The sequence below is a fragment of the Rahnella aquatilis CIP 78.65 = ATCC 33071 genome, assembly GCF_000241955.1.
Classification (GTDB): domain Bacteria; phylum Pseudomonadota; class Gammaproteobacteria; order Enterobacterales; family Enterobacteriaceae; genus Rahnella; species Rahnella aquatilis.
Window position 1 is genome coordinate 4,370,019 of record NC_016818.1, and the last position, 230,686, is coordinate 4,600,704.

194 protein-coding genes, 6 tRNA genes, 6 rRNA genes, 2 pseudogenes and 2 riboswitches (2 of these 210 only partly in view) are annotated in these 230,686 nt (G+C 52.9%); of the genes and pseudogenes, 76 read left to right on the forward strand and 132 right to left on the reverse strand.

Annotated features, from left to right (window positions below; all coding sequences use genetic code 11):
• From tldD to csrD, 8 genes are all read right to left on the reverse strand, one after another.
• Positions 1-599, reverse strand: the start of a protein-coding gene (gene tldD / locus RAHAQ2_RS19775; RefSeq protein ID WP_015698921.1) for a metalloprotease TldD. 847 nt of this gene lie to the left of the window's left edge; 599 of the gene's 1,446 nt are visible here — the first part of the coding sequence; its start codon is at positions 597-599; its stop codon lies off the left edge, out of view.
• Between the two features lie 142 nt (positions 600-741).
• Entirely contained in the window at positions 742-4,569 is a 3,828-nt protein-coding gene (gene yhdP, locus RAHAQ2_RS19780; protein ID WP_015698922.1) for an AsmA2 domain-containing protein YhdP, read from the reverse strand.
• Between the two features lie 98 nt (positions 4,570-4,667).
• On the reverse strand, positions 4,668-6,137 hold the full coding sequence (gene rng / locus RAHAQ2_RS19785; RefSeq protein WP_013577287.1) for a ribonuclease G: 1,470 nt from the start codon (positions 6,135-6,137) through the stop codon (positions 4,668-4,670).
• Entirely contained in the window at positions 6,127-6,720 is a 594-nt protein-coding gene (locus RAHAQ2_RS19790; RefSeq protein WP_015698923.1) for a Maf family protein, read from the reverse strand. Before RAHAQ2_RS19790 ends, rng begins: the two co-directional genes overlap by 11 nt.
• A 7-nt stretch (positions 6,721-6,727) precedes the next feature.
• Positions 6,728-7,216: a rod shape-determining protein MreD gene (gene mreD / locus RAHAQ2_RS19795; protein WP_013577289.1), complete on the reverse strand. Its 489-nt coding sequence runs from the start codon at positions 7,214-7,216 to the stop codon at positions 6,728-6,730.
• A complete protein-coding gene (gene mreC / locus RAHAQ2_RS19800) occupies positions 7,213-8,220 on the reverse strand; it encodes a rod shape-determining protein MreC (protein ID WP_015698924.1) in 1,008 nt (335 codons plus the stop codon). Before mreC ends, mreD begins: the two co-directional genes overlap by 4 nt.
• Positions 8,221-8,475: 255 nt before the next feature.
• Positions 8,476-9,519 (reverse strand): rod shape-determining protein MreB, encoded by a 1,044-nt coding sequence (mreB, locus tag RAHAQ2_RS19805; protein WP_013577291.1) that lies wholly within the window; start codon positions 9,517-9,519, stop codon positions 8,476-8,478.
• 355 nt (positions 9,520-9,874) lie between these two features.
• The gene (gene csrD / locus RAHAQ2_RS19810; protein ID WP_015698925.1) at positions 9,875-11,809 is read right to left on the reverse strand and encodes an RNase E specificity factor CsrD; all 1,935 of its coding nucleotides are present in this window, start codon (positions 11,807-11,809) and stop codon (positions 9,875-9,877) included.
• Between the two features lie 316 nt (positions 11,810-12,125).
• Here csrD and msrP point away from each other — a divergent pair, with 316 nt between their 5' ends.
• From msrP to RAHAQ2_RS19905, 19 genes are all read left to right on the forward strand, one after another.
• Positions 12,126-13,127: a protein-methionine-sulfoxide reductase catalytic subunit MsrP gene (msrP, locus tag RAHAQ2_RS19815; protein WP_015698926.1), complete on the forward strand. Its 1,002-nt coding sequence runs from the start codon at positions 12,126-12,128 to the stop codon at positions 13,125-13,127.
• Positions 13,128-13,145: 18 nt separating this feature from the next.
• Positions 13,146-13,748 carry a protein-methionine-sulfoxide reductase heme-binding subunit MsrQ gene (gene msrQ, locus RAHAQ2_RS19820; RefSeq protein WP_015698927.1) on the forward strand — a complete coding sequence of 201 codons (603 nt, stop codon included), beginning with the start codon at positions 13,146-13,148 and terminating at the stop codon, positions 13,746-13,748.
• Between the two features lie 241 nt (positions 13,749-13,989).
• On the forward strand, positions 13,990-14,442 hold the full coding sequence (aroQ, locus tag RAHAQ2_RS19825) for a type II 3-dehydroquinate dehydratase (protein WP_015698928.1): 453 nt from the start codon (positions 13,990-13,992) through the stop codon (positions 14,440-14,442).
• Between the two features lie 32 nt (positions 14,443-14,474).
• On the forward strand, positions 14,475-14,939 hold the full coding sequence (gene accB / locus RAHAQ2_RS19830; RefSeq protein ID WP_015698929.1) for an acetyl-CoA carboxylase biotin carboxyl carrier protein: 465 nt from the start codon (positions 14,475-14,477) through the stop codon (positions 14,937-14,939).
• Between the two features lie 11 nt (positions 14,940-14,950).
• Positions 14,951-16,300 (forward strand): acetyl-CoA carboxylase biotin carboxylase subunit, encoded by a 1,350-nt coding sequence (accC, locus tag RAHAQ2_RS19835; protein ID WP_015698930.1) that lies wholly within the window; start codon positions 14,951-14,953, stop codon positions 16,298-16,300.
• A 164-nt stretch (positions 16,301-16,464) separates the two neighbouring features.
• Entirely contained in the window at positions 16,465-18,408 is a 1,944-nt protein-coding gene (locus RAHAQ2_RS19840) for a M60 family metallopeptidase (RefSeq protein ID WP_015698931.1), read from the forward strand.
• 97 nt (positions 18,409-18,505) lie between these two features.
• Entirely contained in the window at positions 18,506-18,748 is a 243-nt protein-coding gene (locus tag RAHAQ2_RS19845) for a YhdT family protein (protein WP_015698932.1), read from the forward strand.
• Positions 18,738-20,183 carry a sodium/pantothenate symporter gene (panF, locus tag RAHAQ2_RS19850; RefSeq protein WP_015698933.1) on the forward strand — a complete coding sequence of 482 codons (1,446 nt, stop codon included), beginning with the start codon at positions 18,738-18,740 and terminating at the stop codon, positions 20,181-20,183. Before RAHAQ2_RS19845 ends, panF begins: the two co-directional genes overlap by 11 nt.
• Before the next feature lie 43 nt (positions 20,184-20,226).
• Positions 20,227-21,111 carry a 50S ribosomal protein L11 methyltransferase gene (gene prmA, locus RAHAQ2_RS19855; RefSeq protein WP_015698934.1) on the forward strand — a complete coding sequence of 295 codons (885 nt, stop codon included), beginning with the start codon at positions 20,227-20,229 and terminating at the stop codon, positions 21,109-21,111.
• Positions 21,112-21,258: 147 nt separating this feature from the next.
• Complete coding sequence (locus RAHAQ2_RS19860) at positions 21,259-22,014, forward strand: carbonic anhydrase (RefSeq protein WP_015698935.1); 756 nt, start codon at positions 21,259-21,261, stop codon at positions 22,012-22,014.
• A gap of 388 nt (positions 22,015-22,402) precedes the next feature.
• Positions 22,403-23,368: a tRNA dihydrouridine synthase DusB gene (dusB, locus tag RAHAQ2_RS19865; RefSeq protein WP_015698936.1), complete on the forward strand. Its 966-nt coding sequence runs from the start codon at positions 22,403-22,405 to the stop codon at positions 23,366-23,368.
• A gap of 21 nt (positions 23,369-23,389) precedes the next feature.
• Positions 23,390-23,686 (forward strand): DNA-binding transcriptional regulator Fis, encoded by a 297-nt coding sequence (gene fis / locus RAHAQ2_RS19870; protein WP_004097144.1) that lies wholly within the window; start codon positions 23,390-23,392, stop codon positions 23,684-23,686.
• A gap of 197 nt (positions 23,687-23,883) precedes the next feature.
• Complete coding sequence (locus RAHAQ2_RS19875) at positions 23,884-24,315, forward strand: DoxX family protein (protein WP_377431590.1); 432 nt, start codon at positions 23,884-23,886, stop codon at positions 24,313-24,315.
• A gap of 420 nt (positions 24,316-24,735) precedes the next feature.
• Complete coding sequence (lpxP, locus tag RAHAQ2_RS19880; RefSeq protein ID WP_015698938.1) at positions 24,736-25,656, forward strand: kdo(2)-lipid IV(A) palmitoleoyltransferase; 921 nt, start codon at positions 24,736-24,738, stop codon at positions 25,654-25,656.
• Positions 25,657-25,743: 87 nt separating this feature from the next.
• Positions 25,744-25,929, forward strand: coding sequence for a hypothetical protein (locus RAHAQ2_RS19885; protein ID WP_015698939.1), 186 nt, complete (start codon positions 25,744-25,746; stop codon positions 25,927-25,929).
• 407 nt (positions 25,930-26,336) lie between these two features.
• A complete protein-coding gene (locus RAHAQ2_RS19890) occupies positions 26,337-27,362 on the forward strand; it encodes an amino acid ABC transporter substrate-binding protein (RefSeq protein WP_015698940.1) in 1,026 nt (341 codons plus the stop codon).
• A gap of 104 nt (positions 27,363-27,466) precedes the next feature.
• Complete coding sequence (locus RAHAQ2_RS19895) at positions 27,467-28,645, forward strand: amino acid ABC transporter permease (RefSeq protein ID WP_015698941.1); 1,179 nt, start codon at positions 27,467-27,469, stop codon at positions 28,643-28,645.
• A gap of 9 nt (positions 28,646-28,654) precedes the next feature.
• Entirely contained in the window at positions 28,655-29,764 is a 1,110-nt protein-coding gene (locus tag RAHAQ2_RS19900; protein WP_037040448.1) for an amino acid ABC transporter permease, read from the forward strand.
• An 8-nt stretch (positions 29,765-29,772) separates the two neighbouring features.
• Entirely contained in the window at positions 29,773-30,534 is a 762-nt protein-coding gene (locus RAHAQ2_RS19905) for an amino acid ABC transporter ATP-binding protein (RefSeq protein WP_015698943.1), read from the forward strand.
• 186 nt (positions 30,535-30,720) lie between these two features.
• Here the strand turns inward: RAHAQ2_RS19905 and RAHAQ2_RS19910 are convergent, their stop codons facing one another.
• Positions 30,721-31,410, reverse strand: a complete 690-nt coding sequence (locus tag RAHAQ2_RS19910; protein WP_015698944.1) for an LrgB family protein — start codon at positions 31,408-31,410, stop codon at positions 30,721-30,723.
• A complete protein-coding gene (locus RAHAQ2_RS19915) occupies positions 31,403-31,825 on the reverse strand; it encodes a CidA/LrgA family protein (protein WP_015698945.1) in 423 nt (140 codons plus the stop codon). Before RAHAQ2_RS19915 ends, RAHAQ2_RS19910 begins: the two co-directional genes overlap by 8 nt.
• Before the next feature lie 144 nt (positions 31,826-31,969).
• On the opposite strand from RAHAQ2_RS19915, the gene RAHAQ2_RS19920 reads away from it, so the two are divergent.
• On the forward strand, positions 31,970-32,848 hold the full coding sequence (locus tag RAHAQ2_RS19920; protein ID WP_015698946.1) for a LysR family transcriptional regulator: 879 nt from the start codon (positions 31,970-31,972) through the stop codon (positions 32,846-32,848).
• A 72-nt stretch (positions 32,849-32,920) separates the two neighbouring features.
• Here RAHAQ2_RS19920 and RAHAQ2_RS19925 read toward each other — a convergent pair whose 3' ends face one another.
• The 3 genes from RAHAQ2_RS19925 to RAHAQ2_RS19935 all read right to left on the reverse strand — a co-directional run bounded on the left by RAHAQ2_RS19925 (position 32,921) and on the right by RAHAQ2_RS19935 (position 37,331).
• Positions 32,921-34,570: a Na+/H+ antiporter gene (locus RAHAQ2_RS19925; RefSeq protein WP_015698947.1), complete on the reverse strand. Its 1,650-nt coding sequence runs from the start codon at positions 34,568-34,570 to the stop codon at positions 32,921-32,923.
• A gap of 315 nt (positions 34,571-34,885) precedes the next feature.
• Entirely contained in the window at positions 34,886-36,253 is a 1,368-nt protein-coding gene (locus RAHAQ2_RS19930) for an NCS2 family permease (protein WP_015698948.1), read from the reverse strand.
• A 409-nt stretch (positions 36,254-36,662) separates the two neighbouring features.
• Positions 36,663-37,331 carry a glutathione S-transferase family protein gene (locus RAHAQ2_RS19935; RefSeq protein WP_015698949.1) on the reverse strand — a complete coding sequence of 223 codons (669 nt, stop codon included), beginning with the start codon at positions 37,329-37,331 and terminating at the stop codon, positions 36,663-36,665.
• A 269-nt stretch (positions 37,332-37,600) separates the two neighbouring features.
• Here RAHAQ2_RS19935 and RAHAQ2_RS19940 point away from each other — a divergent pair, with 269 nt between their 5' ends.
• A complete protein-coding gene (locus RAHAQ2_RS19940) occupies positions 37,601-39,694 on the forward strand; it encodes a putative bifunctional diguanylate cyclase/phosphodiesterase (protein ID WP_015698950.1) in 2,094 nt (697 codons plus the stop codon).
• Between the two features lie 10 nt (positions 39,695-39,704).
• On the opposite strand, the gene RAHAQ2_RS19945 is transcribed toward RAHAQ2_RS19940, so the two are convergent.
• Together RAHAQ2_RS19945 and RAHAQ2_RS19950 are read right to left on the reverse strand one after the other, a co-directional pair.
• Entirely contained in the window at positions 39,705-41,267 is a 1,563-nt protein-coding gene (locus tag RAHAQ2_RS19945; RefSeq protein WP_015698951.1) for a methyl-accepting chemotaxis protein, read from the reverse strand.
• A gap of 235 nt (positions 41,268-41,502) precedes the next feature.
• Positions 41,503-42,306, reverse strand: coding sequence for an inositol monophosphatase family protein (locus RAHAQ2_RS19950; RefSeq protein ID WP_015698952.1), 804 nt, complete (start codon positions 42,304-42,306; stop codon positions 41,503-41,505).
• Positions 42,307-42,460: 154 nt separating this feature from the next.
• Between RAHAQ2_RS19950 and RAHAQ2_RS19955 the strand changes: the two genes are divergently transcribed.
• From RAHAQ2_RS19955 to modA, 3 genes are all read left to right on the forward strand, one after another.
• Positions 42,461-43,093, forward strand: coding sequence for a LysE family translocator (locus RAHAQ2_RS19955; RefSeq protein ID WP_015698953.1), 633 nt, complete (start codon positions 42,461-42,463; stop codon positions 43,091-43,093).
• Between the two features lie 81 nt (positions 43,094-43,174).
• Complete coding sequence (locus RAHAQ2_RS19960; protein ID WP_015698954.1) at positions 43,175-44,263, forward strand: ABC transporter substrate-binding protein; 1,089 nt, start codon at positions 43,175-43,177, stop codon at positions 44,261-44,263.
• 47 nt (positions 44,264-44,310) lie between these two features.
• Positions 44,311-45,051, forward strand: a complete 741-nt coding sequence (modA, locus tag RAHAQ2_RS19965; RefSeq protein WP_015698955.1) for a molybdate ABC transporter substrate-binding protein — start codon at positions 44,311-44,313, stop codon at positions 45,049-45,051.
• 18 nt (positions 45,052-45,069) lie between these two features.
• Here the strand turns inward: modA and RAHAQ2_RS19970 are convergent, their stop codons facing one another.
• Positions 45,070-45,927: a PA4780 family RIO1-like protein kinase gene (locus RAHAQ2_RS19970; protein ID WP_015698956.1), complete on the reverse strand. Its 858-nt coding sequence runs from the start codon at positions 45,925-45,927 to the stop codon at positions 45,070-45,072.
• A gap of 450 nt (positions 45,928-46,377) precedes the next feature.
• Between RAHAQ2_RS19970 and RAHAQ2_RS19975 the strand changes: the two genes are divergently transcribed.
• Positions 46,378-47,493, forward strand: a complete 1,116-nt coding sequence (locus tag RAHAQ2_RS19975) for an SDR family oxidoreductase (RefSeq protein ID WP_015698957.1) — start codon at positions 46,378-46,380, stop codon at positions 47,491-47,493.
• An 88-nt stretch (positions 47,494-47,581) separates the two neighbouring features.
• Here the strand turns inward: RAHAQ2_RS19975 and RAHAQ2_RS19980 are convergent, their stop codons facing one another.
• Together RAHAQ2_RS19980 and RAHAQ2_RS19985 are read right to left on the reverse strand one after the other, a co-directional pair.
• On the reverse strand, positions 47,582-48,205 hold the full coding sequence (locus RAHAQ2_RS19980; protein ID WP_015698958.1) for a glutathione S-transferase family protein: 624 nt from the start codon (positions 48,203-48,205) through the stop codon (positions 47,582-47,584).
• 119 nt (positions 48,206-48,324) lie between these two features.
• On the reverse strand, positions 48,325-49,203 hold the full coding sequence (locus tag RAHAQ2_RS19985; protein ID WP_037040453.1) for an AraC family transcriptional regulator: 879 nt from the start codon (positions 49,201-49,203) through the stop codon (positions 48,325-48,327).
• Between the two features lie 186 nt (positions 49,204-49,389).
• Between RAHAQ2_RS19985 and RAHAQ2_RS19990 the strand changes: the two genes are divergently transcribed.
• Both RAHAQ2_RS19990 and RAHAQ2_RS19995 read left to right on the forward strand, forming a co-directional pair.
• Positions 49,390-50,295: a DMT family transporter gene (locus tag RAHAQ2_RS19990; RefSeq protein ID WP_015698960.1), complete on the forward strand. Its 906-nt coding sequence runs from the start codon at positions 49,390-49,392 to the stop codon at positions 50,293-50,295.
• A 116-nt stretch (positions 50,296-50,411) separates the two neighbouring features.
• Entirely contained in the window at positions 50,412-50,792 is a 381-nt protein-coding gene (locus tag RAHAQ2_RS19995) for a tautomerase family protein (RefSeq protein WP_015698961.1), read from the forward strand.
• A 21-nt stretch (positions 50,793-50,813) separates the two neighbouring features.
• On the opposite strand, the gene RAHAQ2_RS20000 is transcribed toward RAHAQ2_RS19995, so the two are convergent.
• The 3 genes from RAHAQ2_RS20000 to RAHAQ2_RS20010 all read right to left on the reverse strand — a co-directional run bounded on the left by RAHAQ2_RS20000 (position 50,814) and on the right by RAHAQ2_RS20010 (position 52,269).
• Entirely contained in the window at positions 50,814-51,158 is a 345-nt protein-coding gene (locus RAHAQ2_RS20000) for a type II toxin-antitoxin system PemK/MazF family toxin (RefSeq protein ID WP_015698962.1), read from the reverse strand.
• Positions 51,158-51,412 carry an AbrB/MazE/SpoVT family DNA-binding domain-containing protein gene (locus tag RAHAQ2_RS20005; protein ID WP_231572370.1) on the reverse strand — a complete coding sequence of 85 codons (255 nt, stop codon included), beginning with the start codon at positions 51,410-51,412 and terminating at the stop codon, positions 51,158-51,160. Before RAHAQ2_RS20005 ends, RAHAQ2_RS20000 begins: the two co-directional genes overlap by 1 nt.
• A 116-nt stretch (positions 51,413-51,528) precedes the next feature.
• Positions 51,529-52,269, reverse strand: coding sequence for an SDR family oxidoreductase (locus RAHAQ2_RS20010; protein WP_015698964.1), 741 nt, complete (start codon positions 52,267-52,269; stop codon positions 51,529-51,531).
• Positions 52,270-52,390: 121 nt separating this feature from the next.
• Between RAHAQ2_RS20010 and RAHAQ2_RS20015 the strand changes: the two genes are divergently transcribed.
• Both RAHAQ2_RS20015 and RAHAQ2_RS20020 read left to right on the forward strand, forming a co-directional pair.
• Positions 52,391-53,293: a LysR family transcriptional regulator gene (locus tag RAHAQ2_RS20015; RefSeq protein WP_015698965.1), complete on the forward strand. Its 903-nt coding sequence runs from the start codon at positions 52,391-52,393 to the stop codon at positions 53,291-53,293.
• 55 nt (positions 53,294-53,348) lie between these two features.
• On the forward strand, positions 53,349-53,840 hold the full coding sequence (locus RAHAQ2_RS20020; protein WP_015698966.1) for a hypothetical protein: 492 nt from the start codon (positions 53,349-53,351) through the stop codon (positions 53,838-53,840).
• Between the two features lie 61 nt (positions 53,841-53,901).
• On the opposite strand, the gene RAHAQ2_RS20025 is transcribed toward RAHAQ2_RS20020, so the two are convergent.
• The 3 genes from RAHAQ2_RS20025 to RAHAQ2_RS20035 form a co-directional block, all read right to left on the reverse strand.
• Positions 53,902-55,488, reverse strand: coding sequence for a hypothetical protein (locus tag RAHAQ2_RS20025; protein ID WP_015698967.1), 1,587 nt, complete (start codon positions 55,486-55,488; stop codon positions 53,902-53,904).
• A 127-nt stretch (positions 55,489-55,615) separates the two neighbouring features.
• Positions 55,616-56,773 (reverse strand): FAD-dependent urate hydroxylase HpxO, encoded by a 1,158-nt coding sequence (hpxO, locus tag RAHAQ2_RS20030; protein WP_015698968.1) that lies wholly within the window; start codon positions 56,771-56,773, stop codon positions 55,616-55,618.
• A gap of 189 nt (positions 56,774-56,962) precedes the next feature.
• Entirely contained in the window at positions 56,963-57,643 is a 681-nt protein-coding gene (locus RAHAQ2_RS20035; RefSeq protein WP_015698969.1) for a YopT-type cysteine protease domain-containing protein, read from the reverse strand.
• Positions 57,644-57,847: 204 nt separating this feature from the next.
• Here RAHAQ2_RS20035 and RAHAQ2_RS20040 point away from each other — a divergent pair, with 204 nt between their 5' ends.
• On the forward strand, positions 57,848-58,702 hold the full coding sequence (locus RAHAQ2_RS20040) for a LysR family transcriptional regulator (protein ID WP_015698970.1): 855 nt from the start codon (positions 57,848-57,850) through the stop codon (positions 58,700-58,702).
• 113 nt (positions 58,703-58,815) lie between these two features.
• The gene (locus RAHAQ2_RS20045) at positions 58,816-60,216 is read left to right on the forward strand and encodes an amidohydrolase family protein (protein ID WP_015698971.1); all 1,401 of its coding nucleotides are present in this window, start codon (positions 58,816-58,818) and stop codon (positions 60,214-60,216) included.
• Between the two features lie 88 nt (positions 60,217-60,304).
• Here the strand turns inward: RAHAQ2_RS20045 and RAHAQ2_RS20050 are convergent, their stop codons facing one another.
• Positions 60,305-60,847, reverse strand: a complete 543-nt coding sequence (locus RAHAQ2_RS20050; RefSeq protein WP_015698972.1) for a single-stranded DNA-binding protein — start codon at positions 60,845-60,847, stop codon at positions 60,305-60,307.
• Between the two features lie 327 nt (positions 60,848-61,174).
• Between RAHAQ2_RS20050 and uvrA the strand changes: the two genes are divergently transcribed.
• Positions 61,175-64,030, forward strand: a complete 2,856-nt coding sequence (gene uvrA, locus RAHAQ2_RS20055) for an excinuclease ABC subunit UvrA (RefSeq protein WP_015698973.1) — start codon at positions 61,175-61,177, stop codon at positions 64,028-64,030.
• A 50-nt stretch (positions 64,031-64,080) separates the two neighbouring features.
• Here the strand turns inward: uvrA and RAHAQ2_RS20060 are convergent, their stop codons facing one another.
• The 4 genes from RAHAQ2_RS20060 to RAHAQ2_RS20075 form a co-directional block, all read right to left on the reverse strand.
• Complete coding sequence (locus tag RAHAQ2_RS20060) at positions 64,081-64,836, reverse strand: hypothetical protein (RefSeq protein ID WP_015698974.1); 756 nt, start codon at positions 64,834-64,836, stop codon at positions 64,081-64,083.
• Positions 64,815-65,855, reverse strand: coding sequence for a hypothetical protein (locus RAHAQ2_RS20065; protein WP_015698975.1), 1,041 nt, complete (start codon positions 65,853-65,855; stop codon positions 64,815-64,817). The genes RAHAQ2_RS20060 and RAHAQ2_RS20065 overlap by 22 nt, the downstream gene beginning before the upstream one ends.
• Before the next feature lie 79 nt (positions 65,856-65,934).
• A complete protein-coding gene (locus tag RAHAQ2_RS20070) occupies positions 65,935-67,116 on the reverse strand; it encodes an esterase (protein ID WP_015698976.1) in 1,182 nt (393 codons plus the stop codon).
• Between the two features lie 115 nt (positions 67,117-67,231).
• The gene (locus tag RAHAQ2_RS20075; protein ID WP_015698977.1) at positions 67,232-68,149 is read right to left on the reverse strand and encodes a LysR family transcriptional regulator; all 918 of its coding nucleotides are present in this window, start codon (positions 68,147-68,149) and stop codon (positions 67,232-67,234) included.
• A 101-nt stretch (positions 68,150-68,250) separates the two neighbouring features.
• Here RAHAQ2_RS20075 and RAHAQ2_RS20080 point away from each other — a divergent pair, with 101 nt between their 5' ends.
• Positions 68,251-68,871: a glutathione S-transferase gene (locus RAHAQ2_RS20080; protein ID WP_015698978.1), complete on the forward strand. Its 621-nt coding sequence runs from the start codon at positions 68,251-68,253 to the stop codon at positions 68,869-68,871.
• A 6-nt stretch (positions 68,872-68,877) separates the two neighbouring features.
• Positions 68,878-69,798 carry a pyridoxamine 5'-phosphate oxidase family protein gene (locus RAHAQ2_RS20085; RefSeq protein WP_015698979.1) on the forward strand — a complete coding sequence of 307 codons (921 nt, stop codon included), beginning with the start codon at positions 68,878-68,880 and terminating at the stop codon, positions 69,796-69,798.
• Here RAHAQ2_RS20085 and RAHAQ2_RS20090 read toward each other — a convergent pair.
• The 8 genes and pseudogenes from RAHAQ2_RS20090 to yihU form a co-directional block, all read right to left on the reverse strand.
• Positions 69,780-70,133 (reverse strand): MmcQ/YjbR family DNA-binding protein, encoded by a 354-nt coding sequence (locus tag RAHAQ2_RS20090; protein WP_015698980.1) that lies wholly within the window; start codon positions 70,131-70,133, stop codon positions 69,780-69,782. The genes RAHAQ2_RS20085 and RAHAQ2_RS20090 overlap by 19 nt on opposite strands.
• A complete protein-coding gene (locus RAHAQ2_RS20095) occupies positions 70,130-70,555 on the reverse strand; it encodes a secondary thiamine-phosphate synthase enzyme YjbQ (protein WP_015698981.1) in 426 nt (141 codons plus the stop codon). The genes RAHAQ2_RS20090 and RAHAQ2_RS20095 overlap by 4 nt, the downstream gene beginning before the upstream one ends.
• Positions 70,556-70,672: 117 nt before the next feature.
• Positions 70,673-72,113, reverse strand: a pseudogene (locus RAHAQ2_RS20100) (MFS transporter); the annotation flags it as partial.
• A 46-nt stretch (positions 72,114-72,159) separates the two neighbouring features.
• Positions 72,160-73,545 (reverse strand): MFS transporter, encoded by a 1,386-nt coding sequence (locus tag RAHAQ2_RS20105; RefSeq protein WP_015698983.1) that lies wholly within the window; start codon positions 73,543-73,545, stop codon positions 72,160-72,162.
• Positions 73,546-73,601: 56 nt separating this feature from the next.
• On the reverse strand, positions 73,602-75,638 hold the full coding sequence (locus tag RAHAQ2_RS20110) for an alpha-glucosidase (protein WP_015698984.1): 2,037 nt from the start codon (positions 75,636-75,638) through the stop codon (positions 73,602-73,604).
• 17 nt (positions 75,639-75,655) lie between these two features.
• A complete protein-coding gene (gene yihS, locus RAHAQ2_RS20115) occupies positions 75,656-76,897 on the reverse strand; it encodes a sulfoquinovose isomerase (RefSeq protein ID WP_015698985.1) in 1,242 nt (413 codons plus the stop codon).
• A 15-nt stretch (positions 76,898-76,912) separates the two neighbouring features.
• Positions 76,913-77,791 (reverse strand): sulfofructosephosphate aldolase, encoded by an 879-nt coding sequence (gene yihT / locus RAHAQ2_RS20120; RefSeq protein ID WP_015698986.1) that lies wholly within the window; start codon positions 77,789-77,791, stop codon positions 76,913-76,915.
• A gap of 22 nt (positions 77,792-77,813) precedes the next feature.
• On the reverse strand, positions 77,814-78,710 hold the full coding sequence (yihU, locus tag RAHAQ2_RS20125) for a sulfolactaldehyde 3-reductase (protein WP_015698987.1): 897 nt from the start codon (positions 78,708-78,710) through the stop codon (positions 77,814-77,816).
• A 172-nt stretch (positions 78,711-78,882) separates the two neighbouring features.
• On the opposite strand from yihU, the gene RAHAQ2_RS20130 reads away from it, so the two are divergent.
• Positions 78,883-79,779, forward strand: a complete 897-nt coding sequence (locus tag RAHAQ2_RS20130) for a sugar kinase (protein WP_015698988.1) — start codon at positions 78,883-78,885, stop codon at positions 79,777-79,779.
• Positions 79,780-79,815: 36 nt separating this feature from the next.
• Positions 79,816-80,601, forward strand: a complete 786-nt coding sequence (locus RAHAQ2_RS20135) for a DeoR/GlpR family DNA-binding transcription regulator (protein ID WP_015698989.1) — start codon at positions 79,816-79,818, stop codon at positions 80,599-80,601.
• A 164-nt stretch (positions 80,602-80,765) separates the two neighbouring features.
• Here RAHAQ2_RS20135 and RAHAQ2_RS20140 read toward each other — a convergent pair whose 3' ends face one another.
• Complete coding sequence (locus RAHAQ2_RS20140) at positions 80,766-81,959, reverse strand: amino acid aminotransferase (protein WP_015698990.1); 1,194 nt, start codon at positions 81,957-81,959, stop codon at positions 80,766-80,768.
• A gap of 226 nt (positions 81,960-82,185) precedes the next feature.
• Here RAHAQ2_RS20140 and RAHAQ2_RS20145 point away from each other — a divergent pair, with 226 nt between their 5' ends.
• A complete protein-coding gene (locus RAHAQ2_RS20145; protein ID WP_015698991.1) occupies positions 82,186-82,935 on the forward strand; it encodes a 3-oxoacyl-ACP reductase family protein in 750 nt (249 codons plus the stop codon).
• A gap of 78 nt (positions 82,936-83,013) precedes the next feature.
• Here RAHAQ2_RS20145 and RAHAQ2_RS20150 read toward each other — a convergent pair whose 3' ends face one another.
• Both RAHAQ2_RS20150 and RAHAQ2_RS20155 read right to left on the reverse strand, forming a co-directional pair.
• The gene (locus RAHAQ2_RS20150; protein ID WP_015698992.1) at positions 83,014-83,646 is read right to left on the reverse strand and encodes a YitT family protein; all 633 of its coding nucleotides are present in this window, start codon (positions 83,644-83,646) and stop codon (positions 83,014-83,016) included.
• A 245-nt stretch (positions 83,647-83,891) separates the two neighbouring features.
• On the reverse strand, positions 83,892-84,356 hold the full coding sequence (locus tag RAHAQ2_RS20155) for an Lrp/AsnC family transcriptional regulator (protein ID WP_015698993.1): 465 nt from the start codon (positions 84,354-84,356) through the stop codon (positions 83,892-83,894).
• Positions 84,357-84,503: 147 nt separating this feature from the next.
• On the opposite strand from RAHAQ2_RS20155, the gene RAHAQ2_RS20160 reads away from it, so the two are divergent.
• On the forward strand, positions 84,504-85,283 hold the full coding sequence (locus tag RAHAQ2_RS20160; RefSeq protein ID WP_015698994.1) for a transporter substrate-binding domain-containing protein: 780 nt from the start codon (positions 84,504-84,506) through the stop codon (positions 85,281-85,283).
• A 3-nt stretch (positions 85,284-85,286) separates the two neighbouring features.
• Here RAHAQ2_RS20160 and alr read toward each other — a convergent pair whose 3' ends face one another.
• The gene (gene alr, locus RAHAQ2_RS20165; RefSeq protein WP_015698995.1) at positions 85,287-86,366 is read right to left on the reverse strand and encodes an alanine racemase; all 1,080 of its coding nucleotides are present in this window, start codon (positions 86,364-86,366) and stop codon (positions 85,287-85,289) included.
• A 178-nt stretch (positions 86,367-86,544) separates the two neighbouring features.
• Positions 86,545-87,951, reverse strand: coding sequence for a replicative DNA helicase (gene dnaB / locus RAHAQ2_RS20170; protein ID WP_013577363.1), 1,407 nt, complete (start codon positions 87,949-87,951; stop codon positions 86,545-86,547).
• Positions 87,952-88,133: 182 nt separating this feature from the next.
• On the opposite strand from dnaB, the gene RAHAQ2_RS20175 reads away from it, so the two are divergent.
• Positions 88,134-89,117 (forward strand): quinone oxidoreductase, encoded by a 984-nt coding sequence (locus RAHAQ2_RS20175; RefSeq protein ID WP_015698996.1) that lies wholly within the window; start codon positions 88,134-88,136, stop codon positions 89,115-89,117.
• A 403-nt stretch (positions 89,118-89,520) separates the two neighbouring features.
• On the opposite strand, the gene pspG is transcribed toward RAHAQ2_RS20175, so the two are convergent.
• Positions 89,521-89,757 (reverse strand): envelope stress response protein PspG, encoded by a 237-nt coding sequence (pspG, locus tag RAHAQ2_RS20180; protein WP_015698997.1) that lies wholly within the window; start codon positions 89,755-89,757, stop codon positions 89,521-89,523.
• A 193-nt stretch (positions 89,758-89,950) separates the two neighbouring features.
• Positions 89,951-90,958 carry a tRNA dihydrouridine(20/20a) synthase DusA gene (gene dusA / locus RAHAQ2_RS20185; RefSeq protein WP_037040457.1) on the reverse strand — a complete coding sequence of 336 codons (1,008 nt, stop codon included), beginning with the start codon at positions 90,956-90,958 and terminating at the stop codon, positions 89,951-89,953.
• A gap of 264 nt (positions 90,959-91,222) precedes the next feature.
• Here dusA and zur point away from each other — a divergent pair, with 264 nt between their 5' ends.
• Positions 91,223-91,732: a zinc uptake transcriptional repressor Zur gene (zur, locus tag RAHAQ2_RS20190; RefSeq protein ID WP_015698999.1), complete on the forward strand. Its 510-nt coding sequence runs from the start codon at positions 91,223-91,225 to the stop codon at positions 91,730-91,732.
• 135 nt (positions 91,733-91,867) lie between these two features.
• On the opposite strand, the gene RAHAQ2_RS20195 is transcribed toward zur, so the two are convergent.
• The 3 genes from RAHAQ2_RS20195 to RAHAQ2_RS20205 form a co-directional block, all read right to left on the reverse strand.
• Positions 91,868-92,077 (reverse strand): CsbD family protein, encoded by a 210-nt coding sequence (locus RAHAQ2_RS20195; protein ID WP_015699000.1) that lies wholly within the window; start codon positions 92,075-92,077, stop codon positions 91,868-91,870.
• A gap of 397 nt (positions 92,078-92,474) precedes the next feature.
• Positions 92,475-93,083 carry a transcriptional repressor LexA gene (gene lexA / locus RAHAQ2_RS20200; RefSeq protein WP_015699001.1) on the reverse strand — a complete coding sequence of 203 codons (609 nt, stop codon included), beginning with the start codon at positions 93,081-93,083 and terminating at the stop codon, positions 92,475-92,477.
• Positions 93,084-93,202: 119 nt separating this feature from the next.
• Complete coding sequence (locus RAHAQ2_RS20205) at positions 93,203-93,571, reverse strand: diacylglycerol kinase (protein WP_015699002.1); 369 nt, start codon at positions 93,569-93,571, stop codon at positions 93,203-93,205.
• A 117-nt stretch (positions 93,572-93,688) separates the two neighbouring features.
• Here RAHAQ2_RS20205 and plsB point away from each other — a divergent pair, with 117 nt between their 5' ends.
• The gene (gene plsB, locus RAHAQ2_RS20210; RefSeq protein WP_015699003.1) at positions 93,689-96,172 is read left to right on the forward strand and encodes a glycerol-3-phosphate 1-O-acyltransferase PlsB; all 2,484 of its coding nucleotides are present in this window, start codon (positions 93,689-93,691) and stop codon (positions 96,170-96,172) included.
• 103 nt (positions 96,173-96,275) lie between these two features.
• Here the strand turns inward: plsB and ubiA are convergent, their stop codons facing one another.
• From ubiA to pgi, 4 genes are all read right to left on the reverse strand, one after another.
• Entirely contained in the window at positions 96,276-97,142 is an 867-nt protein-coding gene (ubiA, locus tag RAHAQ2_RS20215) for a 4-hydroxybenzoate octaprenyltransferase (RefSeq protein WP_086935285.1), read from the reverse strand.
• Positions 97,143-97,183: 41 nt separating this feature from the next.
• Positions 97,184-97,723, reverse strand: a complete 540-nt coding sequence (ubiC, locus tag RAHAQ2_RS20220) for a chorismate lyase (protein WP_015699005.1) — start codon at positions 97,721-97,723, stop codon at positions 97,184-97,186.
• A gap of 89 nt (positions 97,724-97,812) precedes the next feature.
• Entirely contained in the window at positions 97,813-98,220 is a 408-nt protein-coding gene (gene psiE / locus RAHAQ2_RS20225; protein ID WP_037040462.1) for a phosphate-starvation-inducible protein PsiE, read from the reverse strand.
• Positions 98,221-98,471: 251 nt separating this feature from the next.
• Complete coding sequence (gene pgi / locus RAHAQ2_RS20230; protein WP_015699007.1) at positions 98,472-100,118, reverse strand: glucose-6-phosphate isomerase; 1,647 nt, start codon at positions 100,116-100,118, stop codon at positions 98,472-98,474.
• A gap of 228 nt (positions 100,119-100,346) precedes the next feature.
• A riboswitch (Lysine riboswitch) is annotated at positions 100,347-100,536 on the forward strand.
• 106 nt (positions 100,537-100,642) lie between these two features.
• Between pgi and lysC the strand changes: the two genes are divergently transcribed.
• Positions 100,643-102,031 (forward strand): lysine-sensitive aspartokinase 3, encoded by a 1,389-nt coding sequence (gene lysC / locus RAHAQ2_RS20235; protein WP_015699008.1) that lies wholly within the window; start codon positions 100,643-100,645, stop codon positions 102,029-102,031.
• Positions 102,032-102,122: 91 nt separating this feature from the next.
• Positions 102,123-103,040, forward strand: a complete 918-nt coding sequence (gene panS, locus RAHAQ2_RS20240) for a ketopantoate/pantoate/pantothenate transporter PanS (RefSeq protein WP_015699009.1) — start codon at positions 102,123-102,125, stop codon at positions 103,038-103,040.
• A gap of 67 nt (positions 103,041-103,107) precedes the next feature.
• On the opposite strand, the gene RAHAQ2_RS20245 is transcribed toward panS, so the two are convergent.
• From RAHAQ2_RS20245 to RAHAQ2_RS20275, 7 genes are all read right to left on the reverse strand, one after another.
• Positions 103,108-104,760, reverse strand: a complete 1,653-nt coding sequence (locus RAHAQ2_RS20245; protein WP_015699010.1) for a Na/Pi cotransporter family protein — start codon at positions 104,758-104,760, stop codon at positions 103,108-103,110.
• 15 nt (positions 104,761-104,775) lie between these two features.
• Positions 104,776-105,432, reverse strand: a complete 657-nt coding sequence (locus tag RAHAQ2_RS20250) for an HAD family hydrolase (RefSeq protein WP_015699011.1) — start codon at positions 105,430-105,432, stop codon at positions 104,776-104,778.
• Complete coding sequence (locus RAHAQ2_RS20255) at positions 105,429-106,421, reverse strand: ABC transporter ATP-binding protein (protein WP_015699012.1); 993 nt, start codon at positions 106,419-106,421, stop codon at positions 105,429-105,431. Before RAHAQ2_RS20255 ends, RAHAQ2_RS20250 begins: the two co-directional genes overlap by 4 nt.
• 2 nt (positions 106,422-106,423) lie before the next feature.
• On the reverse strand, positions 106,424-107,209 hold the full coding sequence (locus RAHAQ2_RS20260) for an ABC transporter permease (RefSeq protein ID WP_015699013.1): 786 nt from the start codon (positions 107,207-107,209) through the stop codon (positions 106,424-106,426).
• Between the two features lie 22 nt (positions 107,210-107,231).
• On the reverse strand, positions 107,232-108,074 hold the full coding sequence (locus RAHAQ2_RS20265; protein ID WP_015699014.1) for an ABC transporter permease: 843 nt from the start codon (positions 108,072-108,074) through the stop codon (positions 107,232-107,234).
• A 26-nt stretch (positions 108,075-108,100) separates the two neighbouring features.
• Entirely contained in the window at positions 108,101-108,898 is a 798-nt protein-coding gene (locus RAHAQ2_RS20270) for an alkaline phosphatase family protein (protein WP_015699015.1), read from the reverse strand.
• Positions 108,899-108,973: 75 nt separating this feature from the next.
• Positions 108,974-110,032 (reverse strand): ABC transporter substrate-binding protein, encoded by a 1,059-nt coding sequence (locus tag RAHAQ2_RS20275; RefSeq protein ID WP_015699016.1) that lies wholly within the window; start codon positions 110,030-110,032, stop codon positions 108,974-108,976.
• Between the two features lie 202 nt (positions 110,033-110,234).
• Here RAHAQ2_RS20275 and RAHAQ2_RS20280 point away from each other — a divergent pair, with 202 nt between their 5' ends.
• A complete protein-coding gene (locus RAHAQ2_RS20280) occupies positions 110,235-110,945 on the forward strand; it encodes a UTRA domain-containing protein (RefSeq protein ID WP_015699017.1) in 711 nt (236 codons plus the stop codon).
• Between the two features lie 235 nt (positions 110,946-111,180).
• Here the strand turns inward: RAHAQ2_RS20280 and metH are convergent, their stop codons facing one another.
• The gene (gene metH / locus RAHAQ2_RS20285; protein WP_015699018.1) at positions 111,181-114,882 is read right to left on the reverse strand and encodes a methionine synthase; all 3,702 of its coding nucleotides are present in this window, start codon (positions 114,880-114,882) and stop codon (positions 111,181-111,183) included.
• A 247-nt stretch (positions 114,883-115,129) separates the two neighbouring features.
• Between metH and iclR the strand changes: the two genes are divergently transcribed.
• Positions 115,130-115,972, forward strand: coding sequence for a glyoxylate bypass operon transcriptional repressor IclR (gene iclR, locus RAHAQ2_RS20290; RefSeq protein WP_015699019.1), 843 nt, complete (start codon positions 115,130-115,132; stop codon positions 115,970-115,972).
• Positions 115,973-116,017: 45 nt separating this feature from the next.
• Here the strand turns inward: iclR and aceK are convergent, their stop codons facing one another.
• From aceK to RAHAQ2_RS20330, 8 genes are all read right to left on the reverse strand, one after another.
• Entirely contained in the window at positions 116,018-117,730 is a 1,713-nt protein-coding gene (aceK, locus tag RAHAQ2_RS20295) for a bifunctional isocitrate dehydrogenase kinase/phosphatase (protein ID WP_015699020.1), read from the reverse strand.
• A 52-nt stretch (positions 117,731-117,782) separates the two neighbouring features.
• Positions 117,783-119,105, reverse strand: a complete 1,323-nt coding sequence (gene aceA, locus RAHAQ2_RS20300; protein WP_015699021.1) for an isocitrate lyase — start codon at positions 119,103-119,105, stop codon at positions 117,783-117,785.
• A gap of 40 nt (positions 119,106-119,145) precedes the next feature.
• The gene (gene aceB / locus RAHAQ2_RS20305) at positions 119,146-120,744 is read right to left on the reverse strand and encodes a malate synthase A (protein ID WP_015699022.1); all 1,599 of its coding nucleotides are present in this window, start codon (positions 120,742-120,744) and stop codon (positions 119,146-119,148) included.
• 372 nt (positions 120,745-121,116) lie between these two features.
• Entirely contained in the window at positions 121,117-122,046 is a 930-nt protein-coding gene (gene metA, locus RAHAQ2_RS20310; RefSeq protein WP_015699023.1) for a homoserine O-acetyltransferase MetA, read from the reverse strand.
• Positions 122,047-122,338: 292 nt separating this feature from the next.
• Positions 122,339-122,454, reverse strand: a 5S ribosomal RNA gene (gene rrf / locus RAHAQ2_RS20315).
• A 137-nt stretch (positions 122,455-122,591) separates the two neighbouring features.
• Positions 122,592-125,500, reverse strand: a 23S ribosomal RNA gene (locus RAHAQ2_RS20320).
• 235 nt (positions 125,501-125,735) lie between these two features.
• Positions 125,736-125,811: transfer RNA gene (locus RAHAQ2_RS20325), tRNA-Glu, on the reverse strand.
• Positions 125,812-125,954: 143 nt separating this feature from the next.
• A 16S ribosomal RNA gene (locus tag RAHAQ2_RS20330) occupies positions 125,955-127,497 on the reverse strand.
• Together the 16S, 23S and 5S rRNA genes with 1 tRNA gene alongside form the textbook arrangement of a ribosomal RNA operon.
• A 679-nt stretch (positions 127,498-128,176) precedes the next feature.
• On the opposite strand from RAHAQ2_RS20330, the gene purH reads away from it, so the two are divergent.
• On the forward strand, positions 128,177-129,766 hold the full coding sequence (gene purH, locus RAHAQ2_RS20335) for a bifunctional phosphoribosylaminoimidazolecarboxamide formyltransferase/IMP cyclohydrolase (protein WP_015699024.1): 1,590 nt from the start codon (positions 128,177-128,179) through the stop codon (positions 129,764-129,766).
• A gap of 46 nt (positions 129,767-129,812) precedes the next feature.
• On the forward strand, positions 129,813-131,102 hold the full coding sequence (gene purD / locus RAHAQ2_RS20340) for a phosphoribosylamine--glycine ligase (RefSeq protein WP_015699025.1): 1,290 nt from the start codon (positions 129,813-129,815) through the stop codon (positions 131,100-131,102).
• A gap of 64 nt (positions 131,103-131,166) precedes the next feature.
• Here the strand turns inward: purD and RAHAQ2_RS20345 are convergent, their stop codons facing one another.
• From RAHAQ2_RS20345 to nudC, 6 genes are all read right to left on the reverse strand, one after another.
• On the reverse strand, positions 131,167-131,853 hold the full coding sequence (locus tag RAHAQ2_RS20345; protein ID WP_231572452.1) for a DUF1481 domain-containing protein: 687 nt from the start codon (positions 131,851-131,853) through the stop codon (positions 131,167-131,169).
• 18 nt (positions 131,854-131,871) lie between these two features.
• Complete coding sequence (gene hupA / locus RAHAQ2_RS20350; protein ID WP_013577396.1) at positions 131,872-132,144, reverse strand: nucleoid-associated protein HU-alpha; 273 nt, start codon at positions 132,142-132,144, stop codon at positions 131,872-131,874.
• Positions 132,145-132,334: 190 nt separating this feature from the next.
• Entirely contained in the window at positions 132,335-132,925 is a 591-nt protein-coding gene (locus RAHAQ2_RS20355; RefSeq protein WP_015699027.1) for a YjaG family protein, read from the reverse strand.
• 70 nt (positions 132,926-132,995) lie between these two features.
• Positions 132,996-133,676 (reverse strand): deoxyribonuclease V, encoded by a 681-nt coding sequence (gene nfi / locus RAHAQ2_RS20360; protein ID WP_015699028.1) that lies wholly within the window; start codon positions 133,674-133,676, stop codon positions 132,996-132,998.
• A 9-nt stretch (positions 133,677-133,685) separates the two neighbouring features.
• On the reverse strand, positions 133,686-134,750 hold the full coding sequence (gene hemE / locus RAHAQ2_RS20365) for a uroporphyrinogen decarboxylase (RefSeq protein ID WP_015699029.1): 1,065 nt from the start codon (positions 134,748-134,750) through the stop codon (positions 133,686-133,688).
• Positions 134,751-134,821: 71 nt separating this feature from the next.
• On the reverse strand, positions 134,822-135,598 hold the full coding sequence (gene nudC, locus RAHAQ2_RS20370; protein ID WP_015699030.1) for an NAD(+) diphosphatase: 777 nt from the start codon (positions 135,596-135,598) through the stop codon (positions 134,822-134,824).
• A 99-nt stretch (positions 135,599-135,697) separates the two neighbouring features.
• Here nudC and RAHAQ2_RS20375 point away from each other — a divergent pair, with 99 nt between their 5' ends.
• The 7 genes from RAHAQ2_RS20375 (at position 135,698) to thiH (ending at position 142,045) form a co-directional block, all read left to right on the forward strand.
• On the forward strand, positions 135,698-136,213 hold the full coding sequence (locus RAHAQ2_RS20375; protein ID WP_015699031.1) for an Rsd/AlgQ family anti-sigma factor: 516 nt from the start codon (positions 135,698-135,700) through the stop codon (positions 136,211-136,213).
• A gap of 73 nt (positions 136,214-136,286) precedes the next feature.
• A riboswitch (TPP riboswitch) is annotated at positions 136,287-136,413 on the forward strand.
• Between the two features lie 122 nt (positions 136,414-136,535).
• Positions 136,536-138,500, forward strand: coding sequence for a phosphomethylpyrimidine synthase ThiC (gene thiC, locus RAHAQ2_RS20380; RefSeq protein ID WP_015699033.1), 1,965 nt, complete (start codon positions 136,536-136,538; stop codon positions 138,498-138,500).
• Positions 138,497-139,150 carry a thiamine phosphate synthase gene (gene thiE, locus RAHAQ2_RS20385; RefSeq protein WP_015699034.1) on the forward strand — a complete coding sequence of 218 codons (654 nt, stop codon included), beginning with the start codon at positions 138,497-138,499 and terminating at the stop codon, positions 139,148-139,150. The genes thiC and thiE overlap by 4 nt, the downstream gene beginning before the upstream one ends.
• Positions 139,143-139,892 carry a HesA/MoeB/ThiF family protein gene (locus RAHAQ2_RS20390; RefSeq protein ID WP_015699035.1) on the forward strand — a complete coding sequence of 250 codons (750 nt, stop codon included), beginning with the start codon at positions 139,143-139,145 and terminating at the stop codon, positions 139,890-139,892. Before thiE ends, RAHAQ2_RS20390 begins: the two co-directional genes overlap by 8 nt.
• Positions 139,889-140,089 (forward strand): sulfur carrier protein ThiS, encoded by a 201-nt coding sequence (gene thiS, locus RAHAQ2_RS20395; protein WP_015699036.1) that lies wholly within the window; start codon positions 139,889-139,891, stop codon positions 140,087-140,089. The genes RAHAQ2_RS20390 and thiS overlap by 4 nt, the downstream gene beginning before the upstream one ends.
• Position 140,090: 1 nt before the next feature.
• Positions 140,091-140,870 carry a thiazole synthase gene (locus tag RAHAQ2_RS20400; RefSeq protein ID WP_015699037.1) on the forward strand — a complete coding sequence of 260 codons (780 nt, stop codon included), beginning with the start codon at positions 140,091-140,093 and terminating at the stop codon, positions 140,868-140,870.
• Entirely contained in the window at positions 140,867-142,045 is a 1,179-nt protein-coding gene (gene thiH / locus RAHAQ2_RS20405; protein ID WP_015699038.1) for a 2-iminoacetate synthase ThiH, read from the forward strand. The genes RAHAQ2_RS20400 and thiH overlap by 4 nt, the downstream gene beginning before the upstream one ends.
• A gap of 230 nt (positions 142,046-142,275) precedes the next feature.
• Here thiH and rpoC read toward each other — a convergent pair whose 3' ends face one another.
• The 13 genes from rpoC to RAHAQ2_RS20470 all read right to left on the reverse strand — a co-directional run bounded on the left by rpoC (position 142,276) and on the right by RAHAQ2_RS20470 (position 156,474).
• Entirely contained in the window at positions 142,276-146,496 is a 4,221-nt protein-coding gene (gene rpoC, locus RAHAQ2_RS20410) for a DNA-directed RNA polymerase subunit beta' (RefSeq protein ID WP_013577408.1), read from the reverse strand.
• Positions 146,497-146,587: 91 nt separating this feature from the next.
• Positions 146,588-150,616, reverse strand: a complete 4,029-nt coding sequence (rpoB, locus tag RAHAQ2_RS20415) for a DNA-directed RNA polymerase subunit beta (protein WP_015699039.1) — start codon at positions 150,614-150,616, stop codon at positions 146,588-146,590.
• Positions 150,617-150,948: 332 nt separating this feature from the next.
• Entirely contained in the window at positions 150,949-151,314 is a 366-nt protein-coding gene (rplL, locus tag RAHAQ2_RS20420) for a 50S ribosomal protein L7/L12 (RefSeq protein ID WP_013577410.1), read from the reverse strand.
• 66 nt (positions 151,315-151,380) lie between these two features.
• The gene (gene rplJ / locus RAHAQ2_RS20425; protein WP_013577411.1) at positions 151,381-151,878 is read right to left on the reverse strand and encodes a 50S ribosomal protein L10; all 498 of its coding nucleotides are present in this window, start codon (positions 151,876-151,878) and stop codon (positions 151,381-151,383) included.
• A gap of 337 nt (positions 151,879-152,215) precedes the next feature.
• The gene (gene rplA, locus RAHAQ2_RS20430) at positions 152,216-152,920 is read right to left on the reverse strand and encodes a 50S ribosomal protein L1 (protein ID WP_015699040.1); all 705 of its coding nucleotides are present in this window, start codon (positions 152,918-152,920) and stop codon (positions 152,216-152,218) included.
• 3 nt (positions 152,921-152,923) lie between these two features.
• Entirely contained in the window at positions 152,924-153,352 is a 429-nt protein-coding gene (gene rplK / locus RAHAQ2_RS20435; protein WP_015699041.1) for a 50S ribosomal protein L11, read from the reverse strand.
• Between the two features lie 178 nt (positions 153,353-153,530).
• Positions 153,531-154,076: a transcription termination/antitermination protein NusG gene (gene nusG / locus RAHAQ2_RS20440; RefSeq protein WP_013577414.1), complete on the reverse strand. Its 546-nt coding sequence runs from the start codon at positions 154,074-154,076 to the stop codon at positions 153,531-153,533.
• Complete coding sequence (secE, locus tag RAHAQ2_RS20445) at positions 154,077-154,460, reverse strand: preprotein translocase subunit SecE (RefSeq protein WP_013577415.1); 384 nt, start codon at positions 154,458-154,460, stop codon at positions 154,077-154,079.
• A 253-nt stretch (positions 154,461-154,713) separates the two neighbouring features.
• The gene (gene tuf / locus RAHAQ2_RS20450; RefSeq protein WP_013573670.1) at positions 154,714-155,898 is read right to left on the reverse strand and encodes an elongation factor Tu; all 1,185 of its coding nucleotides are present in this window, start codon (positions 155,896-155,898) and stop codon (positions 154,714-154,716) included.
• Between the two features lie 108 nt (positions 155,899-156,006).
• Positions 156,007-156,082 (reverse strand) — tRNA-Thr (locus RAHAQ2_RS20455).
• A 7-nt stretch (positions 156,083-156,089) separates the two neighbouring features.
• Positions 156,090-156,164: transfer RNA gene (locus RAHAQ2_RS20460), tRNA-Gly, on the reverse strand.
• 130 nt (positions 156,165-156,294) lie between these two features.
• Positions 156,295-156,379: transfer RNA gene (locus RAHAQ2_RS20465), tRNA-Tyr, on the reverse strand.
• A 19-nt stretch (positions 156,380-156,398) separates the two neighbouring features.
• Positions 156,399-156,474, reverse strand: a tRNA-Thr gene (locus tag RAHAQ2_RS20470).
• A gap of 387 nt (positions 156,475-156,861) precedes the next feature.
• Here RAHAQ2_RS20470 and RAHAQ2_RS20480 point away from each other — a divergent pair.
• Both RAHAQ2_RS20480 and coaA read left to right on the forward strand, forming a co-directional pair.
• Positions 156,862-157,398, forward strand: coding sequence for a GNAT family N-acetyltransferase (locus tag RAHAQ2_RS20480; protein ID WP_015699042.1), 537 nt, complete (start codon positions 156,862-156,864; stop codon positions 157,396-157,398).
• Between the two features lie 220 nt (positions 157,399-157,618).
• A complete protein-coding gene (gene coaA, locus RAHAQ2_RS20485; protein ID WP_015699043.1) occupies positions 157,619-158,569 on the forward strand; it encodes a type I pantothenate kinase in 951 nt (316 codons plus the stop codon).
• A gap of 53 nt (positions 158,570-158,622) precedes the next feature.
• Here the strand turns inward: coaA and birA are convergent, their stop codons facing one another.
• The 10 genes from birA to pepQ all read right to left on the reverse strand — a co-directional run bounded on the left by birA (position 158,623) and on the right by pepQ (position 170,391).
• Positions 158,623-159,582, reverse strand: coding sequence for a bifunctional biotin--[acetyl-CoA-carboxylase] ligase/biotin operon repressor BirA (gene birA, locus RAHAQ2_RS20490; protein ID WP_015699044.1), 960 nt, complete (start codon positions 159,580-159,582; stop codon positions 158,623-158,625).
• A complete protein-coding gene (gene murB / locus RAHAQ2_RS20495; RefSeq protein WP_015699045.1) occupies positions 159,579-160,616 on the reverse strand; it encodes a UDP-N-acetylmuramate dehydrogenase in 1,038 nt (345 codons plus the stop codon). Before murB ends, birA begins: the two co-directional genes overlap by 4 nt.
• A 191-nt stretch (positions 160,617-160,807) precedes the next feature.
• A 5S ribosomal RNA gene (gene rrf / locus RAHAQ2_RS20500) occupies positions 160,808-160,923 on the reverse strand.
• Positions 160,924-161,060: 137 nt separating this feature from the next.
• Positions 161,061-163,968 (reverse strand): 23S ribosomal RNA (locus tag RAHAQ2_RS20505).
• A gap of 235 nt (positions 163,969-164,203) precedes the next feature.
• A tRNA-Glu gene (locus tag RAHAQ2_RS20510) sits at positions 164,204-164,279 on the reverse strand.
• A 143-nt stretch (positions 164,280-164,422) separates the two neighbouring features.
• A 16S ribosomal RNA gene (locus RAHAQ2_RS20515) occupies positions 164,423-165,965 on the reverse strand.
• A 432-nt stretch (positions 165,966-166,397) separates the two neighbouring features.
• Positions 166,398-166,937: a menaquinone-dependent protoporphyrinogen IX dehydrogenase gene (gene hemG, locus RAHAQ2_RS20520; RefSeq protein WP_015699046.1), complete on the reverse strand. Its 540-nt coding sequence runs from the start codon at positions 166,935-166,937 to the stop codon at positions 166,398-166,400.
• 22 nt (positions 166,938-166,959) lie between these two features.
• Positions 166,960-168,411: a Trk system potassium transporter TrkH gene (gene trkH / locus RAHAQ2_RS20525; protein ID WP_015699047.1), complete on the reverse strand. Its 1,452-nt coding sequence runs from the start codon at positions 168,409-168,411 to the stop codon at positions 166,960-166,962.
• 37 nt (positions 168,412-168,448) lie between these two features.
• Positions 168,449-169,060, reverse strand: a complete 612-nt coding sequence (locus tag RAHAQ2_RS20530; RefSeq protein ID WP_015699048.1) for an IMPACT family protein — start codon at positions 169,058-169,060, stop codon at positions 168,449-168,451.
• A complete protein-coding gene (pepQ, locus tag RAHAQ2_RS20535) occupies positions 169,060-170,391 on the reverse strand; it encodes a Xaa-Pro dipeptidase (RefSeq protein ID WP_015699049.1) in 1,332 nt (443 codons plus the stop codon). Before pepQ ends, RAHAQ2_RS20530 begins: the two co-directional genes overlap by 1 nt.
• 189 nt (positions 170,392-170,580) lie before the next feature.
• On the opposite strand from pepQ, the gene fadB reads away from it, so the two are divergent.
• Together fadB and fadA are read left to right on the forward strand one after the other, a co-directional pair.
• Entirely contained in the window at positions 170,581-172,773 is a 2,193-nt protein-coding gene (gene fadB / locus RAHAQ2_RS20540) for a fatty acid oxidation complex subunit alpha FadB (protein ID WP_015699050.1), read from the forward strand.
• An 11-nt stretch (positions 172,774-172,784) separates the two neighbouring features.
• Positions 172,785-173,948 carry an acetyl-CoA C-acyltransferase FadA gene (gene fadA, locus RAHAQ2_RS20545; RefSeq protein ID WP_015699051.1) on the forward strand — a complete coding sequence of 388 codons (1,164 nt, stop codon included), beginning with the start codon at positions 172,785-172,787 and terminating at the stop codon, positions 173,946-173,948.
• A gap of 117 nt (positions 173,949-174,065) precedes the next feature.
• Here fadA and fre read toward each other — a convergent pair whose 3' ends face one another.
• From fre to pepE, 3 genes are all read right to left on the reverse strand, one after another.
• Positions 174,066-174,767, reverse strand: a complete 702-nt coding sequence (gene fre / locus RAHAQ2_RS20550; RefSeq protein WP_015699052.1) for an NAD(P)H-flavin reductase — start codon at positions 174,765-174,767, stop codon at positions 174,066-174,068.
• A 48-nt stretch (positions 174,768-174,815) separates the two neighbouring features.
• Positions 174,816-176,306, reverse strand: coding sequence for a 4-hydroxy-3-polyprenylbenzoate decarboxylase (gene ubiD / locus RAHAQ2_RS20555; RefSeq protein ID WP_015699053.1), 1,491 nt, complete (start codon positions 176,304-176,306; stop codon positions 174,816-174,818).
• 194 nt (positions 176,307-176,500) lie between these two features.
• On the reverse strand, positions 176,501-177,226 hold the full coding sequence (pepE, locus tag RAHAQ2_RS20560; RefSeq protein ID WP_015699054.1) for a dipeptidase PepE: 726 nt from the start codon (positions 177,224-177,226) through the stop codon (positions 176,501-176,503).
• 172 nt (positions 177,227-177,398) lie between these two features.
• Between pepE and rfaH the strand changes: the two genes are divergently transcribed.
• Positions 177,399-177,887: a transcription/translation regulatory transformer protein RfaH gene (gene rfaH, locus RAHAQ2_RS20565; protein ID WP_193785488.1), complete on the forward strand. Its 489-nt coding sequence runs from the start codon at positions 177,399-177,401 to the stop codon at positions 177,885-177,887.
• 75 nt (positions 177,888-177,962) lie between these two features.
• Here the strand turns inward: rfaH and tatD are convergent, their stop codons facing one another.
• From tatD to katE, 11 genes are all read right to left on the reverse strand, one after another.
• On the reverse strand, positions 177,963-178,754 hold the full coding sequence (gene tatD / locus RAHAQ2_RS20570; protein WP_015699056.1) for a 3'-5' ssDNA/RNA exonuclease TatD: 792 nt from the start codon (positions 178,752-178,754) through the stop codon (positions 177,963-177,965).
• Positions 178,755-178,813: 59 nt separating this feature from the next.
• On the reverse strand, positions 178,814-179,581 hold the full coding sequence (gene tatC / locus RAHAQ2_RS20575) for a Sec-independent protein translocase subunit TatC (RefSeq protein ID WP_013577431.1): 768 nt from the start codon (positions 179,579-179,581) through the stop codon (positions 178,814-178,816).
• Between the two features lie 2 nt (positions 179,582-179,583).
• Positions 179,584-180,234: a Sec-independent protein translocase protein TatB gene (tatB, locus tag RAHAQ2_RS20580; RefSeq protein ID WP_015699057.1), complete on the reverse strand. Its 651-nt coding sequence runs from the start codon at positions 180,232-180,234 to the stop codon at positions 179,584-179,586.
• Positions 180,235-180,237: 3 nt separating this feature from the next.
• Positions 180,238-180,504 carry a twin-arginine translocase subunit TatE gene (gene tatE, locus RAHAQ2_RS20585; protein WP_013577433.1) on the reverse strand — a complete coding sequence of 89 codons (267 nt, stop codon included), beginning with the start codon at positions 180,502-180,504 and terminating at the stop codon, positions 180,238-180,240.
• Between the two features lie 73 nt (positions 180,505-180,577).
• A complete protein-coding gene (gene ubiB, locus RAHAQ2_RS20590; protein WP_015699058.1) occupies positions 180,578-182,209 on the reverse strand; it encodes a ubiquinone biosynthesis regulatory protein kinase UbiB in 1,632 nt (543 codons plus the stop codon).
• Entirely contained in the window at positions 182,206-182,814 is a 609-nt protein-coding gene (gene ubiJ, locus RAHAQ2_RS20595) for a ubiquinone biosynthesis protein UbiJ (protein WP_015699059.1), read from the reverse strand. Before ubiJ ends, ubiB begins: the two co-directional genes overlap by 4 nt.
• 13 nt (positions 182,815-182,827) lie before the next feature.
• Entirely contained in the window at positions 182,828-183,583 is a 756-nt protein-coding gene (gene ubiE / locus RAHAQ2_RS20600) for a bifunctional demethylmenaquinone methyltransferase/2-methoxy-6-polyprenyl-1,4-benzoquinol methylase UbiE (protein ID WP_013577436.1), read from the reverse strand.
• 131 nt (positions 183,584-183,714) lie between these two features.
• Complete coding sequence (gene rmuC, locus RAHAQ2_RS20605; RefSeq protein WP_015699060.1) at positions 183,715-185,256, reverse strand: DNA recombination protein RmuC; 1,542 nt, start codon at positions 185,254-185,256, stop codon at positions 183,715-183,717.
• Between the two features lie 156 nt (positions 185,257-185,412).
• The gene (locus tag RAHAQ2_RS20610; RefSeq protein ID WP_015699061.1) at positions 185,413-185,940 is read right to left on the reverse strand and encodes a DedA family protein; all 528 of its coding nucleotides are present in this window, start codon (positions 185,938-185,940) and stop codon (positions 185,413-185,415) included.
• A gap of 160 nt (positions 185,941-186,100) precedes the next feature.
• Positions 186,101-186,865: a uridine phosphorylase gene (udp, locus tag RAHAQ2_RS20615; protein ID WP_015699062.1), complete on the reverse strand. Its 765-nt coding sequence runs from the start codon at positions 186,863-186,865 to the stop codon at positions 186,101-186,103.
• A gap of 224 nt (positions 186,866-187,089) precedes the next feature.
• The gene (gene katE, locus RAHAQ2_RS20620; protein WP_037040889.1) at positions 187,090-189,372 is read right to left on the reverse strand and encodes a catalase HPII; all 2,283 of its coding nucleotides are present in this window, start codon (positions 189,370-189,372) and stop codon (positions 187,090-187,092) included.
• Positions 189,373-189,556: 184 nt separating this feature from the next.
• Here katE and RAHAQ2_RS20625 point away from each other — a divergent pair, with 184 nt between their 5' ends.
• Positions 189,557-190,384, forward strand: a complete 828-nt coding sequence (locus tag RAHAQ2_RS20625; RefSeq protein WP_015699064.1) for a dienelactone hydrolase family protein — start codon at positions 189,557-189,559, stop codon at positions 190,382-190,384.
• Between the two features lie 87 nt (positions 190,385-190,471).
• Here the strand turns inward: RAHAQ2_RS20625 and fsa are convergent, their stop codons facing one another.
• Both fsa and ptsP read right to left on the reverse strand, forming a co-directional pair.
• Positions 190,472-191,134: a fructose-6-phosphate aldolase gene (fsa, locus tag RAHAQ2_RS20630; RefSeq protein WP_015699065.1), complete on the reverse strand. Its 663-nt coding sequence runs from the start codon at positions 191,132-191,134 to the stop codon at positions 190,472-190,474.
• Between the two features lie 11 nt (positions 191,135-191,145).
• Positions 191,146-193,650 carry a phosphoenolpyruvate--protein phosphotransferase gene (gene ptsP / locus RAHAQ2_RS20635; RefSeq protein WP_015699066.1) on the reverse strand — a complete coding sequence of 835 codons (2,505 nt, stop codon included), beginning with the start codon at positions 193,648-193,650 and terminating at the stop codon, positions 191,146-191,148.
• A gap of 366 nt (positions 193,651-194,016) precedes the next feature.
• Between ptsP and RAHAQ2_RS20640 the strand changes: the two genes are divergently transcribed.
• Genes RAHAQ2_RS20640 through RAHAQ2_RS20660 form a run of 5 tightly spaced genes read left to right on the forward strand, consistent with a single transcriptional unit; the run spans position 194,017 to position 198,992 of the window.
• Complete coding sequence (locus RAHAQ2_RS20640; protein WP_015699067.1) at positions 194,017-195,096, forward strand: PTS fructose transporter subunit EIIC; 1,080 nt, start codon at positions 194,017-194,019, stop codon at positions 195,094-195,096.
• Between the two features lie 29 nt (positions 195,097-195,125).
• Positions 195,126-195,455 (forward strand): PTS fructose-like transporter subunit IIB, encoded by a 330-nt coding sequence (locus RAHAQ2_RS20645; RefSeq protein WP_015699068.1) that lies wholly within the window; start codon positions 195,126-195,128, stop codon positions 195,453-195,455.
• 16 nt (positions 195,456-195,471) lie between these two features.
• The gene (locus tag RAHAQ2_RS20650; RefSeq protein WP_015699069.1) at positions 195,472-197,769 is read left to right on the forward strand and encodes a formate C-acetyltransferase; all 2,298 of its coding nucleotides are present in this window, start codon (positions 195,472-195,474) and stop codon (positions 197,767-197,769) included.
• The gene (locus RAHAQ2_RS20655; protein WP_015699070.1) at positions 197,735-198,622 is read left to right on the forward strand and encodes a [formate-C-acetyltransferase]-activating enzyme; all 888 of its coding nucleotides are present in this window, start codon (positions 197,735-197,737) and stop codon (positions 198,620-198,622) included. Before RAHAQ2_RS20650 ends, RAHAQ2_RS20655 begins: the two co-directional genes overlap by 35 nt.
• A gap of 25 nt (positions 198,623-198,647) precedes the next feature.
• Positions 198,648-198,992 (forward strand): PTS fructose-like transporter subunit IIB, encoded by a 345-nt coding sequence (locus RAHAQ2_RS20660; protein WP_015699071.1) that lies wholly within the window; start codon positions 198,648-198,650, stop codon positions 198,990-198,992.
• A 3-nt stretch (positions 198,993-198,995) separates the two neighbouring features.
• Here RAHAQ2_RS20660 and RAHAQ2_RS26250 read toward each other — a convergent pair.
• Together RAHAQ2_RS26250 and metE are read right to left on the reverse strand one after the other, a co-directional pair.
• Positions 198,996-199,094: pseudogene (locus RAHAQ2_RS26250) on the reverse strand (AraC family transcriptional regulator); the annotation flags it as partial.
• Positions 199,095-199,177: 83 nt separating this feature from the next.
• On the reverse strand, positions 199,178-201,457 hold the full coding sequence (metE, locus tag RAHAQ2_RS20665) for a 5-methyltetrahydropteroyltriglutamate--homocysteine S-methyltransferase (protein ID WP_015699072.1): 2,280 nt from the start codon (positions 201,455-201,457) through the stop codon (positions 199,178-199,180).
• A gap of 104 nt (positions 201,458-201,561) precedes the next feature.
• Here metE and metR point away from each other — a divergent pair, with 104 nt between their 5' ends.
• Positions 201,562-202,497: an HTH-type transcriptional regulator MetR gene (metR, locus tag RAHAQ2_RS25200; protein WP_015699073.1), complete on the forward strand. Its 936-nt coding sequence runs from the start codon at positions 201,562-201,564 to the stop codon at positions 202,495-202,497.
• Here the strand turns inward: metR and RAHAQ2_RS20680 are convergent.
• Positions 202,403-203,302 (reverse strand): carboxylate/amino acid/amine transporter, encoded by a 900-nt coding sequence (locus tag RAHAQ2_RS20680; RefSeq protein ID WP_015699074.1) that lies wholly within the window; start codon positions 203,300-203,302, stop codon positions 202,403-202,405. The genes metR and RAHAQ2_RS20680 overlap by 95 nt on opposite strands.
• Positions 203,303-203,515: 213 nt before the next feature.
• Between RAHAQ2_RS20680 and RAHAQ2_RS20685 the strand changes: the two genes are divergently transcribed.
• Positions 203,516-203,818, forward strand: coding sequence for a DUF2756 domain-containing protein (locus tag RAHAQ2_RS20685; RefSeq protein WP_015699075.1), 303 nt, complete (start codon positions 203,516-203,518; stop codon positions 203,816-203,818).
• Positions 203,819-203,878: 60 nt separating this feature from the next.
• Here the strand turns inward: RAHAQ2_RS20685 and ugpQ are convergent, their stop codons facing one another.
• The 11 genes from ugpQ to RAHAQ2_RS20740 form a co-directional block, all read right to left on the reverse strand.
• Complete coding sequence (ugpQ, locus tag RAHAQ2_RS20690) at positions 203,879-204,619, reverse strand: glycerophosphodiester phosphodiesterase (protein WP_015699076.1); 741 nt, start codon at positions 204,617-204,619, stop codon at positions 203,879-203,881.
• 2 nt (positions 204,620-204,621) lie between these two features.
• Positions 204,622-205,695, reverse strand: a complete 1,074-nt coding sequence (locus tag RAHAQ2_RS20695; RefSeq protein ID WP_015699077.1) for a sn-glycerol-3-phosphate import ATP-binding protein UgpC — start codon at positions 205,693-205,695, stop codon at positions 204,622-204,624.
• 6 nt (positions 205,696-205,701) lie between these two features.
• Positions 205,702-206,547 carry a sn-glycerol-3-phosphate ABC transporter permease UgpE gene (gene ugpE / locus RAHAQ2_RS20700; protein WP_015699078.1) on the reverse strand — a complete coding sequence of 282 codons (846 nt, stop codon included), beginning with the start codon at positions 206,545-206,547 and terminating at the stop codon, positions 205,702-205,704.
• Positions 206,544-207,431, reverse strand: a complete 888-nt coding sequence (gene ugpA, locus RAHAQ2_RS20705; RefSeq protein WP_015699079.1) for a sn-glycerol-3-phosphate ABC transporter permease UgpA — start codon at positions 207,429-207,431, stop codon at positions 206,544-206,546. Before ugpA ends, ugpE begins: the two co-directional genes overlap by 4 nt.
• Positions 207,432-207,574: 143 nt before the next feature.
• Positions 207,575-208,888, reverse strand: coding sequence for a sn-glycerol-3-phosphate ABC transporter substrate-binding protein UgpB (gene ugpB, locus RAHAQ2_RS20710; protein ID WP_015699080.1), 1,314 nt, complete (start codon positions 208,886-208,888; stop codon positions 207,575-207,577).
• 212 nt (positions 208,889-209,100) lie between these two features.
• Positions 209,101-210,288: an aminotransferase-like domain-containing protein gene (locus RAHAQ2_RS20715; RefSeq protein ID WP_015699081.1), complete on the reverse strand. Its 1,188-nt coding sequence runs from the start codon at positions 210,286-210,288 to the stop codon at positions 209,101-209,103.
• Between the two features lie 131 nt (positions 210,289-210,419).
• Entirely contained in the window at positions 210,420-211,121 is a 702-nt protein-coding gene (livF, locus tag RAHAQ2_RS20720; RefSeq protein ID WP_015699082.1) for a high-affinity branched-chain amino acid ABC transporter ATP-binding protein LivF, read from the reverse strand.
• Positions 211,122-211,148: 27 nt separating this feature from the next.
• On the reverse strand, positions 211,149-211,919 hold the full coding sequence (livG, locus tag RAHAQ2_RS20725; RefSeq protein WP_013577465.1) for a high-affinity branched-chain amino acid ABC transporter ATP-binding protein LivG: 771 nt from the start codon (positions 211,917-211,919) through the stop codon (positions 211,149-211,151).
• On the reverse strand, positions 211,916-213,205 hold the full coding sequence (locus tag RAHAQ2_RS20730; RefSeq protein ID WP_015699083.1) for a high-affinity branched-chain amino acid ABC transporter permease LivM: 1,290 nt from the start codon (positions 213,203-213,205) through the stop codon (positions 211,916-211,918). Before RAHAQ2_RS20730 ends, livG begins: the two co-directional genes overlap by 4 nt.
• Positions 213,202-214,128, reverse strand: coding sequence for a high-affinity branched-chain amino acid ABC transporter permease LivH (gene livH, locus RAHAQ2_RS20735; protein WP_013577467.1), 927 nt, complete (start codon positions 214,126-214,128; stop codon positions 213,202-213,204). Before livH ends, RAHAQ2_RS20730 begins: the two co-directional genes overlap by 4 nt.
• Positions 214,129-214,342: 214 nt before the next feature.
• On the reverse strand, positions 214,343-215,455 hold the full coding sequence (locus tag RAHAQ2_RS20740; RefSeq protein WP_015699084.1) for a branched-chain amino acid ABC transporter substrate-binding protein: 1,113 nt from the start codon (positions 215,453-215,455) through the stop codon (positions 214,343-214,345).
• A 403-nt stretch (positions 215,456-215,858) separates the two neighbouring features.
• Here RAHAQ2_RS20740 and panM point away from each other — a divergent pair, with 403 nt between their 5' ends.
• On the forward strand, positions 215,859-216,239 hold the full coding sequence (panM, locus tag RAHAQ2_RS20745) for an aspartate 1-decarboxylase autocleavage activator PanM (protein WP_015699085.1): 381 nt from the start codon (positions 215,859-215,861) through the stop codon (positions 216,237-216,239).
• A gap of 81 nt (positions 216,240-216,320) precedes the next feature.
• On the opposite strand, the gene rpoH is transcribed toward panM, so the two are convergent.
• The 4 genes from rpoH to ftsY all read right to left on the reverse strand — a co-directional run bounded on the left by rpoH (position 216,321) and on the right by ftsY (position 220,619).
• Entirely contained in the window at positions 216,321-217,178 is an 858-nt protein-coding gene (gene rpoH, locus RAHAQ2_RS20750; RefSeq protein WP_015699086.1) for an RNA polymerase sigma factor RpoH, read from the reverse strand.
• Positions 217,179-217,498: 320 nt separating this feature from the next.
• On the reverse strand, positions 217,499-218,479 hold the full coding sequence (gene ftsX, locus RAHAQ2_RS20755; RefSeq protein WP_015699087.1) for a permease-like cell division protein FtsX: 981 nt from the start codon (positions 218,477-218,479) through the stop codon (positions 217,499-217,501).
• Complete coding sequence (gene ftsE / locus RAHAQ2_RS20760) at positions 218,479-219,141, reverse strand: cell division ATP-binding protein FtsE (protein WP_015699088.1); 663 nt, start codon at positions 219,139-219,141, stop codon at positions 218,479-218,481. Before ftsE ends, ftsX begins: the two co-directional genes overlap by 1 nt.
• Before the next feature lie 5 nt (positions 219,142-219,146).
• Positions 219,147-220,619: a signal recognition particle-docking protein FtsY gene (gene ftsY / locus RAHAQ2_RS20765; protein WP_015699089.1), complete on the reverse strand. Its 1,473-nt coding sequence runs from the start codon at positions 220,617-220,619 to the stop codon at positions 219,147-219,149.
• 226 nt (positions 220,620-220,845) lie between these two features.
• Between ftsY and rsmD the strand changes: the two genes are divergently transcribed.
• The 4 genes from rsmD to RAHAQ2_RS20785 all read left to right on the forward strand — a co-directional run bounded on the left by rsmD (position 220,846) and on the right by RAHAQ2_RS20785 (position 225,041).
• A complete protein-coding gene (gene rsmD / locus RAHAQ2_RS20770; protein ID WP_015699090.1) occupies positions 220,846-221,457 on the forward strand; it encodes a 16S rRNA (guanine(966)-N(2))-methyltransferase in 612 nt (203 codons plus the stop codon).
• Position 221,458: 1 nt separating this feature from the next.
• A complete protein-coding gene (locus RAHAQ2_RS20775) occupies positions 221,459-221,737 on the forward strand; it encodes a DUF1145 family protein (protein ID WP_015699091.1) in 279 nt (92 codons plus the stop codon).
• 210 nt (positions 221,738-221,947) lie between these two features.
• A complete protein-coding gene (locus tag RAHAQ2_RS20780; protein ID WP_013577476.1) occupies positions 221,948-222,574 on the forward strand; it encodes a lysoplasmalogenase in 627 nt (208 codons plus the stop codon).
• A gap of 112 nt (positions 222,575-222,686) precedes the next feature.
• The gene (locus tag RAHAQ2_RS20785) at positions 222,687-225,041 is read left to right on the forward strand and encodes a zinc/cadmium/mercury/lead-transporting ATPase (protein ID WP_015699092.1); all 2,355 of its coding nucleotides are present in this window, start codon (positions 222,687-222,689) and stop codon (positions 225,039-225,041) included.
• 18 nt (positions 225,042-225,059) lie between these two features.
• On the opposite strand, the gene tusA is transcribed toward RAHAQ2_RS20785, so the two are convergent.
• Positions 225,060-225,320 (reverse strand): sulfurtransferase TusA, encoded by a 261-nt coding sequence (gene tusA / locus RAHAQ2_RS20790; protein ID WP_015699093.1) that lies wholly within the window; start codon positions 225,318-225,320, stop codon positions 225,060-225,062.
• Positions 225,321-225,579: 259 nt separating this feature from the next.
• Between tusA and RAHAQ2_RS20795 the strand changes: the two genes are divergently transcribed.
• From RAHAQ2_RS20795 to glpT, 4 genes are all read left to right on the forward strand, one after another.
• The gene (locus RAHAQ2_RS20795) at positions 225,580-226,251 is read left to right on the forward strand and encodes a 7-cyano-7-deazaguanine/7-aminomethyl-7-deazaguanine transporter (protein WP_015699094.1); all 672 of its coding nucleotides are present in this window, start codon (positions 225,580-225,582) and stop codon (positions 226,249-226,251) included.
• A 125-nt stretch (positions 226,252-226,376) separates the two neighbouring features.
• Positions 226,377-226,943: a DcrB family lipoprotein gene (locus RAHAQ2_RS20800; protein ID WP_015699095.1), complete on the forward strand. Its 567-nt coding sequence runs from the start codon at positions 226,377-226,379 to the stop codon at positions 226,941-226,943.
• A gap of 224 nt (positions 226,944-227,167) precedes the next feature.
• A complete protein-coding gene (locus RAHAQ2_RS20805; protein WP_015699096.1) occupies positions 227,168-227,860 on the forward strand; it encodes a hypothetical protein in 693 nt (230 codons plus the stop codon).
• Positions 227,861-228,431: 571 nt separating this feature from the next.
• Positions 228,432-229,784 (forward strand): glycerol-3-phosphate transporter, encoded by a 1,353-nt coding sequence (gene glpT / locus RAHAQ2_RS20810; protein WP_015699097.1) that lies wholly within the window; start codon positions 228,432-228,434, stop codon positions 229,782-229,784.
• 49 nt (positions 229,785-229,833) lie between these two features.
• Here the strand turns inward: glpT and RAHAQ2_RS20815 are convergent, their stop codons facing one another.
• A protein-coding gene (locus RAHAQ2_RS20815; protein WP_015699098.1) for an ABC transporter ATP-binding protein crosses the window boundary here: on the reverse strand, positions 229,834-230,686 show its 3' portion. 224 nt of this gene lie beyond the right edge of the window; 853 of the gene's 1,077 nt are visible here — the last part of the coding sequence; its start codon lies beyond the right edge, outside the window; its stop codon occupies positions 229,834-229,836.

Consider the following 230,686-nt stretch of genomic DNA (forward strand, 5'->3'; position numbering starts at 1 on the left):
CCACGCTCACGACGTCCGTCCTGTTCAACCAGAACGCTCACGGACAGGCGCACCAGCGGGCGAATATCTGCCGCCAGCGTGCCGTCAGTGGCAGCCACCAGGATGTTTTCATACACGCCGGTGATGCTGGCACTGACTTCCTGCACACGCTTATCGGCCGCTCGGGCAATTTTGTCGACGCGGTGCAGCAGTTCGATTTTTGCTTCGCGTGGCAGGCTTTGCAGCGGATCCAGTGGCGAATAAAGAGATTTGTAGGCGATTTCGCCCAGCGTGTGTGCTTTGCCATTGCCCTGCTCGCGGACAATACTGCGGGCAGCCGTTGCACTCAGGTTCAGGGCATTCAGGGTGATTTGGTCAGCGTAAGCAAAACCGGTTTTTTCACCGCTGACTGCGCGGACACCGACGCCCTGATCGATATTGTAAGAACCGTCTTTGATGATGCTGTCTTCGATCACCCAGGCTTCATGGAAACTGGACTGGAAAAAGAGATCGGCATAATCGAGACGACGTTCAGACAACTGGCCCAAAATGGAAAACAGATCCTGATGACTCAGATTATTGGCAGTTAGTAACTGCTCACTGACTAAGGCCAGACTCATAGATGTTCACTCTCTTTTAGACGACAATCCGGCGGGCTGACCGTGATAAAAACGGTCAACCTGCCAGACAATCCATTGTTACAAGGTTATTAACAGCCTAACACAGCACGAACGAGGTTTCCTGCCACCTTCGCCGGTGAGATTACTGTGCAGCGGCGGCTTTCGGATGTTCAACCGGCTTACGCAGAATTTCGTTGATGCGCGGTTCTGCAATAGTGCCGTCAATCTGATAGCGGATAAGCGAAATTTTATTCCACAGCGGTGCCAGTACTTTGCTGGCAGCGAAGACCGCAACGCCCGCCACCGGATTGATGACGAACGCCGTCGCCACGCCCACGGTGGCGGAAATTTCCGGTGCAATCACGGCTTCGAGATCCAGTTGCTGATTCACGAAATTGACCTTCCCGGTGATGGCGATATCTGCTTCCAGACCATCAATCAGCAGATCGTCGGTATGAAGTACGCCGTCTTTAATCCAGGCAGTGGATTTGATCGAGTCAAAATAGAAGCCCTGACCAAAGGTATCGCTGAAATCGAGACGCAGTTTGCGCAGCAACGCATCGAAGCTGACCAGTCGCAGCAGTTGTCCGGCGCGGCCCGTTCCCACATCTGCAATTTCACCTTTCCCCAGCGTATTTTTCAAGGTGCCATTCAGCGTGCTGATATCCGGTTTCCACGGCACGGATTTCCAGTGCAGATCGAAGTTAACGTCAAACGGCGCGCCTTTCAGCGGCGTGGTCACACCAAAGAATGACATGGCCTGCTCAATATTTTTACCGGTCAGCTTGCCTTTCAGGCCAGTGTTTTCGCCCTGCCCGTCCTGCTTCCAGTCGCCCTGTACGTCGAGACGCGCCACACCGGTATCTATCAGACCGTTACGCAACATCAGCTGATCGCCTTGCGGTGTCAGGTCGGCGTTCACTTTGCGGAAGTTCTGGCCGAGGAACCAGCAGGCCTCGCAGCGCAGTTGTAATGACGGCCAGCTGGCAAACGAAACCTTATCGTTAGCAGACGGATTACCGCCCGGTGGTGCGCTGGTGGCCACGTCTTCCGGCGTCCATTGCGGATTAAAATAGAGGTATTTAATATTCGCCAGCCACGGGCCGTTGTCATTCATGTTCAGCATGCCATCGATTTCCTTACCTTTGGCAGTGACCTCCATGCCCTGATGTCCCTGCACCGAGGTAAGGGTCAGGTCATTCCAGACCTGTCCGGCCAACGTTAGCGCAGGCGTTGTCAGGATAATCTGGTGCGGGAAGCTGAAACCGGCCAGTTTGGTATTAGTGTCCTGCGTCGCTTTATCCGGCGACAGCAAACCCAGCCAGCTTTCGCCGTCAAGCGCGGGCAGATGCAGCGTCAGGCTGCTGTCATCCGGCAAGGGTGGCGTTTTTTTGCTGTTTGCCTGCCACGATGCGCGATCGAGTTTCAGCTGTTTGCCCAGCAGCCAGCGGCTGTTGAAATGGTCTTTGCCCGCCAGCACGCCTTGCAGATTAAAGCTGTGAAGGTCACCTTTAACGTTCACTACCAGCGGCATCGGCTGCCCGGCTTTCTTATTCAACGGGTCGGGTAAGTGACTGCTCACATCTTTCAGATCGGCGTTAACATCCACGGTATACGTTGGCGTACCTTTGTGAGGCAGCGTGATATTAACGTCACCTTTCCATGGCGTCCCGCCAGAAATTTTACTGGCTGCTGCCGCTGGCAAGCCGGGGATCTTCGACATTTGCCAGTTCGCGTCCAGCCCTACCTGCACGTTGAAATGGTCTTGCAGTTCCTGGGTGCTGAACATCACATTGACCGGTTGCCCGAACCAGTTGCCGGTCAGCCGGTTACTTTGCAGGTTGCCGTTGTCATAACTGAACTGACCGCTGAGCTGGCTGATTTTGCTGTTCAGCGGTTTGATAAACAGGCTGTTGTTATTGAGCGTGACGCCACCGGATGCGCGCACAGGTTCACCATCCAGCGGAATATCCAGATGTAAGCGACCATTCACTTCACCGCCAATCTGCAATTCCTGTAGCGCCGAGCCCAGCGAGTCATGCAGCGGTGTATCCATGAAATAGTCGCCGATATCTTTACCCTGCCCGCGAAGGTCAGCATCAATAAACAGCTTTTCTTTCAGATAATCAGGAATATTGGCAACGACATTGTTGCCGTCCACGTTGCCCAGTTTGGTGTGCGCGGCCTTCATAAACAGGCCGTCATTGAGGAAATCAAGATCGATATCCAGATCGGTCAGCGCTGGCCAGCCTGGCTGGAACGCAAAGGTCGAGTGGCGTAGCGGAACCCAGACTTCAAACTGTCCTTCGTTCTTTTTGAACGGGAAATGCTGGGGATTGCCGTTGAAAGTCAGCGTGGCATTATCAACCTGACCGGCCCGGATCGCGCCGCTCAGATAATCCACCAGATGTTTACCCATCAGCGGCTCAGGGAAATAGCGCCAGGCCTGACTGGCGTCATACAGGCGAATACCGGCCAGAATATTCAGCCACGGCTCGCCTTTGACAGGCTGGTTATAGCGAAAATCGCCTTTCGCCCACAACGCGCTGGCTTTGACATCCACGTCTTTACCTGACAATGACCAACCTTCTTTACCGTCCGTCCAGTTAAAGGTCCCGGTCGCCGCACTGACGTCCAGCGGTGCACGGAACATTTCACCGAACGGCAGCAGGCTGTCTTGTAATTTCACCGTCATCTGCCCGCCCGCCACGCTCCCTTTCAGGCCACCGCTGAAATGGTTAACGCCCGGCAGCAGTTCCCAGCGCTGCCAGCTGACATCGCGCCAGTTCACATCAAAACGGGTCTGATCCGGCTGCCTGAGCGGAATATCCAGCGCGAGGCGGTCGACATAACCCGCAGGCTTCAGATCCTGCCAGCGCTCCAGTAAAGCCGGGGTCAGGAAAGAGATGGTCGGGATTACCGGGCCTAAGCGTTCCAGTTGCAGATGGGTGCCACGGATGCGCAGCTCTTCGCCCTGCGAAGGCCCGAGAAACTGGTTATTTTCCGGCAGATAAAGTGCCTCAAGCCGGCCTTTCGGCCAGGCCACACCATCGGTTTTCAGATTCAACTGCTTCGTGCCAATCTGCCAGCCGTTACCCTGACGGTTGCCGTGCAATGTCAGATTATCAACATCGAGCTGGTGTTTGTCGGTGCCATTTTTCCAGGTGGCAGAGCCATTTTTCAGCAATGCGTCACCGGCATAAATATCGCCATTACGCACCGTCAGCCACGCCGCGAGGCTAAAGTTAGCACTTTCCACACCGGTATTATTGCGCAACCACCGGCTGAACCACGGCTTCATGTCGATATCGTCGGCCTGAAGATAAATTTTCCCGTTATTGAGCAGACCATTGGTATCGTGCAGATCCATACGTAACTGCACAATGCCGTGCTGCCCGTTAAAACTCGACAGGCTAAGCTGCCCTTCGGCGCGATGGCGGTTGTGGCTGTTCAGCCAGGTCATCTGAGGAATGTCGAATTCCGCACGTGGGCCGGAAGGGGTCAGGAAGGAAATGCGGCTGTTACGCAGATCGAAATGGTCGACCTGTCTGAGGAAGATATCGCTGACGCGGTTTGGCTGGATAGCATTGCCTTTATTGCTTTCCCCCCCCAGCGTGCTGTTTAAATCCAGCTGTAAATTGTAGAAAGTGAGGTCGCGGAACTGCCAGCGGAAATGCAGCAAGGATTGCCAGACGTCCAGCGCCAGGGTAATGCGCTGAACCTGCCACTTTGAATCAGGCAATGTCACCTGAAGGCCGCGGATCTCCATAATCGGCCCAAAGGTTTTCCAGCTGGCACTGACTTGCGATAATTCGATCGGTACGCCCGTGACCGCCTCGACTTTCCCGACCAGTTGATCCTGAAAGCGGGTCAACTGAGGCAATGCCAGACGCAAGCCACTGATCACCAAAGCCACTATCACGACAAGGGTTGCGCTGGTGGTTAATAAAATACCGGGCAGTCGCCTCAAACCTCTCTCCTTGTTTTCCATTCCATGCAGGGTTTCACCCGCACAGACGGCAATGGAAACCTTTAACTTCCTGATGCTTCAGACGAATAGCCATCGGATCACATCATGACGACATCGAACTGTTCCTGACTGTACAGCGGCTCGATCTGCACTTTCACCTGCTTGCCGACGAAAATTTCCACTTCGGCCAGTGCATGGGATTCTTCTCCCTTGAGCGCTTCCCCTACTGCGGCAGACGCGTAAACCAGGAAACGATCAGAATCGTAGGCATGATGTACACGCACGATTTCACGCAGAATTTCATAGCAGACGGTTTCCACGGTTTTCACCGTGCCGCGTGCATGACAGGTCGGACAATCGCTGCACAGCACATGTTCGACGCTTTCGCGGGTACGTTTGCGGGTCATTTCCACCAGACCGAGCGCGGAGAAACCGTGAATGCCGGTTTTCACGCGGTCTTTCGACAGCGCCTGCTCAAGACTGTGCAACACGCGACGGCGGTGATCTTCATTGGACATATCAATGAAGTCGATGATGATAATGCCGCCGAGATTGCGCAATCGCAGCTGACGGGCAATGGCCTGCGTCGCTTCGGTGTTGGTGTTAAAAATAGTGTCTTCCAGATTGCGATGACCAACAAACGCACCGGTATTAATATCCACGGTGGTCATGGCTTCGGTCTGGTCGATAATCAGATAACCGCCGGACTTGAGTTCCACCTTGCGCTCAAGGGCACGCTGGATTTCGTTCTCCACATCGAACAGATCGAAAATAGGCTGCTTGCCGCTGTAATGCTCCAGCTTACTGGTCATTTCAGGCATGTATTCGCTGGTAAATTCGACCAGCAATTCATACGTCAGACGGGAGTCAACGCGGATACGGTCCAGTGCTTCACCGGCAAAATCACGCAGTACGCGGTGCGCCAGCGCCAGCTCACCATACAGCTTGCACTTGGTTTTGTTGCGACGCTTGCGCTCCATCACCTTGGTCCACAAGCGTTTCAGGTAGGCCGCATCTTGTTTGAGTTCTTCTTCGCCCACACCTTCGGCTGCGGTACGAATAATATAGCCACCATGCTCATCACAATATTCAGAAACGATACGTTTGAGACGATCACGCTCAGCTTCGCTTTCGATACGCTGCGAAACACCCACGTGTGACGCACCGGGCATGAACACCAGATAGCGGGAAGGCAACGTAATGTCTGTCGTCAGGCGTGCGCCCTTGGTGCCAAGCGGATCTTTCACCACCTGCACCATCAGATCCTGGCCCTGATGCACCAGTTCTGCGATGTCACGCACGTGGAAATTTTTCTGTTCGTCACGCGCCACACATTCAGTGTGCGGCATGATGTCTGAAGCATGTAAAAACGCGGCTTTTTCAAGACCGATATCAACAAATGCGGCCTGCATACCCGGCAGAACACGGCTGATACGCCCTTTATAAATGTTGCCGGCAATCCCGCGCTTGGTCTCGCGCTCAATATGGATTTCCTGCAGAATGCCACCGTCAATGTAAGCCACGCGGGTTTCAGACGGGGTGACATTGACCAGTAATTCAGCTGTCATGTTTTCTCCTAAGCTCGCGTAAGGCAGAAAATTCATTAAACAGTTCCTGAGTTTCCACTAAAGGAAGGCCCACAACTGCATAGTAACTGCCACGAATTTCACGGACGAAACAACCGCCCTTTCCCTGAATACCATAAGCGCCCGCTTTATCCATGGGCTCACCGCTCAGAATATAATGTGCAATATCGTCGCAGGATAGTGAACGGAAGGTGACATCGGTCACAACCAACGTATTGAGGCATTCCTGCCTGTCAGCAAACGCAATGGCGGTCATCACCTGATGCTGTTTTCCAGACAATGCCTTCAGCATAACAGCGGCTTGCGCTTGGTCACGTGGCTTTTCCAACACTTTACCGTCGAGGACCACAATCGTATCTGCGCCAAGCACCGGCAAATCCTCTGCCGCGACCGCCACACCGGCCTGCGCTTTATCTTTCGCCAGCCGTAAAACATAATCTTGCGGGGCTTCGTCAGGCTGACGCTCTTCTGCAACTTCAGTCACCAGACGCTCGAAAGGCAGTTCCAGCAAGGCCAGTAATTCACGGCGACGTGGTGACCCGGAAGCCAGATAAAGTGCGGTCATAACATCCTCATTGCACAGCAAACTGACGACGAATTTTACGCATCAGCAGAAACAGCCATGGCCACAGCACACCGTCGACCACACTGCTCCAGAAAACTTCAGGCCGGAACGACACGTTGACGACCAGGAATTCCCCCCAGAACACCATCACGTCCACGGCCAGCGAAAGCACCATGACAATCAGCGCTTGTTGCCACAGAGCCAGATTACGGAATAACTGGAATTTGAACGCGACCAGGTAGGCGGTAATGGCAAAGGCCAGCGCGCGGATACCCAGGGTCGATCCCAGGATCAGGTCCATGATAAACCCGACAACAAAACCGGTACCCACATTGACGCGATGCGGTAATGCCATCACCCAGTAAATCAGGATCAGCATCAGCCATGACGGCCTGAACATATAAATCTGTTCAGGCCACGGCATCACCTGCAATAACATGGCTATTAAGAAGGATAGCCAAATAATCCAGCGTCCGTGGCTCCGGTAGCTGTTCATTGCGTCGCTCCCTGAACAGCAGGCGTGCTGACGGGTGCAGTCACTGTTCCGGTTGCCGGAGGAGGGACAGGGGCCGGTGGCCCCATATCTCCCGGAGGTGGCAACACTTGCGGCATCATTTGCATCAGGCGTTCATTGGCCACGCGATGCACTTCATCCGGGGGTAAAGGATGCTCGCCATTACGGTCAGAACCCCACAACAATAGCAGGTAACGCAGACGTTGAAGACCGGCGGTCGGACGCGCCTGAATCACGGTATACGCACGCTGATTATCGACTTTTACCGAAGATACAACGCCGACCGGATAACCTTCAGGGAAACGCCCTCCCAGACCTGACGTCACCAATACATCACCGACACGAATATCGGTGTTGCTTGGCAGATGCTCAAGCTGCAAGTCATCAGCACAGCCGCTGCCGGCAGCGATAACGCGGATATCATTACGCAGCACCTGGATCGGCAATGCATGAGAAGCATCACAAATCAGCAGCACACGACTGGTCAGCGCGGCAACGGCAACAACCTGGCCGACGACCCCTTTATCGCTGATGACGGGTTGCCCGATATACACACCGTTGTTGCTGCCTTTGTCGATGACGATCTGATCGCTGTAAGGGTCATTGCTGGTGGAGAGAACCTGCGTCACCATTTTGTGCTCGTCCTGACGCAACGGTGATCCCAGCAGTTCGCGCAAGCGAGCATTTTCTTGTTTGTATTGGCCAAGCAGCATCAGGTCGCTGTTTTTCAGTAACAATTCCTGACGCAAAGCGCGGTTTTCAAGTTCCAGCTGGCCACGGGTGGCAAAAGTAGAGGAGACCTGATCTAAGAATTCACGCGGGGCATTGGACAAAAAATAGAAGGGACTGACGGCAGTATCCATATAGGTGCGGATTTTAACAAACGTACCTATTTTACTGTCGGCAACAATCAGGACAATGGCCGTGAGAATAGCCAAAAAAAGTCGCAGTTGCAGGGAAGGTCCCCTGCTAAAAATTGGCTTCATAAAATGTGCGAGTTCCTCGGCAACAGAAGGTTTCAGCCAGTCGAAGTAAAGACTTCACCTGACAGAAAAGGCGGCAATCTCATGGGATAGCCAAAACACTGGCAGAGCTTTATCGCTCAGCCAGTGTTTGCGCGGATCCACATTGAACACTGCACACTTCACGTTGCAGGTTTTACCTGACGGACAACCACCTTCCCGGGCAGACTATTCTTGCTTGCAACAAGACGTGCTTCAATCAGCAAGTCTTCGCTGAGATTACTCTTCGCTGAATAAGTCGCCGCCGTGCATGTCGATCATTTCTAATGCTTTACCACCGCCACGGGCGACGCAGGTCAGTGGATCTTCTGCGACAACAACAGGAATACCCGTTTCTTCCATCAGCAGACGATCAAGGTTACGCAGTAATGCGCCACCGCCGGTCAGCACCATGCCGCGCTCGGAGATGTCGGAAGCCAGTTCTGGCGGACACTGTTCCAGTGCAACCATCACCGCGCTTACGATACCGGTTAGCGGCTCTTGCAACGCTTCCAGAATTTCGTTGGAGTTCAGCGTGAAACCACGTGGAACACCTTCAGCCAGATTACGACCGCGCACTTCGATTTCATGCACTTCATCACCCGGATAGGCGGAACCGATGCTGTGTTTAATACGCTCAGCAGTGGCTTCACCGATCAGTGAGCCATAATTACGGCGTACGTAATTAATGATAGCTTCGTCGAAACGATCGCCACCAATACGCACAGAAGAGGAATACACCACGCCGTTCAGGGAGATCACGGCAACTTCTGTAGTCCCCCCACCGATATCCACCACCATTGAACCGGTCGCTTCGGATACCGGCAGGCCTGCACCGATTGCCGCAGCCATCGGTTCTTCAATCAGGAACACTTCACGCGCGCCTGCACCTTGTGCAGATTCACGAATAGCACGGCGTTCAACCTGAGTTGCACCGACGGGTACACATACCAGCACACGCGGGCTTGGGCGCATGAAGCTGTTGCTGTGAACTTGCTTGATGAAGTGTTGCAGCATTTTCTCCGTCACGAAGAAGTCAGCAATAACGCCGTCTTTCATTGGACGAATAGCAGCAATATTGCCAGGAGTACGACCCAGCATCTGTTTCGCGTCGTGACCAACAGCAGCAACGCTTTTAGGTGAACCAGCACGATCCTGACGAATAGCCACAACTGATGGCTCATTCAGCACGATGCCTTGTCCTTTTACATAAATGAGGGTATTGGCGGTACCCAGGTCGATGGACAAGTCGTTGGAAAACATGCCACGAAATTTCTTAAACATAACGAAGGGATAATCCTGCTAGCTGGGGGCGGAAAATAAAATCCGCCTACTTTACCAACCACGCGAAGCAGCGACAAGGCGCAAAAACGTCCTGCTTCCGTGAAAATTGTCCGTGATGTCGCTATTCACTTGCTGTGACTTTTTGAGGCTGATGGCACTGCGAAATAATTGTGTCTCGCAGGCTCGGTTTACCTCGGGCAGGCACCCAGGCGAAGTAGCAACACCACACATAAATTCTTACACTTTTACCAACATCTTCCATCCATCTGCGGTCTGAGCACAAACACCGGATACCAGACAAGGGCGTAGGTCAAAAGCTGGCTCATTCTACGTTAAATAATGCATTAACGGTCACTTAAACATCGCGGTTGTGTGAATATTTTTTACCGACCGGTTCAACAGGCTCCGGACCGGCAAAAAAATCGCCCTGCCCGCCGTGGATCCCGCTTTTCAGCAGAACGGTCCACTCCTCTTTTGTCCGCACACCGGAGGCAAATACCAGTGCCTGAGTCCCTTCACATGCACTGAGTAAACTTTGAACAAAGAGTTGATTCTCAACCCTTTTATTAATATCACGCACTAACCCCGGATGAAGCTTAACTCTCTCCACGGGGAAAGTTTTCAGGTAAGAGGTGCTGACCACCGTCAGCCCGGCCTGTGAAACTGCCAGGCGACAGCCCAAACCCTGCAACAATCTGATGGCCGGGCGCAGACGGTCGGTATGTTGACAGAGGTCTGCCTCCGCAAGTTCAATCAAAATTCGATTTCGTTGTGCTCTTTCGCATTGCAGCAAGGTATCGCGTAACCAGCGAACAAATGAGCGCTGCAATAATGAATCAACCGTCAGGTGAAATGCCAACGTTTCGTCCGGCCAGCGGTTAAGTAACGGAATAATCTGACTTAACATCACCCGGTCGAAGCTTTGTGATAATCCGAACTGAACCACCAGCGGAATAAACTCTGCAGCCAGCAATTCCTGTTCACCGTCGAAGACACGCCGCTGCAATTCACGATGATCCGGTTTGTTGTCCCTTGTAAACGCCGGTTTCTGATAAAGACGCGGGCCGCCGCGCGCCAGCGTATTCTCAAGCAATGTCCGCCAGCGCACACTGCCACGCCCTTTTTCCGGCACATTTTTATCGTAGATAAACCAGCTGTTGCTTCCCTGGAATGCCGCATGACGCGTCGCCTGCCCGGCCATGTCCATCACCTGATCCGGCGTCTGACCGAAACGGTAGGCGCTGATGCCGATGTACATCAGCGCATCGCGGTCGATCAGCGACGAGGTTGGCAGGACGCCGAGCGCATTGACTAACTGTGAGGCCATCACCTCCGCTTCCTTTAAGGTGCGGTGTGGCAACAGCACGGCAAAATCACTGTGGAAATAACGTGCCAGCAGTGCATCAACATGGCGCATCACGAACGTCGATAACAAATTCACCATCGCCGAACGCAGTTCTTCGACCACTGCCTGACCATGCGTTTCGCGCATGGTGTCGAAATCCGGCAAGCGCAGTAACATCAGCACGCCGTGCGCGCCCTTTTCTTCCAGTTGCGTCGCAAGCTGATTGTCAAAGAACAGGCGGTTACTGAGGCCGGTTTGCGCATCCTGTTGAGCATAAGCGCGGATCAGGGTATCCACGCGACTGCGCTGCTCGCGTGCTTCATTGAGATCCGTCAGCAGACGATCTATTGCACTGCTGGCAGAATGAGGCCATTCGCCCACATTACCGGCCAGTCCTTCGCGTTCGCCACGCAATATTCTGATCGCGCGGTCTTCCAGCTTTTCCACGCCGTCCGTTTCCTGACGTAACCAGCGAAAACTCAGCAGCAGCATAGCGAGCATGACCAGAATGGCGATCCCAATCGTGAACGTCGAACGCAGGGAACGAATGTAACTGCTGACCGGATCAACATAGGAAATGTGCAGCGACATGGCGTGGTTTTGCATCAGCGGAATAACAGCAGTGTCATATTCCGGCATCACGCTGTCCCACGAACGGTGTAAATCCGGACGCTCGTGGTATTCAAAAACAGTGGTGTCATTCAGTTTAACGTCGATATCCGTGATATCGAGCATACGCATGGCCTGAGGCATCCAGCGCTGGGCTTCTGCGGGGGTGTGCGTCAGTAACGCCTGATCATAGGTCGTGGCAAGCGCCTGAAGATGTTGTTCGGTATCTTGTTTGTTCAGATAGATAAAGCTGAAAGTGACGCCAAGCAACATCAGTAACATTGCCAGCGCGACTAACATCGTCATCAGTGCCGATAGTCTGGTAGTAAATCGCATCCCTGTGCCTTACTCGCTACGGTGAGGGGGAAACAAACCCGTTCTCTGAGCCTGCTATGAAAAAACGCCGCTACTATAAAACAGAAAAACACGATGAAAGGAGAAATTTACCAAAGAGACCTTTGCTTACATTCATAGCATAGCAACCCAACGCCCCATCAATTCATAATTCTTATACAAACGATAAACGCGGCCGCCTTTCTCTGCCACAAAACGCGGAATTTTAGGACGACGTCTCGCAAAGCGGTCAGTTTCACGCCATGCTCTGTCTATAACCATAATAATGAATCATAAAATGAGAATGCCGGAGAATGCTATGTTCAAACCCCGCAAACTGACCGAAGCAGACGTCACACCCGAAAGTATTTTTTATGACCGCCGCAAAGTTTTACAGGCACTGGGGATCAGTGCTGCGGCACTCGCTGTCCCCCAAAACGCACGTGCAGATATCCTTTCCTGGTTCAAAGGTCATGACCGCCCTGCCGCGCCCGCCGGTAAACCACTGGATTTCACCAAACCTGCGGCGTATCAAAATGACCTGACGCTGACACCCGAGGACAAAGTTTCCGGCTACAACAATTTTTATGAATTCGGGCTGGATAAAGCCGATCCGGCCGCCAATGCAGGGCAACTGGTCACGTCACCGTGGACGTTAAAAATAGAAGGCGAAGTCGCTAAACCGATGACGCTGGATATGGACGACATCATGAAGCGCTTCCCGCTTGAGCAACGTATCTACCGGATGCGCTGCGTCGAAGCCTGGTCGATGGTGGTGCCGTGGGTGGGTTTCCAACTGAGTGAAATTCTCAAACTTGCCGAACCGACCAGCAACGCGCGTTATGTCGCGTTCACGACCTTATATGATCCGCAACATATGCCGGGGCAGAAAGACCGCTTTATCGGCGGCGGGCTGGATTACCCTTATGTAGAAGGGCTACGTATAGATGAAGCGATGAATCCGCTGGCCATGCTGACTGTGGGTGTTTACGGCAAAGCGCTTCCGCCACAAAACGGCGCGCCAATCCGTCTGACCATTCCGTGGAAATATGGCTTCAAAGGCATTAAATCCATCGTAAACATCAAATTCACCAAAGATGAGCCGCCGACAACCTGGAACCAGATTGCCTCCAACGAATACGGGTTTTATGCCAACGTGAACCCACATGTGGATCACCCGCGCTGGTCGCAGGCGACGGAACGTTTTATCGGTTCCGGCGGGTTACTCGACGTGCAGCGCCAGCCGACCCTGCTGTTCAATGGTTATGCCGACCAGGTGGCATCGATGTATCACGGTATGGATTTACGTAAGTTCTATTAAGGAAGAGGCCGTTCAGCTATGCGTCGTTTAAGCCCTGCCCATATTATCTGGCTGAAGGTGATCATTTACCTGGCCGCCATTTTGCCCTTTTTCTGGCTGATACTTTCCATCAATCAGGGCTGGTTCAGCGCCGATCCGGCAAAAGATATTCAGCATTTTACCGGTAGGATGACTCTGAAATTTTTGCTGGTAACGTTACTGGTCACACCCGTCGCGCGCTATGGCAAACAACCGTTGCTGATCCGCACCCGTCGTTTGCTGGGGTTATGGTGTTTTGCGTGGGGAACCCTGCATCTTCTCAGCTATTCATTCCTCGAACTGGGGATCAACAATATCCGCCTGCTGGGGAGTGAACTGATATCGCGCCCGTATCTCACACTTGGCATTATCTGCTGGATCCTGCTGTTAGCACTGGCCTGCACGTCAACACTGTGGGCGCAACGCAAAATGGGATCAACGTGGCAGAAGTTGCATAACGCCATTTATCTCATCGCCATACTTGCGCCGATCCACTACCTTTGGTCGGTAAAAGTGTTGTCGCCACAACCGATCATCTACGCAACACTTGCCATCATCTTGCTGGCATTCCGCTATAAAAAATTCCGCCAGTGGCTGCGATAAGCTGTGGAACTATTATGGGTACTGCCCCTCATAATATCGACAATCGCACGCCCGCTGACCAGCCGAGGGTTGATTATCTTCGCTGATAAGACCAGTATTTAGCTGCGAATTGCCACGATATCATTATAATGCCCGACCTCATGCCGAAGAGACGGGCCAATTTGCCGCGAAACAGGTGACAAATCGGTGACATCAGGGTATTTTCTACAATCTTTGTCTAATTGCCGGAGATAGGCTCACAATGGCGCATAAGTTTGACATTTTGCTACTGAACGGTCCTAACCTGAATCTGTTAGGTACCCGTGAGCCTGAAACGTACGGACACACCACGCTCAACGATATTGTTAAAGGTTTGGAAGTTCAGGCTGCCGCTGCCGATGTGGCACTGAGCCATCTGCAATCCAACGCAGAACATGTCCTGATTGAACGTATTCATCAGGCACGCGGAAACATCGATTTTATTCTGATCAACCCCGCGGCCTTTACCCATACCAGCGTGGCGCTGCGCGATGCATTACTGGGGGTGTCGATTCCGTTTATCGAGATCCATCTGTCGAATGTACATGCCCGCGAAGCGTTCCGGCATCATTCCTATCTTTCCGACATCGCAGTGGGCGTTATTTGCGGACTTGGCGCAGATGGCTACCACTTTGCATTACAGGCAGCGGTTAACCGCTTGTCAAAAACCCACTAATTTCTACGCAAAAAGAGTACGGAATCACACCCATGGATATTCGTAAAATTAAAAAACTGATCGAACTGGTTGAAGAATCAGGTATTTCTGAACTGGAAATTTCTGAAGGTGAAGAGTCAGTTCGTATCAGCCGTGCTGCACCTGCGCAGGCTTATCCTATGATGCAACAGGCTTATGCTATGCCTGTCCAACAACAGCCAGGCCTGGCTGCTGCGGTTGCGCCAGTGGCTGCACCAGCAGAAGCAGCTCCTGCTGCAATCAGCGGCCATATCGTTCGCTCACCGATGGTAGGCACCTTCTACCGTACGCCAAGCCCGGACGCTAAAGCCTTCATCGAAGTGGGTCAGAAAGTGAACGCCGGCGATACCCTGTGTATCGTTGAAGCGATGAAAATGATGAACCAAATCGAAGCAGACAAATCCGGCGTTGTTAAAGCAATTCTGGTAGAAAGCGGCCAACCGGTTGAATTCGACGAGCCGCTGGTCGTCATCGAATAACGAGGCGTACCATGGTAGATAAAATTGTTATCGCGAACCGCGGCGAGATTGCTCTGCGTATTTTGCGTGCCTGTAAAGAAATGGGCATCAAAACCGTTGCTGTACACTCCACCGCTGACCGTGACCTGAAACACGTGCTGCTGGCAGACGAAACCGTCTGTATCGGTCCTGCACCTTCAGTAAAAAGCTATCTGAACATCCCTGCCATCATCGCTGCGGCGGAAATCACGGGCGCGGTGGCTATCCACCCGGGCTACGGTTTCCTGTCCGAGAATGCCGATTTTGCAGAACAGGTTGAGCGTTCTGGTTTTATCTTCATCGGCCCGAAAGCTGAAACTATCCGCCTGATGGGTGACAAAGTTTCTGCGATCCACGCGATGAAAGCAGCGGGCGTACCTTGTGTACCCGGCTCTGACGGCCCGCTGGGCGATGATATGGATCAAAACCGTGCTTTCGCAAAACGCATCGGCTATCCGGTCATTATCAAAGCTTCTGGCGGCGGCGGCGGTCGTGGTATGCGTGTTGTACGCAGCGACAAAGACCTCGAGCAGTCCATCAACATGACCCGTGCGGAAGCCAAAGCGGCTTTCAACAACGACATGGTTTACATGGAAAAATACCTGGAAAATCCACGTCACGTGGAAATTCAGGTACTGGCTGATGGTCAGGGTAACGCGGTTTATCTGGCTGAACGTGACTGCTCCATGCAGCGTCGTCACCAGAAAGTCGTCGAAGAAGCGCCAGCACCGGGCATTACGGAAGATCTTCGTCGTTTCATCGGCGAACGTTGCGCCAAAGCCTGTGTGGATATCGGCTACCGTGGTGCAGGTACTTTCGAGTTCCTGTACGAAAACGGCGAGTTCTTCTTCATCGAAATGAACACCCGTATCCAGGTTGAGCATCCGGTTACCGAGATGATCACCGGCGTGGATTTGATCAAAGAGCAGTTGCGCATTGCCTCCGGCCAGCCACTGTCGATCAAACAAAGCGAAGTGAAAGTCAAAGGCCATGCGGTGGAATGCCGTATTAACGCGGAAGACCCAAACACCTTCCTGCCAAGCCCGGGCAAAATCACCCGCTTCCACGCACCTGGCGGCTTCGGTGTTCGTTGGGAATCACATATTTACGCGGGCTATACAGTGCCTCCGTACTACGATTCCATGATCGGTAAACTGATCACTTACGGTGAAACCCGTGAAGTGGCGATTGCCCGCATGAAAAATGCGCTGGCAGAGTTGATCATCGACGGCATCAAAACCAACATTGAACTGCAAATGCGCATTATGAACGACGAGAATTTCGAGCACGGTGGAACTAACATCCACTATCTGGAGAAAAAACTCGGTTTGCAGGAAAAATAAAATCTATGACAACCTCAGCCAATATTGGCTGAGGTTTTTTATACAGAATTATTGATTTAAATAATACATAACGCCAATTCCCTCACCTGAATCTATAATTATATTAGCCGATTTTTTTGTTATTCTTCTTCCGGTTTTTTACATCACAAGGAAGATTAACCTCTATGAAACCATTATTCTATAAAGCCATATTATCTTTGGCTATTGGCTTAAGTTTTTCCACCACTGCAAACGAAATAACGCATTATGACATATCGCCAGACGGAGCAAAGGTAGAAATCATATATCCAAAATATGCCTGGTGGAATGAGTATAAAAACAACGAAGGATTTGAAGAAGCACTCATTGAAATAGGCACCAGCATCGATGATTTAAATCATAACATAGATAAGTCAGTAGCCAGGGGGGAGAATGTTAACGACGCATTATTCTGGCTAAAAAGAAGCTTCGAGATATACCCTGTTCAAAATAAGAATAAATACAACATTCCTGTAACAGAAATTCATGAACAGGGAAGAAACAGAACGGGTGCACATGGGAGAAATAGCTATTTCCTGACCCGAGATTTCGTGGCCAAAGGCCAAAGCATTAAACTTATGGTAGGTGAGATACCGGCGGGCGTGGCATGTTCTATTGCAACCGGAGTAAACTTTGACCAAAAAGATCTGATGCCTGATGCTCAGACCCTCATAGGTTCTTCTGTTAATACTTATCAATCCAATGAGGAAGGTACTATATTAATAGGGTGCACTGATGAAGATATTCAGATGCCAAACGTTGACAAGTTCATTAATATTGAAATCCTTGAAGGTGGCACAAAACAATCCTTCTTTATTTTTGGACAAAGTTCACAAGCGGACTGGAGAACATTAAGTCAGAGTAATGCAAAATCAGGTCAGATATTTATGTTCACGGGCCGTTCCCGAATGAATGTAAAAATGGCGACGGCAAAAAAATCGACGGATACGAATATGGTTCATTCAATGAGCCAATATCTGACAATGACCATTAATGATGACATCATTAATGGTTTTGACGGCTCAGGGGCATTGAATCAACCATCACGTGGCCTCATCGTTGCAACCTATAATGATTGTTGTTTTGCCGATGGCGGCCAGGGCTTTACCGCGATAGGTTTCAACAGCACACTTAAAGATAATACTGACTGGGGCGACTGGCATGAATTTGGTCATCACAACCAGCAAGGCTGGTCGTGGTCAGCGTTAACTGAAGTGACCGTAAATCTCTACTCAATCGCTAACTGCACGCTTTTCCGCGGAGAGACTCCAGACCCGGTATGCCATACAAACAGTAATATTAAGGCATTAGACTGGAGCGCTTACTCGGTCGGAAACTTTATCACCTCCGGTGAGCATTATAATTTTGATAGTTCAGGTTCCAACACCGAATTTAAAAGAGCAACACTGTTCGCCCAGTTACTCTTCAGCTACCCTGAACTTTATCCGCAATTAGGTAAAGCTTTCCGTGAAGAATACAACTACGCCAAAAACCGCTCCAAATTCGATTCTTCTCAGGAGTTGAAAGATTGGTTTGTAGTCAATACCAGTAAATATTCTAAAAACGATCTGCGTGAGTTTTATGATCACTGGGGGCTCACCTATTCTTCGCAAGCCAGCGATACGGTGAATGCAATGAAACTGCCAAAACCTTATCAACCTGCACAAACACAGGAAATTACGCTAAACAGCGATTACTCATCAGCTTTTACTGACACATCAATGGTCGACCCGATTGCCAAAAACATGGGGTATGTTCTGCCCACGGCGGATCAAGGTCCGGCCTCATTAGTCTGGGTAGAAGCGGGCGACTCTCAATTTTACGTTGATGTGACTGATAACCAACAACGTGCGTTTAGAGTAAAACTTCACGGTAAGAAATCAGTCGGCATGTGTGGAAATAATACTTTAAACAGCGCGGCAAACTGCGTATCGGGTTCGACTAATTTCATCCGAATAGATTACAGAAAAGAAGATAATACAGCTCTTCCGGTTGGGACTTATCATGGCACAGCGCATATCCTGGGTCGGGACTGGCATCAGGCTAATTGGGCATCTGAAATAAAACTCAATCTTAATATCGTTAAATAACCTCCCTGCCAGGCGAATTCATCGCCTGGCAAATAATTACTGCGAAAAATGCCATAATCCGTAAAATCACCCCTTATTTTCGTTATACGGTGAACCTATGGATCAACGTTTCTTACAAGCTAACCGCGAAGCCCGCTGGGCCTTCGGGCTGACGATCGCCTATCTGCTGGCATGGGGCTGTGCGGCTTATATTCCTGACGATAAACAGGGCATCACCGGTCTGCCGCACTGGTTTGAAATGGCCTGTCTGCTGGTACCGCTGATTTTCGTTCTTTTAAGCTGGCTGATGGTCCGCGTGATTTATCGCGATATTCCGCTGGAGGACAGTGATGCAGACTGAAGTTTTATTACCGCTGATCGCCTATCTGCTGCTGGTGTTCGGGCTGTCAGTTTATGCTTACACCCGCCGCAAACAGGGCAACTTCCTGACCGAATATTTCCTCGGCAACCGCTCAATGGGCGGCTTCGTGCTGGCCATGACTCTCACCGCCACCTACATCAGCGCCAGCTCGTTTATCGGCGGTCCCGGTGCGGCGTACAAATTTGGCCTCGGCTGGGTATTACTGGCGATGATCCAGTTGCCTGCGGTCTGGCTTTCCCTGGGCGTACTGGGCAAGAAATTCGCCATTCTGGCGCGCCGTTATAACGCCGTCACGCTCAACGATATGCTGTTTGCGCGCTACCAGAGCCGTCTGCTGGTCTGGCTGGCAAGCCTGAGCCTGCTGGTGGCGTTTCTGGGCGCGATGACGGTTCAGTTCATCGGCGGCGCACGCCTGCTGGAAACGGCAGCGGGCATTCCTTACGACACCGGACTGCTGATTTTCGGCATCAGCATCGCGCTGTATACCGCATTTGGCGGCTTTCGTGCCAGCGTGCTCAATGACGCCATGCAGGGGCTGGTAATGCTGCTCGGCACCATTTTACTGCTGATCGCTGTCATTCATGCGGCGGGTGGCCTGCACAGCGCGGTGGATAAGCTCCAGCAAATCGACCCGAAACTGGTGTCCGTACATGGCGGAGATGACGTCCTTTCGCTGCCGTTTATGGCTTCTTTCTGGATTTTAGTGTGCTTTGGCGTGATTGGCCTGCCGCATACCGCCGTGCGTTGTATTTCCTACAAAGACAGCAAAGCGGTACACCATGGCATTGTGCTCGGCACGATTGTGGTCGCCGTGTTGATGCTGGGTATGCATCTGGCGGGTGCACTGGGACGTGCCGTATTGCCTGATCTGAAAATTCCCGATCAGGTGATCCCGACGCTGATGATCACCGTGCTGCCACCTTATGCCGCCGGTATCTTTCTTGCCGCGCCGATGGCCGCCATCATGTCGACTATCAACGCGCAGCTTTTGCAGTCATCTGCGACGATCGTTAAAGACTTATACCTCGGCATCAAGCCGGAACAACTGACCAACGAGCGCAAGTTAAAACGCTTCTCAAGCTGGGCCACCTTTGTACTGGGATTACTGGTTTTACTGGCCGCATGGCGTCCGCCGGAAATGATTATCTGGCTGAATCTGCTGGCGTTTGGCGGGCTGGAAGCGGTGTTCCTGTGGCCGCTGGTGCTCGGTTTGTACTGGGAGCGGGCGAACGCCACGGGCGCACTGAGCTCAATGATTGTTGGCGCAGTTTGTTATACCCTGCTTGCCAGTATTGACCTGCATATTGCCGGTCTGCATCCGATTGTGCCGTCGCTGCTGCTGAGCCTGCTGGCGTTTTATGTCGGCAATCAATTTGGCAAACCGCCACGCGAAACCGTACTCAAGCCGTCCTGACCGGGCGGCACTGATTTTACAGATTGTTAAGAAGAGAATGGCTATGCCTTGGATCCAACTGAAAATTAATACCACCGGTAACGACGCGGAAACGCTGAGCGACGCGCTTATCGAAAGTGGCGCCGTGTCTGTGACTTTCCAGGACACCCACGATAATCCGGTGTTCGAACCCCTGCCGGGCGAAACCTTGTTGTGGGGCGACACCGATGCCATCGGCTTGTACGATGCGGAAACCGACATGGCAGAAGTGATCGCCATGCTGGAGAACGAACCGTTGCTGGGCAAAGGTTTCGTGCACAAAATCGAGCAACTGGAAGATAAAGACTGGGAACGCGAATGGATGGATAACTTCCACCCGATGCGTTTTGGCGAGCGTTTGTGGATCTGTCCAAGCTGGCGCGATGTGCCGGATCCCAATGCCGTGAACGTGATGCTGGATCCGGGCCTGGCGTTTGGTACCGGCACGCATCCGACCACCGCGATGTGTCTGCAATGGCTCGACAGTCTGGATCTGACCGATAAGACGGTGATCGACTTCGGTTGCGGCTCCGGCATTCTGGCGATCGCCGCGCTGAAGCTGGGCGCAAAGCATGTGGTCGGGATCGACATCGATCCGCAGGCGATTCAGGCCAGCCGTGATAACGCCGAACGTAACGGTGTTTCAGAGCGTCTGTCGCTGTATCTGCCGCAAGACCAGCCTGAGAACCTGACAGCCGACGTGGTGGTCGCCAATATTCTGGCGGGTCCTTTGCGCGAACTGGCGCCACTGATCAGCGTGCTGCCGGTAACAGGTGGACATCTGGGGCTTTCCGGCGTACTGGCCAGTCAGGCACAGAGCGTGGCGGATGCCTATAAAGACAAGTTTGAACTGGATGCAGTGGCCGAGAAAGAAGAGTGGTGCCGCATTACCGGCGTTAAAAAAGCCTGATTTATGTTTCCCGCTTTTTCTGTTTGTGCAGAAAGAGCGGGTTTTCCCGCAAAATCCTTTTCCAGGCTTTTCTCATATTTCTCCTGCCGCACAAAACCCTTACACTTTGCGAGGTTTTTATTACTCAAAAAATGAAAGGGATAAATTTTGAAAGGAACAATACTGTCTGCCGCGCTGGCCGCACTGACATTGTCAGTTTTTGCACAACCCGCCTGCGCAAATGAAGCGCCACACTGGTCATATGATGGCGACGCCGCCCCGCAAAACTGGTCTAAACTCAGCCCTGACTTCCATCTGTGCGAACAGGGTAAAGCACAGTCGCCTATCGATATCAAAGATGCCTTACAGGTGCACCCCCGCCCGCTTAAGCTCAGCTACCAGTTACCGCCGGTGAGTGTCATTAATAACGGCCACAGCGTGCAGGTGAATGTGCAACAGGGTGATTTTGCTACGCTCGACGGGGAAAGATTCGTCCTGCAACAATTCCATTTCCATTCCCCGAGTGAAAATACCCTCAACGGTAAATCCTTCCCGATGGAAGCGCACTTTGTGCATATGGATGCGGACGGTGAGATTGCGGTGATCGCCGTGATGTTTGAAACCGGTCAGGCTAATCCCGAACTGGAAAAGATCTGGCAGCAAATGCCAGAAAAAGCAGGCGGCGAACCTGTCGCGCTAAAAGAGAAAGTCAGTCTTGACGGCCTGTTGCCAAAAAATCTGACCCATTACCGCTTCAGCGGTTCGCTGACTACGCCGCCTTGTACAGAAGGCGTTCGCTGGCTGGTCGTTAAACAGCCTCAGACGCTGTCTGCCGCCCAGTTGCAGAAATTCCAGCATGTCATGCATCATGCGAACAACCGTCCGGTACAAGGGTTGCATGGTCGCGTGGTAGTGGCAGAGTAATTCCGTCTTGCACATAAGGTGCAGAACCTGTTTCTGCATCTCTTTCTCTTGTTTGTTCACTTTTCTGAAAATGAGTCACTTTTTAACCAAAAGACGATCTGCATCACAGAATTTTGTGGTTGTTGCTGCTTAAAACGTCAGATCTCCCCTTAGAATCAACTGGTATAACCGGATGATTCAGAGAGTTATTAGGAATTTGCTCAAGCGCACAATTTGACCGAAGTCACATAACTCAATGTAAAACCAAGATAAAAAAACAAATCATCATGCACTTCAGCGCTGACAAGACATTTTCTTATCAAATTGCTCAAAGTTTGGCCTTTCATATCGCAGCGAAAATGCGTAATATACGCGCCCTTGCGGACATCAGTATGGTCATTCCTAGTTCATGCGCATCGGACACCACCAGCTTACAAATTGCCTGATTGCGGCCCCGATGGCCGGTATCACTGACCGACCATTTCGTGCCTTATGTCATGCGATGGGGGCTGGAATGGCAGTATCTGAAATGCTCTCCTCCAATCCGGAGGTGTGGCGGACGGATAAGTCACGTTTGCGCATGGTACATAACGATGAACCGGGGATCCGCGCCGTGCAAATTGCCGGTTGCGACCCCGAAGATATGGCGGCGGCTGCACGAATTAACGTGGAAAGCGGTGCGCAAATCATTGATATCAATATGGGCTGCCCGGCCAAGAAAGTGAACCGCAAACTGGCAGGTTCTGCATTACTGCAGTATCCGGATTTGGTTAAACAAATCCTCACTGCCGTTGTGAATGCGGTAGATGTGCCAGTCACGTTGAAAATTCGTACTGGTTGGGCACCGGAACACCGTAACTGTGTACAAATTGCCCAATTGGCTGAAGACTGTGGAATTCAGGCCCTGACTATTCATGGCCGAACCCGTGCCTGTCTCTTCAATGGAGAAGCAGAGTACGACAGTATTCGGACAGTTAAGCAGAGTGTTTCCATTCCGATTATCGCGAATGGGGACATAACTGACCCGCATAAAGCCAGAGCGGTGCTCGACTACACCGGAGCTGATGCTCTGATGATAGGACGTGCCGCTCAGGGGAGACCCTGGATCTTCCGGGAAATCCAGCATTATCTGGACACAGGGGAGCTGTTACCTCCACCTCCTATGGGTGAGGTTCAGCGCTTGTTAATAGGGCACGTACGGGAATTGCACGACTTTTACGGTCAAGGCAAGGGATTCCGTATCGCCCGTAAGCATGTTTCCTGGTATCTCCAGGAGCATGCCCCAAATGACCAGTTTCGGCGCTCCTTCAACGCCATAGAGGATGCCAGCGAACAGCTGGAGGCGTTGGAAGCATATTTCGAAAATCTTGCGTAACAAAAAAGAGCTGACAGAACTATGTTCGAACAACGCGTGAATTCTGACGTACTGACCGTTTCTACCGTTAATTCTCAGGATCAGGTAACCCAAAAACCCCTGCGTGACTCGGTAAAACAAGCACTTAAGGGCTATTTTGCTCAATTGAATGGTCAGGACGTGAATGACCTGTATGAGTTGGTATTGGCTGAAGTTGAACAGCCACTGTTAGACATGGTGATGCAGTACACCCGTGGCAACCAGACTCGTGCGGCCCTGATGATGGGTATCAACCGCGGTACGCTGCGTAAGAAATTGAAAAAATACGGCATGAACTGATACTAATCAGTCAATGTCTTAAAAAGGCGCTTTTCCGCAAGGGGAGCGCCTTTTTGTTTTCTGTTTTATCAGAAAACCTTTAGCCCAAAATCTGCGCAAAACCTAACCCAGATCAACCCAAATGAGAATAATTATCCGCCGCATTCAGTGATTAAGAATTACCTTATAGAGACAATAAAACGTCTCCTGGAGTCACACTGATGAAGCAACTTTATCTCCGTTTTACCGCTGCACTGAACAAACCTGATCTGGCGATTCTGCTGTTGCGGATCACCTACGGCCTGCTGATTTTTCACGGCTGGCATAAACTGCATGACGGGCTGGGTGGTATTCAGGGCATGCTGGCAGGTTATGGTATTCCGGCGTTTGTCGCTTACGGCGTGATCATCGGCGAAGTGATCGCCCCGATCATGATGATGCTGGGCATTTTCACCCGTCTCGCCGCACTCTCAGCGGCAGCCACCATGATCGTCGCCTGGCTGATGGTCGGCATTCACCACACCTTCGCACTGACGCCGGTCGGGGCATGGGCGATTGAAGATATCATCTACTATTTCATGGCTGCCCTGGTGATTGCCCTGTATGGCAGTGGCCGTTATTCCGTAATGCGCAATCCGTTATATCGCTGATATTCCCTTTCAGCATGTTTCCCCAAAGGAGCATGCTGAAATATCATCCGGTTGATGCTGCGACGTCTGAAAGATAATTCCATCTTTCCGTAGGGTTATCATTTTATTGTCTGAATGCGCACATAAATAAACAGTAAATAGTGCATTTATCGGACGATTACCCTCTGCGGTTAGATCACACGGCATGGTATACTCACCGCAAGAGTCGTATTCGCCCCGCTCAACGCCTACGGACAGCCCTTCAGCTTCGCGATCCCGCCTTTTAATTGTGTCTTGGTTAAGTAAAAGTGAGTCAATGTATGTGCTTTCGGAAACGTTTACACCCGCATGTTGTCCCACTCTTTAACTGACAATCCGTATCGCGACTGAGTTAACCCCTGACGCGTTACCCCGGTTTTTTATGCAGATGATTGGGCTTTTATGAATTCTCCTCGCTTTCGCGCATCATTTTTACAACCACGTTACTGGCTGACCTGGTTTGGCCTTGGCGTCCTGTTCCTGCTGGTTCAACTCCCTTATCCGGTGTTAAACCGCCTCGGTATCTGGCTGGGCCGGACGTCCATGCGTTTCCTGAAACGTCGTGTGTCGATTACGCGCCGTAACCTGCAATTATGCTTTCCGGATCTCCCTTCTGATCAGGTCGAAGCGCGCATTATCAGCAACTTTGAATCCCTCGGCATGGGCTTGCTGGAAACCGGCATGGCCTGGTTCTGGTCGGATGCCCGCGTAAAACGCTGGTTTGACGTCAGCGGCCTGCACAACCTGAAAAAGGCGCAGGAAAACAAGCAGGGCGTGCTGGTGATCGGTGTGCATTTTATGTCGCTGGAATTGGGCGGCCGTGCGATGGGTTTATGTCAGCCGATGATGGCGATGTACCGTCCGCACAACAATAAAGCGATGGAATTTGTGCAAACCTGGGGCCGCATGCGGTCTAACAAGGCGATGCTCGATCGCAAAGATTTACGCGGTATGGTTCACGCGCTGAAAAAAGGCGAAGCCGTCTGGTTCGCGCCGGATCAGGATTATGGCCCGCGCGGCAGCGTATTTGCGCCCCTGTTTGCGGTCGATCAGGCCGCGACTACCAGCGGAACCTTTATGCTGGCGCGTCTGGCAAAACCTGCGCTGGTAACGGTCGTACTGGTGCGTAAAGCCGGTGGAACCGGTTACGAACTGGTTATCCAGCCACAATTGCAGGATTACCCGATCGACGATGAAATGGCGGCAGCAGCCTACATGAACCGCGTGATCGAAAAAGAAATTATGCGTGCGCCGGATCAGTATCTCTGGCTGCACCGCCGCTTTAAAACCCGCCCGGCGGGTGCGCCTTCGCTTTACCGATAAGTGCAAGCGTTGATAAAACAGTCAGCCCGATGCCACCGCGTCGGGCTTTTTTCATTCATCACATCCCACAAGAGATCTGTAATCTTCATGGCTAAAAAACCCGCCCCGACACCTTCTGTCTTTGACCATCTCAAAGATGATGACAGCTTTGATCTTTGGGGACGCTCAGGCCTCAGCACTGCGCTCAACAAAGCCAAACCTAAAACACCGGACAATGACCAGATTGCGGCAGCGCGTAAACTGATCCAGGGCAGTAAAGACCAGACCAAATAAGTCGCCCCGCTGCACTGATAACGTCCCTGCTCCCGATCCCGTCATACCGATATCTCTCTCAGACCCGCCGGTCTGAGAGATTTACTCATCGTTTCGCCTCATTTTTTTTCTAAATATGACCGTACATTTCACTTCGCTGCAAACTGCGCGATCTGCACTCCAATATTGAAATATTCCGCACTCATTTAAAGCAGCCACATTGACCGCGCACCGAAACAGAGCAATAAATTTTATACACCTCGTCAATGTTACTGTGCAATTCCTCTACGTGACTTGATTGATGGGGCGTTTTTCATGTTGGCACTCCCTTTGCAAAGAGAGGTGCAGAGGGCGTTGCCCCATAAACAGACAGGGTGCTCCGGCACTTACACAATAATAATTTTCAATTTTGTCTCACAGGACGCTTTATGAAAAAAATATTGCTCTCAACACTGATTGCCGCAGCAAGCTTCGTGACCCTGGCTGGTCAGGCTCATGCAGGTACCACTCTGGATGCCGTTAAAAAGAAAGGGTTTGTTCAATGCGGTATCAGCGACGGCCTGCCAGGCTTTTCTTACGCTGACTCCAAAGGCAAATTCACGGGTATCGACGTTGACGTCTGTCGCGCAGTGGCTGCTGCCGTGTTTGGTGATTCTGAGAAAGTGAAATATACCCCGCTGACCGCCAAAGAGCGTTTCACCGCCCTGCAATCTGGCGAAGTGGACATCCTGTCACGTAACACCACCTGGACCTCTTCCCGCGACGCGGGCATGGGCATGATTTTCGCCGGCGTAAACTACTACGACGGCATCGGCTTCCTGACTCACCAGAAAGCAGGTCTGAAAAGCGCGAAAGAACTTGATGGCGCAACAGTCTGTCTGCAGGCCGGTACGGATACCGAGCTGAATGTGGCTGACTACTTCAAAGCCAACAAAATGACTTACACCCCGGTGACCTTCGACCGTTCAGACGAAAGTGCGAAAGCGCTGGACTCAGGCCGTTGCGACACTCTGGCATCTGACCAGTCTCAGTTGTACGCACTGCGTATCAAACTGGGTAAACCAAACGAATTTATCGTTCTGCCAGAAGTGATTTCTAAAGAGCCGCTGGGCCCTGTCGTTCGCCGTGGCGACGAAGACTGGCTGGCGATCGTTCGCTGGTCACTGTTCGCGATGCTGAACGCTGAAGAAATGGGCGTGACCTCTCAGAACGTCGATAAACTGGCGGCCAACCCGACTACGCCTGATATGAGCAACCTGCTGGGCAAAACCGGTACTTACGGTGCTGACCTGAAAGTGCCTAACGACTGGGTGGTGAAAATCGTTAAACAAGTCGGCAACTACGGCGAAAGCTTCGAACGCAACGTCGGTCAGGGCAGTGAGCTGAAAATCAAACGTGGCCAGAACGCATTATGGAATAAAGGCGGGATCCAATACGCTCCTCCGGTTCGCTAAATATCCTTTCTTCATGAAGTTGAAAAGTGTTTAAGGAAATTGATGCACCGGTCGTTCCCCGGTGCATTAACTTCCCGGTGAAAGATTGCTAAAGGCCATTCACTATGTCGCAACGCCCAACCGGAAAAGTCTCGTTATCGCTGACCAACCCAGCGGTACGAGCCTGGATTTATCAAATTTTCGCGGTGGTGTTGCTGGTAGCCTGCCTCGGTTACCTGCTCCACAACACCATTACCAATCTGACTACACGAGGGATCACCTCGGGATTTGCGTTTCTCGAAAAAGGTGCCGGTTTCGGCATTGTTCAGCATCTTATTGACTACCAGGAAGGCGACACCTACGCACGCGTGTTTGTTATCGGTCTGCTGAATACGTTGCTGGTTTCTGCGCTGTGTATCATTTTCGCCTCGATTCTCGGGTTCATTATCGGCTTAGGACGCCTTTCCGATAACTGGCTGATTCGTAAAGTCTCAACGGTATATATTGAGACATTCCGTAACATTCCACCGCTGCTGCAAATCTTCTTCTGGTATTTCGCCGTACTGCGTAACCTGCCGGGACCGCGTCAGAGCCTGAATGCGTTTGATCTGGCTTTCGTCAGCAACCGCGGCCTGTATCTGCCGTCACCGGAACTGTCACCGGGCAGTCTGGCGGGCTTTATCGCTGTGCTGCTGGCCATTTTTGGCATCATCGCGCTGCAACGCTACAACCATTTCCGCCAAATCCATACCGGCCGTGTCTGGCATATCTGGCCATGGGCGATTGTGATGCTGGTGGTCTTTCCGGCGCTGGCGCACCTGATTTTCGGGCCTGCGCTGCACTGGGATGTGCCTGCGCTGCGCGGTTTCAACTTCCGTGGCGGCATGGTGCTGATCCCGGAACTGGCGGCGTTAACGCTGGCGTTATCGGTCTATACCTCGACCTTTATCGCCGAAGTGATCCGCTCAGGCATTCAGTCTGTTTCTCACGGTCAGCATGAAGCCGCCCGTTCGTTAGGTCTGCCGAATCCTGTCACCCTGCGTCAGGTGATTTTGCCACAGGCGATGCGGGTGATCATTCCGCCGCTGACCAGCCAGTATCTGAACATCGTGAAAAACTCCTCTCTGGCGGCTGCAATTGGTTACCCGGATATGGTGTCGCTGTTCGCCGGTACCGTGCTGAATCAGACCGGTCAGGCGATTGAAACCATTGCTATTACGATGTCGGTGTACCTGATCATCAGCCTGGCAATTTCCTTCCTGATGAACATTTACAACCGGCGTATCGCGCTGGTGGAGCGTTAAGGGGATCCCATGACAATGACCACACTCCCTCCGGGAGTCAGAGCCGTGAAGCCCGGTACGCCACTCGGAACTGCCGTGCTCTGGGCGCGTAAAAATCTGTTCTCCAGCTGGTTTAACAGCCTGCTGACGCTGTTCTGTTTATGGCTGATGTGGCTGGTGATCCCTCCGCTGCTGAACTGGGTGATTTTCCAGGCCAACTGGGTTGGCACGGCGCGCACTGACTGCACCAAAGCCGGCGCGTGCTGGGTCTTTATCCACGCACGTTTCGGCCAGTTCATGTACGGGCTGTATCCGTTCGATCAACGCTGGCGCATCAACGTCACCCTGATCGTTGGTCTGCTGACCCTTGCGCCGATCTTCTTTAAAGCCATGCCACGGCGCGGACGTTATATCGCGTGCTGGATGGTGCTCTTCCCGATTTTCACCTGGATCATGCTGTACGGCGGTTTCCTGGGTCTGAGCCGTGTCGAAACCCGTCAGTGGGGCGGCCTGACGCTGACGCTGATCATTGCCGCTGTCGGCATTGCCGGGGCGTTACCGCTGGGCATTATGCTGGCGCTGGCACGGCGTTCAAGCTTGCCTGTTGTGCGCATTCTGTCGGTAATTTTCATTGAGTTCTGGCGGGGTGTGCCGCTTATCACCGTGTTGTTCATGTCCTCGGTGATGTTGCCGCTGTTTATGACCGAAGGGACAAGTATCGACAAACTGGTGCGTGCGCTGGTGGGGGTGGTGCTGTTCCAGTCGGCGTATGTCGCGGAAGTGGTGCGCGGGGGATTGCAGGCGCTGCCGCGAGGCCAGACCGAGGCCGCCGAATCTCTGGCACTTGGCTACTGGAAAACCCAGGGCTTAGTCATTCTGCCACAGGCGCTGAAAATGGTGATACCGGGTCTGGTCAACACCATCATCGCGCTGTTCAAGGACACCAGTCTGGTGATCATTATTGGCCTGTTCGACCTGTTCAGCAGCGTTCAGCAAGCCACCGTTGATCCTGAATGGCTCGGCATGTCGACCGAAGGCTACGTCTTCGCCGCTGCCGTCTACTGGATTTTCTGTTTTAGCATGTCGCGTTATAGCCAGCATTTGGAAAGACGCTTTCACACCGGACGTTCCGCACACTGAGGTAAACCATGAGCGACCATCACGTCACTGAAAACCAAAATATGATGATCACGCTGGAAAACGTGAATAAGTGGTACGGACAGTTCCACGTATTGAAAGACATCAACCTGAGCGTGAAACCGCGTGAACGTATCGTGTTGTGCGGCCCTTCAGGCTCGGGTAAATCAACGACTATCCGTTGCATTAACCATCTGGAAGAGCACCAGCAAGGGCGCATCGTGGTGGACGGCACCGAACTGAACGACGATTTGCGTAATATCGAACGCGTGCGCACCGAAGTCGGTATGGTGTTCCAGCATTTCAACCTGTTCCCGCATCTGACGGTGTTGCAAAACTGCACCCTGGCACCGTGCTGGGTGCGTAAGATGCCGAAGAAAGAAGCCGAAGAGCTGGCGATGCATTATCTGAAACGCGTGCGTATCGCCGAACATGCGCATAAATTCCCCGGCCAGCTTTCCGGTGGTCAGCAACAGCGTGTGGCCATCGCCCGCTCGCTGTGTATGAAGCCGAAAATCATGTTGTTCGACGAACCGACTTCTGCGCTGGATCCGGAAATGGTGAAAGAGGTGCTGGACACCATGATCACCCTGGCGGAAGAAGGCATGACCATGTTGTGTGTAACGCATGAAATGGGTTTTGCAAGAACCGTCGCCGACCGGGTGATCTTTATGGATCGCGGGGAGATCGTCGAACAGGCGCCGCCGCTGGAGTTCTTTGCCAATCCGAAATCCGCGAGGACGCGGGAGTTCTTATCGCAGGTGATTCATTGAGCTTGCTCCTCCCCTTCATAAAAGGGGAACCATTAAAGGTTTGGCTTTTTCTCCTCCCCCTGCGAAGGGGGAGGTTGGGGGGGGTTTTAAATACAAAACAATAAGTTAAAGCACACTTTGAATTTAGTTTTTGACCTTAATACCCCACCCCAGCCCTCCCCTTCGCAGGGGAGGGAGTCTTAATCATCACCACATCAGCACCCCGATCACCGGTGCAATCACCACGGTGACAACCCCCGCCAGCATCATCACCAGGCTCGATACTACGCCCTCTTCCGCACCCAGTTCATAAGCTCTCGCCGTACCCGCACCGTGGGACGCGGCACCGAAACCGGCACCTTTTGCGAGGCCGCTTTTTACCGCCAGACGCAGAAACAGCATATCCCCGACCGCCATGCCGAATACGCCGGTGATCACCACAAACAGCGCCACCAGATCCGGCTGGCCGCCCATTTGTTTCGCCGCTGCCAGCGCGAACGGCGTAGTGATGGAGCGTACCGCCAGACTGCGCTGGATTTCCTCCGGCAGGGTCAGCATGCGTGCCAGCCAGACGGAACTGCCGACGGCAACCACTATCGCCGTCAGCACGCCCGCACTCAGCGACATCCAGTGACGGCGGATCACCGCCATATTCTCGTAAACCGGCACCGCGAACGCGATAGTTGACGGCCCGAGCAGCCATAACAACCAGTGCGTCTCACCGATGTAATCCTGATACGACGTGTGCGTCACCACCAGCAAAATCACCAGCACGATAGGCGTGAACACCAGAGGCATCAGCAGCAGTGTGCGTTTCTGACGGTACAGTTTTTTGTTGCCGTAATACAATCCGAGCGTGATGACAAAACACAGAATGCTGATAAGAAGATCAGTCACGGCTCGCCTTCCTCGCCGCCAGTCGCTGCTCCAGACGATACATTTTATCGACAACCACCGCCGTCGCCCCGAGCGTCAGCATCGTGCTGAGCCCAATCACCAGAAAGATTTTCCAGCCCTCGATCATCAGCAACTGGGCGTAATTCACCACAGCCACCACGGCCGGTACGAAGAACAGCAGCATTTCAGCCAGCAACCAGCGGGAACCGGCTTTCACCCATTTCACAGGCAAAATACGCAACATAATCAGCAGCAAAAGCATCAGCATCCCGACAATATTGGCGGGTAACGGCAGATGTAACGCCGTGACCAGACGATCAGCGATAACGAATAACACCGCGTACAACACCACCTGAACAGGGATCTGGCAACGGATCAGCAGGGACGGCGCTTTAGTGCGCAACGCCAGCAACATGGGGACGACCTCGAAAGAGGGAAAAGTGTGAAAATGAAGTATACGCTGGCAGGAAACCGGTAAAGAAATGAATTAAAATCATAAAAATGATTCCAGTCTGGAATACTTTGCAACTCGCCTATTTGATCCGGGAAACATCCGCCCATGGACGTCCGTACCTTACGCTATTTTGTCGAAGTGGTTCGCCAGCAGAGCTTTACCCGCGCGGCGGAAAAGTTGTTCGTCACCCAGCCGACGATCAGCAAAATGCTGCGTCATCTGGAAGAAGAACTGGAATGCACGCTGATTGTGCGCGAAGGACGGCGTTTACACCTGACCGACAGCGGTCAGGCGTTGTATCAGCGTGGCCTGAATATCCTCGAGGAATTCCGCCAGCTTGAAGCGGAACTGGAAGACATTAACTCGCTGAAATCCGGTCATCTGCGGCTGGGGATCCCGCCGATGGTTGGTACGCAAATCGCGCCGCTTATCGGCAGTTTCCGCCAGCAATATCCCGGCATTGAACTGATTATTTCCGAATTTGGCGGACTGACCGTACAACAGGCGGTGATTTCCGGCGAGCTGGATCTGGCGCTCACTGCCCTGCCCGCCGACGCCGTGCCTTCTATCGCCTCACTGCTGCTGTTCAGTCATCCGTTGTGTGTCGTGGTGCCACGCACGCCGCACTGGCTGAACCGCACGCGCATCGGCTTCAGTGATCTGGCTGAAGAAAGCATCCTGATTTATAACGAAGACTTTGCCCTGTACCGCCAGCTGATGGATGCCTTTGCCTCACACGGCTTTACGCCAAAAATCGCGGCGCGCAGCGGGCAGTGGGATTTCCTGGCGGCGATGGTACAAACCGGTATGGGTGTGGCGATTTTGCCGGAACCTGTCTGTCAGCGGCTGGATAAGAATGCGCTGATGTGGCTGCCGCTGGATCCGCTGATGCCGTGGCAGCTCGGGCTGATCTGGCATCAGGGCAGCTATCTCTCGCACAGTGCGCAGGCGTGGATCACGCTGTGCAGGGATTACTGGAAATAGCGGGAAGTTATGGGAAATAAAAAACCGCGTGAACTTTGCAGCACACGCGGTTCCTGATGTTGCTTGTAACTTTTACACTTCTTTTTCGACTAACAATGCTTCGAGTAAATCCAGATCATGCAGTAACTTTTGCAGCGTCTCGTTACTGATTTTCTGCGTGGCGCGCAGATGATAAAGCTCGCCACGTTCCGCACGCAGCGCAGTCAGACGGAAACGACGCTCGAGGTTTTCCAGCTTCAGCGCGGTTTCCATATCATCACGATTAGCCGTGCGTCGCCGTAACGTCCCGATCACCCGCGAGCTGATTTCCTTCAGCGTCTGTTCATCGATATTTTCTTCGGTATCCGCCGCCAGACGTTCTTCCATCTTATGCAGGCTTTCGATCGCCACTTCTGCCGCGATCGATTTCGCCATGCGTTCTTCCTCGCGATAAGCCGTGCCGTCAGCCACCACTACGCCTCTGAGCAGGAACGGCAAGGCAATCACGCCTGCAATCAGTGAGAACAGAATGACACCGGTCGCCAGAAATACCAGCTGATAACGCGACGGAAACGCCGAACCATCGGCGAGGAATAATGGAATCGACAACACACCGGCCAGCGTAATGGCACCGCGCACACCGGCAAAAGACGCCACCCACAGCTCACGCGTACTGTAGCTGCCAAACAGCAGCGGTTTCTTTTTCAGGAAACGGTTGCTGAAATTCTTCATCACCCACAGCCAGACAAAACGCAGGATCAGCAGCGCAAAATAGATGATGCCGACATCGGCAAACAGGTGCCACGTCACGATAGACGGATCATGTGTCGCCTGATCGATAGAGTTCTCAAGAATACCCGGCAATTGCAGGCCCAGCATGATGAACACCATGCCGTTGAACACAAACTCAAGCATCGCCCAGACACTGTTAGCGCGCAGGCGCATCGCCAGCGGCGCGTTACGAATAATGCCGGACTGGCTGATGGTCATCCCCGCCGCCACGGCGGCCAGAATGCCCGACACACCGATGTGTTCGGCAATCAGATAAGAGGCGAACGGCAGCAGCAACAGGAAGACGATTTGCGTGGCCGGATCATCACCGCTCCAGCGGCTCATGATGCGCAGGGATTTACTGTATAACCACGTCACCGCCACACCGGCCATCAGGCCGCCGATCGCGACTTTGAGGAATTCGACCGTTGCACCGCCGACGGTAAAAATCATCGTGCCCATCGCCACGGCGATAGCAAATTTCAGGGACACCAGGCCGGACGCGTCATTCATCAAGGCTTCGCCTTCCAGCACGCCCATGATCGACTTCGGAATACGGCCCTTGCCGACAATGCCGCCCAGTGCCACGGCATCGGTTGGCGAGAGCACTGCCGCCAGCGCAAACGCAGCCACCAGCGGGATATTCGGCACCATCATATAAATCAGATAGCCAATGCCGACGACGGTGAGCAGCACCAGCACCAGCGCCAGCCCGAGAATTTCGCGCCCGTGGTGGAGGAATTCACGGGTCGGCGTTTTCCAGCCATCGGCGAACAGCAACGGCGGGATAAAGAGGACGAGAAACAGCTCAGGATCGAAATCTACGTGCAAACCAAAATTCGGCCAGGCCAGCAAGGCACCGACGGCAATCTGCATTAATGGAAGAGGAACCTGAAACGGCAACATTCTGGTGACGACACCGGAGAGCGACACCACCAGAATCAAAATCAGAATGGTAAAGAAGATTTCCATGCTTTCCTTAGACTCTTGTTTTTATGAATTTCAGCCAGACGCAGGTGAGTGAGTCCGGAGCGAACTAAGGAATAGTAGATCAAAAGGGGATGTGATTTAAATCAGTGCGTGCGGTTACATCAGAGAGGGTTTGCTCCTTACCCGTATCAGGAGCCGGAATGAAGGCTTTTTCGTGCTCCTCCCCCTGCGAAGGGGGAGGCGGGAGGGGGTTTTAATGACAAAACTCATGCCAAAGCACACTTCAACCTGCTGATTCGTCATTAATACCCCACCCCAACCCTCCCCTTCGCAGGGGAGGGAGAAAGGCAGTTGGCATCAGATCGCCCATCCGCCCGCATAAAACGCCACCAGCGCCACAGCGATAATCACCGTGCCGATGTTCAGTTTGCGCCATTCGCCGGAGAAAATACGGCCGATAACCAATGCGCTGAAACCGAGCATGATGCCGGTGACAATGTTGCAGGTCAGAACGATAAATACCGCGCACAGCAGCCCGGACATCGCATCAACAAAATCGCTGAAATCCAGTTTGGTGACATTGCTGAGCATCAGTAAACCCACATACATCAGCGCGGGTGCGGTGGCGTAAGCCGGTACCAGATAAGACAACGGAGACAGGAACAACATCAGCAGGAACAGCACGCCGACGACAGTTGCCGTCAGGCCGGTTTTGCCGCCAGCCGCCGTACCGGCTGCTGATTCAATGTAAACCGCTGCCGGAGATGCGCCAACCAGAGAGGCGAAAATACTGCTCACAGAGTCAGCCGTCAGGGCTTTGCCACCGCTAATGATCTGGCCGTTTTCATCCAGTAAGTTTGCCTGTCCGGCGACGGCGCGGATGGTGCCGGTGGCATCAAATACCGCCGTCATCACCAGTGCCAGCACGCTGGGCAATACGGCGGCTTTCAGTGCGCCTATGATGTCGAGATCGAAAATGACGGATTTACCGTCCGCGCCCGCCAGAGAAGGCATGGCGAATAAACCCTGATATTTCACGGCAGGATCGAAAATCAGGCCGATAATGGAAATGGCAATAATCACCAGTAAGATGCCGCCCGGAACGCGCAATTTCTCAAGGCCGAAAATCACCGCCAGACCGAGCAACGTCATCACGACCGGGAAAGAGGTGAATGCGCCGAGCGCCACCGGTAAGCCGTCCAGCGGATTTTTCACCACCAGACCGACGCCGTTGGCAGCGATCAGTAACAGAAACAGACCGATACCGATACCGGTGCCGTGCGCAACGCCTGCTGGCAGGTTGCGCAAAATCCATGAGCGGATGCCGGTCACCGAGATAATAGTGAACAACACGCCCATCAGAAATACCGCACCGAGCGCCACCGGTACGCTGATGTGCTGACCCAGAACCAGACTAAACGCGGTAAAGGCCGTCAGAGAAATGGCGCAACCAATCGCCAGCGGTAAATTCGCCCACAGGCCCATCAGCAGAGAGCCGAAACCGGCGACCAGACAGGTCGCAACAAACACCGCACTTGGCGAGAAGCCCGCTTTGCCGAGCATCGACGGCACGACAATCACCGAATATACCATCGCCAGAAAGGTGGTTAAGCCAGCGATCACTTCCTGACGGACGTTACTGCCACGCGCACTCATTTTGAAAAAAGCATCAAGCGGGCCTTTTGGCGCAACGGCGCTGCCCGCTTGAGGTTGTTGACTCGACATGGAAAATCCTCTGAATATCTTTACTGATTAGCCGGCGTGGTCATTATGAAACCGTTTCTGCACGTTCACTTCCTTATTTGTCGCCCGAAATCGCCGAAAACAGCGTCAGAACGGCAAGGCAAACGTTTAACTCGCATCGCGTATGGCGGGACAAAAATTAACGCAAACGATTATCCGGGCTTTGGTACTCCCATTTCAACTCCGTTCGCCGACAATTTACCGTTGTCTGGTCAATAAAAACGCGGTTGTGGTGGAAATTTACCCGTTGAAGAAAAGTGAAACGCAAAAAGCAAAAAAGACCGGAAGATAAAAATAACAGGAGACTTATTAAGGTTTATTTTTCCATACGTTCATTGCATAAAATACTGCCTGCAATGAACGTATCGAAATATAAAAATGCAGAACAGGATTAACGCAAGAGAGTAAACGGTCCGCCGTTTTCCAGTGCCTTCTGACAGGCCGGACGCGCAGTCACATTTGCCAGCCAGGCATTCAGTCGCGGATATTTCCCGAGACCGGAACGGGCACTGATCGCTTCTATCGGGAAACTCATCTGAATATCTGCTGCGCTGAACTGATGACCAGCAAAATAAGGATGCGTCGTCAGATGTTGTTCGAGATAATCCATATGAGTATAAATCTGCTTATCCAGATAATTTTTCTGCACGCCCTGCCCGATCGCGCCGGCAATCGGGCGGATCAGCCACGGCATTGGCGGTTTACCCAGACGGCTAAAAATCAACTTCATCACCAGCAAAGGCATCAGAGAACCTTCAGCGTAGTGCATCCAGTAGCGATACTGCTGACGCTCCGCAAATGCAGCGGGTTTCAGCGTGCCCGCCTCATCATACACTTCCTGCAGGTATTCAATGATGGCACCGGATTCCGCAAGGATCAGCCCGTTGTCTTCCAGCACCGGGGACTTACCCAGAGGATGGATTTTTTTCAGCGATGCCGGTGCCAGCATGGAATTTTTATCCCGCTGATAACATTTGATTTCATAAGCGACGCCCAGTTCTTCGAGCATCCATAAGATTCGCTGTGAACGGGAATTATCCAAATGATGCACTGTTAACATAAATTTCTTCTGTCCTGTTTCATTTAATTATTTGTTAACTATAGACAACGCTTTCAGGGCGCGTAGCGGATTTATTTTAATAACCCTGATTTCATTCAGGTTTAATTTATCAAAAATCTTTTTATTTGATTAAAACTACTGACGGATTAATCTTAATTACGCGAAAAAAATTATCGCAACTTCGTTCGCCTTTAATAATTCTTAATGCCATTATCCCCGGGTAAAAAAATCAGCCCGTCGCTTTCGACTCTCTGTTGGTGGAGCCTCACATGTTTTCCAGTAATTACAACAATGTGCTTGTGATGTTTTCGTTCGTTGTTGCAATGCTTGCCTCTTATACCGCACTCGATATGGCGGGCCGGGTTGCTACCACTGAGGGAAAGGCTTCCCGGCTTTGGTTAACAGGTGGCGCTATTGCAATGGGTATCGGCATCTGGTCGATGCATTTTATCGGCATGCTGGCCTTTAATGCTTCGATGCCAATGGGTTATGACCCTTTCATCACCCTGCTTTCCATGGTGATCGCCATCATTTCCTCCGCCTTCGCGCTGTGGCTGGTCTGTCTGCAGGAATTACCCACCAGACGATTACTTGCCGGTGCCTTGCTGATGGGCGGCGGTATTGCCGCCATGCATTACACCGGAATGGCGGCGATGCTGATGATGCCGCCAATTGTCTACGATTACCGTTGGGTCGCATTATCCGTTGCCGTGGCGATTATCGCCTCCGGCGCGGCGCTGTGGATGGCGTTCAATCTGCGTCATCAGTCGCCCAATGTCCGCCTGCTGCGCATCAGTGCGGCGGTAATCATGGGTGCCGCCATTGTCGGTATGCATTACATCGGCATGGCCGCAGCACAATTCCCGATGGACAGCCAAAGTATGGCGGCGTTCAGCGGCGTGGATAATAACTGGCTGGCGCTGCTGGTGATTGTGGTCACGCTGGCGATTCTGGCGATCACCCTGATTATTTCTATTCTCGATGGCCGGATGCAGGCGCGCACCTCCATTCTGGCGTCTTCGCTGGCACAGGCGAACCGCGAGCTGACACAACTGGCGCTGCATGACAATCTGACCCGCTTGCCCAATCGTCTGTTGCTGGAAGACCGCCTGAGTCAGGCGGTTCAGAAAGCATCGCGTGGCGAATCGCAGTTTGCGGTGCTGTTTTTCGATCTCGACGGATTCAAAGCCGTTAACGATGCCTTCGGCCATCACATCGGCGATCAGCTGTTAATTTCCGTCACCGAACGCCTGCAATCACAACTGCGGGCGACGGATACGCTGGCGCGTCTTGGCGGCGATGAGTTTGTGCTGCTGGTTGAAATCACCGATCCGACCGATGCCTCGCAACTGGCCGATAAACTGGTACATCTGATTGCGCGGCCGTTTTACGTTTCCCGCTATGAACTGCTGGTCTCTGCCAGCGTGGGGATCGCGGTGTATCCGGGCGATGGCGAGAATGAGCGCGAGCTGATGCTCAATGCCGACGCCGCGATGTATCACACCAAAAACTCCGGCCGTAACGGCCACAGTTTCTTCCAGCCATCGATGAACGCCAACGCGCAAAACCAGTTGCAGATGCTCAATGATTTGCGTCTGGCGATTGAACACCATGAGCTGCGCCTGCATTATCAGCCGAAATTTATTGCGCCTTACGGACCGGTATGCGGCTTCGAAGCACTGTTGCGCTGGGAGCGTGACGGTAACACCCTCAGCCCGGACGTGTTTCTGCCGCTGGCGGAAAAAACCGGTTTGATTATCCCGATTGGCGAATGGGTGCTCAATGAAGCCTGCCGCCAGTTGCGGGAATGGCATCTGGCCGGACATACGCAATGGACGGTGGCGGTGAATCTTTCTACGCTGCAATTTGAGCAGGCAAATCTGGTCGAAATGGTAATTGAAACCATTGAACGCCATCAGATCCCGCCTGAAATGCTGACACTGGAAGTGACAGAAACCACCGCGATGCGTAACCCGGACGCCAGCGTAGAAATTCTGGAGCGCCTGACACAGTACGGCGTAAAAGCCTCAATTGATGATTTCGGTACCGGCTATTCCAGCCTGCTCTATCTGAAACGTCTGCCGGCCAGCGAGCTGAAAATCGACGGTGCCTTTATTAATGACCTCATTGCCGGCAGTGAAGATGCCAGTATCGTGTCGGCGATCATTGCCCTCGGCCAGACGCTGAATCTGAAAGTGGTGGCCGAAGGCGTTGAAACGACCCAGCAGCAGGAATTTCTGACACAACTGGGCTGCGACACCTTGCAGGGTTACCTTCTGGGACGTCCGATGACGCCGCAACAGATTGCCCAACACCCCGATGCAGACTGGGAGTCGCAGAACCCCCTCACGCACAAAATCTGACGCGCCCTGCTCAGGCTGTCGCTGTGCGGAAAAACCGCACGGCGTTACGCAGCTCAACGCTTTGTTCCGTCAGTGATTGCGCCGCTGCCGCTGCCTGTTCTACCAGCGCGGCATTCTGCTGCGTCACTCTGTCCATCTGGTCAACGGCAATCCCCACTTCATGAATGCCGGTGTGCTGCTCAGTACTTGCCGTCGAGATTTCGCTGACAATTTCTGCCACCTTATTCACCGAGCTGACAATCTCATTCATGGCTTTACTGGCGCGGTCGGCCTGCAGTGACCCTTCGGCAATTTTGCTGACGGTGCCCTGGATCAGGTCTTTAATCTCTTTCGCTGCCTGCCCGCTTTTTTGCGCCAGCACCCGCACTTCACTCGCCACCACCGCAAATCCTTTGCCCTGCGTACCGGCACGTGCCGCTTCCACGGCGGCGTTCAGCGCCAGCAGGTTGGTCTGGAAGGCAATGCCTTCAATCACGCTGATAATATTGATAATTTCATTCGAACTGCCGGAAACATCACGCATATGCGCCTGCATCCCCGTGACAATCGCGCCGCCCTGAGACGCCGTTTTCGAGGTTTCCAGCGCAAGCTGACTGGCCTGCCGGGCGTTCTCGGCGTTCTGGCTGACGGTGGTGGTCAGGTTTTGCATATTGGAACTGGTCTGCACCAGCGAGGCTGCCTGTTCTTCGGTGCGCTGAGATAAATCCACGTTGCCCTGTTCAATTTCACTGGCGGCATGATTGATGGATTCACTGCCTTCCATAATCTGATGAATGGTTTTATTCAGTTGCTGGTTCATGCCGTTCAGGGAAGCCAGCAAACTGCCGTCATCACCCGGTTTCAGCGTGATTTTTGCCGCCAGATTACCGGCAGCAATTTCACGCATAATAGAGGCGGCATAAGCCGGTTCACCGCCCAGTTGTTTCACCAGATTGCGCGCCAGCAGCAGCGCCATCGCCAGCGAAAGAATAAAGGCCACACACACCAGCACTAAAAACATCGCACTGGCCGTGTGATAACGGCTACGGGCATCCGCTGCCGCTTTCTCACTGTTGGTCAGCTCGTTTTTGACCAGCATCGCCAGATCCGCCATCAGCTGTGTGCGATATTTTCGTGAGTTATCGCCACTGATTTTCGTGGCCTGCGCAATATCGTTGCGCTCAACCGCCGCAATAACCTCATCATTCGCCAGCGAAAACTGCTCAAAATTAGCGACGATCTGCTTAAACAAGGCGGACTGACTGCCGCCACTGTTCAGCTTCAGGTACGCATTTTCGGCGTCTTTAAAGGTAGCAACCGCCTGAAGGATTTCACCCCGGTGGCCGTCGCGCGGCGCACCCTGTGGCGAGGCGATGTATTGCACCTGTTGCAGCCGTAATTCCGCCAGCGTGCCGCGCATCACCAGCGGATACTGCACACCGGGAAGCCGGAAGGCGCGGTAATTTTCAATCTGCTGATTACTGCTGTTGAGCAGCCAGGCCGACATCGCCGCCAGAATTAACAGCAGGCTCAGAACGAGTGCGAATGCACCCAGCAAACGGGCAAGTATGGAAAGGTTGATGATCTTTTTCATCTGGGCACATCGGAAAGTCAGAGACAGGAAACACTCATAACGGCAGGAATGAAGGAAACTTTAGGGAAAATGAAACTATATTTCATTTTGTTAAACACTGACTTTCGAAATGTAATTCCAGGGTTACCGGACGAATTTTTCATGTTACCGCAAAGCGATAAAAACATGATCTGCCAAGCATTTACCGGTTTTGCCCTCTCAGGGCGAGAGAGCAATCACCGCGACTCACTTTGGCTCACTGAGGTTCAAAAGCAGGCCATAACGGGACGACTGCCGATAGCAGATTCGCCGTGCCGGCCGCCACTGACATATGGCGATAGTTGTCGATGCCGTCCGCTGTCCTGGCAAATTTCACCACAGTTTCCAGCCCGGCCTCCTGACACAGCACCGCGCCGCCTGCAATGTCCCACAGCGTCGTGCGGCGTTGCAGATGCCCGCCGATAATGCCTTTTGCCGCAAACACCATACCGACGGTCGTACAGCGATAGCAATGCACTGACCAGTCTGCCGCACGGATGCCCTGATAAAATGCCGAGGCGTCGTCCAGTTTGTCGTCCGCACTGTCACCCAGCGACACAATCTGCACATCCTCAAAACGATCATCACGCCGAAACGGTTTGCCATTGAGGAAGATTCCCTTCCCTGATTCTGCCGCAAACAGGTCATTTAAGACCGGCAGCGCCACAATGCCCATCACCGGCTGTTTATTTTCCACCAGCCCGAGCGACACGCCCCACAGCGGCGAACCGCGCAGGAAATTCGACGTACCGTCGATAGGATCAATCACCCAGCAAGGGGCCTGCGTCAGCACGCCGCCCATCTCTTCGCCGATCACCGCGTCCTGCGGGAAATGCTCTGCCAGCCGGGTGCAGATAAACTGCTCTACCGCCACATCAGCCTCAGAAACGAAATCCTGAGTACGCTTACTGCTGACTTCGATGGCGTCCCGGCGGTTAAAAAAGCCCAGCGCCAGTTCAGCCGCCTGCGCCGCAATCTCACTGGCGATCGCCAGACGTGCTGACATTGTCGTGTTCGTCATCATAAATCCTGATTTTTCAGTCTGAAGGAATAAAGTCATCTCATAGCATGCACCGGAAACGATGAATAAAAAATGACAACCTGTCGCTTGCCAAAAGATCGTAAAACACTCTATATCTGTGTAATTCACTTTCTGAATTCTGCCGGAGATTGTCATGCCCGATGCCGCTCATTGGTTCCCCTTTCTGCTGATTTGCCTCGGGCTGGTATTAACGCCCGGCCCGAACATGATTTACCTGATTTCGCGCTCACTGTGTCAGGGACCGAAAGCCGGGCTGATTTCCCTCGGGGGCGTAGTGCTGGGTTTCCTGTTTTACATGCTGTTTGCTGCGCTCGGCATTACCGCGCTGGTGATGGCGGTGCCCTTCGCTTATGACGCCCTGCGCATCGGCGGCGCAGCGTATCTGCTGTATATGGCGTGGCAGGCGGTGAAACCCGGTGGCCGCTCGCCGTTTCAGGTCAGGGACTTACCGCGCGACAGCAACAAAAAACTGTTCACCATGGGGCTGGTCACGAATCTGCTAAACCCGAAAGCGGCGGTGTTATATCTGACGCTGCTGCCGCAATTTATCGTGCCGGAACAGGGGCATGTGCTGACGCAGTCGCTGATGTTGGGCAGCTCGCAAATTTTGCTCAGTGCGACGGTTAACGCGCTCATTGCCCTCTCGGCCGGTTACATTGCGGTTTTTCTGGCCGGACGGCCGTTGTGGATGGTTATCCAGCGCTGGTTTATGGGCGCGGTGTTGGGAGGACTGGCAGTGCGTATGTTGCTGGATGGGCGTAAATAACCGGCCCTTTGTCACCGGACATATTCAGTTCCGCATTCTCGCTATATAATCCTCTGCATAACGAAACCAGAGGATTTTTCCGTGCACGTATTTTCATCCCGCTTTTTGACTCCGGCAACCCTGCTCGGCCTGGCCCTGAGCCTGGCTTCCCCTTCCGCGTTGGCTACACGTCAGATAACCGATCAGCTTGGCCGTCAGGTCACTCTTCCCGATCAGGTGGATCGCGTCGTCGTTTTGCAACACCAGACCCTTAACCTGCTGGTTCAGCTGGATGCCACACAAGATATTGTCGGCGTGCTGAACAACTGGCAGCAACAACTGGGCAGCGGTTATGTACGCCTCGCGCCGGAGCTGGCAAAAACGCCGGTGGTCGGTGACCTGACCAGCGTCAATCTGGAAAGCGTGGTGGCACTGCATCCGCAGGTAGTGTTCGTCACCAACTACGCGCCGCAGGAAATGATCGACCAGATCAGCCAGACCGGCATCGCCGTGGTGGCGGTGTCGCTGCGTGATGATCCGAAAGGCGAAGAACATAAGATGAATCCGGTGCTGCCGGATGAGGACAAGGCGTACTCCGAAGGGCTGAAGAAAGGCATCGCGCTGATCGGTGAGGTGGTGAATCACCAGAAACAGGCACAGGCGTTGATCGACTATACTTTTTCTCAGCGCCAGTTGACTGGCGAGCGGCTGAAAGATATTCCGGCCGGTCAGCGGATCCGCACGTACATGGCAAATCCCGATCTGACCACCTACGGTTCCGGCAAATATACCGGCCTGATGATGGCGCATGCCGGTGCCATGAACGTCGCGGCGGCCACGGTGAAAGGGTTTAAGCAGGTCGCGCTGGAACAGGTGATCGCCTGGAACCCGCAGGTGATCTTCGTGCAGGACCGGTATCCGGAAGTGGTCGGGCAGATCACGCAGGATCCGAAATGGCAGGGTATCGATGCGGTGAAAAATCACCGCGTTTATCTGATGCCGGAATATGCCAAAGCCTGGGGCTATCCGATGCCTGAAGCGATGGCCATAGGCGAACTGTGGATGGCGAAAAAACTCTATCCGCAAAAATTCGCCGACATCGATATGCAAAAACAGGCTGATGACTATTATCAGCGCTTCTACCGGACGGATTTTAAACCCGCGGCAGACGCGGCGCGCGCGGGGAAATAGCCTCGTCTCCGGCGCTTTACGTTGAGGCAATGCGACAAGGAGACCTGATGACAAATACGATTAAAGTGCTGGCGGCAGGGAGTTTGCGCCGCGCATGGGCGCCGCTGTGTGATGCCTTTACGGAAGAAACGGGCAATAAAATTGACGTGGAATTCGGCCCTGCCGGGTTGTTGCGCGAGCGTATCGAACACGGTGAAAAGGTTGACCTGTTTGCCTCGGCCAATACCGCGCATCCGCTGACGTTGCAGCAGCACGGTAAAGCGCTGGAAGTGGAAGCATTTTGCGGCAACAGCCTGTGCGTCACCGCCCGCAAAGGGCCGGAACTGGACAAACTTAACTGGCTGAGCGTGTTGCTGGATCCCCGTTTTCGTCTGGCGACGTCTACACCGCAAAGCGATCCTTCCGGTGATTACACCTGGCAAATGTTCGAACTGATCGAAAGGCGGCATCCCGATGCCGGGGCGATTTTACGCAACAAAGCGCTGCGCCTGGTAGGCGGTGAAAAATCGGCAAAAATCCCGGCAGGCAAACTCGCGGCAGAATGGCTGATTTGCAGCGGTCAGGCCGATGTTTTTATCGGCTACACCAGTTATGCCACGCTGTTACGGGAAAACGACGCGCTGGAAGTCTTCAACATTCCGGCGGATTACAACGTGCGGGCCAGATACGCGCTCGCGACCTGCACGGAGAAAGGGAAACCGCTGGCAGACTTTATTCTTTCAGAAACCGGCCAGCATATCTTGCAGAACGCCGGTTTTTGCGGAAGACATGCCGTGATGCCGGAATAGAGAAAAAACAAAGATGCCTTAGTGATCGAGGTCTCTTTCCTTCATTGCCCGCTGACGGTCGTAATACTCATCTTCAGCGGCAGTGATTTCATCGAGCAGCGAATCCACATCGGCTTTATGCGTATCTTCGGTGAACAGCCCGGTCAGAATAGTTTCCGGCGTCAGTTTGCCGTCTTCGTACAATGCCCAGATTTCTTTGCCGAAGCGCGTTTCCAGCAACTGCGGTGCGAACCGGCCATAGTACTCCGTCATGTTATTCACATCGCGTTCGAACATCGATTCGGCGTGATTATTGGCAGCGGCATCGACGGCCTGCGGCAGGTCGATAATCACCGGCCCTTCGGCATCCATCAGCACGTTAAACTCCGATAAGTCACCGTGAACGATACCGGCGCACAGCATGCGCACGATGTTGCGGATCATGGTTTCAAAATCGGCTATCGCTTCTTCTTCCGTCAGGATGACGTCACTGAGGCGCGGCGCGACCACGCCGTCAGCGTCGGTGATAAGCTCCATCAGCAGCACACCGTCCAGACAAATGTAAGGCTGCGGCACGCGCACACCGGCATTCGCCAGACGGAACAGCGCATCCACTTCGGCTGTCTGCCAGGATTCTTCCTGCTGTTTACGCCCGAACTTTGACCCCTTTTGCATCGCACGCGCGTTGCGGGTGTTACGGACTTTACGGCCTTCCTGATACTGCACGGCCTGTTTGAAGCTACGTTGTGTCGCTTCTTTATACACTTTGGCGCAACGGATCTCTTCACCGCATAACACGGTGTAAACGTCGGCCTCTTTGCCACTTTTCAGTCGACGGACCACATCATCAATCAGGCCGTCATCCACCAGAGGTTGGATTCTATTTGGGATTTTCATGCAGCCTTGTACCTTATTTCAGCGCATGAGGGAATGACCTGCGCAATATTCCCTGCATTACACACCAGACACGCCGTTCGCGTCATCCTTTCTGATCCTTATCGCTCACTGTTCTCAGGGGTACAGTTTAACGTAGTGGCGATGGAGTGGATACTTTATGCACATACGTTATCACTTTTTACCGGTGATTTTCACCGGTAACGTCCCCCTCTGGGGTTGATGGCTGCCTGATGAAATTTTGACTTAAATAATTAGTTTATGCCCGCTAATTATTTCTTCCTGTAAATAAAGTCTGTCCGATAATAAATTTTTATGTCTTCGGAACTTTCGCCTGAGTTTAAGCTTTTCGTGCTGTTGACTCTTCGTTTATTCAAGGCAAAAAACGGTATACGTTCCGTTTAGAATAGAGGTGATACTGTGCCGGTAATTTCCCGTTGCAGGTCTTCTGATATGAATACTATTTTAATTACCGGTGCCACTGGTTTTGTTGGCGGAGCTGTCGTTGAGTATTTTCTTCGCCAGCAACTCACCCCCAATAATGCATTATTACTCTTAGTCAGGGCTGACGATAATGCGACGGGACTCGCCAGGATTATCGATAATTTGAGGAAGTTTGAATTAAATGATGTTCATCTTTCTCTGCTCAATGAACAGTCAATATTGACCGGCGATCTGGCCGAACCGGAAAGTTTTATTCATGACGCGCGTTTAGATAATGTCACGCACGTGATTAACTGCGCCGCCATCGCCTCGTTTGGTAATAATCCGGCCATGTGGCGTGTGAATGTCGAAGGTTCACTGGCCTTCGCCAAACGCATGGCACAGGTAAAAGGTTTGCAGCGATTTGTGCATGTCGGCACGGCAATGGCATCGATGCCGGATAAAAACAGCGTCTTCTACGAGGGCATGCCGGACAACGAACAGAACGAAGATCTGGTGCAATACACGGCTTCCAAGCGGGCAATTGAGAATCTCGTCCGCGCCGAATGCCCGTCGCTGCCGTTCGTGGTTGCACGGCCGTCGATCATCGTCGGCCACACGCAGCATGGCTGTCAGCCTTCAAGCAGCATCTTCTGGGTGTTCATGATGGCGATTAAACTGAAGAAATTCACCTGCACGCTCGACGATCAGGTCGATGTCATTCCGGTGGACTATTGCGCGATGGTGCTGGTAAAACTGTGTCTCGCCAAAGACCTCAGCCATAATTTTTATCATATTTCTTCCGGCGAAGAGATGTGTACGCCATTTCATGAAATAGATACCTCGGTGGCAAAAGCCAATAATGCGCCGCGGATTATCAATGAATATGAGCAGATCAGTTATCAGGAATTTACCGGCATCCGCAAACAATTTAAAGATGTGCTCGGCCCGTGTAATGATAAAATCATTTTACGCGCCATTAAACTTTACGGCGGTTTTGCTCAGTTAAACGTAAAATTTGATAATTCCCGCTTGCTCGACATGGGTATTCCCAAACCTGCCGCCTTCAACAGCTATATTGATAAATGTGTTTCCTCAACCCGCGGACAATCTATCAGTGAACTGATGCAGGTGGATTTTAAATAAATCCTGTGTCTGTTTGAAATAATAGAAGATGTTTAGATAAAATGACGCAGCCTGGGACATTGCTGCGTCATATTTTTACTACCGGAATTTAAACCAATCCGTTACGACCATACAGGCGAAAGCCTTCGCGCTGATTGAGCCGGTCATAATACGCCGTCACAGCCGGTAACGCCGGGCGCGACATCGGTGTCATCGACCAGCGGTTCACCGACAACCCGATGGGAATATCCGCCAGCGTAAAATTATCGCCCAGAATGTAATCGCCGCTGTGCTGAAGCTGCTCTTCCAGCATCTGCATATGGCGGTTCCACTCGCTGACACCGGCGTCAATCAGTGCCGGATCCTGATGCTGCGCGCTGTTGCGCGCCAGTGCCGGAAAGGCATAGCGCCAGGAATTATTCAGCTCACCGGATTGCCAGTCCATCCATTGTTCGGTCAGCGCACGACGTTTCGGGTCAGATGACAGTAAATCTTCGCGCCCTTCGCGCGCCGCCAGATACCGGCAAATCACGTTGGATTCCCACAGCACAAACTCGCCGTCGAGCACCACCGGCACCATTGCATTCGGGTTCAGCGCTCTAAATTCCGCAGTCTGGACAGACTGAAAACCCGAACCATACTGCGCCTGTTCGAAATCCAGCCCCAGCTCATGACAGGTCCACAATACTTTACGCACATTAATCGACGGTGATTTACCCAGAATCTTTAGCATGATTTCTCCTGTTAACGTGGTACACGAATAGCCGGTCACGATGGACAAACGAAGGCCTGATGCTCCGGCGCAATAATGCAGCATAGCTGACGACCGACGTGTATAGCGGGAAATAAAAATCAGACGATCATGCCGCCGCGCAGCGCCGTCGGCGTTATGCCACGCACAGATTTGAACCGGTTACTGAAATGACTGGCAGAGCTGAAACCGCATTCCAGCGCGATGGATGTCATATCCATACGGCTGGTTTTCAGCAAGTTTTCCGCGCGGATCAGCCGGGCATTCATCACGTACTGATGTGGCGCCATCCCCATGCTTTGTTTAAACATGCGGGCAAAATGGAACTCGCTGAGTTCTGCCAGCGCGGAAAGTTCAGGCAGTAATAAAGGCTCCGCAAGATGCGTGTGAATGTAATCTTTTACGCGGTTGAGCATATGCGGTGCCAGACCGCCGCGCACCGTGGGCAGCGCCCATTGCAGACGGGTGTAATGTTTCACCAGATGCGCCATCAGCAGGTTGGCGGCGCTGCTCAGCATCAGCTGATTACTGTTTTCCTGCCACTGACTGCTCAGCAAAAAGTGGCGATATAACAGCGTAATTTGCGGATCTTCTTCGAATGTGCGTTCTTCCAGCTCAATCGCCGCCGGGCTGCGATCCCAGGTCTGTTCCACCAGATGCCGTAAATGTTCGTCGGAGCAATACAGATGCACAAACGATAAATCGTCGCGCACATCCCAGCTCGACATACTGCCTTTGGGCATCAGACAAAAACGATCCGGCCCGCCGCCGTTACGCCAGCCACTGCGGGTTTTGTGATAACACTCGTAGCCGTCGGCCACGTACAGGCTCAGCGTATGGTGATCGGCGCTTTCCTGATTCACGATGTCATTTTTATTCGACCACGCCGCCAGCTGAATGCCGGAACCCAGTTCCACACTGTCATGCAGAACCGCTTTGTGCTGACGCAGCGTTTCGAAAGCCTGATAAACCTTAGTCATGACATGCCCGTGTGGAAGAAAGATGACGCTCATTTTACGGTTTTCCCCCGCCCCGGTGCCAGATCTTGCTGTGCGGAGGACTGTAAAAATGCGCAAGAATATGCAACTGAGCGCAAGCCGTTGCAAGCCCGCAGCCTGCCGTTACCGCAGAATTCCCGCATTGATTATTTTTAGCGAGAGAATTCGATGAACGCACTGCTTTATATTTCGGTGATCCTGATCTGGGGCACCACCTGGTTTGCGATTTACCTGCAACAGGGCGACGTACCGGTGACGGTGTCGGTTTTCTACCGTTTCCTGCTGGCTGCGGTGATCATGCTGGTGGCATTGCTGGCGACACGCCGGTTGCGCCGTCTGGCGCTGAAAGATCACTTATTCTGCATGGTTCAGGGTTGCTGCGTTTTTTGCTTCAATTTTTACTGTTTCTATCACGCCGCAGCCTATATCACCAGCGGGCTGGAATCGGTGATTTTCTCGATGGCCGTGCTGTTTAACGCCTTCAACGGCATGCTGTTTTTCCGCCAGAAACTGGCTCCGGCGGTGATCCCGGCGTCGGTTCTCGGGCTGGCGGGCATTATCACGTTGTTCTGGCATGATCTGAGTGCGGCTCATATTGCGCCGGAGCTGCTGAAAGGGATCGGCCTCAGCCTGCTCGGCACCTATGGTTTCTCGCTGGGGAATATGATCAGTTCACGCCATCAGCGTCACGGCCTGGATGTGCTTTCCACTAACACATACGCAATGTTTTACGGCACAGCCGTCATGGGCGCGCTGAGTCTGGTGCAGGACGCTTCCTTTGCCATCGACCTGACGCCGCAATATCTCGGTTCGCTGGTCTATCTTTCCGTGTTTGGTTCGGTGCTGGCCTTCGGCATTTACTTCACACTGGTGGGCCGTATCGGTGCCAGTCAGGCGGCCTACAGCACGCTGCTGTTCCCGCTGGTCGCGCTGACGGTTTCGACGTTTTATGAAGGTTATCAGTGGCACGCCAATGCGGTTATCGGTCTGGCGCTGATCCTGCTGGGGAATCTGGTGATGTTCTGCCGCCCGGACTGGCGGGGGATGTTCTGTCGCAAAAACGCTGCGGCGTAAGGCAGGTTACCGGTACGTACAAAAAATCGCTCGACAACTCTGCTCCTCGTGTTGCATACCTTAACGACCGCATCCTCAGAGATGTGCGCCCTACAGAAAATAATGAGGAGAATAAAATGCCTTTTGTACGTATTGATATGGTTGAAGGGAAACCTGAAACCTACCGCAAAACTGTCGGCGATACGGTCTATGACGCGCTGCGCTCAGCCCTTAATGCGCCGGAAAACGACAAGTTTATTGTCATCTCCGAACACTCTCCGGCAGAAATGATGATTTCCCCTGATTATCTCAATATCCAGCGCAGCCCGAACTGCATTGTGATTCAGGTAACGCTCAACACCGGCCGTACACTGGAAATGAAAAAGGCGTTCTATCACGCCGTAGCTTACGGGCTGCATGAAAAAGTCGGATTACGTCTGGAAGATGTGTTCATCAGCCTGGTGGAAGTGCCGAAAGAAAACTGGTCCTTCGGCAACGGCGAAGCGCAATACGCGTGAGACGAGGTCTGAAGGTAAACTTCAGGCCAACAAGTTCTCACCGCCAATCAGCGGAATGATCCGGGCAAGCACGTCGTTAAAGACGCCACTTTCCGCAACAGCAATAAACTTTGCCTGACGGTGCCGCCAGTCCAATGTGTGGATCAATGTTGTGGCGACCACGCCAGGTACACTCAGATTGTTTACCGGCACTTCGGTCGGTGCGCAGCGAATACGGGTGCTGACCGGCATACAAATCACCAATCCGGTAACCTGATTGTAGGTTTCATGGGACAGGATCAGCGCAGGGCCATATTTGCCTGTTTCCTTTCCTTTGGTTGGCTCAAAATCCAGCCAGCAAATATCCCCACGCTTTGGTAAATACATTAATAATCAAGCTCCCTGTCAGTCGGTTCTGCCAATTCATCAGCATGAGCATTATACGCGCTCAGCCCCGATAACAAGCTGGCCTCAGTGACCTTCTGCTTTTCGGCTTTACGAATTTGCAGCCCGTCTTCAGAAATCTCAATATCAACGACATCACCTTCCTCGAATTGTGGAATTGACTTCAAACTTCCTGACAACCGTAACGCGATGCTGTTACCCCATTTCTGTAATGTAGCCTGAGTACGCATGTTCATTTTTCCACCGTTGTATCTACAAAGAGTATACAACCAAAAACCCGTAACCGTATTCCTGAGACGGGCCTTTGCGAGTTGCATTCAGAATATTTATCTTCCTGGCTTAAACAGGCGTGTTAAATAATCCCACCATTCGCCTTCAGCGTCTGGCCGTTCACCCAGGCACCGTCGGGTCCGGCGAGGAACGCGACCACAGAGGCGATATCTTCCGGCTGCCCGAGGCGCTCGAGCGGTGAGGTTTTGGCGATGGTTGCCACCAGCTGATCAGATTTACCGTTGAGGAATAAATCCGTTGCCGTCGGGCCAGGCGCCACAGTATTGACGGTTATCTGGCGGCCGCGCATTTCTTTGGTCAGCACACGGCTCAGCGCCTCGACAGCGGCTTTGGTCGCGGCATACACGCCATAAGTCGGCTGATATAAACCGACAACCGTCGATGAGAAATTGATGATGCGCCCGCCGTCGTGCAGATGTTTCGCCGCTTCACGCAGCGTGTTAAAAGTGCCTTTCAGATTGATGTCGATAAGGCGATCGAACGCCGCATCGTCGGTGTCGGCAATAGCCGAAAGCGTCATAATTCCCGCGTTATTCACCAGTATATCCACGCCGCCAAACGCCTGTTCCGCGCTGGCAAACATCCGGCCGACCGCCGCCGCGTCGCTGACATCCGCCTGCGCGCTGATGGCCCTCCCGCCTGCCTGTTCAATTTTGCTGACCACCGCGTCGGCTTCTGCCGCACCGCGTGAGTAGTTCACAATCACGGTAAAACCGTCGCGCGCCAGACGCTCTGCGATGGCGGCGCCAATACCGCGTGATGCGCCGGTGACCAGCGCGACTTTCTGTTTTGATGAAGTCATGATGCGTTCCCTTTTTTCAGTAATTCGGATCTGTTGTCGGTGAGGAAAGCGTAGCCGATTGACGCTGCCGGATAATTACCTGATATTCGTTATTACTATCCGGAAAAGGCGAACAATCATCATGGATAAACTCGACAGCATGCAGTTATTCACCCGCGTGGTGGAACTGCGCAGTTTTACCCAGGCCGCACAGGCGCTGAACCTGAAACGCTCGACGGTGACCGATGCCATTAAGCAACTGGAGACGCGGCTCAACATCCGGCTTCTGCAACGCACCACCCGTCACGTCAGCCCGACACTGGACGGCGAAGCCTATTATCAGCGCTGTCTGCGTATCCTGGCGGATGTGGAAGATGCCGAAATGGCCTTTGCCGGTGCGCAGCCGAAAGGGTTATTGCGGGTGGATGTACACGGGTCGATGGCGCGACATTTTCTGCTGCCCGGCCTGCCGGATTTTCTGGCGCAGTATCCCGACATTGAGTTTTACATGAGCGAAGGCGACCGGCTGGTGGATCTGGTGCGGGAAGGCATCGATTGTGTGATCCGCGCCGGAGAGCTGAAAGACAGCGATATGGTGGCACGGCCGCTCGGTACGTTGCCGGAAATTACCTGCGCCAGCCCGGACTATCTGCAACGTTTTGGCATACCGGAAACACCGGACGATCTGGCCGGTCACCGGATGATTGGTTTTCGTTCCAGTGCGACCGGCGGGCTGCTGCCGCTGGTTTTTCAGCAGCAAGGCAAAACACGCGAAATCCTGCTGCCAACCAGTTTGTCGGTCAACGGCGCGGAAAGCATGAAAGAAGCCGCACGGCGCGGGATGGGAATTATTCAGGTGCCGCATTACGGCCTGCTGGAGGATCTGGCACAGGGAAGCCTGGTGCAAATTCTGGCGGATTTCCCGGCCGGTTCGCTGCCGGTTTCCCTGCTTTACCCGCGTAACCGCCAGCTTTCGCCCCGTGTGCGGGTGTTTATCGACTGGATGGTGAAAGAGTTTGCGCGGCGTGATCCGCATCTGACATGATAGTTTTTCTGCTCAGAAGGCATGACGTCACAACGTTAACGATTGGGAGAAGCCGATGATCACACCTGCTGTATTGCTGCATATCGGCAGCGAAGAAACGCAAGTTATCGTCCGTAATGATGATAGCGAAGATAAAAGTTTGCTCCTGACACTGGGCTCTCAACTCACCTCCGTCGGCTATTTCCGCCATTCACCGCCGACGCCGGATGAAATGGAAACCGCCATTATGGTGGTCGAAGATGAAGTGACGCGCATCCGGCACGACATTCCTCCGGGCGCTAAATTATTCAGCACGGACAACGATATCCGTGTGCTGGCCCGCATTGCCGGTGAAGCGGAAAACGAAGTGATGACGTTGTCGCTGGATGCAGTGGAACGCACGTTTGACCGGCTGGCGCTGGTGATTAATGGCCGTCCTGCGCATTTCGAAGGCATTCCTGACGGCAATGATTTCGCCGCCACGCTGCTGATTTTGCGCGAGTTTATGCATCATCTGCAATTTGATGAAATTGTGGTGAAAGGGACGAAGTTTGAGATATCCAGGTAAGCATTAAAGAGAAAAGAACAGCCCCGGACGGGGCCGTTTTGCTTCATTTACACCACTTCAGCTATGCGAATGAAGAACCGTTTATTAGCTGCGCAGGATCCGATTCCATCAGTACCATCCCGCTGAGATCCGGCAGGGTCTGATGATTCAGATAATCCCGGAACGACATGCGCGGGGCGTCATTTTCCCAGGCCGATTGCAGCTTACCGAGCAGGTCAGTGGTTTTCGACGTGATTTCCGGCGTGGTGATGTCGGATTCCAGCGCGCCTTTGACGTATTTCTGAATATGTGCTGAGTTGCTGGCGGACTGAGCCACTGTGGCACTCATCAGCGCACCTTTGTGATATTGCACGGACGTCGTGCTTTCTGCCGTGTCATCAATCTGATAGTAAAGGTAATTCTGCGAGTTGCGGTCGCTGGTCAGATTCAGTTTCAGCCCCGGTGTCAGCGACTCATGGTAGCTGGCAACCAGATGTGACTGCTGCTTTTGTGTGATGTTGCGATCCTGCGTACTGGTGCCGGTGATCGTGCTGGTTTGAGAAACCTGATAAGAGAACGTATCGGTTTCGTCCGGGCGCAACGGATTAGTGGAATCAACCGGTGTCTGCGAGACTGACGCTGTGAAATCCGCCAGCCCGGTCATCATGTTTTTATCGGTTTTGGTCAGCGAGAAATAGACCGGCTCAGAGCCCCGGCTTTTATAGGTCGTCGCTGTCTCGCCATAATGACTGTTCAGCGCCGTAAAGGCATCTTTGAACATGTTCATCAGCGATTCATCAGCATTACCACGATTGCCTGCACTGTTGATTTGTTTCAGATAACTGTTCAGCGCCTGCTTCTGCTGGCTTTCTGTGCCGAGTAATGCGCGTTTACTCATATCGACGCTGATATCCACCGTACCGGCAATACCCGTCGACTTCACCGAGCGTGTACTGGCATCGGCGTGGAAATCCAGCGTCTGAGGATGGGTCGTGCCCAGCGTGGCGTGTAAGTCCACCGACGACAGCACCGAGGTATCAAACTTCGTCAGCCCGCTCAGATTCAGCTTTGGCGGTTGCGCCGTCAGGCCATCAATCGCTTTCTGAAAACCTTCCGCCAGCCCGGCCAGCGCTTTACGATCCGTATCGCTGAGAGTGCCTTTGCTGACATTCACCTGCACGCCGAGTCCGTCATCATCACTGCCCAGCGTGATATCCACCCGCGCACCGCTGGCGGTTTTAATGCTCAGGCTTATCTGGTTATCGGCTTTGGTATGAAGTTGAGTTTGGGCGGCGACGTTGCCCGCCGAACGGGTCGACTGAGCGGAAGTCTGCTTCATCACCGATTGCGAATAGCTGCTGCTGTCGCTAGTGAAACGCTCAAGCAGCGCCGCACCGAGTCCGGTAAAACGCGCCGCATTCCCGGAATGGCTGAAGTTCGATGCAAGCTTTGAAGACATCAGATCGCTGGAAGAACGTTCCCAGACCAGTGCCGGTCTGGTGATGTTGTAGACCGGCGAAGCGGTGTCCGCCTGGCCGATCATTACCGTGGTGGATTGCGCCGTCGAAGCCTGCTGCTGGCTGGCTGCAGTAGTGACTGCCGTCAGTGATTTTGTTGACGTAACCAGCGTATTGAGCGCCTGATTACCTGTCGCAGAGATAACTGTCATCCCGATAAATCCCTATGTTTTTGCGCCATAGCGCCAGTGGATACCCTGATCCTTCTGATGCTATTTTCGGCAAAAAAACAGGAAACTTTAAGGACATGTAAAAAGTTATTTCCTGCACGTCGCGGCGTTATTCCAGCGGGCCGCCCAGAATGGTTTCGCACATGCCGGAAAGAATGCGTTCACCGGTTTCACTTTTCAGATCCTCGTACCATTGTTCGGTGACAGCCATTTCTTTGCCATGGGTGACATCGCAGCGTTTACGTGCTTTCAGTACCAGATCCTTCACGCGATATGCGCGTTTTTCCTGATAACGCAGCAGTGCATCTTCAATGCCTAACGAATTGGTCTGCAACATATTGGCCAGCACGACCGCATCCTCCATCGCCGCGCAACCGCCCTGCCCGATATCCGGCGTAGTGCTGTGGCCGGAATCGCCAAGCAGCGCAATCCGGCCTTTAACCAGTTGCATAAAGGGTTCGATATCATGGATTTCGACGCGGTTGGTGGTCTCGGGATTAATCTGACTGATCAGTTTCTGCACCGGTTCCGCCCAGCCCGCAAAGTAGCCCTGCAAATCCTCGCGTACCGTGGTGCGATCCTGCGGCAAGCCTTTCGGCAAAGGTACGTCAAAGAAGAAGTAGAAACGGTTGCCGCTCACCGGCATCAGTGAAACGCGCTTGCCTTCGCCGACAAATGTCGTCCATTGATCGGCGGGCGCGATACTCTCATCGATTTCCACCAGACCGTTCCAGTTGACGTAACCGGCATAGCGGCGCTCCGTCGCATAACCCAGAACATGCTGGCGGATAATGGAATGGGTGCCGTCGGCCGCGATCAACAAGTCACCGGTCGCGGAGGTGCCGTCTTCAAACCAGGCTGTGACGCTGTCGGCGGATTCTTCGACGTGCGTCACGCGCTTGCCGAATTGCACCCGATCGCGGCCATAGGTATCGAGCAGCATCGACTGAAGTTCAGCGCGCGCCACCGGATAGGGCTGTTCGCCGACGCTCTGGATCAGCGGATCCATACTAAAACGCGTCATGGTCTTACCCTGCTGGTAGTCTTTGTAGGCCATGAAGCGCATATTGCCGCCGAGTTTGCGTAGCGCCTCTTTCATACCGAGATAATTCAGGCATTTGACGCCGTTCGGCCAGATGGAAATCGCCGCGCCTACCGGTTTGATCTCTTTCACCGCCTCGTATACAGCCGTGTCGATGCCAAAACGCTTCAGCGCAATTGCCGCACATGCACCGCCAATACCGCCACCAATCACGATCGCTTTCATATTTTTCTCCCCTGAGTCTCTTAAGGGAAAAGCAATTTCTGTACCAGAAAAGCGATTTGCCGCCAAAGCCTTGTATACAATCTTAAGGGAAATTGCACCGTGCCTTTTGTAGCACCGGTTGCGCTAAAGCGAGGCGTAATCGCGGTGCGGTGGGTCATCTTGGTGCGTTGTCCCTGTCACTGCCGGTCCTCAGTGAACGGAATAGTGCTCAATCGTTAACATAAAGTACTGGCTGTAGTATTCCGAAAAAACATGCGTCAGAAATCTTTCCATTTCATCACTCATGCCATTCTTATAAGCAAAAATAATTTCGCCATAATTGGGGTCAAAAAATTTGATTTGACTGGCGTCAGCCCTGATGCCCAAAGAATGCCCACCGGACGCTTTCTTAATGGATATATGGAAGCCGTTACCCTGAGTGATATTCTTTAATATTGCCTGAGACATTTTTATTGGCGTATTTTCTGTCAGCCGGATCTCTTCCCGAATGAAATTAACGCGATGCGGTTTAAGGATGCCATGAAAAACGTTTTTCATTTCTTTCATATTCCCGCTGGCGCTCAGGTGTTCCTGAAAATTCATAATCCCACGCACCACTGCCTTACCCCGCTCACTGCTGATATACGCACTGAACTGGGGCCAGTTTTGACCTGATATCAGGTAAGCACCAATCAATCCCTGACACACACCGCTTTCAAAACCATATTCCACCACCCGTCCTGCACGGTCATAACTATTCCCGGTCCATGCTCCCTTACGTTTTAGTGAATCACAACTATCCCATTTGTTTTTCTTAATATATTCACCCTGCCGGAATTTATTGTATATCCCATTAGAACCCTGTATTAGTCTGACTGAATCCATTCGCATAAAATTACTTCACTCAATTATCAACAAAATATTTGCAAACTATAAAGAAAGGAGATTTTTAATGCTGGAAATTATTAATTCAGAAAAAGGAAAGATATCTTGTCTGGTGAAGTGATCCTGACACCCATCTGGTGCAGGAGGGCGAAGGTTGATACTCTGCCGGGTATTGATATTTCGAATACCTAAACCATAAGTATTTATAAAATGAATCGCTATCCGATGTTCAGCCCGCAGCAGTTACTCAGTTTTGTCGCCGTCTGCGAAACCGGCAGTTTTACCCGCGCTGCTGACCGCGTATACCTGTCGCAATCGACGGTCAGCCAGCAAATCCGCCGGCTGGAAGACGCGCTGGGCAAACCGTTGCTGGAGCGCACATCTCATCAGGTGCAACTGACGGAAGAAGGCGAACGGTTGCTCGGTTATGCACGGCGGATTATCGCGCTGAACGGTGAAGCGCACGACGCGCTGAGCGACCAGTGGCCGGACGGCGTGGTGCGTCTCGGCGTGCCGGAGGATTTTGCCGCAGCGACCACTTCCCTTCTGGCGCAGTTCAGCCGCGCCCATCCGCATATCCGCCTCGATGTCACCAGCGGCCTGAGCCATGAACTACGCCGCGCCTGGCAGCAGGAGATGCTGGACATCATTCTGGTGAAACAACTGACCGGTGAGAAGGCAAACGCCGCGCGCCCAGAGCCGATGTTGTGGCTCGACAGCGCCGCGTTTCCGGCATTTGAACGGGATCCGATCCCGCTGGTGCTGTTTCCGCTCAACGGGCTATACCGCGAGGAACTCTGTCAGGCACTGGATGCTCTCGGGCGCAGTTGGCGTATCAGTTACAGCAGCGCCAGCCTCGCCGCGCTGGTTGCGGCCAGTGCAGCCGGATTAGGCGTCACTTTATTGCCCGCCAGTTGCCGCCAGCCGGAGCACCGGATTTTAGGAGCAGAAAGCGGATTGCCGCCGGTGGATAACGTCGAACTGGCGCTGTTTTACCGCCCCGACGCGACGCCTGCACAAATCGCACTGGCCGGAAAACTAAAGGATTTTTGCCAGCTCAGCTAGCTATTGTGTTTTCCACTGACAGGCAGTGGGAAACATCACAGCCGGAACCGGCGTCATCTTTTAAGGTGAAGGGAAAGCCAGCATCCTCCCGCATCATGATTAAGGAATTCGACGTGCAAAATCCTCAGCAACAAAGCCGCAGACATTTTCTCTCGCACAGCGCCAAAATCACCGCCACCGGCGCGCTGCTCACGGCAGGCATGGCATCGGCCTCCCCGTTCAAACCGGGCGCCATGAACGAAAAATGTGACGATGCCAGCCAGATCAACGCGATTTCTGCGCCGCATTACCAGTTGCGCAATGTGCGGCTGGAAGAGGGTTTTGAGCGCGAAGGCGATATCGTTATTGCCACCCAAACCGGGCTGTACAACCTGGAAATCAACAACGGCAAAATCGTGGCGATCCAGCCGGCAAAAGGCGCCCCCGCCAGCACCTTGCCGGCTTTTGATGCCAGAGGATTACTCCTGCTTCCCGCCACGCGCGACATGCACATTCACCTCGACAAAACCTTCTACGGCGGCAAATGGGAAGCGCCGCGTCCGCGCAGAGGCAAAACCATCATGGACATGATTGCCCGCGAACAGGTGCTGATCCCCCAACTGTTGCCGACGTCGGTGGAACACGCCGAAGCGGTCATCGGCCTGCTGCATTCCAAAGGCACCACGGTGGCACGCAGCCACTGCAATATCGATCCGGTCAGCGGCCTGAAAAGTCTTGAGCATCTGAAGCGTGCGCTGGAAAAACATCAGCAGGATTTCAGCTGTGAAATCGTGGCGTTTCCGCAGCACGGTTTGCTGCATTCGAAAGTCGATGGGTTGATGCGAGAAGCCATGCAAATGGGCGTGCAGTACGTCGGCGGGCTGGACCCGACTAACGTGGACGGTGCGATGGAAAAATCCCTCGATGCGATGTTCCAGATTGCGCTGGATACCCACAAAGGCGTAGATATTCATCTGCATGAAACCACGCCCGCCGGGATTGCGGCGGTGAAATACATGATTCAGACCGTGGAGAAAAACCCGCAGCTAAAAGGCAAAGTGACGCTCAGCCACGGTTTTGCCCTGGCGATGATGCAGGGCGCGGAACTCGATGAAGTGATCGCCGGGCTTGCCGAACAGCAGTTCACCGTCGCCTCGACTATTCCGCTCGGCAAACTGAACATGCCGCTGCCGCAGCTCAGTCAGAACGGCGTATTTGTCATGACCGGCACCGACAGCGTGATCGACCACTGGTCGCCGTTCGGCACCGGCAGCATGCTGGAAAAAGCCAGCCTCTACGCTCAGCTCTACGGCAACTCCGACGAATTCGGCCTGACCCGCTCTCTCGCCATCGCCACCGGCAACGTCCTGCCGCTCGATGACAGCGGCAAACGCCAGTGGCCTGCGGTCAACGATAACGCCGACATGATCCTGGTCGACGCCAGTTGCTCCGCCGAAGCGGTCGCGCGGGTGTCAGATGTGAAGGCCACGTTCCATCAGGGACGGCTGGTGTTCGGGGCGGTTGGGAAAGTGTGAGGGATTAAAGATCCCTGAATGCCAGACAACAAAAAGCCCCTTTCGGGGCTTTTTGTTGTTCTGTACGTTGATGCCCGAAGGCAAACAATCAGAACGGGATATCGTCATCGAAATCCATTGGCGGTTCGTTGTTCTGCGCTGGCGCGTTGTTTTGCGCAGCCGGACGAGCCTGCTGGCCGCCGCTGAACTGGTTGCCGCCTTGTGGCTGCTGAGGCTGACCCCAACCGCCCTGCTGGCCGCCTGCGGATGGCTGACCGCCACCGGCTGGTGCGCCGCCGCTTGCACGGCCGCCGAGCATCTGCATGGTGCCGCCCACGTTAACCACGACTTCGGTGGTGTATTTTTCAACGCCAGCCTGATCGGTCCATTTACGGGTTTGCAGTGCGCCTTCGATGTAAACCTGAGAACCTTTCTTCAGGTATTCGCCTGCGACTTCCGCTAATTTGCCGAACAACACCACACGGTGCCATTCGGTTTTTTCTTTCTGCTCGCCGGTGGCTTTGTCACGCCAGCTTTCAGACGTTGCCAGAGTGATGTTGGCAACCGCGCCGCCGTTAGGCATGTAGCGGACTTCCGGGTCTTGCCCCAGATTACCGACGAGAATAACTTTGTTTACGCCTCTGCTGGCCATGTGGATTCTCCTGATGATGTATGTCGTGGCTGAAACCACAGTTTGAGATGTGAGTGACTCACTATGGCGTCATTATAAACACAAAATGCAGCAATCCCACCACGTAAGTATTTACGTGCGAGAAACATCGATAAATCGTTTAGCAAAACAACACCCGTTACATCGAGTACTGGATATACATTCAGGTTTTGGGGTGGCACAGGCTGTGATTTGTGTCATAATTGCGCGTTACGTTCTTCTCTGTGCCCGATTCGATGGCTGCCGCGAAACAGGTTTTCACGGCGGTCACCGGCACGGTGAGCTATCAAGTTAATCCGGGAATGATGAATGGATAAGATCGAAGTTCGGGGCGCACGCACCCATAATCTCAAGAATATCAACCTGATTATCCCGCGCGACAAACTGATTGTTGTCACCGGCTTATCCGGTTCAGGCAAGTCCTCTCTGGCGTTCGATACGCTGTACGCCGAAGGCCAGCGCCGCTACGTCGAGTCGCTGTCAGCCTATGCACGCCAATTTTTATCCTTAATGGAAAAACCGGACGTCGACCATATTGAAGGTCTGTCTCCGGCGATTTCGATTGAGCAAAAATCAACGTCGCACAACCCGCGTTCTACCGTCGGGACCATCACGGAAATTCATGACTACCTGCGTCTGCTGTTTGCCCGCGTGGGCGAGCCGCGCTGCCCGGATCATAATATTCCGCTGTCAGCCCAGACCGTCAGCCAGATGGTGGATAACGTGCTGGCGCAGCCGGAAGGCCAGCGCCTGATGTTACTGGCAACCATCATTAAAGACCGCAAAGGTGAGCATACCAAAACGCTGGAAAACCTGGCGTCGCAGGGCTATATCCGTGCGCGTATTGATGGTGAAGTCTGTGATTTGTCCGATCCGCCGACGTTAGAATTGCAGAAAAAACACACCATTGAAGTGGTCGTTGACCGCTTTAAAGTACGTGAAGATCTGGCGCAACGTCTGGCGGAATCGTTTGAAACCGCGCTCGAGCTTTCCGGCGGTACCGCCGTGGTCGCCGATATGGATGACCCGAAAGCCGAAGAGATGCTGTTCTCGGCCAACTTTGCCTGTCCGGTGTGCGGCTACAGCATGCGCGAGCTGGAACCGCGCATGTTCTCATTCAACAACCCGGCCGGTGCCTGCCCGACCTGTGACGGGCTGGGCGTGCAGCAGTTCTTCGATCCTGATCGCGTGGTGCAAAACCCTGAGCTTTCGCTGGCGGGTGGCGCGATACGCGGCTGGGATCGCCGTAACTTCTATTACTTCCAGATGCTGCGCTCTCTTGGCGAGCATTATGATTTCGACGTCGAAGCGCCGTTTAACGAACTGGGCAGCGATGTGCAACACGCGATCCTGCACGGTTCCGGCAAAACCACCATTGAATTCAAATACATTAACGATCGCGGTGATACGTCGATTCGTCGCCATCCGTTTGAAGGCGTGCTGCACAATATGGAGCGCCGTTATAAAGAAACGGAATCCAGCGCGGTACGTGAAGAGCTGTCGAAATATATCAGCAACCGTCCGTGTACGTCCTGCCGTGGCACCCGCCTGCGTGAAGAAGCCCGTAACGTGTTCGTGGAAGAAACCACGCTGCCGGAAATCTCCGATTTCAGCATCGGCCATGCGATGGATTTCTTCCGCAATATGAAACTCAGCGGTCAGCGCGCCAAAATTGCGGAAAAAGTGCTGAAAGAGATCGGCGATCGCCTGAAATTCCTGGTGAATGTCGGGTTGAATTACCTCTCGCTGTCACGTTCTGCAGAAACACTGTCCGGCGGCGAAGCCCAGCGTATCCGTCTGGCAAGCCAGATTGGTGCCGGTCTGGTGGGCGTGATGTACGTGCTGGATGAGCCGTCTATCGGCCTGCATCAGCGCGATAACGAACGTCTGCTGGAAACCCTGATCCACCTGCGCGACCTCGGTAACACAGTGATTGTGGTTGAACATGACGAAGACGCGATCCGCGCCGCTGACCATATTATTGATATCGGACCGGGCGCGGGCGTGCACGGCGGCGAAGTGGTGGCTGAAGGCACCGCTGAAGACATTATGGCGACCGAGAATTCACTGACCGGCCAGTTCCTCAGCGGTAAACGTGAAATCTCTGTACCGGCGCAGCGTGTTCCGGCAGATGCAGCTAAAGTGCTGAAACTGTCCGGCGCCAAAGGCAACAACCTGAAAGACGTCACGCTGACGCTGCCGGTAGGCCTGTTTACCTGCATCACCGGCGTGTCCGGTTCCGGTAAATCGACGCTGATCAACGACACGCTGTTCCCGCTGGCGCAGCGCGAACTGAATGGTGCGACCATTGCCGAAGCGGCACCGTATCGCGAAATCGAAGGTCTGGGGCATTTCGATAAAGTCATCGACATCGATCAAAGCCCGATTGGCCGTACACCGCGTTCCAACCCGGCGACCTACACCGGTATTTTCACGCCGGTGCGCGAGCTGTTTGCTGGTGTGCCAGAATCGCGTTCACGCGGCTATACGCCGGGGCGTTTCAGTTTCAACGTTAAAGGCGGTCGCTGCGAAGCCTGTCAGGGCGACGGCGTGATCAAAGTCGAGATGCACTTCCTGCCGGATATTTATGTGCCGTGCGACCAGTGCAAAGGCAAACGCTATAACCGCGAAACGCTGGAAATTAAATACAAAGGCAAGAGCATCCACGAAGTGCTGGAGATGACCATTGAAGAAGCGCGTGATTTCTTCGATGCCGTCCCTGCCCTTGCGCGTAAATTGCAGACGCTGATCGACGTCGGTCTGACTTACATCAGCCTCGGCCAGTCAGCGACCACGCTGTCCGGCGGTGAAGCGCAGCGCGTGAAACTGGCGCGTGAGCTGTCAAAACGCGGCACCGGTCAGACGTTGTATATTCTCGACGAACCGACCACCGGCCTGCACTTTGCCGATATTCAGCAACTGCTGGAAGTGCTGCATCAGTTACGCGATCAGGGCAACACCATCGTGGTGATTGAACACAATCTGGACGTGATTAAAACTGCGGACTGGATTGTCGATCTCGGGCCGGAAGGCGGTGCGGGTGGCGGACAGATTCTGGTCGCCGGTACACCGGAAACCGTCGCACAATGCAAAGAATCGCATACCGCACGCTTCCTGAAACCACTGCTGGAACGCCACAGCCAGCAGGCGAAGAAAAGCGCGTAAAGCCATAGCAAAAGGCCTTCCCAAACGGAAGGCCTTTTTGTTTGCCATGATTACAGACCAAATCCTTCTCTGATCCTTTTGATGACATCTTCTACAGAACCCCGCTCATTCAGTGATCTGAGATCAATACTCTCATCTGGCAGTTTTGTGAGAAACATCTTCATGTCAGCCCGAATCTTCTCGGAAATGGCGACTGCCTTTCCTGTCAATTGACCTGATAATCGGATCACATCATTTCTGTGCTTATTAACAACACGGGAATCCACAGTTTCTCCTGCGGCCTTGCGGGTTGACAGATCCAGCCACGCATTCATTTTTAAAGGGATTAACCTGTCTGCTCCGATATACGAGAATAATTCCGTGCGCAGGAGGCCATCCCTGAGAAAGGCATAATAATCTTCATCGAGGAGGATGGCTGAGAGACTGGAAACACCTTCATCTTTTGGGATCGGGATAATCTGAGCATCTTCCGGGTGTTCCATTCCTTGTGGAGAACGCGAGAAAAGTTCAATCTGAAAGGGGTAAGTGGTGTCTTCTGGTTTCAGAAACCGGTAAAAAATGGGCTTTCCCTCACCAGTCTGGCGGATCTCGTAGCTGCCTGACTTAATAAATTCCCAAAACAGGCTGACAAAATCAGGGCTCAGAGCCTCAATAATGAGTACTATATCCAGATCTTTGGTGGCCCGAAATTCCTCTCCGGCTTCATCCATGGTGATCCAGGATGCAACACCACCGATGAGTACGTATTGATCCTGATATTTTTTGAAATATTCGCCAAACAGTTTTAATCCCCGAATTTCATCCATGGGTATTGCTCCTTAAGTTCACCGAGTGCCAGTTGGACCCGTTCGTCCTGATTATCTTTCTGTGTCAGATACAGAGATATTTCATCAACGATATGTGTTGAAGCTTTGGGACTCCGATAACTCCAGATTTCAACTGAAGCTACGGCGCTGTCGATATGAGTGACTTCATCAAATTCCCCACTCTTCAGGAATGAAGTGAATACTTTCTGAGTCATCGCAAATACGGGCTTAGCGCGACGGGCCAACATCGTGTATTCCGCTAAGGCACTGTCTCCGGCATAGCAGACCCCCTCATTCAAAGGTGGGATCTTATTAATCCAAACGAATTTTTTAATGGGATTGCGCATCATCAACAATGCTTTTTCAAAAGTTTTTGAACGTGAAAATCTGAGCGAATAGTATCTGGTCGAAAAATCTCGCTTATGCGTTGAGGAAAGGAGCCCGGATTTTGTCAGTTCAGAAATTGCTTTGGAGAGCGTCACGCGGCTGTACTTGTACGACCCCATTAGCTGATCTGCCGTGTAAACCACGTCAGGTTTAGAGGCTGACTCGTCAAACAATAGCTGGATTAGCATGGCCTGAGTGGCCGGTGAAAAATCAATCTCTTCGTTTTTTACTGTGCTGTTTTTCCTGATTCTGAAAACCTCACGCAAATCCATGGCTAATTCAGGAATAAAGAATTGCTTTTTAATCGCAATAAAATTTATGTGATGCTCAATCAGGCTACGGCGTTCCGCCAGGTTCATATTTTCGCAGACGTAAACAACAACTTTATTTGTCACCTTTTCAATCAGTGACAAACGTTTCCTTAGCGCGACAATGCCAGGATATTCGTCATCATGCTGTAAGGCGGCCAGTAAAATAAGAGAGGCTTCACCTGGCACGCGGATCTCCAATTCAAAGAAACTAAAAGCCTCCTGAATACTGAATGAAACAGGTAATTTTACCTCGGTAGCTCGGGTGCTAAAGCCTAAGACCGATTCGAGATATTCGCCCAGTTCTGCTATTTTCCGAGTCATTTGCGGATCCGTGTAAAGCCATTTTCTAGAGTGTAAACTGCACTGCTTTTCATGTCAAAAATGACTTTACACGCGTAGATCACTTAAATATCTTCTGCACAAACTCCGCATAGGCCGGGCGCCAGACGTCCATTTCGTGGCCGAGATTCGGATATTCGTGATAGTCGAATTTAATCTTTTTCTCTTCCAGCTCGGTTTTCAGTCCGGCAATATCCTTGCCCGTCACCACATCTTTTTCCCCGACAACCACGGTGAAGTTTTTCAGCTGGGCGTTGATTTTTTCCGGCTCGGCGAAGCGTTTCGCCACGTCGGCATTCGGCACGGTCGTAGTGCTGACGCCGCTGAGTGTCGCCAGCCAGCCAAACTGATCAAGGTGCGTCATGCCGCTGACCAGCGTCTGATAGCCGCCCTGTGAAAGCCCGGCCAAAGCGCGACCGGCGGCGTCATCACGTACGCGGAAGGTTTTGGAAATCAGCGGGATAATGTCGCCGGTCAGCTCTTTATCTGCGGCGGCAGCATTGCGCGGGTAAAACTCTTTGCGGCGATCTTTGGTGACGTAATCTTCCGGCACCACGCCTTTGGCGTCGGTTTCGGTATCCGGAATGACTACCAGCATCGGCACGATTTTTTTCTCCGCCAGCAGGTTATCCATGATTTGCGGAATGCGCCCCTGATCCAGCGCCGAGCGACCAGTGTCGCCAAAGCCGTGATAGAAATACAGCACCGGCAGCGGCTTTGAGGCATCGCTGTAACCAGGCGGCGTCCATACCGCGACCTGACGCTCGGAATTCAGCGCGGCGGAATGATAGGTCAGGGTGCGCACTTCTCCGTGCGGCACGTTTTTCACATCAAGAATACTGCCGGGCACCAGGATTAAACTGGTATTCACCTGACGCTGTGGTTTGGGCATTGCACTGCCCGGATCGGCAATCCGCAAACCATCCACGTTGAAGAAATATTCATAGAGATCAGGCTTCTGTGCACCGGATGTCCAGCTCCAGATGCCCTTATCATCCTTGGTCATCTGATGCGGAATGTACGTCACCGGCGTGGCGCCGGTCACCACATCGACATGTTCAGCCGTCGGCGCATACAACCGGTAAGTGATGGTCAAATCAGGATTCACCGCCGTGATGTAATTCTTCGCAGGCACCGACGCATCAGGATCCTGCGGCAGACTTTGCGCAGAGACGATCAGGGGGAACGGCGCACTGAGCGCCAGAATCAAAAGCGTGGCGAGATTCAGCCGGTTACGGGTCATCATCCTTTCCTTCTGGGTTGGCGTGAGCAAATGGACAACCTGTCCTCAAGTAACTCACTGTTTTTGCACAACTCTCAGAGTAGGTTATTTTTGCCGTCCGCGAGCGTGATCGGCGTCACTGTTCAGAAGATGCGTCTAACGCATGAAGCTGCGGCAGCGCACTCAGCCGCTGATAAGCAAAGTCCCAGAAAGTCCGCACCTTGCGCGGCATTTGCTGGACCTGCTGCGCCACCAGTTGTACCGGCAACGGCAAAGGTTCGAAATCCGCCAGGATCCGCACCATATTGCCCGCCTGCACATCATCCTTCACCTGATACGACAGTAACCGTGCTATCCCCTGCCCGCTGCGCACCGCCAGCAACTGCGATTCCACATCATTAGAAAGCAGACGCGGCGACAGCCGGACGCGCAAATCATCCTCATGCGGCCCGAAACGCCATTCCCGGATTTGCGTGCGCAGCGTGCCCATCACCGTCTGATGCGCGGCCAGTTCCGAAGGATGCTGCGGTTCGCCATGCTGCGCCAGATACGCCGGGCTGGCGACCAGCACGCGGGTCACTTCGGCGACCTTACGCGCGACTTTGCCTGAATCTTCCTGATGACCGATGCGTACTGCCAGATCTAACCCTTCGTCAATCAGATCCAGATTACGGTCATTTAACATCATTTCGATTTGCATATCAGGATGTTGCGCCAGAAATTCCATCACCAGTGGCGCGACGTGTTTGCGACCGAACTGTACCGGCGCGGTGATGCGCAGCAGGCCGCTGAGCTGGGTTTCAGCGGTATCTTCTACCGCATTCTGATACTGGCTGAGCAGCAGCCGGGCTTTTTCCGCCAGCCTTGCGCCCGCTTCTGTCGGCGCCAGACTGCGGGTGGTGCGCTCCACCAGCCTTGCGCCGAACCGGTGTTCCAGCGAAGCAATGGCGCGGGTGATGGCCGGTGGAGAACGGTGAAGTTTACGGGCAGCTTCCGCCAGGCTGCCATACTGAAGTACAGCGACAAAAATCGCCATTTCGTCCAAACGATCCATAGATTCTTCCACGAAGTGAAACGCTCAATTTCAATCTTCGTGGATCACAATCATCTGATGCAAGAGTAATCTTTGATTCATACCTCAAAAGGAGACAGCCAATGCCCGCCATTCAACTTTACAGTACGCCGCTTTCCGGCCACTGCCACCGTGTCATCCTGCTGCTGAACATGCTCAGTCTGCCCTTTGAAACCAAAGACGGCGGCAAAGATGTTCGCCAGACCGCAGCGTTCGCGCAGTTAAATCCGCTGCAACAGGTGCCGGTGCTGACCGACGGCGAACACGTTGTCACCGACAGTAATGCGATTCTGGTGTATCTGGTGAAACGCTACGCGCCCGACAGCCACTGGTTGCCGGAAGATCCGCTGCAGGCCGCTGAAGTGCAAAAATGGTTGTCCCGCGCCGCCGGTGAAGTGCGTTACGGCCCGGCATCTGCCCGTATGGTGAAACAGTTTTCTGCACCGGAATCTTATGAAAGCGCGCTGACCGTGTCGGCAAAATTTCTGCCGCAGCTTGAACAACATCTGGAAAACAGCGAGTTTCTGGCGACGGAGCGGGCAACAATTGCCGATCTGGCCTGTTACAGCTATGTGGCGGCGGCACCGGAAGGCGGCGTTTCGCTGGCGGATTATCCGGCGATTCACCGCTGGCTGAAACGGGTGGAAAGCCTGCCGGGCTTTACGCCACTGCCTGCGTTGCCACTGCCTGAGATTGCGGGGTAAAAGACGATGAATAACCCTTTCCATGCAGACGAAATCCTGGCGCAGGACATGGCGGGGTTTGATGTTTCCGCACACGGCATCCGCGATGCGATGCCGGAACAACACCGGCTGTTTTTCGCCGCGTTACCGTATTTGTTTATCTCGACGCTGGATGACCACGGCTGGCCAGTGGCGACTCTGCTGACCGGCCCCGCCGGTTTTATCCGCACGCCGGATGACACCCATTTGCGGGTGAACGCGCCAAGGCGGGCGGACGATCCGGCGCTGGCCGCCTTACAACCGGGGAAACAGATCGGCGGACTGGGGATCGATTTTTCCAACCGGCGGCGTAACCGCGTGAACGGCAGGATCGGGCGCATGGATAAAAACCGCATTGAGATCGTCGTCGATCAGAGTTTTGGTAATTGTCCGCAGTATATTCAGGTTCGCAAACTTGCCGATGTGCCCGTCAGTTTGCCGCTGCCTGCGCGGGAGGATATGTCCGAACCGGATGCTGACGCCCGCGCACTGATTGCCCGTGCCGATACGTTTTTTATCGCCAGCCACGCGCACGGCGGTGCCGATGTGTCGCATCGCGGCGGTCAGCCGGGGTTTGCGCATCTGGTGGGAAACCGTTTGTGGGTGCCTGATTTTCGCGGTAACCGTTATATGAATACGCTGGGGAATTTACTGGCAGAACCGCGTGCGGCGCTGCTATTTATCGATTTTGAGAACGGTGATGTGTTGCATCTTCAGGGACACACGCAGATCCACTGGCAACCGGAAGATATTCCCGGTCCGGCGGGCGCAGAACGTTACTGGAGTCTGGACATCACCCGCGCGTGGCGCTTTCGTGGCGCACTGCCGTGGCGGGCAGAGACGGCGGACTTCTCCTCTGCAACGCTCAGCAGCGGCAACTGGCCGGACAATCAGCGGCCAATTTCCTGACGCACCGCCTCCGGCAGCCCGGATACCACCAGTTGGTAGGAGCCGTCGATCAAATAATAAAACTGAGAATCGGGCAGCGAGCCGTCGAGGAACACCGTATTCCAGTGCGCTTTGTTGAGATGATCGCCCGGCACAATATCCGGATGTGTTGCCCGTAATTGCTCTGCCAGCTCCGGGCTGGTTTTCAGCGAAATCGCCTCGCGGCCGTCAATTTCACACACCATGGCAAACATCGCGTCGCCCACTTTTACCTGATTAGCACCGCGCTGATTTTCAACACTTTGCTCCGCGCCGGGTTTTCCCATGCAATAGGTCAGCAATTCCGAACTGGTCATGTTTGGATTTCTCCTTGTAATGTGATGACGATCCGGCGTTGTCCGCCGTCGATCCGATGTTCGCCCAGCCAGATCCCCTGCCAGGTGCCAAGCAGCAATCTTCCCCGGGAAACGGGCAGCACTAATGATGCGCCTAACAGCGACGACTTAATGTGACCCGGCATGTCATCGCGGCCTTCGTAATCATGCTCGTAAGGCGCGTTTTCCGGCACGGTGCGCATGAAATGTTGTTCCATGTCGTAGCGCACGGTCGGGTCACAATTCTCATTGAGCGTCAGCGACGCAGAAGTGTGCTGGATAAATAAATGCACCAGCCCGGTTTGTACTTCATGCAGACGGTCAATTTTGCTGACCACTTCATCGGTGATCAGATGAAAGCCCCGCGCTTTTGCGCCGAGCGTAATAGTTTGCTGATGCCACATATGTCTTTCCATATCCTTTCAGCCGTAAATTCAACTGTAGTAAGTGTGCAGCAACATGACGAAAAATAAAGGCGGAAGACGTAAAGAGCCGTAAAGGCGGGAAAGGTCGCCACACGACCGGTTCACCGTGGCGACCTGTTTTTTATTGTGTGGCGGCGGAAAGATTGCTTTTTTCGGCCCGCGTTTCAGATGCGGGGGCTTTTTTGCGCCGGGCGATTTCTTCAATAATTTTCGCGAAACGTGCTTCGTTCAGCTGATAAAAGAGACCCATGATGATGGCGGCGCTCACAGCCAGTAAACAGGGCCAGATAAAAATCAGCTGGCGCAAACCGAGTAAGGTCGCGCTCCCCTGCACCGCATTCGGGATATAACCGATTTGCGTCAGCATAATTCCCGGCAGGAAACCGGCGAGCGCGGCAGATATTTTTCGTGAAAAGGTATAACCGGTATACACCGAGCCTTCGGCACGAATACCGGTTTTCCATTCGCCGTAATCCACGGTATCCGGCACCAGCGCCCAGTTCAGGCTGTTGACAAAGGCGGTGCCAAAGAATGCCATGCAGGAAAACAGCACAAAGGTTAACGAGCTGTTTCCCCAGAGGAAATTAAGCATATCGCCTGTCGCCCACAGCAGTAATCCGCCCAGATACACCTGCTTTTTGCCAAACCGTTTCACGCAGCCCGGCACCAGAAAGACACCGACCAGAATACAGCCCATGCTGAAAAAACCCATCCACGACAGCAGATGAATATCGTTGAGGACGTACTGCGTGTAATACACCTGGATCGCCAGTTTGATGTTAAACGCCGCCAGCGTACACAGGTTAGCGAGGCACAGCACCAGCAACGGCGGATTGCGAAAAATGGCGCGAAACGACCGCAGGATGCCGGATTTATGCCCCGCTGGCGTGAGTTCAACGTAACGTTCCCGCACGCCGCGATAGCACCAGCCCATACACAAAATGCCGCAGGTAGCGAAAATCAGCGCGGCGGAGAAATACCCCACCGACGGTGAAGCGCCGAACAACGCCTGTACCGGCATAAACCCGACGGTACACAACAATAATCCGAACGTAGCACCGCCCTGCCGCCAGGCTGCCAGCTGTGCCCGTTCGTGCGGATTTTTGGTGATAGCGGGCACCATCGCGCCGTACGAACAGTTCATCAGGCTGTAGAACAAGCCGAACAACATAAACAGTACGGTGGCGAGCGCCGTTTTCACCGGCAGACCGAAATCATTGGCCATAAACTGCGCCGTCGCCACCAGCCCGACCGGCACGGAGGCATACAAAATGAACGGTCTGAACTTACCCCGCGTACCAATATGACGACGGGAATCAAGTAACACGCCGGTCAGCATATCGGTGAACGCGGTGAAAAACTTCGCCACCAGGAAGATGATGCCGCCATAAAACGCCGGCATGCCCAGCTCATCGGTATAAAACTTCAGGAGATACAGCGTCCCGATACATAACATCAGGTTCGAGCCAAAATCGCCCATTCCATAGGCGCACTTCTCACGCAACGTCAGCGGATCAGGGTGATGAAAATCCTTCATAGGCGATCCTCAAAACGCCCCGCAGGGCGCTGTTACAGTGAATGCATTAGGCCGTCTGCTTACGCTGCTCAATTTCCGCAACGATGCGCACGTACATTTTCTCGTTGAGGTTATAGAAACAGCCCATCGCCACGATGGTGATTGCCGCCAGCGCGCAGGGATAAATGAAGATCAACTGACGCAGCCCTTCCTGCGTATCCGCTGACTGCACCACGTTAGGCACATAGCCGATTTGCGTCAGCATCAGACCGGGGAAGAACCCCGCCAGGGCCTGCGACACTTTGCGAAAGAAGGTGAAACCGGTGTAAACCGTGCCTTCCGAACGCACACCAGTACGCCACTCGCCGTATTCCACCGTGTCGGACACCAGCGCCCAGTTGAGGCTGTTGACGAACGCCGATCCGAAGAACGCCAGACAGGAGAACCCGACGAAGCTGACCGAGCCGCTGCCATAGAAGTAGTTGAGGATGTCGCCGACAATCCACAGTGCCAGACCGCCGATATACACTTTTTTCTTGCCGAATCGCCGCACGGCAGCGGGCATCAGGAACACGCCGATGAAAATGCACCCCATGCTGAAAAAGCCCATGCAGGAGAGCAGGATCGGATCGTTGAGCACGTACTGCGTGTAATACACCTGGATCGCCAGTTTGACGTTGAACGCCCCCAGCGTGCAGAGATTGGCGATGCACAGAATGAACAGCGGACGGTTACCGGCAATCGCCCGGAATGACTGCAACAGCCCCGGTTTTTGCGTGTGACTGACAGGCTGCGCGTCCACATAACGCTCTTTTACCCCGGCATAACACAGCCACATAAACAGCAACCCCACCAGCGAGAACAGCGTCGCGGCAAAAATATAACTGCGCTGCGAACTGCCTTCCAGCAGATTCATCACGGGCACAAAACCGACAGTGCACAGCAGTAATCCCAGCGTGGCACCGCCCTGCCGCCACGCTGCGAGTGATGCCCGCTCGTCCGGATTTTTAGTGATGGCAGGCACCATCGCGCCATAAGAACAATTCATCATGCTGAAAAATAATCCATACAGCATGAAGAGCAGCGTTGCCACCACGGTTTTACCGGTGATCTCCAGCGGCGTGCCGACGAAATTGGCGACCGCCAGCAAAGTGACCGGAAACGCGGCGTATAACACGAAGGGGCGGAATTTGCCCTTTGGCCCGATTTTACGGCGTGAATCCAGCATGATGCCGGTGCCCATATCGGTAAATGCAGTGAAGAATTTGGCGATCAGAAAAATAATGCCGCCGTAGGTGCCCGGCAGACCGAGCACGTCAGTGTAAAATTTCAGCAGGTACAGCGTGCCGATATCAAGCAAGATATTGGAGCCTAAATCGCCCATCCCGTAGGCCAGTTTTTCCCTGAACGGCAGGCGCAGGGTCGCAGGGTTTTCCGGTGTTGTCTGACTCATTATTATTCTCCTTCAGCCACCGGGGCGATGTCTTCAACCCCGGTGGCTGAGCCTGATCAGAGGTGACGTAATTCGCCGAACAACGCTGCCCACTCGCTGTCTGCACGATAAAAGACCGGCGGCTGACCCAGCGGCGCGGTCACCGTGATATCCCCGCCGTGATACGTTTCGCCGGTCCAGGCATGGATCCACGTATCCTGCGGCAGATACAGCGACCACTCGCTGCGCCCCTCTTCATGCACCGGTGCCACCAGCAGATCGCGGCCAAACAGGTACTGGTATTTCAGCGTGTAGGTGCGGGCATCGTCTTCGTAATGCAGGAATAACGGACGCATCACCGGTAAACCGCTCTGGCTGTTTTGCCTGACGGCCTGCCGGATATACGGCTTGAGATGGGTGAACACGCCAGTCATGCGGGCGAAATGCGCAATGGTTTCGGCATCGCCGTCAAACTGCCAGTTATCCCCCGGACGGTTGCCTTCGTGGGTGCGCATCATCGGCGTGAAAGCGCTGAAATCGCACCAGTGCAGCAGCAGTTCTTTGCTGCGTTTCATGTCGAACAGCGTGGTATAACCGCCGATGTCGCTGTGATGCAGACCGTGGCCGCTCATCGCCAGCGACAACGCCGCCGGGATCACCGAGGCCAGCCCGTCGTCCAGGCTCCAGTCAACGTTCTGATCGCCCGCCCACATCATCGTCGAATACTTCTGGCTGCCGGTGTATCCGGCGCGCATAAAGAACAGCACCTCGCCGAGTTTGCCGGTTTCCTGCAAGGCTTCGTAGTTACACTTCGCCCACAGTGCAGGCCAGGCGTTATGCATAATTTCCGCGCTGACGCCGTTATGCAGGAAAGTGTCAGTCGGCAGATATTCGCCAAAATCCGCCATCCAGCCGCCACATCCCAGCTCAATCAGGTTCTTTTTGATGACGTTTTTGAACCAGTCATAGGCAGCGGGATTTGTCAGATCGACCACGCCTGCGTAGAACTCGCCGAACTCAACGTGATAATCACCACCGCAGACATCTTTGGTCAGATAACCTTTTTCTGAGGCTTCGGCACACAAATCCCGATCACTGGCGACGTAAGGATTGATGTAAGAAAGGAACTGCACGCCCTCTTCTTTCCACTGAGGAATACGCTGGTCGAGTTGCGGATACAGCTCACTGTTCCACTTCCAGTTCCACATCACGCGTTTGCCGAATGAGGTCATGCGGATACCGGACCAGTCCTGCGCCCAGATGCCGTTGACCCTCACGCCGCCTTCGCGCATCACGTCGAGTTTTTGCTGGCAAGCTTCCGTGCCGCCCTGAATACCCAGCGTCACGCCGTCGTACACCCAGTCCGGCAATTCCGGCTGGCGGCCTAACAGCGCGGTAAGTTTTTCCAGCAGGCTGATATAGTCGTCGGCGCATTCAAAACGCAGCGTGGCGTTATCTTCCCGCAAGGCCAGTTCGTGGTATTCCGGCGCGCTGAAATCGAAATTCATATAGCCGCTGTTTTCAACATGGCAGTAGAACTTCTGCGTGCTGACAAAGGTCGGCTGCGGGAAGAAGGTCCAGTAATAGTCGCCGCCTGCATTCTCTTTACAGTCGGCCTGCCAGGTGACATAGGTCTGTTTGTTGCGCCCGACGCCCTGTTCGCTGGTCCACAGCGGGAAAGGTTTGCCGCGCAAATCAAAGTAAGAGAACTGTTCGCCGCAGCCGTATATATGATCTTCTGGCTGTGCCGCCAGCCGCAGCCAGATGCGGTTATGAGCGCGGTTATCGTTGTGCAATGTCAGTTGCAAACGCCCGCTGTCATCGGTGCCGACCACCAGCGTCGCGCTGAACGTATCGCTCCGGCTGAAATGCACTTTCCACCCTGCAGGCTGCGCGGTGATACTGACATCCGTCAGCGCGACCTTTTCATTCAGGCGATCTTTAATACTGAAATTGCCGCGGAACATCTCGATATCCGCCTCGCCGCCGCCAATCCATAAACACGGCGCTTGCGCGGTATGGCGTAAAATCAGGCGCTGCTGATAAATCAGCGAAAATTCATTGTTACCGGTGATAAATTCAATCTGAGTATTTTTATTTTGTAGGGTACTCATGATGGTCTCCGTTATTTTTATTTTGCATTGATGTCCAGCAGACCGGCGGCCACGGCCGGTGCCAGCCCCGGCGCCAGCGGCAGGCGCGGGATCACCAGACAATGCAGGAGATGATAAATATCCTGTTTGCCATCCCAGACTTTGGTGGTGACTTTATTGTTGGTATCCAGCTCCTGCCACCAGGAGCCATTTTCATAGTCCATCAGATATTTCACGCAGTAATCCCACCAGGTCTGATACCAGGTTTCGTATTGCGCCTCGCCGGTCACGCAGTGCAGCGCATACGCGGTGCCCATCGCCTCAACAATGGGCCAGCGCACCCGCTCACGCACAATAGGTTTACCGTCCCAGTCAACGGAATAGACAAAACCGTCCGCGCCGTCCGCTGCCCAGGCATCGCGGATTGTGGCGTGGAACAACCCTTTGGCATCTTCCAGCAGCCAGGCCGGAGGCGTTTCAAAACGGGCCTCCAGCGCGGCATGAAGATGCAACATCAGGCGTCCCCATTCGATCCAATGCCCCGGCGTGCCACCGTAAGCGCGGAAACGGTGCGCCGGATTATCTTTGTTGTAATCGCGGATCGGGTTCCACTGCGTATCAAAATGCTCATTGACCCGGTATTCACCGCGCCGGGCGACGTCATGAATAATCACCGAGGCAATTCTCAGTGCGCGATCCAGCCATTTGCGCTCGTGCGTGACATCGTAGACGATCAGGAAAGCTTCGACGGCGTGCATGTTGGCATTGCCGCCGCGATAGGCTTCGGTTTCGCTGAACGCTTCATCCCACGACTCCAGACACATCTGTTCGTCTTCACTCCAGAAGTATTTTTCGATCACGCCGATGGCCTGATCGAGTAACGCTCTGGCCTCAGGATGGCCGGTGGTGACGGCGCTGGCCGCGCCCAGCAAAACGAAGAAATGCTGATAGCCTTGTTTCGAGGCATCCACCACGCCTTCGTCGTTTACGCAGGCATACCAGCCGCCGTGCTGTTTATCCGCCAGTGCGCCGTTAAGGGCGCAGATGCCGTGATCCACCAGCGCATAAGCGCCGGGGCGCCCCATGCCTGCGGCAACGGAATAGACGTGCAGCATGCGGGCAGTGATCCACAAATGGGTGCCCATATCGGCCCGCACTTGTCCGTTATTGCCCAGCCAGCCAAAGCCGGTGGGCACAGCAGCATTTTTGCCAAAATCGAAGATCCGGTCGGTTTCCTGTTCAAGCCAGCGGTGGTGGCTCATCGTGTTAAACCATTTCATTTTCCACTCCTTTTGTTAGCGGCGGCGGGCCATCATCTCGTCCACAATGTCGCCCAGACGCTGCAATTTTGGCGCGGAGACATCCCTGAGCATGAGTCCGGTATCAGGTAAACCAACCACGGATGACCAGACCGCGCGGCCCGCAAGGAAGCCGGACGCGCCCGCTGTCATGGCGACGCTGACCGCACGCGGGAAGAGTTTTTCATCAACGCCGGAGGAGAGGATCACCCACGGCATATGAATGTGTTCATTGAGGTGTTGTGATGCCTTCAGCAATTCAGCCTGCGTCCCGCGTCCGCTGAGGGGCATTTCGACTTTATAAAGATCAGCGCCGCTGTCGCCGAGCTCTTTCGCGGCGTCGACAATCGCCTGTTCACGGTCAAATTTATCGCCACGACGCGGCGGCCTGACCACTGGCTCGATAATGCTCAGTAATCCGTGCGCATGGCAGCGCTGATTAAATTCTTTCACCATTTCCAGACGCTGTTGCGGGTCTTCATCGCTGCGCCACAGCACCAGTAATTTCAGCGCCTTGCCGCCGTTTTCCCGCACCTGTTGCGGATCCACATTTTTATCGATCACCACGCTGTCCACCGGAATGCCGTTGCCGGGGATAAATTCGTCAGCCGCGACAATCATGGCGCAGTTTTGCGCAATGGCCTGCTGGTCAACAATCTGGCGATAACAGAACTGCTGATCGACCAGAATCGCCGAGGCGTACGGCGATAAAATCCGCGCAGCATTGATTTTAAAATCGGTCAGCACCTGATCGGCGACCGGGGCTTTCGCGCCCGCGGCCACGAACATTAAGCGCATCGCTTCACGCTGATCGACCGCCAGCATGGCGAAGCCGCCGGACGGACGGGTGATATCGTTAAGGCTGTAATGAGTCATTCAACTTTCCTTGGTTAAGGCGTTACGGATGTGTTTTCTGAGCCAGACCGGCGCTGGTGCGCACCTGCTCGAGAATGGCGGTCCAGTCCTGACGCCCGCGCCCGGCGGCACGCGCCTGGTTGTACACTTCGCGGGAAGCCGCACCGAGCGGCATCGGCACATGCAACTGGTTGGCGACGTCCAGCGCGATACCGAGATCTTTATGGGCGAGGTCAATCATGAAGGCCGGTGACAGATCGCCTTTCAGCACTTTGTTCGGCCATGACGTCGTGAAGTGGCCTTTTCCGGCCGGTGTGCCGCTCATCACCTGCAGCGCCACATCGAAAGAGAGATCCAGTGCCTCGCACAGCACGGCGGCTTCGGCGGAGAGCGCATTCAGGGCAATGCTCATGTAGTTATTGATCAGTTTGACGCGGATCCCTTTGCCCGGCCCGCCCGCATTGATCAGCTCTGACCCCATCGCCATCAGCACCGGCGTCGCACGCTCAACCTGTTCCTGCGTACCGCCAGCCAGCAGCAGTAATGTCCCCGCTTCGGCGTGATCGGAGGTTCTGCCCACCGGCACATCCATCAGGCTGAAGCCTTTTTCGTGCATCTGTGCGATCAGCGAGTCGGTTTGTAACGGGTGAATGGTCGACATATCGATCACCAGTGCCGACGGATTCAGGGTTTCGCAAATGCCGTCGCGGCCAAAAAGCACATCGCGCACCAGATCACCGTTGGGCAGCATGGTGATGACAAATTCTGCGCCCTCCGCCGCCTCTGCCGCGCTCCTGCTGCCTGCTGCGCCCTGACGTACAAGCGATGCCACCGCCTGCGGATTAAGATCGAACACCGCTAACCGGTGCCCCTGTTTAATCAGATTGGTCGCCATCGGCGCGCCCATTTGCCCCAGGCCAATAAATGCCACGTTTGCCATGCGTCTCTCCTTTGTGCTGATCAGGCATGTCACTTTGTGATAATCAGTGGTGTCTTTGTTTGTCGTTTTTTGATCGTATTTGTAATTTAAGGTCAAAAAATTGACAGCCATCACTTTTTTAACAATTCGCTAAATTAAAATAACCTCATCAAAATACGCTTAAGGAATAGCCATGATTCGCATTGCCTGTGTCGGAATTACCGTGATGGACAGGATCTATTACGTTGAAGAACTGCCTGCGGAAGGGGGAAAATATGTCGCTGAAAAATATCATGAAGTGGGCGGTGGTCCGGCGGCCACGGCAGCGGTCGCGGCGGCCAGATTGGGCGCGCAGGTGGATTTTATTGGTCGTGTGGGTGATGACGATACCGGCAACCGGCTGCTCGCGGAGCTGGGATCCCTGGGGGTAAACACCCGCTATGTCCGCCGCGTTGAACAGGCCAGTTCGTCGCAATCGGCCGTGCTGGTGGACAAAAACGGTGAGCGAATCATTATCAATTATCCCGGCCCGGATTTGCCCGCTTCCGCCACGTGGTTACAGGCGATCGATTTTTCCCAGTGGGATGTGGTGCTGGCCGATGTACGCTGGCATGACGGTGCGAAACAGGCGTTTACGCTGGCGCGCCAGGCCGGTGTGATGACGGTGCTGGACGCCGATGTGACGCCCCAGGATATCGCTGAACTGGTGACGTTAAGCGATCACACCGCGTTTTCCGCCCCCGGTTTACAGCGGCTGACCGGAAAATCTGACGCCGGTTCTGCGTTAGTTAACGCCCAAACGCTCACAAAGGGTCATGTGTATGTCACGCAGGGCAGGCAAGGTTGTCTCTGGCTGGAACATGACAAGCTGCATCATCAGCCGGGCTTTGCCGTCAACGTGGTGGACACCACCGGCGCGGGGGATGTGTTTCATGGTGCGCTGGCAGTCAGTCTGGCTCAGGGCTGTCCGCCTGCCGGTGCAGTGCGCTTTGCCAGCGGCGTGGCTGCCCTAAAATGTACACAGCCCGGTGGTCGTGCGGGGATACCTGATTGTGATCAGGCCCGGTCTTTTTTGTCACTTTCTGTATAGAATACGACTCAGACGCTCATTTTGAAGGATGTATCCATGAGTCTTACTGAACTGACCGGCAATCCGCGTCACGATCAACTGCTCGGGCTGATTGCCGAACGCGGTTACATGAACATTGAAGAACTGGCGGCGCTGCTGGATGTCTCGACCCAAACCGCCCGCCGCGATATCCGCAAACTCAGCGATCAGGGGCTGATCACCCGCCATCACGGCGGCGCGGGGCGGGCGTCGAGTGTGGTCAATACCGCCTTTGAGCAGCGTGAGATTTCCTGGACGGAAGAGAAAAAAGCCATTGCGCAAGCCATTGCCGATTACATCCCCGACGGTTCCACGGTGTTCATCACCATCGGCACCACCGTCGAGCAGGTGGCGCACTCGCTGCTCAATCACAACCGGTTGCGGATTATCACCAACTGTCTGCGCGTCGCGCATATCTTATATAAGAATCCGCGCTTTGAAGTGATGGTGCCCGGCGGCACGTTGCGCCCGCACAACGGCGGGATTATCGGCCCGGCGGCCACGGCGTTTGTCGCCGGATTCCGTGCCGATTATCTGGTGACCAGCGTCGGCGCGATTGAAGGTGACGGTGCTCTGCTGGAATTTGACGTCAACGAGGCCAGCGTGGTGAAAACCATGATGGCGCATTCACGCCATATTCTGCTGGCGGCCGACCATACCAAATATCATGCCTCGGCAGCGGTCGAAATCGGCAACATCTCGCAAGCCACGGCGTTGTTCACCGATGAACTTCCGCCCGCCGGATTGCTCAAGGTACTGAAAAATCATCAGGTCGAAGTAATAAAAGTCAGCACGGCGGAATAAAAAAAGCCGACATGTCTGTCGGCCTTAATCAACATCTTATCCCCTAAATAATTTGGGTTACGGGAAGGCGGTAAGTTCAGGAAGCCCCGGGAGCAGGGACGTACCCTGTGACCGGGGTGAGTGAACGCAACCAACGCAGCAGCAGCCCGAAGTATGACGGGGATTTACTGGACCGCGGCGAAAGCTTCAGCCACCTGTTTCACATTGTGGTGATTCAGACCGGCCATACAGACGCGTCCGCTGAGGATCAGGTAAACGCCGAACTCTTCACGCAGACGGACAACCTGCGCTTCGCTGAAGCCGGTGTAGCTGAACATCCCGCGTTGTTGCAGCAGGTAGTCAAAATTACGGCCCGGCAAGGCGGTTTTCAGGCTATCGACCAGCGTGTGGCGCATTTCCAGAATACGGGTGCGCATCTTCTCGACTTCCGCTTTCCACTGAGCATTCAGCGCGCTGTCGCTCAGGACTTTCGCCACCACTTTCGCGCCGAAGCCTGGCGGGCTGGAGTAGTTACGGCGCACGGTGGCTTTCAGCTGACCGAGTACACGCCCCGCCGCGTCGCTGTCTTCGCAAACCACAGACAGCCCACCGACACGTTCGCCATACAGGGAGAAAATTTTCGAGAAGGAGTTGCTGACGAAGCAGTTGACGCCCGCAGCGGCCATCGCGCGGATGGCGTAAGCGTCGTCGTCAATGCCCGCGCCAAAGCCCTGATAAGCGATGTCGAGGAACGGGATCAGTTCGCGCTGTTTGGCGATCTCAATCACCTGATCCCACTGCGCTGGCGTCAGGTCAGAACCGGTCGGGTTATGGCAGCACGGGTGCAGCAGAACGATGCTTTGCGCCGGTAAGGTTTTCAGGCGTTCAGTCATCGCGGTGAAATTCACACCCAACGTTTCAGGGTCAAAGTACGGATAGGTATGCACTTTGAAACCTGCGCCACTAAAGATGGCCACGTGGTTTTCCCAGGTCGGGTCGCTCACGTAAACTTCTGAATTCGGGAAGTAAAACTTCAGGAAATCCGCGCCAACTTTCAGTGCGCCGGAACCGCCGACGGTCTGAATGGTCGCGATACGCTGTTGTTTCAATGCCGGATGATCCGCACCAAACAGCAGTTCCTGAATGCCTGCGCGGTACGCCGGCAGACCTTCCATTGGCAGATATACTGACGCGGCCTGTGGCCCGGCGTTCAGTTGTTGTTCTGCATTTTCCACCGCAGCCAGTTGCGGAATAATACCCTGCTCGTCGTAATAAAGACCGATGCTCAGGTTTACCTTATCTTGTCTCGGGTCGGTCTTGAAACTTTCCATCAGCGACAAAATCGGGTCACCGGCATAGGCATCGACATGTTGGAACACGGTATACATCTCCTTGGTTTGGTTGAGTGGCGCTGCGATCCACGTCCGGCAGCCCGGCGCATCGCAACTGTTTCACAGACTATCAAAGTTCGTTAAAAAAGATGACAACTATGTTGTCGATTTTCGGGCACTCATTGCGTATCAAACCATCCGTTCGCCTGAGATGCTGATCCGCTCACATGAACTACGATCAAACCATCAACTCATCCATCCGGAGCACCGCAATATGACAACTCAACATTCACTGCAAGGCAAAGCAGCTTTCGTTCAGGGCGGTTCACGCGGCATCGGCGCCGCTATCGTTCAGCGCCTGGCTCGCGAAGGTGCCAGCGTGGCCTTCACTTACGTTTCTTCTGAAGAAAAAGCGCAGGCACTGGTGAAAAGCATTGAGGCCAGCGGCGGTAAAGCGCTGGCTATCAAAGCCGACAGCGCCGATGAAAGCAGCGTCCGCACGGCAATCGACAACGCGGCGAAAACGTTCGGTAAAATCGATATTCTGGTGAATAACGCCGGTGTGCTGGCATTCGGCGAAATCGATGCGCTGACGATGGATGATTTTGACCGCACCATCGCCGTCAACGTGCGCAGCGTGTTTGTCGCCAGCCAGCAGGCGGCACGCCATATGCCTGACGGCGGCCGTATCATCACCATCGGCAGCGTCAACGCTGACCGTATGCCGTTCCAGGGCGGCGCGGTGTACGCCATGAGCAAATCCGCCATCGTCGGCCTGACCAAAGGCCTGGCACGGGATTTGGGCCCGCGCGGCATTACCGTGAACAACGTGCAACCCGGCCCGGTCGATACCGATATGAACCCGGCGGACGGCGAAATGGCTGACGGTATGCGTTCTTACATGGCGCTCAACCGCTACGGCAAAGACAGCGAAATCGCCAGCTTCGTAGCTTATCTTTCCGGTCCGGAAGCGGGGTATATCACCGGTGCGAACCTGACCATTGACGGGGGTTTCGGCGCGTAATTCCGGGCACTGTAGGTATAAAAATGGCGCACACGTTGTTAATTAACTAACGCGTTGCGCCATTTTTTATCCGTTTCATCAGACGCTGTAACGTCCCGGACGGTGATTCATCGCAATAATCAGGTTGACGATCACCGCGCCCAGCACCGAAGCAATCAGCATTTCAAGGCTGACAACAAACAGTGACGCCAGCACGATGCAGCAGTCCACGCCCATTTGCAGTTTACCGGCGCGGATACCGTATTTGTCCTGCAGAAACAGGGCGAGAATGTTCATGCCGCCCAGACTGGCTTTGTGACGGAACAGCACAATAAAGCCGATGCCCATAATTACGTTGGCAAACAGCGTGGCGTAAAACGGCTGAAGATGATCGAAATGAACAAATAGCGGATGCAAATCGGAAAACACGGAAACCAGCGCGACGGCGGCGAAGGTTTTCAGGGTGAACGGCAAACCCATACGGCGGAAAGAGAGATAATAGAAAGGTAAGTTAATGATAAAAAACGCGGTACCGAACGATACCTGCGTCACGTAATGCGCCAGAAATGCCATTCCCGCCGTGCCGCCGGTCAGCGCGCCGACCTGACGCAACATTACCACGCCAAAAGAGACCATCAGCGTACCAATAATGATCGCCAGCGCATCTTCAACCAGCGTGTGCCCGATGCGCGGCTGCTCAACCGGCGGTTTGATGTCGTCAATACTTGCCATAATTCCCGGTGCCTCAAAATAATAATACTAAAGACTGATTTTGAGATAATTAATGAGATAGAGAATTAAGGCAATATTCACGCACGGAATTTGCATTAAAAATCGAAAATAAGATTTTATGACGCGTTAATTATTCTTTACATGCACAAAGAGCGCATATTCATTCATAATAATGCACCATTAAAGTGAGACTGCACCAAAATAAATCACCTTAATAGTGCGCGTGAAATAAGGCGCGACTTTCCTCAACCCAGCGTCAATAAACCGTTTTCTTTTAAACGGTTAAGCACTACCGATGTTTTTACATGGGCGACACTTTTATGTACTGACAGGATTTGGCTTATCAACGCGCTTAAACCGGCTAAATCTTTCACCGCAACTTTCAGCAGATAATCCGCATCGCCGGTGGTTTTATAGGCATCAATAATGGCGTCGACATCGCCGAGCATACTGTGGAATGCCTCAACCTGAGCAGGTAAGTGATTGATAAGTCTGACTTCGATCAAACCGATCATGCCCAACCCCAGCGCTTCCGGTGCCAGACGGGCATGATAGCCGAGGATCATCTGCGCCTGCTCCAGACCAATCCGGCGGCGTGAGCATTGTGAGGCAGACAGCCCTACCAGTTCGCTTAACTCCTGGTTGGTCAGTCTTCCGTTGGCTTGTAATAAGGTCAGAATTTTCAGATCGTAATCATCAATACTGTACATAGCATTGTTCCTGTCGTTTTAATTTTTATGTGTCGGATTTGTATTGCAAATAACATTGCAAAAAACATTCCCACTATAGCGAGTTATAAATACTTATCGGCTGTTTTTTCTTATACTTGCGCACATTGATACCGCAAGGAAAGAATAATGAAAAAAGTACTCTGTTCTCTCGTTTTACTGTCAGCGTTGCCCGGTTTCGCAAAAGCGGATGCCACCTCTTCCCGCCTTGAGCGTGTATTACAGAAAGGCTCGCTGAATGTCTGCACCACCGGCGACTATAAGCCGTACACCTTTTTGAAAGAAAACGGTGAGTATGAAGGCATTGATATTGCAATGGCGCAATCACTGGCGGCAAGTCTCGACGTGAAAGTGAACTGGGTGCCGGTCACCTGGAAAACGCTGCCTGACGAAATGAGCGCCGGGCATTGTGATATCGCGATGGGCGGAATTTCAGTGACGCTTAAGCGCCAGCAGAAAGCCTGGTTCGCTAACGTATTGGATCAGGACGGGAAAATCCCGCTGGTGCGCTGCGAAAATGTGCGTCAGTACCAGACCGTTGAGCAGCTAAACCGCGCGTCCGTGCGCCTGATTGAACCGGCGGGTGGTACCAATGAAGCCTTCGTGCACAGCCATCTGCCAAAAGGCACGCTGACCCTGAGCGATAACGTGACCATCTTCCAGAAGCTGGTGGATAAAAAAGCGGACGTGATGATCACTGATGCGTCAGAAGCACTGTATCAGCAGAAACATTACCCCAAACTGTGTGCGGTGAACCCGAAGAAGCCACTGCAATATGGCGAAAAGGCTTACATGCTGCCGCGTGATGACGTGAGCTGGAAGATGTATGTCGACCAGTGGCTGCACCTGAGTAAAGCCACCGGCGAATATCAGAAGATCGTCAGCCAGTGGCTGGCGGTGAAAAAGTAAGATTTAGTCGCCAATATAAACGCGGGCGACACGCTCGCTGAGTTGGGTAATCAGCTCATAAGCACTGATACCGGTTGCCTGCGCAATGCGCTCAACCGGTAATTCCCCGCCCCAGAAAATCACTTCATCGCCAACGCTATCTTTCGCATCCGGCCCTAAATCGACGGTGATCATGTCCATCGAAACACGTCCGGCAACCGGCACTTCGCGGCCATTGACCCATACAGGCGTGCCATTTGGCGCACTGCGCGGATAACCGTCGCCGTACCCCATCGCCACCACGCCCAGCCGGGTATCGCGGTCACTGACCCAGGTACTGCCGTAACCGACAGGATCACCGGCGAAATGCTCACGGACGGCAATCAGGCTGGAAGTCAGCGTCATCGCCGGTTGCAGACCAAAATCGCTGGCCGAACCGGTTTCCATGGGTGACACTCCGTACAAAATAATGCCAGGGCGAACCAGATTCATGTGCGATTCCGGCCACAGCAAAATACCGCCGGAAGCTGCGATAGATTTCAGCCCCGGCTTGCCTTCTGCAAAAGTATTAAAGCAGTTCAGCTGTTTCGGCGTGGCGTCGCTTTCCGGTTCATCCGCACGACAGAAATGGCTCATCATATTGACCGGCTGAACCACGTTTTTGCAGGCACTCAGACGCTGATAAAAGGCATCGGCCTGCGCCGGATGGACACCTAAACGGTGCATACCGGTGTCGATTTTCAGCCAGACATTCAGCGGACGCGCGAGATCAGCACTTTCCAGCGCCTCAAGTTGTTCGATGCTGTGAACAGCGGTATCCAGCTGATGCCCGACCAGCAGCGGTAATTCGCTGGCAGAGAAAAAACCTTCGAGCAGGAGAACGGGTTTCACCACACCGGCCTTGCGCAAGGTGAGTGCCTCACTGAGCCGGGAAACGCCGTAATAATCGGCATCCTGCAGGCTGTGCACCGTCTCCAGCAGACCATGCCCATAAGCGTTTGCTTTCACCACCGCAACCAGACGACTTTGTGGCGCCAGATGGCGCACCCGTTGCAGATTGTGTCGCAGAGCGCGGCGATCAATGACAGCCGTAGCCGCTTTCATTTTAAGTCCTTTGCATGAAATTATTGAGGTTTTAGCAGCCTAAAGGGGCGTTATTGGCGCAGCCAGTTTGCGTTCGGCCAGCGCGGAAAAACCGGAGCGTACACAAAGTACGTGAGCCAATCTTTCCAAAAAAGTGAGCACTGCCCGGGTTCAAAATGGCAAGTAAGCTAGCCCCGCACTAATCTTCGTCGTATTGCGGGCCGCCATAGTTATCAAATCGCGACCACTGACCGTTAAAGGTCAGGCGGACGGTACCGATCGGGCCGTTACGTTGCTTACCGAGGATGATTTGCGCGATGCCTTTTTCTTCACTGTTATCGTGATAGACCTCGTCACGATAGATGAACATGATTAAGTCGGCATCCTGCTCGATGGAACCGGATTCACGTAAATCGGAGTTAACCGGACGTTTATCCGCACGTTGCTCCAGGCTTCGGTTCAGCTGCGACAGCGCCACCACCGGCACCTGTAACTCTTTCGCCAGCGCTTTGAGCGAGCGGGAGATTTCAGCAATTTCCAGCGTACGGTTGTCAGACAGCGCCGGAACGCGCATCAGTTGCAGGTAGTCGATCATGATCAGGCTCAGGCCGCCGTGCTCACGAAAGATGCGTCGCGCACGCGAACGGACTTCGGTTGGCGTCAGGCCGGAGGAGTCATCAATATACATGTTACGTTTTTCGAGCAGAATTCCCATGGTGCTGGAAATACGTGCCCAGTCTTCATCGTCGAGCTGACCGGTACGGATTTTGGTCTGATCGACACGGGAAAGCGACGCCAGCATACGCATCATGATCTGGTCGCCGGGCATCTCAAGGCTGAAGATTAACACCGGTTTATCCTGCATCATCGCGGCATTTTCGGCGAGGTTCATCGCAAAAGTGGTTTTACCCATCGACGGACGCGCCGCCACGATGATCAGGTCGGATTTTTGCAGGCCTGCGGTTTTCTTGTCGAGGTCAGCATAGCCGGTTGAAACGCCGGTTACGCCGTCATGCGGGCGCTGGAACAGTTCTTCGATACGGGAAACGGTGCTTTCCAGAATGCGGTCGATGCTTTTCGGGCCTTCGTCTTTACTGGCGCGGCTTTCGGCTATCTGGAATACGCGGGATTCAGCTAAATCCAGCAGGTCTTCGCTGCTGCGGCCTTGCGGATCATAGCCCGCGTCGGCAATTTCATTGGCGACGGAAATCATTTCACGCACAACAGCACGTTCGCGCACAATGTCGGCATAAGCGCCGATGTTCGCCGCACTGGGGGTATTCTTAGAGAGTTCTGCCAGATACGCAAAACCGCCGACAGAATCCAGATCGCCTTTCTGTTCCAGAGATTCAGAAAGCGTGATCAGATCGATCGGTTTGCTCATTTCCAGCAAACGCTGCATTTCGGTAAAAATCAGGCGGTGCGGGCGACTGAAGAAGTCATTGCTGACCACCCGCTCGGCCACGTTATCCCAGCGTTCGTTGTCCAGCATCAGCCCGCCCAGAACGGATTGTTCAGCTTCCAGCGAGTGCGGCGGAAGTTTCAACCCTTCCATCTGGCGATCGCGGTTTTCGTTCTGTTGATTGGTCGGTTTTTTTGCTGCCATCTGTGGATTATTTCCTGCTCTAAGCGCCTGTTTTATGAGCGTCGGGTTTCCAAAAATCGGAGCCTGACTCGCGCGACAGTATAAACCATTTCAAAAGGGTATTAACCCTTCGTGCCGAAAATCTGGATTGTCCCGGACATTTAGCCTAGGGTTGAAATCAGTCCCCATCACGAGGAAAAAACATGGCAAAGCGCATCCAGTTTTCTGAAACAGGTACCCCGGACGTTCTGCAATACGTGGATTATCAGCCGCAGGATCCGCAGGCAGGCGAGGTTCAGGTCGAGAATAAAGCCATCGGAATCAACTATATCGATACTTACGTGCGCAGCGGTCTTTACGCACCGGCCAGTCTTCCGGCAGGTTTAGGCACGGAAGCGGCAGGCGTAGTCAGCAAAGTCGGCAGCAGCGTCACTGACATCAAACCTGGCGATCGCGTGGTGTACGCACAATCCGCGCCCGGCGCTTACAGCGAATTCCACAACGTACCGCAGGAAAAAATCTCCCTTTTGCCGGACGCGATCAGCTTTGAACAGGCGGCGGCATCCTTCCTTAAAGGGCTGACAGTTTATTATTTACTGCGCAAAACGCATGAAGTGCAGGCCGGTGAAACCATTCTTTTCCATGCCGCTGCCGGTGGCGTAGGCCTGATAGCCTGCCAGTGGGCAAAAGCGCTGGGTGTAAAACTGATCGGCACCGTGGGCTCTGATGAAAAAGCCGAACGCGCCAGACAGGCGGGCGCCTGGGAAACCATTAACTACCAGAAAGAAGATATCGCGACCCGCGTGGCCGAACTGACAAACGGCGAAAAAGTCGGTGTGGTTTACGATTCTGTCGGCAAAGACACCTTTGAAAAATCGTTAAACAGCCTGAAACGCCGTGGTTTGCTGGTCAGTTTCGGCAATGCATCCGGTCCGGTAAAAGGCGTGGATCTGGCGATACTCAATCAGAAAGGTTCGTTGTTTGTGACGCGCCCTTCCCTGAACGGCTACGTCACTAACCGTGAAGAACTGGCGGAAGCCAGCAGCGAGCTGTTCTCACTGATCGCCAGTGGCGCAATAAAAGTAGATGTCAGCGACGCACAGAAATTTCCGCTTTCCGGGGCAAAACGCGCGCATGAAACGCTGGAAAGCCGCGTGACGCAAGGTTCGAGTTTACTCATCCCATAACTCATAACTGTTCTCCTAAGCCAATGCAAAAAAGGCTTTCACGGATGTGAAAGCCTTTCTTACTGTCTGACTCAGACGACCTCTGATTTCAGACGGGTACTGCTGTAGGGTACTGCCAGGTAAACCCACAGGGCGATGTCACTTAAGCGACTATTGTGTGCCTCAGCGGACTTGATGAATTCGGTTTACAGCCTGCTGGCTGCCAATGAATTCCATCCTAACAGTCACCCATGTTAAAAAATATGATTAATGCATTTCGACCGCACATTCTGACCCAGCTTGTGATCGCTAGCACATAAGCAAAAGTTATCGCTGCAACAGTTACATTTTTTTGCGCTCAAAACACAGCCAGCAATCGTCATAATTTCATGCGGTTACGGGAACAGATAAATTGAAGCGGTTATTACGGCAAGCGACGGCGACGGTATTTTGGCTCATCAGGCCGGAAAAATGCCCGGTAAATCCAGACCGCAACCACGGCTAAAACCAGCCAAGGCAACATTTTTATAACAATCGCCAAAAACCCACCCACCATCATCAGCGCAAAGGCCACGACCAGCGCCGCCACCATACCCAATAAAGAAATGCCGGTCAGCATCAGCATAAAGAAAAAACCAAGCACGAAGAGAATTTCCAGCATCGGGTGCTCCTTAATAAGCCATGTGCGATAAGACGTAGCGTCCAGACACGTATTCGCTATTACAAGAAACGTGCCAGTGTGAAGGGATAAATAATTGATTGAATATTAAGGAAAAAATAATTCGCAGGCACGAACGACCTGCGAAAATGTAGTAAATTTGACTAACAGATAGCGTTTTTACTCACCCTGATTTTCAGAGTTGCGTCGCCACTTCCTGCTGCTGAGCGACCATTTGCAACGCCTGCTCGACCACCTCGATGCCCGCGCCCGCTTTATGCGCATTCTCGCTGAGATGGCGACGGAACTGACGCGCACCCGGCACACCCTGGAACAGACCGAGAATATGGCGGGTGATGTGGCCAAGGTAAGTGCCTTTGCCCAGCTCCGCTTCGATATACGGATACAGCGCGCGAATAACGTCCGGCCCGGTTTTCAGCGGCGCATCGGAGCCGAACAGCTCACGATCAACGTTCAGTAAAATGCCCGGATTCTGGTAAGCCTCGCGCCCCACCATCACGCCATCCATATATTGCAGATGGGTTTTGGCTTCTTCGAGCGTTTTAATGCCGCCGTTAATGGCCATCGTCAGATGCGGGAAATCACGTTTAAGCTGATACACGCGCGGGTAATCCAGCGGCGGGATTTCACGGTTTTCTTTCGGACTGAGGCCGGAAAGCCAGGCTTTACGCGCATGAATAATGAAGGTATCGCAGCCGCCGTTTTCAGACACCTGACGAATGAAATCACACAGGAATTCGTAGCTGTCCTGATCGTCGATACCAATGCGGGTTTTGACCGTGACCGGAATGGAAACCACATCGCGCATCGCTTTAATGCAGTCGGCAACCAGCGACGCCTGCCCCATCAGACAGGCACCAAACATGCCGTTTTGTACGCGATCTGACGGACAACCGACATTCAGGTTAATTTCGTCATAGCCGCGTTCTTCCGCCAGCTTCGCGCAATGCGCCAGATCAGCTGGATTGCTGCCACCCAGTTGCAATGACACCGGATGTTCTTCATCGCCAAAGCCCAGATAATCCCCTTTGCCGTGAATAATGGCCCCGGTGGTCACCATTTCGGTATACAACAAGGTCTGACCGGTCATCAGCCGGTGAAAATGGCGGCAATGGCGATCGGTCCAGTCGAGCATAGGCGCAACGGAAAAACGCTGAGCGGAAAACGGGGTGGTCTGGGGCATTGCGTGTTGAGTTTCTGACATCGGCCTGACATTCGCTGAAGGGGTTCGTGGCGCTCCCGCCAGCGTAGCCGCCGGAGGGAATGTAATCGTTGATTATATCACAGAACAAAGATTCGGCATCTTGTGCCGTTGAGCAGGCGACTGCCGACGTTGCATCACCTCTGAATGGCGCATAATTCGTCGTTTTGGTGCAAGCATGATAAAATAATCAGTGGTCGCATGATGTGGCCTATCCATTCCAATCTGCGCTCAGAGACCGTTGCCATGACCCTGAATAATCCGGAAAAATTACTTTCACAAGCTGAAGAACTTTGCCAGCAGCGCAATGTTCGCCTGACTCCGCAGCGGCTGGAAGTACTGCGTCTGATGACGCAACAACCCGGTGCGATCAGCGCCTATGATTTGCTGGATCTGCTGCGTGTGAGTGAACCGCAGGCGAAACCACCGACCGTTTACCGGGCGCTGGATTTTCTGTTAGAACAGGGGTTTATTCATCGCGTTGAATCCGCAAACAGCTATGTTCTCTGCCATCATTTTGAGGAACCGAGCCATACTTCTGCCCTGTTTATCTGCGACCGCTGCGGGCTGGTCACAGAAAAAACTACCGACGGCATTGAAGAACGTCTGGCAAAACTGGCATTGGAATCCGGCTTTGAACTTCGCCATTCGGTAGTAGAAGCGCATGGATTGTGTGCGGAATGCAACGTCGTGGAGACCTGTGACAGTCATGAACATTGCGATCACGACCACAGTATTGTGGTTAAAAAACGCTGAGGGATGAACGCGTTACGACGAAGAGTCTGAAGAAGTAAAAGGTTGGGTACTTCCGTGTACCCGTATCCTGAATTGTTCCGGGTAGAAGCAACTGCTGCCAGGATACGTCACTGATACGCGAGGGGGAATCGCGTATTACCAGTGATATTTATTTTTGGTTTCCCATTCATGGAGCTCTTTTTCGGCCTGATCTTTCTGATAGCCGTAACGCTCCTGAATTTTACCGACTAACTGATCACGTTTACCTTCGACCACTGTCAGGTCGTCATCAGTCAGTTTGCCCCATTGTTCTTTCACTTTCCCTTTGAACTGTTTCCAGTTACCGTCGGCTTGATCCTTATTCATACAATATCTCCTGTTACCTTGGGTTTGGTGAACTGCATTTCTCGTTTGCAGCTCGTCCTTAACACTTTAAAGGTTAGTAGAGAATCTCGATTAATCCTCTTAAAGCAGGGATAAAACCCGTTATTAGGATTAATCCAAAGCAGGAAATAACGACAATCCAGCGTTTATTTCTTTGAAAACAGTAATAATCAGTCCGCATGAGGCGAAAACCAGGTGTCATGCCGCCAGTAACAGTAACGACACCATATCCAGCCCGGTGAAATCTGACTCAGCAATATCTGACCGAGTAATTCGAGTTATATCAAGGCGGCAACTAAGCGAACGCCGGGAGCATACACGAGTATGTGACCGGGGTTCGCGAAGGCAGCCAACACAGAGATAGCTCGAAGTACGAAGGTCAGATCCAGTCGCCGTTGCGGATGACGCCTACGGCCAGCCCTTCAATGCTGAAATTCTGTTCGCGCAAATCCACTACGATCGGCTGGAATTCGCTGTTCTCAGGCAATAACTGCACCATACTGCCCTGTTTTTTCAGGCGTTTCACCGTGACTTCATCATCAATGCGGGCCACGACAACCTGACCATTACGCACATCTTGCGTTTTATGTACGGCCAGCAGATCGCCGTCAAGGATACCGATATCACGCATCGACATACCGCTGACACGCAGCAGGAAATCGGCGCTTGGCTTAAACATCGCCGGATCAACCTGATAGTGCCCTTCGATATGTTGCTGGGCCAGCAGCGGCTCACCGGCGGCAACGCGGCCAATCAGCGGTAAACCTTCTTCTTCTTCCATCAGCAGGCGAATGCCACGTGATGCACCGGAAACAATCTCAATAACACCCTTGCGCGCCAGCGCCTTAAGATGCTCTTCCGCCGCATTGGGAGAACGGAATCCCAGTCGTGATGCAATCTCTGCGCGGGTTGGTGGCATACCGGTGGTGGAGATATGATCGCGAATAAGGTCGTAGACCTCTTGTTGTCTGGTCGTTAAAGCTTTCATTCCGCCCCCTGGTTGTTTATACAGTCTTGCTGTGAGTATATACAGCTAAACGGTCAATGAAAACCTAAGATTGAATAAAAACAGGGCATAACGTTGATTCCTGGAATACAGATTCCAAATCAGAACCATCGCGGCCAAAAGATGCTGACCCAGACAAAAATCGCCAATATGATGGTCAGAAGTACGGCTGCAGAGCCAATATCTTTTGCACGACCTGAAAGCACGTGAAACTCAGGCCCGATGCGGTCTATCGCACATTCCACCGCACTGTTGAGCAGCTCGGTGACACAGACCAGAACGACAGATCCCACCAGCAGAATGCGTTCTACGGTGCTGACATCAAACCAGAAAGATAACAAAATTAACGGGATAGCGACGCTTGCTTCCTGGCGAAATGCCGCTTCGTTTTGCCATGCTGCTTTGAATCCTTTCCAGGAATAGCCGGCTGCTTTATAAATTCGGGTAAATCCAGTGACTTGGTTCGCCATTTCGGGTACTGATCCTTAGAGTGTTTGCCGCATTTTAGCTTTTATATGACCACAGATCTCCACGGATCTTTCTGGTATCCTTGCGGCGAAATGGCTAACAAGAGGCTTCACGTTTTTATGTCAGGTTGGCGTAGACTTTATTACACATTATTGAATTTACCACTGTCATTGCTGGTAAAGAGCAAGGTCATACCTTCAGATCCGGTTACCGAGTTGCATTTAGACCCGACGCGGCCGATTTTGTATGTATTGCCTTATAACTCCAAAGCCGATTTGCTGACGTTGCGTACGCAATGTCTGGCGCAGAATCTGCCGGACCCCCTTATTCCGCTGGAAATTGACGGAACTCTGCTGCCAAGCCATGTCTTTATTGCTGAAGGCCCGCGCGTATTCTCTTATTACACGCCGCAGCAGGAATCCGTAAAACTGTTCCACGACTACCTCGATTTGCACCGCAATAACCCAGATTTAGACATTCAGATGTTGCCGGTGTCGGTGATGTTTGGCCGGGCACCGGGCCGTGAAGGTCAGGACGACACGCCACATCTGCGCGTGCTGAATGGTATCCAGAAATTCTTCGCTGTGCTGTGGCTGGGACGGGACAGTTTTGTCCGTTTCTCCAATACCGTTTCCCTGCGTTATATGGCGACAGAACACGGCACAGATAAAACAATTGCGCAAAAACTGGCACGTGTGGCGCGGATGCATTTCTCCCGTCAGCGTCTGGCTGCGGTGGGTCCACGTCTTCCGGCACGTCAGGATTTATTCAATAAATTGCTGGCCTCAAAAGCCATTGAAAAAGCGATTGAAGACGAAGCCCGCAGCAAGAAAATTTCCCACGAAAAAGCCCAACAAAACGCCATCGCCCTGATGGAAGAGATTGCCGCTGACTTTTCTTATGAAGCCGTGCGCCTCTCTGACCGCGTGCTGAGCTGGACCTGGAACCGATTGTACAAAGGCATCAACGTTAACAATGCCGAACGTGTACGCCAGTTAGCGCTGGACGGTCAGGAAATTGTGTATGTGCCCTGCCACCGCAGCCACATGGATTATCTGCTGTTGTCTTACGTGCTCTATCATCAGGGGCTGGTACCACCGCATATTGCCGCGGGTATCAATCTGAATTTCTGGCCGGCTGGCCCGATTTTCCGCCGTCTGGGCGCGTTCTTTATTCGTCGAACCTTCAAAGGCAACAAGCTCTATTCAACGGTGTTCCGTGAATATCTGGGCGAACTGTTCAGCCGTGGTTATTCGGTGGAATACTTTGTGGAAGGGGGGCGTTCGCGAACCGGACGCCTGCTGGAGCCGAAAACCGGTACGCTGGCCATGACCATTCAGGCCATGCTGAGAGGCGGTTCACGCCCGATTACACTGGTGCCAATTTACATCGGTTATGAGCACGTCATGGAAGTGGGTACGTACGCCAAAGAATTGCGCGGTGCGACCAAAGAGAAAGAAAGCCTGACGCAAATGCTTAACGGCCTGCGTAAGCTGCGCAACCTTGGCCAGGGTTATGTGAACTTTGGTGAGCCGCTGCATCTGACCACTTACCTGAACCAGAATGTACCCACCTGGCGTGAAGCCATCGACCCGATCGAAGCACAACGTCCGAGCTGGCTGACGCCAACGGTGCAGGATTTAGCAGAACAGATCATGGTGCGTATCAACAATTCAGCGGCTGCCAATGCTATGAACTTGTGTTGTACCGCGCTGCTGGCGTCCCGTCAGCGTTCGCTGACCCGCGAACAACTGACCGAGCAAATCGACTGCTACCTGCAATTATTGCGTAATGTGCCTTACAACGCGGATTCAACGGTGCCGGATCTGACTGCCGATCAGTTGCTCGATCACGCGCTGAACATGAATAAGTTCCAGGTTGAGAAAGACAACATTGGCGACATCATTGTTCTGCCTCGCGAACAGGCAGTGCTGATGACGTATTACCGCAACAACATCCATCATATGCTGGTGTTGCCGTCACTGATTTCAAGCATTGTGATGCATCACCGCCAGGTCAGCCGTGCGGAATTGCTGCGTCAGGTCGAACTGATTTATCCGATGCTGAAAGCCGAACTGTTTATGCATTTCGGGACATCTGAGCTGCCGCACGTGCTGGATGTTCTGACGCTGGAACTGGCGCGTCAGCAAATCATTCATCTTGAAGATGATGAGCTGACACTTAATCCGGCGCGGATCCGCACCCTGCAACTGCTGGCGGCCGGCGTACGTGAAACGCTGCAACGTTATGCCATTACCTTCTCCCTGCTCACCAATAACCCAAGCATCAACCGTGGTGCGCTGGAAAAAGAGAGCCGGATTATGGCACAGCGTTTATCCGTGCTGCACGGTATCAATGCCCCTGAGTTCTTCGATAAAGCCGTATTTTCGACCCTGGTCGGCACACTTCGCGCCGAAGGTTATATCAGTGACAGCGGCGATGCCATTCAGGAACAAACGCGTGAGATTTACCTCATGCTCAGTGATCTGATGACGTCTGATATCAAGCTGACTATCGAAAGCGCGGGTATGCCTTCTGAGCTACCACAACCGACGGCACCACCGGCTGAGCCGAAGATGGATGTGCGCGATACCGATCATTAACCGGCATTAGCGCCCGCCAGCGCAGGCTGCAAAAAATAAAACGCCCGGACTTTTTTACTGAGTCCGGGCGTTTTTTTAGGACGTTGAGTCAGTTCAGAAACCGTTACAACGTGAAGCCTGACAGGCTCATCAGAATGCCGAGGAACAGCACCAGCCCGACATAGTTGTTCTGGCGGAAAGCCAGGAAACAGGCATCACGTTCACGTTTGGCAATCAGCTTCTGCTGATGCACAAACAGCGCAGCAGCCAGCAGCAGCGACCAGTAAAACGGTGCGCTGAGCTGGGAAAGATGACCGACAATCCCCATCAGGACCAGCGTTGCCAGTTGCAGCAGGCCGATGATCAATGTGTCAAAACGTCCGAATAAAATCGCTGTCGACTTCACGCCGATCTTCAAATCATCGTCACGATCGACCATCGCGTATTGCGTATCGTAAGCCACCGTCCAGCAGATATTTGCCACGAACATTAACCAGCAACTGAGCGGTACACTTTCGCTCACAGCGGCATAGGCCATCGGGATCGCCCAGCCAAACGCCGCGCCCAAAACCACCTGCGGCAAATGACTGACACGCTTCATAAACGGGTAAATCCATGCCAGCGCCAGCCCGGCCAGAGACAGCCAAATCGTCATGCGGTTAAGCAGCAGAACCAGCAAGAATGACACCAGCACCAGTCCGGCGAATAATATTTTCGCCTGCTTACCGGTGATCGCCCCGCTCGGCAATGGTCGTTGAGCGGTGCGTTTTACGTGACCATCAAATTTACGATCGGCGTAGTCATTGACCACACACCCGGCGGCACGCATGAAAAACACGCCCAGCACGAAAACCAGCAAAATCTTAGCAGACGGCATTCCGCCACCTGCAACCCACAATGCCCATAACGTTGGCCACAGCAGCAGCAGTGAGCCGATCGGCTTATCAATACGCATCAGGCGGCAGTAATCACGCCATGTGCCCTGAGTCATACTTCCTGACACTCTCTGTTCTCCTTGTTGATTAGCCTGACTCATTCCTGCTCCGCCTTATTTTGCGGACGGTGAACCGGCGAGTCGGGGAGGAAAATTTCGGTCAGCAGCAACGGCTTGTCAGACAAGCGCAGGCGGGAACGGCGCGCCCATAACGCCCCCTGCTCACTGTGTAATTGTCCCAGATGAATGTAATCACGGGACAAATTATTTCCGCTGAACAGATAACGGCCCAGCGGCACAGTGCCTAAATCGACCAGCGCCAGATCCGGCCCGGTCAGCGTTTCTTCAGGAATAACTGTGCGCCCGAGCAGCCATGGCTGCGCGTCACCAAACAGCACGATTTCGCGGATCCAGTAACGGGCACTTTCCGGCAACTGCTGCGCTTCGCTTTCACCCAGTTCTTCGCGGCTGACAAAACATTCGTTTTGCGGTTTCACGGTGACGGTAACACCCTGCTTTTCAAACCGGCGGGTCATGGATCCCATTTCCATCAGCCAGTCAGCCACATCCGCAGGCACCTGCGAAGGATCGTCAAACCAGTGGATCGGGGATTTTTCGGGGGAACGGGAATCAGACATCAATGGCTCCGTAATGAAGGTGTTCATACCTCCAATGAATTATCTGCCTCGCATTCTAGCGTATGATTGCGAGGCAGTAATCGCCTCATTTATTCCCGGCGCAGACGTTCGCTGTTGGCGAGGAAAAGCGTTACGACCAGCACCAGGATCGCGCAGGCGTAAACTAATGTGTCATAAGGACTTTTGTGATCGACGATGATCAAACGGATAATCGCAGTGATCCCGATGTAAATAAAATAGCGTAAAGGGAAGTGATAGCCCGAAGAAAAATACTTAATTATCAGGGCAATAAACTCGAAATAGAGGAAGTAAATCACAATCCCCTCAATGAGCAAATACGATGACGACTGATCGTTATTCACGAACAGCACCATTGCTAAATGATAGGTTTCGCGCCCGATAAAAATCATCAGTATCGCGGCCAGTCCTAATAAAAATATATTCAAAATTCGCTGCATAATGACGGATATCATCATTGCCCGCTTTGATCCTGCCATGTGATCTACATCCCACTTTTGTTATTAATCCCCGCAGAATACCACAGAGTCAGTACAGGAAAAGCGCCATTAAAAAAGGGCCAGCCGGTGAAGGCTAACCCTTTTATTTAGAAATATTGCGACCTGTCCCTCTAAATCATTCGGGCTGGATCAAGGCGGCAAGGGAACGAAGCCCCGGGAGCTTACATAAGTAAGTGACCGGGGTGAGTTCACGCAGCCAACGCTGAAACAGTCTGAAGGATGACGAGGGATTAGCGCCAGTTTTTAAAGCGGTTAATCAAACCGTTAGTCGAACTGTCATGGCCGGTCACATCTTTGTCATCTTCCAGTTCTGGCAGAATACGGTTTGCCAGCTGTTTGCCCAGTTCTACGCCCCATTGGTCGAAGGTGTAGATGTTGAGGATCACGCCCTGAGTGAAGATTTTGTGTTCATACATCGCGATCAACGCACCCAGGCTGTAAGGCGTGATTTCACGCAGCAGGATGGAGTTGGTCGGACGGTTCCCTTCGAACACTTTGAATGGTGCAACGTGTTTAACGTCTTCGGGTTTTTTACCCTGATCGGCGAATTCTTTCTCGACAACATCCAGAGATTTACCGAATGCCAGCGCTTCAGTCTGGGCGAAGAAGTTAGACAGCAGTTTCGCGTGGTGATCGCTCAGCGGGTTATGGCTGATGGCCGGTGCGATGAAGTCACAAGGGATGATTTTAGTCCCCTGGTGAATCAGCTGATAGAACGCGTGCTGACCGTTAGTGCCCGGTTCGCCCCAGATGATCGGGCCAGTCTGGTAATCCACCGGGTTGCCGTTACGGTCAACGAACTTACCGTTAGATTCCATGTTGCCTTGCTGGAAGTAAGCGGCAAAACGGTGCATGTACTGGTCGTATGGCAGGATAGCTTCGGTTTCAGTGCCGTAGAAATCATTGTACCAGATGCCGATCAGCGCCAGCAGTACCGGCAGGTTTTTCTCAGCCGGCGTATTCGCGAAGTGTTTATCCATCGCGTGAGCACCGCTCAGCAACTGTTCGAAGTTATCGAAACCTACAGACAGCGCGATAGACAGACCGATGGCTGACCACAGCGAGTAACGGCCGCCGACCCAGTCCCAGAATTCGAACATGTTGTCGGTATCGATACCGAACTCGCTCACCGCTTTACCGTTGGTCGACAGCGCCGCGAAGTGTTTCGCCACGTGTTGGTTGTCGCCAGCCGTTTTCAGGAACCAGTCACGCGCGCTGTGGGCGTTGGTCATGGTTTCCTGGGTGGTGAAGGTTTTTGAGGCAACCAGGAACAGCGTGGTTTCCGGCGACAGGTCTTTCAGCGTTTCAGCGATGTGCGTGCCATCCACGTTGGAGACGAAATGCATATTCAGGTGGTTTTTGTACGGACGCAGGGCTTCAGTCACCATGAACGGGCCGAGGTCTGAACCGCCGATCCCGATGTTCACGACATCAGTGATGGCTTTGCCGGTATAACCTTTCCACTCGCCACCGATAACGCGCTCAGTGAAACCTTTAATTTTCGCCAGAACCGCATTCACTTCCGGCATCACATCTTTGCCGTCCACGACGATTGGCGTGTTGCTGCGGTTACGCAGTGCAACATGCAGAACAGCACGGTCTTCGGTGCGGTTGATCTTCTCGCCAGAGAACATCGATTTGATGGCACCCTGAAGGTCAGTCTCTTTCGCCAGTGCCTGCAGTTTATCCAGAGTCTCTGTCGTAATGCGGTTTTTGGAGAAATCGACCAGCATCTGGTCTTCAAACGTGGCAGAGAATTTGGAGAAACGATCACCATCTTCAGCAAACAGATGGCTAATCTGCACATCTTTCATCTTGTCGAAATGCTGCTGCAGGGCTTGCCAGGCAGCGGTCTGAGTTGGATTGATATTTTTCATAGCAATGCTCTTAGGCTGAGAATAAATATGAGATAACTGACCCGATTGTAGCCTGAACTTCCCGGGAAGAGATGCCTTTTCTTGCGATAGGTCAGATCTGCTTAATCACAATGACAGAGAACAATATTAGATGAGAATCGCTCAAAATGTAGCGCATGCGCTGCCTGACCGTTGACAGACGGGCGATAAACGGCTATTCCTAAGCGCCTAACTCGCGCGCTCGATGCGCGAGCCAGAAGAGGCGCGTCGCCCAGGCAGTGTATCGGAGGAGCCGAAATCCTACGAAGATACATCAGGGGGAGCGGCGCCGAGATCATCAGCCCGCGGCAGGCAAATGATCGACTACAGGGGCTGAATCCCCTGGGTTGTCACCGGAACACCCCAAAGGGTGTCGGCCAGGTGGGGCGCTTCTGGGTGTATCGTAGTATCTCTACGCCTGCTCCCGTTTCCCGCTCTTCCCTTTGTGCCAATTCTTATGGAATCGATGGCCGTCATCCTATGACGCCCCGGACACGAGGTTTTACATGAATCACGCAGTATCCCGCAACGCCAGTCAGCAGCCCTTAGGCAATGTCATCGTCGCCAAATTCGGTGGTACCAGCGTGGCGGATTTCGACGCAATGAACCGCAGCGCGGACATCGTGTTGTCGCGCCCTGAAGTGCGTCTGGTTGTTCTCTCCGCCTCTGCGGGTGTCACCAATTTATTAGTTGAGCTGGCAGAAGGTAAAGAAACCGAACGCCGGGTGTTCCTGCTTGATGAAATTCGCCGCATTCAGAGTGCCATTATCGATCGCCTCGATAATCCGACAGTGATCCGCGAAGAAATCGGCCGCATGCTGGAAAATATCGCCATGCTGTCCGAAGCCGCGAGCCTTGCGACATCCACCGCGCTGACCGACGAACTGGTGAGCCATGGCGAGCTGATGTCTACCCTGCTGTTTGTTGAAATCATCCGCCAGCGCAACGTGCCGGTGGAATGGTTCGACGTGCGTAAAATCATGCGCACCAACGATCGCTTTGGTCGCGCGGAGCCGGATACGCAGGCATTAAGTGAGTTAACCGTTCAGCAGTTGCAACCGCGTTTGCAGGACGCTCTGGTGATCACACAAGGTTTTATCGGTTCGGAAGGCAAAGGTCGCACCACGACGCTTGGCCGTGGCGGCAGCGATTACACCGCCGCATTGCTTGGCGAAGCGTTGAGCGTTTCCCGTGTGGATATCTGGACGGACGTCCCGGGGATTTATACCACCGACCCGCGTCTGGTGCCGGCGGCAAAACGTATTGACCGCATTGCGTTTGAAGAAGCCGCTGAAATGGCGACATTTGGTGCAAAAGTGCTGCATCCGGCCACTCTGCTGCCCGCGGTACGTCGCGGTATTCCGGTGTTTGTCGGCTCGAGCAAAGACCCGTCGGGCGGCGGCACCTTAGTGTGTGATACCAGCGATAATCCGCCGCTGTTCCGCGCGATAGCCCTGCGCCGCAGACAAACGCTGGTCACGCTGCACAGCCTGAGCATGCTCCATTCACGCGGTTTCCTCGCCGAAGTGTTTGGCATTCTGGCACGCCACAGCATCTCTGTTGACCTGATTACAACGTCCGAAGTCAGCGTCGCACTGACGCTGGATACCACCGGTTCCACATCCTCAGGCGACAGCCTGCTGACCACCTCGCTGCTGACAGAACTATCCTCACTGTGCCGCGTGGAAGTGGAAGAGAATCTGGCACTGATTGCGATTATCGGTAACAAACTGTCCCAGGCCTGTGGCGTCGGCAAAGAAGTCTTCGGCGTGCTGGATCCGTTCAATATCCGCATGATTTGCTACGGCGCAAGCAGTTACAACCTGTGCTTCCTGGTGCCGGGCAACGATGCCGATCAGGTCGTCAAAACTCTACACCGTAACCTGTTCGAATAATGACGGGCGCGGTATCTGAGAAGACCGGGCCCTGTGCCCGGTCTTTTTTTGTCTGTACTTTTGCAAAACAACAAAGACAAGGATCACCTCAATGTTAGCCAAAATAACCCGCCTGTTCCCGTTGTGGGCCGTGCTGTTATCCGTCGCGGCCTATTACTCGCCCGGCACATTCACGCCGATCGGTCCGCACGTTTCTACCCTGCTGATGCTGATCATGTTCGCGATGGGTGTCACTCTCGAATTCGGTGATTTCAAACGCGTGCTTTCCCGCCCCGGTCCGGTTGCTGCCGCCACGTTCCTGCATTATCTGGTCATGCCACTGGCGGCGTGGGTGCTGGCAAAACTGTTCCATATGCCTGCTGATTTATCGGCGGGAATGATTCTGGTGGGCAGCGTTGCCAGCGGAACAGCCTCTAACGTCATGATTTACCTTGCGAAAGGCGACGTCGCACTTTCCGTGACGATTTCAGCGGTTTCCACGCTGGTGGGCGTTTTCGCCACGCCATTGCTGACGCGTCTGTATGTCGATACACACATTAAAGTGGATGTGGAAGGCATGCTGTTAAGCATTTTGCAGATCGTCGTCATCCCGATTTTAGCCGGTCTGATTATTCATCATCTGTTCACGAAAACCGTGAAACGTATCGAACCACTGCTGCCGCTTTTTTCGATGGTGTGTATTATCGCCATTATCAGCGCCGTCGTGGCGGGCAGTCAGGGCTTTATCGGTTCTGTGGGGTTGATCGTGATTGTGGCGGTTATTCTGCACAACGGCATTGGCCTGCTGAGCGGTTACTGGGGCGGGAAACTGTTTGGCTTTGACGAAACCACCTGCCGCACGCTGGCGATGGAAGTCGGGATGCAGAACTCAGGCTTAGCCGCGACACTGGGGAAAATCTATTTCACCCCGCTGGCCGCACTGCCGGGTGCATTGTTCTCGGTCTGGCATAATCTTTCAGGTTCTTTACTGGCCGGTTACTGGTCCGGCAAACCGGTCAAAAAAGACTAATTTCCAGACCGTAAAAAGAACATGAAAAAGAAACGGGCGCCTTCCTCAGCGCCCGTTTTTATTCGTACTACACCCGTTGCGCATCATCATTCGGTTCGCGCTGCTCGTCTTCCTGCTCATCCTGATCCAGCACGTTATACGCAACCGCACAGAACAGCGAGTTCAGACGCTTCATATCCCCCAGCAACCCGAGATGGAGTGAACTGGTTTCGATACTCTGCACATTATGCTGATGCAGGCGATCAACGTGTGCATGCGCGTAACGGCGATCGAGAATGCGGAAACGGTGTTTGGAGCGGCGCAGACGACGCGCACTGGTCAGATCGTTTGACAGGAAGACACCCAGACTCAGGCGCAGGTTATCCTGCAATTTTTCATGTAAGGCATCCAGTTCTACCAACCCTTCAGGCGAGAACGCCCGGCGCGTAGCGTGGGATTTAGCGGTGATATCGCCGGTCATACGTTCGATAATGTCACCGGCCTGTTCGAGGTTCAGCGCCATTTCGATAATTTCTGCCCAGCGGCGGGAATCGTCTTCGCCCAACCCTTCTTTATTGATTTGCGCCAGATACAGTTTGATGGCGGTATAGAGCACATCAACGTCATCGTCGAGACGCCGCACTTCGCGATCCTGTGCCAGTTTACCGTGCATCACTTCCCGGTTGAGGATCAGCATATGTTCGACCACGTCGCCCATGCGCAGGGTTTCGCGGGCAGCATTGGCCAGCGCCAGCGTCGGTGTATCTATCGCGCTGACATCCAGATGACGCGGACGCAAACGCGGATCATCTTCCGGCACATCAGCAATCATCATCTGGCAAATTTTCGCCATCGGCGCAGTCAGCGGCACCATCGCCAGACAACGGATCAGGTTGTAGAACATATGAAAATAAATCACCAGTTCTTCATCCGGAATGCCAAGCCGTGCCAGTTGCGTCGACAACGGTCCGACAAACGGCAGCACAATCACTAAACCAATCAGTTTAAACAGCGTGCTGCCGAGTGCCACGCGGCGACCGGCAGCGTTCATTTTACTGGCGTTAATCATCGCCAGCAGCCCGCTGCCAAGATTGGCACCGATGACCAGACACAGCGACACTTTAAGCGAAATCACGCCAGTCGCCGCAAGGGTTGCCGTCAGCAAAACGGCAGCCAGACTGGAATAGCTGATGATGGCAAACACGGCACCGGTCAGGGCATCGAGCAACACATCACCGGTCAGGGACGAGAATAAAACTTTAACGCCGGAGGCCTGCATGATCGGCGTCGCCGCACCCACAATCAGTTCCAGCGCCAGTAAAATCAGACCCAGTCCGATACCGACACGGCCCATTTGCCCCGCGCGGGTTTGTTTACGGCTGAGGAAGAATGCAACACCAACGAAAATCAGCAGCGGAGAAAGCCAGGAGAGATCGAACGTCAGGATACGCGCCATCACAGCGGTCCCGACATCTGCACCGAGAATAATCACCAGTGCAGGAGCCAGTGCCACCAGCCCCTGCGATACAAACGACGTGACCAGCAGCGCGGTAGCATTACTGCTTTGCACCAGCGCAGTTACGCCAATCCCCGCCACAAACGCCAGGGGTTTTTTCTCGACACTGTTACTCAGAACACGGCGCAGATTGGCGCCAAAGACGCGCATGATGCCGGTACGCACGATGTGCGTACCCCATACGAGCAGAGAAATAGCAGACAACAGATGCAAAAGGGTTAACACGAAAGAACAGCTCCATTAACGCCAGGCATAGACCGGCCATCCTGCCTGCCGGGCGTGCTGGAGCAGGATGGCGTCCGGATTCACCACCACAGGCTGTCCAACGCGGGTCAGCAACGGCAGATCATTATGGGAATCCGAATAAAAACTGGCTGACTGCAACAGGGATTCGTCCTGATTGATGAGTTCAAGCAACCGCGAAACTTTGCCTTCGCGGTAGGTCATCGTCCCCTGCGTGGCGCCGGTAAAGCGCCCGTCTTTGATTTCAACACCAATCGCCAGCGTTTCATCAACACCGAGGAAACGGGCAATCGGCTGCACCAGATGTTCACCGGACGCGGAAATAATCACCGTCCGGTCGCCCTGTGCGCGGTGAGCAGCCAGACACTCACGCGCCTGCGCGTAAACACGCGGGGCAATCACATCCTGAATATAATTCGCGACCATTGCCGCGACATCACGTTGACGGCGGCCGGACAGCGGCACCAACGTACAACGCATGTACTCCTGCATATCCATCTGACCGACAGCATATTGCTGCATCAGTGCGGCGTCTTGTTGCAGGAAAGCCTGCTCATCGGCCACCCAGCCATTTTCCACCATGTAGGCTGACCACAAACTCGAACAGTCGCCGCTAATCAGGGTTTCATCGAGATCAAACAGCGCCAGTTTCATGCAACTTCCCGTAACGTAACAAGATCTAACTGTAGACCAATATCGCTGCCATCGGCGCGAAGTGAGGCCACAGAACGGTTTAAGACATCCACAGAAAGCTCAACACCGTGCGCTAAAACACGATAACGCACAACGTTGCCGAGCAGGCTGTGGCTGATAATTTTAGCCGGAATGCCTTCAGTCAGCTCGCATATTGTCACCGACTCCGGACGGATGGCGACGCGGCCCGTGTAAGTCATGCCGGTCAGCGCCATCGCCTGTTCAGGGCTCAGCAGGTTGTAGCTGCCGATAAAGCCTGCAGCAAATGCATCCACCGGTTCAGTATACAGGGTTTCGGCATCGGCATTTTGGACGATTTGTCCTTTGTTCATCAGCACAATCCGGTCGGACATAGTCAGCGCTTCTTCCTGATCGTGCGTCACGAAAATCGCCGTCAGGTTCATTTCACGCTGAATACGGCGGATTTGCTCACGCAAATGCTTACGGATACGGGCATCAAGCGCGGAAAGCGGCTCATCAAGCAGCAACAGACGCGGCTGCGTGACCAGTGAGCGCGCCAGCGCCACTCGCTGACACTGACCGCCGGAAAGCTGATGTGGATAGCGTCTGGCATAATCGTTCATTTCCACCAGTTCCAGCACTTCACCGACGCGGCGATGCAACTCGGAAGCGGGTATCTTTTGCATTTTCAGGCCGAACGCGACATTGGCTTCAACCGTCATATTCGGAAACAATGCATAGCTCTGGAAGACCATACCAATACCGCGCTGTTGCGGCGGCAACGGCACGATATCCTGTCCCTGTATCAGAATTTTTCCGCTGTCGACGGAGGTCAGACCGGCCAGACAGCGCAGCAGCGTGGATTTCCCGCAGCCGCTGGGTCCCAGCAGCGTGACGAATTCTCCCTCTCTTGCTGAGAAATCGATGTTGTTGAAAATCTGCGTCGGACCGTAAGACTTATTGAGTTGAGTAACCTGCAAATACGACATAATCAGCGCTTTCCTTTGTTCAGTATGTTCGCCACCCAGGTGAAAATCAGGACGACCATGAAATAGGAGATGACCAATGCGCTGGTGAAATGACCGCTGCCATTGCGCATGTTATAGAGGTAAACCTGAACCGTTTCATAACGGCTGCCCGCCAGCAGGTTGGCGAACACAAATTCCCCGATCAGGAAGGAAAACGACAGCAGGACGGCAATCATTCCGCCTTTACGTAAGTTCGGCAAAACAACCAGCAGTGCCGCTTTCCAGGTGCTGGCCCCGAGCAGATGCGCGGCATCCATCAGATCACGCAGGTTGATCGCCTGCATGTTGTTAGAAATGGCGCGATAGATAAACGGCAGCGCGATGGTGAAGTAACAGCCAATCAGGATCCACGGCGTGCCGGTCAGCGCCAGCGGTTCAGCGGAATAGAGTTGCATCAGGCCGACCGATGACACCACCGGCGGCACGGCGAACGGCAGCAGGATCAGGATGTTCATCAGCGCATCGAGCTTCGGGAAATAGTAAGCAATCACAAACATTAGTGGCAAGATCAGCACCAGCGAGAGGAACAAGGTACCGAAACACACCAGCAGCGAGTGCCAGAGCGCAATCAGGAAACGCGGATCACTCCACAACGCCACCACCCATTTGAGCGTAAAGCCGCTCGGCAATATAGTGGCGCCCCATTCCAGCACCAGCGCATAGACCAGCGTCGCCAGCAGCGGCAACATCAGGACAATCAGTAAAATCCAGATCACCACACGGTGGTAAATCGCTTCAGAGCGCGACATTTTACGTTCCTTTTTCTGCCCGTCAGCTGCGCTGACTGAGATAACTTTTACGCAATAACCACTGATGGATCAGCGTGATAAAGGCCATCAGCACCACCAGCAACATCGCCAGCGCGCTGCCCATATTCGGATCGAGAGAAATATCCCCCGAGACCAACGCCGCGATACGTACCGGCACTACGTTAAAGTTACCGGTGGTCAGCGCATACACCGTGGCATACGCGCCAAGGGCATTGGCGAGCAAAATCACGAAGGTACCGAGCAAGGCCGGGAACAGCACCGGAATACCGATATGACGCCAGTAACGCCAGCGTCCCGCGCCCAGCAAGGCTGCTGACTCGCGCCAGTCCTCCCGAAGCGCATCAAATGCCGGATACATCAGCAACACGCCGAGCGGGATCTGAAAATAGGTATAGAGAACAATCAGCCCGTCTTTCGAATAGAGGTCGAAGTGTTCCATCAGGCCATATTTTTTCAGCAACAGTGTCAGGCAACCATTCAGGCCAAGCAGGATCACGAAGGCGAAGGCCAGCGGCACACCCGCAAAGTTGCTGGTCATGTTAGTAAACGACATCACAAAGTCGTGCAGCTTTGTCGGGCCAAGCTGGCGAAGTGAGTAACTCCCCACTAACGCGATAAGCAAACCGTACAAACTCGACCAGATGGAAATATCCAGCGAGAAGCGCATGGCCTGCAAATAGAACGGTGATGTCAGAATGTCGGTGTAATTGCCCAGTCCCCAGGCTTCATAGGTTTCGCTGTAAAAGCTGCTCACCGCAATCCATGCCAGCGGTGCCAGTTGAAAAGCGATGAAAAACACCAGAAACGGCAGCATAAACAACGCCGCAAGCCACTTCGCTTTCATCGGGTATCCTCTATAAGTGACAGGATTCAGGCCAGTAATGCCGCGCAATGTGGCTTGTCGTGGGCAATATTGAGGATCTGACAAACGGTTCCGCATAACTCAGTCTGCAACGGTGCGGCCTGTTTGAAGCTGAACGCACTGCCAAAAACAAACAGCGGTACCTGACGCTCCTCCGGCAAAATACCGCCGTGGCTGCGGTCATCATTCATGCCGTGATCCGCCGTCACGATCACCTGATAACCGGCATCAAGCCAGTCGCCCAGATAGCGCGACAGGATGCCGTCTGCAGTCCGCGCTTTGTTGCGGTATTGCGGCGTCGACAGGCCAAATTTATGTCCGGCATCATCAATATTCATCGGGTGGATCAGCAGGAAGTCGGGATCGTGACGACGACGCAGGCTTTCGGCGTCATCGAACAGATGCGAATCAGGGTAGCTGTCGTCGTAATAAAAATGGCCGTGCTGGATAGTCAGCGATTCATCACTGGTGTGGCGATCACGCGGCGGATCAAAAGGCGTGCGATTATACAACTCACTGACCCAGTGATAGGCCGCCGCAGCCGTCGTCAGACCGGCGTCGCGGGCATAGTGAAAAATACTGCGTTGTGTTGATAACCGGTCAACGTGGTTATGAACGATGCCACTCACCACCGGCGTGATGCCGGTGAGAATGCATTCATAAAGCGGCCGGGACAGCGAAGGCAATTCGCATTCCAGTTGATACAAGCGGCCGCGTCCTGCGGCACACTGCGCCTGTAAATAGCCCATTGCGTCGCGGCCGACCTGATAATTCAGGCCGTCCAGTACTACCAGAATGCTCTTCATCCACGTATGCCTTTCGTACAGGTGTTGTGATTAATCAATGCGTTCGCTGCCCGGTTTTCTTATTTTTTTAGGTCATTACTGCTGCATATTGATCATGACGTTTTCCTGCCACAGTCGCGGCAAGGTTTTCGCGCTCTTATCCCAGGCAGCCGGATCGGCAATAGGATGCGCATTTTTGTATTCGCTGGAAGGCAGCAGTTTGGCTTTTGCATCGTCCGGCAGCGTGATGTGATCGGCACGGATTGGACGGGCATAACCCTGTGCTAAGTTAATCTGGCCTGCGTCAGAGAAGATGTATTCACGCGCCAGTTTGGCGGCGTTAGGGTGTTTGGCGAATTTGTTGATGATCGTGGTGTAACCGGACGTGATAGTGCCATCAGAAGGGATCACCACGTCGAAGCGGGTTTTGTCGATTTTGTCGCGATAGCTCAGACCGTTGAAGTCCCAGACTACCCCAACCTGCACCTCACCTTTTTCCAGAGAAGCGATCACCGGGTTAGTCAGGCTCAGACGCCCTGCTTTCGCCAGTTTGCCAAAATATTCCAGGCCTGGTTTCAAATCCTTTTCATTGCCACCCATCGCGTAAGTTGCCGCCAGCACACCGTTTGCGGCCTGCGCTGCAGTGCTCACGTCACCGATAGTCACTTTGTATTTGCTGTTCAGCAGATCAGCCCAGCTGTGCGGTGCGTCTTTAACCTGCGATTTATCAATGATGAAGGCGATAGTCCCGGTGTAAGCGAGTGCCCACATACCCTCTTTATCTTTTGCCCAGTCCGGCACCTGATCCCAGGTGGTCGGTTTATAAGGCTGAGTCACACCTTTTTGCACGGCAACCGGTCCAAAAGCGGCCCCTACGTCGCCAATATCAGCACTGGCGTTGTCCTTTTCGGCCAGGAATTTCGCGATTTCCTGCGCGGAGCTCATGTCGGTATCGCTGTGTTTCAGGCCATATTTAGTGCTCAGATCACTCCAGGTTCCTTTCCAGTTCGCCCAGTCATCAGGCATACCGACACTGTTTACGGTTCCTTCGGCTTGTGCCGCTTTCAGGAGTTCAGCAGGAGGCTCAGCGGCAAATGCCGTTGAAGCGGAGAGGACAAGCGCGCTGGTTAACACAGAAGCGAACAACTGTTTCATAACGGATGCTCCAGATGATAGTGTGTGAAGTGCTGGTCTAGTCCAGCAAGAACCAAGCCAATCTAACGCTCAATTGTGATAATTATATGTCAGCGCGAAAAAGCAGCAGTTTTAAGCTTATCGATGTTAACAAGCGCACATTATTGACACGACGCAGAGTCAGATTGGTGCAAAAACGCACTGAAATGAGGCTTGCAGACCGATGAGTGAATCGCAGACCACCCTTGCCGTTATCTGCAAGGTATTAAGCGAAAGTATTGCGGCCGGGGCATTTTCTGCCGAGGGAAGGCTGCCTTCTGAGCGCGCATTGAGTGAACAGTTTTCCACGACCCGCATCACATTACGGGAAGCATTAAGCCAGCTTGAGGCCCAGGGTCTGATTTACCGGGAAGTACGCCGGGGCTGGTTTGTTTCCCCGCCACGCATTGTCTATAACCCGCTGCAAAGAAGTCACTTTCATGCGATGGCGAAAGATCAGGGGCGCAGCGCAAAGACCACAGTGATTGATGCGAAGCACTGTGTTGCCAGTGATACGGTGTGTCTAAAGTTATTGTTGCCGCCAGAGAGTGAGGTGATTTGCATCCGGCGGTTACGTTATATCGACAACCGCGCAGTGCTGTATGTCGAACACTATCTCAATCCACTGTATTTTCAGGGAATTCTTGATGAGGATCTCACGACATCTCTGACTGATTTATACGCCTCCCGCTATGACATCCATTACGGACGCGTGCGTTTCGACATGGTGCCTACGCTGCTGACCGAAGAAGCGTCGCATGCGCTGAGAGTGGCTTCCGGCAGTCCGGCACTGTTTATCACACGCATCAACCGCGACCAGCATGACCGGATCATCGACTGCGATTTAGAATACTGGCGCTATGACGCGCTGCACATTGATGTGGAAGTGAATTGATTTAAAGAAGCAGGAAAATGGCAAGTGAGAACAGGACAAGGGCTCTGGAATGAATATCAGAATCAGTGAAAACAGGCAGATCGTAAAGACGCCGTAAAATCATCCCTGATGGCTCGAACCGCGCCATCCATGGCGCGGACGCTTTACTCTTCTGCCTGTCTTCACCTCCGGAGAGCAGGAGTAGTAAGGTTTTATGTCACCGGAAATGCCCTTGAATTCACGGGCATTTATAGGGCTAATCGGCGTCGTACCCTAAGTTTGGCGCCAGCCAGCGCTCGACTTCAGCGACCGGCATATTTTTACGTGCCGCGTAATCCTCCACCTGATCACGCTGAATCTGCGCCACGGCGAAGTATTTGCTGTCAGGGTGACTGAAATACCAGCCTGATACCGCAGCCCCCGGCCACATAGCGAATGATTCGGTCAGTTGCATACCGGTATTGGCTTCCACATCCAGCAGCTTCCAGATTTGCCCTTTTTCGGTATGTTCAGGACAGGCCGGATAGCCCGGAGCCGGACGTATCCCCTGATAATTTTCGCGGATCAGCTCTTCGTTACTCAGGTTCTCGTTAGCCGCAAAACCCCAGTACACTTTACGCACTTTTTCATGCAGATATTCCGCAAACGCTTCTGCCAGACGGTCAGCCAGCGCCTTGATCATGATTTTGTTGTAATCATCATGCTGCTTGTCATACGCCTCGGCCAGCGCGTCTTCCTCAAGCCCGCCGGTTACGGCAAATGCACCCATGTAATCTTTTTTACCGCTGGATTTTGGTGCAACAAAGTCAGCAAGACAGTAGTTGGCAAAATCCGTTTTTTCGGTTTGCTGCCGCAAATGATGGCTGACGACCAGCACGTCCTGACGGCGTTCATCGCTGTAGATTTCGATATCGTCGCCTTTACTGTTTGCCGGGAACAAGCCGACGACACCACGCGGATTGAGCGATTTCTCTGTGGAAAGCTTATCCAGCAGGTCATTGGCATCTTTGAACAGTCGCTTCGCTTCTTCACCCACCACTTCGTCTTCGAGAATGCGAGGGTATTTACCTGCCAGCGACCAGGTCATGAAGAACGGTGTCCAGTCGATGTAATTACGTAGCGTTTCAATGCTGGCTTCCACTTTCTGGATACCCGGACGATGAGCCACCGGCGGCGTGTAATTCTCCCAATCGATAACAGTCGCGTTGTCACGGGCCACTTCGAGACTTACCGGCGGTGTGCGCGGCTTTTTGCGACCATGCTGGATGCGCACGGTGTCGTACTCTTTACGTGTCCGTTCGATAAACGCGTCACGCTGATCTTTTGACAGCAACGCAGACACCACGCCGACAGAACGCGAGGCGTTTTGCACGTAGCAGGTCACGCCACTGTAGTTCTGTTCGATTTTCACCGCCGTGTGCGCTTTCGATGTGGTCGCGCCGCCAATCAGCAGCGGCATGGTGAAACCCCGGCGTTCCATTTCTTTCGCCACATTGACCATTTCATCCAGTGACGGGGTGATAAGCCCGGAAAGCCCGATAATGTCGACGTTTTCTTCAATGGCGGTTTTCAAAATTTTATCCGTCGGCACCATCACACCGAGATCAATAATCTCGTAGTTATTACACTGCAGCACGACGCCGACGATGTTTTTGCCAATGTCATGCACGTCGCCTTTTACCGTCGCGAGCAGAATTTTGCCGTTGGTCTGCCCCTTCTCCTTGCTGGCTTCAATGTACGGCTCCAGATAGGCCACGGCCTGTTTCATCACGCGCGCGGATTTCACCACCTGCGGCAGGAACATTTTGCCAGCACCAAACAGGTCGCCGACGACGTTCATGCCGTCCATCAGCGGGCCTTCGATCACTTCGATAGGGCGCGCGGCCAGCTGACGGCACTCTTCGGTATCCAGTTCGATAAACTCGGTAATTCCTTTCACCAGCGAGTATTCGAGGCGTTTTTTCACTTCCCAGCTGCGCCATTCCGCCTGCTGCTTATTCGCTTCGCCATCGTCCTTGCTGCCACGGTATTTTTCGGCCAGTTCGAGCAAACGCTCAGTGCCATCCGGGCGGCGGTTGAGGATGACATCTTCAACGGCGTCGCGCAGTTCAGCCGGTAAATCATCATAAATCGCCAACTGACCGGCGTTGACGATGCCCATATCCATACCGTTGCGGATGGCGTGATACAGGAAGACGGCGTGAATGGCTTCACGCACCGGTTCGTTACCGCGGAACGAGAAGGAAACATTGGAAACACCGCCGGAAATCAGCGCATGCGGCAGTTGCGCTTTGATATCGGCACAGGCTTCGATGAAATCAACGGCGTAGTTGTTATGTTCGTCAATGCCGGTCGCCACCGCAAAGATGTTCGGGTCAAAAATAATGTCTTCCGGCGGGAAACCGACTTTTTCCGTCAGTAATTTGTAGGCCCGGCGACAGATTTCAATTTTGCGGGCGCGGGTATCCGCTTGGCCGGTTTCATCGAATGCCATGACCACAACGGCTGCGCCGTAGCGGCGCACCATGCGGGCGTGATGCAGGAAAGCTTCTTCGCCTTCTTTCATGGAAATGGAGTTAACAATTCCTTTGCCCTGAATGCATTTCAGGCCTTTTTCGATAACATCCCATTTGGAGGAGTCGATCATGATCGGCACGCGGGCGATATCCGGTTCACCGGCAATCAGGCTGAGGAAACGCACCATCGCCGCTTCGGCATCAAGCATCCCTTCATCCATGTTGATGTCGATGATTTGCGCGCCACTTTCTACCTGCTGACGGGCCACGGCCAGCGCTTCAGAATACTTCTCTTCTTTAATCAGGCGTTTAAAACGCGCGGAGCCGGTCACATTGGTACGTTCACCGACGTTCACAAACAGCGTTTGTGGATCGATGGTCAGCGGTTCCAGCCCTGCAAGACGGCAGGCAACAGGAATGGTCGGTAAAACGCGGGGCGGTACGCCCTCCACGGCTTTCACCATCGCCGCGATGTGCGCAGGCGTGGTACCGCAACAGCCACCGACAATGTTCAGAAAGCCTGAGCGCGCCCATTCAGCAATATGCTCAGCCATTTCTTTGGCTTCAAGATCGTATTCACCAAAGGCGTTAGGTAAACCGGCATTTGGATGCGCAGTGACATAACATTCTGCAATACGAGATAACTCAGCGACATACTGACGTAATTCATCCGGACCCAGGGCGCAGTTAAGGCCAAAAGTGAGCGGCTTAACGTGACGCAGCGAGTTATAAAAAGCCTCAGTTGTCTGGCCGGACAAGGTGCGCCCGGAGGCATCGGTAATCGTACCGGATACCATGACCGGCAATACGATGCCCATCGCTTCGAATTCGCTTTCTACTGCAAATGTCGCGGCTTTGGCGTTAAGTGTGTCAAAGACGGTTTCGATCATGATCAGATCCGCCCCGCCTTCAATCAGCGCACGGGTCGATTCACGGTAGGCTTCAACCAGTTGATCGAAAGACACGTTACGGAACGCGGGATCGTTAACGTCCGGTGAAATCGACGCCGTCCGGTTGGTCGGACCTAAAACTCCGGCGACATAGCGCGGTTTATCCGGCGTACGGGCGGTCCACTCATCGGCACACTGACGCGCCAGCCGCGCGGCTTCATAGTTAATTTCAGCCGACAGCGATTCCATATGGTAGTCAGCCATGGCAATCGTGGTGGAGTTGAAGGTGTTGGTTTCGAGGATATCTGCACCCGCAGCAAGATAACCGTTATGGATCTCGACGATCACTTCGGGTTTGGAAAGCACCAGAAGATCGTTATTGCCTTTAAGATCGCTTTCCCAGTCGGCAAAACGCTCACCACGGTAATCTTCTTCTTCCAGACGGTAGCTTTGGATCATAGTGCCCATACCGCCATCCAGAACCAAAATGCGCTGTGCCAGTTGCTTATGTAGCGCCTCAACTCGATTAGTCACTTTCACCTCATCACCCATCACGCACACCCGGCAAATTGTTCATTCATGCGCCGGAAATTATGGTCAACATCCTAGCATACCTTCCTTAGCCACAAGCCCGCACCGACGTGAGACTTTTTCAATTCGGGAAGACATCCCGCAAATGCAATGCAACACATCGGATGAGCACAAAGGCAGGTTGCGATCCATACTATAAAAACGAAAACCAATTCCAAAAACGATTTTTCTTCGCCAGCTTTTGGCGCATCTTACAAGGAACAGGCTCATGGCAACGTCCGTATCGGCTCCGGCCAAACGTGCTAAGAAAACCAAAGCCGCTGCTGCTGCCAGCAGCACCGCAACCGGGCAGGTTCAGTCCCTGACGCGTGGCCTTAAGTTGCTGGAATATATTGCCGAAGCTCAGGGCAGTGTAGCGCTGACCGATCTCGCCCAGCAGGCAGGTTTACCCAACTCCACCACCCACCGCCTTCTCACCACCATGCAGCAGCAGGGGTTTGTTCGTCAGGTCGGCGATTTGGGCTTGTGGACCATTGGCTCGCATGCGTTTGTTGTCGGCAGCAGCTTCCTGCAGAGCCGCAATTTACTGGCCATGGTGCATCCGATGTTGCGCCGTCTGATGGAAGAATCCGGCGAAACGGTCAATCTGGCTGTGCTGGATCACAGTGATTATCAGGCGATCATCATCGATCAGGTGCAGTGTAATGCTCTGATGAGAATGTCCGCGCCGATTGGCGGAAAATTACCCATGCATGCGTCAGGTGCCGGCAAAGCGTTTCTTTCTACCCTGCCGGAAGAACGCCTGGCAAAACTGCTGCATAAAATTGGCCTGCACAGTTATACGCCGCTGACAAAAACGTCTCCGACAAACCTGAAACAAGAGCTGGCGGATACCCGTAAACGCGGTTATGCCTTTGATGATGAAGAACATGCGCTCGGGCTACGTTGTGTGGCGACCTGCATCTATGACGAGCATAACGACGCGTATGCGGCGATTTCCATTTCGGGCCCGGTTTCGCGTATCACCGATGATCGTGTGACGGAACTGGGTGCGCTGGTGATCCACGCGGCGAAAGAAATCACGCAGGCATACGGTGGCGGCAAACACTGAGAGAGGCGCTGAAACCCTGCCATCATCCGGCGGCGTTTCAGCATATTAACGCTGGCTAAAACGCCGGGAACGGCGATAAGCAAAAACATCTTCGACGTGCCCTTCACGGATACGCTGCTGCAAACCGCGCCAGTAACCGGCGTTAAACAGGTCGTCATGTAGCGTTTCAAAGATCTGACCGAGGCGTTTGTCGCTGCAAAGAAAATGCCGGAATTCTTCCGGGAAAACATCGCCCGGCGCAATGCTGTACCAGGGTTCGCTGGCCAGTTCATCTTCCGGGTAACGTGGGGCAGGAATATCGCGAAAATTAGCTTCAGTCATGTAGCAGATTTCATCGTAGTCATAAAACACCACACGGCCATGGCGGGTGACGCCGAAATTCTTAAACAACATGTCGCCGGGGAAGATATTCGCCGCGGCCAGTTGTTTGATTGCATTGCCGTATTCTTCAATCACGTCATAAAGCTGCGTATCACTGGCCTGTTCCAGATATATATTCAGCGGCGTCATGCGTCGTTCAATGTACAGATGCCGGAGCGCAATGCTGTCCCCCAGATCTTCGATTTTGGCAGGTACTTCGCGCTGTAGTTCAGCCATCAGTTCAGGGCTGATGTTTTTCTTCGGCAGAACAAAGTGCTCAAATTCCTGGGTATCGGCCATCCGCCCGACACGGTCATGCTCTTTCACCAACTGATAGCAGGCTTTGACCTGGGCTTCGGTCACTTCTTTCTGCGGCGCAAAATTATCTTTTATCACTTTGAACACGCGATCACTGCCCGGCAGGGTAAATACCAGCATGACCATACCTTTGACGCCTGGCGCAATAATAAAAGACTCGTCGGTTTGCGCCATAAAGTGCAGATGTTCACGGTAACATTCTGTTTTTGCATGCTTCTGACAACCGATAGCGCTGTACAGCTCTGCCGTGGTTTTGGCCGGTAATATCTCACGTAACCATTCAACCAGCGCGCCGGGTTGCGGGGCATACACCATAAAATACGAGCGGGCAAAGCCAAAGACGATGCTGGCATCGTCGCTTTCGGTAAGACAGGCATCAACGAATAACTGATTCTGATGACTGAGATGCACGGGTAATAACAAAGGGAAAACCTGCGCTCCTGCCCTGATTTTGCCGATTATCCACGCAGCTTTATTGCGATAAAAAATTTCGGTAGCAATCTCGATATCAGCATCCGCAAGCCACTCTGCGGGGAAGCGTTGCTGTAACGCCGTGGCGATATAATCTACATCACGGTTCGCATTCTCCCACGGCAAGCGCACCGGCAGGTCCTCAAGAACTTTTGCCAATGTGGCGACGAGCTTACCCTGAACCGGGCAGAGGCGTGACAAAGGACGGGCACAATGTTGCTCACGCCGGGAGGACTGCTCGCTGAAAATAAAAAGTTTGTCTGTTGTCAGATCACGATGTTTGAAAATCCGGCAATAAACTGAATTAAAGAAGCTTTCGGCGATTTCAGCCCGGGGATAATCAGGCAGTAATCCGGCGTAACATTCTTTTATGCGGATCAGAAATGCGGCATCATAAAAATGCTGGCCGGTAATGCATCTGAGCTGGGCGACAACCAGCCCGACATGATGGTCATACAAATGGATACGTTGCTTCATTGCCGCCTGTACCGCTGGCCAGTCGGCATTTTCAAAGCGCTGCTGCGCCCCCGATGTCACTTCGAGAAAGCGGCCGTACTGGGCGTCGAACCCCTGTAAAATAGTCTGCGCAATCAACAGCTCTATACGCATAGTGGCGACTCCCTGAGGAAAGAGACCCGGCTTTCACCAGGTCTGATGAACATCAGTGTGACGTCGGGGAAAACTGCTGTTCTTCGGTAGAGCCGGTGAGTGCGGTGACCGAGGAGCGACCGCCCTGAATAATGGTGGTGACTTTGTCGAAATAGCCGGTTCCGACTTCCTGCTGATGCGAAGCGAAGGTGTAGCCGCGGCCTATGGCTGCAAATTCCGGCTCCTGCACTTTATCCACGTAGTGCTTCATCCCCTCGCCCTGTGCATAAGCATGGGCAAGATCGAACATGTTGAACCACATGCTGTGAATGCCCGCCAGCGTAATGAACTGATACTGGTAACCCATCGCGGCCAACTGGTCCTGGAAACTGGCGATGGTTTTATCGTCGAGATTCTTCTTCCAGTTAAACGACGGCGAACAGTTATAGGCCAGCAATTTCCCCGGAAATTCGGCGTGAATCGCCTCGGCAAAACGCTGAGCCAGTTTCAGATCAGGTGTCGATGTTTCGCACCACACTACGTCGGCATAAGGTGCGTACGCCAGCCCGCGACTGATGGCCTGCTCAATACCGGCGTGCGTCCGGTAGAAACCTTCATGTGTTCTTTCGCCGGTAATAAACTGGCTGTCATACGGGTCGCAGTCTGACGTCAGTAAATCTGCCGCATCGGCATCGGTACGTGCCACAAGTAACGTCGGCACACCAAGAACATCAGCGGCAAGGCGCGCGGAGACCAGTTTCTGCACCGCTTCCTGGGTGGGTACCAGAACTTTGCCGCCCATATGCCCGCATTTCTTCACTGCGGCAAGCTGATCTTCAAAGTGAACCGCCGCAGCACCGGCCTCAATCATGGATTTCATCAGCTCAAAGGCATTGAGTACACCACCAAAACCGGCTTCAGCGTCGGCCACAATCGGCAGGAAATAGTCGGTGTAGCCCGGCTGCCCCGGCTCAATGTTATTGGCCCACTGGATCTGATCCGCGCGGCGGAAAGTGTTGTTAATCCTCGCCACCACTTCAGGTACCGAATTCACCGGATACAAAGACTGATCGGGGTACATACTGGAAGCCGTATTGGCATCTGCGGCAACCTGCCAGCCGGAAAGATAAATGGCTTCAATACCGGCTTTAGCCTGTTGCAGGGCCTGTCCGCCGGTCAGTGCGCCGAGACAATTCACATACCCTTTACGCGATGCACCGTGGAGTAAGTTCCACAGGCGGCTGGCTCCGTGCTGAGCCAGCGTACATTCGGGGTTTACTGACCCCCTCAGGCTAATCACTTCTGCCGCCGTGTAAGGCCGGGTGATATTTTTCCAGCGTGGCTGGCTCCAGGATTCTTCAAGCTGCTGAATTTGCTGAGTACGGGTTGTTTTCATGGCAAATGCTCCGGTCTTTTTATGTGTAGGGTAAGAAGGATCAGGCCAGCAGCTGATAGCCCGGCAGGGTCAGGAAATCGATTAATTCATCCTGTGTTGTGATTTTTTCCATCAGCGCCGCGGCCTGCGTGAAGCGGCCAGAGCTGAATCGCTGCTCGCCCAATTCCTGCTGAATGACCAGCATTTCTTCGTTCAGCATGCGGCGGAATAACGGCTTCGTGACGGGTTGCCCGTCATTAAGCGTTTTGCCGTGGTGGATCCATTGCCAGATCGATGTACGGGAGATTTCAGCCGTGGCAGCATCTTCCATTAACCCGTAAATCGGCACGCAGCCGTTGCCAGAAATCCAGGCTTCAATGTATTGCACAGCAACGCGAATATTGGCGCGCATGCCCTCTTCAGTACGCTCGCCGGAACAAGGTTCGAGCAACTGCTCTGCAGTAATTTCGACATCTTCTTCGCGCAGGACATCCAGCTGGTTTGAACGGCTGCCCAGTGCTTTATCGAAGACCTCAAGCACCGTGTCTGCCAGCCCCGGATGCGCAATCCAGGTACCATCATGTCCGTTATTCGCCTCAAGCTCTTTGTCTGTCCGGACTTTATTGAGCACCCATTCGTTACGCTTAACGTTTTTGCTTGGGATAAATGCCGCCATGCCGCCCATCGCAAATGCGCCACGGCGATGGCAGGTTTTAATCAGCAACCGGGAGTAAGCATTCAGAAAAGGCTGAGTCATGGTGACGGACTGACGGTCGGGTAATACACGGTCAGCATGACTCTTCAATGTTTTGATGTAGCTGAAGATGTAATCCCAGCGGCCACAATTGAGGCCGACGATGTGATCGCGCAGGTGGTAAAGGATTTCGTCCATCTGGAAAACCGCGGGCAGCGTTTCAATCAGCACCGTGGCTTTAATCGTACCACGTGGTAATTGCGCATAATCCTCGGCAAAACTGAAGACCTGGCTCCACCAGTCAGCTTCATGATAAGACTGCATTTTTGGCAGATAGAAATAAGGGCCGCTGCCTTTTGCCAGCAATGGGCGATAATTGTGGAAAAAATACAAAGCAAAATCGAACAACGAGCCGGGAAGAGATTCGCCCTGCCAGATCACATGCTTTTCAGGTAAATGCAGACCACGGACACGACAAACCAGAACTGCAGGATCGGGCTTGAGCTGATAAATCTTTCCGGATTCATTGGTGTAGCTGATAGTCCCGTTCACCGCATCGCGTAAGTTGATCTGCCCTTCGATAACTTTCTGCCAGTCCGGCGCAAGGGAATCCTCAAAGTCCGCCATAAAGACTTTCACATTGGCGTTAAGCGCATTGATCACCATTTTGCGTTCGACAGGGCCAGTGATTTCTACCCGACGATCCAGTAAATCGGCCGGAATGCCCCGAATCTTCCAGTCTGAATTTTTTATGGAATTCGTTTCCGAAATAAAATCAGGCAATACACCCTGATCTATCTTCTGCTGTACAGCAATACGATCGGCCAGTAAGCGATTACGCAGTGGGGTAAAACGGACAACCAGTTCGGATAAAAAATCAACGGCTTCTTCGGTCAGAATTTGCGCTTCGGTCTCACCAAAACGGCGCGTAAAACCAAGCTGACTGCGGGTAATTTGCTCTGACATCGCTTTTCTCCTGATTTATCTGCTTAATCTGCCAGACCGCCTCACTGAACAGATGTTGTTACGGTCGAAAACATACCCGAGATACGCTCATGTTCCTGCGACGACTTTTCTCTGGTTATTTATTGCCCGATAGATTTAAGCGTAATCAGTAATTTCATAAAATCAAAAACGATTTCCATTTTATTTTAAAATTGAAAAAAATTTATTTATAATCAATGAAATAAAAAATAATAACTTTTATATAAAATGGTAATCAATTTCGGTTTAACGAAAAATATGTTCAAAGGGAGTTGTTAAGAGAAAGGGATCACAAGGATAAAATGAGGAAGAGCAGACGACCGAAAAGATCGTCTGCCGTAGCAGGAGGAGGCTTTACTCGAGTGTCGGATTCATCTGACGCAGATCAAACGGCGTGATCTGATAAACATAGTAATTCAGCCAGTTAGTGAACAACAGATGTCCGTGGCTACGCCAGGTTGCCTTTGGTGCCAGCTCGGCGTTGTCCTGCGGGAAATAGTTGTAAGGCATCTCAGGCGACAAACCGGCGGCCACGTCACGCAGATACTCTCCGGCCAGCGTTCCTGCATCATATTCAGGGTGTCCGGTCACAAAAGCCATCCGCTTATCTTTTGTTGCAAAGAGATAGGCACCGGCTTCGTCAGATTCAGCGAAGATCTCCAGATCCGTATGCTGGCGGAGCACATTCGCCGGAAAATCTGCATAACGGGAGTGAGGTGCCAGAAAGCTTTCATCAAAGCCACGTGTCAGTAGGGCCAGCGGTTGCAGCGTCTGATGAGGATACACGCCCGAAAGCTTCGCTTCGCGGGTCATTTTAGGCAGTCCATAAAGCACATTTAGCGCAGCCTGAACCGCCCAGCAAACAAACAATGTTGACGTGACATGTTCTTTAGCCCAATGAATAACACGTTCGATTTCCGGCCAGTATGCTACGTCACAAAAGTCTACCAATCCTAAAGGCGCACCGGTAACAATCAGGCCGTCATAGTTGTCATGCTGAATGTCTTCAAAGTCACAATAGAAATTATTCAGATGCTCTGCGGGGGTATTTTTAGATTCACGACTGTCAATGCGCAGCAGTTGGACATCTATCTGCAGGGGAGAGTTAGAAAGCAGCCGCAAAAATTGATTTTCGGTCTCAATTTTCTTTGGCATCAGGTTGAGAACCAGCACCTTAAGAGGACGGATCTCCTGTGTTTTCGCACGTGATGACGTCATGACAAAGACGTTCTCATTGCGCAGGAAATTCACGGCTGGTAATTCATCTGGAACCCGGATCGGCATAACAACTTCCTCACTGCATCCATTTATACGTTTAGACTTCTAGATAGCCGAAGATAACGGGTTTTGATTAAGATGTCGAGCCTGCAAGCAGTAAGTGAAAATGTTTCAGCTTAAGTTATTAATTTAGATGTTCTGGTTATAAAGGAGAGCAGTTCAGGACGCAGGAGAAATAAAAACGGCAAGTTAAGTTGCGGATCCTGACGGTTTTAGGATAGATAATGTACAGAACATTTCAATTTCCGCATAGCCAAAAGCCCCGCACTTGCGTGCGGGGCTTTTGGCTTTATTTGATGCCTGGCAGTTCCCTACTCTCGCATGGGGAGACCCCACACTACCATCGGCGCTACGGCGTTTCACTTCTGAGTTCGGCATGGGGTCAGGTGGGACCACCGCGCTACTGCCGCCAGGCAAATTCTGTTTCATTCATACCGCGTCGTGTCATAATTTCTCATCACACGCCGCCATACGAACCAATACCGGAACAATTCGCTGAAAATCTACTCTCTCGAGTCTGTCTCTCAAATCAAAAACACCTTCGGTGTTGTAAGGTTAAGCCTCTCGGGTCATTAGTACTGGTTAGCTCAATGCATCGCTGCACTTACACACCCAGCCTATCAACGTCTTAGTCTTAAACGTCCCTTCAGGTGGCTTAAAGCCACAGGGAAGACTCATCTCGAGGCAAGTTTCGCGCTTAGATGCTTTCAGCGCTTATCTTTTCCGCATTTAGCTACCGGGCAATGCCATTGGCATGACAACCCGAACACCAGTGATGCGTCCACTCCGGTCCTCTCGTACTAGGAGCAGCCCCTCTCAATCTTCCAACGCCCACGGCAGATAGGGACCGAACTGTCTCACGACGTTCTAAACCCAGCTCGCGTACCACTTTAAATGGCGAACAGCCATACCCTTGGGACCTACTTCAGCCCCAGGATGTGATGAGCCGACATCGAGGTGCCAAACACCGCCGTCGATATGAACTCTTGGGCGGTATCAGCCTGTTATCCCCGGAGTACCTTTTATCCGTTGAGCGATGGCCCTTCCATTCAGAACCACCGGATCACTATGACCTACTTTCGTACCTGCTCGAGCCGTCACTCTCGCAGTCAAGCTAGCTTATGCCATTGCACTAACCTCACGATGTCCGACCGTGATTAGCTAACCTTCGTGCTCCTCCGTTACTCTTTAGGAGGAGACCGCCCCAGTCAAACTACCCACCAGACACTGTCCTCACCCCGGATTACGGGGCCGAGTTAGAACATCAAACATTAAAGGGTGGTATTTCAAGGTTGGCTCCACGCAGACTGGCGTCCACGCTTCAAAGCCTCCCACCTATCCTACACATCAAGGCTCAATGTTCAGTGTCAAGCTATAGTAAAGGTTCACGGGGTCTTTCCGTCTTGCCGCGGGTACACTGCATCTTCACAGCGAGTTCAATTTCACTGAGTCTCGGGTGGAGACAGCCTGGCCATCATTACGCCATTCGTGCAGGTCGGAACTTACCCGACAAGGAATTTCGCTACCTTAGGACCGTTATAGTTACGGCCGCCGTTTACCGGGGCTTCGATCAAGAGCTTCGCCTTGCGGCTGACCCCATCAATTAACCTTCCGGCACCGGGCAGGCGTCACACCGTATACGTCCACTTTCGTGTTTGCACAGTGCTGTGTTTTTATTAAACAGTTGCAGCCAGCTGGTATCTTCGACTGGCTTCAGCTCCGGGAGCAAGTCCCTTCACCTACGCGCCAGCGTGCCTTCTCCCGAAGTTACGGCACCATTTTGCCTAGTTCCTTCACCCGAGTTCTCTCAAGCGCCTGAGTATTCTCTACCTGACCACCTGTGTCGGTTTGGGGTACGATTTCGTGTTACCTGGAGCTTAGAGGCTTTTCCTGGAAGCATGGCATCAGCTACTTCACCACCGTAGTGGCTCGTTATCACGCCTCAGGGTTGATATGCAACCGGATTTACCAGGTCACACCCCCTACACGCTTGAACCGGGACAACCGTCGCCCGGCCAGCCTAGCCTTCTCCGTCCCCCCTTCGCAGTAACACCAAGTGCAGGAATATTAACCTGCTTCCCATCGACTACGCTTTTCAGCCTCGCCTTAGGGGTCGACTCACCCTGCCCCGATTAACGTTGGACAGGAACCCTTGGTCTTCCGGCGTGCGGGTTTTTCACCCGCATTATCGTTACTTATGTCAGCATTCGCACTTCTGATACCTCCAGCAGACCTCACAGTCCACCTTCGACGGCTTACAGAACGCTCCCCTACCCAACAACGCATAAGCGTCGCTGCCGCAGCTTCGGTGCATGGTTTAGCCCCGTTACATCTTCCGCGCAGGCCGACTCGACCAGTGAGCTATTACGCTTTCTTTAAATGATGGCTGCTTCTAAGCCAACATCCTGGCTGTCTATGCCTTCCCACATCGTTTCCCACTTAACCATGACTTTGGGACCTTAGCTGGCGGTCTGGGTTGTTTCCCTCTTCACGACGGACGTTAGCACCCGCCGTGTGTCTCCCGTGATAACATTCTTCGGTATTCGTAGTTTGCATCGAGTTGGTAAGCCGGGATGGCCCCCTAGTCGAAACAGTGCTCTACCCCCGAAGATGAGTTCACGAGGCGCTACCTAAATAGCTTTCGGGGAGAACCAGCTATCTCCCGGTTTGATTGGCCTTTCACCCCCAGCCACAAGTCATCCGCTAATTTTTCAACATTAGTCGGTTCGGTCCTCCAGTTAGTGTTACCCAACCTTCAACCTGCCCATGGCTAGATCACCGGGTTTCGGGTCTATACCTTGCAACTTGACGCCCAGTTAAGACTCGGTTTCCCTACGGCTCCCCTATTCGGTTAACCTTGCTACAAAATATAAGTCGCTGACCCATTATACAAAAGGTACGCAGTCACCCAACAAAGTAGGCTCCCACTGCTTGTACGTACACGGTTTCAGGTTCTATTTCACTCCCCTCGCCGGGGTTCTTTTCGCCTTTCCCTCACGGTACTGGTTCACTATCGGTCAGTCAGGAGTATTTAGCCTTGGAGGATGGTCCCCCCATATTCAGACAGGATGTCACGTGTCCCGCCCTACTCATCGAACTCACAGCCTGTGCATTTTTGTGTACGGGACTATCACCCTGTACCGTGCGACTTTCCAGACGCTTCCACTAACACACAAACTGATTCAGGTTCTGGGCTCTTCCCCGTTCGCTCGCCGCTACTGGGGGAATCTCGGTTGATTTCTTTTCCTCGGGGTACTTAGATGTTTCAGTTCCCCCGGTTCGCCTCATTACACTATGTATTCATGTAATGATAATGTGCCGGAGCACACTGGGTTTCCCCATTCGGGTATCGTCGGGTATAACGGTTCATATCACCTTACCGACGCTTTTCGCAGATTAGCACGCCCTTCATCGCCTCTGACTGCCTAGGCATCCACCGTGTACGCTTAGTCGCTTAACCTCACAACCCGAAGGTGTTTCCACCGTCGCATTGCGATTATTTGAGAGACTCTGTTACAGACTAATCCACCACTCAGTACTGCTACGGAGAGTGATGTTCAGCTGTAAACTTTCAATTTTCAGCTTGTTCCGGATTGTTAAAGAGCAATATCTTAAACACGACTCGTTAAAGTCATCTTTAAGTTATTTTCTGTTCATAAAGAACAGGTGATAATGTCTTTCACACATTATCGGAGTGGCGTCCCCAAGGGGATTCGAACCCCTGTTACAGCCGTGAAAGGGCAGTGTCCTAGGCCTCTAGACGATGGGGACACGAAAAATCCGTACCAGACCACATACATGGTTTGGCACTTTTCGTATCAGCGTAAGGTTACCCCTACCGCATCAACAGGTGCTCTTGCTCATTAATTTCATCAGACAATCTGTGTGGACACTGCACAATGCGTATCTTGAGGTAAGGAGGTGATCCAACCGCAGGTTCCCCTACGGTTACCTTGTTACGACTTCACCCCAGTCATGAATCACAAAGTGGTAAGCGCCCTCCCGAAGGTTAAGCTACCTACTTCTTTTGCAACCCACTCCCATGGTGTGACGGGCGGTGTGTACAAGGCCCGGGAACGTATTCACCGTAGCATTCTGATCTACGATTACTAGCGATTCCGACTTCATGGAGTCGAGTTGCAGACTCCAATCCGGACTACGACATACTTTATGAGGTCCGCTTGCTCTCGCGAGTTCGCTTCTCTTTGTATATGCCATTGTAGCACGTGTGTAGCCCTACTCGTAAGGGCCATGATGACTTGACGTCATCCCCACCTTCCTCCGGTTTATCACCGGCAGTCTCCTTTGAGTTCCCGACATTACTCGCTGGCAACAAAGGATAAGGGTTGCGCTCGTTGCGGGACTTAACCCAACATTTCACAACACGAGCTGACGACAGCCATGCAGCACCTGTCTCACGGTTCCCGAAGGCACTAAGCCATCTCTGGCGAATTCCGTGGATGTCAAGAGTAGGTAAGGTTCTTCGCGTTGCATCGAATTAAACCACATGCTCCACCGCTTGTGCGGGCCCCCGTCAATTCATTTGAGTTTTAACCTTGCGGCCGTACTCCCCAGGCGGTCGACTTAACGCGTTAGCTCCGGAAGCCACGCCTCAAGGGCACAACCTCCAAGTCGACATCGTTTACAGCGTGGACTACCAGGGTATCTAATCCTGTTTGCTCCCCACGCTTTCGCACCTGAGCGTCAGTCTTTGTCCAGGGGGCCGCCTTCGCCACCGGTATTCCTCCAGATCTCTACGCATTTCACCGCTACACCTGGAATTCTACCCCCCTCTACAAGACTCTAGCTTGCCAGTTTCAAATGCAGTTCCCACGTTAAGCGCGGGGATTTCACATCTGACTTAACAAACCGCCTGCGTGCGCTTTACGCCCAGTAATTCCGATTAACGCTTGCACCCTCCGTATTACCGCGGCTGCTGGCACGGAGTTAGCCGGTGCTTCTTCTGCGAGTAACGTCAATCACCACACGTATTAAGTGTGATGCCTTCCTCCTCGCTGAAAGTGCTTTACAACCCTAAGGCCTTCTTCACACACGCGGCATGGCTGCATCAGGCTTGCGCCCATTGTGCAATATTCCCCACTGCTGCCTCCCGTAGGAGTCTGGACCGTGTCTCAGTTCCAGTGTGGCTGGTCATCCTCTCAGACCAGCTAGGGATCGTCGCCTAGGTGAGCCATTACCTCACCTACTAGCTAATCCCATCTGGGCACATCCGATGGCGTGAGGTCCGAAGATCCCCCACTTTGCTCTTTCGAGGTCATGCGGTATTAGCTACCGTTTCCAGTAGTTATCCCCCTCCATCAGGCAGTTTCCCAGACATTACTCACCCGTCCGCCGCTCGCCGGCAAAGTAGCAAGCTACTTCCCGCTGCCGCTCGACTTGCATGTGTTAGGCCTGCCGCCAGCGTTCAATCTGAGCCATGATCAAACTCTTCAATTAAAAGTTCGATTTGCTTCAACAAGTGAAGCGATGCTCAGAGATTACTTCGTAATAATTCAACTAAATGAATTACTGCTTGGTCACTCTAAGACTTGATATTTTTTGCCACCGAGGTGGCTGATATCGTCTTGTGAGTGCCCACACAGATTGTCTGATAAATTGTTAAAGAGCAGTGAGTTACGCGCTTTCGCTTGCTAACTCGAGGTGGCGTATATTACGCTTTCCTCATTCAGTGTCAACCGTTTATTTCACCCGGTCATCACTGTTTTTAATCTTTCCGACCCGGTCACTTCGTGATGTTGTTCACGTTGTTCCCTGTCGATGGAGCGGCATTATAGGGAGTTCTCAGCAGGCCGCAAGGGCTAATTTTAAGAAAAAACACCGTTTGCTGCATTACACAGCAAACACACCGCTTATACCGTGTTTTGCACAGATTTATCCACAGAGCTGCAGGAATCTCAAATTTTGCGAGCGTCGCGCAATCGTTTTCGCTACAATTTCGCGCGTCAGTTTTCACCGCCCTTTAGGGGTAATAAATGAAAAGTCAGTCGCCGAAGGGAAGTTATCCGAGCTCAATACCGCGTTTTTCTGTAAATGGCTCTATATAAAGAGAAGAAAAGCGTCATTGAATTCAGATAACGCTCTTTACTGCGACTCCAAAGCCAAGGATATAACCACCATGCAACAATCTCGTCCAATCCGCCGCGCTCTGCTCAGTGTTTCTGACAAAGCCGGTATCGTAGAATTCGCCCAGGCCCTGTCTTCGCGTGGCGTTGAATTACTTTCCACTGGCGGAACCGCCAGCCTGTTAGCTAAAGCCGGCCTGCCAGTCACAGAAGTGTCTGACTACACCGGTTTTCCGGAAATGATGGATGGACGCGTCAAAACCCTGCACCCGAAAGTTCATGGTGGGATCCTTGGCCGCCGCGGGAAAGATGATGAAATCATGGCGCAGCATTCTATTGCGCCAATCGACATGGTGGTCGTTAACCTTTATCCGTTCGCACAAACGGTCGCGCGTCCGGATTGTTCACTGGAAGATGCGGTAGAAAACATTGATATCGGCGGCCCGACCATGGTTCGCTCGGCAGCGAAGAATCATAAAGATGTGGCGATCGTAGTTAAGAGCAGCGACTACGCGTCCGTCATTGAAGAAATGGATGCTAACAGTAGCTCGCTGACGCTGGCGACCCGTTTCAACCTGGCGATTAAAGCTTTCGAACATACCGCCTCTTACGATGGCATGATTGCGAACTACTTTGGCACGATGGTTCCGGCTTATCACGGTGATACTGAATCTGCTTCCGGCCAGTTCCCGCGTACGCTGAATCTCAGCTATATAAAGAAACAAGATATGCGTTATGGCGAGAACAGCCATCAGAATGCTGCCTTCTATATAGAAGAAAACGTCAGCGAGGCGTCTGTTGCCACCTCTACCCAACTTCAGGGTAAAGCTCTTTCTTATAACAACATTGCAGATACTGATGCGGCTCTGGAATGTGTGAAAGAATTTGCGGAGCCCGCCTGCGTCATCGTCAAGCATGCCAACCCGTGCGGTGTGGCCATCGGCGACAGCATTCTGGCCGCTTACGAGCGCGCCTACCAGACTGACCCGACGTCAGCTTTCGGCGGCATTATTGCCTTCAACCGTGAACTGGATGCCGAAACGGCAAAAGCCATCATCAGCCGTCAGTTTGTAGAAGTGATCATCGCGCCGACCGTAAGTGCCGAAGCGCTGGCACTGACCGCGGCCAAACAAAACGTTCGTGTACTGACCTGCGGACAATGGCAAGATCGCCAGACAGCGCTCGACTTCAAACGTGTCAATGGTGGCCTGCTGGTTCAGGATCGCGACTTGGGTATGGTTGATACCGCTGATCTGCGCGTGGTTTCCGAGCGCCAGCCAACGGAGCAGGAACTGACAGACGCGCTGTTCTGCTGGAAAGTGGCAAAATTCGTGAAATCCAACGCCATTGTTTATGCGCGTGACAAAATGACCATTGGTATAGGGGCTGGCCAGATGAGCCGCGTTTACTCCGCCAAAATTGCCGGAATCAAAGCCGCAGACGAAGGTCTGGAAGTGGCGGGCTCCGTGATGGCTTCTGATGCTTTCTTCCCGTTCCGCGACGGTATTGATGCTGCGGCAACCGTGGGTATTACCTGCGTGATCCAGCCTGGCGGCTCTATCCGTGACGACGAAGTTATCGCTGCGGCTAACGAACACGGCATTGCTATGCTCTTCACCGACATGCGCCACTTCCGTCATTAATTTTCTTTTGGCGGGTGCGATGCGCCCGCTCATCCGGAGACTTCGAATGAATATTTTAATTATCGGTAATGGCGGGCGTGAACATGCACTGGCATGGAAGGCATCGCAATCACCTCTGGCTGATAAAGTCTTTGTGGCACCTGGCAACGCCGGCACCGCGCTGGAGCCACTGCTGGAAAATGTTGATATAGCCGCCACCGACATCGCCGGTTTGCTGGCTTTTGCCCAAAGTAATGATATTGGCCTGACCATTGTTGGCCCTGAAGCGCCGCTGGTGATTGGCGTGGTCGATGCTTTCCGCGCAGCAGGACTGAAAATCTTTGGCCCGACGCAGGAAGCTGCGCAGCTTGAAGGCTCTAAGGCATTCACTAAAGATTTTCTGGCTCGCCATAACATCCCAAGTGCCGATTATCAGAACTTCACCGAAATCGAACCCGCTCTGGCTTATCTGCGCAGCAAGGGGGCACCGATTGTTATCAAAGCTGACGGGCTGGCCGCTGGCAAAGGTGTCATTGTGGCAATGACCCTGAAAGAAGCCGAAGATGCCGTTCATGATATGCTGGCGGGAAATGCTTTCGGCGATGCAGGCCATCGCATTGTTATCGAGGAATTCCTTGAGGGCGAAGAAGCGAGTTTCATCGTCATGGTCGACGGCACCCATGTGTTACCGATGGCGACCAGTCAGGATCACAAACGCGTAGGTGACGGCGACAGCGGTCCGAACACGGGGGGTATGGGAGCCTATTCTCCGGCGCCGGTCGTAACCGATGAAATCCATCAGCGCGTGATGGATCAGGTCATCTGGCCGACCATTCGCGGTATGGCGGCGGAAAATAACACTTATACCGGTTTCCTGTATGCCGGTCTGATGATTTCAGCCGACGGCCAGCCGAAAGTGATCGAGTTCAACTGCCGTTTCGGCGATCCGGAGACTCAGCCGATCATGTTACGTCTGCGTTCTGATCTTGTGGATTTATGCCTGGCTGGTGCTGAAGGTCGTCTGGGTGATAAAACCTCCGAGTGGGATCCGCGTCCGTCGCTGGGTGTTGTGCTCGCAGCCGGTGGCTACCCTGCTGATTATAAAACCGGAGACGTTATTCATGGTCTGCCGCTGGAAGAAGCACCGGACGGTAAAGTGTTCCATGCGGGTACCCGTTTGCAGGATGAACGTGTGGTCACTCATGGCGGTCGCGTGTTGTGTGTGACGGCATTGGGTAAAACGGTGGAAGCAGCCCAGACACGCGCTTATGATTTAGCGAAAGATATTCATTGGGAAGGCAGCTTCTGCCGCAAAGACATCGGTTATCGCGCCATCGACCGCGAACGTAATCAGTAATTACAGCTCACCCGACGATCAAAAAGGCACGCTTCGGCGTGCCTTTTCAATAGTGAAAACGGGATCAGAGATCTGACTCTTTCGGTTCCCATTTACAAAAATCTTCATTGGCGACCAGTAACAGTTCGTTGCCTTGCGGGGCCGTCAGCCAGGCTAAGCCCAGATTATCGTTACTGCGACTGGCCCGTTTCGCCAGCCAGACCTGTGAACGGACAGTCAGTGTCGGCGTGACTTGTTCACCTGCGCAGGTCGTTATTAATCCTTTGCGCCAGCGGGCCTGAACCAGCCGGACATTTCCTGCCTGCAGCGCATTGCTCAGGTCGAGGGTTTTTGACGCTTCATATTTATAGCGTTCAATTTCGTCTGAAGATAATTTCTCCCGACGCTCTGGAAGCTGTCTCTGCATAAAACTGACGTTGCCGCCCTCGTCAAAACGCAGCATGACGCCCAAATCAGTTTTGGTCGCATGGGTTTCTTTAATCAGGTGCAATTGCCCTTGCTGGAATTCGTAGCGGGTAATAATCGTATCGCCGCCATAATAGGGGCTATAGACGTTGAGAATGGTTTGTGGCTCGTGCTGTGCGCTGTCTTCGCGCCAGAGCCGGTTGATGCCTTGATCAGCGACATAGCCACTGGCAAAGAATAACTCAGGATCTTTTTTAGAACTGCAACCCACCAGACCGAGCACCAGTAAACCTGCTACCAGTCCGGGGGTGATAAACTGAAGGGGCTGAAAGGCCCCCCCGCTTATTCTTTTCACTGCAAGCAATTACTTAACAGCGTCTTTCAGAGCTTTACCAGAAACGAACGCAGGCACGTTTGCAGCTGCGATTTTGATTTCTTTACCAGTCTGTGGGTTACGACCAGTACGCTCGTTACGATGATTTACCTTGAAAGTCCCGAAACCAACCAATTGTACAGCATCACCTTCTTTCAGAGACTCGGTAATAGCAGACAGAGTAGATTCAAGAGCAACTTTGGCCTGTGCTTTGGAAAGATCAGCTTTGTCCGCAATTACATCAATCAGTTGAGTCTTGTTCATAAGTTATCCTTTACAGTGTGTTTATCGTTTGCAAAGCATCGAGTGCGACGGATATGCCGATTGACAGCACCCTCCTGCATACACGCACCGATAGCCACTTTTTTTACGCCCCCCAAATGTAGACCAGACAGGGTGCGGATGTGAAGCCTTAAGGCACGACAAATCAGGCGTTAAATCACGTTTTCTTGCCTTATTGCGCTAAATTTATGCCAATGTTACTGACAGCGGCTTCACGCAGGTCAGAACGTAACCCTTTTATTAATTCCAGGTCACGCTCCTCACAGTCAGCCAACAGGCGAAAAATCTCCCATTGGATGTCCCATTCCTCTTCAACGGCGGGAATGACTTTGAGTTCCTCATCGGTCATTTCTTTACCGGCCTGAGTCATTTCCAGCATCGCGACAGTACGAATTGACGTTTCACTGACGGCAACCGCGTGAGACAGCGTTTCGCCGCTCAGACGCGAATGAATCAGTTCGCCTAATGCAATGCACGCATCGATGGCCGGATAAACCCCATAGATGTCGTAATCATCGGAAGAAGGCACCGCTTCCTCCAGTTTTTCGAGCTGTGAGTCAAAATTGACCTTGGCGTCTTTTACCACCAGCGTTTCCCAGATTAAATCCAGAATGCGGCGGTAAAGCTGTGCTTCGCCAAACCCGGTTTCCAGGCAAAATGCCTGATAGTTCGGGTACATGCGTTCACACAAACTCGCCATAAACGTCACGTGTTGCCAGCTTTCCAGCTTTTCGAGACGTAAATGAATTGGATTACGTAACATGAGTTGATCTCGTTAACTTTTCTGCGCGGGAGTTTACCTGAAATAAATCAATATCCCTATTCCTTGATTCCTAAAGATCATCACTCAACCGTTGCCAGCGTTGAAACGCCGCCCGGTTTGACGCCACGGCATCCGCCCAACGGGTCGGTTCCGGCAGACGATATTGTCTTATGCACTGTTCTACCCAATAAAGCGATGAATCCATGCTGATACGATTACCGGGTGAGATGAATAATGGATTGCAGCGTAGCTTGCTGCGCCATACCCAGCCAATCTGTTCATCCCCTTCGTACAACGCCTGACGACTGTGTAGTTCATCACCTAATGGCAGGAACCGACCACACAGACGACTTTTCGCCACACCAATTGTCGGCACGTCGATCATCAGGCCAAAGTGACTGGCAACACCGAGACGGCGCGGGTGCGCAATCCCCTGCCCGTCGACGAAAACCAGATCAGGATGCGATGAGAGTTGCTGCCAGGCTTGCAGCAGCGCGGGAAGTTCGCGGAAGGAAAGGAAACCGGGAATGTACGGCATGACAGTGGGAATGCGGGCAATCTGATATTCCACCAGTTCCAGCGTTGGGTAGCGCAAAACAGCTACCGCCGCGCGTGTCACCTCGCCGCCTTGTTCGAAACCGACATCCACTCCCGCGATCAATGTGGGGGTGATAAATCCTGGGGGATCCTGCAGTTCGATCTGATCTGCGAGGATCCGTTGTTCTTCACGTAAAGCTCGGGTATCGATCATACCTGGATTTTACTCGTGATATTGCCGGGACAGGCTATGAACCGCTTCTACGAAGGCGCCCGCATTTTCCGGCGGGACATCCTGATGAATGCCGTGACCCAGATTGAACACATGACCATTGCCTTTGCCGAAACCGGCCAGAATGGTCTCCACTTCCTGTTCTATACGCACCGGCGAGGCATACAACATTGAAGGATCCATGTTGCCCTGAATCGCGACTTTGTCACCCACGCGGCGGCGCGCATCGGCGATATCGGTGGTCCAGTCCAGACCCAGCGCGTCACAGCCCGTCGCGGCCATCGCTTCCAGCCACTGACCGCCGCCTTTGGTAAACAGAGTCACCGGGACACGACGTCCTTCGTTTTCACGGATCAGGCCATCAACGATTTTGTGCATATAGTTCAGGGAAAATTCGCGGTAATCGCGAGGGGACAGCACGCCGCCCCAGGTGTCAAAAATCATCACCGACTGCGCGCCCGCTTTAATCTGAGCATTCAGATAAAGAATGACACTGTCTGCCACTTTATCGAGCAACAGATGAAAAGTTGACGGGTCGGCATACATCATCTTTTTGATTTTGGTGAAAGCCTTGCTGCTGCCACCTTCTACCATATACGTCGCCAGCGTCCACGGGCTGCCGGAGAAACCGATAAGCGGCACTTCACCTTTCAGATTTTTACGGATAGTACGCACGGCGTTCATGACATACCCGAGTTCCATTTCAGGATCGGGAACCGGCAGTTTTTCGACATCGGCACGATTCGTCAATGGCGAGGAAAAACGCGGCCCTTCACCGGCTTCAAAATACAGCCCAAGCCCCATCGCATCAGGAATGGTCAGGATGTCGGAGAACAGGATCGCCGCATCCAGCGGATAGCGACGAAGCGGCTGCAAAGTCACTTCACAGGCCAGCTCGGCATTCTTGCACAGCGACATAAAATCACCGGCTTCAGCGCGGGTTTCTTTGTACTCCGGCAAATAACGACCTGCCTGACGCATCATCCAGACCGGCGTAATGTCCACCGGCTGACGTAACAAAGCACGCAGGTAACGGTCGTTTTTCAACTCATTCATTCTTGCTCTTTCCTTCAGTATTCGGGCCGCCCGACAATCATATGACAGCATTCTAGCACGTAAAACTGCCTCTACTCTTCGTGTTCAGCACGACAAAGGACAACGGTGTCTTCAATCAGACGGCGCGCAATCGTCCCCGGAGGCGGCAACTGCGGCAATGCATCAAAGCGATACCAGCTCGCGTTAAGCAACTCTTTCGGGTCATGCTGTATGTCGCCGCTGTCGTAATCCGCCATAAATGCCATCATCAGCGAATTGGGGAATGGCCAGGGCTGTGAACTGACGTAACGGACATTTTTCACGCGAATGTTACTTTCTTCCATCACTTCGCGTGCCACAGTTTCTTCCAGGGTTTCTCCGACTTCCACGAAACCCGCCAGCACCGTATGAATACCATTACGATGGCGGACGTGCTGCGCCAGCAAAATCTCATCACCCTTACGGATAGCCACAATGATGCAGGGCGCAATCTGCGGATAATAGCGTTCATGACAGTGCCCGCAGAGTGCCGCCCACTCGGTTTTGCTGACGTGCATTTCATGTCCGCAGTAACCGCAGAACTGATGAGATCGGTAAAATTCTGACAGCTGTACCCCACGCCCGACCAGCTGGAATAATCCGCGATCCTGATCCAGCAACTGACGGGCGGAAAACATATGGTTTGGCATCGCCTGGCGAACCAGCCAGACAGGTTCACCCTGCCATTCGCCGATCTGACGCGCCGTTTTACCGGTCAGAGAAAATTGTGCAGCGCTGCCAAATGGCAATTCGCCCTCAGGCAGCCACAGCTTGCCTTCCTGGCTGATGACCCACCAGCCATTGTGTTGCTCAGTAATCTGTAATTCCATAATTGTTGTTGCATAACCTCGTCGGGACTGACAATCTGAGTAAGAAATTCACATATTAGTAACTTTTGGTTACCTTTTTTGTCGCTCACGGAGTCAACCATGCTAAATCGTCTGGAAAGACTGACCCAACGCGTTGGTGGCAGTAATGAGTTAGTGGATCAATGGCTGCACGCACGTAAAGAGCTGCTGGTTTCGTACTGCACTTTGGTCGGCCTGAAACCCAATAAAGAAAAACATACCCCTCTGAATGAAAAAGCGTTGGATAACTTTTGCCATAACCTGGTGGACTATCTGTCTGCCGGTCATTTCCATCTGTATCAGCGGCTCATTGATGAAGTCGAAGGTGCGAACAGCCCGATAAAATTGCAGGCTGCGAAAATATACCCTGCACTGGAGCTGAATACTGAAGCTATCATGGCTTTCCATGATAGTTACACTGAAAATGATATTGATGATGACAATGCTTTTGCATTTCATTATGCATTATCCGATATAGGTGAAGCGTTAGATGCCCGTTTTCAGCTGGAAGATCAATTGATTACTCTGGCGTTTGATCGCAGCAGTCACGAAGAAAAGCCGCCTGCGAATGAAGAACATCTCGCCAGACCGGTTTAACGCTTTGCCACATTGAAATCCTGCTAAGGGTTGTAGTTTTAGTTGTAGTTTTAAAAATGGCCTCCTATATTGAGGCTTCTTGTCGGAGTGCCTAGCGCATAATCTTCTCATGGAGATTACGCCAGGCTGAGACCGTTAATTCGGGATCCGCGGAACCTGATCGGGTTAGTACCCGCGAAGGGAACAAGAGTAATGTTATGCGTTCAGCGCAATCTGGCATCTGCCTGCATAAGGCCGCCTGTGCTGCTCCGCCCATTTTTACTCCTGCCGTAAACCTCCAGACAAGCAATTTTCCATCACGTTTTTTTGCGAGGAATTTGCTATGTCGAGTACCCAAAAACCCGTTATTTCTGAAAAGAAACCGTCAAACCGCCGCGAACAGCGCGCGCAGGCACAGTCGTTTATCGACAGTCTGCAGGGCGAGGCCTTTCCTAACTCCCGACGTATTTATCTTGAATCTGACCGCCAGGATATCCGCGTGCCAATGCGTGAAATCCAGCTCAGCCCGACGCTGGTCGGCGGCGGTAAAGACAATCCGCAGTTCGAAGAAAACGAAGCGATTCCTGTTTACGACACCGCCGGGCCTTACGGCGATCCGGCGGCGGTTATCGATGTGCATACCGGTCTGGAAAAATTACGCGCCCGTTGGATAAACGAGCGTGCGGACACGGAAGAACTCCCACAAGTCAGTTCCGGTTTTACCCAGCAGAGGCTGGCGGATGACGGGCTGGATCACCTCCGCTTCGAACACCTGCCGCGCCCACGCAAAGCCATTGCAGGCAAAAATGTCACGCAACTGCATTACGCCCGCAAAGGCATCATCACGCCTGAGATGGAATTTATCGCCATTCGCGAAAATATGGGGCGTGAACGGATCCGTGGCGAGGTTCTGCGCCAGCAACATCCCGGGGAGAGCTTTGGTGCGCATTTGCCCACCAATATCACCGCAGAGTTTGTGCGGCAGGAAGTCGCTGCCGGTCGCGCGATTATTCCCGCCAACATCAACCATCCTGAATCAGAGCCGATGATCATCGGGCGCAATTTCCTGGTGAAAGTAAACGCTAATATCGGCAACTCGGCGGTGACGTCTTCCATCGAAGAAGAAGTCGAGAAACTGGTGTGGTCCACACGCTGGGGGGCTGACACCGTGATGGATCTCTCCACCGGCCGTTATATACATGAAACCCGTGAATGGATCCTGCGTAATAGCCCGGTACCGATCGGCACTGTGCCAATTTATCAGGCACTGGAAAAAGTGAATGGCGTGGCCGAAGATCTGAACTGGGAAATGTTCCGCGATACGTTGCTGGAACAGGCCGAACAAGGTGTCGATTACTTCACCATTCACGCCGGGGTATTGCTACGTTACGTGCCGATGACCGCCAAACGTCTGACCGGGATTGTGTCGCGCGGCGGTTCGATCATGGCGAAATGGTGTCTTTCACATCATCGCGAAAGTTTCCTGTTTGAGCATTTCCGCGAAATCTGTGAAATCTGCGCCGCCTATGATGTTTCGCTGTCACTGGGAGACGGCTTGCGCCCTGGCTCCATTCAGGATGCCAACGACGAAGCACAATTTGCCGAATTACGTACGTTAGGGGAACTGACCAAAATCGCCTGGGAATATGATGTTCAGGTGATGATCGAAGGACCGGGACATGTGCCGATGCAGATGATCCGCCGCAACATGACCGAAGAACTTGAACATTGCCACGAAGCGCCCTTCTATACCCTCGGCCCGCTGACCACCGATATCGCACCGGGTTACGACCATTTCACCTCCGGTATTGGTGCCGCGATGATCGGATGGTTCGGCTGTGCCATGCTTTGTTATGTCACGCCGAAAGAGCATCTCGGCCTGCCGAACAAAGAAGATGTTAAACAGGGTCTCATCACCTACAAAATCGCCGCGCATGCCGCCGATTTAGCGAAAGGACATCCCGGTGCCCAAATTCGCGACAACGCCATGTCAAAAGCACGTTTCGAATTCCGCTGGGAAGACCAGTTTAATCTGGCTCTCGATCCCGCAACAGCTCGTGCCTATCACGATGAAACGCTGCCTCAGGAATCCGGCAAAGTGGCACACTTCTGCTCGATGTGCGGTCCGAAATTCTGCTCAATGAAAATCACTCAGGAAGTTCGCGATTATGCCGCAACGCTCGAAGCCAAAGCCCAGCCGGTAGAAATTGTTGAATCCGGTATGGCACAGATGTCTGTCGAATTCCATTCGCGCGGCAGCGAGCTTTATCACCCGGCCGATAAGCTCAGTTCGGAGATCAGCAAATGAATCAGTCCGCTCAACCCTTTCCTGCCGTTCCGTTCCACCTCGGTTTATATCCGGTCGTGGATACCGTGGAATGGATCGCCCGCCTGCTGGATGCGGGCGTTAAAACGTTGCAATTACGTGTGAAAGATTTGTCTGATGAGGAAGTCGAACCGGCAATTATTGACGCTATCGCGCTGGGCAAAAAATATCAGGCGCGGTTATTCATCAACGATTACTGGCGTCTGGCGGTAAAGCATCAGGCTTATGGTGTGCATTTAGGTCAGGAAGATCTGGATACTGCTGATCTTGAGGCAATCCGTCAGGCCGGTTTACGGTTGGGTGTTTCCACGCATGATGACACCGAACTGGCACGCGCTGTCGCCGTAAATCCTTCTTATATCGCCCTTGGTCATATCTTCCCGACGCAGACCAAAGATATGCCTTCGGCGCCGCAAGGGCTGGCAGAACTCACCCGACATATTAAGAAGCTCGATGGCAACTTCCCGACGGTGGCCATCGGCGGGATCAGCATTGACCGCGCACCGTCGGTTCTCGACTGCGGCGTCGGCAGCATAGCCGTCGTCAGCGCCATTACGCAGGCGGCGGACTGGCGTGCAGCAACGGCACAACTGCTGGCCTTATGCGCCAGTAAGGTGCCGGAAGATGCTTAACGATGCCGCTTTTATGCGCTACAGCCGTCAGCTGATGCTGGAGGAATTCGGTCCGCAGGCACAGGAAAAATTACAGGCGGCGAAAGTACTGATTGTCGGCCTTGGTGGTTTGGGTTCTCCCGCAGCCTTGTACCTGGCAGCAGCAGGCGTCGGCACGCTTTTTCTGGCCGATGACGATCAACTGCATATCACCAATCTTCAGCGACAAATTCTCTATCGCACAGCGGATCTCGATCAGCCCAAAGCCGCTCTGGCAAAGCGTGAACTGCTGCGCCTGAATCCGCTTTGCGAAGCCGTGGCAATCACGGAACGTCTGGCAGGCGAAGCGTTGACCCGTGCCGTATCGGGCGCCGATATCGTTTTAGATTGCAGCGATAACATGGCCACCCGGCATGCGGTTAATAAAGCTTGTGTGGATGCCGGTAAAACCTTGATCAGCGGCAGTGCCGTCGGATTCAGTGGGCAGCTTCTGGTTATCGAAGCCCCTTACGCTCACGGCTGTTATGCCTGTTTATATCCGGATCAGGAAACCGTGCAGCGCAACTGCCGCACATCCGGCGTACTCGGACCGGTGGTCGGTACCCTCGGTACATTGCAGGCACTGGAAGCACTGAAAATTCTGGCTGGCCTGCCTTCTGTGCTGAGCGGCAAATTACGTCTGTTCGACGGCAAAACGCAAAACTGGCGTTCACTGCAACTCACGCGTTCATCAGCCTGCGTCATCTGCGGAGGCTACGCATGAACATTCTGGTCAATGATGAATCACATCAATTCAGTCAACCGCTCACGTTACTGAACCTGCTCAGTTTACTGGCGTTAAACCCTGCAGGCAGCGCGCTGGCGGTTAATCAGGTCATTATTCCCCGCGATAACTGGTCTGCTCATTTGCTGGAAGATGGTGATGAGATCCTGCTCTTTCAGGCGATAGCCGGAGGCTGACATGTTAAAAATTGCTGATACCACATTTACGTCGCACCTTTTTACCGGGACGGGAAAATTCGCCAGTCCGGCGTTAATGCAACAAGCGCTTGAAGCATCCGGCTCTCAGCTGGTGACCATGGCGATGAAACGCGTCGATCTGCGTCGCGGAGGTGATGATATTCTGTCCCCTCTGCAACAGCTCGGCGTCCGTTTACTGCCCAACACATCGGGTGCTAAAACAGCTGAGGAGGCCATATTTGCTGCACAGCTGGCAAGAGAAGCACTGGGAACCCACTGGGTGAAACTTGAAATTCATCCCGACGTAAAATATCTGCTTCCCGATGCCGTTGAAACCTTGAAAGCCGCAGAGATTCTGGTGAAGCAGGGATTTGTTGTTTTGCCATATTGCAGCGCGGATCCAGTGCTGTGTAAACGTCTGGAAGAAGCGGGCTGCGCCGCAGTGATGCCGCTGGGCGCGCCGATCGGTTCCAATCAGGGGCTGCAAACCCGTGAGTTTCTGCAAATCATCATCGAGCAGGCACGCATTCCGGTCGTTATTGATGCCGGTATTGGCGCGCCAAGCCAGGCCGCTGAAGCATTGGAAATGGGAGCCGATGCTGTGCTGGTCAATACGGCGATTGCCATCGCAGGCGATCCGGTCGCCATGGCGACAGCATTCCGGCTGGCGGTTCAGGCCGGTGTAATCGCCCGTCAAAGCGGCCTGGGCGGCAGACAGCAGCAAGCCAGCGCGTCCAGCCCGCTGACCGGTTTTCTCAATACCTCGCAGGTGTTGTCATGAATAACTTTACGGATGTGTGGTCAGCGCTGGACTGGGATGACATTTCCCTGCGCATCAACAGCAAAACATCCCGTGATGTCGAACAGGCGCTCAGCCGCAACAAAATCAGCCGTGAAGATTTCATGGCATTGATTTCTCCGGCTGCGCAACCTTACCTGGAACCGATGGCGCAACGTGCTCAACAACTCACGCGTCAGCGATTCGGCAATACGGTGAATTTCTTCGCACCGTTATATTTATCCAATCTTTGCGCCAACGAATGTACCTATTGCGGCTTTTCGATGAGTAATAAAATCAAACGAAAAACGCTGGATGAAGATGAAATCAGGCGGGAATGCGAAGCACTGAATGCACTGGGTTTCAAACATTTGTTGCTGGTCACCGGGGAACATAAGGGAAAAGTCGGCATGGATTATTTCCGCCGTCATTTCCCGGCGATCAGAAGCCATTTCGATTCGCTGATGATCGAAGTGCAGCCGCTGCAACAGGAAGAATATGCTGAGCTGAAAACGCTGGGGCTGGATGGCGTGCTGGTTTATCAGGAGACCTATCATGCACCTACCTATGCCTTGCATCATCTTCGCGGGCAGAAACAAGATTTTTTCTGGCGACTGGAGACACCGGACCGGCTCGGGCGTGCGGGAATCGATAAAATCGGGCTTGGGGCGCTGTTCGGGCTTTCTGGCAACTGGCGGACTGACAGCTATATGGTGGCAGAACATTTGTTGTATCTGCAACAAACCTACTGGCAAAGCCGTTATTCGGTGGCATTTCCGAGATTGCGGCCTTGTACCGGCGGTATCGAACCGGCTTCCCTGTTAGAAGAAAACCAGCTTGTACAACTGATATGTGCCTTCAGGATGCTGGCACCGGATGTCGAGCTTTCATTGTCGACACGTGAATCACCTTACTTCCGCGATCATGTCATCCCGCTTGCGATCAACACCGTCAGTGCAGGATCCAAAACACAACCCGGTGGTTATGCCGATGATCATCCGGAACTTGAACAATTTTCCCCGCACGACAACCGTTCACCTCAGCACGTAGCAAACGCGTTAACCCGCGCCGGGCTGCAACCGGTCTGGAAAGACTGGGACAGTTTTTTGGGGCGCGTCTCGCAGGAAAATGTCGCCGGATGGCAAACAAGTAAACTCTCAGGAATGCAGATTCCATAAAGTAATTTTGCCCCTCGCACCTGCAGGCCAGGAGCATTAATGTGCGTTTGCCACTGCACATTCGCAACTGGCCGGCGCCACTCATCCCGGCGCTGCTTCCAAATAGCCGGAACAGGTTATCGTCCAGTTCCCTGTTCCGGCTCCTCTTTACAAGTCTCTTCCTTTCTCCAATTTCAGGCAAAAAAAAACCGCTCCGAAGGAGCGGTTTTATGCGTTTCGACAGAAGACGATTAATCGTCGCTGTTACCGAAACCTGCGTTCAGCAGTTCAGCCAGGTTAGCCGTTGCTTCATCCGCGCTGACTTGCGGTACAACTGGCACTTCGCCTTGTGCTTTACGGCGTGCACGATCCTGATGATAAGCGTAACCGGTACCGGCTGGGATCAGACGGCCAACGATAACGTTCTCTTTCAGGCCACGCAGTTCATCACGTTTACCCGCAACAGCGGCTTCAGTAAGAACGCGCGTAGTTTCCTGGAACGACGCTGCAGAGATGAAGGATTCGGTTGCCAAAGAGGCTTTGGTGATACCGAGCAGGTCACGGGTAAAGGTTGCCGTGATTTTGCCTTCAGCTTCCAGCTGACGGTTAGCGATTTTAACGCGAGACATTTCTGCCTGCTCGCCTTCCAGGAAGTCAGTGCCACCCGCGCTAACGATGGTGCCTTTACGCAACATCTGACGAACGATAACTTCAATGTGTTTATCGTTAATCTTAACGCCTTGCAGACGGTAAACTTCCTGCACTTCGTTGGTGATGTAGCGGGTAACCGCGTGAACACCACGTAAGCGCAAGATGTCGTGCGGAGACTCAGGACCGTCGGATACGACGTCACCACGTTCCACAACTTCGCCTTCGAACACGTTCAGCTGACGCCATTTAGGGATCATTTCTTCGTAAGCATCGCTGCCATCCAACGGAGAAATTACCAGACGACGTTTGCCTTTGGTTTCTTTACCGAAGGAGATGATCCCGCTGATTTCAGCAAGGATTGCAGGCTCTTTCGGACGACGTGCTTCGAACAGGTCAGCAACGCGTGGCAGACCACCGGTGATGTCCTTGGTACCGCCGGATTCCTGAGGAATACGCGCCAGGGTGTCACCAGAGTGGATCTGAGTACCATCTTCCAGCTGAACAATCGCTTTACCTGGCAGGAAGTATTGAGCAGGCATATCAGTACCTGGGATCAATACGTCGTCGCCTTTAGCGTCAACGATTTTCAGTGCCGGACGCAGATCTTTACCGCTACCGGTACGCTCTGCAGAGTCCAGAACAACCAGAGAAGACAAACCGGTCAGGTCGTCGGTCTGGCGGGTAATGGTCTGAGTATCCACCATATCGGCAAAGCGAATGAAACCACTCACTTCACTGATAACTGGCATTGTGTGCGGATCCCAGTTAGCTACGGTTTCGCCGCCGTTAACAGATGCACCATCACCTTTGCCCATCACGGAACCGTAAGGCACTTTATAGCTTTCTTTGGTACGACCGAATTCGTCGATCAATTTCAGCTCAGTGTTACGGGAAGTGATAACCAGTTTGCCGTTAGAGTTGCTAACGTGCTTGTGGTTGCTCAGTTTAATGGTACCGGTGTTCTTAACCTGAATGCTCGATTCTGCTGCCGCACGAGATGCCGCACCACCGATGTGGAACGTACGCATCGTCAGCTGGGTACCCGGCTCACCGATGGACTGTGCTGCAATAACACCGATCGCTTCACCTTTGTTGATGATGTGACCACGTGCCAGGTCGCGACCGTAGCAGTTTGCACACACACCAAAGTCGGTTTCGCAACTTACGACTGAACGTACTTTCACGCTGTCGACTGAGTTCTCTTCTAACAGATCACACGTCTTTTCGTGAAGCAGGGTGTTACGTGGAACCAGAATATCCGCCGTCCCCGGCTTGAGGATATCTTCTGCAGTTACACGACCCAATACACGTTCGCGCAGGGGTTCTTTAACGTCGCCACCTTCGATAACCGGAGTCATCATGATGCCTTCGTGAGTACCACAGTCGTCTTCGGTCACAACCAGATCCTGCGCCACGTCAACCAGACGACGGGTCAGATAACCGGAGTTAGCCGTTTTAAGTGCGGTATCCGCCAAACCTTTACGAGCACCGTGAGTAGAGATGAAGTACTGGAGTACGTTCAGACCTTCACGGAAGTTCGCGGTGATTGGCGTTTCAATGATGGAACCATCCGGCTTAGCCATCAGGCCACGCATACCGGCCAGCTGACGAATCTGTGCAGCAGAACCACGCGCACCAGAGTCAGCCATCATAAAGATACTGTTGAAGGAAACCTGCTGTTCAACAACACCGTCACGGTTGACGACGTCTTCAACAGACAAGTTTTCCATCATTGCCTTAGCAACACGTTCGTTGGCCGCAGCCCAGATGTCGATCACTTTGTTATAGCGTTCGCCAGCAGTGACCAGACCAGACTGGAACTGTTCCTGGATTTCAGCAACTTCGGTTTCTGCTTCTTCGATGATCTCTGCTTTCTTCGCAGGGATTACCATGTCATCGATACCTACAGACGCGCCTGAACGGGCAGCGTAAGCAAAACCGGTGTACATGATCTGGTCAGCAAAAATAACGGTCGGCTTCAGGCCCAAAATGCGGTAACAGGTGTTCAGCATTTTGGAGATAGCTTTTTTGCCCAGAGGCTGGTTGACGATAGAGAACGGCAGACCTTTTGGCACGATCATCCACAGGATGGCGCGACCGACAGTCGTGTCGATAATCGACGTCTTGTGCGTAACTTCGCCTTCGGTATTTTTGATCTCTTCGGTGATACGCACTTTGACACGCGCATGCAGAGAGGCCAGACCGCCGCGATAAATACGCTCAGCTTCTTTAGGACCGGTCAGAACCATGCCTTCGCCTTTGGCGTTAACACAGTCACGGGTCATATAGTACAGACCCAATACAACGTCCTGAGAAGGAACGATGATTGGCTCGCCGTTCGCAGGTGACAGGATGTTGTTGGTAGACATCATCAACGCACGCGCTTCCAGCTGAGCTTCCAGCGTCAACGGTACGTGAACAGCCATCTGGTCACCATCGAAGTCGGCGTTATATGCCGCACAAACCAGCGGGTGCAGCTGAATTGCTTTACCTTCGATCAGAACCGGTTCAAATGCCTGGATACCCAAACGGTGCAGGGTTGGTGCACGGTTCAGCAGTACCGGGTGTTCGCGGATAACTTCGTCCAGGATATCCCAAACGACAGCTTCTTCGCGCTCAACCATTTTCTTCGCGGCTTTGATGGTGGTGGCCAGGCCACGCAGTTCCAGCTTGCCGTAAATGAACGGTTTGAACAGTTCCAGTGCCATTTTCTTCGGCAGACCACACTGGTGCAGACGCAGGTATGGACCTACGGTGATAACGGAACGACCCGAGTAGTCGACACGTTTACCCAGCAAGTTCTGACGGAAACGACCTTGTTTACCTTTAATCATGTCTGCCAGAGATTTCAGCGGACGCTTGTTAGAGCCGGTGATTGCACGACCGCGACGGCCGTTATCCAGCAAAGCATCTACCGCTTCTTGCAGCATACGTTTTTCGTTACGTACGATGATGTCTGGCGCAGCCAGATCCAGCAGGCGTTTCAGACGGTTGTTACGGTTAATAACGCGACGATACAGATCGTTCAGATCCGACGTTGCGAAACGGCCGCCGTCCAACGGAACCAATGGACGCAAGTCTGGTGGCAGTACCGGCAGCACAGTCAGGATCATCCACTCTGGTTTGTTACCAGACTGAACGAACGCTTCCAGCAGCTTGATACGCTTGGTCAGCTTCTTACGTTTGGTTTCGGAGTTGGTTTCATTCAACTCTTCACGCAGTTGCTCGCACTCTGCTTCCAGATCCATGTTTTTCAACAGGGCCTGAATAGCTTCCGCACCCATCTTCGCGTCGAACTCATCACCAAACTCTTCCAACGCATCCAGATACTGCTCTTCAGTCAGGATCTGGCGTTTTTCGAGGTTAGTCATGCCGCCTTCGATAACCACATAGGATTCGAAGTACAGAACACGTTCGATGTCACGCAGTGGCATATCCAGCAGCAAACCGATGCGCGATGGCAGCGATTTCAGGAACCAGATGTGTGCAGTCGGGGAAGCCAGTTCGATGTGGCCCATACGCTCACGGCGTACTTTAGTCTGGGTCACTTCAACGCCGCACTTCTCGCAGATCACGCCGCGATGTTTTAAACGCTTGTACTTACCGCACAGGCATTCGTAGTCTTTTACTGGTCCGAAAATACGGGCACAGAAAAGGCCGTCACGTTCTGGTTTGAACGTACGGTAGTTAATGGTTTCTGGCTTCTTAACTTCACCAAAAGACCAAGAACGGATCATGTCTGGCGATGCCAGAGCAATTTTGATCGCATCAAACTCTTCGGTCTTAGTTTGCGCTTTCAGAAACTTTAGTAAGTCTTTCACGGATTGGCTCCCGTCGGGTTAGACCTGTTAGGCACCTGGTCTGTATTGATTAACAGGCAGGTGCCCCTGTGATCAGTGCGAATTCGAGTACTTACTCGTCTTCCAGCTCGATGTTGATACCCAGAGAACGGATTTCTTTCAACAGTACGTTGAAGGATTCCGGCATGCCTGGTTCCATACGATGATCGCCATCTACGATGTTTTTATACATCTTAGTACGGCCGTTCACGTCATCGGACTTAACAGTCAGCATTTCCTGCAGGGTATACGCGGCACCGTATGCTTCCAGTGCCCACACTTCCATCTCACCGAAGCGCTGACCACCGAACTGAGCTTTACCACCCAGCGGCTGCTGAGTAACAAGGCTGTAAGAACCGGTAGAACGCGCGTGCATCTTATCGTCAACAAGGTGGTTCAGTTTCAGCATGTACATATAGCCGACGGTAACCTGACGCTCGAATTGCTCGCCGGTACGGCCGTCAAACAGTGTGATCTGGCCAGAGGTTGGGATTCCGCCCATTTCAAGCAGTTGCTTGATCTCTGTCTCTTTCGCACCGTCGAAGACTGGTGTTGCGATTGGCATACCTTTTTTCAGGTTCTCAGCCAGACGCAGTACTTCGTCATCGGTAAAGGTGTTCAGATCCACTTTCTGACGTACGTCGTCGCCCAGATCATAGGCACGCTGGATGAACTCGCGCAGCTTAGAAACTTCTTCCTGTTTCTTCAGCATGGCATTGATTTTTTCACCAATACCTTTCGCGGCCATACCCAGGTGGGTTTCCAAAATCTGACCAATGTTCATACGTGATGGAACGCCCAGCGGGTTCAGTACGATATCAACAGGTGTCCCGTTTTCATCGTAAGGCATATCTTCGATCGGGTTGATCTTGGAGATAACACCTTTGTTACCGTGGCGGCCTGCCATCTTGTCACCAGGCTGGATTTGACGTTTAACGGCCAAATACACTTTAACGATTTTCAGCACACCAGGTGCCAGGTCATCGCCCTGAGTGATTTTACGACGCTTAGCTTCGAGTTTTTTCTCAAACTCGGATTTCAGTTCGTCGTACTGTTCAGCAAGCTGTTCCAACTGATTCTGTTTGTCTTCGTCAGTCAGTGACAGTTCTAACCAACGATCGCGAGGCAATTTGCCCAACTTGTCAGCTTCAACACCGCCAGCAACCAGCGCAGACTGGATACGTGCAAACAGACCGGCTTCCAGGATCTGCAGCTCTTCAGTCAGGTCTTTCTTAGCCTGCTTCAGCTGCATCTCTTCGATTTCCAACGCACGCTTGTCTTTTTCCACGCCATCGCGGGTGAAGACTTGCACGTCGATAACCGTACCGGAAACGCCGTTTGGTACACGCAGAGAAGAGTCTTTAACATCAGATGCTTTCTCACCGAAGATCGCACGCAGCAGTTTCTCTTCTGGCGTCAGCTGGGTTTCGCCTTTAGGCGTTACCTTACCCACCAGAATGTCACCACCGGTCACTTCAGCACCGATATAAACGATACCGGATTCATCCAGTTTGGAGAGCGCAGCTTCACCCACGTTAGGGATGTCAGCGGTGATCTCTTCAGGCCCTAACTTGGTGTCACGGGACACACATGCCAGTTCCTGGATATGGATGGTGGTGAAGCGGTCTTCCTGCACAACACGTTCGGAGACCAGGATGGAGTCTTCGAAGTTGTAACCGTTCCAGGGCATGAACGCGACACGCATGTTCTGACCCAGAGCCAGTTCGCCCAGATCTGTTGACGGACCATCTGCCAGCACGTCGCCGCGCTCGATAGGTTCGCCCAGATTCACACACGGCATCTGGTTGATGCAGGTGTTCTGGTTAGAACGGGTGTATTTGGTCAGGTTATAAATGTCGATACCTGCTTCGCCCGGGTACATCTCTTCTTCGTTAACACGAATAACGATACGGGATGCATCCACGTACTGAACAATACCGCCACGTTTGGCTACGGCAGTCACACCGGAGTCAACCGCTACAGCACGTTCCATACCAGTACCTACCAGCGGCTTATCAGCGCGCAGGGTCGGAACTGCCTGACGTTGCATGTTCGCACCCATCAATGCACGGTTGGCGTCATCGTGTTCCAGGAATGGAATCAGTGAAGCACCAACGGATACCACCTGCTGGGTAGAAACGTCCATGTAGTCAACCTGATCGCGGCTAAACAGGCTTGATTCGCCTTTGCTACGACAAGTGACCAGGTCTTCAATGAAGCGCCCTTCTTCGTCCAGGTTGGAGTTCGCCTGAGCGATAACGAAGTTGCCTTCTTCAATAGCAGACAGATAGTTGATTTCATCAGTCACCAGACCATCACGTACGCGACGGTAAGGGGTTTCCAGGAAACCGTACTCATTGGTCTGTGCATAAACAGACAAGGAGTTGATCAGACCGATGTTTGGACCTTCTGGCGTTTCGATTGGACATACGCGACCGTAGTGAGTCGGGTGTACGTCTCGAACTTCAAAGCCAGCACGTTCACGGGTCAAACCGCCCGGGCCCAATGCAGAGATACGACGCTTGTGCGTGATCTCAGACAACGGGTTGTTCTGGTCCATAAATTGTGACAGCTGGCTTGAGCCGAAGAATTCTTTCACCGCAGCCGAAATCGGCTTAGCGTTGATCATATCCTGAGGCATCAGCGTGTCGAGGTCGCCCAGAGACAGACGCTCTTTAACAGCACGCTCAACACGAACCAGACCTACACGGAATTGGTTTTCAGCCATTTCGCCGACGGAACGAATACGACGGTTGCCCAAGTGGTCGATATCATCCACTTCGCCCTGGCCGTTACGAATGCCGATCAGCTTTTTCATTACCTGAATGATGTCGTCTTTGCTCAGGATACCTGAGCCTTCGATTTCATCACGCAGCAGAGAACGGTTGAACTTCATACGACCTACAGCAGACAGGTCGTAACGATCTTCAGAGAAGAACAGGTTCTCAAACAGGCTTTCCGCCGCTTCACGCGTTGGTGGCTCACCAGGACGCATCATTCGGTAGATCTCAACCAGTGCGCTCAAGCGATCGCTGGTTGGGTCGACGCGAATGGTCTCGGACATGTACGCGCCATGATCGAGGTCGTTGGTGAACAGCGTTTCAATGGTTTTGTGACCGGACTGGCTCAGTTTCGCCAGCAGATCCAGAGACAATTCCATGTTAGCAGGGACGATCAGCTCACCGGTATTGGTGTCGATGTAGTCTTTAGAGACCACTTTCCCTGCGATGTACTCAACAGGAACTTCGATGCGCTGAATTTCGTCTTTTTCAAGCTGACGAATATGACGGGCAGTGATGCGGCGGCCTTTTTCTACATAGACTTTGCCGTCAGCTTCGATATCAAAGGAAGCTGTTTCACCGCGCAGGCGCTCAGGTACCAGTTCCATTTGCAACTTGTTGTCGCGGATCTGGTAAGTCACCTTGTCAAAGAACAGGTCAAGGATCTGTTCAGTCGTGTAATTTAATGCACGCAGAATGATGGTCGCAGGCAATTTACGGCGACGGTCAATACGTACAAACAGGTTGTCTTTCGGGTCAAACTCGAAATCCAACCATGAACCGCGGTAAGGAATGATACGTGCGTTATAAAGCACTTTACCCGATGAGTGGGTTTTACCCTTATCGCTGTCGAAGAATACGCCCGGACTACGGTGCAGCTGAGATACGATAACCCTCTCAGTACCGTTAATCACAAAGGTACCATTTTCGGTCATGAGCGGAATTTCGCCCATATAGACTTCTTGTTCCTTGATGTCTTTGACCGTACCTTCTGGTGCTTCGCGTTCGTAGATCACCAGGCGCAGTTTCACGCGCAGTGGCGCGGAGAACGTCACACCACGGATCTGGCATTCTTTAACGTCGAATACAGGCTCACCAAGACGGTAGCTAACGTATTGCAGCTCAGAGTTACCGCTGTAACTCTTGATAGGGAATACAGAACGGAATGCAGCTTCCAGACCGTACTGGCCTTCCGGATCTTGCTCGATAAACTTCTGGAACGAGTCAAGCTGGATAGAAAGGAGATATGGAATGTCCAAAACTTGTGGACGTTTACCAAAATCCTTACGAATGCGTTTTTTCTCGGTATAGGAGTAAACCATAGGGTTCCTCAGCTCGCTGATCAGTGACCCAATCTTGTCTGCCCTGAGAAGGACAGTTCATGCAACACCGTTTATGTCGACCGGAAAGCAGAAACGCTTCCCGCAATATCTGTTTTCTACCACTCTTAAATCATTTCGTTGTGCGTTATCTGTAGATGAGCTACAGCAAGAGGCAACAATATATTAAGGCGTCTATAGAAAGAGATATTAGAGTAGTTCAGTGCTCAAACAGTGTGAAACACCACTGACACTCTATAGCGCAAAAAGGCTGGTGACTAAAAAGTCACCAGCCATCAGTCTGTTAGGACAGACTGCACTCCGGGAAGTTAAACTTACTTAACTTCAACAGAAGCACCAGCTTCTTCCAGAGATTTTTTCAGAGCTTCAGCGTCGTCTTTGCTGATGCCTTCTTTCAGAGCTGCTGGAGCAGACTCAACCAGGTCTTTCGCTTCTTTCAGACCCAGGCCAGTCGCGGTGCGAACAGCTTTGATAACTGCAACTTTGTTCGCGCCAACAGCGGCCAGAACAACGTCGAACTCAGTTTTTTCTTCAACAGCTTCAGCAGCAGCAGCAGGACCTGCAACAGCAGCAGCAGCAGAAACGCCGAATTTTTCTTCCATAGCGGAGATCAGTTCAACGATTTCCATTACAGACAGAGCTGCAACGCCTTCAATGATTTGTTCTTTAGTGATTGACATTTCAAGTGTTCCTAGAATTCAGAAATAGTTTATACGTAAGCAAATGAACGAGATAAAAAAGGCTGATTAAGCAGCTTCTTTCTGATCGCGTACAGCAGCCAGAGTGCGAACCAATTTGCCTGCAGAGGCTTCTTTCATGGTTGCCATCAGGCGTGCGATTGCTTCTTCGTAAGTAGGCAGAGTTGCCAAGCGGTCAATTTGAGCCGCAGAGATAAACTCACCTTCAAAGGCCGCAGCTTTAACCTCAAATTTTGCATTCGCTTTAGCGAAATCTTTGAACAGACGGGCAGCAGCGCCTGGGTGTTCAGTAGAGAATGCAATCAAGGTTGGACCGACAAACGTGTCTTTCAGGCACTCAAACTGAGTACCTTCTACGACGCGACGCATCAAGGTGTTGCGAACAACACGCATGTAAACGCCAGCTTCACGACCTGCTTTACGCAGTTCAGTCATTTTATCTACGGTAACGCCACGGGAATCCGCAACAACCGCAGACAGCGCGCCTTTGGCTACTTCGATGACTTCAGCAACAATCGCTTGTTTGTCTTGAAGATTTAATGCCATTAGCTTTTTGCTCCTGGATTTAGCCGGGGAAAATCCCCGGAACTCACATCACTTGTTATCGAGAATCGATATCAAGCGTTCAAACACGGTGAGCAGAGAATCCAGCAAAGACAAATCTTAATTCTTTATAAAAAAGACAAAGAAATATTTTCTTCAGGCTCTGTCACCGTCTACGCAGGAAGGATTAAGCCCCTTTCAGGGCACCTGCGGTCTTGGACGGAGGTCTGGATAGGCCAGACTCCAACCGAAAATTCTTGGTTTCGCATTTACGAAACAACGGGCCATAGATTCTAGACAAATCTATCGCCCGCGTAAAGCGATAAACGTCAGCAGTTAATTAGTTAACTGTTGCGCTCAGGCCGCTTTGATCAACAGAAAGACCCGCGCCCATGGTAGTGGACAGGCTTACTTTCTTGATGAAAACGCCTTTAGCCTGGGAAGGCTTCGCTTTTTTCAGAGCGACCAACAGAGCTTCCAGGTTTTCTTTCAGCTTGTCGGATTCGAAATCAACCTTACCGATAGTGGTATGGATGATGCCGTTTTTGTCGTTACGGTAACGAACCTGGCCTGCTTTAGCGTTCTTAACCGCTTCAGCAACGTTAGGTGTTACGGTACCGACTTTCGGGTTAGGCATCAGACCGCGTGGGCCCAGCACCTGACCTAATTGGCCAACAACGCGCATTGCATCTGGAGATGCGATAACAACGTCGAAGTTCATTTCGCCTTTCTTGATCAGGTCAGCCAGATCTTCCATACCGACCAGTTCAGCGCCTGCAGCTTTAGCAGCTTCAGCGTTTGCACCTTGGGTGAAGACGGCAACGCGAACAGAACGACCGGTGCCGTGTGGCAGTACGGTTGCGCCGCGAACGTTTTGATCTGATTTACGAGCGTCGATGCCGAGGTTAACAGCAACGTCAACGCTTTCTACGAATTTAGCAGTGGCCAGCTCTTTGAGCAGAGCAACAGCTTCGGTGATGTCATACTGTTTAGTAGCATCAACTTTGTCACGGATCACGCGCATGCGCTTGGTCAGCTTAGCCATTTATTAATCCTCCACTACCAGGCCCATGGAACGAGCAGTACCTTCGATGGAGCGAGTCATCGCTTCAACGTCAGAACCAGTCATGTCCGCAGCTTTGGTTTCTGCGATTTCACGAACCTGAGCACTCGTTACTTTACCCACTTTGTCTTTGTTCGGCTTGCCGGAACCAGACTTGATACCAGCCGCTTTCTTCAGCAGTACTGCTGCAGGAGGGGTTTTGGTAACGAAGGTGAAAGAACGGTCAGAATAAACAGTAATAACAACAGGAATTGGCAGGCCTTTTTCCATGCTATCAGTCTTAGCATTGAACGCCTTACAGAATTCCATGATGTTCACACCTTGCTGACCCAAAGCTGGACCAACTGGCGGACTTGGGTTTGCCATACCAGCTGAAACTTGCAGCTTAACGTAGGCTTGTACTTTCTTGGCCATGGTAAATATCCTCGTTTGGGTAATATCGCCTTTTTAAAGAGGCTCCCCGTTGTTTGCAGAACTTTTGTTCTTACGTTTTACGTGCAGAGGCTGCACATAAAAACAAAAGGCGCGAAATTATAGTTCAATTTCGCGCCTTGTACAACATCTGTTCTTATGAATATAGAGAACGTTGTTGTTAACCTTTTTCAACCTGACCGAAGTCCAGTTCAACCGGTGTTGCACGGCCAAAGATGGAAACAGACACTTTCAGGCGACTTTTCTCGTAATCAACTTCTTCGACCACACCATTGAAGTCCGCAAACGGGCCGTCATTAACACGCACCAGTTCACCTGGTTCGAACAACGTTTTAGGACGTGGCTTATCACCTACTTGTTGCAGGCGATTCATGATCGCATCAACTTCTTTATCGCTGATTGGAGCAGGACGATCTGACGTTCCGCCAATGAAGCCCATAACACGAGGAACGCTGCGAACTAAGTGCCAGCTGGCGTCATTCATCACCATCTGTACCAGCACATAACCAGGGAAGAATTTACGTTCGCTTTTACGGCGCAGCCCACCACGAATCTCAACCACTTCTTCGGTTGGAACCATGACTTCACCAAACAGTTCTTCCATGTCATGTAATTTGATGTGCTCACGCAGCGATTGCGCTACGCGGCCTTCAAAGCCAGAAAACGCCTGAACGACGTACCAACGTTTTTTAGGTGCTTCAGACATTTAGAACCTCAAGCCAGTAATGAAAGATACCAGGCGGACTAAAATACCATCCAGCCCCCACAGAATCAGAGACATAACGGCAGTTACCGCAGCAACGATCAGTGTGGTATGCAATGTTTCCTGGCGCGTTGGCCAAATGACTTTACGTACTTCAGTACGCGCTTCACGAGCAAACGCGACCGTCGCTTTGCCTTTAGTGGTCAGTAAAGCCACTGCGCCTGCAATTGCGATAATAACAACTACGGCTAACGCGCGTAACGGCAGGCTGTATGCACGGTAATAATAGTTACCGACAATAGCTACAACCAACAAAACGGCAACAATCAGCCACTTTACCGCTTCCAGGCCGCGCCCGCTCCCTTGAGCCTCGGTATTCGCACTCATAAACCAACCCGTCACAATGATTCAGAACAAACAACTTTGCCTCGCATTGCGAGGCAAACCAAACCGATCGATGCTCTACTTGAGCGCAATTCGGTGTTTTACGCTATATCTCAGAGCCTATCTCACCAGTGATTATGACGTATAAATCGCTGATGAGATAGGTTCTAGCGCCACAGCGTAGAAAAAAGGGCATCGAATGATGCCCTTTTAATGTGTATTGCGTCAACGAATAGTGACAAAAAACTATCAGCGATTAAGCGATAACTTTAGCAACAACACCAGCACCTACAGTACGGCCGCCTTCACGGATTGCGAAACGCAGACCGTCATCCATCGCGATTGGGTGGATCAGGGTAACAACCATGTTCACGTTGTCACCAGGCATAACCATCTCAACGCCTTCTGGCAGTTCGATAGTACCGGTCACGTCAGTTGTACGGAAGTAGAACTGTGGACGGTAGCCTTTGAAGAATGGAGTGTGACGACCACCTTCATCTTTGCTCAGGATGTACACTTCGGAATCAAACTTGGTGTGTGGTTTGATTGAACCTGGTTTAGCCAGAACCTGACCACGTTCGATGTCTTCACGCTTGATACCACGCAGCAGAACACCCACGTTCTCGCCCGCACGGCCTTCGTCCAGCAGTTTGCGGAACATTTCAACGCCAGTACAAGTAGACTTAACAGTGTCCTTGATACCGACGATTTCAACTTCTTCGCCCACTTTAACGATACCGCGCTCTACACGACCGGTAACCACTGTACCACGACCGGAGATGGAGAATACGTCTTCGATTGGCAGCAGGAATGGCTTATCGATAGCACGCTCTGGCAATGGAATGTAGCTGTCCAGTGCTTCTGCCAGTTCGATGATTTTCGCTTCCCAAGTAGCATCGCCTTCCAGTGCTTTCAGCGCTGAACCTTTGATGACCGGGATGTCGTCGCCTGGGAATTCGTAAGCAGACAGAAGTTCGCGAACTTCCATTTCTACCAGTTCCAGCAGCTCTTCGTCATCTACCATGTCGCATTTGTTCATGAACACGATCATGTATGGAACGCCAACCTGGCGACCCAGCAGGATGTGCTCACGAGTCTGAGGCATAGGGCCGTCAGTTGCAGCAACAACCAGGATAGCGCCGTCCATCTGAGCAGCACCGGTGATCATGTTTTTCACGTAGTCGGCGTGCCCTGGGCAGTCAACGTGCGCGTAGTGACGAGTCGGGGTGTCATATTCAACGTGGGAAGTGTTGATGGTGATACCACGAGCTTTTTCTTCTGGTGCGTTATCGATCTGGTCGAATGCGCGTGCAGAACCGCCGTAGGTTTTAGCCAGAACGGTAGTGATTGCTGCAGTCAGGGTAGTTTTACCGTGGTCAACATGGCCGATAGTACCAACGTTAACGTGCGGTTTGTTACGTTCAAATTTTTCTTTAGACATCGATTGTCCCTCTAAGACACGGTTAAATCGGTGGTATCACCACATCAACCAAGCATTTGCTTGACGAATTAGTTTACAGAAAGAAAATCAGGAGGGAGAATTTGGAAGTGGTGCTGATAGGCAGATTCGAACTGCCGACCTCACCCTTACCAAGGGTGCGCTCTACCAACTGAGCTATATCAGCACATACTTGGAGCGGGCAGTGGGAATCGAACCCACATCATCAGCTTGGAAGGCTGAGGTAATAGCCATTATACGATGCCCGCATCCTGGAACTCGGCTACCTGATTGTTCTGAAGAACTTGAAGACGGGGAAAAGGACGTGAGACACTTAATTCCTCACCTTCACTTGAAGCGACTCTTTCACTTCAAGCTGCCTCATTACTAAGGCTTGTATGGTGGTGGGGGAAGGATTCGAACCTTCGAAGTCGATGACGGCAGATTTACAGTCTGCTCCCTTTGGCCGCTCGGGAACCCCACCTAATTGTTCAGTACTTGAATGGTGCCGGCACCAAGAGTCGAACTCGGGACCTACTGATTACAAGTCAGTTGCTCTACCAACTGAGCTATGCCGGCATCAAGTGCTGCGCATTCTATGGAGACTTTACGGGGTATGCAACAAAAAAATTGCATGTTTTGCACTATCGCTCATGTTTTATTCAAAAAGTAAGCTTTTTCCCTTTTTCCGCAGTGAAAGGGGTGAAAATATATTCAAAAGCGCCACTTCTTCATCTTTGTCTGGGCACGACATAAACCCCTTTTCTGTACTTCATTACTGAAATAAATCCTTTGCAGGGCGTAACGGTCTTCTTGGATGCACTGAAAATGCGCGCTTGCCACACAAATGAACATCAAAAGGCATTTCTTTATCAGTTCCGCTTGATTTAAAGGCCATTTATATTGGCGCATTTTTTGCACTCTTCATGGGGAAGGCACTATTTTGCTATTTTAAGGAGTGCAGCTATGAAAATTGTCATGCTCAACGCCGCGACATTACCTATTTATAGAGATGAACTGGCACAACTGCTCGTACAAGCCAACACCACAGGCGCTTCTGTGGGGTTCCCGCATGTCACCGGACAAAGAGATGCTGAAGACTCTTTTCATGATTTACGCCCCGCACTGACTCATAATGAGCGATGGCTTTGGATCGCCAGAGATGAAAGAGGTGTCATAGGGACCGTCCAACTCTATCTGGCTCGCTCTCCGGATTTACCTCATCAGGCCGAAATCAGTACTTTGCTGGTCAGTGCCCGTGCGAGACGACGCGGCGTTGGTCGTCTGTTAATGCGTGCACTGGAAAATACTGCCCAGAACCTGCGTTGTTCCGTTCTGTCTTCAGATATGCAGTCAGGTTCAGACGCCGAAGCGTTCTATCGTGCTCAGGGTTATCGCTGCGCTACACTCAGGCAAGACGCTGCCCGATACAGCAGAAAAAATGGAGTGGTTTATTGCAAACAACTACCGTCTTTTACCTGCATATCTCAACCCCTCTTTTAGTCTTGAAAGTGTGCGGTGACCGTTTCACCGCACACTTTCAAAGACTTTCCGCGTTTACATAACTTTCTCAAAAAATTTTAAACTCAATCAAAGAAATCGATAAGTTATAAGAAAAAGATCTCCCTCGAAAATTAAGGTGTCTATAATATGCTGCTGGTTTACTGTCTGGAGTTGGCGTGATCGCCTTTCCTGACCTGCGCTAACAGGCAGACTTTAACTTATGAAAAAAAGAGACCCATCTTTGGCAACTCCTTATCTGCAGTTTGATCGTGCGCAGTGGGCAGCCTTACGTGATTCAGTACCGCTCACGCTCAAAGAAGCAGAAGTGGTGAACCTGAAAGGCATAAACGAGGATTTATCCCTCGAGGAAGTTGCACAGATCTATCTGCCACTTTCGCGCCTTCTCAATTTTTACATCAGTTCCAACCTGCGACGACAAGCCGTGCTTGAGCAGTTCCTTGGTACAGACGGGCAGAAAATTCCTTATGTCATTGGAATTGCCGGGAGTGTAGCGGTAGGTAAAAGTACGACAGCCCGCGTCCTCCAGGCATTATTAAGCCGTTGGCCAGAGCATCGTTCAGTAGAACTGATCACCACAGATGGTTTCCTCTATCCCAATAAGACGCTCCAGGAGCGTGGGATCATGAAGAAAAAAGGGTTCCCTCAGTCTTACGATATGCACCAACTGGTGAATTTCGTTTCAGAGGTTAAATCAGGGGCACGACATGTTACTGCGCCAGTTTATTCGCATCTGATCTACGATGTGATACCGGATGGCAATAAAGTGATTGAGCAGCCAGATATTTTGATCCTTGAAGGACTGAATGTCTTACAAAGTGGCATGGATTACCCTCATGATCCTCATCGTGTATTTGTTTCCGACTTTGTCGATTTCTCTATATACGTTGACGCACCTGAAAACTTATTGCAGAGCTGGTATATCAATCGTTTCCTGAAATTCAGGCAGGGGGCATTCTCAGACCCAGATTCTTATTTCCATCATTATGCAAAACTGCCAGAAGAAGAAGCGGTGAACATTGCAACACAGTTGTGGGATGAGATTAATGGTTTGAATTTAAAAGAGAATATCCTTCCAACTCGTGAAAGGGCGAGCCTAATTTTGACGAAAAGTGCCAATCACGCTGTTGAAAGTGTCCGGTTGAGAAAATAAACATACTGCCATATAACGAATAAAGGAGAGCGCGATGCTCTCCTTTATTTTAATCAAATACCGCGCAGTGAGATCTCTCCACCGATATAAGGTTTAACTACCCCATTCTGTTCAAGCAACAAAGCTCCCTGCGGATCAATTCCGCGCTCAATACCATGAATTTCCTGGTCACCGATGAGTAATTTAACCTGACGATCGAGAAAATTATCTAAACCACGCCAGCGGGGAATAAAAGGCGCTAATCCTTCGAGTTCGAAATGTAACAATGCTGACCTTAACTCTTTCAGCAGCGTCGCTGTGAGTTCATTGCGGTCAATATTAACACCCGCCTCCTGCAAATTTATCCATCCCTGAGTAATGGTGTCAGAAGCCGGTTCACGCATTCTGAGGTTAATGCCCGCACCGATAACCAGCTGTGCTGCATCGCCAGTTTTACCTGTCAGTTCAACCAGTATCCCGGCCAGCTTACGGTCATTAAGATAAAGATCATTTGGCCATTTCACCCGAACATCTTTAGCCCCAAGGCGCTGAAGCACTTCAGCCATGACAATTCCGATAACCAGGCTTAGCCCCATTGCGGCGGCAGGCCCCTGTTCCAGTTTCCAGTACATAGAAAGATAAAGATTACTGCCAAAAGGTGAGAACCATTTTCGCCCGCGTCGTCCCCGGCCGGCCTGCTGATATTCCGCAACACATGCGTCGCCAGAGCTTAATTCGCCAATTCTGTCCAAAAGATACTGATTGGTTGAATCAATAACGGACAGAACCCTGACCTGACCCGCCGGGAGACGTGCGAGGATTTTCTCCTCATCGAGCAGTTGGATAGGCGATGGCAGACTATAACCTTTGCCGGGCACTGTAAATATATCAACCCCCCAGTCCCGTACTGTCTGGATGTGTTTATTAATCGCTGCTCGGCTCATGCCCATGGCCGTACCTAACTGCTCACCGGAATGAAACTCGCCATCAGCCAAAAGAGATATCAATTGCAGAGGAACAGTAATATCTTTCATGATAGCGCTCCCACAGCGTCCACTTCACCCTTCGCGGCGATAAAACGAACCTCTGGTTCAAGCCAGATACCAAATTTTGCTGCCACTGCATCACGTACATATTTAGCCAATGCACGTACATCAGCGCTGCTCGCATGATCTTTATTAATCAGCACTAACGCTTGTTTATCGTGCACGGCTGCGCCACCAACGGAGAAACCTTTCAAACCAGCCTGTTCAACCAACCATCCGGCAGCCAGTTTAATTTGCCCATTAGCTTGTGGGTAAGACGGCATAGAAGGATATTTGCTGCTGATGTTCTCTGCCACAGAAGAGTCAACCGCAGGATTTTTGTAGAAACTCCCCGCATTGCCGGTAACGGCGGGGTCAGGTAATTTGCTCTGACGCATCGCGCAGACTAAATCAAAGATTTGACGGGGAGTCACAGTCTCAGGATCCAGACGAGTCAGATCCCCATAAGTCAATTTCGGCTGCCATTGTTTTGTCAGCTTCAGGCCTACGGCAATAATGGCATACCCTTCTTTATAGGAATGTTTAAATATGCTCTCGCGATACCCAAACTGGCATTCTTCGGATTGCAAGCGTATGACCTTTTCACTCTGCAGATCCAAAACATCCACATAACCACAGATACTCTGCAATTCGATTCCATATGCGCCTATGTTTTGAATAGGAGCAGAACCTACACATCCGGGAATTAAGGCAAGATTCTCCAGACCCGGAATATTATGCTCTAATGCATAACAAACCAATTGATGCCAATTCTCGCCAGCCCCCACATGCAGTTGCCATTCCTCTGCGTTTTCAGCCCGCTCAATACCTTTTATCCGGTTCAGCACTACTGACCCTGCGAAATTCTCCAGGAAAAGAACGTTACTTCCTTCACCTAACAGCAAAAAAGGCTGCTCTTTTTCCTTCGCTGATTTCCATGCCCCTATGAGTTGTTCAGTATTCTCGGCATGGATGATTTCAGCAGCATAAGCCGCCAGAGAAAAAGTATTCAGGGACTGAAGAGAAGTGTCGCCAATCGACATAGCAATATTACTCATGAGTGACTTATTTGTGCTTAGTTTAACCGATCCGATACCCTGTTACGCAGAGTTTTATGAGTTGGAATGGGGACTCAAAACCGATAAATGGTGTGTATACAGAGACCTAAATTTTTCCAGATTTCCCACAGCCAAAAGCCCCGCACTTGCGTGCGGGGCTTTTGGCTTTATTTGATGCCTGGCAGTTCCCTACTCTCGCATGGGGAGACCCCACACTACCATCGGCGCTACGGCGTTTCACTTCTGAGTTCGGCATGGGGTCAGGTGGGACCACCGCGCTACTGCCGCCAGGCAAATTCTGTTTCATTCATACCGCGTCGTGTCATAATTTCTCATCACACGCCGCCATACGAACCAATACCGGAACAATTCGCTGAAAATCTACTCTCTCGAGTCTGTCTCTCAAATCAAAAACACCTTCGGTGTTGTAAGGTTAAGCCTCTCGGGTCATTAGTACTGGTTAGCTCAATGCATCGCTGCACTTACACACCCAGCCTATCAACGTCTTAGTCTTAAACGTCCCTTCAGGTGGCTTAAAGCCACAGGGAAGACTCATCTCGAGGCAAGTTTCGCGCTTAGATGCTTTCAGCGCTTATCTTTTCCGCATTTAGCTACCGGGCAATGCCATTGGCATGACAACCCGAACACCAGTGATGCGTCCACTCCGGTCCTCTCGTACTAGGAGCAGCCCCTCTCAATCTTCCAACGCCCACGGCAGATAGGGACCGAACTGTCTCACGACGTTCTAAACCCAGCTCGCGTACCACTTTAAATGGCGAACAGCCATACCCTTGGGACCTACTTCAGCCCCAGGATGTGATGAGCCGACATCGAGGTGCCAAACACCGCCGTCGATATGAACTCTTGGGCGGTATCAGCCTGTTATCCCCGGAGTACCTTTTATCCGTTGAGCGATGGCCCTTCCATTCAGAACCACCGGATCACTATGACCTACTTTCGTACCTGCTCGAGCCGTCACTCTCGCAGTCAAGCTAGCTTATGCCATTGCACTAACCTCACGATGTCCGACCGTGATTAGCTAACCTTCGTGCTCCTCCGTTACTCTTTAGGAGGAGACCGCCCCAGTCAAACTACCCACCAGACACTGTCCTCACCCCGGATTACGGGGCCGAGTTAGAACATCAAACATTAAAGGGTGGTATTTCAAGGTTGGCTCCACGCAGACTGGCGTCCACGCTTCAAAGCCTCCCACCTATCCTACACATCAAGGCTCAATGTTCAGTGTCAAGCTATAGTAAAGGTTCACGGGGTCTTTCCGTCTTGCCGCGGGTACACTGCATCTTCACAGCGAGTTCAATTTCACTGAGTCTCGGGTGGAGACAGCCTGGCCATCATTACGCCATTCGTGCAGGTCGGAACTTACCCGACAAGGAATTTCGCTACCTTAGGACCGTTATAGTTACGGCCGCCGTTTACCGGGGCTTCGATCAAGAGCTTCGCCTTGCGGCTGACCCCATCAATTAACCTTCCGGCACCGGGCAGGCGTCACACCGTATACGTCCACTTTCGTGTTTGCACAGTGCTGTGTTTTTATTAAACAGTTGCAGCCAGCTGGTATCTTCGACTGGCTTCAGCTCCGGGAGCAAGTCCCTTCACCTACGCGCCAGCGTGCCTTCTCCCGAAGTTACGGCACCATTTTGCCTAGTTCCTTCACCCGAGTTCTCTCAAGCGCCTGAGTATTCTCTACCTGACCACCTGTGTCGGTTTGGGGTACGATTTCGTGTTACCTGGAGCTTAGAGGCTTTTCCTGGAAGCATGGCATCAGCTACTTCACCACCGTAGTGGCTCGTTATCACGCCTCAGGGTTGATATGCAACCGGATTTACCAGGTCACACCCCCTACACGCTTGAACCGGGACAACCGTCGCCCGGCCAGCCTAGCCTTCTCCGTCCCCCCTTCGCAGTAACACCAAGTGCAGGAATATTAACCTGCTTCCCATCGACTACGCTTTTCAGCCTCGCCTTAGGGGTCGACTCACCCTGCCCCGATTAACGTTGGACAGGAACCCTTGGTCTTCCGGCGTGCGGGTTTTTCACCCGCATTATCGTTACTTATGTCAGCATTCGCACTTCTGATACCTCCAGCAGACCTCACAGTCCACCTTCGACGGCTTACAGAACGCTCCCCTACCCAACAACGCATAAGCGTCGCTGCCGCAGCTTCGGTGCATGGTTTAGCCCCGTTACATCTTCCGCGCAGGCCGACTCGACCAGTGAGCTATTACGCTTTCTTAAATGATGGCTGCTTCTAAGCCAACATCCTGGCTGTCTATGCCTTCCCACATCGTTTCCCACTTAACCATGACTTTGGGACCTTAGCTGGCGGTCTGGGTTGTTTCCCTCTTCACGACGGACGTTAGCACCCGCCGTGTGTCTCCCGTGATAACATTCTTCGGTATTCGTAGTTTGCATCGAGTTGGTAAGCCGGGATGGCCCCCTAGTCGAAACAGTGCTCTACCCCCGAAGATGAGTTCACGAGGCGCTACCTAAATAGCTTTCGGGGAGAACCAGCTATCTCCCGGTTTGATTGGCCTTTCACCCCCAGCCACAAGTCATCCGCTAATTTTTCAACATTAGTCGGTTCGGTCCTCCAGTTAGTGTTACCCAACCTTCAACCTGCCCATGGCTAGATCACCGGGTTTCGGGTCTATACCTTGCAACTTGACGCCCAGTTAAGACTCGGTTTCCCTACGGCTCCCCTATTCGGTTAACCTTGCTACAAAATATAAGTCGCTGACCCATTATACAAAAGGTACGCAGTCACCCAACAAAGTAGGCTCCCACTGCTTGTACGTACACGGTTTCAGGTTCTATTTCACTCCCCTCGCCGGGGTTCTTTTCGCCTTTCCCTCACGGTACTGGTTCACTATCGGTCAGTCAGGAGTATTTAGCCTTGGAGGATGGTCCCCCCATATTCAGACAGGATGTCACGTGTCCCGCCCTACTCATCGAACTCACAGCCTGTGCATTTTTGTGTACGGGACTATCACCCTGTACCGTGCGACTTTCCAGACGCTTCCACTAACACACAAACTGATTCAGGTTCTGGGCTCTTCCCCGTTCGCTCGCCGCTACTGGGGGAATCTCGGTTGATTTCTTTTCCTCGGGGTACTTAGATGTTTCAGTTCCCCCGGTTCGCCTCATTACACTATGTATTCATGTAATGATAATGTGCCGGAGCACACTGGGTTTCCCCATTCGGGTATCGTCGGGTATAACGGTTCATATCACCTTACCGACGCTTTTCGCAGATTAGCACGCCCTTCATCGCCTCTGACTGCCTAGGCATCCACCGTGTACGCTTAGTCGCTTAACCTCACAACCCGAAGGTGTTTCCACCGTCGCATTGCGATTATTTGAGAGACTCTGTTACAGACTAATCCACCACTCAGTACTGCTACGGAGAGTGATGTTCAGCTGTAAACTTTCAATTTTCAGCTTGTTCCGGATTGTTAAAGAGCAATATCTTAAACACGACTCGTTAAAGTCATCTTTAAGTTATTTTCTGTTCATAAAGAACAGGTGATAATGTCTTTCACACATTATCGGATTGGCGTCCCCAAGGGGATTCGAACCCCTGTTACAGCCGTGAAAGGGCAGTGTCCTAGGCCTCTAGACGATGGGGACACGAAAAATCCGTACCAGACCACATACATGGTTTGGCACTTTTCGTATCAGCGTAAGGTTGCCCTCACCGCATCAACAGGTGCTCTTGCTCATTAATTTCATCAGACAATCTGTGTGGACACTGCACAATGCGTATCTTGAGGTAAGGAGGTGATCCAACCGCAGGTTCCCCTACGGTTACCTTGTTACGACTTCACCCCAGTCATGAATCACAAAGTGGTAAGCGCCCTCCCGAAGGTTAAGCTACCTACTTCTTTTGCAACCCACTCCCATGGTGTGACGGGCGGTGTGTACAAGGCCCGGGAACGTATTCACCGTAGCATTCTGATCTACGATTACTAGCGATTCCGACTTCATGGAGTCGAGTTGCAGACTCCAATCCGGACTACGACATACTTTATGAGGTCCGCTTGCTCTCGCGAGTTCGCTTCTCTTTGTATATGCCATTGTAGCACGTGTGTAGCCCTACTCGTAAGGGCCATGATGACTTGACGTCATCCCCACCTTCCTCCGGTTTATCACCGGCAGTCTCCTTTGAGTTCCCGACATTACTCGCTGGCAACAAAGGATAAGGGTTGCGCTCGTTGCGGGACTTAACCCAACATTTCACAACACGAGCTGACGACAGCCATGCAGCACCTGTCTCACGGTTCCCGAAGGCACTAAGCCATCTCTGGCGAATTCCGTGGATGTCAAGAGTAGGTAAGGTTCTTCGCGTTGCATCGAATTAAACCACATGCTCCACCGCTTGTGCGGGCCCCCGTCAATTCATTTGAGTTTTAACCTTGCGGCCGTACTCCCCAGGCGGTCGACTTAACGCGTTAGCTCCGGAAGCCACGCCTCAAGGGCACAACCTCCAAGTCGACATCGTTTACAGCGTGGACTACCAGGGTATCTAATCCTGTTTGCTCCCCACGCTTTCGCACCTGAGCGTCAGTCTTTGTCCAGGGGGCCGCCTTCGCCACCGGTATTCCTCCAGATCTCTACGCATTTCACCGCTACACCTGGAATTCTACCCCCCTCTACAAGACTCTAGCTTGCCAGTTTCAAATGCAGTTCCCACGTTAAGCGCGGGGATTTCACATCTGACTTAACAAACCGCCTGCGTGCGCTTTACGCCCAGTAATTCCGATTAACGCTTGCACCCTCCGTATTACCGCGGCTGCTGGCACGGAGTTAGCCGGTGCTTCTTCTGCGAGTAACGTCAATCACCACACGTATTAAGTGTGATGCCTTCCTCCTCGCTGAAAGTGCTTTACAACCCTAAGGCCTTCTTCACACACGCGGCATGGCTGCATCAGGCTTGCGCCCATTGTGCAATATTCCCCACTGCTGCCTCCCGTAGGAGTCTGGACCGTGTCTCAGTTCCAGTGTGGCTGGTCATCCTCTCAGACCAGCTAGGGATCGTCGCCTAGGTGAGCCATTACCTCACCTACTAGCTAATCCCATCTGGGCACATCCGATGGCGTGAGGTCCGAAGATCCCCCACTTTGCTCTTTCGAGGTCATGCGGTATTAGCTACCGTTTCCAGTAGTTATCCCCCTCCATCAGGCAGTTTCCCAGACATTACTCACCCGTCCGCCGCTCGCCGGCAAAGTAGCAAGCTACTTCCCGCTGCCGCTCGACTTGCATGTGTTAGGCCTGCCGCCAGCGTTCAATCTGAGCCATGATCAAACTCTTCAATTAAAAGTTCGATTTGCTTCAACAAGTGAAGCGATGCTCAGAGATTACTTCGTAATAATTCAACTAAATGAATTACTGCTTGGTCACTCTAAGACTTGATATTTTTTGCCACCGAAGTGGCTGATATCGTCTTGTGAGTGCCCACACAGATTGTCTGATAAATTGTTAAAGAGCGTACGTTGCGAGACTTAACTCAGCAACGTGGGAGGCAGATAATACTCTTTCTCCCTGAAGAGTCAACCATTTTCTTTTACAAGATGCGGTGTTTTCACCGGGTTGATTCTTCCTGACTGGGCGACTTGGTTCTCGTTAGAGGAGTCGTTGTTCCCGGTCAGTGGAGGCGCATTATAGGGAGTTCTCAGAAGGCCGCAACCCCTAATTTCAAAAAACTTTCTGAATGCTTTCTTTTTGGTCTAAACGACTATTTAGCCCGCATTAGTGCGATTTTTTATACGATATTTGCCCAAAATCTTCAGCGAATTTAGCCACCTGCTGCCAGTCGGTATACTCGACTTCTTTACGGGTATCCGTTTCACCGCCAGTCATACGCATAATAAGTTGGATCATCACCTTGTCGAACCAGCGATAGCGAGGATAACGTAATGCACCCGCAAAGACGCCGCACATTGCCGGCTCCCACGGTGACGCCAGCAGGAATTTACGCACATAGGCATTCGTCTGCGGCGTACGTTTCTCGGGTTTACGCGCGGTCAGGTTAACGCCGAAAAATGCCGACGGCATGCGGTTCAATGTTTCGGCATGCTTTTTAACGAATTTATCCAGCACCGGATTAAAATGACCGTAACGTATAGAGGCACCAATCATGACCTGGTCATAGCTTTTCAGATCGACACGTTCTGCATGAGCCAGATCGACCACATCGCAGCTGCACTTCTCTTTCAGCTCATTCGCTATATAAGAAGCGATAGCATGCGTTTGTCCGTCACGACTTGAATAGAGTATCAACGCTTTCATACTGGTTTCCCTTTCCTAAAACTCATTCCCGCCAGAACGTCGGCGTGAACAGCACTAATAATGTGAAGACTTCCAGACGACCAAACAACATGGTGACGATCAGGATCCATTTCGCCACTGAGTTCATCGAAGCAAAGTTATCCGCCACAACCCCCAGGCCCGGGCCAAGATTGTTGAGCGTCGCGGTGACCGCAGCAAAAGCAGAGAAGTTATCCACACCGGTGGCCACAATCGCCAGCATGCTGACAATAAACACCAGTGCGTAAGCGGAGAAGAAACCCCATACCGCTTCAATGATACGTTCAGGCAAGGCGCGGTTGCCCAATTTGATGGTGTAAACCGCATTCGGGTGAACCAGCCTTTTCAACTCGCGGGAACCCTGTAAATAAAGCAGAAGAATACGGATCACTTTAAGACCGCCACCGGTTGAACCCGCACATCCCCCGATAAAAGCAGAGCACAGCAACAGGAGCGGCAGGAACAGCGGCCATTTGGAAATACTGTCCGTGGTATAGCCTGCCGTGGTAGCCATTGAGACCACCTGAAAGAATGCCTGATTCAGCGTTTCCAGCCCCGAACCGTAGGTATTGTGGATCCACAAAATCACCGTACAGATAATCACCAGCGTGAACTGCACGCCGATAAACATACGAAATTCCGGATCACGCCAGTACACCTTGATGTTTCGCCCGCTCAGTACGGCAAAGTGCAGGCCATAGTTACAGCCTGAAATCAGCAAGAATATCGCGACGATGGTATTAATCGTTCCGCTGTGGAAATAACCGATGCTGGCATCGTGGGTTGAGAAGCCGCCGATGGCGATAGTCGAGAAACTGTGGCTGATCGCATCAAAGACCGGCATGCCCGCGCCCCATAACGCCAGTGCACAGGCGATGGTCAGCAGCACATAGATGAGCCACAGCGTTTTTGCTGTTTCGGCGATACGCGGGCGCATCTTGTTATCTTTCAACGGCCCCGGCATTTCGGCGCGGTACAGCTGCATCCCGCCGACGCCCAATATCGGCAGAATGGCTACCGCGAGCACAATGATGCCCATACCACCAAACCATTGCAGCATCTGCCGGTAGAAAAGAATCGCTTTCGGCAAAGAATCCAGCCCGACCAGCGTGGTCGCACCCGTCGTCGTCAGGCCGGAGAAAGATTCAAAAAAAGCATCGGTAAGGGAAAGATTCGGCCGCTCGGAGAACAGAAAAGGCAATGCCCCGACGCTGCCCAGCACCGTCCAGAACAGCACCACAATCAGGAAACCTTCCCGTGGCTTCAGCTCACTTTTCTGCTTCCGGTTTGGCAGCCAGAGAAATAACCCAATCGCCAGGGCGACAAAGAAGGTCTGACTGAACGCACGCCCCGCACCATCGCGGTAAATTAAAGCGACCAGACCGGGAATAATCATCGTTCCCGAGAAAAGGATGACGAGCACCCCCACAATGCGTGTTATGGCACGAAAATGCATGCTGGTGCGTTCCTCAGCGAATTAACCATCGAAAAATTTAAGAAACCGGACGCAGGATTAGCGTGCCACGGCTGATATCGAACAAATGGCTGACGGTTGCCGGCGCATCTGCGGCAGGCAGCGCCAGAACGAGATCCACCGCCGCGCCAAACTCACTGCGTAAAATATGCCCGCCAGCGTGCGAAAGCAGCGTTTCCACCAGCTGTAACAGGCTGTAATCACACTGTACCGCGAACTCCGCCAGCGGAACCTTTTGCTGCACGATAAGTTGTTTTAATGCCTGCTGGACACCGCCGCCGTAGGCTTTCACCAACCCGCCGGTGCCCAACATAATGCCGCCGTAGTAACGCACCACAACGGCTGTGATCTCTCCCACCCTGCTTCCCATCAGCTGACTTAAGATGGGTTTACCGGCTGTGCCAGCGGGTTCGCCATCATCAGAAAAGCCCAGTTGCTGAGAATCATCCGGCACGCCAGCCACAAACGCCCAGCAGTGATGACGCGCGGCCGGGTGCTGATGTCTGACCTCCTGAATAAAGGCTTTTGCCGCTTCAACCCCTTCAGTTCTTGCCAGTAGGGTAATGAATCGACTCTTCTTTATTTCTTCACTGAAACTCACTGACTCAGCCGGGACGGAATAAGGCTGCATCAGGCCAGCTTCAGATCGCGTGTCATATTTTCGATACGGTTATCGTGGATGACAATATTGTCTTCGATACGAATGCCGCCAAATGGCTTCATCGCATCGATACGATCCCAGGCAAAGTGCTTGCTGAACTGCCCTTCGCGCCACGGTAACAGCAACGAATCGATGAAATACAGACCCGGCTCGATGGTCAACACCATGCCCGGCTCCAGCATGCGGGTACAACGCAGATAAGGATATTGCGAAGGCGCGGCCAGATGTGTCCCCGTATCGTCCTGCATAAACCCGGCGACATCGTGAACCTGTAACCCCAGCGGATGCCCCAGACCATGCGGCAGGAAAGGCCCGGTCAGGTTCTGTTCCACCATGGCGTCTTCACTGATATCCACCACCAGCTTGTGCGCTTTCAACAATTTGGCGATGCGATGATGCATCTGAACATGATAGTCGGTATAGCGCACACCGGCTTTAATCGTATCAATTAACGCCAGTTCTTCCGTGTTGAGATCTTTCACCAGTGCGGCGAAATCACTGTCCGGTTTTGCGGCATAGGTACGCGTCAGGTCGGCGGCATAACCGTTATATTCCGCACCGGCGTCGAGCAGGAAACTGTGCATTTCGGCAGGCGGTTGGTTATCGAGCGTCGTGTAATGCAGCACGGAAGCGTGTTCATTGAGCGCAACAATGTTGTCGTACGGCACATCGGTATCACGGTGACCGGTAGCAGTGAGATATGCCAGATTGATGTCAAATTCGCTCATACCGGAAAGGAACGCTTCTTTCGCCGCGCGATGACCACTGACCGCGACTTTCTGCGCTTCACGCATACAGGCCAGTTCATAATCTGTTTTGTAGGCACGATGATAATGCAGGAAATCCAGCACGGCTTTCGGGTTTACGTTCGCCGCAGGGATACCCATGCTGATCGCGCGCTCCGGACTGTAACCGATGTAACCCACACGTTTGAGATCAGCGGGCAACTGACCTTTGATATCGCCAGCATTGGCCAGCGGCGTCAGGGAAATCTCTTTCGTCCAGAAGGAATCCGGCAACGGTTCATGGCTGTGCCAGTAATCCACCGGAGAATAAAACCACAATTTCGGCGCATTCACACCATCTACCCACAACCAGCAATTTGGCACTTTGATGACCGGCACCCAGGCCTTGAACTGCGGGTTTACTTTGAAGGGATAACTGTGGTCATCAAGGAAGGTCGTCAGCAATTCACCGGAGTGAATCAGTAACGCATCAAGCTGAGAACGTTGCAGAATTTCACGGGCACGCGTCTGCAGCGTGGCGATATGTTCTTTATAAAGCGTAGTAAGCGATTCCATCCAACTGTCCTTTTTTCACCTGAAAGACGATGCAGCATCTTACCACAGCCTTACCGCGACCATAGTCCCCGAAGGTTTGTGATCTTGCCTGCAAATAAAACACATCTCATTTGCAAATTATTAACATAAAAACCACACTCCAAGTCATCTGGTCATACCAGATCATCCCCGATGATTCAGGAGAGACACATGCTCTACCAAGGCGAAACATTACATCTGCACTGGCTTGACGGCGGTATCGCGGAGCTGGTGTTTGATGCTCCAGGCTCGGTTAATAAGCTCGATACCCAAACGGTTGCCAGCCTGGGCGAAGCGATTGCAGTGCTTGAAAAGCAGTCTGAGCTGAAAGGATTGCTGCTGAGCTCGGCCAAACCTGCGTTTATTGTCGGCGCGGATATTACTGAGTTTCTGTCCCTGTTTAACGCACCAGCAGAAAAACTGCATGAGTGGCTGAATTTCGCCAACAGCATTTTTAACCGTCTGGAAGACCTGCCGGTACCGACACTTTCCGCAATCAGCGGTTACGCGCTGGGCGGCGGTTGTGAATGCGTACTGGCGACGGATTTCCGTATCAGTACCGCCGATGCGCGTATTGGCCTGCCGGAAACCAGCTTAGGCATCATGCCGGGCTTCGGCGGCTCGGTACGCCTGCCGCGTCTGATCGGCACCGACAGTGCGCTGGAAATTATCGCCGCCGGGAAAAATATCAGCGGAAAAGAGGCCCTGAAAATCGGGCTGGTGGATGCCGTTGTAGACGCCGACAAACTGCGCGATGCGGGCATTACCATGCTGAAAAACGCCGTCGACGGAAAACTGGACTGGCATAACCGCCGTGATCCGAAACGTCTGCCGCTGAAACTCAGCCAGATTGAAGCGGCGATGAGCTTCAGCGTCGCCAAAAGCATGGTCATGCAAAATGCCGGTAAACACTACCCGGCGCCAATGACTGCCGTGATAACCATTGAAGCGGCGGCGCGTCTTGGCCGTGATGAAGCCCTGCAACTGGAAACCGCCAGTTTTGTGCCGCTCGCACAATCCAAAGAAGCCCGCGCGCTGGTCAGCATTTTCCTTAACGATCAGTTTGTGAAAGGCAAAGCCAAAAAACTGGCGCAAGGCAGTGATAAACCGGCGCAGGCTGCGGTGCTGGGCGCAGGGATTATGGGCGGCGGGATCGCTTATCAGTCGGCGCTGAAAGGCGTGCCGGTGATCATGAAAGACATCAACGACCCGTCCCTGACACTCGGCATGAGCGAAGCGGCCAAGCTACTGAACAAACAACTCGAACGCGGCAAAATCGACGGTCTGAAAATGGCGAAAGTGCTGTCGACCATTCATCCGACGCTGGATTACAGCGGTATCGAACGTGCCTCCGTGGTCGTTGAAGCCGTGGTCGAGAATCCAAAAGTCAAAGCCGCCGTCCTGGCGGAAGTGGAATCGCTGCTCGATGCCGATACCGTGCTGGCGTCGAATACCTCAACCATTCCTATCGACCAACTGGCGTCCTCGCTGAAACGCCCGGAAAACTTCTGTGGCATGCACTTCTTCAACCCGGTGCATCGTATGCCGCTGGTCGAAATCGTACGTGGTGAGAAAACCTCAGACAAAACAATTTCCCGCATCGTCTCCTACGCGCTGACCATGGGGAAAACGCCGGTCGTCGTCAATGACTGCCCGGGCTTCTTCGTTAACCGCGTACTGTTCCCGTATTTCTCCGGTTTCAGCCTGTTACTGCGTGACGGTGCCGATTTCCGCCAGATAGACAAAGTGATGGAAAAACAGTTCGGCTGGCCGATGGGCCCGGCGTATCTGCTGGATGTGGTCGGTATCGACACCGCGCATCACGCACAAGCGGTGATGGCCGCCGGTTTCCCGGACCGTATGGCGCGGGATTACCGTGACGCCGTTGACGTGCTGTTTGATAACCGTCGTTTCGGTCAGAAGAATCAGCTCGGTTTCTACCGTTACAGTGAAGACAGCAAAGGCAAGCCACGCAAGGAAATCGACGAACAGGCGATCAGCCTGCTGTCCGATAACCTGAAACCGGCACATGCAGATTTCTCACCGCAGGACATCATCGCCCGCATGATGATCCCGATGATTAACGAAGTGCTGCGCTGTTTTGAGGAAGGCATCATTGCCAGTCCGGCGGAAGCCGACATGGCGCTGGTGTACGGCATCGGTTTCCCTCCGTTCCACGGCGGCCCGTTCCGTTATCTCGATACCCTCGGCACCGCCGAATATCTGAAAATGACCGAACAGTACGCCCATCTGGGGCCGATGTATCAGGCACCGGCAGGGTTACGCGCCAAAGCGCAAACCAATGAAAGTTACTATCCGGTTGCGGCTGGGCTGGAAAACCTCAGCACCGGTAATCAGGCATAAGGACCGAAATCATGGAAAACGTAGTCATTGTTGACGCAGTCCGTACGCCGATGGGCCGTTCGAAAGGCGGTGCATTCCGCCACGTCAGGGCTGAAGATCTCTCCGCACATCTGATGCGCGCCGTGCTGGCCCGCAACCCGGCGCTCAATGCCAAAGATATTGATGACATTTACTGGGGCTGCGTCCAGCAGACGCTGGAACAAGGCTTCAATATTGCCCGCAATGCGGCGCTGCTGGCAGAAATTCCGCACAGCGTACCGGCGACTACGGTCAACCGCCTGTGCGGTTCTTCCATGCAGGCACTGCACGACGCGGCGCGCGCTATTATGGTTGGCGACGCACAGGTCAGCCTGATCGGCGGCGTGGAACATATGGGTCACGTGCCGATGAATCACGGCGTGGATTTCCATCCGGGCCTGAGCAAAACTGTCGCGAAAGCGGCGGGAATGATGGGACTTACGGCGGAAATGCTGGCGAAAATGCACCAGATCAGCCGTGAAATGCAGGATGAATTTGCCGCACGCTCACATCAGCGCGCCCATGCAGCCACCGTGGCCGGGCATTTTGCCAATGAAATCGTGGCGACCGAAGGTCATAACGCCGACGGCGTTCTGATCCGTTATGATTTCGACGAAGTGATCCGTCCGGAAACGACCGTCGCCACACTGGCAGCTTTACGGCCAGCGTTCGACCCGGTAAACGGTACCGTCACGGCGGGCACTTCCTCTGCCCTCTCCGACGGCGCATCAGCAATGTTGCTGATGAGTGAATCTCATGCGAAATCTTTAGGTCTGAAAGCCCGCGCCCGTATCCGTGCGATGGCGGTCGTTGGCTGCGACCCGTCAATTATGGGTTACGGCCCGGTGCCGGCAACACGTCTGGCGCTGAAGCGCGCCGGACTGAACGTACAGGACATCGGTTTGTTCGAGCTGAACGAAGCTTTCGCCGCCCAGGCGTTGCCGTGTGTAAAAGATTTGGGACTGCTGGAAACCATGGAAGAACGCGTCAATCTGAACGGCGGCGCCATTGCGCTCGGTCATCCGCTCGGCTGCTCCGGCTCGCGTATTTCCACCACCCTGCTGAATCTGATGGAACGCCGCGACGTACAGTTTGGCGTGGCAACCATGTGTATCGGTTTGGGCCAGGGCATCGCGACCGTTTTCGAACGCGTCTGATTTGCCCGTTTATGAAAAACAAAAAAGCGGGCATTTCGCCCGCTTTCAAACTTATCGTCTTATCCGTTTTAGTTGCCGTTTTCCCGCCTGTCAGGGGCGGGCTTTTTCATGGTTCAGTCAGATGAAAGAGAAAGCATCACCAAACAGACGGTCTTCCTGCGCACCGCGCTCCGCGACAAAACGCTCACGGGCGATTTTAGCCATCTCAAAACGACCGGCGATATAAATATCGTATTCAGCCAGTGAGGAGAAATCCTGTAAAACTGCGCTCAGAACCGTGCCGCTTCTACCCTGCCAGCCATCTTCAGGCTGTTCAACCACCGGGATCACTTTCAGGTTCGGATGATTGATGCTCATCGCTTCCAGTTCGCCAAGATCATACAGATGCTTCAGCTCACGGCCGCCCCAGTAAATGGAGATATCACGATGCGGTTGTTGTTCAAGTGCGGTGATCAGAATAGAACGCACGTAAGAGAATCCGGTTCCGCCCGCAATCAGCACCAGCGGGCGCTCGCCGTCTTCCCGCAGCCAGGCATCGCCGTGCGGAATATCAACGGTGATCGCCTTTTCTTTCAAAATGCGATCCATCACGGCCATCGCGTAAAGATTCAGTTCAGACGCACCAATGTGCAGCTCAATCACGTTGTGTTGAGCCGGTGTGGAGGCCAGGGAGAACGGACGCTTGTCACGTTCATCCATCACCACCATCAGATACTGACCCGCACGGAACGAGAAAGGCGCTTCCGGAACCAGCCGGACCCGATACACCGTATCGGTTATCGCCTCAACCGAGGTCACTTTACAGCTCAATGTTGTCATGCGTTCCCTCTGTGGGTCGTCAAAGCAAAGCGTAGGACAAAGATTCGATTATTTTTTCACATCGTCTTTATCATTAAGAATAGCGAGTTCATCCCAAATAGCGTCGATACGCGCGGTGACTTCTGGATCTTTCACAATCGGACGTCCCCATTCACGCTGCGTTTCACCCGGCCATTTGTTGGTCGCATCCATCCCCATTTTTGAGCCGAGGCCCGACACCGGGGAGGCGAAATCAAGATAATCAATCGGGGTATTCTCCACCAGAACCGTATCCCGCGCGGGATCCATCCGGGTGGTGATCGCCCAAATCACGTCGTTCCAGTCGCGGGCATTGACGTCATCGTCGCACACAATCACAAACTTGGTGTACATGAACTGACGCAGGAATGACCAGACGCCCATCATCACGCGTTTCGCATGGCCAGCATACTGCTTCTTCATGGTAACGACAGCCAGACGGTAGGAGCAACCCTCAGGCGGCAGATAGAAATCAACAATTTCCGGGAACTGTTTTTTCAGAATCGGCACAAACACTTCATTCAGCGCCACACCCAGTACTGCAGGTTCATCCGGCGGACGGCCAGTGTAGGTCGAATGATAGATGGCATCTTTACGCTGCGTCATGTGCGTAATGGTGAACACCGGGAAGCTATCCACTTCATTATAGTAGCCGGTATGGTCGCCATAAGGGCCTTCCGGTGCCATTTCACCCGGTTCGATATACCCTTCCAGCACAATTTCGGCGCTGGCCGGTACTTCCAGATCGTTGGAAATACATTTCACCACTTCCGTTTTGTTGCCACGCAACAACCCGGCAAAGGCATATTCAGAAAGCGTATCGGGAACCGGCGTCACAGCACCCAGGATCGTGGCCGGATCCGCACCCAGCGCCACGGAAACCGGAAAACGCTGGCCCGGATTCTGCTGGCACCATTCCTGGAAATCGAGCGCGCCGCCGCGATGGGACAACCAGCGCATGATCACTTTATTTTTACCCAACACCTGCTGGCGATAAATACCCAGATTCTGACGCGACTTGTTCGGGCCACGGGTAACAGTCAGGCCCCAGGTGATAAGCGGCGCGGCATCTTCCGGCCAGCACTGCATCACCGGAATTTTGGTGATATCGACCGCATCGCCTTCCCAAATCTGCTGCTGACAAGGTGCGGAATGCAGCACCTTGGTTGGCATGTTCAGCACCTGTTTAAACATCGGCGCTTTGTCGTATAAATCACGAAATCCGCGCGGCGGCTCGGGCTCTTTCAAAAACGCCAGTAATTCACCCACTTCCCGCAACGCACTGACATCTTCTTTGCCCATGCCCATCGCCACACGTTGAGGTGTACCGAATAAATTGCACAGGACCGGCATGTCGTAGCCTTTTGGATTTTCGAACAAAAGCGCCGGACCCCCTGCACGCAGGGTACGATCGGCAATTTCGGTCATTTCCAGATAAGGGTCAACTGACTGGCTAATGCGTTTCAGTTGGCCTCTCTTTTCGAGTAACGAGAGGAAGTCACGTAAATCACGGTATTTCATGCTGATTCTGAGTCGCCGGGTTGAAGGAGAGCATTATAGAGCCTCTCCGGAGTTGTTGCTGCTTTTTTGTTATCAGCAGGTTTGTTATCAGTAAATTTTTGACGGGTAAGTAAAGTCTGATAACCCAAAAGCAGTATAACCGTCAGCCCGGCTATTGCTGGTCTGACGGTGCGCAAGTGATATCGCGAAGACAATCACAGGCAGTTAAAAGGCACCAGAGGCTGAATCGCCTGAGTATCCTGATATTCCTGTGTATCCTGCCCGTGACGGAAAACCTTAAATCCCTGATTTTTAGCACTGAAGTAACTCAGACTGTTGCCGGACACCTGTAACAGGCTGCCTTCACGCAACGCAATCACTGATTCAGACGGGTTAACCGCGCAGAATTCTGCAATGCGCTCATCGCGGGTTTCCCCCATATGGCCGCTTAAGTGAGCATCAATGTAATGCGGATTGATTTGCACCGGGAACAGGCCCAGAGATGGCAGAACCACAGAGTTGCGAACAGGCATATCATTGGTGGTACGGATACTTGGCGTAGCGACATTACAGCCCGCGCTCCAGCCGATATAAGGCACATTGCGCTCACGCACTGCACGCTGAATCGGCACGATCAGGCTGTGTTCATGCAGCATCTGATTAAGCATCCAGGTATTCCCGCCGCTGATCAAAATGCATTGCGCGCCGGCAATGGCCTCTGCAGGTTTTTTTGCATGATGAATGCTGGTGACGTTAATGCCTAACGCATCAGAAAGTTCCAAGGCACGGGCATCGTAATCACTGCGGATCAGGGCGTAGGGGATCAGGACGGCAGAGGTAATCTTGTGTGCCTGAAACATAGTCTGGATGCGCGCTTTAGCGTAACCCAGTAACTCAGATTCACCTGAAAGTTTACCGTTACTCAGTAAGAACAGCTCCATGAGACTTCTCCTGATAAAATAGGATTAATAGAGGGGATAAGAACGCGCTTTTCTCCGATAATAAAAGATAACGGGTCGACAATCAGCAAACGTCTGCAAAGACTTGCACTGTCTGTATCTCATGAGCGGCTTTTGGTATGCTGCCCCGCTCGACGCTTTTATGTGGGAAACTATGGAATCCTGGTATTTACTCTATTGCAAACGTGGTCAGCTTCTTCGCGCAAAAGAACATCTTGAGCGCCAGAACGTTAACTGCCTGACGCCGATGATCACCCTGGAAAAACTGGTCCGGGGACGCCGCACTGCGGTCAGCGAGCCACTGTTTCCGAATTACATGTTCGTCGAGTTCGACCCTGAGCGGATCCATACCACGACGATCAACGCAACGCGTGGTGTCAGCCACTTCATCCGCTTTGGCGCGAAACTGGCCACCGTGCAGCCTGATGTCATTAAACAATTGATGGAACCGCCATCAATTGAAGTCCGTGATCCTGATACGCCATATGAAGGCGATCATGTGGTGATTACCGACGGGATTTTTGCCGGTATCGAAGCGATTTACACTGAACCGGACGGCGAGGCACGTTCGCTGCTGATGCTTAACCTCATCAACCAGCCGGTTCGTCAGAGCATCGAAAATACGCACTTCCAAAAAATCTGACCGGCCTTTCCGCTGTATTGAATGGAAGCTGCCGATAGTAAAAAGGCACCGCTGAACGGTGCCTTTTTACTGCGTTCATCTGCGTAACGGGAGGGCAAAAAGTTTACGCGCATTGTCATCGGTAATGTCCGCCAGCCACTGAGGATCCTCCCCACGCCAAAGGGCCGCCTGCTTCACGATATGCGGCAGGAAAGCCGGTTCATTGCGACGGTTTTTCGGTTTGTTTTCCATATCACGCGGCAGTAAATATGGCGCATCGGTTTCCAGCATCAACCTGTCCGCCGGGATCAGTGGCAGCATTTCACGCAGTTCCAGCCCGCGACGTTCATCGCATACCCAACCGGTAATACCAATCGACAGTCCAAGAGATAAATACAACTCAAGCTCCTGACGGGTGCCGGTGAAACAATGAACCACGCCGCCCGGTAAACCGGACAGCCACGGTTTCAGCAACGCGGCAAAGCGCTCACCGGCATCGCGGCAGTGCAGAAATACCGGTAACTGTAGCTCTTTCGCCAGCGCCAGCTGCGCGGTAAAAGCCGCTTCCTGGAGATCTGCCGGCGAAAAGTTACGATTAAAATCCAGCCCGCATTCACCGATGGCAACAACATTGGGTAATACTGCGAGTTCGCGGATACCGGCTTCAACCTGCGTATTCCAGGCACTTGCCTGATGCGGATGTACACCCGCCGTCGACCAGCAAAAATCAGGATGCTCATCCGCCATTTTCTGCGCTTCGACACTTTCCTGCGCTGACGTTCCGGTGATCAACATGCCGCTCAGACCGGCAGCTCTGGCTCTTTCCACCACTTGCGGACGGTCTTTATCGAACTGACTGCTGGTGAGATTAATACCAATTTCAAACATGGGAAGTCCTGAAACAGAAACCGCCCAAACAAGGGCGGTTTTTAAAAACGAAAGATTTTTTACGCAGGCTGATCCGGATCGGTCTCGTTATCGACATCCGACCGGCGGCGACCTCCGACGTAGAAACGGGCAAAGAACACACCGATTTCAAACAAGAGATACATCGGAATGGCCAGCAACGTTTGCGAGAATACATCCGGCGGTGTTAACAACATCCCGACCACAAAAGCCCCGACCAGCACATATGGACGTTTCTTTTTCAGGTCTTCCGGTGTCGTTACACCACTCCAGCAAAGCAACACAATCGCGATAGGCACTTCGAAGGAGACGCCAAACGCCATAAACAACGCCATCACGAAATCGAGATAGTTGTTAATGTCGGTGGCTATCTGCACGCCAGCCGGTGCAGTTTTCGCAAAGAAAGCGAACGCCAGCGGGAACACCACGAAATAAGCAAACGCCACACCGAGATAAAATAACGCAGAGCTTGAGAACAGCAACGGCATCATGAGGCGACGTTCGTGTTTGTAGAGTGCCGGTGCCACAAATGCCCAGACCTGATACAAAATGAAGGGCGCAGAGACAAACACCGAGACGATCATGGTCAGTTTGATAGGCGTAAAGAACGGCGACGCAACGTCAGTCGCAATCATGCTCGCGCCCAGCGGCATTTGCTTGATCAGCGGCGAAGCCACCAGCTGATAGATGTCATTTGCAAAATAAACCAGCGCTAAAAACACCACAATAATGCAAATAATGGCATTCAGCAGACGCTTACGCAGCTCAATCAAATGGCTGATAAGAGGTTGAGTATCTTCAACGGCCATGTTTAGCGCTCACCTGTCTTTTGAGTTGATGAAGCCGGTTTAACCGGTACTGCGTGTTCAGCAACAGGTGCTTCAACAGCTACGGTTTTCACCGCCGGTGTAACCTCAACAGCAGCGTCAGCAGCGGATTCGGACGTTTTTTCCAGCGTCACGGCCGCAGCATGTGCCGTTTTATTCGATGCCAGCGCAGCATCAACTGCACTTTGCGGTGCAGCGGCTGGCGCAGAAACCACATGGTCAGCAGCAGCAGGAGAGACGCCTGCATCATGATGCGCTTCAGCTTCATCCAGAACAGGGTTGTGGATGGTGTTGCCTTCCGCTTTGGCTTCTTCCACGGCTTTCTCTGCAGGATTCAATCCTGAATTGATCGACTGCTTCATAGACTCTGCGGCTTCTTTCAGCTCGTCCATAGACGCTTTGATTTCTGGCGTGAGACTCTTCAGACCGGCTTCTTCGGCTTTCTTCAGGCTATCCTGCAATTCCTGGAGTTTCAGTTCCTGCGATAATTCGCTCTGAACTGAAGCAGCCATTGCACGAAGCGTACGGATCCAGCCTGCTACTGTTCTGACTGCTACAGGTAAACGCTCGGGCCCGAGGACAACCAGGCCAATCACCAATACCAGCAGCAGTTCACTAAATCCAATATCGAACACGGCTTATACCTGCTCTTTGTTTTGGCTCTTGGTGTCTTCTGCTTTCGCTTCTGGCTTGCTTTCAACAGACTTTGCGACGAAATCAGCATCCGTAGGAGACACATCAGCGTCTTTAGTTTTTGACTGGCTGTCGTCGTCACTCATGGCTTTTTTGAAGCCTTTGATGGAAGCACCCAGATCAGAACCCAGACCACGCAGTTTCTTCGTACCGAACAGCAGTACCACAAGAACAACGAGGATCAGGATTTTTGTAATACTAATACCACCCATTATTTTCACCTCAAACAGGAAGGAACGATATTCATTGCCGTCCGCAAACGGCATTCGATTTAAAACAATTTGCTTAGCTGGCGCGCTTCCATCCGATTAACCAGGAAACAACACCGGCTGCCATCAGGCAAGCGGGATAAATCTTAACGCCGCCTAACAGTAAGAGGGTTCCGCTCAACAACAGCGTGGCACCCATTCCCAACAAATAACGAGACTGCCCCTGACGGGAACTCTGGTTATGGATCTGGGAGGAGAGTTTCTCAATGTTGTATTGCAACAGCTTGTGCTGATTCAGGCTCTGATAAACCAAATCAGGCAGTTCAGGCATTTTCTCAACCCAGAACGGCGCACGCTCTTTCAGTGCGCGGATCATCGCCGGCAGACCGACCTGATCACGAACCCAGCTTTCGAGGAAAGGTTTCGCCGTTGTCCACAAATCCAGTTGAGGATAAAGCTGACGCCCGAGGCCTTCGACATACAACAGTGTTTTTTGCAACAACACCAGTTGAGGCTGAACCTCCATATTAAAACGGCGAGCCGTATTAAACAGATTTAACAATACGTTACCGAAGGAAATATCCGCCAGAGGTTTCTCAAAAATCGGTTCACACACTGTCCGGATCGCAAATTCGAATTCTTCGACGTTGGTATCACGCGGGACCCAGCCGGAATCGACATGCAATTCAGCCACTTTGCGGTAATCGCGATTAAAGAACGCGATGAAATTCTCCGCCAGATAGCGCTTGTCTTCCTTATTGAGCGAACCCACTATGCCGCAATCAATCCCAATGTAGCAAGGGTCTTCAGGCGTTTCGTAGCTAACGAAAATGTTGCCCGGATGCATATCTGCATGGAAGAAACTGTCGCGAAAAACCTGAGTGAAGAAGACCTGCACGCCACGTTCTGCCAGCAACTTCATATTGGTACCCTGTTTTTTCAGCGCTTCAATATCGGAAACCGGGATCCCGTAAATGCGTTCCATCACCATCAGTTGTTCGCTGCAATAGTCCGGATACACTTCCGGCACATACAGCATCGGGCTGCCTTCAAAGTTACGGCGAAGCTGAATAGCATTCGCGGCTTCACGTAACAGGTTCAGTTCATCAAGCAGCGTTTTCTCATACTCGCGCACCACTTCACGCGGGCGTAAACGGCGGCCATCTGGCAACAGAATCGGCAGCCAGCCGGCAAGGCGCGACATCAAACGAATATCCGCAATAATGGTCGGTAAAATATCCGGGCGGATAACTTTGAGCACTACCGGTTTGCCGTTTTCTTTCAGGATCGCCGTGTGCACCTGAGCAATAGACGCAGACGCCAGCGGCGTCTGATCGAATTCATCAAACCAGGTTTCCAGCGGGCCACCCAACGCGGCATCGATTTGCTGACGGGCTTTTGCGCCATCAAACGGTGGAACATGGTCCTGAAGCAAAGCCAGCTGATCGGCAATGTGCGGAGGGAAAAGATCGCGGCGTGTCGACATCATCTGACCGAACTTGATCCATACCGGCCCAAGCTGTTCCAGTGCCAGACGCATGCGTTCACCCAACGGCTTTTCTTTATGACGATTAGGTAACCAGAAAAAAAGGTAACGCCCCATTCTCAGCGGCAACGTTAAGCGGATTTTAGGGATCAGTTCGTCAAGGCCGTAGATCAGAAACATGCGGATAATCAGATATAAACGTCGCATTTCCCTAGGCGTCACGGTTTATCCTCCAGTTTTTTGATACGTTTATCCAGCGCATCCAGCTCGCGCACCAGTGCGGAAACCTCATCACTAAACCAGACAACTTCCAGCGGACCGGGTGCCATTTTCCATTCTTCAGTCAGCGTTTGCGCCACATAGCTCTGCTGGTGTCTCAGCCCTTTTTGCAGAAAGCTGAAAGCGCCCTGCACGGCCTGACTCAGGCCCTGAGCCGCAATGTCACCCATATAGGGTGCCAGAAATTCAGCAGGCTCAATTTCCGCCATATCCAGCAATGCAGAAAACTGTTGAACCACGGCGATATCGCCATCAACCACCAGCTCACCACTGCGCATCATTGGCGACAACTGCTGGCGGTCACGTAACTTATGCAGCACTGACAGTTTCGAGGTGACGGTGCAATCTGCCGCACCGTCCCATTGCCCGAGCACATCAATTTTCTGTTCACTGAACACAAACGTCAGCGGTGTACTCAGTTCCTGCAATTCGACACGCAAAACTTTACCGGCCAGACGTGTGCGCGCCGCCTTCATGCTGCGATCTCTGAAAAGCAGGTAATTTAGCGGCGTCTCGATAGCGGCAGTCAGTAACGGCGTTAACAACATCGGCATACTCATATCAGAATTTGAAACCCCGATGTAACGCCACAATGCCGCCAGTCAGATTGTGATAAGTCACATTTTCAAACCCTGCGTCCGCCATCATTCCTTTCAGTGTTTCCTGATCCGGATGCATACGGATTGATTCAGCCAGATACCGGTAGCTTTCAGCATCATGCGCAACCAGCTCACCAATACGCGGTAAAATGTGGAAGGAATAGGTGTCGTAGGCTTTGCTCAGCGGTTTCAGCACCGGTTTGGAGAATTCCAGTACCAGCAGACGACCGCCCGGCTTGAGTACGCGGAACATGGAACGCAGCGCCTTCTCTTTTTCAGTCACGTTACGCAGACCGAATGAGATGGTGATACAGTCAAAATAGTTGTCCGGGAACGGCAGGGCTTCGGCATTCGCCTGAACGTAGCTGACGTTGCCGACGATGCCAAGATTGCGCAGCTTTTCGCGGCCCATCTTCAGCATGGAATCATTGATATCCGCCAGAACGACTTCGCCTTTCTCGCCCACCAGACGGGAGAATTTAGCGGTCAGATCGCCCGTACCACCGGCCAGATCCAGCACACGTTGTCCCTGACGGACACCGCTGCAATCAATAGTGAAGCGTTTCCAGATGCGATGAATACCGAAAGACATCAGGTCATTCATCAAATCATATTTTGCCGCAACGGAATGGAAGACTTCTGCCACCATTTCCTGTTTTTCATCTTTGGCTACTGTACGAAAACCAAAATGGGTGGTTTCCGGCGTCTGCTTTTCCATTATTTATGCCTGCTTTTTCAGTCGAACTCTTGGGGAGAAGTGTATCAGAACCCGTTCGAAAGCCCCATCACCGATGGTGATTCAACATATTGCAAAGATTCACGCATTGAATCACAAACACAGTGCAGGCCCTATGCCTGCTCGTGAGGCGTTAACTCATCCGGGTTACGCGTCTGTTCTTCTTCCGCATCAGAGGTATCGGGCAGAGATGCGGTATTTTCAGGTTCATTTTCCGCTTTCGCTATTTCAGCCAGAGAAGGACTGATAGGCCGTTTAACTTCAACACCCAGCGCGCGGAAACTTTCCACCTGCCCGATAAGATTACCACGGCCTTGCGAGAGTTTATTCATCGCGGATCGATAACTTCCCTGCGCTTTGTCGAGACTTTGCCCCATCGACTCCATGTCATCCACAAACAGCCGCAGTTTGTCGTAAAGACGTGCCGCACGGTCGGCGATACGTTTGGCGTTCTGGCTCTGATGCTCATAGCGCCATAAGTTGCTGATAGTGCGCAGCGCCACCAGCAGGGTCGTCGGGCTGACCAGCATAATATTGTGGCGGAGCGCTTCGCTGATCAATTCAGGCTCACGGTCGATAGCCAGCAGAAAAGCGGGCTCAACGGGAATAAACATCAGCACATAATCGAGGCTGCGCAGACCAGGAAGTTGCTGGTAATCTTTACGCCCGAGCAGGCGGATATGCCCGCGCACCGAGGCAATATGTTCATTGAGTGCCACTTCCCGCTCGCTGTCATCCTCGCTGTTGAAATAGCGCTCATACGCGACCAGCGTCATTTTGGCGTCAATCACCACGTCTTTATTCTGCGGTAACCGTACGACCACATCAGGTTGCATGCGGCTGTTGCTGTCAACCTGCACGCTGACCTGCGTCTGGTATTCATACCCTTCGCGTAAACCGGAGGCCTCGAGCACACGACTCAGCACCACTTCCCCCCAGTTGCCCTGCGTTTTATTGTCGCCTTTCAGGGCCTTGGTCAGGTTGACGGCTTCACGCGCCATCTCCACATTCAGTTGCTGCAGATTGCGGATCTCATGCGCCAGCGTATGTCGCTCACGAGCTTCCTGCCCGAAGCTGTCCTGCACCTGACGGCGAAAACCATCCAGTTGTTCGCGCAACGGCAGCAGTAACTTGTCGAGACTTTGCTTGTTTTGTTCGTCGGCACGACGGCCATTTTGTTCGAAAATCCGGTTAGCCAGATTTTCAAACTGGCTGCTCAGGCGCTGTTCGCTGTTAATCAGCAGACGCTGCTTTTCTTCAGCCGCCATACGGGTTTCATCCAGACGGGTTGAAACCTCACGCAACTCTGCTTCCTGCGCGCTGTTGATTTCCCGCTGCGCACGCAGTTCCTGATTCAGTTGCTCACACTCGTTTTGCCAGTGAGCAAGTAGTTGTAATTTTTCCTGGCTGGCCGCCTGCAGGCTGTGCAGTTTTCGCAACTCAAGTTCAGCCTCACGCAGTTGCTGCTGGCCTGATAGCCGCTCGCTTTTGTGCGTATCATTTTCTGCTTTAACCTGTTCCAGCGATTGTTCCAGCAAACGGCGCTGCGTTTCATACTCCGTCTGCTGTTGCTGTTGTCGCAAACTGGCGATCAGCCAACCTAAGAGTAAGCCCATTAACCCCGCCCCCAGGGCAGTCAGAATGCTGATATCCACGCGATTTCCCTCTTAAAGTCTCTTGCGGCCAAGGTAATGTCAGGCTGTATGGATGTCCAGTCTATTTTCTGTTGCATTGAGCCTTTGCGAGACGTCTTCCAAAAAGGAATTTCTCTGAATTTGCCTCTTGCGATGGTCAGCTGCCGGGAGCAGGATTCAAAACCAGCGGCTCAGCCACTGAATGCCAAAAGCACCAGGCGCCAGAATGCCGAAAGCCCAGATGAGTGCCGATGTCACATTGGCAATCTGGAAATATTTTTGCGGCATACCGCAGATCCCGGCAACCAATGGCACAACAGCACGTAGCGGGCCAAAGAAGCGGCCGATAAAAGCCCCCGGCATGCCCCATTTTTCAAAGAAAGCGTGTCCCCGAACCAACATTTGCGGATGACGGGAGAAAGGCCAGAAGTGACCAACCCGATCCTGATAACGGGCACCAATCCAGTAAGAAAGCCAGTCGCCCAGGAAAGCGCCGGCGGCGGCAGCAGCCCAGATGGGCCAGAACGGAATACCGGTTTCGCCAATCAGCGCGCCGAGTCCCAGCAAGATAAACGTTGCCGGAAGCAGCAGAGAAAGGAATGCCAGAGACTCACCAAAGGCCAGAAAGAAAACGATCGGGGCAGCCCATACCTGATGGGCGCGGATGAAGGTAGTGGTGTACTCAAGAAGGTCATGAACAGTCAAAAATGCAGTTCCTTTTGTCAGAGATCCAGGAGGACGCTCATCAATTATTTCAGATGGATTACTAACATGACCTTAACAGATCTGCTTAGCGGGGCAAAAAAATGGGCCGCCAGAGGCAGCCCGTAGATGTGGTTGTTTTAGTTTTTTAAACGCTGTGCCTTTATGCGATTAAACGCCTTGCTGCTTCGACAACAATCTTCACCGCATGGCTTTCGGTCTTTTTCATGGTTTCCGCATTAGGAATTTCCTGCTGCGTGCGGTTCACGATAACACCGGCAACCATACCTGCGCGCAGGCCCTGGCTGGCACACATGGTCAGCAGAGTCGCAGATTCCATTTCGTAGTTCATGACGCCCATTTCCTGCCACTCTTTCATCGATTCTTTGAAGCGACGGACAACACGGCCGGAGTATGTGTCATAACGTTCCTGACCCGGATAGAAGGTGTCAGAAGAGGCGGTAACGCCAATGTGCGTCGCGGCACCCACGGCTTCTGCCGCTGCAACCAGCGCGGTGGTGCAGGCAAAATCGGCTACTGCAGGGAATTCCATCGGCGCAAAGTGCAGGCTCGCGCCATCAAGACGAACGGCGGCGGTGGTCACCAGCACGTCACCGACATTGATGTGTGGCTGGATCGCGCCGGTTGTGCCGACACGCAGAAAAGTGCGGATCCCCAGTTGCGCCAGTTCTTCAACGGCAATGGAGGTCGAAGGGCCACCAATACCGGTTGAGCAAACAATCACAGATTTGCCGTCAAGTTCAGCACGCCATGAGGTAAATTCGCGGTGGGAGGCCAGACGTACCGGGTTCTCCATCAGTTTGGCAATTTTTTCTACGCGCTCAGGGTCGCCGGGCACAATCGCCAGCGTTGCGCCGTTCAAATCTTTTTTGGCCAGGCCAAGATGGAAAACTTCAGGCTGAGACATAACAAACTCCTCGGTGTGTAAGAACATTTATTGGCAGGAGGAACACCCGGCAACTGTACTGAACATTGTGACGTTATTTCGTGATGGTCGTCACTATGATGTAACAACAGAAAATGCGCTTACATTTAATTTGTTATGAAAGTCACAAATTAAGGCACGAATGAGGAAATTTTAAGCAGGCAATCACCGCTATCGGGGATTGCCTGCTTATAAATTACTGTAAATCAGGCAGGAACAGCATCTGCTGCCGCACTGCGCGACCAGATCCGATGTTTATGCATGTCGTCGAGGAAGGTTTTCAGTAATGCGCCTTCGGCTTTTTCGCCTTCGACAACGCCCTCTTCCGGCACTCCATCCGTCAGCCCCAGCAACGATTTGAAGCGGCGCGCATCACCGCTTAGGCCCACCACTTTCAGGTGCTTGTAGGCTTCGAGCACGTAATGCCGCGCATCACCATTCATCAGCAGTGCGTCGATATGCCCGTGCGGAACAATCACTGCATCAACGGTGATGGAAGGCGATCCGGCAAACGTGGCATCAACCGGCAGCGTGGAACCATCATCGGCAGTCACATTGCCTAAATGACTGGCCAGCAGCTTCGGATGAACGCCAGCGGCCTGAAATGCCTGTAAGGTTTCCAGAACATCCGCCGCATTCACACCTTCGCCCAGCAATATCGCGACCTGCCGCCCTTTGATCGTGCCTTTACCGCTGGCATACAAACTCAGTGACGGATCATTTTTCAGCCCGTTAACGGGCTTCGGCGGTTTGATCTTCAGGATTTCAGCGGAAAGGGTAATGCCGAGATTTTTCGCCACTTTCTGCGCCAGCGTCTGATCAACATGCGCCAACAGATCCACTACACGCTCGCGGATATACGGTCGCGCCACCTTTGATAATTCAAATGAGAAGGCGCCGACAATATGATCCTGCTCCGCCGGTGTCTGGCTCAGCCAGAACAGGCGCGGATGGGCATAGTATTCGGCAAATGACGGGCTGCGCTGGCGGATTTTTTCTGCATCAACCCGCTCAGGATAACTTTCAAAACCGCCGCCGGATGCTGCCGGAGGCGTTTCCCTCGGCCAGTTATTGTTGAGGGAGTTCGGCTCGTAATTCGCCGGATTCGTATCAATGTCCTGACGATGCATGCCGTCACGCTGGAAGTTATGGAAAGGACACGTCGGCCGGTTAATCGGAATTTCATGGAAATTAGGCCCGCCAAGACGGCTGATTTGCGTGTCGGTGTAAGAGAACAATCGGCCCTGTAACAGCGGATCATTGGTGAAATCGATGCCCGGCACGATGTGTCCCGGGTGGAATGCGGCCTGCTCAGTTTCGGCAAAGAAATTATCGGGATTACGGTTAAGCACCATTTTGCCGATCAGTTCTACCGGTACCAGTTTTTCAGGGATCAGCTTGGTCGGGTCGAGCAGATCGAAATCAAATTTGAACTCGTCTTCTTCGGGAATCAGCTGAACCCCCAGTTCGTATTCCGGATAATCCCCCGCTTCGATGGCTTCCCACAAATCACGGCGGTGGAAATCGGCATCTTTCCCGGCCAGTTTCTGTGCTTCATCCCATAACAGCGAGGCTTTTCCGGCCAGCGGTTTCCAGTGAAAACGGACAAAAGTGGCTTTCCCTTCTGCATTCACGAAGCGGAAGGTATGAATGCCGAAGCCTTCCATTGTGCGATAACTGCGCGGAATACCACGATCAGACATTGCCCAGAAAACGTTATGTAGCGTTTCCGGTTGCAGGGATACGTAATCCCAGAAGGAATCGTGCGCACTCGCGCCTTGCGGGATTTCGTTGTGCGGCTCGGGTTTGACCGCATGTACAAAGTCAGGGAATTTATGGGCATCCTGAATAAAGAACACTGGCGTATTGTTACCCACCAGATCGTAAATCCCTTCATCCGTATAAAACTTGGTCGCCCAGCCGCGGATATCGCGCACGGTATCTGCCGAGCCACGGGAGCCCTGCACGGTAGAAAATCGCACAAAGACCGGTGTTTTCTGTTCGGGGTCTGAGAGGAAACTGGCTTTAGTCACGTCTTTCATACTGCGGTATGGCTGAAAATAACCGTGCGCCGCTGCACCGCGTGCATGAACGATACGTTCAGGGATGCGCTCATGGTCAAAATGAGTGATTTTTTCGCGAAGGATGAAATCTTCAAGCAGTGTCGGGCCACGGCTTCCGGCTTTCAGCGAGTTCTGATCATCAGCAATTTTGGTGCCCTGATTGGTGGTCAGCGGCTGCTTTTCGCCGTTCTTACGGTGGCGTTCTAATGCATCAAGCTTGGCATTGGTATTTTTCGGACTCTTGGCGCTGCCGGGAGCGGTCGGTTCTTTTCCTGGCGGTGTCGGTTGTGGCGAAGGCTGATAAGCACGATCGCCCGGCGCAAGATCGCCCAGGCCTGGCTGCGAAGACTCAATGCCCGTGGCGGGGGCGCGGCTTACCGATTTGGACTCACTTTTCTGGGTCGTTTTAGCGGGTAATTTTGACATTGAACATAGCTCCTCGACAAAGGTTTCGGGTGTTCTGTGGACGTTCTGTAAATCTTCCATGATGACTTTCCTTATTAACTTTTAACTATAGAACATCTCTTGTGCCTTGCTGTTCATGCTTTCCGGCTATAGTTTTAATCCATAGCCACAGATTTTCGTATGGACACTTGCCTGGAGACCCCCAATGAAAAAAGAAGAATTGCTTACCCTGAAACAGGCTCCGACCAGCTTTGCTCCTGCCGTCACTCCCGTCGCCAGCACCACAATCCACACCGATACCGACGGGCTGCATGCAGGCCAGACCACCATCCCCTCGCAGGGCGAAGATATGCCCGCCTATCTCGCCCGTCCGGAGCACTTCACGGGAAAATTGCCGATCGTGCTGGTGGTGCAGGAGATTTTTGGTGTACACGAACACATTCAGGATATCTGCCGCCGACTGGCGAAGCAGGGTTATCTGGCCATCGCGCCGGAGTTGTATTTCCGCCAGGGTGACCCGCGTGATTACAGCGAAATCAGTGAGCTTTTTGCCAAGCTGGTCAGCAAAGTGCCGGATCAGCAGGTACTTTCCGATCTCGACCACACCGCGCACTGGGCATCACAACATGGCGGGGACATTTCCAAATTAGGCATCACCGGTTTCTGCTGGGGCGGGCGCATTACCTGGCTGTATGCGGCGCACAATCCGCAACTGAAAGCGGGTGTGGCGTGGTACGGCAAACTGGTCGGTGATAAAACGCTGACCAGCCCGTCACAACCGGTTGATCGCGCAGCGGCGCTGGATGCACCGGTGCTGGGTTTGTATGGCGGGGAAGATTCGAGCATTCCGCTGGATACCATTGAAACCATGCGCCAGGCCATTCGCGCAGCCAATGCCACGGCGGAAATCGTGGTATATCCCGAAGCGGGCCACGCGTTTAACGCCGATTATCGCCCGAGTTACCATGCAGAAGCCGCCGCTGACGGCTGGCAACGGATGCTGGCATTCTTTGCTCAGTACGGTGTGAAGTAAAAAGTACGCGGTGAAGTAAATTAAGGTGTGAAAAACGACAAAGCCCGACAGGTTTTCCTGTCGGGCTTTTTACGCAACGTTAGCCGATTACAGTGACAGTTGCCCGAAGGCACCCTGCCAGTCCTGTTCAAATTTATCGACAGCCGCCTGTACGGCGGGCGCACTGATAAATTGCTCCGCTACGTCAACCGGAAGAGTGACCGACTGGCAACCTGCCAGCAGACAGGCCAGCACCTGACGCGATGTTTTAAAACTGGCGGCCAGCACTTTGGCATGCGGCGCATGCAGGGACAGCAATTGCTGCAACTCCGTCACCATGGCAATGCCATCACCGCCCTGGGCATCCACCCGGTTCACGTAAGGCGCCACATATTCTGCACCAGCCAGCGCCGACAGCAACCCCTGCCCGGCACCATACACCGCAGTGCCCAGCGTCGGGATTTTACGGGTACGCAGGATCTTAATCGCTGCCAGCCCGGCGGCGGTTACCGGCACTTTGACCACCAGACCCGGCACACGGGAATGCAGCAATTCAGCTTCTTCCACCATCTGCTCAGTTTGATTCGCCAGCACCTGTGCAAACAGTTTCCCTTCACCCCCTAATGCATCACGAAGCGCGGGCAAGACCTCCCACAGGGAAGTGTGCGATGTAGCGACAATGCTCGGATTAGTGGTCACGCCCTGCAACGGCAAAATCCGCGATAAACGTTTTACTGCACTGATATCAGCCGTATCCAGATAAAGTTCCATACCCTCTCCTGTCAGAGTTCCAGTTCTTGTTTAAGCAGCGCTTCAATCTGCGCGGCTGTCGTCGAATGCATCAGTGCATCGCGGAAACTGTCGTGCATGATCCGTCGCGCCAGCTTTGAGAAAATCCGCATATGCTGGTCGCCTGCGGCATGTTTATTCAGCGTCAGCATGATCACAAACTGTGCTTCTTCATCGCCCCACTGCACCGGTTGCGCAAGTTTCGCGACACTGATCGTCGATTGTTCAATGTGCTCTGATTTAGTGTGCGGTATCGCAAAGCCGAAACCGAGACCGGTGGAAAATACGGCTTCACGCGCCCAGACATCAGCGGCGAGTTTGCGCGGATAACGGCAACGTCCGGCCAGCATCAGGTTATCCACCATGCCTTTAATCACTTCTTCTTTACTGCGCCAGTCGGGATTAAGCACCACACATTCCGCCGTAATCAGTGGCGCATCGTTGACCGCCATCCTGAACTGCGCCAGCAGGTGTTCGACTTCCAGCGAAGTGCGACACTGCATGGCGCGGTTAAGCAGCAGGCGACATTCGCGGCTGTCGAGTTTTGCCAGACGCGCTTTGGTTACCGGAACCGACGGTGCACTCATGCTGATTTCATCGAGCCCCAGTCCGGCCAGCAGCGGCAACACCGAGCCTTTCGCCCCCAGCTCGCCGCATAAGCCAATCCATTTACCATGACGATGCACTTCGCGCACGACGTGGTCGAGGCCGCGCAGGAAGGCAGGATTCAGGCTGTTGTAATGGCGGGTCACTTTCGCATTATCACGGTCAACCGCCAGCAGATACTGCGTCAGGTCATTGCTGCCGATGCTAAAGAAATCAATCTCTTCGCAGCACTGATCGATGATGAACATGACTGATGGCACTTCCAGCATGATCCCCAGCTGAATTTTTTCATCGAAAGGAACCTGCTCGCTGCGCAGCGACTGTTTGGCTTCCGCCAGCTTCTCTTTCACCCATAAGATCTCTTCCATCGATGAGATCATCGGGATCATGATTTTCAGCGATCCGTGCGCCGAAGCGCGCAGGATCGAACGCAACTGCGTATGGAATAACGGCAGAAATTCCTGATAAATACGCACGGCGCGATAACCGAGGAACGGGTTGTTTTCGGCAGGAATATTCAGATAATGAACCGGCTTATCACCCCCGATATCCATGGTGCGGATAATGATGGTTTTGCCGTTGGCCGCCTCCGTAGCCTGACAATAGATGTTGTACAACTCATCTTCGGAAGGAGCGCTGGCGCGATCCATATACAGCATTTCTGTACGGAACAACCCGACGGCCTCTGCACCGTGACCAAACGCCGCGCTGGCTTCAACCGGGTGGGCAATATTGGCCGCCACTTCAAGACGCACGCCATCGGCGGTGTATCCCGGTTTATCGAGATATTCGCTTTGCTGTCCGCGCAACGCCTGATGCACTGCCTGTTCCTGACGATAATAGCGGCGTACCGGCTCGCTGAGGACACAGGCAATCAGCCCGAGATCGCCATCGATCTGCACATCCTGTTGTAAGTAGGCCTGAAGCGGCTGCGGATCCACACCAACGAGAGCAGGAACATTGAACGATCGGGCGAGGATCACGGTATGCGACGTACTGCCCCCGCTGCCAAGCAACAGACCTTTAAGATGTGTTTTATCCAGACCGAGAAACTGGCTTGGCGTCAGTTCATCTGCCAGACAAATACTGGCTTCGCTCAGTGCCTGCTGAGAAGGAAAGCGCTCCTCGCCATAGATTTGCTGCAAAAGCTGGAAGCTGACATCACGGATATCGAGTTCGCGTTCCCGCAAATAGGCACTGGACGATTGTGTGAGCTGCACGCTGAAATGCGCGGCGGTATCGACAATGCTTTGCGCACAACTCAGGCCTTGCGCCACGCGGCTCAGCAAAGCTTCGCGCAGGCTGTTATCACGCAGCAAAGAACGGTGCGCCTCCAGCACCGCCGTGATCGTCCCGCTGCCCGCCATCAGTTGTAATTCGAGAGATTTTTCAAGCTGTGCCAGCCCGGCGGAAAGCAGACTTTGTTCTTTATCTTTCCCCTGAGATTCCGGTAAATCCCTGAGCGTCGCCAGATTTACACTGGACAGACTGACCAGTTTCCCCAGCGCGCAGCCCTCACTGACTGAACGGGCGCGGAAAACCAGCGGAGAAAGATGCATCAGAGATTCAGGAAGCGGCTCAAGTTCAGCGTTTTCATCATGTTCAGGCAGGGCTTCATCGCAATAAGGAAGCTGATGTTCAATGAAATGCGCCAGCGCCGCATGCGCGGCATCTTCGTCATTCCCTTCGATGGTCACGTGACATTCATCGTTAAACAGAATATCGGCACCAATCAGTGAAAGAACACTTTTACCATCGGCAATACGATCCGTGCGCCCATTGTGCCACTCAAATGCAGACCTGAAACCGTTGCACAGCGTTTCAATATGGCTGGCCGGGCGGGCGTGAACACCATTTACCAACATGCAGGTGAAGCTCAACTTCTTGGTCATTTCTGAATCCTCATCCCTAATTCCGGTGTAATGCACCGGCTCCTTGCAGAATAAGAGTCAGGCGGCTCCGATAGCTACCAGACAAAAATGACAAACACTGGATAAATGTAATATCAATTGTTTTTTGCGAGGCAGCTCACACTGCAAAGATGCGCAGAAATCTCGCATTATTTCGGGTTATTTGAACCTGCTCGCATTTTTGGGAGGACATTACAAAAGTCCAGTAAAACACAAATTTGTCCACTATGAGTGCCCCGGTCAGCAGCCTATTGTTGAGGTCGATAGCCTTTCTGTATCTGCGGTTTTTGAAATGAAACCCCTGATATTTGCGATTTTCAGCCCGACACCGGTTTCGTGGAGTTCATCATGAAAGATTTACTCAATATTCTAAAAAATACCCGCCAGCATCTGATGACTGGCGTGTCTCATATGATCCCCTTTGTGGTCGCGGGCGGCATTCTGCTGGCGGTTTCCGTGATGTTGTATGGCAAAGGTGCCGTACCGGATGCCGCGACGGACCCGAACCTGAAAAAGCTGTTTGATATCGGCGTCGCCGGTTTAACCCTGATGGTGCCTTTTCTGGCAGCTTATATCGGTTATTCCATCTCCGACCGTTCCGCCCTCGCCCCTTCGGCGATCGGTGCCTGGGTCGGCGCGTCATTCGGCGCAGGCTTTTTTGGCGCGATCATCGCCGGTCTGCTGGGCGGCATTATCGTCTTCTATCTTAAGAAGATCCGCGTACCGAAGATCCTGCGCTCGGTGATGCCGATCTTCGTGATCCCGATTATTGGTACGCTGCTGACAGCGGGGGTCATGATGTGGGGACTGGGCGAACCGGTTGGTCTGCTGACCACCTCCCTGACTCACTGGCTGCAAGGCATGCAACAAGGCAGCATTGTTGTGCTCGCCATCATCATGGGGCTGATGCTGGCCTTCGACATGGGCGGGCCGGTGAATAAAGTCGCCTACGCTTTCATGCTGATTTGCGTAGCGCAGGGCGTGTATACCGTGGTGGCAATTGCCGCCGTGGCTATCGCGACACCGCCGCTGGGGCTGGGTTTTGCCACGCTGATTGGCCGTAAATACTATTCCACCGAAGAGCGCGAGGCGGGCAAAGCCGCCATGCTGATGGGCTGCGTCGGTATCACCGAAGGTGCCATACCTTTTGCCGCCGCTGACCCGCTGCGCGTCATTCCTTCCATCATGTTCGGTTCTGCTTGTGCGGCGGTGACTGCCGCCCTGGTGGGTGCGCAATGCTACGCTGGCTGGGGCGGGCTGATTGTGCTGCCGGTTGTGCAGGGAAAACTGGGGTATATCGGCGCGCTGCTGGTTGGCATGGTTGTCACCGCATTGTGCGTCAACACGCTGAAATATCTGGCCGCCAAAAAACAGTCGGCAAAAAGACGTCAGGAATCTGACCTTGATCTGGACTTCGAAATTAACTGATATCTCTGCAAAAAACAGAAGGAAACATCATGACTCACATTATTGCTGTTACTGCCTGCCCGTCCGGTGTTGCTCACACTTACATGGCCGCCGAAGCCATTGAACGCGCCGCCAGGGCCAAAGGCTGGGAATGCAAGGTGGAAACGCAGGGTTCAATCGGTCTGGAAAACGAACTGACACCGGAAGATGTGGCTGCGGCAGACATCGTGATCCTGACCAAAGACATCGGCATCAAACAGGAGGAGCGTTTCAAAGGCAAAGTGACGGTGCGCGTCGCCATCAGCGATGCCGTAAAACGCGCGGATGCCATCATGGAAAAAATCGCAGCACACCTTGCCAAAGCTGCCGTCACGGATTGACCCCAGGGAGAACAAGATGACTGCCCGTACAGAACGTCTGAAAGCTGCACTTTTCGCCAGCCCGCGTGAGATCTCGCTGGAACGGGCCCTGCTGTATACTGAAAGTTACCGCAGCACAGAAGGCGAACCCACGCTTTTGCGCCGCGCGAAAGCCACGGCCTACATTCTGGATAATGTTGAGATTGCCCTGCGTGAGGACGAACTGATTGCCGGCAACCGTACAGTTAAACCGCGTGCGGGGATCATCTCGCCTGAAATGGACCCCTACTGGCTGCTGAAAGAGCTGGACACGTTTTCCACCCGCCCGCAGGACCGTTTCAACATTTCTGAGCAGGACAAACAGATTTACCGCGGGCAGCTTTTCCCTTACTGGGAATCGCATTCGATGAAAGATTTCATCAACAGCCAGATGCCGGAAGAGGTGAAAGCGGCCACCCAAACGCAGATTTTCAGTATCAACCAGACTGATAAAGGTCAGGGGCACATCATTATCGATTATCCCCGCCTGCTGAATTCTGGCCTGGATAAGGTAGTGTCAGCGCTTCAGCAGCACGTTGCCGGTACGCCTGATAATGTCTTTTATCAGGCAGCGCTGATGACACTGCAGGCAGCACAGCGGCATATTTTGCGCTACGCCGCGCTGGCAGAAGCGTTAGCAGAAGCCTGTCAGGATGAAACCAGAAAACAGGAACTGGCGCGTATTGCCTGCATTTCGCGTCATATTTCGGCCAACAGGCCACAAGATTTCTATCAGGCCTGTCAGCTGTTCTGGTACATGAATATCATTTTGCAGATTGAATCCAACGCCAGTTCTTTGTCGCTCGGGCGCTTCGATCAATACATGCTGCCGTTCTATCAGCATTCTCTTTCGCACGGCGAATCACCGGCGTTTCTTCAAGAGTTGCTGGAAAGCCTGTGGGTAAAATGCAATGACATCGTGCTGCTGCGCTCGACCGCCAGCGCACGTTACTTCGCCGGATTCCCGACGGGTTACACCATTTTACTCGGTGGCCTGACCGATACCGGCCGCAGCGCCGTCAATGTCCTGTCGTTTTTGTGTCTGGATGCCTATCAGCGTGTTTGCCTGCCACAGCCCAACCTTGGCGTGCGGGTCAATGAACTGATCGACCGCCCGTTCCTGCTGAAAACCGCCGAAACGATCCGTCTTGGCACCGGTATTCCGCAAATATTCAATGATGAAGTGGTGGTTCCGGCGTTTCTCAATCGCGGCGTAAATCTCGAGGATGCGCGGGATTATGCGGTAGTAGGCTGCGTCGAATTATCCATTCCTGGCAAAACCTACGGGCTGCACGATATCGCCATGTTTAACCTGCTAAAAGTCATGGAGCTGACGCTGCATGAAAACGAGGGCAACGCGGCGATAACGTACCCTGAACTGGTACAACAAATCCGGCAGAAAATCAGCCATTACGTCAGGCTGATGGCACAGGGCAGCAATATCTGTGATATCGGCCACCGCGACCGGGCACCGGTGCCGCTGCTGTCTTCGTTTATTGAAGGTTGTCTGGACAGCGGCAAAGACATCACCGCGGGCGGCGCCCGTTATAACTTTTCCGGTGTTCAGGGTATCGGCATCGCCAACCTCAGCGATTCTCTGCATGCGCTGAAAGGCATGGTGTTTGATCAGCAACGCCTGACCTTTGATGAATTACTGACTTCGCTGCGGGAGAATTTTGCCAGCGAAGAAGGTCGCGCCATTCGTGCCCGTCTGATACACCGCTTTGAGAAGTATGGTAATGACATTGATGAAGTCGATTTGATCAGTGCGGATTTGCTGCGTTTTTACTGTAAGGAAGTCGAGCAGTATCGCAATCCGCGCGGCGGTCAGTTTACGCCGGGTTCTTATACCGTTTCCGCACACGTACCTTTGGGTGCAGTAGTCGGCGCAACGCCGGATGGCCGTTTTGCCGGTGAACAACTGGCGGATGGCGGGCTTTCGCCGATGCTGGGACAGGACCATCAGGGGCCGACTGCGGTACTCAAATCCGTCAGTAAACTCGACAATATGTTGCTCTCCAACGGCACGCTGCTGAATGTGAAATTCACGCCATCGACGCTTGAAGGCCAGCAGGGGCTGAATAAACTGGCTGATTTCCTCGGCGCATTTACCCGCCTTAAATTGCAGCATATTCAGTTTAACGTGGTGAATGCCGAACAGCTTCTCGAAGCGCAAAAACGCCCGCAGGATTTTGCGGGGCTGGTCGTCAGGGTGGCGGGATACAGCGCATTCTTTGTTGAGCTGTCAAAGGAGATCCAGAATGACATCATTGGCCGTACCGCGCATCAGCTCTGAGTTGCGCATTCCGGTGATCAATGCGCCGGAAAGACAGGGGCGTATTTTCAACATTCAGCGTTTTTCTCTCAACGATGGCCAGGGTATCCGTACCCTGGTTTTCTTCAAAGGCTGCCTCCACCGCTGCCCGTGGTGCGCCAACCCTGAATCGATGTCGCCGCGCATTCAGATAATCAAACGTCAGGCAAAATGTCTGAACTGCCGCACCTGCCTGCAGGATCCCGTCGAATGCCCGAGCGGCGCAATGGAATACGTTGGCGAAGACATCACGGTGGCGGACTTAATGACGCGCCTGCTTAAAGATGAGATTTTTTTCCGCTCATCGGGTGGTGGTGTCACGCTTTCCGGCGGTGAAGTGCTGATGCAACACGCATTTGCCAGTGAGTTGCTTAAGGAGCTACAGGCATTAGGCATTTCGACGGCGATCGAAACAGCGGGCGATGCACCGCTGGATCACCTGCTGGCGCTCGCCGGTCACTGCGATCAGGTGTTGTATGACTTCAAGATAATGGATCCTGCTCAGGCAAGATCGGTTCTCAATATGAACCAGCCGAGAGTACTGCAAAATTTTACGGCGCTGGCCCGACGCGGCGTTAAGCTGCTCCCCCGCCTGCCGCTGATCCCGGGATTCACGTTAACGCTTGAAAATATCCAACACATTCTGGATTTCCTGCAGCCCTTCAACTTAACTGAAATCCATCTGCTGCCCTTCCACAAATACGGCGAAGCGAAATATCCGTTACTGGATAAAACGTATTCAATGCACAAGACAAAGGTGCCGGATGCCTCCGCTATTGCGCCGTTTTATGCGATGGCCGAAAAATACGGTTATAACGTGACGCTCGGTGGATAAACTTTTTAATCAGGGGAAACACACTATGTCGCTCAAACTGGTCGCCGTAACCGCCTGTATCAGCGGTGTGGCGCATACTTATATGGCGGCAGAAAAGCTGGAAAAACTGTGCCTCCACGAAAAATGGCCGGTGAAAGTCGAAACGCAGGGTGCGCTGGGCATCGAAAACGCACTCTCAGAAAACGACATTGCTCAGGCAGACATTGTTCTGTTAGTCACTGAAATTCAGCTGGAAAACAGCGAACGGTTTGCACATAACCGCTGCGTCCAGACCGGCATTCACACCTTTTTACGCACGCCGGAAAAAGTGATGGCAGCCGTAAAGAAACTCGCCACATCGCCTCAGGGAACGAAAATCGTTCTCCCCTGACGGTTACGACGCCCTGTTTTCACGATGACTGCGGTATTGCCGCCGGTATTCGCACGGAGAGCGCTCCGTGCTTTTCCTGAACTGGCGGATACCGCAAGGATGTTCAAACACCGGAATAAAAAGGGGGCACCGGAGTGCCCCAAACGTTTCAGCAACAACACAACGTAAATCGGGTCTGCGCTTCCTCAGGCCTTCTCAGCACGCAGACGTTTGGCGGCTTTCACCATGTTTTCCAGTGACTCACGGGTTTCCGGCCAGCCACGGGTTTTCAGGCCGCAGTCCGGGTTGACCCACAGGCGTTCTGCCGGAATACGATCCGCCGCTTTACGCAGCAGGTCTTCAATCCATTCCACGCTGGGTACATTCGGTGAGTGAATGTCATAGACGCCCGGCCCGATTTCGTTCGGGTATTCGAAATCTTTAAACGACTCCAGCAAGTCCATATCGGATCGTGAGGTTTCGATGGTGATCACATCCGCGTCCAGCGCGGCAATGGAATCCATGATGTCGTTGAACTCGCAGTAACACATGTGGGTGTGGATTTGCGTGTCGTCACGGGCAACCGCGGCATTCAGTTTGAACGCATCCACCGCCCAGCGCAGGTAGGCATTCCATTCCGACTGGCGCAGTGGCAGGCCTTCCCGCAGCGCCGGTTCGTCAATCTGGATAATACCGATACCGGCTTTTTCCAGATCTTCCACTTCGTCACGCAGTGCCAGCGCGATTTGTCGGGCGATGATTTCGCGGCTGACATCTTCACGCGGGAACGACCAGCAGAGAATAGTAAGCGGGCCGGTCAGCATGCCTTTCACCGGTTTTTCGGTCAGGGACTGCGCGTACTTCGCCCACTCCACGGTGATGGCTTGCGGACGGCTGACGTCGCCGATAATCACCGGCGGTTTTACGCAACGTGAACCGTAGCTTTGTACCCAGCCGTTTTGCGTAAACACAAAACCGTCCAGATGTTCGCCGAAGTATTCCACCATGTCGTTACGTTCAGCTTCACCGTGCACCAGCACGTCGATATCCAGACGTTCCTGTTCTCTGATGGCTTGCTTAATGTGTTCACTGATACCGGTACGGTATCTGGTGTTATCCAGACGGCCTTGTTTGAAGTCCAGACGCAGGCCGCGGATTTCCGTGGTTTGCGGGAATGAGCCGATGGTGGTTGTCGGCCATGCCGGCAGGTTGAAACGGGCACGCTGCGCTTTGGCGCGTTCGGTGTAAACATTCGGGCGCTCAATATCTGCGGCAGTGATCGCCGCCACACGTTTACCGACCGCCGGATTGTTCACACGGGCAGATTCACGGCGGGCGCGGATTGGCGCACTGTATTCCGCCAGTTTCTGTAGTGCCTGTGCAGTCGGATTGTTCAGCGCAGACGTCAGCAATGCCAGCTCGGCACATTTTTGCAGGGCGAAGGCGAACCAGCTTTTCACTTCCTCATCCAGACGGCTTTCGACGCTTAAGTCGATCGGGCTGTGCAGCAGTGAACAGGAGCTGCCGATCCAGACATTACGGCCTTCAACCAGTGGCTTCAGACGCTCAAACCAGGTGCTCAGATCCGCACGCCAGACATTGCGGCCATTGATCACCCCCAGAGAAATCAGCCAGTCTTTTGGCAGCGCGTTGATGACGGTTTGCAGATCGTCACGACCGGCGACGGCATCAATATGCAGCCCCTGAACCGGCAACTGGCGAAGTGTGTCGAGGTTATGCCCGACGCTGTCGAAGTAAGTGGTCAGCAGCAGTTTGGTTTTGCTCTGTTCCAGCGCGGTATAAGCCGGTTTGTACGCATCCAGCCATTGCTGCGGCAGTTCCAGCACCAGTGCCGGTTCGTCGATCTGCACCCATTGGATGTCGCGTTTTGCCAGTTCAGCCAGCAGTTGCTGATACACAGGCAGGATGTCGTTGAGCAGGGAAAGACGGTCAAACTGTTCACCTTTCACTTTACCGAGCCAGAGATAGGTCAGCGGGCCAAGCAGAACCGGTTTCACCTTGTGACCGAGCGCCAGCGCTTCGTCCACTTCTTCCAGCAGCTGTGTCCAGCTCAGTTTGAATTTCTGACCTTTGACGAACTCCGGCACCATGTAGTGGTAGTTGGTGTTAAACCATTTGGTCATTTCCGCCGCGGCAGCCGGTTTACCGGTCGGTGCACGGCCACGGCCAAGACGGAATAAGGTATCGAGGTCAACAGAGCCGTCGGCATTCTGATGACGTGCCGGTACGTTACCCAGCAGCAGGCTGGTGGTCAGTACGTGATCGTACCAGGCGAAATCACCCACCGGCACCCAATCCACGCCGGCTTCAGCTTGTTGTTTCCAGTGACGGGCACGCAGTTCGCGGCCGGTGGCCAGCAGTTCTTCCTGAGTGGAGTGCCCTGCCCAGTAGCTTTCTTGTGCTTTTTTAAGTTCACGACGCAGACCAACGCGTGGAAAACCCAGAGTGTGATTCAGTATCGTCATCTTTTTAATTCCTGTTTAGCCATCCAGATGTTTACACATCCATAATCCGCAGGTAGTGTATATTCCACAAGCGCAAATTATTCATGACACAGTGAAGGACTCTCATGATCGAACTGAAACACCTGCGAACGTTGCAAGCACTGCGCAACACCGGGTCACTGGCCGCAGCCGCCTCGCAGCTTCATCAGACCCAATCGGCCCTGTCGCACCAGTTCAGTGACCTTGAGCAACGTCTCGGTTTCAGATTGTTTGTGCGAAAAAGTCAGCCTCTGCGTTTTACCCCGCAGGGCGAAATCATGCTGAACCTGGCAGAACAGGTGCTGCCGCAAATTCAGCAGGCATTGCAGGCCTGCAATGAGCCGCACCAGACTTCACTGCGTATCGCGATTGAATGTCACAGTTGTATTCAGTGGCTGACCCCCGCGCTGGATAACTTCCATCAGAACTGGCCGCAGGTGATGATGGATTTCAAATCCGGCGTGACCTTCGACCCGCAGCCCGCGCTGCAACAGGGCGAGCTGGACATCGTATTAACCTCTGACATCCTGCCGCGCAGCGGTTTGCACTATTCGCCGATGTTCGATTTTGAAGTGCGTCTGGTGCTGGCACCGGATCATCCGCTGGCGACCAAAGCGGTCATCACGCCGGAAGATCTCAGTACGGAAACGCTGATGATTTATCCGGTGCAACGCCAGCGTCTGGATATCTGGCGACATTTCCTGCAACCGGCAGGCGTCAGCCCGTCACTGAAAAGTGTCGATAACACGTTGTTATTGATTCAGATGGTGTCGGCGAGAATGGGAATTGCGGCGTTACCCCACTGGGTCGTGGAGAGTTTTGAGCGCCAGGGTCTGGTGGTGACCAAAACCCTGGGCGATGGCTTATGGAGCCGGTTGTACGCCGCCGTGCGTGACGGCGAACAGCGTCAGCCTGTGACGGAAGCGTTTATTCGTTCGGCGCGGCAGCACGCGTGCGATCATCTGCCGTTTGTTCGCGACGCGGCACGACCCAACGCCGGTGTACCCACAGTGAGGACATAATCACAGCGGCACCGATGATAAAGCTCGGCCAGTGCGGCTGCTGTTGCCAGATCGCCAGATTCACCAGCAGCCCGGCCGGGACGTGAAAGTTGTTCATAATCCCCAACGTTCCCGCATCAACCTGCGTCGCCCCGTAGTTCCACATGAAGTATCCCAGCCCTGAAGCCCCGATCCCCAGCCACACCAGAATGCCCCACTGTAAATTCGTGGTCGGCAGTTTTTGCGGATTTCCCCACAGGAACCACGCCACCACTGCGCAAAGCAACGCCCCCAGATAGAACCAGGAAAACGCCGTATGTTGCGGCACCGGACGGGTTTCCATCAGACGTTTGTATCCCACCTGCCCGATGGCAAAACAGATATTCGCCGCCTGCACCAGCAGCAAACCGATGATGAAATGTTCGCTGATATGGTCGTAACGGATAATCGCCGCCCCGGCTACCGCCAGCAGCGCGCTGAGCGCATAGCCCATGCGGATTTTCCGCCCGCTGATCAGGTCATAAATCAGCGTGACATACAGCGGCGTCATGACCGTAAACAACAGGAATTCCGGTACCGACAGGTACAGATAAGCTTCGAAGCTGATGAGATACATGATCCCGAGCTGCATCGCCCCCACCGCCATATACAGCAAAATGGTGGTGAGCTGATGGCCTTTCCAGCGTAAAAACGGCAGGAAAACCAGCGCCGCCAGCCCTAAACGGACTAACACGGAGAACACGCTATCGACCTGTCCGGCCAGATACACGCCAATCAGGCTGAAGGAAAAGGCCCACAAAATGGTGGTGATGATGAGTAAAGGCACGGCAGATAAGCCCTGTTTGTCAGAGAAAAAGTGAAAGATGCACGATTGTAACGGAATGGGGAAAACCGCGACGGGTGAAGATGGTTTACCTTTGGTTAATTATAGAGCAAACGAGAGCAGCAGCACGCTTTGAGGGAATCGTGCGCTCAAATGACACGCCCGCCGCCGGGATGGCATACACTTAAACGATGACTGGAAATGGAGGATGACCTGATGAAATGTTTATATGGAATGCTCGCCGCGCTGCCATTGCTGTTTGCCGTGCAAACCGCCAGCGCCGCCGAAAAGGTGCCGAATCCTAACGATCCGCTGCTGACCAACCCGTCGCAACAGCGCATGCAACAACAACAGCAAAACAATCAGCAGATGCAAAAACGCCAGCAGGAGCAGGATTTGCGTAACAGTCAGCAACAGCAGCAACTCAAACTGAAGTCGCAAATCCAGAGCAATCAGCAGCGTTTGCAGATCCAGCAAAATAACCAGACGCTGAATCAGAAATTGAATCAGACGCCGTAATCCACATGTCAGTCAGGCGTGGTGAGTACCACGCCTGATACAGGATTTTACCGGCACGTTCTACACAAAGTCCGGCCCGATCACATCAATCTTATCGGTACAAATACAGTCCACGCCCCAGCCCAACAATTCACGCGCGCGCGCCGGATTGTTCACCGTGTACACCAGAATATGCAGCCCGGCGTCTTTAATCGCCCGGACGCGTTCTTCGTTCAATAACTTATGGTTGAGGTGCAGGGAAACACATTCCAGTTCGTCGGTCAGTGCTTTCCAGTCTTCATGCCATTCGTCGATCAGTAAGCCGCGAGGCAATTCCGGTGCGGCTTTTTTGGCGGCAACTAACGCATTGAATTCGAAAGAAGAAAGCAACGGCGGAACGGCCTGATCTTTCCACAATTCACGGGCAGCCAGCGCGACGTCGGTGCCGGTTTTCTCATCAGTTCCGGTGGTGGGTTTGATCTCGATATTCACCATCATATGATGACGCGCACAGCGTTCGGCCACCTGCGCCAGCAGCGGTAATTTCTCACCTTTAAAAGCGGCGCTGTACCAGTTACCGGCATCGAGCTTTTCGAGTTTTTCCCACGGCAATTCACCGGCCACGCCCCAGCCGTTGCTGGTGCGGTTCAGGGTATCGTCATGTAGCAGGAAGATTTCCCCGTCTTGCGCCAGTTTGGCGTCAAATTCGATCATGGTGTGACCGTATCTGGCGCCCGTATCGATGGCTGCCAGTGTATTTTCCGGTGCCAGTGCGCCGCCGCCACGGTGTGCCACAATGCGAGGATATGGCCAGGCTTTCATGTTCATTCCATCCGTAATCCGCTGTGAGTATCGAAAAAGTGTAACGCTTTCGCCGGGAAATCCAAGCGCAACAGCGAACCGGTTGTCGGGAATACTTCATGGGATAAACGCACCACGACACCGCTGTCCGCCAGTTTGCCGTGCGCCAGATTATCCGCGCCCAGCAGTTCCAGCGTATTCAATACCATCGGGATCCCCTTCTGCGAATCATCAGTCAGATGAATATGTTCAGGACGGATGCCCACTGTCAGTTCGCGACCTCCCCATTCCGGGCGTGGAACCGGCAACGGCAGTTCGAATCCGTCTTCCATTACCAGCGATGTACCGTCAGTGGTCAGCTGGCCCGGCAATAAATTCATGGCCGGAGAGCCGATAAAGCTGGCAACAAACAGACTTGCCGGACGGCGGTAAACCTCAGACGGCGTACCGATTTGTTCGGCAATGCCTTTGTTCATCACGATCACGCGTTCCGCCAGCGTCATGGCTTCGACCTGATCGTGCGTGACGTACAAACTGGTGGTACGCAGACGGCGGTGAAGCTGTTGCAGTTCGAGGCGCATCTGCACACGCAGCTTGGCGTCAAGATTGGACAGCGGTTCGTCGAACAGAAATACCGCCGGTTCACGCACGATAGCGCGCCCCATCGCCACGCGCTGACGCTGGCCACCGGAAAGCTCACGCGGTTTGCGTTTGAGTAGCGGGCCGAGCTCGAGAATGCGCGCCGCTTCTTCGACGCGGGCGAGGATCTGCGCCTTGCCGAAGCCGCGAATTTTCAGGCCATACGCCATGTTATCGAATACGCTCATATGCGGGTACAGCGCGTAGTTCTGAAACACCATCGCGATACCGCGATCTTTCGGTTCCAGCTCGGTGACGCGCTGGTCGTTAATATAAATATCACCGGAGGTGGTGCGCTCCAGCCCGGCGACCATGCGCAGCAGGGTGGATTTTCCACAGCCGGAAGGGCCGACCATCACGATGAATTCGCCGTCAGCGACGTCCAGATCAATGCTTTGGATAATCTGGTTTTTGCCGTCGTAGGATTTGGTCACTGCCTGTAATTTCAAATTTGCCATTTCAGTTTACTTCTCACTGTCTACCAGGCCGCGCACAAACCAGCGCTGCATCAGGAGCACCACCGCCAGCGGTGGCAATAAGGTCAGGATCATGGCCGCCATCACCTGATTCCATTGGGTCGAGCCGTCGCCGGAAGAAATCATGCTTTTAATCCCCGCCACCGCCGTGCCCATCGAGGCATCGCTGGTGATCAGGATCGGCCACAAATACTGGTTCCAGCCATAGATGAAGGTGATGACGAACAGCGCGGCAAGATTGGTTTTTGACAGCGGCAACACGATATCCCAGAAGAAGCGCATCGCGCCCGCACCGTCGATACGCGCCGCTTCCAGCAATTCATCGGGCAGGGTCATAAAGAACTGACGGAACAGGAAGGTCGCGGTAGCAGACGCCATCAGCGGCAGCGTCAGGCCGGTGTAGCTGTCGAGCATATGCAGATTGGCGATCACCTGCACGGTCGGGAAAATACGCACTTCCACCGGCAGCATCAGCGTCATAAAAATCAGCCAGAAAAACAGGTTACGCAGCGGGAAACGGAAATAGACAATGGCGTAGGCCGACAGCATTGATACCGAAATCTTACCGACGGTGATCACCATCGCCATGATGAAGCTATTAATCAGCATCCGCCCGAATGCCGGACTGCTGTTACCTGCGCCCTGCGTCCAGATGGTGCTGATGTTTTCCCATAAATGCGTGCCCGGGATCAGCGTCATCGGCACGTCAAAAATTTGTTTGTTGTCCAGCGAGGCTGCCACAAACGCGACGTACAACGGAAAGAGGATCACCAGCACGCCGAGCAGCAGCATGATGTGGCTGAAGATATCCAGCCCTCTGCGGTTTTCAATCATTGATAACGCACCTTACGCTCGACAAAGCGGAACTGAATGAACGTCAGGCCGCAAACCAGCAGCATCAGAATCACGGACTGCGCGGCAGAACTGGACAAGTCCAGACCGGAGAAACCTTCGCGGTACACTTTGTAAATCAGAGTGGTGGTCGCCTGCACCGGGCCACCGGCCGTCGCGGCATCAATGACCGGGAAGGTATCAAAGAAGGCGTACACCAGATTGACCACCAGCAGGAAGAAACTGACCGGTGAAATCAGCGGTAACACCAGATTGAAGAAACGGCGAACCGGGCCTGCACCATCGATAGCCGCCGCTTCCACCAGTGATTTAGGGATCGACTGCAACGCCGCCAGGAAGAACAGGAAGTTGTAGCTGACCTGCTTCCAGACCGATGCCAGCACCACCAGGAACATCGCCTGACCGCTGTTTTGCGCGTGGTTCCAGTTGTAGCCTATCGAGCCTAAGAAATGAGTAATCAGACCGAGACCGGGGCTGAACAGGAACATCCACAATACGGCGGCAACAGCGGGCGCAACGGCGTATGGCAGGATCATCAGCGTCTGATAAATCCGGCTGCCGCGCACAACATGATCGACCAGCGCCGCGAAAAACAGCGAAACCGCCAGCCCGATAAACGCCACCATAAAGCTGAATTTCAACGTGGTGTAGAAAGAATCGAGATAGTACGAGTCCTGAAAAAGCTGCGTGAAGTTAGTCAGCCCGGCAAACGTACTCGACAAGCCGAACGGATCCAGCGTCTGCACCGAATACCACAGCGCCTGACCCGCAGGCCACAGGAAAAATATCGCGGTGATCAGCAGTTGCGGCAGCACCAGCGCGTAGGGCAACCAGCTGCAACCAAAACCGGGACGGTGTGAACTCATGATGGATTACTCGTTAATGCAATGACAGGTTTGGCTCCTCCCCCTGCGAAGGGGGAGGTTGGGAGGGGGTTTGGCAAGCGACTGAGTTGTCTTTGATACCCCACCCCAGCCCTCCCCTTCGCAGGGGAGGGAGCAAAACTGGATTACTTCGTTGAAGCTTCGAAGCGACGGAGTAACAAATTCCCGCGCTGAACAGCGGTATCCAGTGCTTCTTTCGCCGTTTTCTTGCCGCTCCATACGCTTTCCAGTTCTTCATCCACGACGGTACGGATCTGAGGCATGTTGCCCAGACGCAGACCTTTGGTGAACGGCAATGGCGGTTTGTTCAGCATCTGGCGGGTGGCGACGTCAGAGCCCGGGTTCTTCTCATAGAAGCCTTGTTTTTTGGTCAGCTCATACGCGGCAGTCGTCACCGGCAGATAACCGGTTTTCTGATGCCATTCGGCTGCGATTTCCGGCGTGGTCAGGTATTGCAGGAATTCGGCAACGCCTTTGTAGGTGTCTTTGTCTTTGCCGTTCATCACCCACAGGCTGGCACCGCCGATGATGGCGTTTTGCGGCGCGCCTTTGATGTCTGCGTCGTAAGGCATCATGCCTACGCCATAGTTGAATTTGGAATACTGACGGATATCCGCCAGGGAGCCGGAAGATGCAGTGGTCATCGCGCAATCACCGTTGTAGAACTTAGCGGTAGATTCGTCTTTACGACCAAAATAGGTGAAATCACCCTTCTTGTTCATGTCTTGCAGCATCTGGATGTGTTTGATTTGTTCGGGTTTGTTGAATTCCAGAACCGCATCGCTGCCATCGAAACCGTTATTTTTGGTGGCGATCGGCAAACTATGCCAGGCGCTGAAGTTCTCGATCTGGATCCAACCCTGCCAGCCGCTGGCGTAGCCACATTTCATGCCGGCTTCACGTAATTTCGCGGTGTACACGGCCATGTCCTGCCAGGTTTTCGGTGGCTGATCCGGATTCAGACCGGCTTTTTTGAAAGCATCTTTGTTGTAATACAGCACCGGTGTGGAGCTGTTGAAAGGCTGCGACAGCAGGCGGCCTTTGGAATCGGAGTAATAGCCGGAAACAGTCGGCACGAACTGCGAAACGTCTTCTTTAATCCCTGCCTCGCTGAACACTTCGTAAACCGGTTTGATGGCTTTGCTGGCCATCATGGTCGCGGTGCCTACTTCGTAAACCTGCAAAATCGCAGGCGCATTACCCGTGCGGTACGCGGCGATACCGGCCGCCAGGCTTTCGTCGTATTTACCCTTATAGACCGGCACGATTTTGACATCAGGATGCGTCTGGTTAAAACGGTCAGCCAGCGAGTTCACTTCTTTGCCTAATTCGCCGTCCATTGAGTGCCAGAAAGGAATTTCTGTCACAGCGAATGCATTGGCGCTGACAGCCAGCGTCAGCGCGGTGCCGATGACCGTTTTTTTGAGGTTGATGAACATGCCTGTCTCCTGAATTCTGCTGGTGTGCTGCAAGTGCAGCCTGAAGTATGCCGGGTAGAGTCGGGAGGTAAAATGACATGGTTAAGTGACAGAAAAATAAACATTAAATGACAATGAAGTTACAACAGCGTTAAATGCAGATGACGGACAGATGGCAAAAAATAAGGCGCATCGGGTTAACGATGCGCCTCAGGGAAGACGAAAAAGAGGAATTACAGCGCGCGTTTCAGACGGGCAACGGCCTCATGCATTTGCTCTTCGGTCGCGGTGGCGAATGACAAACGGAAGGTCGAGTGATCCGGATTATCGGCATAGAAGAATTCACCCGGTACAAACACCACGCCCTGCTCAAGCGTCTTTTTCATCCACTCAGCGCAGTTACGCGGCTCGCGGAAGCGCGCCCACAGGAACATGCCGCCTTTCGGATATTCAAACGTCAGCACGTCACCCAGCTCGCGCTCCAGCAATCCGGCCATGATCTGACATTTGTTTTTATACGCCGCACGGATGGTTTCGATCTGTTTCGGCAGACGGCCCAGACCGAGATAATATTCCGCAATGGTCTGCGACAACGCGCTGGCATGCAGATCCGCCGCCTGTTTGATGATGGCGACTTTATGCAGCAACCAGTCAGGCATAATCACCCAGCCCAGACGCAGGCCCGGTGCCAGGATTTTGGAAAATGTCGAGGTATAGATGATGTTATCCGCGTGACCGAACAGTGCTTTCGACAGCTCAAACAGCGTCGGCTGGCGTTCGTCGGTGAAACGCAGTTCGCCGTACGGGTCATCTTCCACAATCAGGAATTCATACTGTGCTGCCAGTTTTACTAACTGTTCACGACGGGCACGGCTCAGGGTCACGCCGCTCGGGTTTCCGAAAGTTGGAACCAGATACACCCCTTTGATTTTCTGCGTTTTCAGCAGCTCCGCCAGCTCATCAACAATCATGCCATCGCCGTCAGAACCGACGGACAACAGCCTGGCTTCCGCCAGTTCCAGCGTCTGTAACGCCGCCAGATACGTCGGGCGTTCAACCACAAAAATATCATCCGGATTGACGACCGCACGCATCACCAGATCCAGCGCCTGCTGGGAGCCTGCGGTGACCACGATATCATCCGGGCTGGCGACCACGCCACGTTCCTGACAAAGCTCAGCAATACGCTCACGCAGCGTATAACTGCCTTCGGTCAGACCATACTGAAAAGCGTGTTCCGGCTGTTCAGTGATAGCCAGTTGCGTGGCTTCACGCAGGCCGTCGAAATCAAAAAGCGCCGAAGAAGGAATACCACCCGCCAGCGAAATAACGCCTTCCATCTTGCTGTGTTTCAGCAATTCCCGGATGGCCGAACTTTTAAGCCTGACCATACGGGCGGCGAGTAAACCTTCTGTGTTCATGACATGTTCCTGATGATGTGCAAAGTTATACGAATGTAAGCGATGTTAATTTATAGACAAAATAAAAACCGCAAAGCGCTTGCCGTGCGGTTTGTCAGATTTAACACAGTTTTTTAAAATCCGAAGCCAATTTAAGCGCCGAGATAGGCCGCACGCACGGCTTCGTTCGCCAGCAATGCCGCACCGGTATCTTCCAGCACCACGTGACCGTTTTCCAGAACGTAACCGCGATCGGCCAGTTTCAGCGCCTGATTGGCGTTTTGCTCGACCAGGAAGATGGTCATGCCCTCTTCGCGCAGTTGCTGGATGGTGTCGAAAATCTGCTGGATGATGATCGGCGCCAGACCCAGCGACGGTTCATCAAGCAGCAGCAAACGTGGCTGGCTCATCAGCGCACGGCCAATCGCCAGCATCTGTTGCTCACCGCCGGACATGGTGCCTGAACGCTGCACGCGACGCTCTTTCAGGCGCGGGAACAGCGTAAACACACGCTCCAGCCGTTCCTGATACTGATCGCGTGTGGCAAAAAAACCGCCCATCGCCAGATTTTCTTCCACCGTCATGCGTGAAAATACGCGGCGGCCTTCCGGCACAATCGCAATGTCGCCGCGCATGATTTTGGCGGTCTGCCACTGCGTGATGTCTTTTCCTTCGAAAATAATGGAGCCGTTCGTCGCACGCGGTTCGCCACATAAACTGCCGAGCAGCGTGGTTTTACCCGCGCCGTTCGCGCCGATCAGCGTGACGATTTCCCCTTTATTAATATTCAGACTGACTTCATGCAGCGCCTGAATTTTGCCGTAATGGGCGGATACCTGATTAAATGACAACATCTTGTTCTGTCCCTTAGACTTCGCCCATTAACCTTCGCCTAAATAGGCGCGGATCACGTCAGGATTATTACGAATTTCAGCCGGTGTGCCCTGCGCCAGCGGCGTTCCCTGATTCACCACATAGATACGGTCAGAAATGCCCATCACCAGTTTCATGTCGTGCTCAATCAGCAGCACCGACACGTTGTGCTGGTTACGCAATTCAGCGATCAGCTGGTTCAGCTCTTCGGTTTCTCGCGGGTTCAGGCCAGCAGCCGGTTCGTCGAGCATCAGGATTTCCGGACGCGTGACCATGCAGCGGACAATTTCCAGACGGCGTTGCTGACCGTAAGCCAGATTACCCGCCTGACGGTTTGCCAGTTCGAGCAGTCCGACACGTTCCAGCCAGTCGGCTGCGCGATCGAGCGCATCCGCTTCGGCACGACGAAAGCCCGGCGTTTTGAACAGGCCCGCCAGCACGCCGCTTTTCAGGTGCTGATGCTGTGCGACCAGCAGGTTTTCGATCACGGTCATCTCGCGGAACAGGCGCACGTGCTGGAAAGTACGCACCACGCCCATGCGGGCAATTTTCTGCCCCGGTAATCCTTCAAGATGCTGATCACGCAGTTTAATGGTGCCACCGCTCGGTTTGTAGAAACCGGTCAGACAGTTAAATACCGTGGTTTTACCGGCACCGTTCGGGCCGATCAGGGAAACAATTTCGCCCTGATTGAGGTTCAGCGCCACGTTGTTGACCGCCAGCAGGCCGCCAAAACGCATCATCAGCCCTTCAACCGCTAACAGAGGTTGCGTACTCATGCCTTTTCCCCCTGATCCGCGATTTGTTGCTTAGACAGCTTCAGTTTCAGTTGCGGTCGCTTCATCGGCAGCAAGCCTTGCGGACGCCAGATCATCATCAGCACCATTAACGCCCCGAGCAATAACATGCTGTATTCGTTGAGATCACGCATCAGCTCACGGGACACCACCAGCAGAATCGCCGCCAGAATCACCGCAAACTGCGAGCCCATCCCGCCGAGCACCACGATAGCCAGCACGAACGCGGATTCCGCAAAGGTGAAGGATTCCGGGCTGACAAAGCCCTGACGCGCCGCAAACAGCGTACCGGCAAAACCGGCAAACGCAGCGCTGATGGTGAATGCAGTCAGTTTAATACGGGTCGGGTTCAGGCCCAGTGAGCGGCAGGCAATCTCATCTTCACGCAGCGCTTCCCACGCGCGCCCCAGCGGCATACGCAGCAAACGGTTGATGATGAACAAAGTTGCGATCACCAGCAGCAGCGCCACCATGTACAGGAAGATGATGCGGTCGCCTGGGTCGTACGTCACATTAAAGAAGTTGCTGAAGGTATCCCAGCCGCCGTCGCGCGGCGTCCGGCTGAACTCCAGCCCGAAGAGCGTCGGTTTCGGGATCTGGCTGATGCCGTTCGGGCCGCCGGTCAGTTCGGTATTATTGAGCAGCAGGATACGGACGATTTCCCCAAAGCCCAGCGTGACGATCGCCAGATAATCTCCGCGCAATCGCAGAACCGGGAATCCAAGCAGGAAGCCAAAGGCTGCCGATACCAGACCGGCCAGCGGTAAGGCTTCCCAGAAACCAATGCCGTAGTAGTGATTGAGCAGCGCGTAAGTGTAAGCGCCGATGGCGTAAAAGCCGCCGTAGCCCAGTACCAGCAGACCGGACAACCCGACCACCACGTTCAGACCGAGACCCAGCATGATGTAGATGAGCGTCAGCGTGGCGATATCCACCGTGCCGCGCGAGACGATAAACGGCCAGGCGATAGCGGCGATGATCAGTACCAGCGCCAGCAATTTTTGTTTCGGCGTCGAACCATCAAAGCTGGGTAAAACCCAGCCCGGACCCGAGACTTTTTTCAGGCTGCTGCTGACCATCGGGCGGAACAACTGGAACACGAAGACGATCGCACAACCGATGGCAATCCACGTCCAGCGCACTTCACCGGCGCCGTTAACCACCAGTTTTGTGCCGTCGAGGCTCAGTTGCAATCCCATGATGAACGCCGCCAGCACCAGCAGGACGAAAGCGGAGACCAGCGCATTTAACAGATTCAGGCGCTTCATACTTTCTCAACCTCCGGACGGCCAAGAATACCGGTCGGCAGCACCAGCAACACCACGATCAGCAGCGCGAAGGAAACCACGTCTTTGTATTCGGTGCTCAGATACGCCGAGGTCAGCGCTTCGGCCACGCCTAAAATCAGGCCGCCGATCATCGCGCCCGGAATACTGCCAATCCCGCCCAAAACTGCGGCGGTGAAGGCTTTCATCCCGGCCATAAAGCCGATATACGGGTTGATTACGCCATAGAACTGGCCGAGCAGAACGCCTGCCACGGCCGCCATTAATGCGCCAATGACGAAGGTCAGCGAGATCACGCGGTCAGTGCTGATGCCCAGCAGGCTGGCCATTTTGAGATCTTCCGCGCAGGCACGACAGGCGCGGCCCATGCGGGAATAACGGATGAACAACGTCAGCGCCAGCATCGCGACAAACGTGACGACCCAGATAATCAACTGCATGGTGCTGATGGTCGCCGCAAAGCCGTTGGTTTCACCCAGTTTCCACTGGCCTGTCACCAGACTCGGTAAGGCGAGATCGCGTGAGCCCTGGGTGAGACTGACGTAGTTTTGCAGAAAAATTGACATCCCGATGGCAGAAATCAGTGCAATCAGACGTTTGGAGTTACGCACCGGCTTATATGCCACACGTTCAATACTCCAGCCGTACGCACTGGAAATCACAATCGCCGCGATGAAACCGGCACCGATCAGCAACCAGCTGGCGTCGATACCCATCATCATCAGGGCGGCGATAACGATAAAGGAGACATAACTGCCGATCATATACACCTCGCCGTGGGCGAAGTTGATCATGCCGATAATGCCGTAAACCATGGTGTAACCAATGGCAATCAGCGCATAAGTGCTGCCCAACGTGACACCGTTGAACATCTGCTGAATGAAATAGAGGAACTGCTCTGACATACCCTATCCTTATTAATCAAGGGTTTGAAGACTTGCATAGCTCCTCCCCCTGCGAAGGGGGAGGCCGGGAGGGGGTATTAATGGCAAAACTAAAGCTAAAGCACACTTCAAGTCTTTGATTCGCGATTAATACCCCGCCCCAACCCTCCCCTTCGCAGGGGAGGGAGCAGAACGGTGAATACCTCTCTCTTCGCAGCGAGAGGTGTTAAGACCATTATTTGATTGGGGTAGACGTGCCGTCTTTATGCCACTCGAAAATACCGAATTCGAATCCTTTCAGGTCACCTTTTGCATCCCAGCTCAGCGGGCCCATGACGGTATCCACTGACGCTGATTTCAGGTTTTTGGCGATATCAGCCGGTTCCATGCTGCCGCTGCGTTCCATACCGGTGGTCAGCGCCTGCAATGCGGCGTAAGTCGTCCAGACGAACGGACCGGTTGGATCCAGTTTCTTGGCTTTCAGCGCATCAACGATTGGCTGGTTAGCCGGCACCTGATCGTAACGTTTTGGCAGGGTCACCAGCATGCCTTCAGACGCATCACCGGCAATGTTAGACAGTGAGGAGTTGCCTACGCCTTCCGGGCCCATGAATTTGGCTGCCAGACCGGCTTGTTTTGACTGACGCAGGATCTGCCCCATTTCCGGGTAGTAGCCGCCGAAATACACAAAGTCGACGTTTTCTTTCTTCAGACGCGCCACCAGTGTGGAGAAGTCTTTGTCACCTGCGGTCACGCCTTCAAACAGCACCACGTTGCCGCCGCCTTTTTTCAGCGCATCCTGCACGGAACGGGCCAGGCCTTCGCCGTATTGCTGTTTGTCATGCACTACGGCAATACGTTTTGGTTTGATGGTGTCGAGGATGTATTTCGCGGCGGTCGGGCCCTGATCGGAATCCAGACCGGTGGTACGCATCACCATTTTATAACCACGGGTGGTCAGATCGGCGTTGGTGGCCGCCGGGGTGATCATCAGCACGCCTTCATCTTCGTAGATGTCAGAAGCAGGCTGAGTGGAAGAAGAACACAGGTGACCGATAACATAACGGATACCGTCGTTAATCACTTTGTTGGCAACGGCAACGGCTTGTTTCGGATCACAGGCATCGTCATATTCCACGCCAACCAGTTTGTCGCCCTTCACGCCACCTTTAGCGTTGATGTCAGCGATGGCTTGTTTTGCACCCGTAAATTCCATGTCACCGTACTGGGCGACCGGACCTGACATAGCACCGACAATGGCGACTTTGATGTCTTTTGCGAACGCCGCCTGACTCATTGCTAAGGCAATACACCCTGCCAGCCAGATCTTACCCTTTGTTACTTTCATCCGATTACCCCGTTCATGTGTGTGTTGTGGTTTGCTCTTTGTTGCCTGTTCAAAACATCATCACTTAGGAAATTTAGTATAAGTAATAACGAGTTACCGGCTTATTTCGTCTTATTTTCTAATAAGACTTTATAATTCATATCATTAAACAGGAATTTTCTTCTGCAAATCAAATGGCACAGTCAGAAATATGAGGTGTAAACAGAATTTTATTTGGATGGAAAATCGGTTCCGTTTCAGACAATCAGTCGTTAACGCTGGCATTATTGATTAAAGCCAACATTTATCGCTTATACCGGGATCTCTAAAAAAGTTTTCGCGCTGTTACTGTACAAAAAAAGTTACGCCCGATTTTCAGAAGGATCCGCTACACTGGCGTTCCTATTTTCTGACCTTCCGCATCATGAAATTAACTATCAAAAAACTGACGTCACTCAGCGCGCAGGACCTTATCTGCCTGGCAAAAATCTGGCCGGAGCAAACTGAAAGCGACTGGCAAGCCAGCCTGCAAAACAACCGTGCGCTGTTTGCGGCGGTGTTTAATGAACGTATTCTGGGTGCAGTGAAAATCACGCTCGACGGCAATCAGGGTGAACTGCATGACCTGCGGGTGCGGGAAGTGACCCGCCGTCGCGGAGTCGGACTATATCTGATAGAAGACTTGCAGGCACAACTGCCGCAGGTGAAGAGCTGGACGATGAAAGCGGATGATGACGCCGTCACCGCAGCATTTATGCAGACATGCGGTTTTACGCGTGAAGGCAATGTCTGGAAAAAATCCTGAGCACGGCGCGTGACCGCTGAATTTCAGGCATAAAAAAAGCGACCGCGGAGGTCGCTTTTTTCGTTGCTGCGCAGAATAGGATCAGGCTTCGATCGCCATACGCAATTTTTTCATCGCATTCTTTTCCAGCTGACGAACACGTTCTGCGGAAACACCGTATTTGTCGGCCAGTTCCTGCAGGGTCGATTTGTTATCATCGTCTAACCAGCGTGCGCGGATGATATCCTGGCTGCGTTCGTCCAGACCTTCCATTGCATAGGAAAGTTTATCGGTCGCGTCCTGATCCCAGTTATCTTCTTCGATGGTTTCTGCAAAGTCGGAACTTTTATCTTGCAGATACAACATCGGTGCCATCGCTGCGCCGTCGCGTGGTTCATCATCCGGCGTCGGATCAAACGTCATGTCCTGTGCGGCCATGCGTGATTCCATTTCCAGCACATCTTTGCTGGTCACACCCAGTTCGCGGGCGACGTGCTCGACTTCGTCGTGGCTGAACCAGCCCAGACGCTGTTTGTTTTTACGCAGGTTGAAGAACAGCTTACGCTGCGCTTTGGTGGTAGCGACTTTCACGATGCGCCAGTTACGCAGCACATATTCGTGAATTTCTGCTTTGATCCAATGCACGGCAAAGGATACCAGACGCACACCGACTTCCGGATTAAAGCGACGTACCGCTTTCATCAGGCCGATGTTCCCTTCCTGGATAAGGTCTGCCTGTGGCAAACCGTAGCCTGAATAGTTGCGGGCAATGTGAGCAACAAAGCGCAGGTGAGACAGGATCAGCTCTTTCGCTGCTTCCAGGTCACCGTTGTAATGCAGCCGTTCAGCCAGCGCCCGTTCTTCCTCTGCGGTAAGCATAGGATAGGCATTGGCTGCCCGAACATAGGCTTCCAGGCTACCTTGGGGTACTAATGCTAAAGTGCGCATTTCTTTGGTCATTAAAGCCTCTCAAGTATGACGTAATGCAGGTTTTATACCACGTTGCTGCGGGATGATACCGCGACATTGTTGCTGGCCTTAAAGGCGACAACAAAGCAACGCCGAGCCCTTCATATTCGCTGCTCTACGACCACGAATTTTACATAAAGTTCACGGAAAGATTCAACAGTCTGAAGACTCTAAGTGACAGACTGACTATTGGATAGTGAATTTGTGCCATTGCGGGGAAAGCAGGAAAAGGATGTGGCCGACTGGCCGGAAACAACTTCCCCCTGAGGCACAATTACTGAGCAGCAGGGGGACATTATAGCAAATTCTGACTACTGTGGTGTAAATCGCCGTAAATGTTGAACCGTTGCCAGCCAGGCGGCAATCCAGCCAATCATTGCGGATACGATCAGCAACAACAGGCTTTCGTCCCAGCCCAGACCGTGCAGGTCAAAGGTGGTACCGAAGACTTGCGCGACCTGCGTCACCACGCTCTCAAGCCGCAACACCAGCACTTCCGAGAGGATGAGTGATAACAATGCACCGGTGAAACCGAGCATTGCGCCACCGTTGAGGAACGGCCGCAAGATGAAGCCATCGGTCGCACCGATAAGCTTCATGACGTTGATGGTGTCGCGTCGGCTGAAGATACTCAGTCGCACACTGTTACCAATGACCAGGAAGACGGCGATCACCATCAGAATGCCTATCATCGCCGCAATCTGCCCCACCAGACCGGTCAGCGCCGCAAGACGGGCAAACCAGCTGTCATCCATACGCACTTCATCCACGCCATGCACAGCCGCCACCCGGTCACGCAAGGTGTTAAGTGTCGCGGAATCCTGGAAATTCATTTTAGGGGTGATGATCGCCACCGCCGGCAACGGGTTTTGCTCCAGCATATCCATTGCGCCGCCAAAGCCTGACCAGTTGCGGAATTCACCCATCGCTTCTTCGCGGGACAGATAATTAACCTTATCGACGCCCGCTTCGGTTTTCAGGGTTTTCACCACGTTTTCCGCCGCGTCGTCATTCAGTGCTTTGTCGAGATAAACGGTAAGCTGTGGCGTCGGATACCACTGTTCAGCCGCCGTACTGACGTTTTTCCACACCAGATAACAGATGCTCGGCAGCGTCAGAGAAATCGCAATGACCATCACCGTGAGCAGCGTCGCCAGCGGCTGGCGCAGCATGTCAGCCAGCGCATTCATCCACGCATAGCGCCACTGTTCGCGCCATCCGCCCTGCAACGCCTTACTTTTCGCGGCACGGGCACTTTTGGCGGTTTTCGCCGGGTTCGGACTGTTCGCCATTAGTACACCCCTCCCGACATACGCCCCTGACTCAGCGTCAGCGTGCGGTAATTACGACGGGCAATCAGACCCACGTCATGCGTCGCCATCAGAACGGTGACGCCGACACGGTTAAATTCTTCGAATAAACGCAAAATCCCTTCCGACAATTCGCCGTCAAGGTTACCGGTCGGTTCATCCGCCAGCAGCACCGCAGGCTTGTTCACCACTGCGCGGGCAATACCCACACGCTGTTGTTCACCGCCGGAAAGCTGGATCGGCAGGTTCCTGGCTTTATCCAGTAATCCCACTTTATCCAGCGCAGCCGACACGCGGCGGCGAATATCTTCACTGCTGGCACCGGATATGATCAGCGGCATTGCCACGTTGTCATAGACGGTACGATCCATCAGCAGATGGTGATCCTGAAAGATCATGCCGATCTGTCGACGCAGGAACGGCACTTCACTGGATTTCAGGCGGCTGATATCATGACCGCCAAACAAAATGTGTCCGGCACTCGGGCGCTCAATGCCGCAAATCAGCTTCAGCAGGGTACTTTTACCCGCGCCAGAGTGTCCGGTCAGAAATGCCATTTCTGCTTGCTGGATGTGAAAGTTGACGCCCTGAAGCGCCTGTCGTCCGCCCAGATAAGCTTTACTGACCTGTTCAAAGCGAATCATCCGTATTAATCCTCTCGGGCAAAAAGTGCCTCAATAAAATCGTCTGCCTTAAAAGGCCTTAAATCTTCAATACCTTCACCGACACCAATGTAGCGGATCGGAATGCTGAACTGATCAGCGATGGCAAAGATCACGCCGCCTTTCGCGGTGCCATCCAGTTTAGTCAGCGTTATCCCGGTCAGCCCGACGGCTTCGTTGAATAATTTGGCCTGACTGACCGCATTCTGGCCGGTGCTGGCGTCGAGCGTCAGCATAACTTCATGCGGTGCATCTTCGTCGAGCTTCTTCATCACGCGGACGATTTTCTTCAGCTCTTCCATCAGGTGCGCTTTGTTTTGCAGACGGCCTGCGGTATCGGCGATCAGCACGTCGATATTACGGGCTTTCGCCGCCTGAATGGCATCGAAGATAACGGACGCGGAATCGGCACCGGTATGCTGCGCGATCACCGGGATTTTGTTGCGTTGCCCCCAGACCTGCAACTGTTCAACGGCTGCGGCGCGGAAAGTATCCCCTGCCGCCAGCATCACAGATTTACCCTGGGCTTCAAACTGACGCGCCATTTTACCGATGGTGGTGGTTTTACCGACGCCATTGACGCCCACCATCAGAATGACATACGGGGTTTTCCCGCTGACATCCAGTGGCTCGTCAACTTTCGACAGTATTTCGGACATTTCTTCCTTCAGCTTGCCGTACAGCGCATCGGCGTCTTTCAGTTGCTTACGTGAGGCATGTTCAGTCAGTGAAGTGATAATTTTGCGGGTAGTTTCAACGCCAACGTCGGCGATCAACAACTGTTCTTCCAGCTCTTCGAAGAGATCGTCGTCGATTTTCTTACCACGGAACAGGCCAACAAAACCGGAGCCCAGATTCTGCTTCGTTTTGACCAGGCTGCGTTTCAGGCGGGCAAAGAAACCTTCTTTCGTCGGGCGTTCCTGCTCGGTTTCACCGGCAGGCAGGACGACGAGAGGATCGAGTGCGACAGGCAGCGGCTCATCTTCAGCCACGGAATCATCAACAGAATCAATAGTATCCTGACGCTGGTCTTCGGCAATTTCTTCCGCAGATTCAACAAACTCGTCTTCAACGATGTCTTCTTCAACAATCTCAGACTGCGCGGCCACCTGTTCGGTGATATGAACAATGTCTTCTGCCAGTTCGACGGCGGCCTGCTCGCGGACCGGTTCGGCCTGCGGCTCAGGCTCTGTCAGCGGCTCCGGCTCAATTTCAGGTTCTGGTTCGATTTGCGGCGCGGGCTCGACTTGTGGTTCAGGTTCGACTTCCGGCGCCGGTGTCGGTTCTGACTGTACCTCAGGTTCAACCACAGGCTCACGTTCAACCGGGACACCGGGGGCTTCCGTCAGTTGTTCTTCGACCACCGGCTGCTCGTCGCGTGTCTCTTCTTTCTGCTGCTCTTCTTCCTGACGGCCACGACCGAACCAGGAGAAGAAACCGCGTTTTTTATCTTTTGCCATTTTACAACTTCACTCCTCGCCGTTAATGACTGGCGAACGGATTATTAATAGGGTTATGGTCAGGCAGTCTATCACTTTCCCCATCAGGCAACACGCCCGTGTATTGAATTCCGCTGGTTTTTCAATCGACAATGTTAAACATTTGCCCATTGCCCGCACACCGGTAGAATAGCCCTCCAAACGATAGGTAACGAAGCCTGACGGCTTCGGATGACACAAGCGAACTATGGCAAAGAAACCCAACACGCCCGCCGCAGGCCAGATCCGAATTATTGGCGGACAATGGCGCGGACGCAAACTTCCGGTTCCACACAGCCCGGGGCTGCGCCCGACCACCGATCGCGTACGTGAAACGCTGTTCAACTGGCTGGCGCCGGTTTTACAGGGCGCACATTGTCTGGACTGTTTTGCAGGCAGCGGCGCACTCGGTCTGGAAGCCTTGTCCCGCTATGCGGCCAGCGCGACACTGCTTGAGTTTGAGCGTCCGGTTGCGCAACAGTTAGAGAAAAACCTGGCGCTGCTAAACGCCGGTGATGCGAAAGTATTTAACGTCAATGCCCTGAACTGGCTGGCAAAAGCCGGAAGTGCCTTTGACGTAGTTTTCCTCGATCCGCCTTTCCGTAAAGGCATTCTGCAAGACACGCTGAACCTGCTGGAGCAAAACCAGTGGCTGGCTGACGAAGCCTGGATTTATGTCGAAACAGAAGCCGAGCACAACACTCTCGATGTGCCTGCCAGCTGGCGGTTACACCGTGAGAAAGTCGCCGGACAAGTTGCCTATCGCCTCTACCATCGCGATGTGATGCCTGAAAGCGGCTCACCAGAACAGGAGCAGTAAGATGTTGATCAATATTGGTCGGTTGTTGATGTTATGTATTTGGGGATTTCTGGCGTTTAACCTGATCCACCCGTTCCCGAAACCGATCAAATACTTTTTAGACGTGGCGATTGTATTCATGTTCTTTATGCACGGCCTGCAGGTGATGCTGCTTAAAGCCACACAGGGCAAGGAAAAGGACACCATCGGCCCGTGGCTGCAAACCCGCATCTTCCTGTTCGGCGTATTCGAACTGATGGCGTGGCAGAAAAAACAGCCGCCGCTGCCGTCCAAAAAGTAATCCCCGCTTTTACGGCGCGCCCTGCGCCGTAAATTCATCCCTATCCTAAACCAACGTTCATCAGACCCGCCGTTACGGGGATTTCTGATTGTCGCCGCTATGCTCTCTCTCCTACACTGAAAGCAAGTCCGGGAAAACAGGATGTGTTTTCCTGAAGGCAGACCCTGACATCGGTTTTATGTTCTGTTCTGAAATATAAAAGGATAAACAATGAGTTGGCCATTCCTCGCTGTATTCTTCTCCGGCTGGTTATTCGTTGACGCCAGCTATCGCGGCCCGCGCTGGCAGCGCTGGGTCTTTAAACCCGTCACACTATTATTGCTACTTTTACTGGCCTGGCAGGCACCGACACTCAACGTTTACAGCTATCTGATCTTACTGGGTCTGGCGGCGACGCTGGTGGCTGACAGCCTGTTACTGCTGCCTGAAGAACGCTTTATGTACGCTATCGGCGCTTTTTTCCTGTCGCATCTGTTGTATACGCTGAGTTTCGCCAGTCAGATGACCATTACCTTCTTCTGGCCGCTGCCGCTGACGTTGCTGATCATCGGGGCGATACTTCTCGCGGTGATCTGGACCCGGCTGGCGGAACTGCGATGGCCGGTAACGACTTACATCGCCATGACCCTGCTGATGGTCTGGCTGGCGGGCGAACAGTATTTCGCACGCAGTACCGACATGGCGTTTTCGTTATTCTGCGGCGCGGCGCTGTTACTGCTGGGCAATATCTTCTGGCTGCTCAGCCGTTACCGCTTTACTTTCCGCGCCGCCGACGCGCTGGTTGCCGCCTGTTATTTCGGCGGGCACTTCCTGATCGTCAGATCGTTATACCTGTAACCTCCCTCAGCGGAACCGTTCTGGTTCCGCTGATAAAATACTTGTTGACCTTAGAGCTAACTCCAACGTTTACACTGGGGGTAATTCCACTCGGTGTTGAACCGGAGGCTTTATGATCCCACTGCAAAAAAACAACGGCTGTAACTGCGGATGTCAGGGCAAACGTGCGCCTGCACTGCGCATCAACAAAATTGGCGCTATTGCGCAGCCCGGCACACATCCGGCGGGCTGCTGTAGCGAAAAAGCCACGCTGGCGGTTTCCGCCTGCGCCAGCACAGACAGTTGCTGTGCGCCAAAAACAGGTGAGCACTCACACACATCGGACAACGGCAACGCCGAAGGCTCGCCGGGCGAAGACGAACCCGTCTCACCGCTTTCCGGCAGTCAGCAATACAGCTGGAAAGTACAAGGTATGGACTGCCCTGCCTGTGCCCGAAAAATTGAAAAGGCCGTTTCCGGCATTGATGGCATCAGCCACGCTAAAGTGCTGTTCGCGACTGAAAAGCTGGTGATTGATGCGGGTTTTGACATCACCCAAAACGTGCAAAATGCCGTTACCGCCGCAGGTTTTACCCTGCAATCGCTCGACAAACCGCAGGAAAAACCCGCCGCCGAACCTTCCCGTTTGCAGGAAGCGCTTCCGCTGATTGCCCTGTCGGCGCTGATGCTGCTGAGCTGGGTGCTCGATCATTTCAACCCGCAAATGGGTAAAATCGCGTTTATCGCCACGACACTGGTCGGACTGTGGCCGGTACTGCGCCAGGCGATTCGCCAGACCCGCGCCGGTTCGCCATTCGCCATCGAAACGTTGATGAGTATCGCCGCCATCGGCGCACTGTTTATCGGAGCCACAGCCGAGGCCGCCATGGTTCTGCTGCTGTTTATGGTGGGCGAACGCCTCGAGGCTTTTGCATCCAGCCGGGCACGCAGCGGGGTAAAAGCGCTGATGGCGCTGATCCCGGATGCCGCTATCCGCATTGTGAATGGCAAACCTGAAACCGTGCAGGTCAGCAGTTTGCGCCCCGGCGATATCATTGAAATCGCGGCAGGTGCACGACTGCCTGCCGACGCCGTTTTACAAAGCGCCGCCAGTTTCGACGAAAGCGCGCTGACCGGCGAATCAGTACCGGTGGATCATCTGCCCGGTGAAAAAGTGCCAGCGGGCAGCCTGTGCGTTGACCGGCTGGCGCGTCTCGAAGTGGCTTCCGCACCGGGCAACAGCGCCATTGACCGCATCCTGCAACTGATTGAAGAAGCCGATGAACGCCGTGCGCCGATCGAGCGTTTCCTCGATACTTTCAGCCGCTATTACACGCCGGTCATTATGCTGATGTCGTTGCTGGTGATTGTCATTCCCCCGCTGGCGATGGGACTTTCGTGGGAAACCTGGATTTACCGCGGGCTGACGCTGTTGCTGATTGGCTGCCCGTGCGCACTGGTGATTTCCACACCCGCCGCGATTACGTCCGGGCTGGCAGCGGCCACGCGTCAGGGCGCATTAATCAAAGGCGGCGCAGCGCTTGAACAACTGGCGCTGATTCAAACTGTGGCGCTGGATAAAACCGGGACGCTGACCGAAGGCAAACCTGAAGTCACCGACATTTTACCGCTGAACGGCGCCAGCGAAGGCGAAGTATTAAGTCTGGCATCTGCGGTGGAAGAAGGTTCGCATCACCCGCTGGCACAGGCGATTTTGGCCCGTGCAAAAGCCAGTAATCCGCTACCGCTCACGGCGCAGGATCGCCGTGCACTGGCCGGTTCCGGCGTAGAAGGTGTGGTGTCAGGCCGTAAAATTCAGGTGCTGGCACCGAAAAGTGTGGCTCAAAACAGCCTGACAACTGAAACCCTTGGGCAAATTACTGACTGGGAATCCAGCGGAAAAACCGTGGTGGTGGTGTTGCAGGATGAAAATGCGATCGGGCTGATTGCCATGCAGGATCGCCTGCGGGATGACGCAGCGGAAGCGTTGCAGAAACTTAAAGCGCTCGGCGTATCCGCGGTGATGCTGACCGGTGACAATCCACGCGCAGCGAAAACCATCGCTGACCGGCTGGGCATTGATTTCCGCGCGGGCTTACTGCCTGCGGATAAAGTCACGGCGGTCACCGCGCTGAATGCGCAGAAACCGGTGGCCATGGTCGGTGACGGCATTAACGATGCGCCTGCCATGAAAGCCGCGACTATCGGTATTGCGATGGGAAGCGGAACGGATGTCGCGCTGGAAACAGCGGATGCGGCACTGACGCATAACCGCCTGAACGGCCTGGCGCAGATGATCAGTCTTTCGCGTGCCACGCGGGCGAATATCCGTCAGAACATCACGATTGCGCTGGGGCTGAAAGCCATTTTTCTGGTCACCACGCTGATGGGGCTGACCGGATTGTGGCTGGCGGTGCTGGCGGATTCCGGCGCAACGGCGCTGGTGACCGCTAATGCGCTGAGGCTGTTGCGCAATAAATCGAAATAAATACTGCGGGCTGAGCCATCAGCCCTGTTTTTCCACCAGACCTTTGCAGATCAAATAACGATACGGCTGATTTTCGGTATCCGACGCTAACAGCGTATGTTCCATAAAACGGCAGAAACCGGGAATATCGCGGGTCGTTGCCGGATCATCAGCGATAATCAACAGCGTTTCGCCGTCGTTCATGGTGCGAACCGCTTTGCGAACCATCATCACAGGTTCCGGGCAGCGCAAACCCAGCGCATCAAGCTGATGGTCAGGATGAATAAAGGGATCGGTCATTTCGTTTCTCAACATCTTCGGGCGCGCTTTTCAAAATTTTTGTGCGCGGTTGACTGGCCTAGACGAATAGTTTAACCCGCTGGTTTTCTGGCGCAACACACACGGCTCTTTGCGCTAAAATTAACCGTTGGATCTGTTGCGCAAACGGTGCGCAAACAGGTACTATGCGCGCCGCAAACAGCTAACGCCCCTGCGGTTTCAAGAACGCAGGGTATTTATTTGGGTTCCCTCACCCCAATCAACTAAAAAGGTCACATGTATGTACTCTTTTACTGCTCAGCAGCGGTTTTCCGCGCTGATATGGCTTTCGCTATTCCACATCGCCATCATCACCTCCAGTAACTATCTGGTTCAGTTGCCCGTTTCCATCTTTGGTTTTCATACCACCTGGGGCGCGTTCACTTTCCCGTTTATTTTCCTGGCCACCGATCTGACCGTCCGTATCTTTGGCGCACCGCTCGCACGACGGATCATTTTGTCCGTGATGGTGCCTGCGCTGGCCATTTCCTATGCCATCTCGGCGTTATTCTTTGAAGCGCAATGGCAGGGCGTGGAAGCGCTCAACAGCCTGAATATCATGGTCGCCCGTATCGCCACCGCCAGTTTTATGGCCTATGTGCTGGGGCAAATTCTCGACGTTCACGTGTTTAACCGCCTGCGCCAGAACCGCCGCTGGTGGATAGCTCCGGTCGCCTCGATGTTCCTCGGCAATATCAGCGATACGCTGTCCTTCTTTTTTATCGCTTTCTACAAAAGCAGCGATGCCTTTATGGCACAGCACTGGGTGGAAATCGCGATGGTGGATTACACGTTCAAGGTGCTGATCTGTCTGGTGTTCTTCCTGCCAATGTACGGCATGCTGCTCAATATGTTGCTTAAGCGTTTATCAGCACAAGGGACCAGCCCGCATTCCGCCATCAGCGCGCATTAAAACCGGTCACGGGTAAGACACAAATCGCGCCATAATCTGACTTGCATTTGTGGCGTGAATAGGTTGCCATAAAGGCTGTTAAGTCAACATGTAAGCCTGATGAACAGGCCACTTAAGGAAGCCCGATGCGTAATATCGCGAAAATGATGGGAATGGCAGTGCTGATCGCCGGTCTGGCTGCGTGTGACGGTAAGTCGACCGATGCACCAGCCGCAGATAAAGGCGCGCCAGCGGCCGCAGCGACGGCAACCACCGCGCCGGTCAGCCTGCTGGACGGTAAGGTCACCTTCTCCCTGCCGCAGGGAATGAGCGACCAGAGCGGTAAACTGGGTACTCAGGCAAATAATATGCACGTGTATGCCGACAGCACCGGCCAGAAAGCGGTGATTGTCATTTTGGGCGATAACACCCCGGAATCACTGGACGTTCTGGCAGGTCGTTTACAGGATCAGCAAAAAGCGCGCGATACTAATCTGCAAGTCGTCACCAATAAATCTATTCAGGTAAACGGCCAGACATTGCAGCAGTACGACAGCGTGATCACTTCTGCCGGTCAGAAAGCCTATTCGTCTATCGTTTTGGCCAAGGTCGACAGCCATCTGCTGACCCTGCAAATTACTCTACCTGCTGATAATCAGCAGCAGGCGCAGACTGATGCAGAAGCCATTATCAGCACACTGAAAATTCAATAAATTCAGATCGTGTGAAAATATCAGGCGGAGCTCAGGCTCCGCTTTTTTTTGTCTTATGCCATTACTCAACCTTACCATTCCGCCTCATTTATAAGGTGAAAACATATCGTTATATTATTTACAATGAAGTACAGTGGTATATAACAGAGAGTAACTGATAGTATTATTATATATTTTAACCAGCACATATCATAAAATGGAATAATTAACTTAAGGAATAAGTTATGTACCATAGTGATTTTATTATTAATACGTTGGCGAATGATGAAATACTTGCAAAAAAGTTGGATGCAGCGGTTACCGGAGTTAAGGAGCAGATTCTCGATCAATCTCACAGAATTCAGGATGGCGCAACAAGGCTAGTGTATTACACTTCATGTTTTACGGAGAATTATCAAGATGTCTGCGCAAAGCTGAAACGAGAGGATATTCGATTCCTTGAGTCTTTACAGCAGTTAATTAAAGACAGAAGGATCATATCTGACATGATACAGATTTATGTCGAATCACTTATTAAAAATAGAAACCAAAGCCAACTACACTATATCCAACGCACCTTAATGAAAGCAAGCGTAAATATATCAACGAGTTCTCTGACGACACAATCATTTGCATTAGGCATAACGATGTCCATTTGCCTTGGATTCAATATTCATACCAGCTTCAGCCAGAAAATTGGGAAGGTGTCCGCACTTGCCGCTGCCGGAATAGGCTTTTACGGATACGTACAGGAAGCTGCAGAGAGTGCGGAACGTTTGCAGGTTCTGAATCCTGCATATTACTACGCGTTATATATGCGAAAATTAGAAATGATGTATTTTTTAGTTGAGCCTCTTTTTATGAAAGCTCACTCCTTTAGCACGAATCTTACATCAGATGATGAAGTCGCCAAAACAATAATTGATATGGTAAAGTGAACATCATGATTAATTTTTTAAAGCGATGGTTTAAACATCAACTGCATTATTTTTTCTGGACTTACATTCCATTAATTATAACTGTGTTCTTCGGTGTATTTATGGCGAGTTTTTTTCCTGATATCGCGATACAGTCAATTGGGGTGTTTTTCCTGCTGATGCTAGTTTTCGTTTTTTTATTCTCGAGGTAAACTTCATACGCTCGGATTATATAAGGGTATAAAATATTTCAACCCCAATTCATATTTAACCCACCTGTTTTTTCGGGCATTCTGTGAAGGACACATACTGCAATCCGTCACAATAAAAATGTATCACATATTGGGTGAGTCTTTTGATATGTCACGAACCTGCCAGGCGAAGCTCAGGCTCCGCTTTTTTTGTTTCTTATTGTCACCCTCGCTCACAAAATCGCCTTCCTCTGTAATAAAAATGTAACATTTCCGTCATAAATCACAGTTCGTTTGTGCGCGAATGGCTAAAATGATGTTCGTTTTGGAACACCCTGGCTCCGCCATTTCGTCTGTGGCTCATGATGAGTCCGCCCTGATTTATGCCATCGGAGGCATTTATGCTCAGTATCTTTAAACCCGCGCCCCACAAAGCCCCAGTTGATGAGGCTCACGTTGATCCGCTTTACCGCCGGCTGCGCTGGCAAATCTTCATGGGGATTTTCTTCGGTTATGCGGCCTACTATCTGGTGCGCAAAAACTTCGCACTGGCCATGCCTTACCTGATCGATCAGGGTTTCTCCCGTGGCGATTTGGGGTTCGCGCTGTCCGGGATTTCCATTGCCTACGGCATCTCAAAATTCATCATGGGGTCTGTGTCTGACCGCTCGAATCCGCGTGTCTTTCTGCCCGCCGGTTTGATTCTGGCTGCTGCCGTGATGTTGTTTATGGGCTTCGTGCCGTGGGCAACGTCCAGCATTGCCATCATGTTTGTATTGCTGTTTCTGTGCGGATGGTTCCAGGGAATGGGCTGGCCGCCGTGCGGACGCACTATGGTGCACTGGTGGTCGCAGAAAGAACGCGGCGGCGTGGTGTCGGTGTGGAACTGCGCGCATAACGTCGGCGGCGGTATTCCTCCGCTGCTGTTCCTGCTCGGCATGGCATGGTTTAACGACTGGCATGCGGCGCTGTATATGCCTGCTTTCGGCGCTATCCTGCTGGCGGTGTTTGCCTTCATGACCATGCGCGATACGCCGCAGTCCTGCGGTCTGCCGCCAATTGAAGAATACAAAAACGATTATCCGCCGGACTATGTAAAAGAGTCTGCCGAGCAGGAACTGACGGCGAAACAGATTTTTATGCAGTACATTTTGCCGAACAAATTGTTGTGGTACATCGCACTGGCTAACGTTTTTGTCTATCTGCTGCGTTACGGCATTCTCGACTGGTCGCCGACGTATCTGAAGGAAGTGAAGCACTTTGCTCTGGATAAATCTTCCTGGACGTATTTCCTTTATGAATACGCAGGCATTCCGGGCACATTGCTGTGCGGCTGGATGTCGGACAAAGTCTTCAAAGGTAATCGCGGCGCAACCGGCGTGTTCTTTATGGTGCTGGTCACCATCGCGACCGTGGTGTACTGGCTCAATCCGGTTGGCAATCCGGGCATTGATATGGCCTGTATGATCACCATCGGCTTCCTGATTTACGGGCCGGTAATGTTGATTGGTTTACATGCGCTGGAACTGGCACCGAAGAAAGCGGCCGGCACCGCCGCAGGTTTTACCGGACTGTTTGGATATCTTGGCGGTTCGGTCGCGGCCAGCGCCATTGTGGGTTATACCGTCGATTACTTTGGCTGGGACGGCGGCTTTATCGTGATGATCGCTGGTTGCGTACTGGCTGTTCTGTTGCTGCTACTGACGATGCTGAGTGAGAACAAACACAAAGCGCAACTGGCGAAAAATGCCTGATTTGTGTTTTATCTTCGTCGAAAAGGCACAGAAATGTGCCTTTTTGTTTTTACGCAACGTCCGGGAGGATGCGCCTGCCCGCTTCATCAAACAGTAAAATACTGGCGGCATTAAACCCGAACCTGAGCGGCGTGTTTTTAGCAAAAGAGAGCTGCTTCGACGACTTCATTTTCAGGATATGTTCGCCAACGCGCGCGTAGACCAGCGTGGAATCACCCTGCAACTCAGTGAAATCCACCAACACACCGAAGGCATGATCCGTCACTTCATTGAGGCGCAACAGCTCAGGGCGGATCGCCAGCGATACCGTTTGTCCATCCTGCACCGACGGGTATTTATCTCCCAGCGGGAACATCGGCTGCCCGTCAATACATAACTGGCGGTCTTCTACCCGCGCCGGGATCACATTGATTTTCGGCGTACCGATAAAACCGGCGACAAACAGACTGGCGGGGCAATTATAGAGCTCAACCGGCGTGCCGATTTGCTCAATGTGACCTTTGTTAAGCACCACAATCCGGTCCGCCAGCGTCATGGCCTCGACCTGATCGTGGGTCACGTAAATCATGGTGTTTTTCAGGCGGGCATGAAGCTGACTGATTTCCTGTCGCATCTGCACACGCAGCGCGGCATCGAGATTCGACAATGGTTCATCAAACAAAAACACTTTCGGCTGCTGAACAATGGAACGCCCGATGGCAACGCGCTGACGTTGCCCGCCGGAAAGGTTTTGCGGCAAGCGGTCAAGCATGTCCTCCAGCCGCAAAATCAGGGCGGCTTCGCTTATGCGTCGGGCGATTTCTTGCGGCGGCGTGCGGATATTCTTCAGACCAAATGCCAGGTTCTGCCTGACGGTCATGTGCGGATAAAGCGCGTAGGACTGAAATACCATCGACAGACCG

Bases quoted from the DNA above. Each gene is read 5' to 3' on its own strand.
- rng (WP_013577287.1), bottom strand. From the start codon at position 6,137: ATGACAGCTGAATTACTGGTCAATGTCACCCCGTCTGAAACCCGCGTG.
- RAHAQ2_RS19790 (WP_015698923.1), bottom strand. From the start codon at position 6,720: ATGACCGCACTTTATCTGGCTTCCGGGTCACCACGTCGCCGTGAATTA.
- mreD (WP_013577289.1), bottom strand. From the start codon at position 7,216: ATGAACAGCTACCGGAGCCACGGACGCTGGATTATTTGGCTATCCTTC.
- mreC (WP_015698924.1), bottom strand. From the start codon at position 8,220: ATGAAGCCAATTTTTAGCAGGGGACCTTCCCTGCAACTGCGACTTTTT.
- mreB (WP_013577291.1), bottom strand. From the start codon at position 9,519: ATGTTTAAGAAATTTCGTGGCATGTTTTCCAACGACTTGTCCATCGAC.
- csrD (WP_015698925.1), bottom strand. From the start codon at position 11,809: ATGCGATTTACTACCAGACTATCGGCACTGATGACGATGTTAGTCGCG.
- msrP (WP_015698926.1), top strand. From the start codon at position 12,126: ATGTTCAAACCCCGCAAACTGACCGAAGCAGACGTCACACCCGAAAGT.
- msrQ (WP_015698927.1), top strand. From the start codon at position 13,146: ATGCGTCGTTTAAGCCCTGCCCATATTATCTGGCTGAAGGTGATCATT.
- aroQ (WP_015698928.1), top strand. From the start codon at position 13,990: ATGGCGCATAAGTTTGACATTTTGCTACTGAACGGTCCTAACCTGAAT.
- accB (WP_015698929.1), top strand. From the start codon at position 14,475: ATGGATATTCGTAAAATTAAAAAACTGATCGAACTGGTTGAAGAATCA.
- accC (WP_015698930.1), top strand. From the start codon at position 14,951: ATGGTAGATAAAATTGTTATCGCGAACCGCGGCGAGATTGCTCTGCGT.
- RAHAQ2_RS19840 (WP_015698931.1), top strand. From the start codon at position 16,465: ATGAAACCATTATTCTATAAAGCCATATTATCTTTGGCTATTGGCTTA.
- RAHAQ2_RS19845 (WP_015698932.1), top strand. From the start codon at position 18,506: ATGGATCAACGTTTCTTACAAGCTAACCGCGAAGCCCGCTGGGCCTTC.
- panF (WP_015698933.1), top strand. From the start codon at position 18,738: ATGCAGACTGAAGTTTTATTACCGCTGATCGCCTATCTGCTGCTGGTG.
- prmA (WP_015698934.1), top strand. From the start codon at position 20,227: ATGCCTTGGATCCAACTGAAAATTAATACCACCGGTAACGACGCGGAA.
- dusB (WP_015698936.1), top strand. From the start codon at position 22,403: ATGCGCATCGGACACCACCAGCTTACAAATTGCCTGATTGCGGCCCCG.
- fis (WP_004097144.1), top strand. From the start codon at position 23,390: ATGTTCGAACAACGCGTGAATTCTGACGTACTGACCGTTTCTACCGTT.
- lpxP (WP_015698938.1), top strand. From the start codon at position 24,736: ATGAATTCTCCTCGCTTTCGCGCATCATTTTTACAACCACGTTACTGG.
- RAHAQ2_RS19885 (WP_015698939.1), top strand. From the start codon at position 25,744: ATGGCTAAAAAACCCGCCCCGACACCTTCTGTCTTTGACCATCTCAAA.
- RAHAQ2_RS19890 (WP_015698940.1), top strand. From the start codon at position 26,337: ATGAAAAAAATATTGCTCTCAACACTGATTGCCGCAGCAAGCTTCGTG.
- RAHAQ2_RS19895 (WP_015698941.1), top strand. From the start codon at position 27,467: ATGTCGCAACGCCCAACCGGAAAAGTCTCGTTATCGCTGACCAACCCA.
- RAHAQ2_RS19900 (WP_037040448.1), top strand. From the start codon at position 28,655: ATGACAATGACCACACTCCCTCCGGGAGTCAGAGCCGTGAAGCCCGGT.
- RAHAQ2_RS19905 (WP_015698943.1), top strand. From the start codon at position 29,773: ATGAGCGACCATCACGTCACTGAAAACCAAAATATGATGATCACGCTG.
- RAHAQ2_RS19915 (WP_015698945.1), bottom strand. From the start codon at position 31,825: ATGTTGCTGGCGTTGCGCACTAAAGCGCCGTCCCTGCTGATCCGTTGC.
- RAHAQ2_RS19920 (WP_015698946.1), top strand. From the start codon at position 31,970: ATGGACGTCCGTACCTTACGCTATTTTGTCGAAGTGGTTCGCCAGCAG.
- RAHAQ2_RS19925 (WP_015698947.1), bottom strand. From the start codon at position 34,570: ATGGAAATCTTCTTTACCATTCTGATTTTGATTCTGGTGGTGTCGCTC.
- RAHAQ2_RS19930 (WP_015698948.1), bottom strand. From the start codon at position 36,253: ATGTCGAGTCAACAACCTCAAGCGGGCAGCGCCGTTGCGCCAAAAGGC.
- RAHAQ2_RS19935 (WP_015698949.1), bottom strand. From the start codon at position 37,331: ATGTTAACAGTGCATCATTTGGATAATTCCCGTTCACAGCGAATCTTA.
- RAHAQ2_RS19940 (WP_015698950.1), top strand. From the start codon at position 37,601: ATGTTTTCCAGTAATTACAACAATGTGCTTGTGATGTTTTCGTTCGTT.
- RAHAQ2_RS19945 (WP_015698951.1), bottom strand. From the start codon at position 41,267: ATGAAAAAGATCATCAACCTTTCCATACTTGCCCGTTTGCTGGGTGCA.
- RAHAQ2_RS19950 (WP_015698952.1), bottom strand. From the start codon at position 42,306: ATGACGAACACGACAATGTCAGCACGTCTGGCGATCGCCAGTGAGATT.
- RAHAQ2_RS19955 (WP_015698953.1), top strand. From the start codon at position 42,461: ATGCCCGATGCCGCTCATTGGTTCCCCTTTCTGCTGATTTGCCTCGGG.
- modA (WP_015698955.1), top strand. From the start codon at position 44,311: ATGACAAATACGATTAAAGTGCTGGCGGCAGGGAGTTTGCGCCGCGCA.
- RAHAQ2_RS19970 (WP_015698956.1), bottom strand. From the start codon at position 45,927: ATGAAAATCCCAAATAGAATCCAACCTCTGGTGGATGACGGCCTGATT.
- RAHAQ2_RS19975 (WP_015698957.1), top strand. From the start codon at position 46,378: ATGAATACTATTTTAATTACCGGTGCCACTGGTTTTGTTGGCGGAGCT.
- RAHAQ2_RS19980 (WP_015698958.1), bottom strand. From the start codon at position 48,205: ATGCTAAAGATTCTGGGTAAATCACCGTCGATTAATGTGCGTAAAGTA.
- RAHAQ2_RS19985 (WP_037040453.1), bottom strand. From the start codon at position 49,203: ATGACTAAGGTTTATCAGGCTTTCGAAACGCTGCGTCAGCACAAAGCG.
- RAHAQ2_RS19990 (WP_015698960.1), top strand. From the start codon at position 49,390: ATGAACGCACTGCTTTATATTTCGGTGATCCTGATCTGGGGCACCACC.
- RAHAQ2_RS19995 (WP_015698961.1), top strand. From the start codon at position 50,412: ATGCCTTTTGTACGTATTGATATGGTTGAAGGGAAACCTGAAACCTAC.
- RAHAQ2_RS20000 (WP_015698962.1), bottom strand. From the start codon at position 51,158: ATGTATTTACCAAAGCGTGGGGATATTTGCTGGCTGGATTTTGAGCCA.
- RAHAQ2_RS20005 (WP_231572370.1), bottom strand. From the start codon at position 51,412: ATGAACATGCGTACTCAGGCTACATTACAGAAATGGGGTAACAGCATC.
- RAHAQ2_RS20010 (WP_015698964.1), bottom strand. From the start codon at position 52,269: ATGACTTCATCAAAACAGAAAGTCGCGCTGGTCACCGGCGCATCACGC.
- RAHAQ2_RS20015 (WP_015698965.1), top strand. From the start codon at position 52,391: ATGGATAAACTCGACAGCATGCAGTTATTCACCCGCGTGGTGGAACTG.
- RAHAQ2_RS20020 (WP_015698966.1), top strand. From the start codon at position 53,349: ATGATCACACCTGCTGTATTGCTGCATATCGGCAGCGAAGAAACGCAA.
- RAHAQ2_RS20025 (WP_015698967.1), bottom strand. From the start codon at position 55,488: ATGACAGTTATCTCTGCGACAGGTAATCAGGCGCTCAATACGCTGGTT.
- hpxO (WP_015698968.1), bottom strand. From the start codon at position 56,773: ATGAAAGCGATCGTGATTGGTGGCGGTATTGGCGGTGCATGTGCGGCA.
- RAHAQ2_RS20035 (WP_015698969.1), bottom strand. From the start codon at position 57,643: ATGCGAATGGATTCAGTCAGACTAATACAGGGTTCTAATGGGATATAC.
- RAHAQ2_RS20040 (WP_015698970.1), top strand. From the start codon at position 57,848: ATGAATCGCTATCCGATGTTCAGCCCGCAGCAGTTACTCAGTTTTGTC.
- RAHAQ2_RS20050 (WP_015698972.1), bottom strand. From the start codon at position 60,847: ATGGCCAGCAGAGGCGTAAACAAAGTTATTCTCGTCGGTAATCTGGGG.
- uvrA (WP_015698973.1), top strand. From the start codon at position 61,175: ATGGATAAGATCGAAGTTCGGGGCGCACGCACCCATAATCTCAAGAAT.
- RAHAQ2_RS20060 (WP_015698974.1), bottom strand. From the start codon at position 64,836: ATGGATGAAATTCGGGGATTAAAACTGTTTGGCGAATATTTCAAAAAA.
- RAHAQ2_RS20065 (WP_015698975.1), bottom strand. From the start codon at position 65,855: ATGACTCGGAAAATAGCAGAACTGGGCGAATATCTCGAATCGGTCTTA.
- RAHAQ2_RS20070 (WP_015698976.1), bottom strand. From the start codon at position 67,116: ATGACCCGTAACCGGCTGAATCTCGCCACGCTTTTGATTCTGGCGCTC.
- RAHAQ2_RS20075 (WP_015698977.1), bottom strand. From the start codon at position 68,149: ATGGATCGTTTGGACGAAATGGCGATTTTTGTCGCTGTACTTCAGTAT.
- RAHAQ2_RS20080 (WP_015698978.1), top strand. From the start codon at position 68,251: ATGCCCGCCATTCAACTTTACAGTACGCCGCTTTCCGGCCACTGCCAC.
- RAHAQ2_RS20085 (WP_015698979.1), top strand. From the start codon at position 68,878: ATGAATAACCCTTTCCATGCAGACGAAATCCTGGCGCAGGACATGGCG.
- RAHAQ2_RS20090 (WP_015698980.1), bottom strand. From the start codon at position 70,133: ATGACCAGTTCGGAATTGCTGACCTATTGCATGGGAAAACCCGGCGCG.
- RAHAQ2_RS20095 (WP_015698981.1), bottom strand. From the start codon at position 70,555: ATGTGGCATCAGCAAACTATTACGCTCGGCGCAAAAGCGCGGGGCTTT.
- RAHAQ2_RS20105 (WP_015698983.1), bottom strand. From the start codon at position 73,545: ATGAGTCAGACAACACCGGAAAACCCTGCGACCCTGCGCCTGCCGTTC.
- RAHAQ2_RS20110 (WP_015698984.1), bottom strand. From the start codon at position 75,638: ATGAGTACCCTACAAAATAAAAATACTCAGATTGAATTTATCACCGGT.
- yihS (WP_015698985.1), bottom strand. From the start codon at position 76,897: ATGAAATGGTTTAACACGATGAGCCACCACCGCTGGCTTGAACAGGAA.
- yihT (WP_015698986.1), bottom strand. From the start codon at position 77,791: ATGACTCATTACAGCCTTAACGATATCACCCGTCCGTCCGGCGGCTTC.
- yihU (WP_015698987.1), bottom strand. From the start codon at position 78,710: ATGGCAAACGTGGCATTTATTGGCCTGGGGCAAATGGGCGCGCCGATG.
- RAHAQ2_RS20130 (WP_015698988.1), top strand. From the start codon at position 78,883: ATGATTCGCATTGCCTGTGTCGGAATTACCGTGATGGACAGGATCTAT.
- RAHAQ2_RS20135 (WP_015698989.1), top strand. From the start codon at position 79,816: ATGAGTCTTACTGAACTGACCGGCAATCCGCGTCACGATCAACTGCTC.
- RAHAQ2_RS20145 (WP_015698991.1), top strand. From the start codon at position 82,186: ATGACAACTCAACATTCACTGCAAGGCAAAGCAGCTTTCGTTCAGGGC.
- RAHAQ2_RS20150 (WP_015698992.1), bottom strand. From the start codon at position 83,646: ATGGCAAGTATTGACGACATCAAACCGCCGGTTGAGCAGCCGCGCATC.
- RAHAQ2_RS20155 (WP_015698993.1), bottom strand. From the start codon at position 84,356: ATGTACAGTATTGATGATTACGATCTGAAAATTCTGACCTTATTACAA.
- RAHAQ2_RS20160 (WP_015698994.1), top strand. From the start codon at position 84,504: ATGAAAAAAGTACTCTGTTCTCTCGTTTTACTGTCAGCGTTGCCCGGT.
- alr (WP_015698995.1), bottom strand. From the start codon at position 86,366: ATGAAAGCGGCTACGGCTGTCATTGATCGCCGCGCTCTGCGACACAAT.
- dnaB (WP_013577363.1), bottom strand. From the start codon at position 87,951: ATGGCAGCAAAAAAACCGACCAATCAACAGAACGAAAACCGCGATCGC.
- RAHAQ2_RS20175 (WP_015698996.1), top strand. From the start codon at position 88,134: ATGGCAAAGCGCATCCAGTTTTCTGAAACAGGTACCCCGGACGTTCTG.
- pspG (WP_015698997.1), bottom strand. From the start codon at position 89,757: ATGCTGGAAATTCTCTTCGTGCTTGGTTTTTTCTTTATGCTGATGCTG.
- dusA (WP_037040457.1), bottom strand. From the start codon at position 90,958: ATGCCCCAGACCACCCCGTTTTCCGCTCAGCGTTTTTCCGTTGCGCCT.
- zur (WP_015698999.1), top strand. From the start codon at position 91,223: ATGACCCTGAATAATCCGGAAAAATTACTTTCACAAGCTGAAGAACTT.
- RAHAQ2_RS20195 (WP_015699000.1), bottom strand. From the start codon at position 92,077: ATGAATAAGGATCAAGCCGACGGTAACTGGAAACAGTTCAAAGGGAAA.
- lexA (WP_015699001.1), bottom strand. From the start codon at position 93,083: ATGAAAGCTTTAACGACCAGACAACAAGAGGTCTACGACCTTATTCGC.
- RAHAQ2_RS20205 (WP_015699002.1), bottom strand. From the start codon at position 93,571: ATGGCGAACCAAGTCACTGGATTTACCCGAATTTATAAAGCAGCCGGC.
- plsB (WP_015699003.1), top strand. From the start codon at position 93,689: ATGTCAGGTTGGCGTAGACTTTATTACACATTATTGAATTTACCACTG.
- ubiA (WP_086935285.1), bottom strand. From the start codon at position 97,142: ATGACTCAGGGCACATGGCGTGATTACTGCCGCCTGATGCGTATTGAT.
- ubiC (WP_015699005.1), bottom strand. From the start codon at position 97,723: ATGTCTGATTCCCGTTCCCCCGAAAAATCCCCGATCCACTGGTTTGAC.
- psiE (WP_037040462.1), bottom strand. From the start codon at position 98,220: ATGGCAGGATCAAAGCGGGCAATGATGATATCCGTCATTATGCAGCGA.
- pgi (WP_015699007.1), bottom strand. From the start codon at position 100,118: ATGAAAAATATCAATCCAACTCAGACCGCTGCCTGGCAAGCCCTGCAG.
- lysC (WP_015699008.1), top strand. From the start codon at position 100,643: ATGAATCACGCAGTATCCCGCAACGCCAGTCAGCAGCCCTTAGGCAAT.
- panS (WP_015699009.1), top strand. From the start codon at position 102,123: ATGTTAGCCAAAATAACCCGCCTGTTCCCGTTGTGGGCCGTGCTGTTA.
- RAHAQ2_RS20250 (WP_015699011.1), bottom strand. From the start codon at position 105,432: ATGAAACTGGCGCTGTTTGATCTCGATGAAACCCTGATTAGCGGCGAC.
- RAHAQ2_RS20255 (WP_015699012.1), bottom strand. From the start codon at position 106,421: ATGTCGTATTTGCAGGTTACTCAACTCAATAAGTCTTACGGTCCGACG.
- RAHAQ2_RS20260 (WP_015699013.1), bottom strand. From the start codon at position 107,209: ATGTCGCGCTCTGAAGCGATTTACCACCGTGTGGTGATCTGGATTTTA.
- RAHAQ2_RS20265 (WP_015699014.1), bottom strand. From the start codon at position 108,074: ATGAAAGCGAAGTGGCTTGCGGCGTTGTTTATGCTGCCGTTTCTGGTG.
- RAHAQ2_RS20270 (WP_015699015.1), bottom strand. From the start codon at position 108,898: ATGAAGAGCATTCTGGTAGTACTGGACGGCCTGAATTATCAGGTCGGC.
- RAHAQ2_RS20275 (WP_015699016.1), bottom strand. From the start codon at position 110,032: ATGAAACAGTTGTTCGCTTCTGTGTTAACCAGCGCGCTTGTCCTCTCC.
- RAHAQ2_RS20280 (WP_015699017.1), top strand. From the start codon at position 110,235: ATGAGTGAATCGCAGACCACCCTTGCCGTTATCTGCAAGGTATTAAGC.
- metH (WP_015699018.1), bottom strand. From the start codon at position 114,882: ATGGGTGATGAGGTGAAAGTGACTAATCGAGTTGAGGCGCTACATAAG.
- iclR (WP_015699019.1), top strand. From the start codon at position 115,130: ATGGCAACGTCCGTATCGGCTCCGGCCAAACGTGCTAAGAAAACCAAA.
- aceK (WP_015699020.1), bottom strand. From the start codon at position 117,730: ATGCGTATAGAGCTGTTGATTGCGCAGACTATTTTACAGGGGTTCGAC.
- aceA (WP_015699021.1), bottom strand. From the start codon at position 119,105: ATGAAAACAACCCGTACTCAGCAAATTCAGCAGCTTGAAGAATCCTGG.
- aceB (WP_015699022.1), bottom strand. From the start codon at position 120,744: ATGTCAGAGCAAATTACCCGCAGTCAGCTTGGTTTTACGCGCCGTTTT.
- metA (WP_015699023.1), bottom strand. From the start codon at position 122,046: ATGCCGATCCGGGTTCCAGATGAATTACCAGCCGTGAATTTCCTGCGC.
- purH (WP_015699024.1), top strand. From the start codon at position 128,177: ATGCAACAATCTCGTCCAATCCGCCGCGCTCTGCTCAGTGTTTCTGAC.
- purD (WP_015699025.1), top strand. From the start codon at position 129,813: ATGAATATTTTAATTATCGGTAATGGCGGGCGTGAACATGCACTGGCA.
- hupA (WP_013577396.1), bottom strand. From the start codon at position 132,144: ATGAACAAGACTCAACTGATTGATGTAATTGCGGACAAAGCTGATCTT.
- RAHAQ2_RS20355 (WP_015699027.1), bottom strand. From the start codon at position 132,925: ATGTTACGTAATCCAATTCATTTACGTCTCGAAAAGCTGGAAAGCTGG.
- nfi (WP_015699028.1), bottom strand. From the start codon at position 133,676: ATGATCGATACCCGAGCTTTACGTGAAGAACAACGGATCCTCGCAGAT.
- hemE (WP_015699029.1), bottom strand. From the start codon at position 134,750: ATGAATGAGTTGAAAAACGACCGTTACCTGCGTGCTTTGTTACGTCAG.
- nudC (WP_015699030.1), bottom strand. From the start codon at position 135,598: ATGGAATTACAGATTACTGAGCAACACAATGGCTGGTGGGTCATCAGC.
- RAHAQ2_RS20375 (WP_015699031.1), top strand. From the start codon at position 135,698: ATGCTAAATCGTCTGGAAAGACTGACCCAACGCGTTGGTGGCAGTAAT.
- thiC (WP_015699033.1), top strand. From the start codon at position 136,536: ATGTCGAGTACCCAAAAACCCGTTATTTCTGAAAAGAAACCGTCAAAC.
- thiE (WP_015699034.1), top strand. From the start codon at position 138,497: ATGAATCAGTCCGCTCAACCCTTTCCTGCCGTTCCGTTCCACCTCGGT.
- RAHAQ2_RS20390 (WP_015699035.1), top strand. From the start codon at position 139,143: ATGCTTAACGATGCCGCTTTTATGCGCTACAGCCGTCAGCTGATGCTG.
- thiS (WP_015699036.1), top strand. From the start codon at position 139,889: ATGAACATTCTGGTCAATGATGAATCACATCAATTCAGTCAACCGCTC.
- RAHAQ2_RS20400 (WP_015699037.1), top strand. From the start codon at position 140,091: ATGTTAAAAATTGCTGATACCACATTTACGTCGCACCTTTTTACCGGG.
- thiH (WP_015699038.1), top strand. From the start codon at position 140,867: ATGAATAACTTTACGGATGTGTGGTCAGCGCTGGACTGGGATGACATT.
- rpoB (WP_015699039.1), bottom strand. From the start codon at position 150,616: ATGGTTTACTCCTATACCGAGAAAAAACGCATTCGTAAGGATTTTGGT.
- rplL (WP_013577410.1), bottom strand. From the start codon at position 151,314: ATGTCAATCACTAAAGAACAAATCATTGAAGGCGTTGCAGCTCTGTCT.
- rplJ (WP_013577411.1), bottom strand. From the start codon at position 151,878: ATGGCATTAAATCTTCAAGACAAACAAGCGATTGTTGCTGAAGTCATC.
- rplA (WP_015699040.1), bottom strand. From the start codon at position 152,920: ATGGCTAAGCTGACCAAGCGCATGCGCGTGATCCGTGACAAAGTTGAT.
- rplK (WP_015699041.1), bottom strand. From the start codon at position 153,352: ATGGCCAAGAAAGTACAAGCCTACGTTAAGCTGCAAGTTTCAGCTGGT.
- nusG (WP_013577414.1), bottom strand. From the start codon at position 154,076: ATGTCTGAAGCACCTAAAAAACGTTGGTACGTCGTTCAGGCGTTTTCT.
- secE (WP_013577415.1), bottom strand. From the start codon at position 154,460: ATGAGTGCGAATACCGAGGCTCAAGGGAGCGGGCGCGGCCTGGAAGCG.
- tuf (WP_013573670.1), bottom strand. From the start codon at position 155,898: ATGTCTAAAGAAAAATTTGAACGTAACAAACCGCACGTTAACGTTGGT.
- RAHAQ2_RS20480 (WP_015699042.1), top strand. From the start codon at position 156,862: ATGAAAATTGTCATGCTCAACGCCGCGACATTACCTATTTATAGAGAT.
- coaA (WP_015699043.1), top strand. From the start codon at position 157,619: ATGAAAAAAAGAGACCCATCTTTGGCAACTCCTTATCTGCAGTTTGAT.
- birA (WP_015699044.1), bottom strand. From the start codon at position 159,582: ATGAAAGATATTACTGTTCCTCTGCAATTGATATCTCTTTTGGCTGAT.
- murB (WP_015699045.1), bottom strand. From the start codon at position 160,616: ATGTCGATTGGCGACACTTCTCTTCAGTCCCTGAATACTTTTTCTCTG.
- hemG (WP_015699046.1), bottom strand. From the start codon at position 166,937: ATGAAAGCGTTGATACTCTATTCAAGTCGTGACGGACAAACGCATGCT.
- trkH (WP_015699047.1), bottom strand. From the start codon at position 168,411: ATGCATTTTCGTGCCATAACACGCATTGTGGGGGTGCTCGTCATCCTT.
- RAHAQ2_RS20530 (WP_015699048.1), bottom strand. From the start codon at position 169,060: ATGCAGCCTTATTCCGTCCCGGCTGAGTCAGTGAGTTTCAGTGAAGAA.
- pepQ (WP_015699049.1), bottom strand. From the start codon at position 170,391: ATGGAATCGCTTACTACGCTTTATAAAGAACATATCGCCACGCTGCAG.
- fadB (WP_015699050.1), top strand. From the start codon at position 170,581: ATGCTCTACCAAGGCGAAACATTACATCTGCACTGGCTTGACGGCGGT.
- fadA (WP_015699051.1), top strand. From the start codon at position 172,785: ATGGAAAACGTAGTCATTGTTGACGCAGTCCGTACGCCGATGGGCCGT.
- fre (WP_015699052.1), bottom strand. From the start codon at position 174,767: ATGACAACATTGAGCTGTAAAGTGACCTCGGTTGAGGCGATAACCGAT.
- ubiD (WP_015699053.1), bottom strand. From the start codon at position 176,306: ATGAAATACCGTGATTTACGTGACTTCCTCTCGTTACTCGAAAAGAGA.
- pepE (WP_015699054.1), bottom strand. From the start codon at position 177,226: ATGGAGCTGTTCTTACTGAGTAACGGTAAACTTTCAGGTGAATCTGAG.
- rfaH (WP_193785488.1), top strand. From the start codon at position 177,399: ATGGAATCCTGGTATTTACTCTATTGCAAACGTGGTCAGCTTCTTCGC.
- tatD (WP_015699056.1), bottom strand. From the start codon at position 178,754: ATGTTTGAAATTGGTATTAATCTCACCAGCAGTCAGTTCGATAAAGAC.
- tatC (WP_013577431.1), bottom strand. From the start codon at position 179,581: ATGGCCGTTGAAGATACTCAACCTCTTATCAGCCATTTGATTGAGCTG.
- tatE (WP_013577433.1), bottom strand. From the start codon at position 180,504: ATGGGTGGTATTAGTATTACAAAAATCCTGATCCTCGTTGTTCTTGTG.
- ubiJ (WP_015699059.1), bottom strand. From the start codon at position 182,814: ATGTTGTTAACGCCGTTACTGACTGCCGCTATCGAGACGCCGCTAAAT.
- ubiE (WP_013577436.1), bottom strand. From the start codon at position 183,583: ATGGAAAAGCAGACGCCGGAAACCACCCATTTTGGTTTTCGTACAGTA.
- udp (WP_015699062.1), bottom strand. From the start codon at position 186,865: ATGTCTCAGCCTGAAGTTTTCCATCTTGGCCTGGCCAAAAAAGATTTG.
- katE (WP_037040889.1), bottom strand. From the start codon at position 189,372: ATGTCAAAATTACCCGCTAAAACGACCCAGAAAAGTGAGTCCAAATCG.
- RAHAQ2_RS20625 (WP_015699064.1), top strand. From the start codon at position 189,557: ATGAAAAAAGAAGAATTGCTTACCCTGAAACAGGCTCCGACCAGCTTT.
- fsa (WP_015699065.1), bottom strand. From the start codon at position 191,134: ATGGAACTTTATCTGGATACGGCTGATATCAGTGCAGTAAAACGTTTA.
- ptsP (WP_015699066.1), bottom strand. From the start codon at position 193,650: ATGACCAAGAAGTTGAGCTTCACCTGCATGTTGGTAAATGGTGTTCAC.
- RAHAQ2_RS20640 (WP_015699067.1), top strand. From the start codon at position 194,017: ATGAAAGATTTACTCAATATTCTAAAAAATACCCGCCAGCATCTGATG.
- RAHAQ2_RS20645 (WP_015699068.1), top strand. From the start codon at position 195,126: ATGACTCACATTATTGCTGTTACTGCCTGCCCGTCCGGTGTTGCTCAC.
- RAHAQ2_RS20650 (WP_015699069.1), top strand. From the start codon at position 195,472: ATGACTGCCCGTACAGAACGTCTGAAAGCTGCACTTTTCGCCAGCCCG.
- RAHAQ2_RS20655 (WP_015699070.1), top strand. From the start codon at position 197,735: ATGACATCATTGGCCGTACCGCGCATCAGCTCTGAGTTGCGCATTCCG.
- RAHAQ2_RS20660 (WP_015699071.1), top strand. From the start codon at position 198,648: ATGTCGCTCAAACTGGTCGCCGTAACCGCCTGTATCAGCGGTGTGGCG.
- metE (WP_015699072.1), bottom strand. From the start codon at position 201,457: ATGACGATACTGAATCACACTCTGGGTTTTCCACGCGTTGGTCTGCGT.
- metR (WP_015699073.1), top strand. From the start codon at position 201,562: ATGATCGAACTGAAACACCTGCGAACGTTGCAAGCACTGCGCAACACC.
- RAHAQ2_RS20685 (WP_015699075.1), top strand. From the start codon at position 203,516: ATGAAATGTTTATATGGAATGCTCGCCGCGCTGCCATTGCTGTTTGCC.
- ugpQ (WP_015699076.1), bottom strand. From the start codon at position 204,619: ATGAAAGCCTGGCCATATCCTCGCATTGTGGCACACCGTGGCGGCGGC.
- RAHAQ2_RS20695 (WP_015699077.1), bottom strand. From the start codon at position 205,695: ATGGCAAATTTGAAATTACAGGCAGTGACCAAATCCTACGACGGCAAA.
- ugpE (WP_015699078.1), bottom strand. From the start codon at position 206,547: ATGATTGAAAACCGCAGAGGGCTGGATATCTTCAGCCACATCATGCTG.
- ugpA (WP_015699079.1), bottom strand. From the start codon at position 207,431: ATGAGTTCACACCGTCCCGGTTTTGGTTGCAGCTGGTTGCCCTACGCG.
- ugpB (WP_015699080.1), bottom strand. From the start codon at position 208,888: ATGTTCATCAACCTCAAAAAAACGGTCATCGGCACCGCGCTGACGCTG.
- RAHAQ2_RS20715 (WP_015699081.1), bottom strand. From the start codon at position 210,288: ATGAACACAGAAGGTTTACTCGCCGCCCGTATGGTCAGGCTTAAAAGT.
- livF (WP_015699082.1), bottom strand. From the start codon at position 211,121: ATGTTGTCATTTAATCAGGTATCCGCCCATTACGGCAAAATTCAGGCG.
- livG (WP_013577465.1), bottom strand. From the start codon at position 211,919: ATGAGTACGCAACCTCTGTTAGCGGTTGAAGGGCTGATGATGCGTTTT.
- RAHAQ2_RS20730 (WP_015699083.1), bottom strand. From the start codon at position 213,205: ATGAAGCGCCTGAATCTGTTAAATGCGCTGGTCTCCGCTTTCGTCCTG.
- livH (WP_013577467.1), bottom strand. From the start codon at position 214,128: ATGTCAGAGCAGTTCCTCTATTTCATTCAGCAGATGTTCAACGGTGTC.
- RAHAQ2_RS20740 (WP_015699084.1), bottom strand. From the start codon at position 215,455: ATGAAAGTAACAAAGGGTAAGATCTGGCTGGCAGGGTGTATTGCCTTA.
- panM (WP_015699085.1), top strand. From the start codon at position 215,859: ATGAAATTAACTATCAAAAAACTGACGTCACTCAGCGCGCAGGACCTT.
- rpoH (WP_015699086.1), bottom strand. From the start codon at position 217,178: ATGACCAAAGAAATGCGCACTTTAGCATTAGTACCCCAAGGTAGCCTG.
- ftsX (WP_015699087.1), bottom strand. From the start codon at position 218,479: ATGGCGAACAGTCCGAACCCGGCGAAAACCGCCAAAAGTGCCCGTGCC.
- ftsE (WP_015699088.1), bottom strand. From the start codon at position 219,141: ATGATTCGCTTTGAACAGGTCAGTAAAGCTTATCTGGGCGGACGACAG.
- ftsY (WP_015699089.1), bottom strand. From the start codon at position 220,619: ATGGCAAAAGATAAAAAACGCGGTTTCTTCTCCTGGTTCGGTCGTGGC.
- rsmD (WP_015699090.1), top strand. From the start codon at position 220,846: ATGGCAAAGAAACCCAACACGCCCGCCGCAGGCCAGATCCGAATTATT.
- RAHAQ2_RS20775 (WP_015699091.1), top strand. From the start codon at position 221,459: ATGTTGATCAATATTGGTCGGTTGTTGATGTTATGTATTTGGGGATTT.
- RAHAQ2_RS20780 (WP_013577476.1), top strand. From the start codon at position 221,948: ATGAGTTGGCCATTCCTCGCTGTATTCTTCTCCGGCTGGTTATTCGTT.
- RAHAQ2_RS20785 (WP_015699092.1), top strand. From the start codon at position 222,687: ATGATCCCACTGCAAAAAAACAACGGCTGTAACTGCGGATGTCAGGGC.
- tusA (WP_015699093.1), bottom strand. From the start codon at position 225,320: ATGACCGATCCCTTTATTCATCCTGACCATCAGCTTGATGCGCTGGGT.
- RAHAQ2_RS20795 (WP_015699094.1), top strand. From the start codon at position 225,580: ATGTACTCTTTTACTGCTCAGCAGCGGTTTTCCGCGCTGATATGGCTT.
- RAHAQ2_RS20800 (WP_015699095.1), top strand. From the start codon at position 226,377: ATGCGTAATATCGCGAAAATGATGGGAATGGCAGTGCTGATCGCCGGT.
- RAHAQ2_RS20805 (WP_015699096.1), top strand. From the start codon at position 227,168: ATGTACCATAGTGATTTTATTATTAATACGTTGGCGAATGATGAAATA.
- glpT (WP_015699097.1), top strand. From the start codon at position 228,432: ATGCTCAGTATCTTTAAACCCGCGCCCCACAAAGCCCCAGTTGATGAG.